Raw genomic sequence first — 230,686 nt, 5'->3', positions numbered from 1 at the left:
GCGCAGCACGCGCGCCGCGGACCCCTGCCGCACGACCACGTCGAGACCGAGCTCCCCGAGCTCGGCGCCGTGCCCGGACGCGAGCGCGCGCAGCTCCATGGTGGGCAGTGCGGCCCGGTGCCGCGCGAGGTCGCGCAACCCGGCACGGCACTCGCTCAGCACGGTGGCGTCCGCACCCACGTGCCGCGCCACGAGGGCGGCGGCCAGCCGTGCCCGCATCCGCACCGGGAGCGAGCCGCGGCGCCCGAGGTCCGCGGCCGACCGCAGCGCCGCCAGCGCCGGGCCGTCCAGCCCGAGCGACGCCGCGATGCGCCCCGACACCAGCGCCGCGCCCGCGGCCGCGGCGAGCTCGCCCGACGACTGCAGGCGCCGGGCCGCGCGCCGGGCGGCCGCGAGGTCGGCCGGCCCCACCGCGGACGCGCGCAGCCGCGCCTCCGCCGCGACCACCACGGCCCGGTCGTGCACCCCGGGGCGCCGCTGGGCCCGGGCACGGGCGCGCGCACGGTCCGCGTGCCGGGCCGCGCGCTCGGCGTCACCCGCGACGAGCAGCGTCTCCGCCAGCGAGATCTCGGCGTCGACCTCGACGAGGCCGGCCCCCGCCGTCGCGAGCTCCGCCAGGGCGCGCTCGCCGGCTGCCGCCGCCTCGGGCAGCAGGCGCATCTCGCGCATGGCGTCGGCGTACTCCACGTAGTACTCGGCCGACGACTGCCCGGCGGCCTCGGACGCACCCGCGGCGAGCTCCAGGTCGCGCAGGCCCGCCGACAGCCGGCCGGCCTGCACGTGCACGAGCGCCCGCGTCAGGTACGGCCACGACCGCAGCAGCGGGGACAGGCCCGCGGCAGCGGCGACGGCACGCTCGGCCCACCGCAGCGCCTCGTCGAAGTCGGCGCGCGCGACGAGCAGGACCGCGAGGTTGTTCGCGCCGCGCACCGCGTCCGGGCTGCCGCCCGGCACCTCGCGCAGGAACGCGCGGTACCGCGCCTCCGCCTCGACCAGCCGGCCCGCGTTGTGCTCCATGACGGCGAGCTGCAGCTGCACGCGCGCGTGCAGCGCACGGGCCTCGTCGCGGTCGCCCGCAGCCGCGCCCTCGGCCAGGGCGAGCGCGGCCTCGGCGTCCGCACGTGCGCGCGTCGTGCGCCCGCGCTCGAGCTCCGCGACGGACCTGCTCGCGAGCATCCAGGCCTCGAGCACCGGACGCTGCGCACGTGCGGCGACCGTGCGCGCCTCGTCGAGCAGCCGCACGGCGCCTGCCGGGTCGTTGGCGCGCCGCCGCAGCACCGCCTGCGCCCGCAGACCCCACGCGAGAGCCTCGGGGTCGCGTGCGCGACGGGCACGCGCCACGACGTCCGCCACCCGGGCGGGGAGGTCGTCGTCGGCGGCGTCGAGCGCCGCCTCGAGCGCGCGGGCGTCCGCGACGAGCGCCGCCTCCTCCGCCGGGGGCTCGACGGCGAGGTCTGCGGCCGAGGATGCTCCCTGCACCCTCGGATCCTAGAGCGCACGCCACCGGCGTCCGCGCCGGTGTATCAGACCGCGCGCTCACCGCTCCGCAGGGCGACCGCACCTCCCTGCGCACCGAGGAGAGCACCTACGTGACACGCTTCCCCGCCGACGACCGCACCGCCGGCCGCCCGTTCGGCGACGACTACGCCCGCCGCCGGATGGTGCCGCGCCCCGCTGCCGGGGCCGGCGCCGTCGCCGCCTTCGCCGCCGCGAGCCCCACGGGGCGCCGGGCCGAGCCGGAGGACGACGACGGGTACGTGCGGGCCCTCGTCGCGGACCTGTCCCCCGGCGACGCCGACGAGGCGGTCCTGCGCCGGCGCGAGGCGGTCGTCTCGCGGCTGCAGGACGGCTGGGCGCAGCGCAGCGCGCAGGAGCTCGACGTCGTGCGCAACCGGCACGGCGCCGACGTGTTCCCCGTGATCGGCGACCTGCTCATGGCCCCGGCCACCTGGGAGGACGTCCGCCGGCAGGCGGAGGCGGCGGGGCTCGAGCGCGTCCCGCTGGAGCACCCCGAGCTCGAGGGGCGGATCGTGCAGCTGCGCAGCACCGACCCGCGGCGTGCCCGCCGGCTGCACGGCCTCGTCTCCGCGCTGCGCTCGCGCGGGCACGCCGTCTCCATGTCGTACGTCACGCCGCTCGGCGGTCGGCCGATCATGAAGCCGAACTCGGGGGTGTTCGCGCCGCAGGTCGCCACGTTCGACGAGTACGTGGCGGAGGGCGAGGCGCACGGGCGCGGGGTCGTCGTCGCGGTCGTCGACACCGGCATCGCCGCGGACCGGCGCTCGGACGGCTGGCTGCGCGACGTCGTGCGGGTGGGTGCCGACGACCCCGGCACCCACGGGGACGACACGAACGTCGACCCGCTCGACGCCGAGCCCCACGACGGCTACCTCGACGTCTACGCCGGTCACGGCACGTTCGTCGCCGGCATCGTGCAGCAGGTGGCGCCCGGCGCCGAGATCCGCGTGCTCAAGGCGGTCGGCCCCGGCGGCGCAGGGTCGGAGCTCGACGTCGCCTGCGCGCTCATCCGCGCGGTGCGCGACGGCGCGCACGTCGTCAACCTCTCGCTCGGCACGCAGACGCTCTTCGACGAGCCGTCCCTGCCGCTCGCCGTCGCCCTCGACGTCGTGCGCGAGATCGAGGACGAGCGCGGCTGGGCCAGCGTGATCGTGGCGTCGGCGGGCAACTACGGCGACGACACCCCCACGTGGCCCGCCGCGTTCGGGCGGGTCGTGGCCGTCGGCGGCCTCACCCGCGACCTGCGTCCCACGACGTGGTCGAGCCACGGGTCCTGGGTGGACGTCTCCGCCGTCGGCGAGGGCATCCTGTCCACCTACGTGCCCGGACGGCAGAACCCGGCCTTCGCGGTCAGCGCGCAGGAGTTCGGCGACGACGCGTTCGCGCAGTGGGTGGGCACGTCGTTCGCGGCCCCCCAGGTCGCCGGGGCGATCGCCCGGACCATGACCGAGCTCGGGGTCGACGGCCCGGCCGCCGTGCACGCGCTGCTCGCCGCGGGCAAGCCCGTCGCCGGCTACGGCCGCGCCCTGCAGATCCTCCCGGGGGCCTAAGTGCTGGGCACGTGCCTCGTCGAGCGTCATGATGGCCTCCGGGACGCACCCGAGGGGCGAAGGAGGCGCGCGGTGAGCAGCCCGAGCGGCGAGGTGCTCTACGCCGACCGCACGACGTCCGAGCTCGTGGCGGGTGCGCTCACCGGCGACGAGATGTCGTGGGCCGAGATCGTGCGGCGGCACACGAGCCTCGTCATGGCGCGCGTGCGCCAGTTCCGCCTCACGCCGCAGCAGGCCGAGGACGTCGCGCAGACGGTCTGGCTCAACCTGCTCGAGCACCTCGCCGACCTGCGGGAGCCGGCGGCGCTCCCGGGGTGGATCGCCACCGCGACCCGTCACGAGTGCATCCGCGTGACGAACCTCAGCCGCCGCGCGGTGCCCGTCGACCCGACCACCGGGCGCTTCGACGTGCAGGACGACACCGAGCTCGACGAGGAGCTCCTGCGCGCCGAGCGGCACGCGGCCCTGCGCGCCGCTCTCGCCGAGCTGCCCCCGCACCAGCGCGAGCTGCTCCTCCTGCTGTCCACCGACCCGCCGCCGAGCTACCAGGAGGTCTCCGCGCGCCTCGGCATCCCGATCGGCTCCATCGGCCCGACCCGCCAGCGCGGACTCGCGCGCCTGCGCCGGACGGCCGCCCTCACGCACTACCTCGCGGCGCCCGGGCGCACCGCACTCGGCGAAGGAGGCCGCGATGTCCTGGCACTCGGATGACACGGCGGGCGACGCCCGTCCGCAGGAGCTGTGGCCCGACGACGACGCGCTCGCGCGAGAGCTCGCCGCGGCCCTCGAGGAGCAGGCGCTCCTGGAGCGCGTGACCGCCTCGGCGGGCACCGCGTTCTCGGTGCACCGCGGCGTCCTCGCGCTGCGCGAGCAGCTCGACACCGAGCTGTTCCTGCTGACGCTCGTGCACGACTCGAGCACCGAGGACCGCCTCGTCGCCGTGCGCGACCGCTCCGGGCAGCCGCCGCGCACCCTCGTCTTCGAGGGCGAGGGCGTGGGTGTCGAGGTCGAGGTGGGCGACCGCTCCGTCGAGGGGCAGCTCATCCCGCCCCGGCCCGGCCACGTCACGCTGCGCCGGCCGGACGGCGACCTCACCGGGGTCGACACCGACGAGGTCGGCTACTTCCGCCTCGACCTGCGACCGCACGGCCCGGTGCGGCTCGTGTGCACGAGCGACAGCGGCACCTGCGTCACGGAGTGGTTGTCCTGGTGACGCCGCCGCGGTGACGTCTGCGGACGCACGACGGCCCGGCACCCGCTCGGGGTGCCGGGCCGTCGCGACGAGGGGGACGGGCGTCAGGCCGCGTCCTCCTCCACGGTGAGGTTCCGCGTCTTGTTCTGGTCGAGCAGGATGCCCGGGCCGTTCGTCGTCGAGATGGTCGCCTTGGTGATGTAGCGACCCTTCGACGCCGCCGGCTTCAGACGCAGGATCTCGTCGAGCGCCGCCGCGTAGTTCTCCACCAGCTGCACGTCGGAGAACGACGTCTTGCCGATGATGAAGTGCAGGTTCGCGTGCCGGTCGACACGGAACTCGATCTTGCCGCCCTTGATGTCGGACACGGCCTTGGCCACGTCCATCGTCACGGTGCCGGTCTTCGGGTTCGGCATGAGGCCGCGGGGACCGAGGACCTTGCCGAGGCGGCCGACCTTGCCCATGAGGTCCGGCGTGGCGACCGCGGAGTCGAAGTCCGTGTAGCCGTCGGCGACCTTGGCGATGAGCTCGTCGCCGCCGACCTCGTCCGCACCCGCGGCGCGCGCCTGCTCGGCGCGCTCGCCGACGGCGAAGACGATGACGCGGGCGGTCTTGCCCGTGCCGTTGGGCAGGTTGACCGTGCCGCGGACCATCTGGTCCGCCTTGCGCGGGTCGACACCGAGGCGGAACACGACCTCGACGGTCGCGTCGTACTTCGTGGTGGACGTCGCCTGGGCGAGGCGCACGGCCTCGAGGGGGGCGTAGACGCGGCCCGGCTCGATCTTCTCGAGCGCGGAGCGGTACGCCTTGCTGTGCTTGGGCATCTGCCTGTTCTCCTGTCAGCAGTCGTGGTCGAACGGGCCGCACAGGGCCCTGCCACTGGGGTCGGCGCGGGCGGCTGCCCGGGCCGGGGTCGAGCGGGCGCTCAGTCCTGGACGGTGATGCCCATGGAGCGCGCGGTGCCGGCGATGATCTTCTCGGCGGCGGCGAGGTCGTTCGCGTTGAGGTCCTCGAGCTTGGTGCTCGCGATCTCGCGGACCTGGTCCTTCGTCAGCGACGCGACCTTGGTCGTGTGCGGCGTCGGCGAGCCCTTGGCCACGCCCGCGGCCTTCTTGATCAGCTCGGCGGCCGGCGGCGTCTTCGTGATGAAGGTGAACGAGCGGTCCTCGTACACCGTGATCTCGACGGGGATGACGTTGCCGCGCTGCGACTCGGTCGCCGCGTTGTACGCCTTGCAGAACTCCATGATGTTGACGCCGTGCTGACCCAGCGCCGGGCCGATGGGCGGCGCGGGGGTCGCGGCACCGGCGTTGATCTGGAGCTTGATCAGGCCGGTGACCTTCTTCTTGGGGGGCATGGTGCCTTCCGTTCGTGTCGTGGGCCGACGCCGTGGGCGATGACCCGGTTGCAGCCCCCGCAGCGCGGGGGCGGATCAGCAGGTCAGATCTTCGAGACCTGGCTGAAGGACAGCTCGACCGGGGTCTCCCGGCCGAAGAGCGAGACGAGGACCTTGAGCTTCTGGCTCTCGACGTTGATCTCGGAGATCGTCGCGGGCAGCGTGTCGAACGGGCCGCCGTCGGTGACGGTGACCGACTCGCCGACCGTGAAGTCGACCTCGACCGGCTTCGCGGCGGCCTTCGCGGCCTGCTGCGCGGGGGCCTTCGTCTCGAGCGAGGGCGCCAGCATCGAGAAGACCTCGTCGAGCGTCAGCGGCACCGGCTGGTGCGTGTGGCCGACGAAGCCGGTGACGCCCGGCGTGTGCCGGACGGCGCCCCACGACTCGTCGGTCAGGTCCATGCGGACGAGGACGTAGCCGGGGATCCGCACGCGCTTGACGACCTTGCGCTGCGCGTTCTTGATCTCGACGACCTCCTCCATGGGGACCTCCACCTGGTGGATGTAGTCCTCCATGTTGAGGGACTGCGTGCGCGACTCGAGGTTCGCCTTCACGCGGTTCTCGTACCCCGCGTAGGAGTGGATGACGTACCAGTCGCCGGGCAGGCTGCGCAGCTTCGCCTTGAAGGCCGCCACCGGGTCCTCGTCCGGGTCCGGGGCGTCGTCCTGGACGTCGCCACCGGTCGCGTCCGCGACGTCGTCGCCCGCGTCCTCGTCGGTCGCGACCTCCGCGCCGTCCTCGGCCGGCTCGTCGTCGACCTCGTGCCCGGGACCGGCGTCGACCGCCTCCACGGACGTCAGGGCGTCGGCCAGCTCGGCGTCGGCACCCGAGGTGGGCTCGTACGAGTCCTGCGACACGTGCAACCTGCTTTCTGAAGACGGTTCGTCCGGCGCGCGGGGCGGTGTGCGGCGGGCGCGCCGAGGGCGGTGGGGGCCGGCACGGGGCCGGCCGAGGTCACCCGAAGACGAGGAACGTGAGCCGACCGATGCCCAGGTCGACGAGCGTCACGAAGAGCATCACGACGGCGACGAAGACGAGCACGACGGTCGTGTAGGTGCCCAGCTCCTGGCGGGTCGGGCGCACGACCTTCTTCAGCTCGGCGACGACCTGGCGCACGAAGAGGGCGATCCGGGCGAACAGGCCCCGGCGGCTCTCCTCGCGGCGCGGCGACTCGCCCCGGCGCGGAGCCGAGCCCTCGGCGTCGGACGCCGCAGCGGCAGCGGTATCGCTCACGTCTGGCCCCTTGTCTCGTGACCGTCGGATGACGGTGTCCCGTGACGGCTCGGGTGCACCGCACCCGGGTCGATCGGACGCGCGAGCGGGCCGACGCGACGCGCCGGACCGTCCGGCGGTCCTGCTCGCGACCCGGACCGGACCTCGAGAAGCTCGACGGCCCGGACCGGTCCGCGTGCGCAGGGCAGACAGGACTCGAACCTGCAACCTGCGGTTTTGGAGACCGCTGCGCTACCAATTGCGCCACTGCCCTACGGCGGCCGCAGTGCGCCACGACGCGCCGGAGGCCCGTTCCCGGGCGTGGCTCATCATGGCGGACGTCAACCGCCGAGGCTCCACTGTACGCGACGCGCGCCGCTGGGTCGAACCGCCCGGTCGGACGCCCGAGGAGCGGGACGGAGAGCGGGGCGGGCGGCGGGGCGGGCGGCGGGACGGGCAGCGCGACGGACAGCCGCACCGACACCCGCAGGGACCCCGCACCGGACGGTGGAATCGGGCGGACGGCGGCGGGTGCCTCTGCCAGGATGGCCGGGTGAGCGAGCAGAGCACCACGACGACGACGTCCGCCCGTGCGCGCGTGTCCGCGCGCCTCGCCGCCATCGCGGAGTCCGCCACGCTGGCGGTCGACGCGCGGGCGAAGGCCCTCAAGGCCGCCGGCCGGCCGGTCATCGGCTTCGGCGCCGGAGAGCCGGACTTCCCCACGCCCGGCTACGTCGTCGAGGCCGCCGTCGCCGCCGCGCAGGACCCGGTGAACCACCGCTACTCCCCCGCGGCCGGCCTGCCCGCGCTGCGGGAGGCGATCGCGGCGAAGACGGAGCGCGACTCCGGGTACGCCGTCCGCCCCGCCGACGTCCTGGTCACCAACGGCGGCAAGCAGGCGGTCTTCCAGGCGTTCGCCGCGGTGCTCGACCCGGGCGACGAGGTGCTCCTGCCCGCGCCCTACTGGACCACGTACCCGGAGGCGATCCGGCTCGCCGGCGCCGAGCCGGTCGAGGTGTTCGCCGGCGTCGAGCAGGGCTACCTCGTGACGGTCGAGCAGCTCGAGGCGGCCCGCACCCCGCGGACCAAGGCGCTGCTGTTCAACTCGCCGTCCAACCCGACGGGCGCCGTCTACTCCCCCGAGCAGACCGCGGAGATCGGGCGCTGGGCGCTCGAGCACGGCATCTGGGTGATCACCGACGAGATCTACGAGCACCTGACGTACGACGACGCCGTCTTCACGCCGGTCGTGCGCGCCGTGCCCGAGCTCGCGGACACGACGATCGTGCTCAACGGCGTCGCGAAGACGTACGCGATGACCGGCTGGCGCGTGGGCTGGATGATCGGCCCCGCGGACGTCGTCAAGGCGGCCACCAACCTCCAGTCGCACCTGACGTCGAACGTCGCCAACGTCTCCCAGCGCGCGGCCGTCGCCGCCCTCACGGGCGACCTGTCCGCGGTGGACGAGATGCGGTCCGCGTTCGACCGGCGCCGCCGTCGGATGGTCGAGATGCTGAACGCGATCGACGGCGTGCGCTGCCCCGCGCCCCAGGGCGCGTTCTACGCCTACCCGTCCGTCGAGGGCGTGCTCGGGCGCACGATCCGCGGCCGCACCCCCACGACGTCGGCCGAGCTGGCGGAGCTCGTCCTCGAGGAGGCGGAGGTCGCGGTCGTGCCCGGTGAGGCCTTCGGGCCGAGCGGGTACCTGCGGCTGTCGTACGCGCTCGGGGACGACGACCTGGTCGAGGGCGTCTCGCGCATCCAGGCGCTGCTCGCCGAGGCGCGCTGACGCCACCGCTCCCGCGACCACGGGGCGTCGACCGCGCGGCGGTCGGCGCCCCGTCGTCGTCCCCGGGGGCGGCGTGACGGCGGACGCGCCCGTCCACCGGTCGGTGGACGGGCGGCACCGCCGGGTGGTCGTCCCGCGGCGGGGCGCCCACCGCCGACGCTGGTGCCATGACGACGACGACCGGCAGCCCCGCCGTCGAGGTGCGCGGGCTGCGGAAGACCTACGGCGCCAGGCGCGCCGTCGACGGGCTCGACCTGCGCGTCGAGCACGGGGAGATCGTGGCCCTGCTCGGGCCGAACGGGGCGGGCAAGACGACGACCGTCGAGACGCTCGAGGGGTTCCGTCGCGCCGACGCGGGCCACGTGCGCGTGCTCGGCGAGGACCCCGCGAGCGCGGGACGCGCTTGGCGGGCTCGCCTCGGCGTCGTCCTGCAGTCCACCGAGGACCTCGCGGAGGCGACGGTGCGCGAGTTCGTCCACCACGTCGCGACGTTCTACCCCGCGCCGCGCGACCCCGAGGAGGTCATCGACGCCGTCGGCCTGCGCGAGAAGGCCGGCACGCGCGCGCGGCAGCTCTCCGGCGGGCAGCGGCGGCGCCTGGACGTGGCGCTCGGCGTCGTCGGCGACCCCGAGCTGCTGTTCCTCGACGAGCCGACGACCGGGTTCGACCCGCAGGCGCGCCTGGAGTTCTGGGAGCTGGTCGAGCGGCTGCGCGACGAGGGCACGACCATCCTGCTGACGACGCACTACCTGGACGAGGCCGAGCGGCTCGCCGACCGGGTGGTCGTGGTCGCCGGCGGTCGCGTCGTCGCGGAGGGGCCGCCCGCGGACCTGGGCGGACGCACCGCCCGCCGGGCGCGCGTGCGCTGGACCGCCGACGGCGTCGTCCACGAGGAGGCCACCGACACCCCGACCGCGCTCGTCGCGCGCCTCGCCGAGCGGTTCGGGGAGGTGCCGGGGCTGCAGGTGCTGCGCCCCTCTCTCGAGGACGTCTACCTCGAGCTCATCGGCGAGGTGCCGACGCTCGGCGCCGCTGCCCCCGCCCCCGCCGACGTCCTGGAGGTGTCCCGATGACCGCCACCGCCCCCGTGCGCGACCGCGCCCACGGCAGCCCGCGCCCCGCGGGCACGCCCGCACCCCGCCTGCCCGGCCTGCTGCGCCTCGCCCTCGCCCGCACGGCGTGGGAGGTGCGCGCCTTCACCCGCGAGCGCGACGCGGTCGTGTTCGTCTTCCTCTACCCCGTGCTGATGCTGGCGATCTTCGCGACCGTCTTCGGGCGGGACGACGAGGTCCTCGCCGGCTCCGGGGTGACGTTCCCGCAGTACTTCCTGCCCGGCATGGTCGCCACCGGGGTGATGCTGTCGAGCTTCCAGACGCTCGCGATCTCCGTGGCGGTCGAGCGGGACGACGGGACGCTCAAGCGGCTGCGGGCCACGCCGCTGCCCGCGGCGGGGTACTTCCTCGGCAAGACCGGGCAGGTGCTCGTGACGACGGGTGCGCAGACGGCCCTGCTGCTGCTCGTGGCCGCGCTCGTCTTCGACGTCCCGCTGCCCGACGACGCGGCGCGCTGGTGGACGTTCGCCTGGGTGGCGGTGCTCGGTGGCGCCGCGGGCGCGGTGTGCGGCGTCGCGTTCTCGTCCGTGCCGCGCTCGGGCCGGTCCGTGACCGCGGTGGTGACGCCGGTCGTGCTCGTGCTGCAGTTCATCTCGGGCGTGTTCTTCCGGTTCGACGAGCTGCCGTCGTGGATGCAGCAGGTCGCGGGCCTGTTCCCGCTCAAGTGGCTGGTGCAGGGCATGCGCTCGGTGTTCCTGCCGGACGAGGCCCAGGTGCTGGAGCCGTCGGGCTCGTGGCAGCACGGGCTGACGGCGGCGGTGCTGGCCGCCTGGCTCGTCGCCGGGCTGCTCGTCGGGGTCCGGACGTTCCGCTGGCGGCGCCGGGACGACGGGTGAGCGCAGGGGCGACGCGCGTGGCCGGTCGTCCGCCGGGTGCTCCCGGCGGCGGCCGGCCGCGGCGTGAGAGGGTCGCGTCATGAGCGCCTCCGCTCCCCCGCCGGCCGCGGACGCGTCCGAGGACGAGGGCGTCGACCGGCACGGCTTCTGGCTGCGCACCCTGCGCACGTGGGACCTGTTCTTCGTCGCCATGGTCGGCGTGTACAGCGTCGCCGTCGTGGTCGACCCCATGCCGACCGGCCGCACGGTCCTCGCGCTCGTCCACGTCGCCGTGCTCGTGGTCGCCTACGTCGTCCTGGGGCGCGGGGCCGCGCTGCGCGGCGACGCGCGCCGGGCCGACGCCTACCTCGCCGTCCTCGTGGTCGTGCTCGTCGTCCAGGTCGGGCTGGGCGGCATCGGCAGCGTGCTGCTGTTCGTCGCGTACTCCCACATCTGGTTCTTCAGCCGCCGCCGCGTGGCGGGCGTGCTGTGGAGCGTCGCGCTGACCGTCGGCGTCACGGTGTCGGGGGCCACCCGGCTGCGGCCCGACGGCGCGGGCCTGGCGGAGATCGCGGGCCAGTCCGCGGTCGCGCTCGTGTTCGCGATCGTCCTGGGCCTGTGGATCACGCAGGTCGCGGAGCAGAGCGAGGAGCGCGCGTACCTGCTCGAGGAGCTGCGCGCCGCGCAGGACGAGCTCGCGGCGTCGCACCACGCGGCCGGCGTGCTCGCGGAGCGGGCGCGGCTCGCCGGGGAGATCCACGACACGCTCGCGCAGGGCTTCACCTCGGTCGTCATGCTCGCGCAGGCGGCGTCGGCGGAGCTGGACCACGGCCGGGCGGCCCAGGCCCGCACCCGGCTCGGCCACATCGAGGACGTCGCGCGGGACAACCTGGCGGAGGCGCGCGCGCTCGTCGCGGCGTTCGCCCCGCCCGGGCTCGACGACGGCGGGCTGGCCGCCGCGGTGCGCCGGCTCGCCCAGCGGTTCGGGGAGGAGACCGGGGTGCGCGTGCACGTCGAGGACGTGACGGACGACGGCATCGGGCGCGAGCAGCAGGTCGTGCTGCTGCGCGCGGCGCAGGAGGCGCTCGCGAACGTCCGCAAGCACGCCGGGGCGTCCGCCGTCACGCTGCGCCTGGCCCGCACGGGCGACGACGTCGTGCTCGAGGTCGTCGACGACGGCGCGGGCCTGGCGCCGGGGACGGCCGAGGGCAACGGCCTGCGGGGCATGCGCGCCCGCGTGGACGCCGCCGGCGGTGCGCTGGACGTGACCGGCACGCCGGGGGCGGGCACCCGCGTGCGTCTGCGCGTGCCCGCCCCGCCGGAGGACCTCCCGGCGACGACCACCGCCGTCCACCCCCCGCACCCGCAGGAGCAGCAGTGAGCACCGTCCGCGTCCTCGTCGCCGACGACCACCCCGTCGTGCGCTCCGGGCTCTCGGGCCTGCTCGCGCTGGAGCCCGACGTCGAGGTCGTCGGCGAGGCCGGGGACGGCGAGGAGGCGGTCGCCCTGGCGACGTCGCTGCGCCCGGACCTCGTCCTCATGGACCTGCGCATGCCGCGGACGGACGGTGCCGACGCCACGGCGCGCATCGTCGCGACGCTGCCCGGGGTGCGCGTGCTCGTGCTGACGACCTACGAGACCGACACCGACATCCTGCGCGCCGTGGAGGCAGGTGCGACGGGGTACCTGCTCAAGGACACGCCCCGTGAGCAGCTCGTCGCGGGCGTGCGCGCCGCGGCCCGCGGGGAGTCCGCGCTGTCGCCGTCGGTCGCACGCCGGCTCGTCCAGCAGGTGCGCGGCGACACCGGCGAGCGCCTCACGCCGCGCGAGCGCGAGGTCCTGGCGGGCGTCGCGCGCGGGCTGTCGAACGCCGCCATCGGGCGCGAGCTGTTCATCACGGAGGCGACCGTCAAGACGCACCTGCTGCGCGCGTTCGCCAAGCTCGGGGTGGACGACCGCACGCGCGCCGTCACGGTCGCGATCGAGCGCGGGATCCTCCCCGGGGCCTGAGTGCGCCCGCCGCCCGACCGCACGGGTGACGAGGGGCGGGACGAACCGGGACGACCTTCACCCACTGTCGGACACCCGACCATACTGGGCGCCATGGCGAGCACGGCGGGTCCCGGCCACGGCTCGGCCGTCGACCCGCAGGGGTCGCGGCCGCCGCGCGCGGGCGTCACCGTCCGGGCGCGCCTGCTCGCCGCGGTCGTCGCCCTGACGGCGACGGCGCTGGCGGTCGCGGGCGCGACGGGACTCGCGCTGCAGCTGCGGGACGCCGACGCCCGCATGGACGACTCCCTCACCCGCGCCGTCGGCGCGCTGCGGGCGCTCGAGGCCGGTGAGCCGAGCCCGGACGACGAGGACGTGCGCGTCCCGTGGACGTCGCTCGACCGGCTGCTGCGCAAGGCCGTCGAGGCGCGCCTGCCCGGCGAGCACGAGGGCGTGCTCGCACTCGAGAACGGCGAGCTGCGCTGGCGTCCCGCCGACGAGACGGGGGCGGTGCGGCTCGACACCGACGCCGGGCTCATGGCGTGGTTGCGCGCGCACGCCCACGAGACGGCCGCCGACGCGGCGCCGCAGACCGTCCGCACGGAGGTCACCGAGTACCGCCTGGTCGCGGTGCCCGTGCGGATCGCGGCGGAGCCGGCCGACGTGGGGCTGTTCGTCGTCGCGTTCGACCGCACCGCCGTCACCGCGGACGTGCGGCGGGTCGTGCTCACGTACTCCCTGGTGGGGCTGTTCGCGCTCGCCGTCGTCTCGGTCGTCGCGTGGTTCGTCGTGGGACGCATGCTGCGGCCCGTGCGCGAGCTGCGCGACACGGTGCGCCGCGTGACCGAGTCCGACCTGTCCGAGCGCATCGCCGTGCGGGGCACGGACGACCTCGCAGACCTCGCCGGCTCCGTCAACGCCATGCTCGACCGGCTCGAGCGCGCGTTCGGCTCCCAGCGCGAGTTGCTCGACGACGTCGGGCACGAGCTGCGCACGCCGCTGACGATCGTGCGCGGTCACCTGGAGCTGCTCGACCCGTCCGACGAGACCGACGTGCGCGGCACGCAGGCCCTCGCGCTCGACGAGCTCGACCGGATGCAACGGCTCGTCGACGACCTCGTGACCCTCGCGACGGCCGACCGCCCCGACTTCGTGCGCCCCGCGCCGGTCGACGTGGGCCGGCTGACGGACGACGTGCAGGAGAAGGCCCGCGGGCTCGGCGAGCGGCGGTTCGTCGTCGTCTCGCGCGCGGACGTCACGGTGCGGCTCGACGCGCAGCGGATCACCCAGGCGTGGCTCCAGCTGCTCGCGAACGCCGTCCGGTTCTCCGCGCCCGGCTCCACCGTGCGCCTGGGCAGCGAGGTCGCCGGCGGCCGGCTGCTGCTGTGGGTGCGCGACGAGGGGCCCGGCGTGCCGCCCGAGGAGGAGGAGCGCATCTTCGAGCGCTTCCACCGCGGGCGCGCCGACCGGGTGCAGCACGGCGCGGGGCTCGGCCTGCCGATCGTCGCCGCGATCGCCGCCGCGCACGACGGGCGCGTGGTCCTCGAGCACCCTCCCCCCGGCGCCGGGCCGGGCGTCGTCTTCGTCCTCGACCTGCCCGCCGTCGGCCTCGTCGACGGCGCGTCCGACGTGTCCTACGACCTCGTGGAGCCGCACCGATGACCCACATCCTCATCGCCGAGGACGAGGAGCGGATCGCCGCCTTCGTCGCCAAGGGCCTGCGCGCCCACGGCTTCGACGCGACGACCGTGCCCAGCGGCGAGGCCGCGCTCGAGCGGGTCGAGCGCGGGGGCGTCGACCTGCTCGTGCTGGACCTGGGCCTGGGCGACATGGACGGCTTCGACGTGCTGCGCATGCTGCGCGACGAGGGGTACGAGCTCCCGGTCATCGTGCTGACGGCACGCTCGTCCGTCACCGACACCGTGACGGGGCTGGAGTCGGGGGCCGACGACTACATGGCCAAGCCGTTCCGGTTCGAGGAGCTGCTGGCGCGCGTGCGGCTGCGGCTGCGCGCGCCCGCCCAGTCCGCCCGGGGGAACGTGCTGGTGCACGGCCGCCTGCAGCTGGACCTGCGCACCCGGCGCATGCGCGTGGACGACACCGAGGTGGACCTGTCGGCGCGCGAGTTCGCGCTCGCCGAGACGTTCATGCGCAACCCGGGTGACGTGCTCACGCGCGAGCGGCTGCTGTCCGAGGTGTGGGGGTACGACTTCGACCCCGGCTCCAACGTGGTCGACGTGTACGTGCGCTACCTGCGGCGCAAGCTCGGCGCGGAGCACTTCGACACGATCCGCGGCGTGGGGTACCGGCTGGTCGACGCGTCGGCCTGACCGCCGGGCGGGCCGCGCGCACCCCTGGCACACTGACGCGGATGCGTGACCTCGCCCGGCTCCCGAAGGCGCACCTGCACCTGCACTTCACGGGCTCGATGCGCGTGCGCACGCTCGCCGAGCTGGCCGACCGCCACGGCATCCGCCTGCCCCACGTGCTGCTGGACGCCGACCCCCTCGTGGTGCCCGCCGACGAGCGCGGGTGGTTCCGCTTCCAGCGGCTGTACGACGCGGCCCGCGCGTGCGTGCGCGGCGAGGACGACATGCGGCGCGTCGTCGCCGAGGCGGTCGCGGACGACGCGGCGGAGGGCTCGGGCCGGCTGGAGATCCAGGTGGACCCGACGTCGTACGCCCCGTTCGTGGGCGGCCTGACCCCGGCGCTGGAGATCGTCCTCGACGAGGCACGCCGCGCCGCCGCCGCGACCGGCGTCGAGGTGGGTGTGGTGGTCGCGGCGTCCCGGACGCGGCACCCCCTCGACGCGCGCGCCCTCGCCCGGCTCGCCGCGCGGCACGCGGGCGACGGACCCGGCGAGGTGGTCGGATTCGGCCTGTCCAACGACGAGCGCCGTGGGGACACCGCGGAGTTCGCGCCGGCGTTCGCCATCGCGCACCGCGCGGGCCTCGTGCGCGTCCCGCACGGGGGCGAGCTGCTGGGTCCGGCGCACGTCGAGGACGTGCTGGACCACCTGCGCCCCGACCGCCTGGGGCACGGCGTGCGCAGCGGGGAGGACCCGCGCGTGCTGGCCCGCGTCGTCGACTCCGGGGTCGCGCTCGAGGTCTGCCCGGCGTCCAACGTGTCCCTGGGCGTCTACCCCACCCCGCGGGACGTGCCCCTGCGCACGCTCGTCGACGCCGGCGCCACGGTCGCGCTCGGCGCCGACGACCCGCTGCTGTTCCGCTCGCGCCTGGTCGACCAGTACCGCATCGCCCGTGACGTGCACGGGTTCGACGACGCGGCGCTGGCCGACCTGGCGCGGGCGTCGATCCGCGCGAGCCGGGCGTCGGCGGCCACGCGCGCCCGGCTGCTCGCCGGGGTGGACGCGTGGCTCGCCGACGACCCGGCGGACGCGGACCGCGGTCAGTCCGTCAGCACCTCCGGCACGGTCGGCAGCGGCGGCGTCGCGGGTCGCGGCGTGACCTCGGGCACGGCCGGCCGGGACGAGAAGGAGCGCGCCGTGTCGCCCGCCGGCTCGGGGAACGGCTGGTCGTCACCGACGCACGCAGCACCCGGCGCGGGGAGCTCGCCGGCCACCAGGTAGCGGTCGATCGCGCCCGTCGCGCACGCCGAGGTGCCGTAGGCCGTGTGCCCCCACGAGTCGGACGAGAGCAGCCGGCTGTTCGGCAGCTTCCGGCTGAGCGCCACCGCGCCGCCGTACGGCGTCGCGGGGTCCCACGTGTTGCCGACGACGAGCACGGGCGCGGCCGTGCGCGGGGAGAAGCCGCCGACCCAGGCGTCCTCGTCGCGCGCGGTCCACGCGGTCAGCGCGCACGGCGCGGACGGCCACGCCCAGCTCGCGCCGAAGTCGGGGGCCTGCCGCTCGATGCGCTCCGCCGCGCCGACGACGTCACGGACGCGCAGGGGGTGCAGGCCGTCGGTGCACAGGACCGCCGTCGCTGCCTCGAGGCCGCTCGGGTACGGCGGCCAGGGCCGGCCGAACGTCTCGGCCTTGGCGCGCTCGGCGTCCTCGTCCGGCGCCGGGCCGAACAGCTGGGCGACCAGCAGGTCGAGGACCTCGCGCGCCTGCGCACGCACGGCGGCGTTCTCCTGCGTCGGCGGCTGCTGCAGGTGGTGCACCGCCCAGACGAGCACGTCGACGACCGCGGGCGCGTTCGGCGCGTAGAGCACCGACAGCACGACCGAGACCAGCTCGTCGTACCCGACGGACAGCTCCGCGCCGGTCCACGGGTCGGTGACCGGCACCGGCGTCGTCCGGGACGCGTCGACGACCGACCGGTACACCGTCGCCGGGTCGCCGAGCCCCGCGATCAGGCACCGCTGCGGCCCGGCCGCCGCGCACCGGGCGAGGAGCTCGTCGCGCGCGGCGTCGCTCGCCTGCGGGGAGCCGGTGCGCACGAACGTCGGCACGTGCGCCGTCCGGACCGTGCCGCGGAACGCGTCCGGGTCGACGACGCCGTCGACCGCGAGCGCCCGGAACCGGTCCGGGAACATGCTCGCGTAGACGGCTCCCAGGTAGCTGCCGTACGAGAAGCCGAGGTAGCTGAGGCGCTCGTCGCCCACGGCGCGGCGCAGGACGTCGAGGTCACGGGCGACCTGGGCCGTCGACATCGACGCCGACACCGGTGCCCCGGTCGTCGAGCAGGCGCGCGCCAGCGCGGTGGCCGCCCGGATCTGCGCCGCCGTCTCCTCCGGCCCCTCCGGCGCCACCGGCTGCAGGCCCGCGAGCGCCTCGGCCTGCGCCTGCGCGTCGCGGAAGCACTGCACGTGGGTGGAGTAGTTCGTGCCGCGCGGGTCGAACCCCACGACGTCGAACCGCGCCCGCAGCTCGGGCGAGAACAGCTGGTCGGCGGCGGCGGCCAGCTCGACGCCGGAGCCACCCGGGCCGCCGGGGTTCACGAAGAGCGACCCGACGCGCTGCGCGGGGTCCGTGGCCCGGATCCGCAGCAGCGCCACGTCGGCGGTGCCGCGCTGCGGGCGGTCGTAGTCGAGCGGCAGCGCGACGCTGCCGCACTCCGCGCCGGCGCCGAAGGCCGCGCTGCAGTCCGCCCAGCCCGGGTCCGGCGTCGGGACACGGTCGACGCGGGCGGCCTCGAGGCGACGCAGCAGGTCGTCCGCGCGTCCCTGGCCGAGCAGGCCCTGGGCGGCCGCGTCCTCGGTGGCGGCGCGGTCCGCGGTGGCGGCCGCGGCTCCGGTGGCGGTGAGCGTGCTCGCGGCGGTCGCGAGGCAGGCGAGGGCAGCGGTCACGGCAAGCGCGTGCCGTGACGGTCGTCTGGTCATGTGGGTCCCCCTGGACGGCGCCCGCCGTGCTCCGCTGCCGGCCGTCGGCGCACGGCCAGCCTGGCGCGCGCGGGCTCGGGCCGGAACGGCCCGGGGACGGAGGTGCGGCCCCGTCGCGAGGCGGTTGTCCCGCGCGAGGCGGCGCGCTACCGTCCGGCGCCCGCGGGGGCGCCGAGCTCGACGCCGACCAGCACCGGCTCGGGCTCGAGCACGACGCCGAAGCGGTCGCGCACGCCGTCGCGCAGCTCGCCGGCGAGCCGCACGAGGTCGCTCGCGCGCGCGTCGCCGCGGTTCGTCAGCGCGAGGGTGTGCTTGGTCGAGAGCGTCGCGGGACCGGGCGCGCCGTACCCGCGCCCGTAGCCCGCGTGCTCGATCAGCCACGCCGCGCTCGTCTTCACCGCACCGTCCGGCAGCGGCCAGCGCGGCGCCTCGGGGGCAGCAGCTCGGCCTGCGACGCCGTGAGCACGGGGTTGGTGAAGAACGAGCCGGCGCTCCACGTGTCGTGGTCCGGTGCGTCGAGGACCATGCCCTTGCGCGCCCGCAGCGCCAGGACGGCGGCGCGCACGTCCGCCAGCGGGGCGCGCTCCCCCACCGCGACGTCGAGGGCCCGTGCGAGCTCGGGGTACTCGACCGGTGCCGAGAGGGAGCCGGCGCGCAGCTGGAACGTCACGTCGAGCACGACGTAGCGGGGCGTCGGCCCCCACGGGGCCTGCGGGTCGTCCGCGGACGGGCGCAGCGAGCGCTTGAGCAGCGACGTGCGGTAGCCGAACGCCAGCGTGACCCACGGGAGGGTGCGCACGCGCCCGCGGCCGCGGTCCCACACGCGCACCTGCGAGATCGTGCGCGACACCTCCTGGCCGTAGGCGCCGACGTTCTGCACGGGCGTCGCGCCGGTGGACCCCGGGATGCCGGACAGGGCCTCGACGCCGACCAGCTCCTCGGACACGGCGTACGCGACGACGTCGTCCCACACGGTCCCCGCCGGGACGGTGAGCGTCACGCCCGCGCACGCGGACGCGTCGGGCACCTCGACCCCGCCGCGCACGTCGCGCACGACGACGCCCGCGAACCCCGCGTCGGCCACGAGGACGTTCGAGCCGCCGCCCAGCACGAGCAGGGGCTCACCCGCCTCGTCGGCGGCGCGCACGGCGGCGACGAGCTCCTGCTCGCTCGTGGTCTCGACGTAGCGCGCGGCGGGACCGCCCACGCGGAACGTGGTCAGGTCCGCCAGGGCGGGCGTCCCGGCGTGCGTCGGGACGGGGGCGTCGGCCGGCTCCGGCGCGGGGCCGGGCAGGGCGCAGGTGTCGAGCTCCACCCCGCCAGGCTACGTCGCCGTCAGGCCACGTCGCCCGGGGCGACGGACGTGGGGCCCGTCGCCGGGCCCGCGGTGGCCGGTACGTCGTTGGCGTCCGCGGGCCGGTGCAGCGGCCGCGCGGCGCTGGTGACGAGCAGCCCCAGCGCCACGGGCACGAGGATCGCGAGCAGCGCGGGCTGGTAGCCCACGCGGTCCGCGAGCAGGCCGAGCAGCGGCGGGCCCGCGAGGAACGCGGAGTAGCCGATCGTCGACACCACCGCGACGCGCTGCGCGGCGCGCAGCGGGTCGTCCGCGGCCGCGCTCATGCCGACCGGGAAGCCGAGCGCCGCACCGGCGCCCCACGCGACGACGCCGACGAGCGCGAGCCACAGCTGGTCGGCGAGCCCGAACACGAGGAGCCCGGCGAACGCGAGGGCCGCGCACAGGCGCAGCACCGTCACGCGGCCGTACCGGTCGAGCAGGCGGGTGCCGAGCAGGCGCATGGCCGTCATCGCGGTGACGAACAGCCCGAAGCCCACCGCGCCGACCGCGTGCCCGGTGTCGAAGCCGTCGACGACGGCGAGGCTGACCCAGTCGTTCGCGGCCCCCTCGGTGAGCGCGGCGGCGAGCACGACCAGGCCGACGAGCAGCGTGCGGGGCTCCAGCCAGGCGCCGAGGGCACGGCGGGCACCGCCCGGGGCGGTGCCGCCTGCGGACGCGGTGCCGGCAGCAGGGGCGTCGGCGGCCTCGTCGACCAGGAAGGCGCGGACGGCGACGGCGAGCACGACGCTCGACAGGGCCACGGCGACCGGCAGGTGCACCTCGACGGGGACGTGCAGCCCGGCGACGACCGCGGCGGCGCCGGACGCGGCCATGGTCCCGAACGAGAACCCGGCGTGGTAGCGCGGCATCACGGTGCGGCCGAGCCGCTGCTCGACGACGGCCCCCTCGAGGTTCATCGACGCGTCCCAGACGCCCGTGCCCACACCGGCCAGCACGAGGCCGACGCCCACGACCACGACCTCGCCCGTGGCGACGCCGACGCACGCGACGCCGTACCCCAGCGCGTTGAGCACGCCGAAGCCGAGCACGGTCCGGCGTGCACCGAGCCGCTCGACGACGACCCCCGACAGGGGCAGCGCGAGCAGCGACCCGAACGAGCCGACGAGCAGCAGCAGACCCATCCGGTCGGGCGTGAGGTCGAGCGCGTCGCGCACGGCGGGCAGCCGGGACGCCCAGCTGGCGAAGTTCCACCCGGCCAGGAGGAAGACGGTGAACACCGCGGCGGACGCGAGGCGGACCTCGCGCGGGGCGGTGTCGCGGACGGTGCGTGCCGCCTCGCGCGACGCCGTCACAGCGCTCCCCCTCGCGGGGACGGGCGAGGCGTGCGGGCGGCGGGCGCGCACGCGGTGGCGCGGCGCGCGAGGGGCGGGACGACGAGTCGCACGCGGGCTCCCGATCTCGGGTCGAATCGATTCGAACGAGGCGGACGAGGACGCCGCTCGGTTCCGGGGGATGGCGGTCATTCTGCGGGTACGCTGCTCGCGTCGTCAAACACCGCCGGACGGGGACGACGACCCCCGCGACCGGCGGTACACGCCGGCTCACGAAAGGTGCCGACACTGCCCGCCCAGCGCACGACCCTCGCCGACGTCGCCGCCGCCGCGGGGGTCTCGGTGTCGACCGCCTCGCTCGCCTTCTCCGGGTCCGGCCCCATCGCCGAGCGCACACGCGCGCGCGTGCTCGAGGCGGCCCGGACCCTCGGCTACGCCGGCCCGAACCCGCTCGGGCGCCAGCTGCGCAGCGGGCGGTCCGGCATCGTCGGCGTCGTCATGGGCGACGCGCTGCGCCGCGCGTTCCGCGACCCCGTGACGATCCAGGTGCTCGACGGCCTCGTCACGCGCCTCGGTCCGCTCGGGCTCGGTGTCCTGCTCGTGCCGGGCCCGCACGACGCCGCGCAGCCCGCCGTCGACCCGCTGCTGGGCAGCGCGGCCATGGACGTCGCCGTCCAGATGTGGGGCGGCACGACCGACGACCCCGTCCTCGAGACGCTGCGCAACCGGGGCATCCCGATCGTGCTGGTCGAGGGCACGCCGCAGCCCGACGTGGCGGCGGTCGGCATCGACGACCGCGGGGGCATGGCCGAGCTCACGCGCCACGTGGTCGACCTCGGGCACACCCGCATCGCGACCGTGACGCTGCCGTTCGACCGCGACCGCGTCGAGGGCGCGGCCGACGAGGCGCGCCTGGCGTGCATCCCCTGGGAGATCACCCGCCGGCGCCTGCGCGGCGTGACCGACACCGGGGTCCGTCCCGAGGTCATCTGGGAGACCCCGGCCTCGCTCGTCGAGCACGGGGCGGCCGCCGGGCGGGCGCTGCTGTCCCGCCCCGACCGGCCCACCGCGGTGATCTGCCAGTCGGACCTGCTGGCGTCCGGCGTCGTCCTCGCCGCGCGCGAGCTCGGGCTGCGCGTCCCGCAGGACGTGTCGGTCGCGGGGTTCGACGGTCTCGACCTGCCCTGGCTGGCCCCCGACGTGCTGACGAGCGTCAGCCAGCCCCTCGCGGACAAGGGCGCCGCGATCGGTGACGCCGTCGCGGACCTGCTCGCCGGCCGCGAGCCCGAGGACCGCGTCCTGCCGGTGTCGCTGCGCGTCGGGACGACGACCGGTCCGCCGCCTGCCTGACGACGCGGCCGTCAGGCCAGGCGCACGACGGCCTGCGCCTTGCCGAGCACGCGCGCGCCCTCGACCGTCACGGTGAGGTCGACGCGGACCGTACCCGCCTCGGCGTCGAGCGCCCCCACGGCGGCCACGACCTCGACCCGGGCCTCCCCCGGGTCGGGCACCGGGACGGGACGCGTGAACCGCGTCTGGTAGTCGACGACGGCGGCGGGGTCGCCCGCCCAGTCGACGACGACCGCCACGGCCGCGCCCATCGTCCACATGCCGTGCGCGATGACCCCGGGCAGGCCGACCGAGGTCGCGACGCGCTCGTTCCAGTGGATCGGGTTGAAGTCGCCGCTCGCACCGGCGTACCGGACCAGGCGGTCCCGGTCGACGGGGACCGTGCGGCGCGCCAGCTCCTGGCCGACGGCGAGGTCGGCGAGCACGGGGCGCGGGCTCACGCGTCCTCCTCGGGGCGCACGGCGAGCGTCGAGACGACCGTCGCGACGGCGGCCCCGGACTCGTCGGCGATCTCGCAGCGCGTGGTCACCATGGCGAGGCCGCCGCGCAGCGTGACGGCGTCGACGTGCAGCGTCGTCACGACGCGGTCGCCCGCGTGCAGCGGCCGGTGGTGCGTGAACCGCTCGTCCGCGTGCACGACGCGGCTGAAGTCGATGCCCGACGCGGGGTCGTCCACGTACTGCGCCTCGGTGCGCTGGGCGATCACGACCGCGAAGGTCGGCGGCGCCACGACGTCCGGGTGCCCCAGTGCGCGGGCGGACGCGACGTCGGTGTGCGCGGGGTGCGTCGCCCCGGTGGCCTCGGCGAACTCGCGGATCTTCTCGCGGGAGACCACATACACGTCGCCGGGCGGGTAGACCCGCCCGGCGAAGGTGGTGTCGACGGCCACGTCAGGCGTCGGCTCGGTGCGCGACCGCGTCAGCGGGTCTCGCGGTGCACCGTGTGCTTGTTGTCACGCGGGCAGAACTTCTTCATCTCGAGCCGGTCGGGGTTGTTCCGACGGTTCTTCTTCGTGATGTAGTTCCGCTCCTTGCACTCCGTGCAGGCGAGCGTGATCTTCGGGCGGACGTCCGCGCTCTTGCTGGCCATGTCTGTGTCACCTCTCGCGCCCCGCGGGGGCTGCGTTCTTCTCCTGGCGCGCCGCCGGCCGACACGCGCTGCTGCTACGGATGTTCGCCGGACGTGGTAGCGGGAGCGGGATTCGAACCCGCGACACCACGATTATGAGCCGTGTGCTCTAACCACCTGAGCTATCCCGCCACAGCGGCGGTCCGGGTCGGCCGCCCGAGGGCGACCGACCCGTGACACACCACAGAGCCCCGAAAGGGAATCGAACCCTTGACCTTCTCCTTACCATGGAGACGCTCTGCCGACTGAGCTATCGGGGCAGCGCGGACCAGAGTACACGGGCACGGGCCCGGCGGTGAAATCGGCCCCGTCACAACCCGCCGTCGCCCTCGCCGGGGCCGCGCCGACCGCGACCGCGTGCACGCCCGCGCCGGGGAGAGGACGTCGGGCGACGCCCCGGGGCCACGCGCCCTAAACCTTTCGGCTCGTACCTCGGCGCGTCGGCCGCGTGCCACGATCCGCCGCATGCGCCCCCTCCTCCCGCCGCGCCGCGCCGTGTCGGCCCGCGTGTCAGCCCGCGTGTCAGCCCGCGTCCCGCGCCCCTCCTCGCGCCGCCCGGCCCTCGTCGGCACGCCCCTGGCCCTCGCTCTCGCGCTGGGGCTCGCCGCCTGCTCCGGCGGCGACGAGGGCGTCGACCCCTCGACCGCCGACTGGCCCGAGGCCGTCGCACCCGCGGAGGCGGACGGCGACCTGTGGGTGGTCTGGACCGCCGTCGCGGAGACCGGCAGCGAGGGCGCCCTCGAGGAGGAGGTCTCCCGGCTCGGCGAGCTCGGCTACGACGCGCAGGCGTGGGACCCGCAGTGCCAGGAGGGCGCGGGCGAGAAGATCGCCGGACTCACCGGCTACGCGGACCCGACGGCGGTCGGACTGGCGTTCGCGTCCGAGGAGGACGCCGGCGTCTTCGACACCCGGTACGAGGGGGCGACCGTCATGATCACCAGCGGCGCCTACACCTGCGACTGACCGTCCGGGCGTGGGCCGCCACCGTCCGCGCCCGACAACGCCGAAGGGCCTCCTCGCGCGGCTGCGAGGAGACCCTTCGTCACGTGGCGGGTGAGGGATTCGAACCCCCGTAGGCGATGCCAGCTGATTTACAGTCAGCCCCCTTTGGCCACTCGGGTAACCCGCCAAGGGGACACCGCACCACCGGATCACGGCCAGGCCGGAGCCTGCCCGCCGTCCGCGTGAGCGGCGTGCGGATGGAAGGATAGCAAGTCCGCGAGACCGCTCGCGCCACCGTCCGCCGCCCCCGGCCGTGGAGGTGGTCGCGGCGGCCCGGGCACGTCCGTACGAGGCGCCGCCGCCAGGTGCGCGCCGGGAGGGAGCAGCATGGCGAGCGAGTCGTCGTTCGACGTCGTCAGCAAGGTCGACCGGCAGGAGGTCGACAACGCCCTGAACCAGGCCGCGAAGGAGATCGCGCAGCGGTACGACTTCAAGGGCGTGGGCGCCTCGATCTCGTGGAGCGGCGAGAGCATCCTCATGGTCGCCAACTCGGCCGAGCGCGTCCTCGCCGTCCTCGACGTCTTCCAGTCCAAGCTCATCAAGCGCAACATCTCGCTGAAGTCCCTCGACACCGGGGACGGGGAGCCGAAGCCGTCGGGCAAGGAGTACCGCCTGGCGGCGAGCATCAAGGAGGGCCTGAGCAGCGAGGTCGCCAAGAAGCTCGCGAAGCTCGTCCGCGACGAGGGCCCCAAGGGCGTCAAGACGCAGATCCAGGGCGACGAGCTGCGCGTGTCCGCGAAGAGCCGCGACGACCTGCAGGCCGTCATCGCCCTCATGAAGGGCGCCGACGTCGACGCGGCGCTGCAGTTCGTGAACTACCGCTGACGTGCCGGTGCCGTGGGCCGCGTGGCCCACGGCACCGCGCGGTCGCGCGTATCGCGGCCGCCTCGGCGCGCCCCTACCCGGTGAGGCCCGCGACGGGCGCGGGCCGCCCGGGGGGGACCCATGGACCACCAGCGCTTCAGCGTCGCGACCGTCAACCTGTACAACCTCCAGCTGCCGGGGCGCGCGATGCACCGCGGGCAGGCGCCGTGGGCACCCGCGGAGTACCGCCGCAAGGTGCGCTGGCTCGCGGAGCGGCTGCGCCGGCTGGACGCCGACGTCGTCGGCCTGCAGGAGCTCTGGCACCGCGACGCCCTCGCCGACGTGCTGGCCGAGGCGGACCTCGACGACGACTACGACGTGCTCGCGACACCGGCGGACGGCCACCGGATCACGTGCGCCGCGCTCGTGCGCACCGGGCTGCTGCGCGGCGAGCCGGAGTGGGTGGAGGCGTTCCCCCCGGCCGTCCGGCTCCGGGCCGCCGGCGAGCACGACCCCCAGGCACCCGAGGTCGACGTGCGGATCGACCGGTTCTCCCGCCCCGTCCTGCGCTTCGCCGCGGCGCTGCGCGACGACGGCCCCGCGACCCAGGTGTTCGTCACCCACCTGAAGTCGAAGCTGCCGACACGGGTCGACCGCGAGGACTGGTTCACCGCCGACCCGCAGACGTACCGCCCGCACGCCACCGCGCTCGGCGCGGCGCTGTCGACGATCCGCCGCACGGCGGAGGCGACCGCGCTGCGCGTGCTGCTGACGGACGTCCTGCGAGGCACGTCGACGCCGGTGCTCGTCCTGGGCGACGTCAACGACGGCCAGCACAGCAACACGCTCGACATCCTCACCGGGCAGCCGCGCTACCTCGTCGGCGACTCCGTCGGCGGCACCGACACCGGCCTGTACACGGCGCAGACCCTGCAGGAGTACCGGGACACCCGGGACGTCTACTACACGCACGTGCACGAGGACCTGCGCGAGTCCCTCGACCACGTGCTGGTCAGCGAGCAGCTGTATGACAACAGCCGCCGGCGGCGGTGGCTGTTCGACGGCCTGTCGGTCGCGAACGACCACCTCGACGCGGCGGACCACCGCGCCGACGGGTCCGGCGACCACGGGCTCGTGCGGGTGGCGTTCCGGTGGGCGCCGGCGCCGTGACGCGTACCGGCGTCAGGACCGCGTCAGGCCGCCCCGACCGCCCGCCAGGGCCTCGAGCCGGGCGATGCGGTCCGCCATCGGGGGGTGCGTGGCGAACATGCGCCCCAGGCCGCCGCCGCGGAACGGGTTGGCGATCATCAGGTGCGACACGTCGACGAGCTCGCGCTCCTGGGGCAGCGGACGGGCCTGCGTGCCCCGCTCGAGCTTGCGCAGCGCGGACGCGAGCGCGAGCGGGTCCCCCGTGAGGGCGGAGCCGTCCTCGTCCGCGTCGTACTCGCGGGTGCGGCTGATGGCGAGCTGGATCAGGGTCGCGGCCAGGGGCGCCAGGAGCGCGAGCAGCAGGCCCGCGAGCGGGTTGCCACCCCCACGGCGGTCGCCGCCGCCGAAGAACAGCGCGAACTGGGCCAGCGACGTGATGACGCCCGCGATGGCCGCCGCGACGGACGACGTGAGGATGTCGCGGTTGTACACGTGCATGAGCTCGTGGCCGAGCACACCGCGCAGCTCGCGCTCGTCGAGCACCTGCAGGATGCCCTCCGTGCAGCACACCGCGGCGTTCTGCGGGTTGCGACCCGTCGCGAAGGCGTTCGGCGCCATGGTCGGCGACACGTACAGCCGCGGCATGGGCTGACGCGCCGCCGTGGAGAGCTCGCGGACGATCCGGTACATCGCCGGCTGCTCGATCTCGCTCACGGGACGCGCACGCATGGCGCGGATCGCGATCTTGTCGGAGTTCCAGTAGCTGTAGGCGGTGGTGGCGAGGCCGATGCCGGCGAAGAGCAGGAGGAACCCGGGCCGTCCGCCGCCGAGCAGGTACCCGATGCCGAGCAGCACCGCCCACATGGCGCCGAACAGCGCCGCCGTCTTCAGCCCGTTGTAGTGCCGGTGACCCATGTCCGTCCTCCCCCGCCCCGTCCGGGGCGGCCGCGTGTCTCGCCCGCTGAACGTCCCGCGACGTGCCCGCGTTCCCCACGCGCCGGGCGTCCCGGCCCCAGCGTGCACACCGCGACGCCGGCCGTGCGCGTCCGACGGTCCCGGAGCGGGCGGGACCACCCGTCCGGGCGGACGCCCCGACGCGGACGGGCCCCGCACGCGGTGGCGTGCGGGGCCCGTCCCGACGAGGCTGCGTCAGGCCGTCGGCCGCGACCTGCCGAGGGAGATCGCGACCATCTCCTCGCGGGGCACGAGCTTGACGCGCTCGCGCCCGTGGGGCTCGCCGAGGGACTTCTCGTACGCGTCCAGCAGCTCCCAGCCGGACCAGTCGATCGGCTCGGCACCGCGGGCGCGCAGGAACTCCAGCACGGCCTCCGGGTCGCGCTCGGTCGCCGTGTAGAAGGCCTCGCCGGCCGCCGCGACGTCCTCGCCGAGGTGGCGGATCGTCTCCGACGCGTCGGACTTGGTGTGGCCGATCAGGCCCACGGGGCCGCGCTTGATCCAGCCGGTGGCGTAGATGCCGGGCAGGTGCTCCCCGTCGACGTCGACCACGCGGCCCTCGCGGTTGGGGATGACGCCCGCGACGTCGTCGAACGGGATGTCGACCAGGGGCGAGCCGAAGTAGCCGACGGCCCGGTAGACCGCCTGGACGGGCCAGTCGAACGTCTGGCCCGTCCCGGTGACGTTCCCGTCGCCGGTGAGCGCCGTGCGCTCCGTGCGCAGGCCGACGACCTTGCCGTCCTCGCCCAGCACCTCGACCGGCTTGTGCAGGAAGTGCAGGTGGATGCGACGCGAGGCGGTGTTCTCGGACGGGTCCCTCAGGGTCCAGTCGGTCAGCGTCTTGACGACCTGCTTGGTCTGGTTGCTCGAGCGGATCGCCGCCTCCGAGCCCTCGTCGAAGTCGAAGTCCTCGTCGTAGACGATCACGTCGACGTCCGGCACGTGGCCGAGCTCGCGCAGCTCGAGCGGGGAGAACTTGGCCTGCGCCGGACCGCGGCGGGCGAAGACGTGGACGTCGGTGACGGGGTTCGCCTTGAGGATCTCGTAGACGTTCGCCGGCACCTCGGTCGGCAGCAGGTCGTCGGCGTGCTTCGCGAGGATGCGCGCGACGTCCAGCGCGACGTTGCCGGCGCCGAGCACGGCGACCTGCTCCGCCTGCAACGGCCAGGTGCGCGGGACGTCCGGGTGGCCGTCGTACCAGGAGACGAAGTCCGCCGCGCCGTACGACCCGTCGAGGTCGATGCCGGGGATCGGCAGCGCCGCGTCGCGGATCGAGCCGGTCGAGAAGATGACGGCGTCGTAGAACTGGCGCAGGTCGTCGAGCTTGAGGTCCGTGCCGTAGTCGACGTTCGCGACCAGGCGGATGTCCCCGCGCTCCAGCACCTTGTGCAGCGCGACGATGATCTGCTTGATCCGCGGGTGGTCGGGGGCGACGCCGTAGCGGACCAGGCCGAACGGCGCGGGCAGGCGCTCGAACAGGTCGATGCTCACGTCGAGGTCGGTCTTCGAGAGGATGTCGGCCGCGTAGATGCCGGCCGGTCCCGCGCCGACGATCGCGACACGCAGGGTCGGGGTGCTCACGGGTCGGGCTGCCTTCCGTCGGGGAGCCCTCGCCGCCCGGCCGCGGCCGGGCGGCGCCGGCCCGGAGGGCCTGCGCGTCGGCGTGCGCGACGGTCGGTGCGAGGGCGCTGCTCGCCCCTCAGTCTAGGCGCTGAGGTGAGGACACCCTCACGTCCACTCCACGATACGGACAGCCCACCATGCGGACAACCTGTGAAGCCGCAGGTCAGGGTCGTGCCGAACCTCCCGGTGCCGGTGCCGCCGGGAACCGCGCCTACAGTGGCCTGTGCCCGACGCCTCCGCACCCGACCGCAAGGCCGGCCTCGCCGCCGGGGTCGGCGCGTACGTCCTGTGGGGCGGCCTGCCGCTCTACTTCCCGCTGCTCGCGCCCGCGGGGCCGGTCGAGATCATCGCCCACCGCGTCGTGTGGTCGCTGCTGTTCTGCGTCGTGCTCCTGCTGCTGACCCGCACGTGGGGCACCTTCACCGCCCTGCTGCGCGACGGGCGCATGCTCGCGCGGCTCACGCTCGCCGCGGTGCTCCTCGCGGTGAACTGGCTGGTGTTCGTGCACGGCGTCACCACCGGGCACGTCGTCGACGCCGCGCTCGGCTACTTCATCAACCCGCTCGTGACGGTCGGCCTCGCGGTGCTCGTGCTCGGTGAGCGGCTGCGGCGCGTCCAGTGGGTCGCGCTCGGCCTCGGGCTCGCCGCCGTCGTCGTCATCACCGCCGGTCTCGGCCGGCTCCCCTGGATCGCGCTCACGCTCGCCGGCAGCTTCGGCGTCTACGGGCTCATCAAGAGCAGCGTGGGCGCGCGCGTCCCCGCCCTGCCGGGGCTGGCCGCGGAGACGGCCGTGCTCGTCCCCGTCGCCGTCGGCTACCTCGGGTGGCTGCACGCCGCCGGTGCCGGCGCCTGGGGCGCGCACGGCGCGTGGCACGCGCTCGGGCTCGCGGGCTCCGGTGTGCTGACGGCCGTGCCGCTGCTGCTGTTCAACTCCGCGGCGCGCCGGCTGCCGCTGTCGGTCGTCGGCATGCTGCAGTACCTGGCTCCGGTGCTCCAGCTCGCGATCGGCGTGCTGGTGGCCGGCGAGGAGATGCCGCCGGCGCGCTGGTGGGGGTTCGGCCTCGTCTGGCTCGCGCTCGTCGTGCTCACCGCGGACGGCCTGCGCGCGGCCCGCGTCGCCCGTCTGGCGTCGCGGGCGGCGGCACGGCAGGCGCCGGCGGTCGCCGAGGACGAGCAGGGCACCGCCCCGGCCCGCTGAGGCGCACCCCGCGCGACAGCGGGGGCGCGGTCCGGGCACCGGTCGCCGTCGGGCCGCACGGCGGCTCCCGCCCTCACGGGCGCACCGCCGCTGCCGGCCCGGGGCGGTCAGGCGTCCTCGACCTGCACGACGCGCTCGCCGATGCGCACGGACCAGCCGGCCCGCACGACCGCGCGGGTGCCGGGCGGCAGCACGCGCGCCTCACCGCCGGGCGCCACGACGACGCTGCCGTTGGTGGAGCCGCGGTCGAGCACCCACACGGCCGCCGCGTCGTCCGGCCCGTCCGCGGGCTGCGGGCCGAACTCGAGGTGCACGCGCGAGACCGAGCGCGACGGGTCGTCCACGGTCACGACGTGCAGGATGTCCGCACCGTCCTCCGCGCGCGGCCCACGTCCCACGAGTCCCCGACCGACCACCCGCACGCGCGGACCGGTGTCCAGCTGCAGCGCGAGGGTGGTCGAGCGCCGCCGCAGCTGGGCGAGGTCGCGCACGCGCGTGTGCTCGAGCTCCACGAGCTCGTCGTGCAGCGCCGTCGCCGCGGCCGGGCCCGGGGTCGGGCCGGTGCCCGAGACGGCGCGCGGGTCTGTGCCCGGGTCCGTGCCCGGGTCTGGGCCCGGGTCGGTGCGGTCACCGGTGTCCCCGAAGGGGGGCGCGGCCCCGAGCCCGCCGGGCGGGACGGGCGCGGGCGGCGGTGCGACGGGCGTGGGCGGCGGTGCGACGGGCGCGGGCACGACGGGCGGTGCGGAGGAGGCGGGGAACGGCCGCGGTCCGGAGGGGGCCGCGATCGGCTCCGGCGAGGCGGGCGGCGGCGCGGGCGGGAACGGCGCCGGGGTGACGTCGCGCTCCCGGACCTCGACGCCGTCGGCGCTCGCGCTGCCGTGCCACGCCCCGGCGTCGCCGGCACCGGGAGCCGCACCGACGCCGGCGGCCGACGCGGTGACGTCGGGCGCCCCCAGCGCGACGGTGGTCGGGGCCGAGGGCGGCACCGCACCGCCGCCCGGCTGCCGCGGGGACGGCACCGCGCCCCCCACCCCGGGCGCGCCGGGCGTGGTCGGGGCGGTCGGGTGCGGCCCGGGCGCCGGCGGACGCTCGGCCGGGCGCCGCCGCGTGCGGGCGTGCGCCGGCGTCGCCGCGTCGACGACGCGCGTCCCGGACGCGCGGTCGTGCCACCCGCGCCGGTCCGGACCGGCGTCCTGCGCGGCGGAGGCCGCGACCAGCACGGTGCCGACGACGGGCAGCACGGACCCGGCCGCGAGGACCAGCTGCCGCACGAGCGCCCGTCCGGGCCCGGGGAGTCCGCCGCTGCCGTCGGCCACGGTCCGCAGGCCGAGCGCCGCGGCACCCGCGGTCGCGCCGAGGAAGCCCTCGGCCACCACCTGACCGACCAGAACGAGGACCGCGGTGACCGCCGCGGCCGTGAGGGGCGGCGCGCCCACGACCGCTGCGGCGCCCGCTGCCGCACCCACGCCGACGAGCAGCACCCCCAGGTCCGTGACCTGCGCCAGCACGCGCCGCGCGAGCGACGGCGGAGGTGGCGGGGGCGGTGCGTCGACCGTGCGCCGCCGCACCGCCGGGCCGAACGGCACCGGTGCCGGCCCGTCGGCGGGGACGGCGACCGCGGCGGGGTCCGCCGCGACGCTGCGCGCGGTGCGGTCGCGACGGTCGCGGACGGCGTCGGGACGCGCGATGAGGGGCACCCGCGCACCGCAGACGGCGCACGAGACCGCCTCCGGCGCCAGCGGCATGCCGCACGACGCGCAGCGGGGGGCGGCGGCACGCGTGCTCACGACGACGCCCCCGCGGCGGCACGCCCGGTCATCGCGCCGGGCCTCCCGCGTCCTCGGTGCGGGTCACCGTGAGCGCGTCCACGACGACGACCGTCACGTTGTCCTGGGCGCCCGCGGCGAGCGCCTCGCGCACGAGGCGCTCCGCGGCGTCCCGCGCGTCGGGCTCGGCCCGCAGGACCGCCTGGACCCGCAGGTCGGGCAGCACGTCCGTCAGGCCGTCGGAGCACACGACCATGCGGTCGCCGGGACTCACGGGGAACAGCCACAGGTCGGGCTCGACGGTCGACGAGCCGCCGCCCAGCACGCGGGTCACCACGTGCCGGCGGGGGTGGTGCTGGGCGTCCTCGACCGCGAGCAGACCCTCGGCGACCAGCTCCGCGACCTCCGAGTGGTCGTGCGTGAGCTGCTCGAGGACGCCGCCCACCATGCGGTAGGTGCGCGAGTCGCCGACGTTGAGCACCAGCCAGCACGGCTCGCCGTCACGGCTCGTCACCGCGACCCCGGTGAGGGTCGTGCCCGGACGCCGGTCCCCGCCGGAACGCAGCTCGCGGACCCGCCGGTGCGCCTCGCGCAGCACGTCGGCGGCGTCCTCGACGGTCGGCTCGGCGCCCGCGAGGACGCTCACCGCCTCGATCGCCACCCGCGAGGCGACCTCGCCCGCCTCGTGGCCGCCCATGCCGTCCGCGACGACGTACAGGCCGTCGGACGCCCAGGCGCTGTCCTCGTTCGTGTCCCGCGCGGCACGGTCGGTGGCGACCGCGGACCGCAGCTCGACGCCCGCTCCCATCACGCCTTCCGGTTCACGAGGCGCGGTCGACGAGGGCCTCGGCGAACGCCACGAGCGCCTCCTTGACGGGACCGGCGGGCAGCGGCTCGAGCTCGGCGACCGCCTGGTGCGCGAGCTCGACGGCGCGGGCGCGGGTCCGGGTCACCACGTCGTGCGCCCGCAGTGCGGCGACCGCCGCGGCCAGCGCGTCGTCGTCCGACAGGTCGGCGTCCAGCAGCGCCAGCGCACCGCGGTCGGCGTCCGTCGCGTCGGGCGCCGCGGCCCGGGCGCGCAGCAGCAGCGCCGGCATGGTCGGGACGCCCTCGCGCAGGTCCGTGCCGGGCGTCTTGCCCGTCACCGTGCCGTCCGAGGTCAGGTCGATGACGTCGTCGGCGAGCTGGAACGCGACGCCGATCGTCTCGCCGAAGCGCGTGACGGTGCGGACCACCTCCGCCGAGCAGCCCGCGAACATCGCCCCGAACCGGGCCGACGTCGCGATGAGCGACGCGGTCTTGTCGGAGAGCACCTGCAGGTAGTGCTCGACCGGGTCCTCGTCCGGGCGCGGCCCGACCGTCTCGTGCAGCTGCCCGAGGCAGAGCCGCTCGAACGTCGCGGCCTGGATGCGCACGGCCTCCGGCCCCAGCCCCGACACGAGCGACGAGGCGCGGGCGAAGAGCAGGTCCCCGGTGAGGATGGCCACCGAGTTGCCCCAGACCTCGTGCGCCGACGGGGCACCGCGGCGCACCGGCGCCGAGTCCATGACGTCGTCGTGGTAGAGCGTCGCCAGGTGCGTGAGCTCGACGACCGCGGCGGCGTCGACGACCTCGCGCCGGTCCGCGTGACCGAGCTCGGCCGTCAGCAGCGTGAGCAGCGGCCGCAGCCGCTTGCCCCCCGCGTTGACCAGGTGCCGGGACGCGAGGTCGGCGATCGGGTCGGTCGACGTGACGGAGTCGCGCAGCAGCTCCTCGACCAGGGCCATGCGCCCGGTGAGGCGCTCCGCCAGCTCGGCGTCGTGCAGCGGGAGGGCGAGGGCTGTCGTCACAGGACGAACCTATCCGTCCGTACGTCGCGGCACGGAACGGGACGTCGAGGACGCCCGGTTCCGCCCGGTTCGTCCGGCGCCGGCCCCGCGGGGCTCACGGCAGCAGGACCGCCACGGACGCGATCGCGTCCAGCACCGGCTGCGGCGCCACGCCGAGCACGACCGTCAGCACCGCGCACACCGCCACGGCCACGAGCGTCAGGCCCTCCCCCGGGACGACCGTCGTCGTCGTGCGGTCCGCTGCGGCGGTGGACGCCGGCGAGGCCGCCGTCGCCGTCCCGGTGGCCGTGCCGGGCCCGGCGACCGCACCCGCGGCCTGCGCCCCCGCGGGACCGTCGGCCGCCGCCGTCGCACCGCCCGCGCCGACCGGGACGGGGCCGTCGGGCACGTCGCCCTCGGCACCGTCGGTGCCGCCGGCCCGCTCCGCCGCGCCCGCGGGGTCGGTGAAGAACAGCAGCACGATGACGCGGACGTAGAAGAACGCCGCCGCGACGGAGGCGAGCACGCCGACCAGCGCGAGGGGCCACGCCCCGCCCGCGACGGCGGCGGAGAACACCGCGAACTTGCCGGTGAAGCCCGCCGTGAGCGGGATCCCGGCGAACGACAGCAGGAAGATCGTGAACGTCACCGCCAGCGCGGGGTGCGAGCGACCGAGGCCCGCCCACTGCGACAGCCGCGTCGCCTCGCCGAGCACCGCGGGCTCGTCGGCCCCGTCCGCGACGCGGCGCTCGCGCACGAGCGCGACGAGGCCGAACGCACCGAGCGTGGTCGCGCCGTAGGCGAGCAGGTAGAAGAGCACCGCCGTGATACCGGACTCGTCGAGCGCGACGACGCCGGTGAGCACGAACCCGGCGTGCGCGATCGAGGAGTACGCGAGCAGGCGCTTGACGTCGGTCTGCACGAGCGCCGCCACGGTGCCGACGACCATCGTGAGGACCGCGACGACCCACAGGACGACCTCGAGGTCCCAGCGCATGCCCGGGAGCATCCCGTAGACGACGCGCAGCAGGGCGCCGAACGCCGCGACCTTCGTGCACGCGGCCATGAACCCCGTGACGGGCGTCGGCGCACCCTGGTACACGTCGGGCGTCCACTGGTGGAACGGCACGGCGCCGACCTTGAACAGCAGGCCGACCAGCAGCAGCACGGCCCCGACGAGCAGCAGGTCGTCCGTGCCGGCGGGGCTCGCGGTCGCGGCCGCGATCTCCGAGAAGCGGATGGAGCCGCTGTAGCCGTACAGCAGCGCGATGCCGAACAGCATGATCGCCGAGGTGAACGCGCCCAGCAGGAAGTACTTCATCGACGCCTCCTGCGACAGCAGACGACGGCGGCGCGCGAGCCCCGAGAGCAGGTACAGCGGCAGCGACAGGACCTCGAGCGCGATGAAGAGCGTCAGCAGGTCCGCCGTGGCGGGGAAGATCATCATCCCGCCGGTGGCGAACAGCAGGAGCGGGAAGACCTCGGTCTGCCGCAGGCCGCGCCGGCGCGCGAGCTCCTCGTAGTCGGAGCCCGGCACGGCGGCGGCCGTCGGGGCGAACGCGTCGTCGTCGCCGGTGACCCGGTCGGCGAACAGCAGCACCGACAGCAGCGCCAGCAGCACGACCGTGCCCTGCAGCACGAGCGCGGGCCCGTCGACGACGAGCGAGCCGGCGAGGACGTCGGTGCCGCCGGTGCGCCGCACGTCGCCCCAGAGCGCGGCGACGGCGACGAGCGCCCCGGCGAGCGCGGTCAGGCTCAGGGCGAGCTGCACCGTGCGGCGCAGGCGCTCGGGCACGAAGGCCTCGACGAGCACGCCGACCACGGCGGCCAGCAGCACCACGAGCACCGGGACCAGCGGGCCCCAGGCGATGTCCGGTGCGATGAAGCCGTTCACCGGTCGCCCCCTTCCTCGGACGCGGGCATGACGACGAGCTGGGTCGGCCCGGGGTCCTCGACCCCCACCTGCGTGAGCGTCTGCTCCGCGGGCGGCCGGACGAGGTCGAGCGCCGGACCGGGCACGAACCCGAGCGCGAGCATCGCGGCGATGAGCGGGCCGACGGCCCACCGCTCGCGCGCGGACGCCTCGCGCATCCCGGCGAGCTCGGGCCGCACGGGCCCCGTGAACAGGCGCTGGTAGGTCCACAGCACGTAGATCGCGGCGAGCACGACGCCGACGGTCGCGACGACCGCGGCGACGGGGTGCCGTGCGAAGCTGCCGACCAGCACGAGGATCTCGCTGACGAACGTCGACAGCCCCGGCAGCGACAGCGCGGACAGGCCCACGACGAGGAACATCCCCGCCATGACCGGCACGACCTTCTGCAGCCCGCCGAAGTCCGCGACCTGCTGCGAGCCGCGCCGCGCGGCGAGGAAGCCGACGAGCAGGAACAGCGCCCCGGTGGAGAGGCCGTGGTTGACCATGTAGAAGGACGACCCGGCCACCGACGTCGACGTGAACGCGAAGATGCCGAGCACGATGAAGCCGAAGTGCGACACCGACGTGTACGCGACGAGCCGCATGAGGTCCCGCTGCCCGATCGCCAGCAGCGCCCCGTAGAGCACGGACACGACGGCCAGTGCGATGACGACGGGCGCCGCCCAGCGCGACGCCTGCGGGAACAGGGGCAGGCAGAGCGTGAGCATGCCGAACGTGCCGACCTTGTCGAGCACGCCGACGAGCAGCGCGGACGTGCCGGCGGGCGCCTGCTCCGCCGCGTCGGGCAGCCAGGTGTGCACGGGGAACATCGGCGCCTTGATGGCGAACGCGACGAAGAACGAGACGAACAGCCAGCGCTCGAGCGTCGGGTCCATCTGCAGCCCGACGAGGTTCTCCGTGAGGAAGCCCTCCGGCCCTCGCGGCCCCTGCAGGTACAGGCCGATGACGCCGATGAGCATGACCAGCCCGCCGGCGAGGGAGTAGAGCAGGAACTTCACGGCCGCGTACCGGCGCCGGGCCCCGCCGAACCCGCCGATCATGAAGTAGACCGGGATGAGCATCGCCTCGAAGACGACGTAGAACAGGAACACGTCGCGCGCGGCGAACACGAGGACGACGAACGCCTCGAGCAGCAGGACGAGCGCGAGGTAGTGCCGCAGCCGGTCGGTGGGCACGTCGCCCGCGCCCTGCTCGCGCCAGGCGGCGAGCACGACGAGCGGCACGAGCAGCACGGCCATCGCGACGAGCGCGAGACCGACGCCGTCGACGCCGAGCGCCCAGGACACCCCGAAGGCCGGGATCCACGGCACCGTCTCGACGAGCTGGTGCGTGGCGGCGTCCGCGGTGTCGAACGCGGTGAACGCCGCGACGACGAGCAGCAGCTCGGCCAGCGCGACGCCGAGCGCGACGGTCCGCGCGTGCCGGCGGGCCCCGGCGGGCAGCGCCCACAGCGCGACCGCACCCAGCGCGGGGAGGACCACCAGCGCGGTGAGCAGGGGGAAGTTCGCCATCTCTCGTCTCCTCCGCCTCAGCCGCGCACGGCCAGCACGACGACCGTGAGCACGACCAGCCCGACCACGGTCGAGGCCGCGTACGACCGGGCGTACCCGGTCTGCACGCGCCGGACCGCGTCGCCCACGCCGACCGTGACCTTGCCCAGACCCGTCACGGCGCCGTCGACGACCGCCTTATCCCCGTACACCAGGGAGCGCGTCAGGTACCGGCCGGGCTCGACGAGCGCGGCGTCGTTGACGACGTCCTGGTACAGGTCCTGACGGGCGGCGCGGGTGAGGACGGTGCCGCGCGGGGGCGCGACCGGCACGGTCGACACCGCGTACGTGCGCCACGCCAGGACGAGCCCGACGACGACGACGGCGAGCGTCGCGGCGACGATCGCCGGGACCGGCAGCACCGGCTCGTGGTGCTCCGCGTGCCCGACCGACGGCTCCAGCCACTCGACGAACCCGGCGCTCGAGAGGAACCAGCCGAGGCCGACCGAGCCGACCGCGAGCACGATCATCGGCACCGTCATGAGCAGCGGCGACTCGTGCGGGTGCTGCGCGCTGCCGTCCCGCTTCTGCGACCAGCGCTTCTGCCCCTCGAACGTGAGGAAGAACAGGCGCGACATGTAGAACGCGGTGATGCCGGCGCCGAGCAGCGCGATGCCGCCGAACACCCACGCGCGCCACGGCTCGCCGTCGACGGGCACGAAGGCCGCCTCGATGATCTTGTCCTTGCTCCAGAAGCCCGCGAAGGGGAAGACGCCGAGGATCGCGAGCCACCCGGCCATGAAGGTGACGTACGTGATCTTCATGTACCGGCCGAGCCCGCCGAAGCGGCGCATGTCGACCTGGTCGTCCATGCCGTGCATGACGGACCCGGCCCCGAGGAACATGCCGGCCTTGAAGAAGCCGTGCGTGACGAGGTGGAAGATCGCGAACGCGTAGCCGATCGGGCCGAGGCCCGCGGCGAGCACCATGTACCCGATCTGCGACATCGTCGAGGCGGCGAGCGCCTTCTTGATGTCGTCCTTGGCACAGCCGACGATCGCCCCGAACAGGAGCGTGATCGCACCGACGACCGCGACGACCAGCTGGGCCGTCGGCGCCGCGGCGTACACGTCGCCGGACCGGACGATGAGGTAGACGCCGGCGGTGACCATGGTGGCCGCGTGGATGAGCGCCGACACCGGCGTCGGGCCGGCCATCGCGTCGCCCAGCCAGGACTGCAGCGGGAACTGCGCCGACTTGCCGCACGCGGCGAGCAGCAGTGCCAGCCCGATCGGGGTGAGGACGGCCGCGTCGGCGTTCGCCACGCCCGCGTTCACGGTGGCGAAGTCCAGGCCGCCGAATGCCGCGAACATCAGGCCCATCGCGACGATCAGCCCGACGTCGCCGACGCGGTTGGCGACGAACGCCTTCTTCGCCGCGACCGCGTACGGGGTGTTGTGGTTCCAGAACCCGATGAGCAGGTACGACGCGAGGCCCACGCCCTCCCACCCGACGAACAGCAGCAGGTAGGAGTCCGCGAGGACGAGCAGGAGCATCGCCGCGACGAACAGGTTGAGGTACGCGAAGAACCGGCGCCGGTCGACGTCGTGCTCCATGTACGCCACGGAGTAGACGTGGATGAGCGTGCCGACGAACGTCACGAGCAGCACGAACGTCATCGACAGCGGGTCGACCCGCAGACCGGCGTCCAGGGTGAGCGAACCCGCGTCGACCCACGTGCCGAAGGAGACGTCGTGCACGCGCTGCTCGGCGGGCTGCCCGAGCAGGCCGAGGAACAGCACGAGCGCCACCACGAACGACGTGGCCGACGCGAGGACGCCGAGCCAGTGGCCCCACCGGTCGGCGCGGCGGCCGAGCAGCAGCAGCACGGCGGCGGACAGCAGCGGCACGAGGACCAGCCACGCGGCGGCCCGGGCGCCGGCCCACGAGTCGGTGAGCACCGCGACCGCGGGGTCGGCGGCGAACCGGGCAGGGCTCGTCAGGGACATCAGGGTGTGCACGTGCCGCCCCTCAGCTCTTCAGCAGGTTGACGTCGTCGACCGAGGCCGAGCGCCGGGTCCGGAAGATCGACACGATGATGCCGAGGCCGACGACCACCTCGGCCGCGGCGACCACCATGACGAAGAACGCGAGCACCTGGCCGGTGAGGTCGCCGTGCATGCGGGCGAACGTGACGAGCAGCAGGTTCGTGGAGTTGAGCATGAGCTCGACGCCCATGAACACGATGATCGCGTTGCGCCGCAGCAGGACCGTGGTGGCGCCGATCGCGAACAGGATCGCGGCCAGCACCAGGTAGTGGGTGAGCGTCACCGGCGGACCTCCTCGTCGCGCAGCTCGTCGCCGTCGGCCGTGTGCGCGTCCGCGCTCGCGGCGCTCGGCTCGTCCGGCGCGTCGGCGCCACCGGGGGCGTCCTCGGGCCGGTCGTCCTTGCCGGCCGCGTCGCGGGCCAGGTCCCGGGCGCCGAGCGGCGGGCCGTCGCCGGTCGCGGACGTGAACGACCCGGCGCCGTTCGCCCAGCCGCCGGCGAGCACGCGGTCGATGCGCGCGGCGTACTCGCGCGCGTCGGCCTCCTGGCCCCGGACGCGCAGCACGCGCGGCACCGAGTGCTCGAGCGGGCGGCCGTCGGGGCCGAGCGCCGGCACGTCCATCGCGTTGTGCCGGGCGTAGACGCCCGGTGCCGGCAGCGGCGTGAGGGTGCCGCCCTCGCGCACGCGCCGCTCGGCGAGCTCCCGCTGCCCGACGCGCGGGGCCAGGCGCCGGCGGTGCGTGAGCACCAGCGCACCCAGCGCGGCGACGACGAGCAGGCACCCGACGACCTCGAGCGCGAGCACGTGCTGCCCGAACACGATGCGCGCCACGCCCACCGGGTTGGAGTCGGCGTTCGCCTCGACGAGCCCCTGTGCCTGCGGGTACGTCGCGCGGCCGACGACACCGGCGAGGACGACGCCGAGACCGGCGCCGGCCAGCACGCCGATCCAGCGCTGCCCCCGGAGCGTCTCGACCAGGGAGTCGGAGCGGTCGACGCCCACGAGCATGAGCACGAAGAGGAACAGCATCATGACCGCGCCGGTGTACACGACCACCTGCACGACGCCGAGGAACGGGGCGTCCTGCGCGACGTAGAGGAACGCCAGCGAGATCATCACGACGACGACCGCGAGCGCCGCGTGCACCGCCTTGCGGGCGAACAGCAGGCCGAGCGCCGCGAGCACCATGACGGGCGCGAGCACCCAGAACAGGACGGCCTCCGCGGTCGTGGTCCGGCCCGTCTCCTCGAGCGCGGCCGGGACCACCGTGGCGACCGCGGGCAGGGCGGCGTGCACCGCCGCGAGCGCACCCGTCACCGGGCACCTCCCTGCCGCCGTGCGCCCGCGGTGATCGCCTGCTGCTCGAGCCGCGTCGTGCCGTGGTCGGGCACCGTGGCCCCCTTCTGCGCGTTCTGCGGCAGCGTCGGGTCGTCCGGGCGGTGCTCGGCGACCCAGTCGACCTGCTCCGGCGTCACGCCGGTGACCTCGCCGCGGTAGTACTCGGTGTCGGACGTGCCCTCGACCATCGGGTGCGGCGGGGCGAGCTGACCCTCGCGCAGCGGCGCGAGCAGGTCCTGCTTCTCCCAGATCATCCCGGCGCGCGTCGGGCCGGCGAGCTCGTACTCGTTGGTCATCGTCAGCGCGCGCGTCGGGCACGCCTCGACGCACAGGCCGCAGAAGATGCAGCGCAGGTAGTTGATCTGGTAGACGCGGCCGTACCGCTCCCCCGGCGAGAACTGCGCCTCGGGCGTGTTGTCGGCGCCCTCGACGTAGATCGCGTCCGCCGGGCAGGCCCACGCGCACAGCTCGCAGCCGATGCACTTCTCCAGCCCGTCGGCGTACCGGTTGAGCTGGTGGCGCCCGTGGTAGCGCGGCTTCGTCGGCACCCGCTCGCGCGGGTACTGCTCCGTCACCGTGGGGCGGAACATGTTCGACAGCGTCACCCCGAAGCCGCCCACCGGCGCGAGCAGGGCGGACAGCCCCGACCGCGGCTCGATGAGCGACTCGTAGCCCTCGTCGGGGCGGGCGACCTCGCCGCCGCGCCGTGCGGGCTCGACGTCGCCCGTCGGCTTCTTCCTGCGCTCAGCCACCGCGCACCTCCAGCGGGGTCTCGGGCCCGGACGGGCTGCCGGGCGAGCCGGCGTCGGTGGCCCCCGCCGCGAGCCGGCGCTGCGCGCGCGGCGAGGGCGGGAGCACCTGGCCCGGCAGGGGCGGGACGGGGTACCCGTTCGCGAACGGGTCGAACGGCTCGGGCTCGGCGCGCGCGGCCTCGGGCTCCGGCGTCTTCTCGGGCACGAGGAAGGACACGACGAGGCCCACCACCACGAGGCCCGCGAGGACGAACAGCGTCGTGCGCAGGTCGACGTCCCACAGCCGCCGCACGGCCTGGACGAGCGCCACCGCGACGACCCACACGAGGGCGGCCGGGATCAGCACCTTCCAGCCGATCTTCATGAACTGGTCGTAGCGGAAGCGCAGGACCGACCCGCGGATCCACACGAACAGGAACATGAAGAACCAGACCTTCGCGAGGAACCACAGCACGGGCCACCAGCCCTGCTGCAGGAAGCTGTCGGCCGGGACGAAGGGCGCCCGCCAGCCGCCGAGGAACAGCGTCGTCGCGACGGCCGAGACGTTGAGCATGTTGATGTACTCGGCGAGGAAGAACCACGCGAACTTCATCGACGAGTACTCGGTCATGTACCCGGACACCAGCTCGCCCTCGGCCTCGGGCAGGTCGAACGGCAGGCGGTTGGTCTCGCCGACCATCGACACGAGGTAGATGACGAACGCCGGCAGCAGCGGCAGGAACCACCACACCTGCGTCTGGGAGTCGACGATCTGCGACGTCGACATCGACCCGGCCATGAGGAAGACGCTGACCAGGGACAGGCCCATCGCGAGCTCGTACGAGATGACCTGGGCCGTGGACCGCACGCCGCCGAGCAGCGGGTACGTCGAGTTCGACGACCAGCCGCCGAGCACGATCCCGTACACGCCGACCGACGCGCACGCGAGGATGTACAGCGTCGCGACGGGGAAGTCCGTGAGCTGCAGCGGCGTCACGACGCCGAAGATGCTGACCTCGGGCCCGAACGGGATGACCGCGTAGACGAGCAGCGAGCAGAACACGGCGATCATCGGCGCCACGATGTAGACGAGCTTGTCGGCCGCCTTGACGGTGACGTCCTCCTTGACCAGGAGCTTCATCGCGTCCGCGAGCGACTGCAGCAGGCCGAACGGGCCGTGCACGTTCGGGCCGGGTCGCACCTGCATGCGGGCGACGACCTTGCGCTCGAACCAGATCGCGATGAGCACGCTCGTCAGCAGGAAGACGATGATCGCGACGGCCTTGAGCAGCCAGACCCAGAACACGTCCTGGCTGAAGTCCGCCGACACGCCCGCCTGGGCGCCGTCGCCCACGGCCGCCGGCAGCACCCCGAGCACGCGGCTCATGCCCGCTCCCCCTCGTCGATCCGCACGCCGGACACCGCGTCGGCGGTGTCCCCGGTCACCGGGCCGGTGGACGGGGCGGCGGCGTGCTGCGTGCCGACGGGACGCGCCGCCGCGAGCCGCACGACCGTCCCCGCGCCGGCACCGAGCACGTCGCGCACGGCGCAGCCCCGCGCGTTCGTCGGCAGCCACACGACGTGGTCGGGCATGTCCGTGACCTGCACCGGCACGGTGAGCGACCCGCGCTCGGTGGCCACCTCGACCTCGCCGCCGTCGACGAGCCCGGCGGCCGCCGCGGTGGCGGCGGACACGCGGGCCAGCGGGCGCTTCGCGGTCCCGGCGAGGTACGGCTCGCCGTCCTGGAGCCGGCCCGCGTCGAGCAGCTGGTGCCACGTCGCGAGCACGGCGTGGCCCGGCGGCACCGGCGGCGGCTCGGCGCTCGGCACGTCCGGGGCGGGCACGCGCGCGCCGTCCCACCCGCCGAGCTGGTCGAGCTCGGCGTGCACGGCCGCGAGGGTCCCGAGACCGAGCTCCACGCCGAGCGCGTCGGCCAGCCGGTCGAGCACGCGGTGGTCCGGCAGCGCCGTGCTGGTCAGCGCCTGGGCGAACGGCCGCGGCCGTCCCTCCCAGGTCACGTACGTGCCGGGCCGCTCGACGGGCGGGGCCACCGGCAGGACGACGTCCGCCCGGTCGGTCACCTCCGACGCCCGGACCTCGAGCGAGACGAGGAACGGCACCGCGTCGAGCGCGGTGCGCGCGAGCCGCGGGTCCGCGTGGTCCGCGGGGTCCACGCCGCCGACGACGAGGGCACCCAGGCGCCGCTCGGCCGCGGCGGCGAGGATGGCGTCGGCGCTGCGTCCGGGCGTCGCCGGCAGCTCGTCCACGCCCCACACCGCGGCCATGTCGACACGCGCCGCGGAGTCGCTCACGGGGCGGCCGCCGGGCAGCAGGCCCGGCAGCGTGCCGGCCTCGACCGCGCCCCGCTCGCCCGCGCGGCGCGGCACCCACGCGAGGCGTGCCCCCGTGCGGGCGGTCAGGCGCACGACCGCCGAGAGCAGCCCGGGCACCTCGGCGGCGCGCTCGCCGACGAGCACGACCGCGCCCTCGCCGGCCAGGGCGGCCGCGGCGTCGGCGAGCAGCGGCTCGTCGGCGCCGTCCTCGATCGCGTCGAGGACCTCCGGCTCCGTCCCGGGGGCGGCCGGGAGCAGCGTGCCGTCGAGCCGCTCGAGGCCGCGGCTCGCGAGCGCGGCGACGGACAGCACGCGCGTGCGGCCGGCGACGACGCGCTCGCGCAGCCGCAGGAAGACGACGCCGCCCTCCTCCTCCGGCTCGTACGCGACGCACAGCACCGCGGGTGCGGCCACCAGGTCGGCGAACGTCACCTGGAGGGTGCGCCCGGCGACGACGTGACCGAGGAAGGCCTCCTCCTCCGCCGAGTGCGGGCGTGCGCGGTGGTCCACGTCGTTGGTGCGCAGCGCGACCCGCGCGAGCTTGGCGTACGCGTACGCGTCCTCGAGCGTGAGGCGGCCGCCCGGCAGCACACCGACGCCGGCGCCGGCCTCGACCGCCGCCTGCAGCCCCGCCGCCGCGGTGTCAAGCGCCTCGGCCCAGCTGCACGGCTCGAGCGGGCCGCGCGTCCCGTCGCCCTGCGGGCGGCGCACCATCGGGGTGGTGATCCGGTCGGCGGCGGACTGCCAGCGGAACGCGAAGCGGTCCTTGTCGGTGACCCACTCCTGGTTGACGGCCGGGTCCTCGCCCGCGAGGCGCCGCAGGACGACGCCACGGCGGTGGTCCACGCGGATCGCCGACCCGTTGCTGTCGTGCTCCGCGATGCCGGGCGTGGACACGAGGTCGAACGGCCGTGCGCGGAACCGGTACGCGGCGGACGTGAGCGCCCCGACGGGGCAGATCTGGACGGTGTTCCCCGAGAAGTAGGACGAGAACGGCCGCCCGCTGGTGTCCAGCGTCGCCGCGCCCACGGGCGTCTCGCCGGCGAAGCCGAGCACCTCGGTGTCGAACGTGCCGATCTGCTGCTGCGCGCCGCGCTTCTGCAGGTCGATCCAGACGTCGCCGGCGACCTCCTCGGAGAACCGGGTGCAGCGCTGGCACAGGACGCACCGCTCACGGTCGAGCAGGATCTGCGTCGACACGGCGATCGGCTTCGGGAACGTGCGCTTGACGTCGACGAACCGGGTCGTGGCGCGACCGTTGCTCATCGCCTGGTTCTGCAGGGGGCACTCGCCGCCCTTGTCGCAGACGGGGCAGTCGAGCGGGTGGTTGATGAGCAGCAGCTCCATGACGCCGTGCTGCGCCTTGTCCGCCTCGGGCGACGTGTGCTGCGTCTTGACCTGCATGCCCGGGGTGGCCTCGAGCGTGCAGGACGCCTGCGGCTTCGGCATCTTCGCGAGGTTGCCGTCGCGTCCGGGCGCCCAGACCTCGACGAGGCACTGCCGGCACGCGCCCGCCGGGGCGAGCAGCGGGTGGTCGCAGAACCGCGGGATCTGGATGCCGAGGCGCTCGGCGGCACGGATCACGAGGGTGCCCTTGGGCACGGTCGTCTCGAGGCCGTCGATCTCGAACGTGACGGTCGCCTCGGGCTCCGGCTCGCGCACGGGCGGCGCGGCGGGCACGAGCGGCGTGGCGTCCGTCGCCGGCGCGTCGGTGCGCCGGTTCGGGGTCGTGATGGTCATGCGTGCACCCCCGCGAGCTGCGTGCGACGACGCGGCGTGTACTCGAACAGCGCGCAGCGCTCCGGCGGGAAGAGCACGTCCGCGGGCGTGTGCGTTCCCGCCTCGAACTCCTCCCGGAAGTACTTCACCGCGCTCGTGACCGGGCTCGTCGCCCCGTCGCCGAGCGCGCAGAACGAGCGGCCGAGGATGTTGTCGCACAGGTCGAGCAGCAGGTCGATGTCCCCGCTCGTGCCCTGGCCGGCCTCGAGGCGCTGCAGCACCTGCAGCAGCCAGAACGTGCCCTCGCGGCACGGCGTGCACTTGCCGCACGACTCGTGCTTGTAGAAGGCCATCCACCGCGTCACCGCGCGCACCACCGACACCGTCTCGTCGAAGATCTGCAGCGCGCGCGTGCCGAGCATCGACCCCGCCTTGCCCACCGACTCGTAGTCCAGCGGCACGTCGAGGTGCTCGGCGGTGAAGATCGGCGTCGACGACCCGCCGGGCGTCCAGAACTTCAGCTCGTGGCCCTCGCGGACGCCGCCCGCCATGTCGAGCAGCTCGCGCAGCGTGATGCCGAGCGGGGCCTCGTACTGACCGGGCCGCTGCACGTGCCCCGACAGCGAGAACAGGCCGTGGCCCGCCGAGCGCTCGGTGCCCATGGACGTGAACCACTGCGCGCCGCCGACGAGGATCCCCGGCACCGACGCGACGGACTCGACGTTGTTGACGACCGTCGGCCGCGCGTACAGGCCGGCCACCGCGGGGAACGGCGGCTTGAGCCGCGGCTGCCCGCGCAGCCCCTCGAGCGAGTCGAGCAGCGCGGTCTCCTCGCCGCAGATGTACGCGCCGGCGCCGGCGTGCACCGTCACGTCGAGGTCGAAGCCCGAGCCCAGGACGTCCTTGCCCAGGTAGCCCGCGGCGTACGCCTCCTCGACCGCCCGCAGCATGCGGCGGTACACGTGCAGCACCTCGCCGCGCACGTAGATGAACGCGTGGTGGCAGCCGATCGCGTACGACGTGATGGCGACGCCCTCCACGAGCGCCTGCGGGTTCGCCATCATCAGCGGGATGTCCTTGCAGGTGCCCGGCTCGGACTCGTCGGCGTTGACGACGAGGTAGCGCGGGCCGCCGTCCGGCGGGGGCAGGAAGCCCCACTTCATCCCGGTCGGGAAGCCGGCGCCACCACGGCCGCGCAGACCGGACTCCTTGACCATCGTCACGACGTCCGGGGCCTGCATGTTCAGCGCGCGGCGCAGGCCGCGGTAGCCGCCGTTCGCCTCGTACGTGGCCAGGGTCCAGGACCGGTCCGCGTCCCAGTGCGCGGAGAGCACGGGTGCCAGGGTCGTCATCACGACTCCTTCGCGTCGTCGCTGCGCTGCCGGCGCTGCTGCCCCTCCGGCGACGCGTCGGACGGCGTCGTCGGCGGGCGCTGGGCGCTGGACTCCTCCGCGCCGACCTTGGGGTCGGCGCCGGGCTGCTGACCGGCGGGCGTCGGGCCGGCGCCGGTCGCGGCGGGCTTGCTCTCCTCCGGCTGCGCCTGGTCGGCGGGTGCACCGCCCGACGGCGAGACCTGCCCCTCGACGTGCGCGACGTCGGGGAAGTCGGGGGCACGCCACCCCTTCTCCTTGGCCAGGAGCGTGCCGCGCAGCGTCGCGGGGCCCGCGCCGACGCCCTCGTCCGCGCGCCCGTCGGGGAACCCGGCCAGCACCCGGCTCATCTCCTTGAAGGAGCACACCGACGACGCCCCGCGCGTCGGCGCGACCCGCTCGCCGGCGCGCAGCCGGTCGACGACGTCGCGCGCCGAGTCCGGCGTCTGGTCGTCGAAGAACTCCCAGTTGACCATCACGACGGGGGCGTAGTCGCACGCCGCGTTGCACTCGATGCGCTCGAGCGTGATCGCGCCGTCCTCGGTCGTCTCGTCGTGGTCGACCCCGAGGTGCTCGGTGAGCTCCTCCCAGATCGCGTCGCCGCCCATGACCGCGCACAGCGTGTTCGTGCAGACGCCGACCGTGTACGTGCCGTTGGGGTGGCGCTTGAACTGCGTGTAGAACGTCGCGACCGCCGAGACCTCGGCCGTGGTCAGACCCAGCTGCGCGGCGCAGAACGCGATGCCGCGCGGGCTGACGTAGCCGTCCTCGGACTGCACCAGGTGCAGCATCGGCAGCAGCGCCGACCGCTCCTGCGGGTAGCGCGCCATGATCGCCGCGGCGTCGGCGGCGAGGCGCTCGCGCGTCGCGTCGTCGTACCCGGTGGCGTGCCGGGCGCCCGGCACGCGTGCGCCCGGGACCTCGTGCTCGACGGACATCAGCGGTCCACCCCTCCCAGCACCGGGTCGAGCGACGCGACGGCGACGACGACGTCGGCCACCTGCCCGCCCTCGCACATCATCGAGACGGCCTGCAGGTTGTTGAACGACGGGTCGCGGAAGTGCGCGCGGTACGGCTTGGTGCCGCCGTCGGAGACCAGGTGCACGCCGAGCTCGCCGCGCGGGTGCTCGACCGACTGGAACACCTGGCCGGCCGGCACGCGGAACCCCTCCGTCACCAGCTTGAAGTGGTGGATCAGGGCCTCCATCGAGGTGCCCATGATCTCCCGGATGTGCCCGAGCGAGTTGCCCATGCCGTCGGTGCCGATGGCGAGCTGCGCCGGCCACGCGACCTTCTTGTCGTGCACCATCACGTCGCCCGCGGGCAGCGCAACCAGCCGGTCGAGGCACTGCTCGACGATGCGCATCGACTGGTAGCACTCCTCCATCCGCAGCAGCACGCGGGACCAGGAGTCGGCGCCGTCGTTCACCGGGACGTCGAAGTCGTACGTCTCGTACCCGCAGTACGGCGCCGCCTTGCGCACGTCGTACGGCAGGCCGGTCGAGCGCAGCACGGGCCCGGTGATGCCGAGGGCCATGCACGCGGCGAGGTTGAGCGAGCCGACGTCCTTCAGGCGGGCCTGCAGGATCGGGTTGGCCAGCATGAGGTCCTCGAGCTGGCGGAAGTAGCCGCGCATCTGCGCCAGCGCCTCGCGCACGGAGTCGATCGCGCCCGGCGGCACGTCCTGCGCGACCCCGCCCGGGCGGATGTACGCGTGGTTCATGCGCAGGCCGGTGATCAGCTCGAAGACCTTGAGGACCTCCTCGCGGGCCGTGAAGCCGACCGTCATGATCGTCGTCGCACCGAGCTCGTTGCCGCCGGTGGCGAGGCAGACGAGGTGGGACGAGATCCGGTTGAGCTCCATCATCAGCACCCGGATGACCGTCGCCCGCTCGGGGACGTCGTCCGTGATGCCGAGCAGCTTCTCGACGGCCAGGCAGTACCCGACCTCCTGGAACAGCGGGGCGACGTAGTCCATGCGGGTGCAGAACGTCACGCCCTGGGTCCAGGTGCGGTACTCCATGTTCTTCTCGATGCCCGTGTGCAGGTAGCCGATGCCGGCCCGGGCCTCGGTGACGGTCTCGCCGTCGATCTCGAGCATGAGCCGCAGCACGCCGTGCGTGGACGGGTGCTGGGGGCCCATGTTGACGACGATGCGCTCCTCGCCGAGGCGCGCGGCCTCCTCGGCGATGTCCGACCAGTCGCCGCCGGACGCCTCGAACGTCGGGACGTCGGTGGTCTGGTCGTCGACGACGTGGGCCGTCGCGTGGGGGGCGGTGTGGGGGGCGGCCATCAGCTGTACGACCTCCGCTGGTCCGGGGGCGGCACGGAAGCGCCCTTGTACTCGACCGGGATGCCCCCGAGGGGGTAGTCCTTGCGCTGCGGGTGGCCCGGCCAGTCGTCGGGCATCTCGATCCGCGCGAGCCCCGGGTGGCCGTCGAAGACGATCCCGAAGAAGTCCCAGGTCTCGCGCTCGTGCCAGTCGTTCGCCGGGTACACCGACGTGGTCGACGGGATGTGCGGGTCGGCCTCGGCCACCGCGACCTCGAAGCGCAGCCGGCGCCCGTGCGTCACCGACACGACGTGGTAGACGGCGTGCAGCTCGCGTCCCGTCTCGTGCGGGAAGTGCACGCCGCTGACGCCCAGGCTCAGCTCGAACCGCAGGTCGGGGTCGTCGCGCAGGGCGCGGGCGACCTCGACGACGTGCTCGCGCCGCACGTGCAGCGTGAGCTCCTCGCGGTCGACCGTCACGTACTCGACGGCGTTCGCGAAGCCGGTCCCGGACTCGTCGAGGACCTCGGCCAGCACGTCCACGACCTCGTCGAACCAGCCGCCGTACGGGCGCTCGCTCGGACCGGGCATCGCGATCGTGCGCACGAGCCCGCCGTACCCGGACGTGTCGCCCGAACCCGTCGCGCCGAACATGCCGGTGCGCACGTCCACGATCTCCAGCGGCGTGCGCGCCGCCGCCAGGTCGACGTCACCGCGCACGTTCTGCGACCCGGCCTCCAGCGCGGCCGCGGACGTCTGCTGCGCGACCGCGGCGTCCGGGGCCGTGGTCCCGGCGCCGGGCTTCACGGCCGCCGCGGCGTCCGCCTTCTCCCCCGCCGGCACGGCGGCCTCGCCCTCCGCGGGGCGCTTCTCGGGGCGGTGCTCGGCGGTCACCGGAGCAGGCCCGTCATGTGGGACGTCGGCGTGGCCTCGAGCGCGGCGGCCTCGGCGGCGGCCGCGGCCTCCTTGCGGTTCACGCCCAGGGGCGCGTTCTGGATCTGGTCGTGCAGCGCCAGGATCGCGTGCGTGAGCATCTCCGGCCGCGGCGGGCAGCCGGGCAGGTAGATGTCCACCGGGACGATGTGGTCGACGCCCTGCACGATCGCGTAGTTGTTGAACATGCCGCCGCTGGACGCGCAGACGCCCATCGACAGGACCCACTTGGGCTCGGCCATCTGGTCGTAGACCTGCCGGACGACGGGCGCCATCTTCTGGCTCACCCGACCCGCGACGATCATGAGGTCGGCCTGGCGCGGCGACGCGCGGAACACCTCCATGCCGAAGCGGGAGATGTCGTACCGGCTCGCACCCGTCGCCATCATCTCGATCGCGCAGCACGCCAGCCCGAACGTCACCGGCCACAGCGAGCCCTTGCGGAAGTAGCCGACGAGGTCCTCGACCGTCGTCAGCAGGAAGCCCGAGGGTGCCTCCTCGATGCCCATGTCAGCCCCTCCTGCGGCTCGTGCGTGCGTGCGGTCGTGCGGTCTGCCGGCGGCCCGGGGCCGGCGTCCGTGTCAGTCCCACTCGAACCCGCCGCGCTTCCACTCGTAGACGAACGGCACCGTGATGAGGGCCAGGAACGCGAGCATCGCGACGAGCCCGAACGTCGCCAGCTCCTCGAAGGCGACCGCCCACGGGTAGAGGAAGACCACCTCGATGTCGAAGACGATGAACGTCATGGCCACGAGGTAGTACTTGATGGGGAAGCGGCCGCCCCCGACCGCGTGCGGCGTGGGCTCGATGCCGCACTCGTACGCCTCGAGCTTCGCGCGGTTGTACCGCCGAGGTCCGAGGACCGCGCTCGCGCCGACGCCGCCGAGCGCCAGGACCGCGGCGATGCCCATCATCACCAGCAGCGGCACGTACGGGTTCGTCATCGTGCGGTCCTCCTCGGCGTCGAGGTCCGGCCCGGGGCCGGGGGCTTGCGTGCGGGTCGAGCGGGGTGGTGCGTGTCGAGCGGGGCCGTGCGGGTCGTCGCCGTCAGGCGTCGGGGGCGATCCTCGCCAGCGCGGCGATGACGCGGTCGACCGCGTCCCCGCCCCGCGGCTCGTAGCAGTCGGACAGGAGCTTGAGCACGAACCGCATGAGCAGCGGCCGCGGCAGCCCGTACCGGGTGCACAGCCGCATCACCTGCGGGTGCTCGATCAGGCGGACGAAGACCCGGCCCAGCGTGTAGTACCCGCCGAGGTCGTCCTTCATGCGCGCCTGGTAGGAGGCGAGCGCACGCTCGCGGCCGGCGGCGGAGCCGCGGGCGAGGCCCTGCGCGATCGCGTCGGCCGCGACGCGCCCCGCCTGCAGGCCGTACGCGATGCCCTCGCCGTTGAACGGGCTGACCATGCCCGCGGAGTCGCCGGCCAGCAGGAGCCCGTCGGCGTACAGCGGCCCGCGGTTGAAGCCCATCGGCAGCGCCGCCCCGCGCACCGGGCCGACCTGGTTGTCGGGCGTGAACTCCCACTCGGCGGGCGCGTTCGCCATCCAGCGGGCGAACAGGTCCTTGTAGTCGACCTTCGTCGCCGCGGCGGTCGAGCTGACGGAGCCGAGGCCCACGTTCGCCGTCCCGTCCCCCAGCGAGAAGATCCACCCGTAGCCCGGCATGAGGTTCGAGCGGCCCGGCGCGCCGTCCCACAGCTCGAGGTGCGACTCCATCCACGGGTCGTCGTGCCGCGGGGTGCGGAAGTAGGTGCGCACGGCCACGCCCATCGGCCGGTCGTCGCGCTTGACCCGCCCGACCGCGGTCGCGAGCCGGGCCGAGACGCCGTCGGCGGCCACGACGACCGGCGCCCGGTACGTGGTCTCCGCACCGGCGTCGACGGTGCGGCGCCCGTCGCGGTCCACGGCGCGCGCCCGCACGCCCACCACGCGGCCGGTGCGCTCGTCGCGGATCGGCCGCGTCACGGACGTGCTCTCGAGCAGCTTCGCGCCCGCGGCGCGCGCGTGCTCGGCCAGCGTCTGGTCGAATGTCGTGCGGGCGCGGGCCAGGCCGTACGACGGGTACGACGACAGCTCGGGCCAGGGCAGCTCGAGGCGGTGCCCGCCGCCGACGACGCGCAGGCCCCGGTTGCGGATCCAGCCGTCCTGCTCGCGCAGCGGCACGCCCATCCGGACGAGCTCGGCCACCGCGCGCGGCGTCAGGCCGTCGCCGCAGACCTTGTCGCGGGGGAAGGACGCCTTCTCCAGGAGCAGCACGTCGAGGCCCGCGGCGGCGCAGTGGTACGCCGCGGAGGCCCCTGCCGGGCCTGCGCCGACGACGATGACATCGGCGTCATCGTGCGCTGCGTCCACCACGTCCACCCCACTTTGTGACGTCGTTCACGTGCGACGCTGCGAGTGTAGCCAGCGTCCCCCGGCCTGTCTTCGAAGGTAGGGCTAACCTCGTCGACGGATCGGGACGTGGGTCCCGTGACCTGCGCGGACGCGTGTGCTGCGGTGGGCGGGGACGTGTGCGCGCCCCCACCGCCGGGCCCGGCGGACGGGTCAGGGACGGCGGCCGCGGTGCAGCGCGACGATGCCCCCGCTCAGGTTCCGGTAGGCCACGTCGACCCAGCCGGCACGCTTGAGCAGCAGCCCCAGGGCGCGCTGGTCCGGCCACTCGCGGATCGACTCGGCGAGGTAGACGTACGCCTCGGGCTCCTGGGACACGGCCCGCGCCACGGGCGGCAGCGCCCGCATGAGGTAGTTCGTGTAGACCGCGCGGAACGGCGCGAACGTGGGGCGCGAGAACTCGCAGACGACGAGCCTGCCCCCGGGCGGGTCACGCGCAGCATCTCCTCGAGCGCCGCGTCCGGGTCCGGCACGTTGCGCAGCCCGAACGAGATGGTGACGGCGTCGAACGACGCGTCCGCGAACGGCAGGTGCAGCGCGTCCCCCGCGACGAACGGCAGGTCGGGCCGGCGGCGCTTGCCGACGCCGAGCATCCCGGTCGACAGGTCGCACGGCACGACGTGCACGCCCGCGTCGGCGAGCGGCTCGCTCGACGTGCCCGTGCCCGCCGCGAGGTCCAGCACCGTCTCGCCGGGACGCGCCCCGAGCGCGGTGAGCGTCGCGCGGCGCCACGCGCGGTCCTGCCCGAGCGAGATGACGTCGTTCGTCACGTCGTACCGGTGCGCGACGGCGTCGAACATCGCGGCGACGTCGCGGGGGTCCTTGTCGAGGGTGGCGCGGGGCATGGCCCCCATCGTGGCAGGTCGCGCCCGCGCGGCCAGGCGACGCGTCGGCGCCCGGGACGGCCGCCGGTGTGACGTGCGTCCAGGTGGGCCTTCCGGCCACCGTCGGGACCACCGCGAGGACCTACCCTGGCAGGCGATGAGCACCGCGACCGGCGTCCCCGCGCAGGAGCGCCTCCCCGCCCGCTGGTGGTCCGCACGGTCGCGCTCGACGACCTGCCGACGCGCGCCGGCGGTGCGCCCGACCCCGCCGACCTGCTCGACCTGCTGCCCGCCGAGGCCCCCTCGCCTGGGTGCGGCGTGGTGACGGGCTCGTCGCCTGGGGCGAGGCCGCCCGGGTCGAGGTGCACGGCGCCGACCGGTTCGCCGCGGCGGAGCGCGCGTGGCGCGAGGTCGTCGCGCACGCGATCGTGCGCGACGAGGTCCGCCTGCCCGGCACGGGCCCCGTCGCGTTCGCGTCCTTCGCGTTCGACGACGACTCCGCCGCCGGCGGCGTCCTCGTCGTCCCGCGGGTGGTCGTCGGGCGGCGCGACGGCCGCACCTGGCTCACCACGCTCACGGACGCGGCACGCCTGGGCCCGGCGCCGCGCCTCGCCGACGTCGTGCCGGTGCGGACCGCGCCGCGGGCGCCGGGCGAGGTGACGTACAGCGACGGGGCCGTCGCCGCCGAGGACTGGACGGACGTCGTCGCCCGCGGCGTCGCGGCGATCCGCGCCGGCGACGTCGAGAAGGTCGTGCTCGCGCGCGACGTCGAGGCGCGCACCTCCCGCCCGCTCGACGTGCGGTGGGTCCTGCAGCGCCTGGCCGACCGGTACCGCTCGTGCTGGACGTTCAGCGTCGACGGCCTCGTCGGCGCGACACCGGAGCTGCTCGTGCGCTCCGAGCGCGGGCTCGTGACGTCGCGCGTGCTGGCCGGCACGATCCGGCGCACGGGGGACGACGACGCCGACATGGCGCGCGCCGCGATCCTCGCGCACTCGTCGAAGGACCTCGAGGAGCACGAGTACGCCGTGTCCTCGGTGGCCCGGGCCCTCGCGCCGTTCTGCTCGTCCGCGAACGTGCCGGACGTGCCGTTCGTCCTGCCCCTGCCGAACGTGCTGCACCTCGCGTCCGACGTCACGGGCGTGCTGGCCCCGCCCGCGTCCGGCGAGCACCCCACCTCGCTCGCCCTCGCGGCCGCCCTGCACCCCACGGCGGCGGTCTGCGGCACGCCCACGGAGGCGGCCCGCCGGCTCATCGCGCGCGTCGAGGGCATGGACCGCGGGCGCTACGCGGGCCCCGTGGGGTGGCTCGGCGCGGACGGTGACGGCGAGTGGGGCATCGCGCTGCGCTCGGCGCAGGTCGACGCCGACGACCCCCGCCGCCTGCGGCTGTTCGCCGGGTGCGGCGTCGTGGCGGCGTCGGACCCCGCCGCGGAGCTCGCCGAGTCGCGCGCCAAGCTCGAGCCGATGCGGTTCGCGCTCGGCGCCGACTGACCCGCCCAGACGGCCCCGGCCCACGAGCGCGGCGGTGTTCCCGCGAGCGCGCCCGCTCGACGGAGGGGGTGGGCGGGGGTGGCGGAGGGCCGGGTGCGCACGCCGGACGCACGAGGGCCCGCCGTGGAGTCCCACGACGGGCCCTCGCCGTCCGAAGGGGGCGGCGACGGGCAGGGGCGGCGACGGGCAGGGGCGGCGGGCCGCGGGTGCGCGGCCGGCCGCCCCTGCCGGGTCGGTCAGCGGCCCTGCTGCTGCTGGAACCACTCCCACAGCTGCTCGGGCGTCAGGTCGCCCGGGAAGCCGCCGCCCTGGCCCGGGTCGGGCTGCCCGTCCTGCTGCTCGGGGTCCGTCGTCAGCGTGTCGGGCCGGGTCGAGAGCGTCACGTCGACCTCGCGGGTCTCGCCGCCGCGCACGACCGTGAGCGTCACGTCGTCACCGGACGACAGCGACCGCACGAACGCCGTCAGCGACTCCGCCCCGCCGACCGGGTCGTCGCCGATGGCCACGATGACGTCCTCCGGCTGCAGACCGCCGGCCGCGGCGGGCGACCCCTCCTGCACGGTCTGGACGACGGCGCCGCGGCGCGTCACGCCGTCCGCCGTCGCGGTGCCGTCGCTCATCGTCACGCCCAGGAACGCGTGCTCCGCCTGACCGTCCTCGATCAGCTGCGACGCGATGTTCTTCGTCAGGTTGACGGGGATCGCGAAGCCGAGGCCGATCGAGCCCGACTGCTGCGACAGCGTCGCGATCGAGGACGTGATGCCGATGACCCGCCCCTGCGCGTCGAACAGCGGGCCGCCGGAGTTGCCGGGGTTGACCGCCGCGTCGATCTGGATGGCGTTGGTCACCGCGGCCTCGCTGCGCGCGTCCTCCTGCGTGGAGACCGGTCGGTCGAGCGCCGAGACGATGCCGGTGGTGACCGTGTTGGCCAGGCCGAGCGGGTTGCCGACGGCCATGACGGGCTCGCCGACCACCACCTCGTCGGAGTCGCCCAGCGCGGCCGCCTGCAGGTCGCCGGGCGCGTCCTCGATGCGCAGGACCGCGAGGTCCGTGGCCACGTCCGTGCCGACGACGGTCGCCTCGAAGATCCGGCCGTCGGTGAGCGTCACCGTGACGGCCCCGCCCTGGGCCGCGGCGGAGACGACGTGGTTGTTCGTCACCACGTGCGCGTCGTCGTCGACGATCACCCCGGAGCCCTGCGACCCGCTGGAGTCGGTCCGCACGTCGATCGCCACGACGGAGGCGCGCACGGCCGCCGCGACGGCCTGCCAGTCCGGGTCGTCCGCCGAGGAGCCGGCGACCGGCACCTCGTCCGTCGTCGTGCGCCCGATGTCGGCCAGGGACGCGCTGCGCTCGTTGCGCGCCGCGGGTCCGCCGTCGTCCAGCGCGACACCGGCGACGACCCCGCCACCGACCAGCACACCGGCGACGACGCCCGCGGTCGCCCACACCCAGGGACGGCGACGGCGGCGCTCGGACGCGCTCGGGCCCGACGGCGAGGCGGCCCACGGGTCCCCCGGGACACCGGTACCGGCGCCGCCGCCCCCGGCACCCGCGTGCGGACCCGCCGTCGACGGTGCGGCCGCCTGCTGCTGCGCGGCGCGGCGCTCGCGCTGGGCGGCGTCCCAGCGCGCCCACTCCTGGGCGGGCGAGAGGCGCTGGGGGCCCTGCGGCTGCGCGGCGTGCGGCTGCGCGGCGTGCGGCTGCGCGGCGTGCGGCTGCGCGGGGTCGGCGGCCGCCGGCGCGCCCGGGGCCGCGGGGGCCTGCGCGGGCAGCGGCTGCGTGGCGCCCGTCGGGGCGAGCGGCTGGGTGGGGTGGTCCTGCGGGTGGGCGCCGCCGGGTCGCGGCTGCTCCGGGCTGGTGGTCATGGGCTGCCTCCTTGTCGGCCTCCATTCCAACCCCTGGCGCTGGGACGGGCCTCCCGAGCGGCTGGGAAGTCCCTGGACGTCCACGGGACGCAGGACGCCACGCGCCCGGTGCGTCAGGTGCGGGCGTCGAGGGCGGCGCGCACGGCGGCGGTGACGTCGGCGGCGACGCGCTCGCCCAGCGCGCGGCGCTGCGCCCGGTCGACGCGGACCTCGACGACGCTCACACCGGTCCCGGGCGCGGCCAGCGCGGGCAGCAGCCCCTCGGCGTCGACGACGCGGGTGTGCCGCACGCCGTACGCCGCGCACAGCGCCGCCAGGTCCACCCCGTGGGGCGTGCCGAACACGCGCTCGAAGACGTCGGCGTGCTCGGCGGCACCGTGCTCGAGCGTCGCGAACACCGACCCGCCGTCGTCGTTGCCCACGACGAGCTGCAGGTCGACCGCGTGCTCGAGCGGGCCGCGCAGCAGACCGCCCACGTCGTGCAGGAACGTGAGGTCGCCCAGGTAGGCGCGCACGCGTCGGCGCGGCAGCGCGAGCGCGACCCCTGTCGCCGTCGAGACCGTCCCGTCGATGCCCGCCAGGCCGCGGTTGGCCAGCACGAGCGGGGCCACGTCCCAGCGGGCGACCAGGTCGAGGTCGCGCACCGGGTTGGACGCGCCCACCACGAGCACGTCGGCCGGCAGGCTCGCGGCGGCGACCGCGCGCGCGAGCGCGGGACCCGTCACCCGGGTCCCCGAGCGCGACCGGGGGGCGTCCTGCGGGACGTCCAGCAGGGCGTCGACCGCCGCTCCCGCCGCCGCGTCCGCGGCCCTCCATGCGTCGAGCCACCCCGCGGGCGCACCCGCCCGCCCCTGCCGCATCCGCGGCGGGACCTCGAGCAGGACCTGGGCGGCGTTGCGGTCCGCGTCGGGCCACTCGGTGCCGCGCGGCGCGACCACGACGACCTCGACGTCGGCGCGTGCCAGCAGCCGGTGCACCGGCCGCGAGAGGGTCGGCCGGCCGAGGACGACCACGCGCCCCACCCGCCCGCCGAGCCGCTCCTCGCCCAGCAGCAGCCGGTACGCGGCGATGGCCGTCGGCCCCTGGCGCGCCCCGGAGGACGGCTCGGCGAGCAGGGGCCAGCCGTTCGCCTCGGCGAGCCGGCGCGCGGCCGGTCCCGCACCGTCGCCCGCGACGACGACCGTCGGCACGGGCCCGCGCGACCGGCGGGTGGGCCGGACGGCGTCCCCCGCCGGCTCCGCGGCCGCCGTCGTGACGAGCGGGACCTCGCCGGTGAGCGGCTCCACCGGCTCGGCGGGCACGTGACGCGGCGCGACGTGGGACAGCCCGGCGTCGGAGGGGGCCGGCCACGGGGCGCCGTCCGGCACGAGCGGGTCGCGGTACGCCAGGTCCAGGTGCACGGGACCGGGGTCACCCGACCGCGCACCCGTCGCGGCCGCGAGCGCGCGCGAGACCACGCGCCGCAGGTCGCGGTCCTCCCCCGGCCGTCCCGTCGGCGCGGGGACGTCGACCGCGAGGCGGACGGCCTCGCCGAACACGCGTGCCTGCTCGGTGGTCTGGTTGGCCCCCGTGCCGCGCAGCTCGTGGGGGCGGTCGGCCGTGAGGAGCACGAGGGGCAGGCCCGCGTGGTGGGCCTCGAGCACCGCGGGGTGCAGGTTCGCGACGGCGGTGCCCGACGTGGTCACGACGGCGACCGGCCGGGCCGCGACCGGCGCCGGCTCCCCCGCGGCCGGCGGGTGCGCGGAGGCCTTCGCCAGGCCGAGCGCGAGGAACCCGGCGGAGCGCTCGTCGACGCGCACGTGCAGCCGCAGCGCCGGCGCACCGCGGGGCCGCTCCGCCTCGGGCCGGGCGGCGTCCGCGAGCGCGTACGCCAGCGGGGCGCTGCGCGAGCCGGGCGCCAGGACCACGTCGCGCACCCCGAGCGCCGCGAGCGCCTGCACGAGCACGCGCGCCGCGACGACGGCCGGGGCCCCGGGTCGGGGGCGGTGCGGGCGTCGTCGTCGGGGCCGGGCGTCACGGCCGTCATCATGCCCGAGCCCGGACGGTCGTCAGCCGCCCCTCCCAGCGGGCCGCGAGCCCGGGGTCGGCGGCGGCGGCGGCGACGAGGTGCGGCGCGGGCTCCGGCCGGCGGACCTCGATGGCGCCGTCGCGGGGCAGCAGCGGGTCGTCGACGAGGTCGGCGGCGAGCAGCTGCGCCGTCGCGAGCCCGCACGCGTACGGCAGCTCCGGGAGCGCCGCGGCCAGCGCCAGCCCCGCGGCCAGGCCGACCGACGACTCGAGCGCGGACGACACGACGACCGGCAGCCCGAGCTCCTCGGCCAGGCGCAGGCACGCGCGCACGCCGCCGAGCGGCTGGACCTTGAGCACGACGACGTCCGCCGCGGCCCGCCGTGCGACCGCCAGCGGGTCGTCCGAGCGGCGCACGGCCTCGTCGGCGGCGAGCGGCACGTGCGTGCGCCGGCGCAGCGCCGCGAGGTCCTCGACCCCCGGCACGGGCTGCTCCGCGTACTCCAGGCCGCCGGCGGCGCGGTCCAGCGCGGCGAGGCGCGTCACCGCGGTGTCGACGTCCCACGCGGTGTTCGCGTCGACGCGGACGGCGCCGTCGGGGCCGAGCGCGTCCCGCACGGCCTCCAGGCGCGCCTCGTCCTCGCGCGGGTCCTGCCCGGGCTCGGCCACCTTCACCTTGGCCGTCCGGCAGCCGCGCGAGCCCGTGACGATGCGGTGGGCCTGCTCCGGGCCGACCGCGGGCACCGTCACGTTGACGGGCACGTGCGTGCGCAGCGGCGCCGGCCACCCCTCGTCCGCCGCCTCGCGCGCCGCCCGCCACCAGCGCACGGCCGCGGCGTCGTCGTAGTCCCAGAAGGGGCTGAACTCCGCCCAGCCCGCCGCACCGCGCAGCAGCACGCCGTCGCGGCGGACGAGGCCGCGGAAGCGTGTGCGCAGGGGGACGGACCACACGCGGACGTCGTCGGCACCGGTCAGCACCCGCCCAGGCTAGGTGGGCCCCGGGCGCGGTGCCGGACGTGCGGCGGGCCGCGGCTAGGGTGGCCGCGTGACCGCACCGGCCGGACCGGCACCTCTGCCGGCACGCGTCTCCGACACCTTCGACCCCGCGCGCTGGCGCACGGTGGAGGGGTTCGAGCACCTCACCGACATCACCTACCACCGGGGGCACGCGCGTCCCACGCAGGACGAGGCCGCCGCAGGCGCGCGGGCGCGGGACCTGCCGGTCGTGCGGGTCGCGTTCGCCCGGCCCGAGGTGCGCAACGCGTTCCGGCCCCACACCGTCGACGAGCTGTACGCCGTGCTGGACCACGCGCGGACCACCTCCGACGTCGGGACGGTCCTGCTCACCGGCAACGGGCCGAGCCCCAAGGACGGGGTCTGGTCGTTCTGCTCCGGCGGCGACCAGCGCATCCGCGGCCGCGACGGCTACCGGTACGCGCAGGGCGAGACCGCGGAGGCCATCGACCCGGCCCGCGCCGGGCGCCTGCACGTCCTCGAGGTGCAGCGGCTCATCCGCACCATGCCGAAGGTCGTCGTCGCGCTCGTCAACGGCTGGGCCGCCGGCGGCGGGCACTCGCTGCACGTGGTCGCGGACCTGACGATCGCCAGCCGCGAGCACGCGCGGTTCATGCAGACCGACGCGAACGTCGGCTCGTTCGACGGCGGGTACGGCTCGGCCCTCCTCGCCCGGCAGGTCGGCCAGAAGCGGGCGCGGGAGATCTTCTTCCTGGCCCGCGAGTACTCGGCGGAGCAGGCGTACGCGTGGGGCGCCGTGAACGACGTCGTGCCGCACGACGAGATCGAGGAGGCGGGGCTGGAGTACGCCCGCGTCATCGCGACGAAGTCGCCGCAGGCGATCCGCATGCTCAAGTTCGCGTTCAACCTGGCGGACGACGGGCTCGCCGGGCAGCAGGTGTTCGCGGGCGAGGCGACCCGGCTGGCCTACATGACGGACGAGGCGGTCGAGGGCCGCGACGCGTTCCTGCAGCGGCGCGAGCCCGACTGGTCCGGCTTCCCCTACGCGTACTGAGCGGCGGGGGCCGCCGCCGTCAGCCGGCCGAGAGCCAGGACGCCAGGTCGACGGCGGTCGCCACGAGCGCGCCGCCGCCCACGAGGAGCGCGACGAGCACGAGGCCCGCGGCGACGACGGCGACGGCCGAGCGCAGCGAGCGGTCCTCGTGCACGCCGAGCGGCTCGCGGCGGGCCGGCGGCAGGGCGCGGGGTGCGGACGGGGTGCGGTGCGGGACGGTCGTGGTCATGGCACCAGCGTCCGCCGCGGCCCCCGTCCGCGGCGTCGGCCCGCGGGACCGGACCCGGGCGGCACGGCGTGCGTCTGCGGGCGGGCGGACGTCCACCGCAGGGCGGACGCCCGCACGGGGACGTCAGCCCGCGGTCTGCCGCCACCCGGGTGCGGGCAGGGTCAGGAGACCGTGAGCGAGCCGGAGCCGGCGGGCACGAGCTCGACCCACGTGCTGCCCGGGGCGAGCCGGGCCGGCGTGCCGTCGGCGAGGAAGAGGCGCAGCGGCTGGTCCTCGGCGTCCTTGCGCCAGCGCACCGGCACGGTTCGGCCGCCGGTCGCCAGGACCCCGTCGCCCTCGCCGACGAGGTCGTAGGTCGGGACCGCCGCCCCTCCCTGGGCGCCGAAGGACGTGTTCGGGTGCGGTGCGGTGACGGAGACGACGTTCACGGCCGACAGGCGTGCACCCGTCGCCGCGGTCGCGGGCGCGCCCCCCTCGGAGCGCAGCCACGTGCCGGTGCCGCCGTCCCACGTCCAGGACGGACGGGACTGGCCGGACAGGCGGAACGCGAGCGTCGAGGCGGGTGTGCCGGCGACGACGGCCGTCGCGTGCTCGGGCCGGCGGGCGAACGCGAACTGCTCGGCCGGTGCGGTGCGGCCCGCCTCCGCGATGCCCCACCAGGTCGCCGGGCTGCCGTAGACGTTGTGCGGCGCCGACCGTCCGCGCACGCGGTACAGGCCCGGCGCCCCGGCGTCGTGCGAGACGGTCTGCAGGCCGGAGCGCGCGACCAGGTCGAGGATGCCGGGCTGCCCGCCCGAGAAGACGAGCATGCCCCCGGTCGGCGCGAGCACGACCGGGTCCATCGGCCGCACGGAGCGGATCGGTCCGACCTCCTCCGGCACCTGCGAGTGGAACACCGCGATGAGCCGCGAGACCTCGAACTCGACGATCGTCTCCCAGACGACGTCCGCCTGCTCCAGACCCGACTGCGGGCGCGCGACGGCGGTGTTCTCGATCTTCACGGCCAGGGCGGGGCGCGGGTCGGGCGTGCCGGCGACACCGGTCAGCGGCCACGTCGGCGGGACCTCGGGCGCGGGGGCCGGCGCCTTGGCGGGTGCGATCGTCGGACGCTGCGTCACGGGCGGGGGCTGCTCGCTCGTCGCCGGTGCGCCGCAGGCCGCCACGGCGAGCGACGCGGCCACCGCGACGAGGGCGGCGACGCGGGACCGGGCCGCGCCCGCCCGTGCGCGGGCCTCGCGCGGGTGCCCTGCCGTCGCGGTCGTGCGTGCCATGCGTGCTCCACTCCTCGGGCGGCCCGTGGCCGCTGCGTCCCGCGTCCCCCGCGGGCGCCCGTCGCGGTGCCGGCACGCGGCGCGCACCGGCGCCGGGGCGCCCCGGGACCGCGCGACACTCTACGGCGCGGCGCCCGCAGGTCGGCCGACGCCACCCCGGGCCTAGGCTGGGCGCGTGGACCGGGCGCTGCGTGACGTCCCCGCGCAGGCGGGGTCCCTCCTGGCGTCCCTGCCCGCAGCCCTCGCGGGCGACGGGCCGGCGGTCCGCGCGCTCGACGCGGACGGGCCCGGGGCACCCCCGGGCGCCGGCGCACGCGTGCCGGCCGACGTGGCCGTCGTCGTCCGCACGTCGGGCTCCACCGGGCGGCCGCGCGACGTCATGCTCACCGCGGACGCCCTGCGCGCGTCCGCGGAGGCCACGGCGCGGCGCCTCGGCGGGCACGGCTCGTGGCTCCTCGCGCTGCCGGTGCACCACGTCGCCGGACTGCAGGTCGTCGTGCGCGCCCTGCTCGCCGGCCGCGACCTCACGACGCTCGCCCCCGGCCCGTTCCGGCCCGCGGGCTTCACCGACGCCGTGCGGGCGCTGCGCACCGGCGACGGGCCGTACTACACGTCGCTCGTGCCGACCCAGCTCGTGCGCGTGCTCGACGACGCCGACGCCGTCGCCGCGGCCCGCTCGCTCGACGCGGTGCTGGTGGGCGGTGCCGCCGCCTCGCCGACCCTGCTGGCGCGCGCCCGGGAGGCCGGCGTCCGCGTCGTCACGACGTACGGCATGACGGAGTCGTGCGGCGGCTGCGTCTACGACGGGCAGCCGCTCGACGGCGTCGACGTGGCGGTCGACGCGGAGCAGCGCGTCTGGCTCGCCGGCCCCGTCCTGGCGGCCGGCTACCTGGGACGGCCCGACCTCGACGCGACGACGTTCGTCGACGTGCGCGGCCGGCGCTGGCTGCGCACCGCCGACCGGGGCCGGCTCGACGACGGGCTGCTGCACGTGCTCGGGCGCCTCGACGACGTCCTCGTGACGGGAGGCGTCAAGGTGGACCCCCTCGCCGTGGAGGAGGTCGTCGCGGCGCACCCGCTCGTGCGGGAGGTGTGCGTCGTGGGCGTCCCCGACCAGCACTGGGGGCAGTCGGTGGTCGCCGTCGTCGTCACCGAGGGCGGCGCGCAGCCGTCGCTCGTCGAGCTGCGCTCGTCGGTCGCCGCGGTGCTCGGGCCCGCGAGCGCACCCCGCCAGGTGCTCGTGGTGGACGCCCTGCCGCTGCGCGGGCCCGGCAAGCCGGACCGGCGCGCCGTGGCGCGCACCGCCACCGAGCGCATGAACCACCACCCGCCGGGCCCCGCCACGCCGTGACCGCGGCCGCCCGCAGGTCCCTCCCCGTCCGCCCCGGGCCGCGCGCCCTCCCCGACCCCTCAGGAGCACGAGTGGCCTCCACGTCCGACTGGCTCGCCGGTGCGCGTCCCCGCACGCTGCCGGCCGCGGTGGCCCCCGTCCTCGTCGGCACGGGTGCCGCCGCCCAGCTCGGCGAGGCGCACCCGGGCCGCGCGCTGCTCGCGGCGGGCGTCGCGCTCGCCCTGCAGGTCGGCGTGAACTACGCGAACGACTACTCCGACGGCGTGCGCGGCACCGACGTCGACCGCGTCGGGCCGCGCCGCCTCACCGCGTCGGGCGCCGCACGGCCCGGCCAGGTGCGCGCGGCCGCGTTCGTCGCGTTCGGTGTCGCCGCGCTGCTCGGTGCGTGGCTCGTCGCGCTCTCGGGCGCGTGGTGGCTGCTCGCGGTCGGCGCGCTCGCCGTCGTCGCGGCATGGACGTACACGGGCGGCCGGCGGCCCTACGGGTACCGCGGTCTCGGCGAGGTCGGCGTCTTCGTGTTCTTCGGCCTCGTCGCGGTGCTCGGCACGACCTACACGCAGGCGGGACGGGTCTCGTGGCCGGCCGTGGTCGGCGCCGTCGCCGTGGGGCTGGTGGCGTGCGCGCTGCTCATGGCGAACAACCTGCGGGACGTGCCGACGGACGCGCTGGTGGGCAAGCGCACCCTCGCGGTGCGCCTCGGCGAGCACCGGGCGCGGCGCGTGTACGCCGTCCTCGTCGTGCTGCCGGTGCTGCTCGCCGCCACGTGCGCGTTCGCCGCGCCGTGGTCGCTGCTGGTCCTGGTGCTGCTGGCCCCCGCCACCGTGCTCGCCGCCGTGGTGCTGCTCGGTGCGCGCGGGATCGCGCTCGTCCCGGTGCTCGGCGGCACGGGCGCGCTCGAGCTCGCCCTCGGGGTCCTGCTGGGGCTCGGCCTGGCCGCCTGACGTCCCGGGACGCTGCCGACCGACGTGGCGGGGCGGGCGCCGCGGCCGCTCTCAGGCCGGGTCGCGCCGGGTCGCGCCGTCCGGGTCCTCGACGTCGGCGGCGACCGGGCCGGCGGAGCCGGAGGGCCCCGCCGCTGCACCCGCCGCGCCCGCCCCCGTGCCCGCGCCCGCACCCGCGGACGGCGCCGCGCCGCCCCGGAGGGCGTCGTCGGCGGCGTCCTCGGCCGCCGCGTCGTCCCCGGCCCGTCCCCCTGCGCGACCCGCACGGCGCTCCTGCGCGCGGTGGGCGAGGTGGCGCGCCGCCGCGTCCCGGGGTCCGGCGAGCAGCACGTAGGACAGCCCCCAGGCGAGGAACGCGGCGAGCAGGGGCGCGAGCCACGAGCGCATCCCCAGCCACCAGAGCAGGGCCGTGACGACCGCGAAGAGGGCGACGCGCAGGACGGAGTAGACGAGGACCGGCACACCCCCAGGGTAGGTCGCCCCGGGGCGGGGTCCGTCCGGCCGGCCGGTGGCCGACGCCGCCCCGGGCGCGCGCGTCTACCCTGGACGGGTGCCCCGGTACCTGGTCCTCCTGCTCGTCGTCGGTCTGACGGTCTACTGCCTGATCGACGTCGTGCGCAGCGACGGGCGCGCCCGGCGCGGGCTGCCGGTCGCCCTGTGGCTCGCCGTGGTCGTCCTGCTGCCGGTCGTCGGGCCGGTCGTGTGGCTGGTCCTGCGCGGCACGGCCGGCGGGTCGGGCGCCGGTCCCCGCCGTCGCCCCGCGCGGCCCGTGGCACCCGACGACGACCCCGAGTTCCTGCGCCGCCTGGACCAGGAGCGGCGGCGGCGTGAGCGCGAGACCCGCGACCAGCCGGGCACCGGCACCGGCACCGGCACCGGCACCGGCACCGACGAGGCGAGCACCGACGGCGCCGGGGACGGCGCGCCCGACGGGGACCCCTCCACGACCTGAGCGCCCGGGACGGCGGCACGGCCCCGCACCCACCCGGCGCCCGTGGACGTGGACGTCCCCCCGCACGACGACGGCCGCCGACCCGGGGAGGGGCGGCGGCCGTCGTGCTGCGCGTGGGACGCGTCCGGGGTCGCGCGGGGGCGTCAGAGCCCGGAGTACGAGTGCTTGCCGTCGACGAACAGGTTGATGACCGTGAAGTTCGCGATCACGACCGCGTACCCCGCGTAGACGAAGTAGGCGGCGCGCCGCCCGCTCCACCCGCGCGTCGTGCGGGCGTGCAGGTACGCGGCGTACACGACCCACGCGACGAACGTGCCGACCTCCTTGGGGTCCCAGCCCCAGTACCGGCCCCACGCGTGCTCGGCCCAGATCGCCCCGCCGATGAGCGTGAACGTCCACAGCACGAACGCGACGGCGTTGAGGCGGAAGGACAGCGCCTCGAGGCGCCGTGCGTCGGGCACCTGCTCGAGCCACGCGAAGCGCGGCCCCGTGACCCGCAGGGGCGCCAGCCAGCGGCGCAGGCCGTCCGCCGAGCGCCACGGCCGCGCCAGGTGGGAGCGCCCGGTCGCGCGGCCGTCGCGGAGCACCTGCAGCACCGAGGTCGCGAAGGCCACGGTGAAGACGCCGGTCGCGATGATCGCGACGCCGACGTGCAGGACGAGCCAGTAGCTGTCGAGCGCGGGCTGGACCTCGTCCGCCTGCACGTGGAAGACGAGGAGCGCCAGCGCGAGCCCGAGCACCGCGATGCCCATGACGAGGACCGCGAGGAACGCGATGGTCCGCCGACGCTGCACCACGGCGAGCACGGCCACGGCGACGAGCACCCCGACGACCGCGAACTCGTACATGTTGGCAGTCGGCCAGCGGCCCGCGGCCAGGCCGCGCGTGACGACGCCCGCGAGCAGGAGCACGAGGCCGAGGAGCGTGGTGCTGCGGGCGACACCCTCGGCCCGGGTGCGCCGCGCCGCGACGTCGGCCGCGGGGCCGTCGGCGGCCGGCGCCACCGGGACGGCCGGTGCGGGTGCACCGCCTGCGGCGACGAGCTCGCGCTCGCGCGGCGCGCGGACGCGCTGCGCCTGCTCGGCGACGCGCGACATCTCGATCGTCCATGCGACGAGCGCGATCGTGAACGCGGTCGTCGCCCCCCACACCAGCAGGTCGCTCACCTGCGCCAGGGTCACCTGGTCCATCACTCGCCTCCGGGTCCGGACGCCGCGGTGGGCGTCGCGTGGTCGCGGTCGGGTCGGTCGCCCTCGGACCGGTCCCGGCCCGTCCGGTCATGGCCGGTTCCGTCGTGGCTGGTCCCGTCCTGGCCGGGTCCGTCGTGGCCGGGTCGCTCGTGCCCGCGCCCGTCCGGCTGCACGCCGTCCGGGTCGCGGCCCAGCACCTCGGCGAGCACGCGGTCGAGCTCGGGCTGCAGCCCGACGTCGTCCCCCGCGCGAGCCCCGCGGCGTCGACCACTGTACCGGCGGGGGCGCTGCCGCCCTCCGTGGCCGGGCCCGTCGGGGACGCCCGCAGCCACAGGCGGCGCCGCGGCGCGAAGAGGGAGGCCGCGAGGCCCGCGAACGCGAGCAGCGCGAACACGAGCACGGCGAGCAGGGCGGGGTCGTGGCGCAGGTCGAGCGCGACGAAGCGCGGCAGCTCCTCGAACGTCAGCGAGCCGAGCCCGTCGGGCAGCTCGACCGTCTCGCCCGGGCGCACGTAGAGCGTGACGTCGTCCCCGGCGTCGTCCGTGACCTTCTCCATGCGGGACTCGTCGAGCCGGTACACGTTCTGCGGCACGCCCGTGTCGAGCCCCAGGTTCCCGCGCCAGACCGACAGCACGAGCATCGGGTCCGTCGGCTGGGGGTCGGACGAGCGCCACCACCCGGGCACCCACTCCTCCGCGGTCGGCAGCAGGTAGCCGACGAGGCCGACCTGGTCCTGCCCGCCGGACACGTCCGGCACCTTGATGACGCCGCGGGAGGTGTACACCTCGTCCTCGGGCAGGAACGGCACCGGACCTGCGAACGCCACCTCGCCGGCGCCGTCGCGCACCGTGACGCGCGGCGCGTAGCCGTTGCCCTGCAGGTACACCTTGGCCCCGCCCGCCGTCAGCGGGTGGTTGACCTTGATGGTCCGCTCCTGCGGCTCGCCGCCCGGCTCCGTCACGGTGACGTGGGCGGTGAAGTCGCGCGACTGCAGCGTCTCCTCGTCGAACCGGGACTCGAACTCGTCCAGGCGCAGCGTGAACGGCTCGAGGTCCGCCGGGTCGAAGGCGGTGCCGCGCTCGAACGTGTCGTACGCCGCCTGCACGTTCGCGAAGCCCGTGCCCTGCACGACGATCGCCTGGCCGCGGTAGTGCAGCATCTGGCCGGTCGCGACGCTCACCAGCAGCCCGACGAGCGCGAGGTGGAAGACGAGGTTGCCCGTCTCGCGCAGGTAGCCGCGCTCGGCCGACACGGACCACGTGCCGCCGCCCTCGTCGTGCACGTCGACCCGGTACCCGGGGACGAACGGCAGCCACGACGGCCCGCGCCGCAGCACCGCCGCGGCACGCTCGACGACGGCGCGCGGCTCCTGCGCGGACGCGCCCGCGCCGCGGGCGGGGAACCGCGTCAGCCGGCGGGGCGTGCGCGGCGGCCGGCCGCGCAGCGCGGCGAGGTGCACGCGCGTGCGCGGCAGGATGCAGCCCACCAGCGAGACGAACAGCAGCAGGTAGATCGCGCTGAACCACACCGACGCGTAGACGTCGAAGAAGCCGAGGCGGTCGAGCCGCGGACCGGCGGTCGCGTGCTCGTCGAGGTACGCGACCACCGCGGCGGGGTCCTGCGGGCGCTGCGGGAACAGCGTGCCGGGCACGGCGGCGACCGCGAGGAGCATGAGCAGCAGCAGCGCGACCCGCATGCTGGTCAGCTGCCGCCACGCCCAGCGCAGCCAGCCGCGCAGGCCGAGCGCCGGCAGGCCGGGGTCGGGGGCGCCCGGGCGCGCCGGGGCGGCACCCGTGACGTCGCCGTCGGTCGGCGTGAACGCGTCGTCGAGCCCCTCGGGGCGGTAGGTCACCACGTCGGCCTCACAGCACCGGGACGAAGGGGTCGGCGCCCGTCAGGGCACCCTGGAGCCAGGCGGACCACGTGCCCCACACGCCCGTGACGAGCGCGAGGCCGAGGACGACGAGCACACCGCCGCCGGTGCGCCGCACCGCGAGCCGGTGCCGGCGCAGCCACGCGAGCAGCCGCCCGGAGCGCTGCAGACCGAGCGCGACGAGCACGAACGGCAGGCCGAGCCCGATGCAGAAGACGGCGGCGAGCAGCGCGCCGCGGCCGGCGGACCCGCCGGTCAGGGACAGGGTGAGGATGGTGGCGAGGGTCGGTCCGATGCAGGGCGTCCAGCCGATGCCGAACGCGACCCCGAGCAGCGGCGCGCCCCACAGACCGGCCCGCGGCGCGAGCTGCAGCCGGCGCTCCCCCTGCGCGAACGGCACGAGGCCGAGGAACGCCAGCCCCATGACGACCGTGACCGCGCCGAGCACCCGGCTGACCGGGTCCTGCCACTGCCACAGCAGCGACCCGAGCGAGCCCGCGAGCGCGCCGAACGCGACGAAGACGAGCGAGAACCCGGCGACGAACAGCGTGACGCCGACGAGCACCCGGCGACGCGCGAGGCGCTCGTCCCCGGGGTCGGCCGACGGCACCGCGGTCGCCGCGGCCGGCACGGGACGCGCGTCCGCCGCCCGGCCGCCGACGCCGTCGGTCCCGGTGGCGACGGTGACGGCCGGGGGGCGGGCCGTCCCCCGGCCGATGCCGACGACGTCCGTCGCGTCGACCGCGCCCAGCACGCGGCGGGAGCGGTCCGTCGACGTGTCCGCCCCGCCGGCGAGGCCGCCGAGCAGCCCCAGGTACCCCGGCACGAGCGGCAGCACGCACGGGGACGCGAACGCCACGACCCCGGCGACCAGGGCCACGGGCAGCGCGAGCAGCAGCGAGCCGGTCGCGACCGCCGCCCCCACGTCGGCGCTCACGGCGCGGCCGTGCCCGTCCCGGTCGGCGCGGCCGCGGCCGTCCCGGCGTCACCCTCGGCCAGCAGCTCGTCGACGAGCGCCCGCAGGGTGGAGCCGTCCACGAGGCCGAGGACGCGCGCGGCGACGCGTCCCTCGCGGTCGAGCACGACGGTCGTGGGCACGGCGCTGACCGGTACGACGCCCTGCAGCGCGGCGACGGCGGACCCGTCGGTGTCCGCGATGCTCGGGTAGGGCACGGCGAACTCGCGCTGGAACGCCTGGGCCGCACCCGCCGCGTCGCGCACGTTGATGCCGAGGACGTGCACGCCCCGGTCCGCGTAGTCCTGCGCGAGGGCGACGAGGTCCGGCGCCTCCGCGCGGCAGGGCGGGCAGGCGGCGTACCAGGTGTTGAGCACGACGACGTCGCCGCGCCACTGCGTCACGTCCCGGTCCGTGCCCTCGTAGTCGGTGCCGGCCAGCACGAGCGGCTCGGTCCGGTCGCCCGCGGCCCACGTCGTGGTGGCGCCGTCGCCGGACTGGTACCCCTGCCCCACGACGTCCTCGGGGGCGTCCGAGCCGCCGTCCGACGTGCAGCCGGCGAGCAGCACGAGGCCCGCCGCGGCGGTCGCGGCGGCGCGCAGGACGGCGCGGCGCACCTCAGGCCCCCGCGACCTGCGACGCACCGGGCAGCAGCGACGCGGCGGGCTCGGAGTAGCCGATGCCGACGAGGCGGTCGCCGGAGAAGCGCAGCGTGGTCAGGGACGCGAGGGCGCACTGGCGGCGGCGGGGGTCGTGCCAGAGACGGCGGCCCTCGAGCGCGAGGCGGGTCACCCAGATCGGCAACTGGTGGCTGACCAGGACGGCCTCGTGCCCCGCGCGGCGTCCCGCGCGGCCTGCACGGCGGCGGTCATGCGCGCGACCTGGACGGTGTACGCCTCGCCCCAGGAGGGCCGGAACGGGTTGCGCAGGTGCGGCCAGTGCTCGGGGTGGCGCAGCGAGCCGTCCCCGACGCCGAACGTGCGGCCCTGGAAGTGGTTCTCGGCCTCGATGAGCCGCTCGTCGGTGGCGGTCTCGAGGCCGAACGCGGCCGCGATCGGCGCGGCGGTCTGCTGCGCCCGCTCGAGCGGCGAGGCGACGACGGAGACGACGTCCCGACGCGGCGCGCCCTCGTCGCCCGCGAGCGTGCGGGCCACGAGCTCGGCCATCGCGACGCCGCGCTCCGAGAGGCGGTAGCCCGGCAGGCGCCCGTAGAGCACGCCGGCGGGGTTGTGGACCTCGCCGTGCCGGAGCAGGTGCACCGTCGTGTCGACCATGCCCTCAGTGTCGCAAATCCTCCCGGGTGCACCGGTGCCGCCGGACGTGCGCTGCGCCACGTCGGGGACGGGCGCGGGGACGGGCTCGGGGACGGGCGCGGGGACGGGGCCGTCAGGCGGCGGGCGCCGGGCCGTCGGCCTCCGCCCGCGCCTGCGTGCAGCCCGGGGAGCGCAGGTGGTCGACGACGACCTGCATCGCCTCGCCGAGCGCGGCCAGCTGGGCGTCGGTGAGGCGGTCGACGAGGTGCTCCCGCACCGAGCGCACGTGCCCGGGGGCGGCGGCGACGAGCACGTCCCACCCGTGGTCGGTCATGACGCAGTTGACGCCGCGCGCGTCCCCGGGGGCGGGCTCGCGGCGCACGATGCCGGCGCGCTCGAGCCGTGCGACGGTGTGGGTGAGGCGGCTGCGCGAGTGGGCGAGGTCCCCGGCGAGCTCCGACATGCGCAGCGTGCGGCCGGGGGCCTCGGAGAGGCGGACGAGGATCTCGTACTCGGCGAGCGACAGGCCGCTCTGGGCGTCGAGCTCACGGCCGAGCGCGTCGAGCAGGAGCGCGGAGCCGTCGCGCCAGGCCCGCCAGTGCCGCTGCTGCTCGGCGGTCAGCCAGCGGACCTCGTCGGCAGCCGGCGCCGTGGCGTCGGGGGTCCCCTCGGAGGTGGTGGTGCTCACGTCGTCCTCCTCCCTTGCGTCGATGACCCGAGTGTAGTAGAAATCTCAACGAACCTGCTACTTGATGATTCAACGAATCTGGAGGTCACCATGACCGCTCTCCCCGCCGGCCTCACCACGGGCACCTGGGCCGTCGACGCGTCGCACTCGGAGGCGTCCTTCACCGTCCGCCACGCCGGCATCTCCAAGGTGCGCGGCACCGTCGGCATCACCTCCGGCACGCTCACCGTCGGCGAGGACCTCGAGTCGTCGTCCGTCGTCGTCACGCTCGACCCCGCCTCGGTGGACACGCGCGACGCCAACCGTGACGGCCACCTCAAGAGCGCCGACTTCTTCGAGGTCGAGACCTACCCCGAGTGGACGTTCACCTCGACGGCCGTGCGCGCCGCGGGGGACGACTACGTCATCGCGGGCGACCTCACGATCCACGGCGTGACGCGCCCGGTCGAGCTCGAGACGACGTTCAACGGCACGGCGGTCGACCCGTTCGGCAACCAGCGCGCGGGCTTCGAGGCCTCCGTGACGATCTCCCGCAAGGACTTCGGCCTCACGTGGAACGCCGCGCTCGAGGCCGGCGGCGTGCTCGTCGCGGACAAGGTCCGCATCGACCTCGACGTCTCGGCCATCAAGCAGGCCTGAGCACCAGCACTCCCCGCGGGGGCGCGACCGGACCGGTCGCGCCCCCGCGGCGCGTCCTGGCACAGCGCGTCCCGGCACCGCAGGTCCAGGCACCGCACGTCCCGGCACGGCGCGTCCCGGCAGGGCCCGCGTCGGCTCACGCCCCGCCCGCCGCCGCGGCCCGCCGCGCGTCGTGGAACGCGAGGATCTGCAGCTCCGACGCCACGTCCACGGCCCGCACGTCGACGTGCGGGGGCACGCGCAGCGCCGCCGGCGCGAACGTCAGCACGCCCACCACGCCGGCTGCCACGAGCCGGTCGCACACCGCCTGCGCGACCGACGCGGGCGTGGTCAGCACGGCGATCGTCGCCCCGGTCGTGACCACCACGTCCTCGAGCCGCTCCGCCGGCTGCACGACGAGCCCGGCGACCGACGTCCCGACGACCCGCGGGTCCGCGTCGACGAGGGCGACGAGGCTGAACCCGCGCTGGGCGAACCCCGCGTAGTTCGCGAGCGCGTGCCCCAGGTTGCCGACGCCCACCAGCACGACCCGCCGCTCGTCGGCCAGGCCCAGGGCGACCCGCACCTGCTCGCGCAGGTGCGCCACGTCGTAGCCGACGCCCCGCACGCCGTAGGAGCCGAGGAACGACAGGTCCTTGCGCAGCTGCGCGGGCGTCACCCCGACGCGCGCCGCCAGCTCGTCCGAGGACGTGAGGACAGCACCCTCCCCCGCCACGGCGTCCAGCGCCCGCAGGTACCCGGGCAGGCGCGCCACCGTCGCGGGCGGCACCTGCGCCCCCCGACCCGACCGTGCCCGACCGTCCACGTCGACCCCCACGGCACCCGACCGCTCGCACCGCCCCGTCGCGGGCGCGGGCCGGGCGCCGGTCCACACGCTAGGGCCTGGGCGCCGCCGCGGCGAGGGCCCGCAGCAGACGGGTCTCGTCCACGCGCCAGTACCCGCGGCGCACGCCGTCGACCTCGACGACCGGGACGAGCTCGCCCATCTCCGCGCGCAGGTCGCGCCCGCCGGGCGCGGGGGCGTCCACGTCGACCTCCGCCCACGGCGCGCCCGTGGCCGCGCTGACGCGCACCACGACGGCACGGGCGTCGTCGCACAGGTGGCACCCGGCGCGGCCGTACAGGACGATCCGGGCCCGCTCGGCGGGCACGGGGCGGGGGTGTCGGGCGTCGCGGTCACGGCACCACGCTAGGTCGCGCGGCCCCGCCGGGTCATCCGCCGCCGGGGGCCGCCCCGGCAGCCGGGCCACGTCGTTACAGTGGCCCGGTGCACGCGGCGGACGGGACCGGCGAGGGCGCCGTGGTCGGCCGCGACGTGGCCGGGGCGGAGCCCGTGGTCGCGGGCACCGTCGAGACGGAGCGGGCGCAGGTCGTGCCCGAGGGCACGCGGGTCGCGGCCTTCTTCGACGTCGACAACACGATCATCCGCGGCGCCAGCGCGTTCCACCTGGCCGTCGGGCTGTACCGGCGGGGCTTCTTCCGCAAGCGCGACATCCTCGTGTTCGCGTTCCAGCAGGCGCGCTACCGGCTGTTCGGGGAGGACCGCGAGCAGATCGACGAGGTGCGCTCGCGGGCGCTCGAGATCATGCGCGGGCACTCCGTCGCCGAGGTCACGGCGATCGCCGAGGACGTCTACGACGAGGTCATGAGCCTGCGCATCTACCCGGGCACGCGTGCGCTGCTGGACGCGCACCTGGCCGACGGGCACGCGGTGTGGCTCGTCACGGCGACGCCCACCGAGATCGGCGAGCTCATCGCGCGGCGGCTCGGCACCTCCGGCGCGCTCGGCACCGTCGCCGAGCACCGGGACGGCTTCTACACGGGCCGCCTGGTCGGGGACCTGCTGCACGGCGAGGCGAAGGCGAGCGCGGTGCGCGCGCTCGCGGAGCGCGAGGGGTACGACCTCGCGCTGTGCCACGCCTACGGGGACTCGACGAACGACGTGCCGATCCTGTCCACCGTCGGCAACCCCTGCGCGATCAACCCCGACCGGCGGCTGCGCCGGCACGCCGCGGAGGTCGGCTGGCCCGTGCGCGAGTTCCGCACCCGTCGGCGCACCGCGCGCCGGGGTGCGAACGCGGCGAGCCTGGCCGGCCTCGCGTGGGCGGCCGCCGTCGTCGTGCGCGCGCTGCGACGGCGCCTCACCGGCTCCTGACGGGCCGCTGCCCGCCGCCGACCGGCCCCGGACGCACGTCGGGCCCGGTCGGTCGACCGGGCCCGGGGTGCGGAGCGCTGCGCGGGTGCGCTCAGCTCACTTCTTGTTGCGACGCTGGTGGCGCGTCTTGCGCAGCAGCTTGCGGTGCTTCTTCTTCGCCATGCGCTTGCGGCGCTTCTTGATGACGGAGCCCATGCGGTCCTCACTCGTGTCCGGTCGCGGCCCGCAGGACCGCGAAGGTGGTCGGCCGACGCGCGGGGTGATGCGGGATCGACGCCACCGACCGGCCCACGCACGCAGAAGTCCGGGGGCCCACCTTACGGGATGGTGCAGCGCCGGTGCGAACCCACGTCCCGCGGGTCCGCCGTCGCGGTCAGGACGAGCGGCGGTGCTCCTGGCCCGCTGCCGGGTCGACCGTCGCCGACGAGCGCAGGTAGGCGTCGAGCGCGTCCTGCGGGACGCGGAAGGAGCGGCCGACGCGCACCGCCGGCAGCTCGCCGGAGTGCACCAGCCGGTAGACGGTCATCCGCGAGACGCGCATGAGGTCCGCGACCTCGTTGACCGTGAGGAACCGCACCCTGCCCTGGGGCTCGTGCCGCGGCTCGTCCATCCGACCCTCCCGACGGCCGGACCAGCGCCGGCGGCTTCCACCCACCGGCGGGGGTGCTCGACGTTCACAGTAGTGGCGCGTGTGACGGGTGGGGAAGCCGGGACGGCCGCACGGGCCCGGTCGTCACCCGGACGGGTCCACCGCCGACGCGGGCGCGCCGGGACCGGGCGCCGCCCGCGGGTGCGGAGCCGGTCGCGTCAGTCGAGCTCGGGGTCGAGGCCGAGGGCCGGGAACACCGCGGCCCGCGTCGCGCGCACGGCCCGGTCGACGTCGTCCGCCGGGTCGTAGCCCGCCGACCAGGGGCGCGGCTGCACCGCCACGCCGTCGGTCATCACGCCGACCGCCGCCCGGCCGTACCGCTGGCGGACCGCGTCGAGCCACTCCTGCGGCACGGGGGTGGCCGGGTCCACCGGGCGGTGCGTGGCGATGCCGATGAGGTGGGCCCAGGAGCGCGGCACGACGTCGAGCACGGCGTACCCGCCGCCGCCCAGGGCGAGCCAGCGCCCGTCGCACACCTCGTGGGCGAGCGCGTGCAGGCGCTCCGCCGCGACGCGCTGGCCGTCCACGCTCACGCGCAGCGACGTCAGCGGGTCCAGCCGGTGCGTGTCGCAGCCGTGCTGCGTGACGAGCACCTGCGGCGCGAAGGCCCGCACGACGGCCGGGACGACGGCGTCCAGGGCGCGCAACCACCCCGCGTCCCCCGTGCGCGAGGGCAGCGCCACGTTGACGGCCGTGCCCTCCGCCCCGGGTCCACCCGTCTCGCCCGGGTAGCCCGTGCCGGGGAACAGCGCGTGGCCCGTCTCGTGCAGCGACACCGTGAGCACGCGCGGGTCGTCCCAGAACACCGCCTGCACCCCGTCGCCGTGGTGCGCGTCGACGTCCACGTACGCGACCCGCTCCACGCCGGCCGCGAGCAGCGCGCGGATCGCGACGGCCGCGTCGTTGTAGACGCAGAAGCCGGACGCCGCGCCCGGCATCGCGTGGTGCAGGCCGCCGCCGACGTTGACCGCGTGCGGCGCCCTGCCCTCCCAGACCGCGAGGGCGGCGTCCACCGAGCCCGCCACGACGCGCGCGGCCGCGTCGTGCATCTGCGGGAACACCGGGTCGTCGCGCGTGCCCAGGCCGCGCACCGGGTCCGGCACGCCGCGCTCGGCCGCCGCGTGCACCGCGGCGACGTAGGCGGGCTCGTGCACCGTCGTCAGCAGCGCGTCGGGAGCGGGCTCGGCGGCCACGACCTCGACGGACGGCCCCTCGAGCAGCCCGAGCCCGGCGGCCAGGGCGATCGTCAGGTCGATGCGGTCCGAGGTCATGGGGTGCCCCACGCCGAAGTCGTAGGCGAGCATCTCGGTCGACCAGACCACGCGCACGGGGGCGGCGGCAGCTCCGTGGGGGCCGCGTCCGTGGCCGTCGCCGTCATGGGCCCACGCTCCCACCGCGTCGCGGCCCGTGTCGACCGGACGCCCTCGGCGGAGGGCCGGACGGGTGGGCGCGCGGGGCGGCCCGGTCCACGGGTGTCGGCGCGGCGTGCCAGCATGTGTCGGTGGTCCGGCGCGAGCCGGGCCGTCGGCCCGCCCGGCGTCCCGCGCCGCGGGGCCGACGGGTCACGGTGACGGGTCGGTGCACGGCGGGAGGCGGCATGGCGGCGGGACCAGGCCTGCTGTGGCGTGTCCGCGAGTACGTCGACCGGGCCGCGCGCCAGGGCCCGGCACGCCTGGCGCTGACCGTCTTCGCCCTCGTCGTCGTCCTCATCACGGCCCTGCTGTCCGCCCCCTGGGCGACCGCGCACGGCGGGCGCGCGCCGTTCGTCGACGCGTTCTTCACGGCGACGTCGGCCACGACGGTCACCGGGCTGGTGACGGTGCCGACGGGCGAGTACTGGTCGATCTGGGGGCTCGTCGTCATCCTCGTCGCCATCAAGATCGGCGGGCTGGGGGTCATGACCCTGGCGTCGCTGCTCGGCATGGCGGTCTCCCGCCGGATCGGGCTGACGCAGCGCCTGCTCGTGTCGTCGGAGACGAAGGTGACGCGCCTGGGCGAGGTCGGCTCGCTCGTGCGCACGGTCATCGTGACGTCGACGGCGCTCGAGGTCGCGATCGCGCTGGCGCTGTTCCCGCGGCTCGTGCTGCACGAGGACAACGTCGGCACCGCCGCGTGGCACGCGGCGTTCTACGCGATCTCGGCGTTCAACAACGCGGGCTTCGTGCCGACGCCCGAGGGCCTGGAGCCGTTCGTCTCCGACTGGTGGATGCTGCTGCCGATCATCGTCGGCGTCTTCATCGGCTCGCTCGGGTTCCCGGTCATCCTCAACATCGCCAACCACCTGCGCGAGCCCCGGCGCTGGAACCTGCACTCCAAGCTCACGCTCGCGATGAGCGTCGCGCTGCTGCTGTTCGGGTCGGTCGTCGTCGCGGCGTTCGAGTGGACCAACCCGGGCACCTTCAAGCCGCTCGACTGGGCCGGCACCCTGCTGGCCTCGCTGTTCGCGGGGATCATGCCGCGATCGGGGGGCTTCTCCACGGTCGACGTCGGGGAGATGCACGAGGGGACCTGGCTGCTGCTCGACGCGCTCATGTTCGTCGGGGGCGGCTCGGCCGGCACCGCGGGCGGCATCAAGGTGACGACGCTCGCGGTCATGCTCCTCGCGATCGTCGCGGAGGCCCGCGGCGACCGGGACGTGGAGGCGTTCGGCCGGCGGATCTCGCGCGACACGCTCCAGGTCGCGATCGCCGTCGCGTTCGTCTCCGCCAGCTTCGTGCTCGTCGCCGCCCTGCTGCTGCTCGCGATGACCGGCCTGACCCTCGACGTGATCCTCTTCGAGGTCATCTCCGCGTTCGCGACGTGCGGCCTGTCGACCGGCATCACTCCCGACCTGCCCGACCCCGCGAAGTACGTCCTCGCCGTGCTCATGTTCATCGGCCGGACGGGCACGATCACGCTTGCCGCGGCGCTCGCGCTGCGCAACCGTCGTCGCGTCGTCCGCTACCCGGAAGAGAGGCCGATCATTGGCTGACAGCCTGCGCGCCGGTGGCGGCGAGCCGCGCACCGCCCCCCGCTCCCCCGCCAAGGGGGCCGGCATCCTCGTCATCGGTCTCGGCCGGTTCGGGTCGTCCATCGCCGCGACGCTCGACCGGCTCGGGCAGGACGTGCTCGCGGTCGAGCGCAACCCCGACCTCGTGGCGCAGTGGGCGGGGCGCGTCCCGCTCGTCGAGGCGGACGCCGCGAACCCCGAGGCGCTCGAGCAGCTCGGCGCGCGCGACTTCCCGGTCGCGGTCGTCGGCGTCGGGTCCTACCTCGAGGCGTCCGTGCTCATCACGGGCAACCTCGTCGACATCGGCGTGCCGCAGATCTGGGCCAAGGCGATCTCCAGCGAGCACGCGCGCATCCTGCAGCGCATCGGCGCCCACCACGTCGTGCTGCCGGAGGCGGACGCCGGTTCCCGCGTCGCGCACCTCGTGTCCGGGAAGATGCTCGACTACATCGAGGTCGAGGACGGGTTCACGGTCGTGAAGATGCGCCCGCCGAAGGAGACGCAGGGCTTCACGCTCGCGCAGTCGAAGATCCGCGAGCGGTACGGCGTCACCGTCATCGGCGTGAAGAGCCCCGGCGTCGAGTTCCAGTACGCCACGCCCGAGACGCGCATCTCGTCGAACGACCTGATCATCGTCGGCGGTCACGCCGAGTTGCTCGAGCGGTTCTCCGCGCGCCCCTGAGGGGTCGGCCCCGCCGCACGGGGTCAGGCGCCCGCCGCGACCTCGCGCAGCGCGTCGCCGGTGAGCCGGTACCCGGTCCACTCGTCCATGGGCACCGCACCCAGCGAGCGGTAGAAGGCGATCGACGGGGCGTTCCAGTCGAGCACGGCCCAGTCGACCCGGGTCCAGCCGCGGGCGACCGCGACGGCGGCGAGCGAGCGCAGCAGGGCCAGGCCGTAGCCCCTGCCGCGGTGCGCCGGGTCGACGAAGAGGTCCTCGAGGTAGACGCCGTGCCGTCCCGTCCACGTCGAGAAGCTCCGGAACCAGACGGCGATGCCGACGACGACCCCCTCGACCTCGACCACATGGGCGTGGACCGTCGCGTCCGGGGCGAACAGCGCCGACGTCAGGTCGGCCTCGGTCGTCTCGACCGCGTCCGGCTCGCGCTCGTACACCGCGAGGGCCCGCACGCAGGCGAGGATGCCGGCCTCGTCCCCGGGCCGCGCCGCACGCAGCACCGCACCGCCGTCCAGCCGCTGCTCGTCCACGGGCGGCGACCCTACCCGCCCGGTGACCGGGCACCGCGCGCGGAGGCGGCGGACAGACCCTGCGGGGGCACGGCGGGAACCGCCCCCGCGCCCGGCCGCGCGCCTCACGAGAGGTCCGTCGCACCCCGCTGCCGCGGCAGGACGCCGCTCGGGGCCGCTCGACGAGCACGCCGGCGGCCGGCCCGGGACCGCAGCCACGCGCCCGCCAGGAGCAGCAGGAGCGCCACCGGGAGCAGCCAGGGCTCGGCGCCCGTCGCCGCGAGCGCGGCCGGCGCCGGGGCGGAGGTACCGGCGTCGTCGGCGCCCGGGGTGCCGGGCTGGTCCCCGTCCGGGGTGCCGGTGACGGGGGTGCGCCGCTCGTCGGCGGCCGGGACGGCGCCGTCGAGCCGCCCGGCCGCGACGCCCGACACGCCGGCCGGCACCTGCACAGGGGCGGAGACGAGGGGCTGGTGGTCGGAGCCGACGAGCCCGAGGTCCAGCTCGACGGCGACGCCGCCGGTGAGGTCGACACCGAGGTCGACGGAGGCCCCCTCCGCGGGGGCGGCGAGGGCCACGGCGGCCCCGGCGACCAGCAGGCCACCGCTGACGAGCGCCGTGTGCAGCGCGCGACGGACGGACGTGTGCAAGCGAGTACTCCTCTGCCGAAAGGACCGGAGCGCCCAGGAGGGGGCGCGGGGGCGGACGTCGCACGGGCGACGTGCGGCCGGTCAGGCAGGGGTGTGCGGGATGTCGCGGGCGGGCGCCGCCGGGCACCCGAGGTCGTGCGTCGCGACCGTCGCGACGAGCCGCAGCGCGGCGGCGTGGGCGGTCGCGGGCGGCGTCGCGTCGGCGGCGCCCCGGGTGAGGCCGCCTCCGCCGCCCGCGCCGCCCGCGGCACCGGCCGGCAGGGCGGGAGCGGACGGCGCGGCGGGTGCGCCGGGGGCGGCGGGCGCCTCCTGCGGCGTCGTCGGGTCGGCGAGCACCGGGGCGGCCGGGCCGGCGTCGGCGACGGGCCGGGACGTCCGGTGCTCCGCAGCGGGCGCCGACACCGCACGGGCCGGCGGGGCGACCTCGACGGCACCGGTCGTCGACGCACCCGGCGCGGCAGGAGCGGCTGCGGGTGCGGGCTGCGGGGCGCGCGGGGCGTCCGGCCCGGCGGCGCCCGGCGCGTCCGCGCCGGCTCCGGGCACCGGCCCGCCGACCACCGGCGGCACGACCGGCAGGTCGTCGACGACGGGCGCGAGGACGGCGCGCACCGGCGCGAGCGGGGCGAGCACGCGGACGACCGCGTCGAGGACCGGCGCCGCCGGTGCGACCAGGCCACCGACGACCCCGCCGACCGGTGCGGCGGCGGGCACGAGGGCGTCGGAGACCGGCACGAGCGCGTCGGACACCGGTGCGACGACGGCGCCGGTGACGGGTTCGACGACCGCGACGACGGGCTCGACGACCTCGGCGACCACCGGGGCGACGGGCTCGACGACCGCCGCGACCGGCGGGGCGACGACGTCCCGCACCACGGGTGCGACGGCCTGCGTCACGGGCTCGGCCACGGGCGCGACGGCCTGCGTCACCGGCTCCACGACCGGTGCGACCACGGCGAGCCGGTCGGCCGCGGGCTCGACGACGGGTGCGACCTGGCGTACGACGGGCTCGACCACGGGCGTCACGACGTGCGCGGTGACCGGCTCGACGACGTCGTGCAGGACGCCGCCCGCGGGCTCGAGGACGCTCCCGACGGTCTGCGTGGCACCGCCGACCACGTCGCCGAGGGCTCCCGCCGGGGCGGGGGACGCCTTCGCGTCGTAGGGTCCGCCGACGACGGCGCCGATGAGGACGAAGAGCACGGCGGCGGCAGCGGTCAGCACGGCGCGCAGGAGCCACGCCCCCGCCTGCCGCGCGATCCGGTGCACGTCCATGTGCCGACGACCCCCCGTCGTCCCGTCCTCGGGGCGTCGCCGTCGACGCCCGCGGCCTCGACCGTAGGAACGACGAGCGCGGGGCCGCAACCGCAGCGGCCCCGCGCTCGCCCGTCCGGGTGAACCGGGCGGTCAGCTCTTCGTGGTGAAGGTCTGCTCCGGTCCGACGGTCCGGCCGTACGCGTTCTCCGCGACCACCCGGTACCGGTAGGTCGTGCGTGGCGCCAGGCCGCTCAGCGTCGGCTGCTCGCCGCGCTCGTAGGTGACGGCGCCGAGCGAGAGCGTCGGCGTGCGCTGGTCGAGGGTCGTCGTGCCCCACTCGACCCACGCGGTCGTGGCGACCCCGTTGGGGTTGACGCGCATCTTGACCTGCGCCGACGTCGGCCCCACGTACGCGGGGTCGACCGCACGCACGGTCGGCGGGCCGGGCGTCACCCAGCTGTCCTCCCGGGAGGCGGAGCCGGCCGCGGTGGCGACCGTGACGGTCCACGTGTACTTCGTGCCGGGGACCAGCCCACGCGGTGCGGTCGTCGACGCCTGCTGCGACCCGCTCTTCGCGGCGACCGGCACCGTCGCCGTGCCGACGACCGTCGTGCCGGCCCGCCACTGGAACGTGACCGTCCCGGCGAGGCCGCGCGTGTCGACCCAGGCGTACAGGTCCGCGGCGGTGGTGGTCACGTTCCGCTCGTCCACGCCGGTGACGGCCGGCGCGGGCGCCACCGAGATCGTGCGCGCGTCGGTCGCGGTCAGGCCGTGGACGTCGGTGACGCGCAGCGTCGGGGTGAACGTGCCGACGCCGTAGGTGTGCTGCAGCGCGGCCGGCGGCTGACCCGTGCCCGAGCGCGTCGTGCCGTCGCCGAGGTCGAGCGACCACGACGCGACACCCGTGCCGGTGGCGGACAGGGCGCCGAAGCTGCGGTTGCCCGCGAGCTGGACCGTGAGGGTGCCGGCCCCCTGGGTCGCCGAGGTCTCGAGCCAGGCCATGGGCCGCGGCCGCACGTCGGGGCTCGCGGCGAGGTCGCGGTAGGTCTGCGCGGCCGTGCCGGTGCCCAGGCGCCAGTCGCAGGTGCCGACGGTGTCGAAGTAGGCCACGGCCTCGAGCTCGGGCCACGACGCGAACAGGGCGAACGCGTCCCGCAGCCAGGCGGCGCGCCGGTCCGGCTGCGCCGGGTCCTCGACGGAGCCCCACTCGCCGAGCACGGCCTTCTTGCCGTGGTTGCGCGCGAACGTGCGCAGGCCCTCCGTGACGCGCTCGAGCGAGCGCCACTCGGACGTGTTGCCGCTCTTGCAGCCGAACCAGTTGTAGGCGTCCGTGCCGATGCGGTCGACCACGTCGTCACCGGGGTAGAAGCCCCTGGCCGTCGGGTCGGTGTTCGGCTTGGTGAGCGAACCGGTCGTGGGGATCCACGTCCACAGCACGTTGGTGACGCCCTCGGCGCGCAGCACGTCCACGTAGTGCCGCCAGGCCGCGACGTAGTCCGCGGCGGTGCCGTACGTGGAGCCGGCGATGTCCGCCTCGTGGTGCAGCGTGAGGTAGACGACGGGGCCGAGGGCCTTGACCTGCTGCGCGTGGGTGCGGATCTGCGCGTCGGCGTCGCCGCGGGCGATCGCGGCCCACGGGACGACGGCGCCGTTCCCGCGCTTGGGCAGGATCGAGAGCATCGGCACGCGCCCGCGCTGGACGGCGCTCGTCGCGACCGGGCCGAGCAGGTTCTCGTCCCAGCGGTGGTAGATGCGCTGGACGTCGAGGCGGCGCCCGAGGAACTCCTCGGCCTGCTGGGCGGCGGCCTCGACCGACGGCTGCTCGCCGCGCTCGACGTACTCGCCGACGAGCGTCGTGGCGGAGGACACGCGCAGCTCGGCGGGAGCGGGGACGGCGGACGGGGCGACGGCGTGAGCGGCGGGCGTCCCCACGAGGAGGACGGAGGCGAGGGTGGCCGCGACGACGGCGAGGCGGCGCGACCGGGCCGGCCGGGACGACGTCCCGGACGAGCGAGGAAGGACAGACACGTATCAGCTCCGATGCGGGCAGGCGAGCGGTCAGGTCCTGCCCCGTGCCCGCCCGCGCCGGACGGGGCCCCCTGTGCGATGAGGGAAGCGCACGCGGGCACCGCCCGTCATCCCCCACACCGCCGCACGGGACACCGTACGACCGATATCTGATACGAATGCGTGACAATTTGACCAACACCGCAGGTCAACGGCACTGTGTCGATTAAGTCACACGCAGCAACCTGGGCGCACGTCCGACCGTCCCTCCGCAGGTCGTGACGTGGTCGTCCCGTCGATCAGCGCCGCGATCACCGATCACCGTGCGGGCGGCACCGTCCCCCGGTGCCGCCCGCACGGGCCGTCAGAAGCCCTGGGCCAGGCGGTGGTACACCTGGTTCCACCGCACCTCGGCGGCGAAGCCCCGCCGCGTCGTCGACTCGTCGATGACCAGCAGCTCGGTCCGGGTCATCTCCGCGAACATCTCGAACGCCTCGACGCCCACGGCCGTCGTCAGCACCGTGTGGTGCGCACCGCCCGCCGTCAGCCAGCACTCCGCGGACGTCGTGAAGTCGGGCCGCGGCTCCCACACCGCGCGCGCCACCGGCAGGTGCGGCAGCGGCGCGCTCGGGGGCACGACGTCGACGACGTTGGCGGTCAGGCGGAAGCGCTCGCGCATGTCCGCGAGCGAGACGACGACCCCCACACCGGGGTCGGCGTCGAACACCATGCGGACCGGGTCCTCCTTGCCGCCGATGCCGAGCGGGTGGATCTCCACGCGCGGTCGCGACGTCGTCAGGGTCGGGCAGATCTCGAGCATGTGCGCCCCGAGGATCCGCTCCGCACCCGGCGTCAGGTCGTACGTGTAGTCCTCCATGAGGGACGCCCCACCGGGCAGCCCCTCGCCCATGACCTTCGCCGCACGCACCAGCACCGCGGTCTTCCAGTCGCCCTCGGCGCCGAACCCGTACCCCTTGGCCATCAGCCGCTGCACCGCGAGCCCCGGCAGCTGGCGCAGGTCGCCCAGGTCCTCGAAGTTCGTCGTGAACGCCGTCGCGCCGCGCTCGGTGAGGAAGCCCTCGAGGGCGATCTCCTGCCGCGCGGCGTACCGCAGCGACTCGTGCCGGTCGCCACCGCGGCGCAGCTCCGGGACGACGTCGTACAGCTCCTCGTACTCCGCCACGAGCGCGTCGACGTCGGCGTCGGCGACGGCCTCCACCGCGGCGACCAGGTCGTTCACGCCCCACGTGTTCACGGAGACGCCGAACCGCAGCTCCGCCTCGGTCTTGTCGCCCTCGGTGACGGCGACGTTGCGCATGTTGTCCCCGAAGCGCACGAGCCGCAGCTCCTGCACCGCACGGCGGGCGGCGGCCGCACGCACCCACGTCCCCACGCGCCGCGTCACCGCCGGGTTCGACACGTGACCGGCGACGGTCGTGCGCGGGACGCCGAGGCGCGCCGCGATGTACGCGTACTCCCGGTCGCCGTGCGCGGCCTGGTTGAGGTTCATGAAGTCGAAGTCGATGGTGTCCCACGGCAGCTCGACGTTCGCCTGCGTGTGCAGGTGCAGCAGCGGCTTGCGCAGCTGGTCCAGGCCGGTGATCCACATCTTCGCCGGGCTGAACGTGTGCATCCACGTGACGACGCCGAGGACGCGGTCGTCCGCGTTCGCGTCGAGCATCGCGCGGCGGATCGCGTCGGCGTCCTTGAGGACCGGCTTCCACACGACCGTCGCCGGCACGTCGTCCGAGGCGTCCAGCCGTGCCGCGACCTCCTGCGACTGGGCCGCGACCTGACGCAGGGTCTCCTCGCCGTACAGGTCCTGCGAGCCGGTGAGGAACCAGACCTCGCGGTCGGCGTAGGGCTTGCTCATGGTGTCTCCTGTCGGGTCGCGGCCGGCGTCAGCGCTGGCCGTAGACGTTCTGGTAGCGGGCGTACAGGGAGTCGACGTCGGACTGCGCGATCGGCAGCGGCTCGCCGAGCTGCCGGCTGATGTGGACCGTGCGCGCGACCTCCTCGCACATGACCGCGGCCTTCACGGCGGCCTTCGCGTCCCGGCCGATCGTGAACGGCCCGTGGTTGCGCATGAGCACCGCCGGGCTGCGCGAGTCCCGCAGCGTCTCGACGATGCCGCGGCCGATGGAGTCGTCGCCGATCAGCGCGAACGGGCCCACCGGGATGTCGCCGCCGAACTCGTCCGCCATCATCGTCAGCACGCACGGCACCGGCTCGCCCCGCGCCGCCCACGCGGTCGCGTACGTCGAGTGCGTGTGCACCACGCCGCCGACGTGGGGCATGTGCCGGTAGACGTACGCGTGCGCGGCGGTGTCCGACGACGGGGCGCGCGTCCCCTCCACGAGCGCCCCGTCGAGGTCGCAGATCACCATCGCCTCCGGGCTCAGCTCGTCGTACGTGACGCCCGACGGCTTGATGACGAGCAGGTCGCGCTCGGACGGTCCGGCGCCGGGGTCGACGACGACCCGCTCGGAGACGTTGCCTGCGGTCCACACCACCAGGCCCCAGCGGGGCAGCTCGGCGTGCAGCGCGCTCACGCGCTCGCGGGCGCGGGCGACGGCGTCGCGCACCGCGTCGGGGTACGCGTCCAGGGTGGTGGTCATCGTGCTCCTCCTCCGCGCGCCCGCCGGGCGCGCACGTCGTGGGCGGTCACAGCGCGTCCACGGCGGCCTGCTCGACGGCCAGCCCCGCGCGGTAGCGGTCCAGGTAGGCGGCGAACCCGGCGACGTCGTCCGGGTCCGGCGCGACCTCCTCGACGTCCGCCCCGGCGAGCACGTGCTCGCCGAGCCACGTCGCGAGGTCCTGCTGCGGCGCCGCCGCCAGGTAGGCCGCCAGCAGGGCGATGCCCCACGCGCCGCCCTCGCCCGCCGTCCGCCCGACGGCGACCGGCACGTCGAGCGCGGCGGCCAGCAGCCGCTGCGCGACGCCGGCGGTGCGGAACAGGCCGCCGTGCGCGAACAGCGCATCGACCCGCACGCCCTCGTCGGCGAGCACCTGCATGCCGAGGCTCAGCGTGCCGAACACCCCGTACACCTGCGTGCGTGCGAAGTTCGCGAGCGTGAGGCGGCTGTCGGGCGTGCGCACGACGAGCGGGCGGCCCTCCCCGAGCCCCGTCACCGGCTCGCCGGCCAGGTAGTTGTAGGCGAGCAGGCCGCCACCGTCGGCGTCGCCGTCGAGCGCGGCCCGCAGCAGCGCGCCGAAGACCGCGTCCGGGTCCGCGTCGTGGCCGAGGGCCGCGACCAGCTCGCCCAGCACGCCCGCCCAGGCGGCGAGCTCGCTCGCGCCGTTGTTGCAGTGCACCATCGCCACGGGGTCGCCCGCGGGCGTGGTGACGAGGTCGATCTCGGTGTGCACGCGCGCCAGGGCGTCCTCGAGGACGACCATCGCGAAGATGCTCGTGCCGACGCTGACGTTGCCGGTGCGGGGGGCGACGGACGCCGTCGCGACCATGCCGGTGCCGGCGTCGCCCTCCGGCGGGCACAGCGGGGCCCCGGGACGCAGCGTCCCGGTGGGGTCGAGCAGCGCGGCGCCCTCGTCGGTCAGCCGACCCGCCTCCTGGCCCGCGAGCAGGACCTCCGGCAGCAGGTCCGCCAGGTGCAGACCCGGCGCCCGGTCGGCCAGGAGCTCGTCGACCTGCGCGAGCATGCGCGCGTCGTAGCCGCGCGTCGCCGCGTCGATCGGGAACATGCCCGACGCGTCGCCGACCCCCAGGACGTGCCGGCCGGTGAGCCGCCGGTGGACGTAGCCGGCGAGGGTCGTGACCGACGCGATCCGCGGCACGTGCGGCTCCTCGTCGAGGACCGCCTGGTACAGGTGCGCGACCGACCAGCGCAGCGGGACGTTGTGGCCGAGGCGCTCGGTCAGCTCGGCGGCCGCGCGCCCGGTGCTCGTGTTGCGCCACGTGCGGAACGGGACGAGCAGCTCACCGTCCGCGTCGAAGGCCAGGTAGCCGTGCATCATCGCCGACACCCCGAGCGCGCCGAGCGTCTCGAGCCGGGTGCCGTAGCGCTGCTCGACGTCGGCGAGCAGGTCCGCGACGCAGGCCTGCAGGCCGGACCAGACCGCGTCGAGGGAGTACGTCCAGACGCCGTCGACGTAGTCGTTCTCCCACGCGTGCCCGCCGGCGGCGAGCGGCGTGCCGTCCGGTGCGACCAGGCTGGCCTTGATGCGCGTCGAGCCCAGCTCGATGCCGAGGCTGGTGCGGCCGGCGCGCACGTGGTCGCGTGCGGTCTCGACGTCGGGCTCGGTCATCGCGACTCCCCGGGGGATCGGCGCAGCGCCCGGCCGCGGCGGCGCGGCGGCGGGCGCACCGACGGCGGGACGCCCTCGGCCGCCTCCGATGTTAGCGCTCACATGGGCAGGGGCGAAAGTGCCCCGCCCGAGGCGGGCGGGCGCACGCCAGGGCGGACGGTCAGGGCGCGGAGTCGCGCACGACGAGCTCGGGCGCGATGAGCTCGCGGGCGACGCCGCCGCCTTCCAGCGCGTCGACGAGGACGCGCACGGTCCGCTCCCCCAGCTCGTCGAAACCCTGCCGCACGGTCGTCAGCGGCGGCGCGGCGAACGCCGACCCCGGCTCGTCGTCGAAGCCGACGACCGCGACGTCGTCCGGCACGCGCACCCCCGCCCGGCGGAACGCGTGCAGCAGGCCGAGCGCGAGCTGGTCGTTCGCCGCGAACACGGCGTCCGGCACACCCGTCTCCACCAGGTGGCGGCCGATCGCGTCCCCGTCCGCCGCCGACCAGCCCGCGGGCAGCGGGGGCGGCACCCGCACGCCGGCCGCGTCGAGCGCGGCGCGCCAGCCGCGCAGCCGGTCTCGCGCGTCGAACCACTCCTCCGGACCGGCCACGTGCACCACCCGGCGCCGCCCGGCCGCGAGCAGGTGCTCCGTCGCCGCCCGTCCACCCGCCTCCTGGTCGACCGCCACCGTGCTCACGGCCGGCAGGTCGGGGGCGGACGACACCACGACGACCGGGACGGGCGCGCGCACCGAGCCCAGGGCCGCCACCGTGTCCGTGCGCGGCGCCACGACGACGATGCCGTCGACGCCCTGGGCGAGGAAGTGCTCGACCGCGGGCACCACGTCCTGCGGCCCGAACGAGCGCAGCGTCGCGACCGAGACGTACCGGCCGGCGTCGCGCGCCGCCTGCTCCAGCGCCACGAGCGTGCTCGTCGGCCCGAACAGCGCCGACCCCGGCGTGACGACGCCGACCGAGCCCGTGCGCCGGGTCACCAGCGCGCGGGCCGCGAGGTTGCGGCGGTAGCCGAGCGTCGCGATGGCGTCGAGGACCCGCGCCCGGGTCTCGGGCCGCACGCTCGGGTGGTCGTTGAGGACCCGGGACACCGTCTGGTGCGACACGCCCGCGAGCGCGGCGACGTCGCTCATCGCGGGTGGCCGGACCGGGCGGACGGACCGCACGTCACCGTCCGCCGGCGCAGGCCGGTCCTCCACGACGGCCGGGGGCGCACCGGTCGGCGGCTGGCCGCTCACGGCTCAGCCCGCCGCCGGCCGGCCGAGCTCGCGCGAGCGCTCGGCCGCCGCACGCACCGCCGCGACCACGCCCGCCCGCACCGCGTGCGCGTCGAGCGCGGCCACGCCGGCGACCGTCGTGCCGCCGGGCGAGGAGACGCGCTCGCGCAGCACCGCCGGGTGGTCCCCGGTGCTACGGACCAGGGCCGCGGACCCCTCGACGGTCGCGACGGCGAGCCGCGTCGCGAGGTCGCGCGTCAGCCCCAGCAGGACGCCGGCCTCGGCAAGCGCGTCGATGACGTAGAAGACGTACGCGGGGCCCGACCCGGACAGCGCGGTGACCGCGTCCATGTCCTTCTCCGCGACGCGCACGACGACGCCGGTGGCCGCGAGCACCCGCTCCACGAGGGCGAGGTGCTCGTCGGTGGCCGCCGCGCCGGGCGCGATCGCGCTCGCCCCCGCGCCGATCAGCGCGGGCGTGTTCGGCATGACCCGCACCACCGGGGTGCCGGCCGGCAGCGCGTCCTCGTACGTGCGCAGCGGCACGCCGGCGGCGACGCTGACGACGACGGCACCCGGCCGCAGCACGGGTGCGACCTCGGCGAGCACCGCGGGGACCACGCCCGGCTTGACCGCGAGCAGCACGACGTCGGCGCCGGCCGCCGCCTCGGCGTTCGACCCGGCACCCGTCGCCCCGTGCTCGTCCGCGATCCGGGCCACGGCGGAGGCGTCCCGGTCCGCGACCACGACACGCCCACCGGGCCACCCGGCGGACCGCAGCCCCGCGACCAGCGTGCCGCCCATGACACCGCCACCCAGCACCGCGACCGTGGGCGTCGCACCCTGCTCCGTCATCGCACTCCCCAGGGGTCCCCGCCGGCACGGCACCGGCCGCGCCGCACCCGGCCGACCGCGGCCGGCCCGGGCCCTCGACCGTCGAGGAGCGGACGCCCGAGCCTACCGACCCGCCTCGTGGGCGACCGCAGACGGGCCCCCCGCCCGGTGACCCCGTGATCGCGCACCGATCTGCGCCGCTGCTGCTGCACGATCACGGGGTCGCCGGGAGGGCTCCTCGGTGAGGTGGCGGCGGACGGTCGGCGCGACGACCCCCGCGAGGACGTCGCGCGCGGTGAAGCGGAGCAGGTCGACCCCTCCCGTCGCGACGATCGCGTTCTGGCGCTCACGGTCGGTGTACAGCGCGTCCGGCTCCCGGTGCGGCCCACGGCCGTCGATCTCGACGACGAGCAGACGCCCGTCCCGGCGCCACCACCCCAGGTCGCCCCGGGCGACGACACGGCCGCGCGCGTCGCGGACCGCCACCTGCGGCTCGGCGGGCGGGAGACCCGCGTCCCGGCACTGCAGGCGCGCCCACGTCTCGAGCGGCGACTGGGCCCGGCCGTCCGCGAGCCGGAGCCACCCGCGTGCGGCCGCGGCGCCACGCCGACCGCGCAGCACGCTCGCGACGTCACCCAGGTCGGGCACGACGAGTCGTCCGCGGAGGGCGGAGTCGAGCACCGCCACGGCGCGGTCGCGCGGCAGCTCGCAGACCGCCTGCGCCACGGCCCACGGCGGCGACGCGACCCGCGCGCCGCCGACGCGCACCACCGGCATCCCCGCGTCGAAGCACCGCACGACGACGCCGGGACGGGGGCGCCGGTGGCTCGCGCCGGGCAGCGCGACCTCGCCGGGCAGCGTCGGCGGCAGGCCCTCGACGCCCAGCAGCGCGAGCGCGGACGTCCCGACCGCGACGGCGTCCGGACCCGCGGCCAGCAGGGCGGCCCAGGCCGCGCGACGCCGACGACCGTCGGGGCCGGCGTCCGCGGCCGGACCCGCCCCGACCGTGAGCGCGGGCAGCAGGTCGTACACCGTCCGCTGCACCCGGACGGCACGCCCCGCGCGCACAGCGGAGGCACGGTGGCCGCGGTGCAGCCCGTGCGCCTCGCACTGCCGCGTCGAGACCAGACCCTCCTGGCGCAGCGCCAGCGCGACGAGCGACGGAGGCAGCGGCAGACGACGTCCCATGCCCCTCATGAGACCCGCCGCCGCGGGTCCGGCCGGCCACACGTGCCCCGGCTGGGGACGCGGCCGGGACGCACCCGTGGCTGGGGGCGCCTCGGCGGCGCGGCCCCGCCCGGCGACCCCGTGACCGTGCACCACCGACGGGCAGGATCGGTGCACTTCCACGGGGTCGCCGGGGCGGCGTCGTGGTCGTGCCGGCCCGTCAGGGGGTCGGGAGGTGGAGGAGGCCGTCGGCGACCAGGCCGCGGACGGCGGGCAGGAGGTCCGCGGCGAGGTCCGCGGCGGGCACGTCCAGCAGGGCCGCGAGCGCGCCGACGATCTGTCCCGTCGTCAGCTCGCCGTCGCAGGCGCCCACGAAGGCCGCGAGCGCCGTGCCCGCGTGCACGGTCACGCCGAACCCGCCGCCCTGGCGCAGCAGGACGACGTTCGGGTCGACGGCACCCGGCTCGAGGTAGCGCTCCTCGGTGACGTCGCCGGCGACGCGCAGCCGCACGTCCGCGAGGGCGGCGTCGTCGAGACGGGCCAGGTCGTCGTGCGCCTCCAGACCGGCGGCGAGCACGGGCCCGAGCGGCTGGCGCACCGGCCCCGTGCGGTCCTCGAGCCGGCGCAGCGTCGGCGCCCCCGAGACCGGCCGGCGCAGCGTCACGATCCCGAACGCGACCGTCTCGACGTCCCGCGACGCCAGGTCGTCCAGCCACGCGCCGTACAGGTCGCGCCACGCGGCGCCGTCGGCCGGCGTGGTCCCCCCGTCGCGGATCCACGTCTCCGCGTACTCGGCGGGGTCCTGCTCGTCGCGGCGGACGACCCACGCGTCGAGGCCGGCGGCGTCGACCCACGCCCCGATCCGCTCGTCCCACCGCTCGCCGCGGCGCACCTCCCAGTTCGCGAGCAGCTGGGCGACGCCGCCGGGGGCGAGCACCTGCCCGACACCCGTGACGAGGTCGCGCACGAGGTCGTCACCGGCGCGGCCGCCGTCGCGGTAGTCGTAGGCGGGCACGTCGGGACGACGCGGCGTGATGACGAACGGCGGGTTGCTGACGACGAGGTCGAAGGCCTCGCCGGCGACGGGCTCGAGCATCGACCCCTGCCGCAGCTCGACGCGGTCCGGTCCGAGCCCGGCGAGGGCCGTCGTGAACCGGGCGAACGCCAGCGCCCGTGCCGACAGGTCGGTGGCGACGACCTGCTGCGCGTGGCGCCCCGCGTGCAGCGCCTGCACCCCGCAGCCGGTGCCGAGGTCCAGCACGCGCCCGCGCGGCGTCCGCACGGTCGCCTGCGCGAGCGTCACCGAGGCGCCGCCGACACCCAGCACGTGGTCCGTGCGCAGCGCGCGGCCGGTCGCGAGCTCACCGAGGTCGGACACGACCCACCAGGCGGCCTCGCCCGCACCGTCCACGGCCGCGTAGGGACGCAGGTCCACGACGGCGCGGACGGCGTCGTCGACGCCCGCACCCGCCGTCGTGACGAGGCCCAGGCGCCGCGCCCCGTCCACGCCGACGCGCGGCAGCGCGTGCGCCACCGCACGCGCCGGTACCGGCGCACCCAGCACGAACGCCCGCACGAGGGTGGCCACCGGGTCCTCGGCCGCCGCCGTCGCCCGCAGCGCCGGCACCGCCTCGCCACGGTGCAGGGCGCCGGACGCGACGGGGCCGAGCAGGGTCTCGACGCCGTCGACCGTGTACCCGGCGGCGGCGAGGTCCTCCCGCAGGGCCGCCACGAGGGCGTCGTCGACGACGGGGGCGTCCGGGGTGGGGTGCGCGTTCACGCCCGCCATCGTCGCAGGGCCGCCGGGCCCCGGGCGCCCGGGTGCGGTCGCGGGTGCCGGTCGCGCCGCCCGGGCCACCGTCGCCGACGGCTGCTCAGCCCCGGGAGCGGCCCGGCAGGGCGAGGTCGACCACGAGCGGCCGGTGGTCGCTCGCGACGCCCACGGCCGCCTCGTCGGGCACGCGGGCCGCCTGCACCGCGAGCCGCCGGTCGGCGAGCACGGCGTCGATGCGCAGCCGCGGCGCGTCCGCCGGGTAGGTGGGGCGCTCGTCGCCGCCGGCGACGGCTGCGTCCTGCAGCCCGTCCCCGACGCCGTGCAGCGCCAGCCACGACGGTCCGCCGGGACGCTCGTTGAGGTCGCCGGCGACGAGCACGGGCGACCCCCCGGCCTGGGCCGCGACGAGCCGTCGGACGAGCAGGTCCACGTGGCGGGCGCGCTCGTCGGCCCGCAGGCCGAGGTGCACGACGGCCACCCGCACCCCGTCCACGCGTGCCGTCGACACGCCCCGGCGCGTCAGGCCGAACCGCCAGGGCAGCCGCAGCGCGCGGGCGTCGCGCACGGCGCGGTGGGGCGCGACGAGCAGCGCGGTCGTGCGCGCGCCCCCGCCGCCGACCGCGACCCGCAGCCCGGTGCGCGCGGCGAACGCGCGCAGCCGCCGCCGCCCGAGCGGCCCCCGGGGCGGCTCCTGCACCGCGAGCACGTCGGGCCCGACGGCCCGCACGACGGCGACCAGCGCGTCGACCTCCTGGCGCAGCCCGCGCAGGTTGTACGTCATCACCCGCAGGGTGCGGTCGTCGAGAGCGGGCACGGCTCCTCCGTCGGTCGGTCGTGCGTCTCCGCGGGGAGGCTAGCGGGTCCGGACGAGCCCGCTCCCGGTGCAGGCCGCGTCGGCGCGCGGAGGCACGGGCGTGCGGCCCGGGGGCGACCCGCAGGACAGCCACCGCGTACGTTGGACCCGCGACACCGCCGATCGCCGCGTCCGGTCCTGCACGCGGCGCAGCACCACGAGGAGACACCCGTGCGACGACCGCTCGCCCTGGCCACGACGGCCGCGACCGCCCTGCTGCTCACGACCGCCTGCACGGGGGGCGGCGAGGCCGAGCCCACGGCGTCGGGCTCGCCGTCCGAGTCCGCCTCCGCGACGGCCGAGGAGACCCCGGACGCGGCCGCCGGGGGCGCGAGCGAGGAGTGCATCCTCGGCACGTGGCAGGTCGACACCGCCGCCCTCCAGGAGTCGATGGCCCAGCTGTTCGCCCTCGGTGGCGAGGAGCTGAGCGGCATGAGCATGACCGTCACGGGTGAGGGCACGTACGAGTTCGCCGAGGGCGGCGCGTTCTCCACGACGTCCGACATGACGTCCGGCGTCTCGATGTCGGTCGAGGGCATGGAGATCGTCACCGAGGGCACCTCGACCGGGACGATGACCGGTACGTGGGCGCTCGAGGGCGACCAGCTGACGCTGTCGGACCTGGACACCAGCGGCCTGACCGTCACGACGACCGGCACGATGAACGGCGATCCGATCGACATCCCCGAGGGCTCCGCCGAGGGCGCGATGCAGGCGGCCCCGCCGACGGCCTCGACGGTCGCGTGCACCGAGGACACGCTCACGCTCACGACGACCAGCGCCCTCGACGAGAGCAGCGAGCCGCTGAGCATCTCCTACACGCTGCGGCGGTGACGCCGCGGGCCGGTCCGACCACGACCGGCCCGAGCACGACCAGCCGGTGCACGACAGACCCGTGCACGAGCGAGCGCCCGGCCCCCGAGGGGGACCGGGCGCTCGCTCGTCCGGGCGCTGCTCGTCGGGCGGGTCAGCCGACGCGCTGCTCGTCCGCCCGGCGCCCGTCGGCGGCGCGCCCGCCGTCGTGGGGACCGTCGCCCCGCGGTCCCTCCACCAGGGCCGCCTCCTGCTCCAGGCGCCCCTCGCGGTCGACCCGTGCCGCACGCAGCCGGGACGCGACGACCGCACCGAACGCGATGAGCGTCGCCGCGACCGCGATGGCGAGGCGCACCGTGTGGTTCGCGTCGTCCCCGACGGACACGAGCACGACCGCCGGGGCGATGAGCACCGACACGAGGTTCATCACCTTGATCAGGGGGTTGATCGCGGGGCCGGCGGTGTCCTTGAACGGGTCGCCGACCGTGTCGCCGATGACCGCGGCGGCGTGCGCGGCCGAGCCCTTGCCGCCGAAGTTGCCGTCCTCGACGATCTTCTTCGCGTTGTCCCACGCGCCGCCGGAGTTGGCGAGGAAGACGGCCATGAGCACGCCCGATCCGATGGCACCGGCGAGGAAGCCGGCGAGCGGCCCGACACCCAGGCCGAAGCCGACGGCGATGGGGGCGAACGCGGCCAGCAGACCCGGCGTCGCGAGCTCGCGCAGCGAGTCGCGCGTGCAGATGTCGACGACCTTGCCGTACTCCGGCCGCACCTCGCCGGTCATGATCCCGGGGTTGTCGCGGAACTGGCGCCGCACCTCGAAGACGATGGCCCCGGCGGCACGGGTCACGGCGTCGACGGCCAGGCCGGAGAACAGGAAGACGGTCGCCCCGCCGAGGATGACCCCGACGAGCGTGACCGGGCTGATGATGTCGTACGACAGCATCGCGGCCACGAGGTCGTCCCCGACCTCACCGGTGACGTCGCGCAGCGCGTGCGCGACGGCGTCCGCGTAGGAGCCGAACAGCGCCGTGGCGGCCAGCACGGCGGTCGCGATCGCGATGCCCTTGGTGACGGCCTTCGTCGTGTTCCCGACCGCGTCGAGGTCCGTGAGGATCTGCGCGCCCTCGGGCGTCACGTCCCCCGACATCTCCGCGATGCCCTGCGCGTTGTCGCTGACAGGGCCGAACGTGTCCATCGCGACGATGACGCCGACGGTCGTCAGCAGGCCGCAGCCCGCGAGCGCGATGAGGAACAGCGCGAGCGGCACGGACCCGCCGGCGAGCAGGAACACCCCGCAGATCGCCGCGGCGATGATGCCCGCGGTGTACACCGCGGACTCGAACCCGACGCCGATGCCCGACAGCACCACGGTCGCGGGTCCGGTGAGGGTCGTCCGCGCGACGTGCAGCGTCGGCTTGCTCGTCGTGCCCGTGAAGTAGCCGGTCACCCACAGGATCACGCCGGCGAGGACGACGCCGATGAGCACGGCCGCGGACGCGACCAGCCGGGGGTCGCCCGCGTGCCCCTCGAGCCCGGCGGTGCCGCCGGTGAGCGCCGCGAACGACGACGGCAGGTAGGCGAACGCGGCGACCGCGGCGAGCACGACTCCCACGAGCGCCGACACGTAGAAGCCGCGGTTGATGGCGGTCAGGCCGCTCTCCGATCCGCGCACGCGCGTGATCGCGACGCCGAGGGCGGCGACGAGCGCACCCACCGCCGTGACGACGAGCGGGAAGACCATGCCCTCCTCGCCGAAGGCGGCGCGGCCGAGGATGAGCGCGGCGACCAGGGTCACCGCGTAGGACTCGAACAGGTCCGCCGCCATGCCGGCGCAGTCGCCCACGTTGTCGCCGACGTTGTCGGCGATGGTCGCCGCGTTGCGCGGGTCGTCCTCCGGGATGTTCTGCTCGACCTTGCCGACCAGGTCCGCGCCGACGTCCGCGGCCTTGGTGAAGATGCCGCCGCCGACGCGCATGAACATGGCGAGCAGCGCGGCGCCGAACCCGAAGCCCTCGAGCACGGCGGGCGCGTCGCCCCCGTAGACGAGGACGACGACGGCGGCGCCGAGCAGGCCGAGACCGACGACCGCCATGCCGACCACGCCGCCGGTGCGGAACGCGATGCGGGCCCCTCGGCCCGGCCGCCCGGCAGCGACGCGGCCGCCGCGACGCGCAGGTTCGCGCGCGTGGCCAGCCACATGCCGAGGAACCCGATGGCGGCGGAGAACGCGGCGCCGACGACGAAGAAGAACGACCGCCCCACCCGTACGCCGGTGTCACCAGGCAGCAGGAACAGCAGCGCGCAGACGATCGCGGCGAACAGCGCGAGCGTGCGGAACTGCCGGCGCAGGTAGGCCGACGCCCCCTCCTGCACCGCCTGGGCGATCCGCTGCATGGACACGGTGCCCTCGCCGGCGGCCAGGACCTGGCGCCGCAGCACCGCCGCGACGACCAGGGCGGCCACCGCGACGACGGCGATGGCGGAGACGATCGTGATGCTCGTGGCACCGAGCTGCATGCGTCCTCCTCGACACCTGCGGCGCGACCCCCTGTGCGCGCCGGGTCCGCACGGCCCCGTTGCCGCCGGACCCGGCGAGTCTAGCCAGACGGTGTGACCTGGGTCGCACCGGTGCGTGACGGGCGCACCGCGCTCGTCACGGGCGCGGCCGCGCCGCGCGGGCGCAGGTCAGCCGGCGAGGGCCTCGTCGAGGGTCGGGTGGATCGTGAACACCTGGTGCAGGCCGGTGATGGTGAACACCTTGAGCAGCGGCTCGGCCGCCAGCACGAGCGCCATGCGGCCGCCCGCGGTGCGCACGCGCTTGAGCGTGCCGACCAGCAGGCCGAGGCCCGTCGAGTCCATGAACGTCACGCCGGTGAGGTCGACGACGAGGTCGGTGCCGCCCTCGGCGACCGTGCGCGCGAGCCGTTCGCGCAGCAGGTCCGCGCTGGCGACGTCGATCTCGCCGGCGACGTGCACGACCGTGCGCGCGCCGACGACCTCCTGCTCCACCTGCACGTCCACGTCACGCCTCCCCACCCGGTGCGAACCCGTTGCATTCAAGCACCGTGGGACGGCGCCGCCACAGGTGGGCACGCACCGGGTGCCCGGTCACCCGTTCGGACCTCCACCCCAACCTCCCGCCCCGCCCGCCCGTCTGAGAGGGTGAGCGCGGCCGTCGGGCGTGCCGGACCCGCGGAGGTGGCCGTGACGAGCTGGGAGGACGCGCTCGACGAGCTCGTCCGCACGCGCGGTCGCGCGCTGGTCGGGTACGCGTACCTGCTGACCGGGGACCTGCGCGAGGCGGAGGACCTCGTGCAGGACGCCCTGGTGCGCACGTTCACCCGTGGCCGTGGCACGCGGGAGGTCGTGTCCGCCGAGGCGTACGTGCGCCGTGCGGTGCTCACCACCTACGTCGACGGGTTCCGGCGCCGCCGCCACTGGGCGGCCATCCGGCACCTGAGCGCCGTGCCCGAGACGAGCCCCCGGACGGGCCGGAGGCGGGCCCGGAGCACGTCGTCACGACGCGGCTGACCGTGCAGCAGGCCCTCGCCACGCTGCCGCCGCGCGTGCGGGCGTGCATGGTGCTGCGGCACTTCGACGACCTCACCGTCGCGCAGGTCGCCGAGACGCTCTCCCTGTCCGTCGGCGCGGTGAAGCGGTACCTGTCCGACGGCACGCGCGCCCTCGAGGCCCGCCTCGGTCCCGTCGTCGGCCGCGGCGGTGCCGACGCCTCCGCCGACCACCCCGACGACACCCTCGTCACCACGCTCGCCACCCCTCGGAGGTCACGATGAGCACACGGCTGGACCTGGCCCTGACCGACATCGCCGACGCGGCCGGCCGGGCCTCGACGCTCGCGCGGCCGAGCGACCCGACCGCGGCCGTCACGGTGCACCGGATCGCCGCGCGCGTGCGGCGGCGGCGGGCGGTGCGCGCGGGAGCGGGCGGCGCGGTGGCCGCGAGCGCGGCGGGGGCGGTGGCGCTGGTGGCGCCGGGGCTCGCGTCGTCGCCGGTCGTCGCGGCGCGGCCCGACGCGGTGCCGGGCACGTGCGGCTCGTCCGTCGCGGACCTGCCGGCGCCGGACGCGCGGCTCGAGTCCCTCGCGGTGGCCCCGCAGGAGGCCCTGGAGTCGGACCTGCGCCCCACCGACCGCCTCGGGTCGTGGGGCGGGTCGACCGCGACGCTCGCGGCGTGGCGTGCGCTGCCGCAGGAGGTCCCGGGCGCGGAGCTGGTCGTGTCCGGCACCGACACGGCACCCCTGACGCCGGTGGTCGCGGACGACGGCGTCGTCGTCGCCGTCTCGACGCCGGACGAGCTCCAGGTGACGGTGTCGCCGTGGTACGAGCCGGACAGCGGCGACGACCGCACCGGGCCGCGCCCGGAGGACGTCGGGGAGGACGAGACGCTCGTGCTCCACCGTCTCGGCGTCGACCTGCGGCCCTGCGACGACCCCGACGGCCGCCTGCCCGCCGGGGAGTACGACGTCGTCCTGCTGGACCGGGCGTCGCCCACCGCCGAGGCCGACGCCGCCCGCTGGGTCGGCACCCTCGAGGTGGCTCCGCCGCGCGCGCCGCTCGCCGGGCTCCCCGAGGACTTCCCCGCGTCCGTGCCGCTCGTCGAGGGTCGGCTGCTCTCGGTGCGCCACCCCGCGCCGGACCACTGGGTGCTGCACGTCGACGCCCCCGAGGACGACCTCGTCCGGGAGGCCGAGGACCTGCTGTACGAGGCGGCCGGGCCCGGCTACCACGTGCCCGACGACAGGGGTACGTGGTTCTGGGACGAGCGGGCCGGCTGGCGGGTGCAGGTGCTCGAGGCGCAGCGGTCGACGGGCGAGCCGTCGCTCGTGTACGTGGTGCGCACGGGCGACTGGGAGCCCGAGCCGTTCACCGTGGAGCTCGAGGACGGGTCGTACGAGCGGCAGGTCCTGCGCGACGAGCGCTGACGGCCGAGCCGCGAGGGGCGGGTGCGGGGGCGCACCCGCCCCTCGGGTCGTCGGCGCGGGTCGGTGGCGCCCGTCGGTGCCCGAGGCCGTCGTCAGCCGGGGGCCGCGCCCGCGAGGGCCGCGGAGGACCCGCGGGCGGCGGCGAGCGCGTCCCGGTACTCCTGCGTCGTCCCGTCGGGCCGCACCTGCTGCAGCACGTGGTCGCGCACCCCGAGGTCCGCGAGGACGGCGGTGAGCTCGGCGACGTCGTCGGCCGTGAGGACGGTCGGGTCGACGGTCGTGCGCACCTGCACGTCGACCCCGCTGTCCAGCACCGCCCGCAGGGACGCGAACGCCAGGTCGGCGCTCGTGGTGCCCCCGCCCGTGCGCGTGACCGCCCGGTACAGGCGGGCCGGCGCCTTGACGTCGAAGCCCACCCAGTCGACGTACGGCAGCAGCAGCGGCAGGCGCGCGGGGTACGCGCCCGACGTGTGCAGCCCGACGCCGAACCCCGCCTCGCGCACCTCGCGGGCCGCCGCCACGACCCCGACCTGACGCGTCGGCTCCCCGCCGGACAGCACGACCCCGTCGAGCAGGCCCCGGCGGCGCGTCAGCAGGTCGCGCACGTCCTGCCACGGGACCGTGCCCGGCGTGCGCGGGTCGAGGATCGTGCTGTTGTGGCAGTACGTGCACCGCCACGGGCAGCCCTGCAGGAAGACCGTCGCGACGAGCCGGCCCGGCCAGTCGACCGTCGACAGGCGCGTGAGGCCGGCGATCGCGAGCGTGTCGGCCTGCGGCCCGGGGGCGCCCGCGACGGGCGGACGGCTCGGCAGCGGGTGGACCGTGGTCACCGTGCCCCCGCGGGGGCCGGCTCGCGGAACGGCACGCGCTCGGCGTGCTCGCCCTGCTTGCCCACGTTGAACGAGCTCACGGGGCGGTGGTAGCCCATGACGCGCGTCCACACCTCGCAGACCGTGACGACGTCGTCCTCGGCGCACGTCGGGCACTGCGGGTGCTCCCCCGCGAGGTACCCGTGGCGGGGGCAGATCGAGAACGTCGGGGTCACGGTCAGGTAGGGCAGGCGGAACGTGGTGAGCGCGCGGCGGACCAGCTCCTTGCACGCCTGCGGGCTCGACAGCCGCTCCGCCATGTACAGGTGCAGCACCGTGCCGCCCGTGTACCGCGTCTGCAGCTCGTCCTGGCGCTCGAGCGCCTCGAACGGGTCGTCGGTGAAGCCCACCGGCAGCTGCGAGGAGTTCGTGTAGTACGGGTGGTCGTCCGTGCCGGCCTGCAGGATCCCGGGGAACCGCGCGCGGTCCTCCTTGGCGAACCGGTACGTCGTGCCCTCGGCCGGTGTCGCCTCCAGGTTGTACAGGTGGCCGGTCTCCTCCTGGAACTCGACCATCCGCGCGCGCACGCGGTCGAGCAGGCGCAGCGCCATCGCGTGCCCGCGGGGGTCGGTGATGTCGTACGCGTCCCGCGTGAAGTTGCGGACCATCTCGTTGACGCCGTTGACGCCGATCGTCGAGAAGTGGCTGTCGAGCGTGCCCAGGTAGCGGCGGGTGTACGGGAAGAGCCCCTCGTCGATGAGGCGCTGGATCGTCGAGCGCTTGAGCTCCAGCGACGTGCGCGCGAGGTCGAGCAGCCGGTCGAGCTCGGCGTGGAGGCCGTCCTCGTCGCCCGCGAACCGGAAGCCGAGGCGCGCGCAGTTGACGGTGACGACGCCGACGGAGCCGGTCTGCTCGCCCGACCCGAACAGCCCGTTGCCGCGCTTGAGCAGCTCGCGCAGGTCCAGCTGCAGGCGGCAGCACATCGAGCGGACGTCGCCCGGCTTCATCTCGGAGTTGACGAAGTTCTGGAAGTACGGGAGCCCGTACTTGGCGGTCATGGTGAACAGCAGGTCCGCGTTGGGTGAGTCCCAGTCGAAGTCCGGCGTGACGTTGTACGTGGGGATGGGGAACGTGAAGACACGGCCCGACGCGTCGCCCTCCGTCATCACCTCCATGTACGCGCGGTTGAGCACGTCCATCTCGGGCTGCAGGTCGCCGTACGTGAAGTCGCACGGCTCCCCCGCCACGACCGGCACCTGGTCCTTCAGGTCGTCCGGGCAGACCCAGTCGAACGTGAGGTTCGTGAACGGCGTCTGCGTGCCCCACCGCGACGGCACGTTGAGGTTGTGGACCAGCTCCTGCACACCCTGGCGGACCTCGCGGTACGTGAGGCCGTCGAGCCGCACGTACGGCGCGAGGTAGGTGTCGAAGCCGCTGAACGCCTGCGCGCCCGCCCACTCGTTCTGCATCGTGCCGAGGAAGTTGACCATCTGCCCGATCGCGGCGCTGAAGTGCCTCGGCGGACGCGCGTCGACCTTGCCGGGCACGCCGTTGAGCCCCTCCTCCAGCAGCCGGCGCAGCGACCAGCCGGCGCAGTAGCCGGACAGCATGTCGAGGTCGTGGACGTGCAGGTCACCCTCGCGGTGCGCGTGGCCGACCTCTCGCGGGTAGACGTGGCTGAGCCAGTAGTTCGCGATCACCTTGCCCGCGGTGTTGAGGATGAGACCGCCCAGCGAGTAGCCCTGGTTCGCGTTCGCGTTGACGCGCCAGTCGCTGCGGTCGAGGTACTCGTCGACGGACGAGCCCACCTCCACGACGGGGTGGGCGTGGGCGTGGGCGGGCTGGTCGGGGCGGGGCATGGCAGCTCCTCGGGACGTCGGGGACGGGAGCACCAGTCGAGCGTCACCACCACAACATGTGGTGGCGCGACGCGCGGGCGGTGCCCACATGTGCCAGGTTCCCGGGTCGTCCGCCCCTCTCCTCCGGGACGTTCGTCCCCCACGCGCGGGGCAGGCGCCGCGATCCGGCCCCCGGGAGGGGCCCGGCGCGTAGGCTCTGCGGCAGCCGACGGCGGAGTCGGTCCGGACCGAGGGAGTCGCCGTGCCACCACGCCTGTCCCCCCGCACGCTGGTCGTCGCCGGCGTGGTCCTCCTGGTCGCGTCGCTCGTCGTCGAGGTCGCCCTGTCCCTCCTGATGCAGGAGATGCTCGGCAACGCGCAGTCGCCCGCCGAGGCGTGGTCGCACTACGCGGTCTCGGCCGCGCTCACCTGGGTGCCGCAGATCGCGCGGCTCGTCGGCGCGGGGCTCGTGGTCGGGGCGTTCGTCGTGCGCGCGCTGGCACCGGCCGAGGACGACGAGGAGCGCGCGCTCGCACCCGCCCCCACCGGCGGGGGGACGCGGCCGCGGGTGACGCCGGGCGGGGCTGACGCCGAGGACGCGGGGCCGACGCCGAGGCGGACGACGTGAGGCCGGCGCTGCCGCGGGCGACGCGTGGCGCTCAGACCGCCGGTGACGGCACTCGCACGAGCCGGACGTGGTCGCCCGGCCGCACCTGGGCGGCACGGGCGCGTCCCTCGCGGGTCAGCACGGCGACGACCGGGTAACCGCCCGTCACCGGGTGGTCCGGGCCGAACAGCACGGGACGTCCGTCGTGGGGCACCTGCACCGCACCGGCGACCACCCCCTCGGAGGCGAGCTCGGTCGCGTCGCCGCGCGTGAGCGGCGGACCGTCGAGGCGCACCGCGACCCGGTTGCTCGCGGGCGTGACCGTCCACACGGTCCGCCACAGCGCGGACCGCCCGGGCTCGTCGAGCCGACCGAGCCGGGGGCCGTCGACCGCCGGCAGCTCGACGACGGAGGGTGCGCCCGCCGGCCCGGCTGCGTCCGCGGCGACGCCGCCGTGCGCGTCGTCGGGTTCGTCGACGGGCTCGGGAAGCCCGTCGAAGGCGGTGCCGTACGCGAGCACGTCCCCGGGGCGCAGCGGAGCGGACCCCAGACCCGAGAGCTGGTCGTGCGCGCACGAGCCGAGCACCGGCGGCACGTCCACGCCGCCGCGCACCGCGACCCACGTGCGCAGCCCCTGCGCCGGTCCGTCGAGCACGAGCGTGGCGCCGGCGGGCACCCGGACCGCCGTCCTGTGCCTGACCGGGGCGCCGTCGAGCCGCGCCGGCGCGCGGGCGCCGGTGAGCGCGACCGCGGTCGTGGCGCCGAAGGCCAGCACGAGCCCGCCGAGCACCACCTCGAGCAGCGGGGCGTCCGGCGCGTTGCCCACGAGCCGGTTCGCGAGGCGGGCGGCGTCCGGGTCGGCGGCCCCGCTGCGAGGGACGCCGACGTCCGCCAGGCCGGCACGGCCGGCGTCCTGCACGAGCGTGAGCGGCCCCGGGCTGAGCACGGTCAGGGCGCGGTGCGGCGCCTCGTCCCGTGCGGGCGAGGCGACGGGGGCCGGCTGGTGGCCCGCACCGACGGCCGCGGGCGCCGGTGCCGCGGGCGGGGCCGGGTCGGCGGCCGCTGCCGGGAGCGGGTCGGGGGCCCCGGCACGGGCGGCGAGGACGGGCGACGGGGCGGCGCGCACGAAGCGGACCGCGTCGCCGGGCGTGAGCAGGGCGGCACCGTCGCGTCCGCGGTCGGGGTCGAACATGCGCACGGTCGTCGTGCCGAGCAGCCGCCAGCCACCGGGCGTGGCCGCGGGGTAGACCGCCGTGTACTCGCCCGCCACCGCCACCGCGCCCGCCGGCACGCGCGTGCGCGGGGACGCGTGGCGCGGCACGTGCAGGACGGGGTCCAGCCCGACGACGTACGCGAAGCCCGGCATGAAGCCGCCGAACGCCACCCGGTACCCGTCGGGCCCGCCCGCGAGGTGGCGGGCGACCACCTCCTCGACCGACCGCCGCGTGAGTGCGGCCACCTCCGCCAGGTCCTCGCCGTCGTACACGACGGGCACCTCGACGGTGCGGACGGGCGCGGGGAGGCCACCCTCACCGGCGTCCCCGACCGCCGCGAGGACCCTCTCGCGCACCTGCGCCGCCCAGCGCGACCGGGTGCGCGCGGTACCGCGCACCAGGACCGTCCGGGCGGCCGGCACGACGTCCACCACGTCGGGCGGACGTGCCACTCGCAGCGCGGCGTCGACGGCCCGGACGGCACCGGGCTCGTCGAGCTCGACGAGCACGGCGTCGTCGCCGTAGGGCAGCAGGCGGGCGCCGCCCGCCGTCGCGCTGCCCGCCGTGGCGCTGCCGGTCACGCCGCCGCCGACGCCGGCACGAACGGGCGCACCTCGACACCGGCGGCCGCGAGCGCGGCACGCACGGCACGGGCGATCGGCACGGCGCCCGGGGTGTCCGAGTGCAGGCACAGCGAGTCCGCCGGCACGGGCACGGTGCGGCCGTCGACCGCGACGACCGTGCCCTCGGTCGCCATCCGCACGGCGCGTTCGGCCGCCTCCCCGGGGTCCGTGACGAGCGCACCCGGCAGACCGCGCGCCACGAGCGTGCCGTCCGCGGCGTACCCGCGGTCGACGAACGCCTCGGTCGCCGTGGGCAGACCGGCGTCGGCCGCGAGGCGCAGCACCTGCGACCCCGGCAGCCCGAGCAGCACGAGCGCGGGGTCGACGGCCGCGACCGCCTCGACGACCGCGCGCGCATGTTCCTCGTCGTGGACCACGGCGTTGTAGAGGGCGCCGTGCGGCTTCACGTGCGTCACGCGGGCACCGACGGACCGGGCCACCGCGACGAGCCCGCCGACCTGGTGCACGAGCTGCGCGCGCAGCACGTCCGGCGGGACGTCGAGGCGGCGGCGGCCGAAGCCCTCCCGGTCGTCGTAGGACGGGTGGGCGCCGACCGCCACGCCGCGGGCGACCGCCGCCGCGCACGTGCGCGCCATCGTCACGGCGTCGCCGCCGTGGTACCCGGTCGCCACGTTCGCGCTGGAGACGAGGTCGAGCAGGGCGTCGTCGCACGGCGGCTCGAGCCGCCACGGGCCGTCGCCCTCGCCGAGGTCCGCGTTGAGGTCGATCACGCTCACGCCACGATCCTGCACCCGCCGGTCGGCGCCCGCGCTCGTCCCGGCGCCCGCCGCCGGCACCCGTCGCACCCCTCACCCCCGGGACGCGGCCACCGGAGCACGGCGCACGTGGGTGGGAGGATGGGGACGTGGGTCCCGGCGAGCTGCTCGACGTGCTGCTCGCCGCAGGTCGGCGGGCGGACCGGGCGACCCACGTGCGGGACCTGCCGCCCCGCGAGGGGCGCCGGGCGGACTGGCCCGGCTGGGCGGACCGCGACCTCGTGCGCGGCTACCGCGCCCTCGGCGTGGACCGGCCGTGGGAGCACCAGGTCGAGGCGGCCGAGGCGGTGCGCGCCGGGCACCACACGGTGCTCGCGACGTCGACCGGCTCCGGCAAGTCCCTCGCCTTCTGGCTCCCCGCCCTCTCGGCCGTGCGCACCGGTGCTGCCGACGCCGTGCTGGACCCGGGCCGGATCGAGTCGGCCCGTCGCCGCCCGACGGTGCTCTACCTGAGCCCGACGAAGGCGCTGGCCGCGGACCAGCTCGCCGGGCTCGTGCGGCTGCTCGACGCGGCGGGGACGCGGGACGTACGCGTGGCCACGTGCGACGGCGACACCGGGCGCGACGAGCGCCGGTGGGTGCGCGAGCACGCCGACGTCGTCCTGACGAATCCCGACTTCCTGCACTTCGCGCTCCTGCCGCAGCACCGGACCTGGTCGCGTGTGCTGTCGTCGCTGGCGTACGTGGTCGTGGACGAGTGCCACGCGTTCCGCGGCGTCTTCGGCGCGCACGTCGGCCTGGTGCTGCGCCGGCTGCGACGGCTGGCGGCCGCGTACGGCGCGTCGCCCGTCGTGGTGCTCGCGTCGGCGACGACGGCGGACCCGGCCGCGAGCGCGGCCCGGCTCATCGGCGTCGACCCCGCCGAGGTGCACGCCGTGACGGCCGACGCCTCGCCGGCCGGGCGCAAGACCGTCGTCCTGTGGCAGCCCCCGGAGCTGCCCGGTGGCGACGGCCCGTGGGCGTCGCTCCTGCCGGAGGACGACCCCTGGGCGACGGTCCTCACCGTGCCCGCGACGGACGTCCCCAGGGAGGACCGGGACGGGGACGGCGAGACCGGTCCGGGCGCCGGTCCGGACAGCGGGGACCCGGCGGTTACGGGCCCGGGCGTCGACCGGCCGGAGCAGGCGGCGACCGGGACGGCCGGACCGCGCCCGCCGGACGGCGGAGGACCTCTGGGCACGGGCGAGCGGCTCGTCGCGGTGCCGCAGGACCGCCCGCGCCGCACGGCGACGGCCGAGGTGGCCGAGCTGCTCGCCGACCTGGTCACCGCCGGGGCGCGCACGCTGGCCTTCACCCGGTCGCGGCGCGGCGCCGAGTCGGTCGCGACGACGACGCGCGCCCACCTCGCGGAGGTCGACCCGACCCTGCCGTCGCTGGTCTCCTCCTACCGCGGGGGCTACCTGCCGGAGGAGCGCCGGGCGCTCGAGCAGGCGATCCGGTCCGGTCACCTGCGGGCGCTCGCCACGACGAACGCGCTCGAGCTGGGCGTGGACATCTCGGGCCTCGACGCGGTTCTCATCGCCGGCTGGCCCGGCACCCGGGTGTCCCTGTGGCAGCAGGCCGGGCGTGCGGGACGGGCCGGCGCCGAGGGCCTGGTGGTGCTCGTGGCCCGGGAGGACCCGCTGGACACCTACCTCGTGCACCACCCGGAGGCGGCGCTCGACGCCCCCGTCGAGGCGACGGTCTTCGACCCGCAGAACCCGTACGTGCTCGCGCCGCACCTGTGCGCCGCGGCGGCGGAGCAGCCGCTGCGCGCCGACGAGCTGGACCTGTTCGGCCCGCGCGCCGGCGAGCTGCTCACCGAGCTCACCGAGCGCGGCATCCTGCGTCGCCGCCCGTCGGGCTGGTACTGGACGCACGCCGAGCCGGCGAGCCGCATGACGGACCTGCGCGGCGCCGGCGGGCAGCCGGTGCGGGTCGTCGAGCTGGACACGGGCCGCCTGCTCGGCACCGTCGACGCGGCGTCGGCCGACGCGACGGTCCACCCCGGCGCGGTCTACGTGCACCTCGGTGCGACGTACGTCGTGGACGAGCTGCACCTCGAGGACGGCGTCGCGCTCGCGACGCGCCGCGACGTCGACCACGGCACGTGGGCCCGTTGGGTGACGTCGACCGAGATCGTCGACGTCGAGCGCGAGGTCGCGTGGGGCCCGCTCACGTGGAGCTTCGGGCAGGTGGACGTGACGACGCAGGTGCTCGGCTACCAGCGCAAGCGCCTGCCGGACCTGCAGGTGCTCTCCACCCACGACCTGGACCTGCCGCCGCGCACGCTGCGCACCGCGGCGGTCTGGTGGACCGCACCGCCCGAGGTCCTCGCGCAGGCCGGGGTCACCCTCGAGACCGCGCCGGGCGCGCTGCACGCCGCCGAGCACGCGTCGATCGGGCTGCTGCCGCTGCTCGCGACGTGCGACCGCTGGGACCTCGGCGGCCTCTCGACCGTCGTGCACGCCGACACCGGCACGGCCACCGTGTTCGTCCACGACGGGCACCCCGGCGGCGCCGGCTTCGCGGAACGGGGCTTCGAGCTCGGCGCCACGTGGCTGCGCGCGACGCGGGACGCGATCGCCTCGTGCCCGTGCGGGACGGGCTGCCCCGCCTGCGTGCAGTCGCCCAAGTGCGGCAACGGCAACGAGCCGCTCGACAAGGCGGCCGCGCTGCGGCTCCTCGACGCCGTGCTCACGCACGCCCCGCGGCCCGCCGAGGTCGGGCCGGCGCACCCCACGCCCGCGGGCTGAGCGCCCCGGTACGCCGGCGCGCCCGCCCGGTGCGCGTGGCGCTCGGGCAGGGCCCCCGCCTCGACGTGCGGCCCACCTCCGGCCACGTCGGCCCTGCGTCCGCGCCGACGCGGGGCCCGCGCGGGCCACGTCGGTGGCGCCGCCCAGCGCGGCCGGCGCGCGCACGTGCACGGTGAGCGTCCCGCCCGGGCCGGGCAGGCAGCGCACCAGGACCGCCCGGTTGCGCCGCGCCGCCTCGCCGGCGGTTCCGCACGCGTCACCGCCGCCGAGCGCGCGCTGCGCGCCGGCGAGGGCGGCGAGGTCCGCTGCCGCGGAGGCACGGGCGGCCGCGACGTGCGCAGCACCGACGGTCCCGATCGCCGCGGCGAGCGCGACGGCAGCGGCCACGACCGCGAGCAGCAGCACCGAACCGGAGCCGCGGTCGCCGCCCCGCCTCCCGCCACGGGGCGCGGCTCCCACCGTCACCGGTGGGAGTGCGGTCACCGGAGGACGCCGCGACCCGGGCCTCGCGCTGCCGCGCCGACCGTCACACCTCCCGCGCCGACCGTCGCCCCTCCCGCGCCGGGGAGCCGCCCTCCGGTCCCCCGTCGTCCCGTCCCGCGCCGTCACGCCGTCCCCCTCGCGGCGGCCCCGGCCGCACGGGCGCCGGACGACGCCATGCCTGCCGCCCCGGCCGTACCCGGCTCCGCCCACGACGTCGCCGACGCCTCGGCCCGCAGCCCGCCCAGACCCGCCCAGCCCACGACCGGTGCGCTGACCCGCACCGTCACCCATCCCCCCGACCTCGCGACCCGGACGTCCGCCGCCCGCCCACCGAGTGCGTCCCGCGCCGCCGCGACCGCCGCAGCGTCCGGCTCGCCGGTGGCGGCGACCCGAGCGGCGGTGCGCGCCGCGTCGAGGCAGCGCAGCTGGGCGACCGCGGCGGCGCCCGTGGCGAGGACCGCCACGAGCACCACGGCGACGGCCACCATCCCGATCGCCAGCTCGGCGGTGACGGCACCGCGGTCGCCGGACGGCCGCGCCCGCCCCTCCGGACCGCCGCGGTGCCCGAGGGTCATCCGCCGAGCGCCTGACGCACGATGCCCGTCAGCAGGCCCTTCACCTCGTTGCCCTTGAGGATCACGACGAGCAGACCGGCGAAACCCACCGCCGCCAGCGTGGCGATCGCGTACTCCGCCGTCGCCATGCCGGCGTCGCCGGCGAGCGCCCGCAGCCGCGCGCCCGGCGCCGCGCCCGCGCTCTCGGCGCCGGGCGTCACCCGCTCACCGCCCGCCCCGTGCGCGCCGGGCGCCACCAGGTCGCCGCCCGCGCCCTCACGGCCCGCCACCGCGCCATCGGCTGCGCGGGCGGCCCCCGGTGCATCCAGCTCGGCGACCGGCGTGGTCCGCCCCGTCGCGCCGGTCGCCCCGGCGCACTCCGTCCCTGTCATCCCTGCTCCTTCCGTCGGCCGCGTGCGCGGCTCGGGCCCGGACGGGCCCGCTGGTCGAGCGTCGTCGGGCCGGGACGCGTCGCGGCGGTCGGTCCGGTCCGGCGGTGGCCCCGGCACCACCGGCGCGGGGCTGTGGTCGGCTCGCGCCCGCCCGTCACCAGGCGAGCCCGCGCGCCAGCCCCATCACCACCGGCACCAGCCCGAGCAGGACGAACGCCGGCAGGAAGCATGCGGCGAGCGGCAGCGTCAGCCGCACCGACAACGCACCCGCCGCCGCTCGCACCCGTGCCCGCCGCTCACGCCGCAGCCGAGCGGAGACGGCACGCAGCTGCGGCCCGGGGGACGCACCGGCCTGCCAGGCGGTCGCGAGCGCGTCCCCGACGACGGTGGCGCCGTGGGGCGCCCCCGCCCACGCCAGGTCCCACGCACCGCCCAGCTCGAGGGTGGTGCCGGCGCGCACCAGCGCGTCCCCGTCCAGGCCCCCGAGGTGCCGTCCGACGACGGCGAGCGTGCGGGGCAGCGCCGCCCCGGCTCCCACCGCGGCCGCGCACAGGTCGAGGAGGAACGCCGCGTCCGCCGCCGGCACAGGGGGCGCGGACGGCTCGGGCACGGCCGCTCGCCGCCTGCGCCGCGGGGTACCGACGCCGCCGGGCCGTGCGGTGTGCCCGGACGGGCGCACGCGCGCGAGCGACCACCACGGCGCGGTGCCCAGGGCCACGGCCCCGGCGACGAGGGCTCCCGCCAGTGCCGCGTGGCCGCTCACCGTCCGCCGCCGGTCGCCGCGGCCCGTCGGAGCAGTGCCGCCACCCACGCCCGTCCGGCCAGGACCAGGAGCACGCCGAGGACGCCGCACGCCGTGCCCGCCCCGCCCGACGTCAGGACGTGCCACGGGCGGGCGCCGAGCGCCTCACCGACCGCGAGGCCCAGCACCGGCAGGAGGACGAGGACGCGGGACGTCGCGCGCGGCCCCGCGAACGCCGCGGCCACCTCCCCCTCGTGCTCGGCGTCCGCCGCGACGGCGACGGCGAGGTCGTCGAGCACCTCGGCCAGCGGGGCTCCCAGCTCGGTCGCGGTCCGCGTTCCCACCGCCACGGCGTGCGCACGGGCTCGTCGGGCCTCGTCGCGCGACCTGCGGAACCGCAACCTGCCCAGCCCCTTCCCACGGGGCGCGGACACGGCCAGGAGCGCCGCCGCCGAAGGAGCGCACCCGTCCCCCGGGTCGCCCGCCCCGGTGCCCAGCACCGCCCGCCACGCCTCGCCCGGTGACGCGCCGGCGCGGACCCGGGCGGCGACGGCGAGGAGCAGCGCGTCGAGGTCGGTGCCGCCCGACGTCCTGGCGCCCCCTGCGGTCGGTGGCGCGGCAGCGTCCCCCGGTGCCCCTGCCCGCGCCCGCACGCACGCCCTCGCCCGCGCCGCGCGGGGACGGCGCTCCGTCGACGCGGACGCCGGCACCCGTCGGGCGCCGGGCCCCGCGGCGGCGAGCACGGCGAGCGCCACGAGGACCCCCACGAGCACCGTCATGTCGGGTCCCCGTCGAGCACCCCACCCACCCCCGCGCGGACCGCACCCGGCCGGGACGCCAGGCCCGGGGGCGCTGCGTCCTCCCGGCCGCGCCGGTGCAGGTCCAGTCGTGCGGCGAGCCGGGGCCACCCGGGCCCGCTCCGCACGTCCCCGTCCTCGTCCACGCGCAGCGCGGCCGTGACCGCGAGGGAGCCGTCGGGGCCGCGGCCGACGACCCCGACCTCCGCCAGGTGCCTGCTCGCCCCGTCCCGGCCCCGGCGGACGTGCAGCACGGCGTCGATCGCGCTGACCGCCTGCGCCGCGAGGGCCGCCCGGTCGAGGCCCGCGAGCGCGGCCATCGCCTCGAGCCGTGCCGGCACGTCGCCGGCCGCGTTCGCGTGTAGCGTCGCGCACCCGCCCTCGTGGCCCGTGTTCAGCGCCGCCAGCACCTCGCGCACCTCCGCGCCGCGGCACTCGCCGAGCACGAGCCGGTCGGGTCGCATCCGCAGCGCCTCGCGCACCAGGTCGGCCAGGCCGACCCCGCCGGCGCCGTCGACGTTCGCGCGGCGTGCGGTGAGCCGGACGACGTGCGGGTGGTCGGGCACCATCTCGCCGGACTCCTCGACCAGCACGATGCGCTGGTCGTGCGGCACGAGCGAGAGCAGTGCCGCGAGCAGGGTCGTCTTGCCCGCACCGGTGGGCCCCGACACCAGCACGTTCGCCCGCCGGCCGACCATCGCGACCAGCACCGGCGCGAGCGCCGGTGCCACCGACCCCGACGCCACCAGGTCGTGCAGCGTCAGCGCGCGGGGCCGCACGACCCGCAGGCTCAGCACGGTGCACCCGTCGGCCAGGGGCGGCAGGACGGCGTGCAGGCGCGTGCCGTCGGGCAGGCGGGCGTCGACGGTCGGCGCGGCGTCGTCGAGGCGGCGACCGGCGGCGGCGGCGAGCCGGACCGCGAGCGCGCGCACGTCGTCGGGACCGCCGAGGTCGAGGTCGACCCGCCGCAGCCGCCCGGCCTGCTCCACCCAGACGTCGGCGGGACCGTTGACGAGCACGTCCGTGACACCGGGCGCGTCCAGCCACCGCTGCAGCGGCCCGGCCCCGACCAGCTCGTCGGCCACCGCGCGCACCGCCTGCGCCAGGGGGACGGGGCCGAGCAGCGTGCCGTGCGCGCGCAGGGCCCGGTCCACCACGGGGGTGAGGTCGTCGGGACGCGCCGGCAGCGACCGCAGCGCGTCGCGCACGGCGGCGACGACGGCCGGCGGGACGGGTCTGCGCGGCGGCGCGTCGCCGGGTGCGGGCGTCGCGGCGGTCCGACGCACGACCGCACCGCTCGCCGAGGCCCTGTCGCTGCTCACGCCGCCAGCCCGAGCCGTCGCACGACCGCGCGGGCCGCGCCGACCGCGGGCCCCCGTCCGCCCGGCCCGGCGCGTTCGGCGCGCGCCGCGAGGGCCCGGTCCCGCCGCACGGCCGCCCACACCGGCACCCCCGTCGCGCTCGCCACGTCGGCGGCGGACAGACCGCCCGGTGGCCGCCCGAGCACGACCACGCCGCAGCCCGTGCCCGCGGCGGCGAGCCGGGGCGCGAGCGCGAGGACCCCCGCGACGCACCGCAGGTCGGCCCGGGCGACGACCACGACGGCGTCGCAGGCGGGCAGGGGTGCGTGCCCATCGACGACGTCGCCGCGGTCCAGGTCGAGCACCAGGGCCCCGACCGTGCAGGACAGGGCGTGCAGGACGTCGACGCGCACGCCCGCCTCGACCGGGTCGGGCCGCTCGCGGTCCGCCGAGAGCACGGCGCACGCCCCCCAGCGCGGCAGCAGGCCCACGACGTCCTCGCCGCGCACGTCCCCGCCCGCGCCGCGCAGGTCGGGCCAGCGCGCACCGCGCGTCTCCTCGATGCCGAGCACGACGTCGAGACCGCCGCCGCCGCGCACGAGGTCGACGAGCACGGTCGACGTGGTCCGGGACGTGCGCCGGGCGAGCAGCGCCGCGAACGTCGACGCCCCCACGCCCCCGGCCGCCCCGACGACGCCCACCACCGCCGCTCGTCGCACCTGCGTCACGCCACCGCCTCCGTCCCGGCGCCCGGCGGCGCCCGGCGTCCACGGTGGGCGACCCGGTGGCGGGCGCGCGGCGTCCGGGCGCAGGACGGTGGACGCCGTGCCCGGGCGGCCGGGCTGTGGTCGGGCGGACGCCGCGAGCGCCGGCCGTGGTCGGGCGGACACCGGGCCGCACCGGGTCCCGGACGCGTGTCGGCGTCTCCCGCTAGCCTCTCGCGGGTGGTCCGTGCCGCCGCGTTCTTCGACCTGGACAAGACGATCATCGCGACGTCGTCGGCGACCGCCTTCTCGCGCGGCTTCCTCGCCGAGGGGCTGCTGACGCGCCGCCGGGTCGTCGCGTCCGCGTACGCGCAGCTCGCGTACCTGCTGGGCAGCGCCGACGAGGCCGCGACCGAGCGGCTGCGCGCCCAGCTCGCGCGCACCGTCACCGGCTGGGACGTCGCGACGGTGTCGTCGGTCGTGCGGGCGACGCTGCACGAGTCCATCGACCCCACGGTGTACGCCGAGGCCGTCGAGCTGATCGCGGAGCACCACGCCGCCGGGCGCGACGTCGTGGTCGTCTCGGCCTCGGGCGCGGAGGTGGTGGAGCCGATCGCCGAGATGCTGGGTGCGGACGCCGCCGTCGCGACGCGCATGGCGGTCGCGGACGGGCGGTACACGGGCGACGTGGAGTTCTACGCCTACGGGGAGAACAAGGCGACGGCCGTGCGCGAGCTGGCCGACGCCCGGGGCTACGACCTCGACGCGTGCTACGCCTACTCCGACTCGGTCACGGACGCGCCCATGCTCGGCGCCGTCGGGCACGCCTACGCGGTCAACCCGGACCGGGCGCTGCGCCGGCTCGCCGTCGAGCACGGGTGGGGCGTCCTGACGTTCCGCCGCACCGTGCGCCTGAGCCGCCTGCACCGTCGCGCGCGGGTGACCGCCGCCGCCGCAGCGGCCGTCGTCCTCGCGGTGGCCGCGCTCCTCGTCCTCCGGCGTCGACGCCGGACGCCGACCCCCTGACCGACGGGTGCCCGCACGGGGACCGCACGCACCGGCGCCCCTTCACCCCCTACGGCCACCACTCGGACGCGCGGTCCCGCGATCCGGACGGCCATCCGCACGCCACCAGCACCGACGTCCGTACCCGTTGCCGCACCCCGCGGCCGGGTGTAGACCGGTGACACAACAGAACGACCGAGGGCACCCACGCGCAGGACGCCTACTTTCGGCAGGGCGACCGGGCTGGTCCCGGAGCGCACCTCTTGTGGCAGCACGCCTGATCACCCCGGTCGTGACGTCGGCGACGGCGCCCCGAGCGGGCGCCGTCGTCCGTGTCCGGGCCGTGCCGCAGCCGCTCGCGAATCAGCGCCCCCAGGCGTACGCACGCCCCACGAGCGCGCTGTGCTGCTCCCCGCACTCGCGGTGCACGCGCTGGAACTCCCGGTCGGCCGCCTCCGGGTCGGCCTCGTCCCTGTAGTCGACCTCGACGACGAACCCGGTGCCGGGCCCGTCGGCCCCCGCGGGCCCGGGGCTGTACCCGGCGTCCTGCAGGCAGGCGCGCTCCGCCTCGTACGCCGCCTCCATCTCGGCGAGCGTCACGACGCCGTCCGCGAGCGCCCGGCGCTGCGCCTCGGGCGCGGTCCCGACCTCCTGGGCGCTGAACGAGGCCGCCACCTGGTACGGCCGCATCGCCCAGAGGTTGAGGGCGTGGTACCCGAGCGCGAGGGCGACGAGCGACCCGGCGACGACGGTCAGGGTGCGGGGGCGACGGGTCACGGTGGTCCTTCCCGGGACGACGGAGGGTCAGGGGGTGGGCGGGTCGAGGCGGAGCAGGTGGCGCAGGAGCTCGACCTCGGCGGTGAGGGCGCGCGTGCCCTGCGCGGTGATGCGCGCCCAGGTGCGGGGCCGGCGCCCGTCCGACCCCTTGCGCAGCTCGACGTGGCCCGCCTCCACCAGCACCTCGAGGTGCCTCCCGAGGTTGCCGTCGGTGAGCCCGAGCGTCCGCTTGAGATGGGTGAAGTCCGCCTCCTCGTGCTCGGCGAGCACCGCGAGGATGCCCAGGCGTGCCCGCTGGTGGACCGTCTCGTCGAGGTCCGCGAGCGGGTGGCGGTCGGTCGCGCTCACGCTGCGGGCGCGCCCGCCAGGACGGCCCGCTCGGCGGCGAGCGCCCGCGTCGCGGCGACGACGAGGGCGAGCGCGACGAGGCCGAGGCCGGTCGCGCCCGCGTGCGGTCCGAGGAACCACGCGTGGTTGTCGAGCGTCCCGAGCCGGGCGAGGGGTGAGACGACCGCCAGCACGAGCCCGTGCCCCCACAGCAGCGCGGAGCGCTGCCGCACGCCGACGACGACGAGCCCGGCACCGAGGACGACGCCCGGCCCGGCCATGAGGAGGAGCAGGTACCCGAACGGGAGCAGGGCGAGCGCGAGCGCGAACGCGGCCATCACGCCGAAGCCGTCACGGCCGCCGCCCATGCCGGTGACCCGCTCCCGCAGGCGCACGACCGCCCACAGCACGACGTACACGACCGCCGGCACCAGGTTCTGCCACCGCCACGAGGCGAGGCCCCAGTCGACCTGCGCGACCGCGAGGACGGCGACCGCGGCCGCGTGCACCGCGAGGACGAGCGAGCCGGTGTGCCGTGCGGCGCGCTGCCGGCGCCGCAGTGCGTCGACGTACTCGGGGACGGTGACCACGGCGGTCACTCTGCCGCGCAGAGTGACCGCCGTCAACGCCCGTCCACGCACCTCACCCGCGGGGTGCGGCCCCGCCGAGGCGTCCCGCGAGCACCTGGTCGGCCACCTCCCGCGCCGCCTCGGCCCCGCCCGCACGGCGTGGGCGGACGCGACGAGCCAGGCCGCGACGCCGTCGGGCGTCCCGGTCGCGTAGCGCGCCGCCCCGGCGAGGTAGGGCGCCGCAGCTGCCTGCCACGCGGGCTCGGGCAGGACCGCGCCGGTCGGGTCCAGACCCGTGGTCGCCGTCAGGTACCGGGCGACGGCGCGCGCGGTGACCCCGTTCCCGGCGGTGAACGGCCGCACCACGAGCAGCTCGGCGTGCACGACCGCCGCCACGACGAGGCCCGGCGCCGCCGTCCCCCGCACGACGTCCGCGAGCGCCGCCAGCCGCGCGGCCGCCTCGTCCGGGGCGGGGCGGCGCCGAGCCCGCGCAGGTCGCGGGCGTCCCCGACGCGCGGCCGGCCCAGGTCCGCGTCGGGCAGCAGGTCCGCCGCCGCGGCGGCGTGCACGCGTGCGACGAGCTGCGGCAGGGGCACCGACGCCCCGCCGCCGCGTCCGCCGAGCGCGGGCAGCGCCGCCTCGACCACCGCCTGCGCGCGCAGGGCACCGGTGGCGACCAGGTCGGGCCCGCCCCGCGGCGCTCCCCCGCCCGTCGCCCACGCCCGCAGCACCTCGACGCCCACCGGCGCGCCGTCGAGCGCGGCCGACGCCGCCGCGGCGCGCAGCCCGCTCTCGGCGCGCACCTCGCGCCACCGCCGCCGGAACGCCTCGTGCCAGCGCAGCCGCTCGCACGCGGTCCGGGCGGCCTGCACCGCCTCGGCGACCGCGGGTACGGCGGCCAGCGCCGCCAGGGGGTCGCTCACGCGACGAACGTCGCCTCGCCGCGCGGCTCCAGCCCGGCGGCCAGCCGCGCCGCCATGTCGGGCGAGAGCGGGGGCAGGGCGTCGAGGTCGTACCAGGCGGCGTCGGTGTTCTCCCCGTCCGCGGGGACGGCTCGCCCGAGACCCAGCGGAACCGGAACGTGAGGTCGAGGTAGGTCGAGCGGTCGCCGTTCTCGTAGGTGACGGGGCCGACGACGCCGACACGGGCGAGCCGCTCGGGCACCGCGACGACGTCGGCCTCCTCGAGCACCTCGCGCGCGGCGGCGACGGCGGGCTCCTCGCCGGGGTCGACGATGCCCGTCACCGGGGTCCAGGCGCCGCTGTCCGCGCGCCGCACGAGCAGCACCTGCTCGCGCCCCTGGTGCTCGCGCAGCACGACCGCGGTCACCCCGGGCAGCCAGAGCAGGGCGTGCCCCACGTGCTCGCGCAGGGCCAGGACGAAGGGAGGCGTGGGCACCCGCCGATGCTACGCAGGCGACCGACCGGCCGGACCGGGTGCGCCGGGACACAATGGCGCCATGGTCACCGCACCCTCCGTGTCGTCGTCCATCACCGCGCGGCTGGAGGTGCAGGCCAGCCCGACGGCGGTCTCGGACCTCACCACCGCGATCGAGCGGGCGGGGGGCATCGTCACGGCCCTCGACGTGACGGCGTCCTTCCACGAGGCCATGACGGTCGACGTGACGTGCGCGACCCGGGACACCGAGCACGCGGCCGACGTCGTGGCCGCTCTCGAGGCCCTCGAGGGCGTCACGGTGAAGCGGGTCTCGGACCGCACGTTCCTCATGCACCTGGGCGGCAAGCTCTCGATCGAGTCGAAGGTGCCGCTGCGCAACCGCGACGACCTGTCGATGGCGTACACCCCGGGCGTCGCGCGCGTGTCGCAGGCGATCGCCGAGCGCCCCGAGGACGCGCGCCGGCTGACCATCAAGCGGAACACCATCGCGGTGGTCACGGACGGCACGGCGGTCCTGGGCCTGGGTGACATCGGCCCGCTGGCGGCGCTGCCCGTGATGGAGGGCAAGGCCGTGCTGTTCAAGCGGTTCGCCGACATCGACGCCTTCCCGATCTGCCTCGACACGACCGACGTGGACGAGATCGTCCGCACGGTGCAGGCCATCGCCCCCGCGTTCGCCGGCATCAACCTCGAGGACATCTCGGCCCGCGCTGCTTCGAGGTCGAGCGCCGCCTGCGCGAGGCCCTCGACATCCCGGTGTTCCACGACGACCAGCACGGCACGGCGATCGTCGTGGTGGCGGCGCTGCGCAACGCGCTGACGGTGGTGGGCAAGCGCATGGAGGACGTGCGGGTCGTCATGTCCGGTGCGGGCGCGGCCGGCACGGCGGTGCTCAAGCTCCTGCTCGCCGCGGGCGTCCGTGACGTCGTGGTGACCGACATCGACGGTGTCGTGCACGTGGGCCGGCCGGGACTGACCCCGTCCCTGCGGTGGACGGCGGAGCACACGAACCCGCGCGGCGTGACGGGCACCGTGCACGACGCCATCGTGGGGGCGGACGTCTTCGTCGGCGTCTCCGCCCCGGACGTCATCACGGCGACCGACGTCGCGCGGATGGCGCCCGACGCGGTCGTGTTCGCGCTCGCGAACCCCCGCCCCGAGATCGACCCGGACGAGGCCGCCAAGCACGCGGCGGTCGTGGGCACGGGCCGCTCGGACTTCGCGAACCAGATCAACAACGTGCTGGCGTTCCCGGGCGTGTTCCGCGGGCTGCTCGACGCGCAGTCGCACACGATCACGGAGGGGATGCTGCTCGCGGCGGCCGAGGCGCTCGCGTCGGTCGTGCGCCCGGAGGAGCTCAACCCGACGTACATCGTGCCGAGCGTGTTCAACCCGGAGGTGACGACGGTGGTCGCGGCGGCCGTGCGGCGGGCGGCCGGTGCCGAGGGCGTCGCCGCGGAGTCGGCGCCCACCACGGGCGAGATCGCGCAGGTGCGCCCGGCCGCACGGTGACCCGCACCGCGCGACCGGGCGCCCCTCCCCGCGGCTCAGCCCTTGACCGAGCCGAGCATCACGCCGGACACGAAGTACCGCTGCACGAACGGGTAGACGCACAGGATCGGCAGCACGGTCAGCACCATCGTGACGGCCTGGATGTTCACCGAGATCGACTGCGTCGCGGCGCTCTGCGCGGCGGCCCCCTCCGACGCCGCGGAGGACGCCCCGGCGATGAGGTTGCGCAGGAACATCGTCACCGGCTGGCGCTGCTGCTCGTCGATGTAGAGGAACGCGGTGAACCAGTCGTTCCAGTACTGCACCGAGTAGAACAGCACCATCGTCGCGATCACCGCCTTCGACAGCGGCAGCACGATCCGCCCGAGGATGCCGAACCAGCCGAGCCCGTCGATCTTCGCGGCCTCCTCCAGCTCGCCCGGGAGGTTCTCGAAGAACGACTTCATGACGAGCAGGTTGAAGATCGACATCGCCCCCGGCAGCACGACGGCCCACAGGGTGTTCTTCATCCCCAGCGACGAGATGAGCACGTAGTTGGGGATGATGCCGCCGTTGAAGAACATCGTGAACACGGCGAACCCGATGAGCAGCCCCCGCCCGCGCAGGTGCCGCTTCGAGAGCACGTACGCGTACGTGGTGGTCAGGGCCATCGCGACGACCGTGCCGACCACCGTGTAGACGACGGTGTTGCGGTAGTTGGCCCAGAACAGCGGGTTCTCCGCGACGGCGCGGTAGGTGTTGAGGTTGAACCCGACGGGCCAGAAGCTCACGTCGCCCGACCGGATCGCCGCCTCGCTGCTGAACGACTGGGCCACGACCGTGAGGAACGGGTAGAGCATGACGCCCATCACCAGCACGAGCGCCGACACGTTGAGCCACGTGAAGACGCGGTAGCCGCGCGAGTCGCGCGCGCCCACGGGCCGCGCGTGCATCTTCACCGGGGCCGTCATCTGGGTCACCACAGGCTCGCTCCCACCGCTCGTCGGGAGATGAGGTTGGCGGTGAGGATCATGACGAGACCGATCACCGCCTGGAACAGGCCGATCGCCGCCGCGTAGCTGAGGTTGTTCGACACCAGGCCCACCCGGTACAGGTAGGTCGAGATGACGTCCGCGGTCTCGTACGTCAGCGGGTTGTAGAGCAGCAGGACCTTCTCGAAGCCGACGTTGAGGAACGTGCCGACGTTGAGGATGAGCAGCGTGATCATGGTCGGCCGGATGCCCGGCAGGGTCACGTGCCAGGTCTGCTTCCACCGGTTCGCGCCGTCGATGCGGGCCGCCTCGTACAGCGAGGTGTCGACCGTGGTCAGCGCGGCGAGGTAGAGGATCGTGCCCCAGCCCACCGTCTGCCACATCTCCGAGCCGACGTAGATCACGCGGAACCACTCGGGGCGCTGCAGGAACGGGACGGCCTCGCCGCCCAGCCCCTCGATGAGCTGGTTCACGGTGCCCTGCAGCGACAGCAGCTGCATGAGCATGCCGACGACGATGACCACCGACAGGAAGTGCGGCAGGTAGGAGATCGACTGCACGAGCTTCTTGAACCGGCGGGAACGGAGCTCGTTGAGCATGAGCGCCAGGACGATCGGCAGCGGGAAGCAGACCAGGAGGGTCAGCGCGCCGAGCACGATCGTGTTGGTGAAGACGGCCCAGAACGTCGGGTCGTTCATGAACATCGTGATGTAGCGCAGCCCGACCCACTCGTCGCCGAAGATGCTGCCGCCGGGGCGGAACCGCCGGAAGGCGATCGCGTTGCCCGCCATCGGCAGGTAGCGGAAGACGAGCAGGAACAGCACGGGCAGCACGGCGAGCGCGTACAACGGCCAGTCGCGCCGCAGCGTGACCCGCCACGGCACCGGTCGGCCGCGCCCCGCACGCCCGGCACGGCCGGGGCGGCCGCGGCCCGACGGCGGCGCCGGCGCGGCGTCGGCGTCGACGACGACCTCGGTGGTGCCGCGCCCCGCGGGCGGTGCGAGGACCCGGGTGGATCTCATGTCCCTCTCCTTCCCGAGGACCCCGGTGGGCCGGGACGGGCCCGGCCCACCGGGGCGACCCGAGGTCCTAGCCGTTGTTCTCGGCGAAGCGCTCGCGCGCCGTGTTGTAGAGGTCCACGTACTGCTGCAGCCCCTTCGCCTCGAGCTCGGCGACGTACGCGTCCCACTCGCTCAGCGGACGCTCGCCGAGGATGAAGCGCAGCGTCGCGGTGTCGACCGCGTCCTTGAGCGGCGTGCCGAGCAGGGCGGCCTGCTCCAGGTCGGCCTCGGAGAGCGGGGCCGGCGGGTTGGGGTCGGTCGGCGTGCGCGTGGACAGCACCTGGTCGATGTACTCGACGGCCTGGTCGGTGGCGTACGACTCCTTCAGCGCCCGCGACTCCGTCGCCTCCGCGAGGAAGGTGCTCCAGCCGAGGTCCTTCTGGATGTCGGTGGGCGCGCCCGGGTTGAGGTTGAAGATGTCGAGCCGGTACTCCGGGTTCAGCGTGTACTCGTCGCCGGACTTCGTGTACGTCTCGCCCTCGACGCCCCAGCGGAGCATGTCGCGCGCCTCCGGCGAGTAGTACAGCCAGTCGAGGAACTGCAGGAGCGCCGTGAAGTGCGGCTTGCTCTCCGCCTCCTTGGTGATCATGAAGCCGTGCCAGAAGTTGCGGGGCTCGACGAGGTCACCCGCGGGGCCCGCCGGCGGCGGCACCTGGACGACCTCGTAGTTGCCCGGCCCGACGGTGGTGTCGAGGGCCTGCGACCACTCGATGGCGGTGCCGCTCGCGCCGGAGCCGGCGAACGCCTTGCCCTCGGAGACGAGCCGCTCGACGCGCTCGACGGCCTCCTGGTCCTGCACCGTGAACGAGTCGGGGTGGAGCAGGCCGTCCTGCACGAGGCCGTGGAAGAACTCGACCATCTCCTTGTACTCGTCGGAGGTCGCGGCGTACTCGAGCTCGCCGGCGTCCTCGTCCCACTGCATGCCGTCGCCGAAGCCCCAGCCGGCCTGCGTGCCGAAGCCGCGGGCGGCGTAGTTGAGCAGCGACTGCCCCTGGAACCCGTCCTGCAGCGGGTAGGAGTCCGGGTAGGCGGCCTTCAGCTTGAGGAACGCCTCGCGGTACTCGTCCCACGTGTCGGGCATCTCGATGCCGAGCTCGTCGAACTTGTCCTTGCGGACGAGCAGGGTGAACATCGGCACCGACACCTCCTGGAAGCCGGGGAGCATGTACAGCTCGCCGTCCTCCTGGCGCAGGTTGTCGACCATCTCCTGCAGGTCCCACTCCTCCACGTACTTCTGGAAGTGGGGCATCTGGTCGAGGTACTTGCTCAGCGCGACGACCGACCCGGACGCCGCGAACTGCTTCTCCTCACCCGTGTAGACGAGCGGGATGATCTCGGGCGCGTCGCCGGCGCTGATGAGCAGGCTGCGCTTCTCCAGGTGGTCGCTGAGCGGGATGTGCGTCGTCTTCAGGTCGACGTTGGTGCGCTCCTTGAGGACGTCGAAGAACTCCCAGGAGTCCTTCACCGTCACCTCGGGCCAGTCGGTCCACAGGATGGAGAACTCCACCGGCTCGGTGGCCTCGAACTGGTCGCCCGCGGCGTAGTCCTCCATCGCGCCGGTCGTCCCGGCGTCGGCGGCGTCGCCGTCGCCGCCCCGGAGCCGCACGCGGCGAGCGACAGCGCCAGCGCCGCCGCGACCGCGGCGGCGGCACGCGTGGACCGCGACCGACGCCCTCCGTAGTTGCCCGCACGTGTCATCTGGCTCTCCTCGTCGAGATCCGTCCGGGACGTCGCCCGGTCGTCGTCCACGTCTCACCCGCACCCGCCGTCCGCACGCACGGGACCCCGGTCACCGTCGACCGGGCCCCCGCGCAGGAGCGGCGGGCCATCCGTGCTGTATCGATACACCCCGTTGCGTTATCGATACACCTACCGATGGGCGGGGACACTATGCGGCGCCGAGCACCGCGGTCAACGCCCCGAGAGGGCGACCCGGCGCGCCGTGCCGCCGTCAGGCGCTCGACCCTCGCACCACGAGCTCCACCGGGGCCGTGAGCCGCACGGGCCCGGAGTCGTCACCGGCCAGGCGACGCTCGACCACCGCGACCGCCTGACGCGCGATCCACTCGCGCCCCGGGTCGACCGACGACAGCCCCGGCACCGCGAAGGCGCTCCCCCGCAGGTCGTCGAAGCCGACGACGGCGACGTCCTGCGGCACGCGCAGGCCGGCGTCGTGCAGGGCGGCGAGCACGCCGTAGGCCATCTCGTCCGTCACGGCGAAGACCGCGTCCACCCGCCGTCCGTCCGCCAGCGCCCGGGCCAGGACGTCGCGCGCCCCCTCCGCGGTGTAGAGCGCACCGCCCAGCAGCAGGCTCTCGTCCGCCACGAGCCCGCGCTCGCGGTGCGCCGCGCGCCAGCCCTCGATGCGCTGGTCCGACGTCGCGTCGGGGGCACCCGCCGCGACGTCGGACGCCGGCACGGGCGGACCGTCGACCACCGCGACCCGCCGGGCCCCGCGGTCCAGCAGGTGCCCCACCGCGAGCCGCGCCCCGCCGGCGTTGTCGATGCTCACGTGGTCGAACCGCGGCGGCACCTCCTGCTCGCCCAGCAGCAGCAGCGGCTGCGACAGGCTCAGGGCGTCCACCTCGTCGTAGGAGAGGCCGACGGCGCTGAGCACGACGGCGTCGTACTGCCGCAGCCGGGCCTGGGACAGCGCCGAGAGCTCGCCCTCCCGGCTCGCACCGGACTGCGCGACCACGAGGTGCCGGTCGTGCCGGGCCACCTCGACCGCGAAGCACGCCGCGAGCTCGGCGAAGTACATGTGGTCGAAGCGGGGCACGATGAGCGCGACCGTGTCGACACGTCCGGCACGCAGCCGGCGGGCCGTCAGGTTGATCTCGTACCCCAGCTCGTCGACCGCGGCGAGCACGCGCCGGCGCGTCTCGTCCCCGACGCGCGGCCGGTCGTTGAGGACGTTCGAGACGGTCATCTTCGACACGCCCGCGAGCCGTGCGACGTCGCTCATCGTCGCCACGCGCCCGCCCCTGCCCACCGACGCTCCCACCTGCGCTCCTCCAGCCTTCCCCGGCGCCCGCCGGGTCGTCCGGGTCCGCCGCGGCCCTACTGTCCCAGGTGCACGGCCCGTCCGTGGGCGTCCGGCCGCGCCCCCGCCCGCAGCCGGGCGCGGCCGCCCCGTCGCCGACCTCGCGCCGGCGGACGCGCCCAGGCCCGCCTGATGCGCGCGACCTGCCCTTTCGTCCCGGGTGACGCCGCCGCTGCACCACCACGATGGGGCCGTGCTCACGATCCCCGAGGCCGTCGCCGCACAGGCCGACGCGGCCGTGCACAAGGTCGCGCTGCTGCGCACGCCCGGTCTGCTGCTGGTCCGCAGCATGCTCGCCGGCGCCGCGATCGGCATCGGCGTGCTCGTCCTGCTCACGGCCGGCGGCCCCCTCGTCGTGGCGGGCTCGCCGTGGGCGCCGCTCGTCAACGGGCTCGTCTTCGGCGTCGCGCTGACGATCGTGCTCGTCGCGGGCGGCGAGCTCGCGACGAGCGCGATGATGGTGCTGACCCAGGGCGCGCTCGCGCGCCGGGTCGGCTGGGCCCGCGCCGGGGGCACCCTGGGGGCCCTCCTGGCGGGGAACCTGGTCGGCTCGGCGGCGTTCGCGGCGCTCGTCCACCTCGCGGGCGTCACCGCCCCCGGCACCGCGGCCGGCGAGGCGCTCGCCCGGCTCGTCGAGCACAAGGCGCACGCGACGACCCCGCAGCTGCTGGTCCGCGGCGTCCTCTGCAACCTGCTGGTGTGCCTCGCGGTCTGGTGCTGGGCACGGCTCGGTCCCGGCACCGCGGGGGTGGCGGTGGTCGTCGGCTGCGTCATGGTGTTCATCACCTCCGGCTTCGAGCACGTGGTCGCGAACATGACGACGTTCTCGCTCGCGCTCTACGGCGACGTGCCGGGCGCGACCCTCGCGGAGGCGGCACGCAACCTCGCCGTCGTGGCCGTCGGCAACACGCTCGGCGGCGCCGTGCTCGTGGGGGCCGCGTACGCGTACGGCACAGGTCCGGTCGCCGCACCCGGCACGACACCCGGCACGACGCCCGGCACGACGCCCGGCAGCACGTCCGGCAGCACGTCCCGCACCACGTCCGGCGAGCCCGCTCACGCCACCTGCCCGATCGTCACCGGTGCCGCCGCCGCGCGCCCCTGACCCCGAGGCCCGGGCCTGCCCGGCCCCTTCCCCGCCCCACGCCCCGCACCACGCGCCGCTGCACACCCGCCGCACACCGCTCCGGCCTGCCCCCGCGCGCCGTCCCGCACCCGGCCCGGCCCCGCACTAGCGTGGTCCGACCAGGGCGTCCGCGGACGCCGAGGCGCGATCCCGGGGAGCACGCATGAGCACGTCCGACCCGCAGCGGCCCGCCGGCCCCGGGCGCGGGGGCACGGGCGAGCCGAGCACCGACACCGGCCGGCACGCGGTCGCTCGACCGGTGCCCACGCCGCCCGAGCCGCTCGAGCCGGTGCGCGGGAGCGCCTCCGCTCCGGGTGCGACGGGCCCTGCACCGGCACCCCCCGGACCGCCCACCACGGCGGCGACGCACCCGGAGACGAGCGCGACGCCGGCGCGGGCCGCCGTCGCCGACCCCGCCGGGTCGCAGGCCGTCGGCGCCCGGCCGTCCGCGGCGCCGTCCGCCGGCCCCGCCGGGCACGACGTGCCGGCCGCCGCGGCGCACGAGGACGCCCCGGGGCCGAACCGCGCCGGACCGCGCGACGGGGACGGCGACGACGACCTCTTCCCCGACCCGAACGCGCCGCGCACGGCGCACGCCGGCACGCACGTGCTGGGGGTCCTCGTGGGCCTCGTCCTCGCACCGGTGGCGGCGCTGCTGACGCTCGTCGGCCAGTCCCGCATCCTCACGGTCCAGGCCGGGGACTGGGACGCCTCGCTCGAGGTCCTCGGGATCGTGCTGGTCTCCGTGGGGGTCGTGCTGCTCGCGGCCGTGCTGCTGCTGGCGCTGTGGACCCCGGCCGTGGCCCTCACGGGCGGTGCCGTGCTCGGTCTGCTGGGCGGGCTCGCGCTGTACGCGCCCGGCATCGCCCGGCAGCAGGTGCTCGCGCTGGTCGACGCGGACGCGTGGTACCGCACCACGGTGGAGACGACGGTGGCGGCGACGTCGGGCACGCTGCTGCTCGCCGGCGTCCTGCTGCTCGTGGCCGGCCTGGTCGCCGCGGTGGCCCGGCGGCGTGGCGTCCACCTGGGCGTCTTCCGCGAGCGCAACCGCGCGGCCTGAAGCGGCGCCGGGGGCGATCCGGACGGACCGGACCCCGGTCCGCCACGCACCGGACGACCCGGGCGCCGGTCCGCGTGCGTGCGCCGCGTCCGCGCCCGGGACTAAGGTCCGTGGCGAGGACCCCTCAGGTCAGCACCGAAGAGCCGCACCGACGCCGTTGCGCAGGGAGACACCGTGACCGAACCGTCCGCCGCCGCCACACCGACCGACGCCGCGCCCGCCGCGTCGCCCGGCCTGGAGAACCTCCTGACGGAGGACCGCCGGTTCCCCCGTCCCCGGAGTTCGCGGCGCAGGCCAACGCGACGGCCGACCTGTACTCGTGGGCCAACGCCGACCGCCCCACGTTCTGGGCCGAGCAGGCCCGTGAGCTCCTCACGTGGTCGACGCCGTTCACGCAGACCCTGGACTGGTCCGACGCGCCGTTCGCGCGCTGGTTCGCCGACGGCCGCCTCAACGCGGCGTACAACGCGGTCGACCGGCACGTCGAGGCGGGCAACGGCGACCGGGTCGCGCTGCACTTCGAGGGCGAGGGCGGCGACACCCGCACGCTCACGTACGCGGACCTGCAGCGCGAGGTCTCCAAGGCGGCCAACGCCATCTCCGCGCTCGGTGTGCGCACGGGCGACCGCGTGGCCATCTACATGCCGCTCATCCCCGAGGCCGTCGTGACGATGCTCGCGTGCGCGCGGATCGGCGCCCCGCACTCGGTCGTGTTCGGCGGGTTCTCCGCCGAGGCCCTGAGCTCGCGCATCCTCGACGCCGAGGCGAAGCTCGTCGTCACCGCCGACGGCGGCTTTCGGCGGGGCAACGCCAGCGCGCTGAAGCCCGCCGTGGACGAGGCGCTCGCGAAGGGCGCACCGAGCGTGCAGCACGTGCTGGTGGTGCGCCGCACCGGGCAGCCGGTGGAGTGGACGCAGGGCCGCGACGTCTGGTGGCACGAGGCCGTCGACGTCGCCTCCCCGCAGCACACGCCCGTCGACGTCGAGGCCGAGCACCCGCTGTTCATCCTCTACACGTCGGGCACGACCGGGAAGCCGAAGGGCATCTTCCACACCACGGGTGGGTACCTCACGCAGGCGGCCTACACCCACCTCAACGTCTTCGACCTCAAGCCCGGGACGGACGTGTACTGGTGCACGGCCGACATCGGCTGGGTGACGGGCCACACCTACGTCGTCTACGGGCCGCTCGTGAACGGCGCGACGCAGGTCATCTACGAGGGCACGCCCGACACCCCGCACCGCGGCCGGTGGTGGGAGATCGTGCAGAAGTACAAGGTGTCGATCCTCTACACCGCGCCGACGGCGATCCGCACGTGCATGAAGTGGGGCGAGGAGATCCCCGGCCGGTTCGACCTGTCGTCGCTGCGCGTGCTCGGCTCGGTGGGCGAGCCCATCAACCCCGAGGCGTGGACCTGGTACCGCCGGGTCATCGGCGGCGACCGCACGCCCGTCGTCGACACGTGGTGGCAGACCGAGACCGGCGCGATCATGATCAGCCCGCTGCCCGGGGTCACGGAGGCCAAGCCGGGGTCGGCGCAGGTGCCCCTGCCGGGCATCGCGGCCGACGTCGTCGACGACGACGCGAAGCCCGTGCCGAACGGGCACGGGGGCTACCTGGTGCTCACCGAGCCCTGGCCGTCGATGCTGCGCGGCATCTGGGGCGACCCCGAGCGGTACAAGGACACGTACTGGTCCCGGTTCCCGGGCATCTACTTCGCCGGGGACGGCGCCAAGAAGGACGAGGACGGCGACATCTGGCTGCTCGGACGCGTCGACGACGTCATGAACGTCTCGGGGCACCGGCTGTCCACCACCGAGATCGAGTCGGCGCTGGTCTCGCACCCGTGGGTCGCGGAGGCCGCGGTCGTGGGCGCGACCGACGAGACGACCGGGCAGGCCGTCGTCGCGTTCGTCATCCTGCGCGGTGACGCCACGGAGGCGGCGGGCGCGGACGCCGGCGCCGTGCAGCAGACGCTGCGCGACCACGTGGCGCGCGAGATCGGCCCCATCGCCAAGCCGCGGCAGATCCTCGTGGTGCCGGAGCTGCCCAAGACCCGGTCGGGCAAGATCATGCGACGCCTGCTGCGCGACGTGGCGGAGCACCGGCAGGTCGGGGACGCGACGACGCTCGCGGACTCCTCGGTCATGGACCTCATCGCGGCCGGCCTGAACACGCCCGCGGCCTCGTCCGACTGACCCGCCGCAGCTCCTCGCCGACGGCCCGGCCCCCGCGGGGTGCCGGGCCGTCGGCGCGTGCGGGGACGGTCGGGACGGGGACCGGAGTGCGCTTCCCGCAGGGGCCGGGGAGGGGCGCGACGGCGAAGCGTTTAGGCGCGTGGAGCGCTTCCCGACCTGCTGGTTGTGTGACCCGCGCACCCGCCCGTCACCGGCCGGCGGACAGACGGGCGGGTGCTCGTCAGCCACCCCTTCACGGAACGAGGACGTCCCATGAAGCACCTGTCCACCCGTGCGGTCGCCGCGTGCGCGACCGCGCTGCTCGCCGTCGGCGGCGTGACCGCCGTGGCGACCACCGCCTCCGCGGCGGACCCCGTCGGTCTGCACGTCGAGGGCACCCGCCTCGTCGAGGAGAACGGCACCCCGTTCGTCGCCCGTGGTGTCAGCCACGCGCACACCTGGTACGTGTCCGAGACGCCGCGGGCCGTCCCCGCCATCCGCGCGGCGGGCGCGAACGCGCTGCGCGTCGTGCTGTCGAACGGCACGCGCTGGACCCAGAACGACGCGGCGGACGTCGCCGGCGTCATCTCCCTGTGCCGCGCGAACCAGCTCGTCTGCATGCTCGAGGTGCACGACACCACCGGCTACGGCGAGCAGTCCGGCGCCGCGACGCTCGCCCAGGCGGCGCAGTACTGGGTGGGCCTGCGCAGCACCCTGCAGGGCACCGAGGACTTCATCCAGATCAACATCGGCAACGAGCCGTACGGCAACAACGAGACGGTCTCGGCGCAGTGGGCCGCGGACACCTCCGCGGCGATCCGCACGATCCGGGCGGCCGGGCTGCGGCACAACATCGTGGTGGACGCGCCGATGTGGGGGCAGGACTGGCGCGGCATCATGCGCGACCAGGCCCCGACGGTCGCCGCGGCGGACCCGGACGGCAACGTCCTGTTCTCGGTGCACATGTACGGCGTGTACGCGCAGGCGTCGACGATCACCGCGTACCTCGACGCGTTCGCGGCGCACGGCCTGCCGCTCGTCATCGGCGAGTTCGGCCACGACCACTCGGACGGCAACCCGGACGAGGACACGATCATGGCCGAGGCGCAGCGCCGCGGGATCGGCTACTACGGCTGGTCGTGGTCCGGCAACGGCGGCGGCGTCGAGTACCTCGACATGGTGACGGCGTTCGACCCGGCGCGGATGACCTCGTGGGGCACCCGGATCTTCACCGGCCCGAACGGCATCCGCGCGACCGCGCGCACCGCGACGTTCTTCGACGGTGCGACGCCCACGCCGACGCCGACCGTCACCGCGACCCCGACGGTGACGCCCACCCCCACGGTGACCCCGACCGCGACGCCGACCCAGAACCCCGGCGGCGCCTGCACCGCGACCCTGCGGATCACCGGGTCGTGGCCCGGCGGGTTCCAGGGGGCGCTCGAGGTGAAGGCCGGCAGCCGGGCGATCACGTCCTGGCGCGCGCAGTTCTCGCTGCCGGGCGGCGCGAGCGTCGCACAGGGCTGGAGCGGGGCGTTCACCGCGTCGGGCGGCAGCGTCACGGTCACGAACGCGGCGTGGAACGGCGCGCTCGGCGCGGGTCAGTCGACCAGCGCCGGCTTCATCGGGTCGGGCACCGCACCCACGGGCACGATCCCGGTGACCTGCTCCTGACACCGGCACCCGCACGCGTCGGCCCCCGTCCTGCCGGGACGGGGGCCGACGTGCGTGCGGCGCGCGCTACCAGCCGAGCACGCGCCGCAGGCGGCGGACCGCCTCGCGGCCCGCGCGGTTCGCACCGATCGTCGACGCGCTGGGGCCGTAGCCGACGAGCTGCAGGCGCGGTTCGCCGACGACCTCGGTGCCGTCCATGCGGATCCCGCCGCCCGGCGCGCGCAGGCCGAGCGGTGCGAGGTGGTCCAGCGCCGAGCGGAAGCCCGTGGCCCACAGGATCGTGCGCGCGGCGACGAACGGCGGGCCGTCGACCCAGCCGCCGAGGTCGGGCGCGAGGCCGGGCAGGTCGGGGGCAGGTCGGCGCCGTCCTCCGCGTCGCGGGCCCGCAGCGCGGGGGCGCTGGGGTCCCACGCGACGCCGTCCGGCTCGACGCGGTCGAACACGCGCCGCGCGCGCAGCACCCCGGAGGCGATGCCCTCGCGGTACGCGGGGGTCAGCGGCAGGCCCGTGACGCTGACGACGGACCGGGGCGGCAGGCCGGCGCGCGTGCGCTCGTCGACGCGCGTCACGGCGTCACGGCCGAGCTCGGGGGTGAACTCCGCGTCCACCCAGCGCGGCGGACGTCGCGTCACCCAGGTGGTGGTGGTGACCTCGGCGATCTGCAGGAGCAGCTGGACGGCCGACGTACCGCCGCCCACGACCACCACGTGCCCGTCGGCCAGGTCGCGTGCGGCGCGGTAGTCACGGGTGTGCAGCTGTCGTCCGCGGAAGGTCGCGCGGCCGGGGTACGACGGCCAGAACGGGCGCTGCCACGTGCCGGACGCGTTGACGACGGCGCGCGCGGACCACACCACGACCTCGTCCGGGTGCCCGACGTGCCGCGTGGTCACGAGGTAGCGCGGCTCGTCGCCGTCCCCGCGCGCGGCGCGCTCCACCCGGTCGACGCGCACCGGCCGCTGCACGTTGAGCGCGTACGCGTCCTCGTACTGCGCGAAGTAGTAGGGCACCGCGTCGGCGGCGGGCTCGGCGGGGTCCACGACGACGAGCGGCATGCCGGGCAGGTCGTGCACCGCGTGCGCGTCGGCCATCGTGAGGCTGCGCCAGCGGTGCTGCCACGCGCCGCCCGCACGGGCGTTGTCGTCGAGGACGACGAACGTGCCGGCGGCGTGCTCCCACCCGCGCGACCCGACCGCCACGAGGCCCGTGCGCTGCAGGTGGTAGGCGGTGGAGAGCCCCGCCTGCCCGGCCCCGACCACGAGCACGTCGACCTCGACGGCGCGCGGTCCCCGGTCCGCCCGGCGTGCACGCCGCCCGGCGGCGGCGGGGGTGGCGCTGGCGACGGGCTCCATGGCGGCGTCCACGCTACCCGCGCACCGCGCGGCGGCGCCGCCCGGCCCACCCCTCGGCACCGGGGCGTGCACGAGCCCTCCACACCGGACCCGGACGCACCGGACGGACCGGGCGGCCGCCGCGCCGCGCGTCACCCGGACGGCGTCCCGCGCGTGCCGCGTCCGCCCCCTCGTCCGGGCGACCTGGCGTGGTGGGATGGGTCCATGACGAGCGACACCGACGCGCCGGCCCGCGTGACGGCCGTCGCGGGGCCCCTGGACCCGGCAGCGGCGGAGGCGGTCCGCGAGCTGCACCGGGCGTCGGCCGCGGCCGACGGCGTGGCCCCGCTGTCCGAGCAGCCGCTGCTGTGGCTCACCGAGCCGGAGGCGCCCGTGGTGCACCTGCTCGCACGCACGGGCGACGACGCGCTCGTGGGCTACGCCCAGCTCGACGTGGGGACGACCACGCGCGTGAGCGCCGAGGTCGTCGTCCACCCCGCGCACCGGCGCCGGGGGGTCGCGGCCACGCTGCTCGCCCGTGCGCAGGAGGAGACGGCGGCGGTCCCGGGGCGGCGGCTGTCGGTGTGGGCGCACGGTGACGTGCCCGCCGCGCGCGCGGCGGCCCGTGCCGCCGGGCTCGTCGTGGTCCGCGAGCTCCTGCGCATGCGCGTCGACCTCGAGGCCCACCCGCCGGCCGACGCGGTCCTGCCTCCCGGCGTGACCGTGCGGACGTTCGTCCCCGGGCAGGACGAGGAGGCGTGGCGGCGCGTCAACGCGCGCGCGTTCGCCCACCACCCCGAGCAGGGCCGCATGACGTCGGCCGACCTGCGCGCGCGGGAGGCGGAGCCGTGGTTCGACCCGGCCGGCTTCCTGCTCGCGGAGCGCGAGGGTCAGCTGCTCGGCTCGGTGTGGACGAAGGTGCACCCGCGCGGCGAGGCCCCCGACGCGGGCCCCGAGGAGGAGGTCGGGGAGATCTACGTGGTCGGCGTCGACCCCGACGCGCAGGGGCTGGGCCTGGGACGCGCGCTGACGGCGCTCGGCCTGGCGCACCTGCGCGACCGCGGGCTGCGCACGGCGATCCTCTACACGGGCGCCGAGAACACCGTCGCCGTGCACACCTACGAGCGGGCGGGCTTCACGCGCGCCGCCGTCGACGTCATGTACGGGCCGCCCGGGCAGGCCGCGCCGGCCGGCGGGTGACACCGCCCCGGGACGACACGACGCGTTCACCCGGCGGTGCCACCATGGGCACATGACCGACGCGCCCCCGATGGACCCGGACCTCGCCGCCAGCATCGCCGAGCACGTCGAGACCGAGGACCCCGGCGCGCTGCCCGACACCGGTCCGCTCCCGGACGACCGGTTCCTCGACCGCGAGCTGTCCTGGCTCGCGTTCAACCAGCGCGTCCTCGAGCTCGCCGAGGACCCCGACCTGCCGCTGCTCGAGCGGGTGCGGTTCCTCGCGATCTTCGCGTCCAACCTCGACGAGTTCTTCATGGTCCGCGTCGCCGGCCTCAAGCGGCGCATCGCGACGGGCATCGCCGTCACCGCGGCCTCGGGCCTGTCCCCGCGGCAGGTGCTGGAGGCGATCAGCGAGCGCGCGCACGAGCTCATGGCCCGGCACGCGCAGGTGTTCGCGCGGGACGTCCAGCCGGCCCTCGCCAAGGAGGGCATCACCATCGTCCGGTGGGACGACCTCGGCGAGGCCGAGCAGGACCGCCTGCACAAGTTCTTCCGCCGGCAGATCTTCCCGGTCCTCACGCCGCTGGCGGTGGACCCGGCGCACCCCTTCCCCTACATCTCCGGCCTGTCGCTCAACCTCGCGGTCAGCGTCGTGAACCCGACCAGCGGCAAGGAGCACTTCGCGCGGGTGAAGGTCCCGCCGCTGCTCCCCCGCTACATCGCCGTCGACGCGTCCGGCCGCCCGTCCGCGCCGGACCACGCCTCGGCGGGTGCGGACAGCGGGCCGATGTCGTTCGTGCCCGTCGAGGACGTCATCGCCCAGCACCTGGACCAGCTGTTCCCCGGCATGGAGGTCCGTGAGTTCCACACGTTCCGCATCACGCGCAACGAGGACGTGGAGGTCGAGGAGGACGACGCCGAGAACCTGCTCAAGGCGATGGAGAAGGAGCTCCTGCGCCGCCGGTTCGGCCCTCCGGTGCGCCTCGAGCTCGCCGAGGGGATCAGCGGGCGGGTGCGCAAGTTCCTCGTCCGCCAGCTCGGCATGTCCGAGGACGACGTCTACGAGCTGCCGGCGCCGCTCGACCACACGGGCCTGCACCTCATCGCGGACCTCGACCGGCCGGAGCTGCAGTACCCGCGGTTCGTGCCGGCCACGCACCGGCACCTGGCCGAGGTCGAGTCGTCGAACCCGACGGACGTGTTCGCGGCCATCCGGGCCCGCGACATCCTGCTGCACCACCCGTACGACTCGTTCTCGACGTCGGTGCAGACGTTCCTCGAGCAGGCGGCGGCCGACCCGCACGTGCTCGCGATCAAGCAGACGCTCTACCGCACGTCGGGCGACTCCCCGATCGTCGACGCCCTCATCGACGCCGCCCAGGCGGGCAAGCAGGTCCTCGCGCTCGTGGAGATCAAGGCGCGGTTCGACGAGCAGAACAACATCTCCTGGGCGCGCAAGCTCGAGCAGGCGGGCGTGCACGTCGTCTACGGCATCGTCGGCCTGAAGACGCACTGCAAGCTCTCGCTCGTGGTCCGCCAGGAGGCGGACGGGCTGCGCCGCTACAGCCACGTCGGCACCGGCAACTACCACCCGAAGACCGCTCGCCTCTACACCGACCTCGGTCTGCTCACCGCGGACCCGGAGGTGGGTCAGGACCTCACGCGCCTGTTCAACCAGCTGTCGGGCTACGCGCCGAAGTCGCGGTTCCACCGCCTGCTGGTGGCGCCGCGCTCGGTGCGCACCGGGCTCGTGGCCCGCATCGAGCGCGAGGCGGAGGCGGCGCGTCGCGGCGAGCCGGCGTGGATCAAGATCAAGGTCAACTCGATGGTCGACGAGGCGGTCATCGACGCGCTGTACCGCGCGTCGCAGGCCGGCGTCCCGGTCGACATCAACGTGCGCGGCATCTGCGCGCTGCGGCCGGGCGTGCCGGGGCTCTCCGAGACGATCCGGGTCCGCTCGATCCTCGGGCGGTTCCTCGAGCACTCGCGGGTCTTCGCCTTCGCGCACGCGACGCCCGGCCCCGAGGACGGCTTCGAGGGGCCCGAGGTGTTCATCGGCTCGGCGGACCTCATGCACCGCAACCTGGACCGCCGCGTCGAGGCGCTGGTGCGCGTGTCCGACCCGGCGCACGTCGCGGAGCTCGTCGAGCTGGTGGACGAGTCCGTGGACGACGGCACGTCGTCGTGGCACCTCGACGCCGACGGCGTGTGGCAGCGGCACCACCTCGGGCCCGACGGCCCGCTGGTGGACCTGCAGGAGGCACTCGTCCAGCGGCAGAGGCGCCGGCCGGGCTCCTCGCGGTGAGGGCGGCTGCACTGCCCGCGGTCCGGTCCGCGGGCGCTCTCGTGTGGCGCGTGCGCGCCGGGCGGCTGCAGGTCGCGCTGGTCCACCGGCCGCGCTACCAGGACTGGTCGTGGCCGAAGGGCAAGCTCGACCCGGGCGAGCCCTTCCCCGTCGCCGCCGTGCGCGAGGTCGAGGAGGAGACGGGCCTGCCCGTCGTGCTGGGCGTCCCGCTGCCGGCGGTCGAGTACACGCTCGGCGACGGGCGGCGCAAGGTCGTGCGGTACTGGGCGGCGCAGGTCGCGGGCCGGCACGACGCGGCGGCGCTCGGGGCCCGTCCGCCCGTGACGCCGGCCGGCGCCGGCGAGATCGACCGCTGGGAGTGGTGCGACGTGGCCGAGGCGGCGTCGCGCCTGACCCGCAAGGCCGACCGGCGACCGCTCGACGTGCTGGTCGAGACCTACGCCAAGGACCGGCTCGACACGCGCGCGCTCGTGGTCGCGCGGCACGGGCAGGCCCGCAAGCGCAGCCTGTGGGGCGGCGACGACGGGGACCGTCCGCTCACGGGGCTGGGCCTGCGCCAGGCGACGGCGATGGTGCCCGCGCTCACGGCCTTCGGGGTCGGTCGCGTGGTGACCAGCGAGTGGGAGCGCTGCGCGGCGACCATGGCTCCGTACGCGCGGGCGACAGGGCTGGCGCCCGACGTCACGGACGTCCTCACGGAGGCGGAGCACGACGAGTCCCCGGCGCGCGTGGCCGCGCTCGTCCGCGGCTGCCTCGACGACCGGCGCGACACGGTCCTGTGCACGCACCGGCCGGTGCTGCCGACCGTCCTCGACGTGCTGGCGGCCCACTCGCGCCGGGCGGTCGCGGACGCGCTGCCGACCCGCAACCCCTATTTGCAGCCGGGTGAGGTGCTCGTCGCGCACGCCGCGGTCACGCGGCGCGGTCCCCGCGTCGTCGCGGTCGAGACGCACCGCTCCCCCGTCACGGACTGACCGCGTCGGCGGGTGCGGCGGTGCGCGCGTCGTACGCCTCGCGGTGCCCGGCCACCTGGTCCATGTGCGCCTCCGCCCACGCCTTCAACCCACGCACGACCGCGTGCAGCGACAGGCCCAGGTCGGTGAGCGCGTAGGACACCGTCACCGGGACCGTCGGCGTCACGGTGCGCGTCACGAGGCCGTCGCGCTCCAGGGAGCGCAGCGTCTGCGTCAGCATCTTCGGGCTGACCCCGGCGAGCAGACGCTGCAGCTCGGAGTAGCGCAGCGGGCGCGGAACGCCCTCGCAGCCCGCCTCCGTCCCGCCGCTGCCGAGCGCGGTGAGCACGAGCGCCACCCACTTGTCCGAGATCCGGCCGAGCAGCTGGTGGCTGGGGCACGCCGCGAGGAACGCGTCGTACTCGACCTTCGCGCGGGCGCGACGCTCCGCCGCCGTCGACGTCATCACCGTCTCCTCTCTGCCGCGGACCTTACGCACTTCCAGGTACGTACTTCCCATCGGGTAGTAGGGCACGCAGGATCACGGCACGGCGCACCGCGCCGCACCCGTACACCTGGAGGAGGCAGCACACGTGACCACGCCCACCACGCAGTCCCCGACGCTCCCGGGCGGCACCTGGACGCTCGGCGACCTCACCGTCGGGCGCCTCGGCTACGGAGCGATGCAGCTGGCCGGCCCGGGCGTCCTGGGCCCGCCGGCCGACGAGGACGCCGCGCGCGCCGTCCTGCGCGAGGCGGTCGCGCTCGGCGTCACCCACGTCGACACCGCCGAGGCCTACGGCCCGCACGTCACCAACCGGCTGATCCGCGAGGCCCTGCACCCGTACCCGGACGGGCTGCACGTCGTGACGAAGGTCGGCGCCGAGCGCGACGCCGACGGCGGCTGGCCCGTCGCGCGTCGGCCCGCGCAGCTGCGGCAGCAGGTCGAGCAGAACCTCGAGTCCCTCGGGCTCGACGTGCTCGACGTCGTGAACCTGCGGATGGGCGACGCGACCGGGCCACGCCCCGGCTCCCTCGCCGAGCCGTTCGGCGCCCTCGTGGACCTGCAGCGCGAGGGCCTGGTCCGGCACGTCGGCCTGAGCAACGTGACGGCCGAGCAGGTCGCCGAGGCGCGCGGCATCGCGCCGGTCGTGTGCGTGCAGAACATGTACAACCTGGCGGTGCGCCACGACGACGCCCTGGTCGACGCGCTCGCGCGCGACGGCGTCGCGTATGTGCCGTTCTTCCCGCTCGGCGGCTTCAGCCCGCTGCAGTCCGCCGAGCTCACGGCCGTCGCGCAGCGGGTGGGAGCGAGCCCGATGGCGGTGGCCCTCGCCTGGCTGCTGCAGCGCTCGCCGAACATCCTGCTCATCCCGGGTACGCGCTCGGTCGCCCACCTGCGCGAGAACGTCGCTGCGGCCAGCCTGACCCTGTCGGAGCAGGACGTGGCGGACCTCGACGCGATCGCCGCCGGCCGGTGACGTGCGAGGGCCCCGCACCGGTCGTGCCGGGCGCGGGGCCCTCGTGACGGCGGGGTCCGGGTCAGCCGAGGAACGGGTGCAGGACCCAGAAGACGACGGCGGCGACCAGGGCCGCGGCGGGGATCGTCAGGATCCACGCGCCCAGGATGTTCTTCGCCACGCCCCAGCGGACCGCGGAGAGCCGCTTCGTGGCGCCGACGCCCATGATCGCGGACGTGATGGTGTGCGTCGTCGACACCGGCGCGTGCAGGTAGAACGCGTTGACGTAGAGCACGAGCGCGGACACCGACTCGGCGACGAAGCCGCGCGCCGGGTCCAGCTCGATGATGCGGCGGCCGAGGGTGCGCATGATGCGCCAGCCGCCCGCGTACGTGCCGGCGGAGATCGCGGCCGCGGCGGCGAGCTTGACCCACAGCGGGATGCCCTCGTCCGGGTCGGCCCACTCGGCCGTGAGCAGCGCGAGGTAGATGACACCCATCGTCTTCTGCGCGTCCTGCAGGCCGTGGCCCAGGGCCATGGCGGCGGCGGACACGGTCTGCGCGAACCGGAAGCGCCGGTTGACGCGGGCCGGGCGACCGTTGCGGATGAGCCAGAGCAGGCCGACCATCAGCGCGAACGCGAGGCCGAAGCCGATGAGCGGGGAGAAGACCATCGGCAGGACGACCTTGTCGACGATCGCCGACCCGTACACCCCGAAGCTCCCCGCCAGGCCCGCGCCGACGAGCCCGCCGATGAGGGCGTGCGTCGACGACGAGGGCAGCCCGAACCACCACGTGATGAGGTTCCACGTGATCGCGCCGACGAGCGCGCAGAGGATGACGACGAGCGCGCTGTGCGAGGACGCGTGCTGCAGGTCGACGATCGAGGTGGCGATGGTCTCCGCGACCTCGGTGCCGAGCAGGGCGCCGGTGAAGTTCATGACGGCCGCCATGACGAGCGCGGCACGCGGCGTCAGCGCACGCGTCGACACCGAGGTGGCGATCGCGTTGGCCGCGTCGTGGAAGCCGTTGGTGTAGTCGAAGCCCAGGGCGAGCGCGACGACGATGACGACGAGCGCAGGTTCCACCGGAGCTCAGGACTCCTTGAGCGCGATGGTCTCGATGCTGTTCGCGACCTTCTCGAACGCGTCGGCCGCGTCCTCGAGCTTCTCCACGACCTCCTTGAGCTTCATCAGCAGGATCGGGTCGGTGATCTCGTCGAACATCTGCGCGAGCAGCTTGCGGTGCGACTTGTCCGCCTGGTTCTCGAGGCGGTTGACCTCGACCCAGTACTCCTGCAGCGAGTCCATGGAGCGCAGCCGCGGCATCGCCTCGGCGGTGAGCTCGGCGGCGCGCTGGAGGACCTGCACCTGGTCGGACACGCGCGCCGGCAGCTCGTCGAGCTTGTACAGCACGATGAGGTCGGCGGCCTCGTCCATGAAGTCCATGCAGTCGTCGAGGCTGGAGGCGAGGTCGTAGATGTCGTCGCGGTCGAACGGCGTGACGAACGTCTGGTTCAGACGCCGCATGATCGTGTGGGTCGCCTCGTCGGCCGCGTGCTCGGCCTCGGCCATCCGCTTGTTGATCTCCTTGCGGGTGGGCCGGTCGGCACCGAGCATCTCGGCCAGCAGGTTCGCACCCGTGACGAGGTGCGTGGCCTGGGCGGCGAAGAGGTCGAAGTACGAGGTGTCGCGCGGTGTCAGGCGCAGGCGCACGGAGATCTCCGGGGCGAGGGACGACAGTCGCCCGGCGGGTGCTCGGGCGGGGTCAGCCTAACGGTCCGTGAACGCACGGTGCACCGACGGCGCCACCCGGGCGGACGCCCGCGGCACGGGCCGTCGGCGCACACGGGTGCATGAGGACGCCGGGCCGCGGGGCGCCTCTCGGCGCGTGGCCGCTCGAAGCGGCTGATGATGGAGCCCGGGGCCACCGCGACCCGACGTCCCGTCCAGTCTAGGTCCGGCACCCCCCGCCGCGCCGGTCGAGCGCCGGACGGCGTGGGCAGCGTCACCCGCACGGGGCAGACGTCAGTCGAGCCGCCCGCGCCGCCACAGGACCGCCGCGGCGTCGAGCTCCTCGGCGGTGCGCACCAGGGACGCCGCCCCCCGCGTGGTGCGCAGCGCGGCCCCCGGGTCGACGACGTCGAGGTGGTCGGCGTCGAAGGCGGCGCCCGTCGCGAGCACGCGGCAGAACGCCGCCGCCCGCTCGAGCGCGACCGCGAGGTCGCCGGAGTAGACGCCGGAGAGGACCTGGTCGGCGACCGACTGCACGTCCTGCGGCCCCGGGGCCTGCGCGACGCCGGCGACCGCGTCGTGCACCGGCGCGGCCGCCACACCCATCCGGTAGCGGTCGGCGACCGTGCGAGGGTCGCGCCGCACCCACTCGCGCAGCACGTAGAGCCGCCACAGCGCCCCGGGCAGGGTGTCGGCCGGGCTGTCGGCCCACATCGCGGCGACCGTGTCGAGCCCCTCGGTCTCGACGAGCGCGACGAGGCGCGCGACGACGTCGGGGTCCTGCGACGCGCGCGCCCGGTGCACGAGCGCCGCCGCGGTCGTGTGCGCGATCTCGCCGCGCAGCATGGGGTCGAGCTCGCCCGGGAGCGCGTCGGCCTGCGCGGGGTCGAACGGCACGGGCCGGTGGTGGCGCCGGGGCTCCCGCCCCGCGCCGCCGTCCTGTCCTCCGGTCGCTGCCACCGGGCGATGATGCACCCGGGCACGGGCCCGTGCCACCGCCGCGCCGCGTCCGGACGCGCACCGCCCGCTGTGCGCGGGCCCACCCCTCGGGGGCCGACCCTCCGGGTGCGGGTGGTCCCGGCCGGGGAGAGAGTGGTCCCTGACCAGGCACTCGGCCCGGCCACGAACATCTGGCAGACGGGGGTGGACGATGTCCGATCCGGTGTCCCGCAGGGGTGGACCGCACGGCGGCACCCCGGCGGGCGAGCTCAACGGCAGGCACACCGGCAAGGCGGTCGGCCTCGCGGTCGCCGCGGCCGTCGGCGGCTTCCTGTTCGGCTTCGACAGCTCCGTCATCAACGGTGCGGTGCAGGCGTTCACCGAGCAGTTCGACCTCGGGAGCACGCTCAGCGGCTTCGCCGTCGCCGTCGCGCTGCTGGGCTGCGCGCTCGGTGCGTGGATGGGCGGACGCCTCGCGGACCGCTGGGGCCGCACGCGCGTCATGTTCCTCGGCGCGGTGCTGTTCTTCGTCTCCTCGGTGCTGTCCGGCATCGCGTTCAGCGTGTGGGACCTCATCGCCTGGCGCTTCATGGCCGGCCTGGGCATCGGCATCGCCTCCGTGATCGCCCCCGCGTACATCGCGGAGATCGCGCCGGCCCGCATCCGCGGGCGGCTGGGCTCGCTGCAGCAGCTCGCGATCGTCATCGGCATCTTCGCCGCGCTGCTCTCGGACGAGCTGCTCGCGCGGGCGACGCCCGGCGCGGGTGCGGACGCCAGCGGCGAGCTGTGGTTCGGCCTCGAGGCCTGGCGGTGGATGTTCCTCGTCGCGGTCGTGCCGGCGACGGTCTACGGGATCCTGGCGCTGCGCATCCCCGAGTCGCCGCGCTACCTGCTGAGCCGGGGCAAGCGCGACGAGGCCCGCGCGGTGCTCGCGTCGGTGCTGCCGCCGGACGAGGACGCCGACGAGCGCATCCGGGAGATCGAGCACACCATCCGCACCGACGAGGCCCTCGCGGCCCAGTCCAGCCTGCGCGGGCCGCGGTTCGGGCTGCTGCCGGTGGTGTGGGTCGGCATCCTGCTGTCGGTCTTCCAGCAGTTCGTCGGGATCAACGTCATCTTCTACTACTCGAACACGCTGTGGCAGGCGGTCGGGTTCGACGAGGGCGACGCGTTCACGACGTCGACGATCACCTCGATCACGAACGTGCTCGTCACGTTCATCGCGATCGCGCTCATCGACAAGGTCGGGCGCCGTCCGCTGCTGCTCATCGGCTCGGCGGGCATGGCCGTGACCCTCGCGATCGTCGCCGTGGCGTTCATGAACAGCACCGGCTCCGGCGAGGACGTGAGCCTGCCCGCCCCGTGGGGCATGGTGGCCGTGGTCGCGGCGAACCTGTTCGTCGTCTTCTTCGGCGCGTCGTGGGGCCCGCTGGTGTGGGTGCTGCTGGGCGAGATCTTCCCCAACCACATCCGGGCCGCCGCGCTCGGCCTGGCCGCCGCGGCGCAGTGGATCGCGAACTTCCTCATCACGATCTCGTTCCCGCCGATGCTCAACGCGTTCGGCGCGTCGATCCCGTACCTCATGTACGCGGCGTTCGCGGTGCTGTCGTTCTTCTTCGTGCTCACGAAGGTCCCGGAGACGAAGGGCGTGCAGCTCGAGGACATGGAGGGGCTGCGCGTGGAGCGCCGCACGCGCGCCTGACGCACCCGACCGCGCCGGTCCGCCCCGGACCGCGCCGCACCGGGCCCGGTGCACCGCGCAGGCGGTGTGACCGGGCCCTCGTGCGTCCGGGAACACTCCACCCGGCCTAACGGTTGCCTGAGGTAACGAACCTTCTTAGAGTTGCCCTAAGCAACCGTTGCGGCCGCGTGCCGCCCCCTGACACGACCGCCGACGCCGCCGGTCCCCCGCCCTGCAGTCCGGAAGCGAGACCTGCGTGACCACCCAGCCCGACACCCGCACCACCACCGCCCCCGACCCCGCGCACCCCGGCGACGTCCCGCCCGTCGTCGCCGACGCGCGCCCCGCCATGACGCACCGCGAGGTGCTGGAGGCCCTGTCCGGCATCCTGCTCGGGATGTTCGTCTCGATCCTCGCGACGAGCGTCGTCTCCACGTCCCTGCCGCGGATCATCACCGACCTCGGCGGCTCGCAGTCCGCGTTCACGTGGGTCGTCACCGCCACGCTGCTGACCACCACGATCTCGACGCCCATCTGGGGCAAGCTCGCCGACCTCACGAACCGCAAGGTCCTCGTGCAGGTCGCGCTCGTGATCTCCGTCGTGTCGTCCGCCCTCGCGGGCCTCGCGCACAGCACCGAGATGCTCATCGGCATGCGCGCCGTCCAGGGCATCGGCGCCGGTGGCCTGACCGCCCTCGGCACGGTCCTCATCGCCGACATCATCAGCCCGCGCGAGCGCGGCCGGTACATGGGCCTCATGGGCGCCGTGATGGCGGTCGGCATGGTCGGCGGCCCGCTGCTCGGCGGCGTCATCACCGACGCGGCCGGCTGGCGCTGGAACTTCTTCGTGGGCCTGCCGTTCGCCGTGGCCGCGATCGTCGTGCTCCAGCGCACCCTGCACCTGCCCACGCTGCGCCGCCGGCGCGTGCAGATCGACTGGGCCGGCGCCGCGCTGCTGTCCGCGGGGATCGCGACGCTGCTGCTGTGGGTGACGTTCGCCGGCGACTCGTTCGACTGGGCCTCGTGGCAGACCGCCGCGATGGTCGGCGGCTCCCTCCTGCTGCTCGGTGCGGCGGTCGCGGTCGAGCACCGCGCCGCCGAGCCGATCATCCCGCTGCGCCTGTTCCGCGACCGCACGGTCGTCCTCGCCGTGCTCGCGTCCGTCGCCGTCGGCATCGCGCTGTTCGGGACGCAGGTGTACCTCAGCCAGTACCTGCAGCTCGCCCGCGGCCGCACGCCCACCGAGTCGGGCCTGCTGACCGTCCCGATGGTCCTCGGCCTGTTCCTGTCCTCGACGCTGTCGGGCCGCGCGATCTCGCGCTCGGGCCGCTACAAGCGGTTCATGGTCGCCGGCGCGGTCCTGCTCGTCGCGGGTCTCGCGCTCATGGGGACGATCGACGAGACCACGTCGTTCTGGCTGCTCGGCCTGTTCATGGCCGTCCTGGGCGTCGGCGTCGGCATGCTCATGCAGAACCTCGTGCTCGCGGCGCAGAACACCCTGCCCGTCCAGGACGTCGGCTCCGGCACCGCGACCATCGCGTTCTTCCGCACCCTCGGCGGCACGCTCGGCGTCTCGGCCCTCGGCGCGCTGCTCTCGCACCGCGTGCAGGACCTCATGGTCGACGGGCTGCGTGCCGCCCACGTCGACCCGACGCTGCTCGGCGGCTCCGGCGGCGGCGCGGCGTCGCTGCCCGACGTGGCGACCCTGCCCGGACCGGTCCGGCACGTCGTCGAGCACGCGTTCGGCGTCGGCGTCGCCGACCTGTTCCTCGTCGCGGCCCCGATCGCGCTCCTCTCGCTCGTCGCCGTCCTGCTGCTGCGCGAGGTGCCGCTCGGCAACCGCTCCGGCATCGAGCAGCGCCTCGAGGCGGAGCAAGCCGCCCGCGCCTGAGCGCCCGGCCACCGCACCACGAGCCCCGGTCCCCGCGGGACCGGGGCTCGTGCGCGTCCGGGGCCGGGTCCGTGGCCGGGTCCGGGCCCGGTCAGGCCGTCGCGTCCGGGTCGGCGCCCGTGCGGCGCATCCGGTCGTGGATCGCGTCGTTGAGGCGCGCCAGGCGCTCCGCGAGCGCGTCGAGCTCCTCGGGCGACCACGCCTCGAGCGCGTCGCGGAACCAGGCGCGGCGGGCCTCGCGCGCGGCGCCCAGTCGCCGCTCCCCCTCGGCCGTCAGCCGCAGCGGGTGACTGCGCGAGTCGTGCGGGTCGGCCTCGCGCGCGACGAGGTCCAGGCGCTCGAGCCGCGCGAGCTGGCGCGACATGGTGCCCCGCCCCACGCCCAGGCGGTCGGCGAGGTCGCTCGCGCGCGTGCCCGGGTCCGCCGCGACGGCGGACAGCAGCGAGTACGCGGACGGGTCCAGGTCCGGGTGGACGGCACGCGCGACGTGGGCCCCCGACGCCCGGGCGCGGCGCACGAACAGGCCGAGCTCGCGCTCGAGCCGCAGCACGGGGTCGTCGCTCATGCCCCCCATCCTGGCCCAGCCGCCGCCCGCCGGGCCCGGCACCCCGCCGGTCCGGCGGCACGGTCGGTGCCGCCGGACGCACGGCGCGGTCAGCGAGCCCAGGTGGTACGGCGACGCGCCATCTGCGCGAACGCGTGCACGCGCACGCGGTCGAGCCGCTCCGGCATCAGCCGGAAGACGGTCGGCACCTCGTGCCGGGCGACGACGAGGGCGTCCTGCGGCGGGCTCGTGGGGTCGCACTCGAGCTCCCCGTCGACGACGAGGACGGCCCGCACGGTGATGCCCGCGCACCCGGCCGACTGCAGCAGCCCCTGCACGCGGGCGGCCTCGAGCCGCGCGTCACGCAGGTACGCCACCGGACGCTCGTCGACCCGCATCGTGCGGGCCTCGACCCGCACCCGGCTGCCCGGGTGCCGGCGCTCGGAGACGGTGAAGATGCCGCCCGGCCCGATGAGCAGGTGCTCCACGACCGTGCCCTGACGCCCCAGCGGGACGTCGTGCACGGTCTGCCAGCCCGCCTCGGCGAGGCGGTCCAGCCGCACGCCCACCGGGCTGCCGCGCTCGTCGCGCGGGCGGTCGGTGCCCAGCCAGGCGTCGAGCCCGGCCTCGTCGAGCGCGTCGAGGGAACCGGTCACGCGGGGCAGCGGGAGGACGAGCTCCGGCACGTCGGCCCGCAGGTACTCCTGCGCGGCACGGCGCAGACCCGCCTCCAGGACGGGGTCGTCCACGACGACCTCGCCGGACTGCAGGTCGACGGAGCCGACGCGCCCCCCGCTCTCGTGCGTGACGAAGAGGCGGTCGGCTCCGTACCGCCGCCATCGCCGGACTGTCAGGACCTCCTCCACGCCGTCATTATCGGCACGCCGCGCGCGGGACTTCAGTCACCTGTGCGAGGTCCTTCGCCCGCGCGCGGCGTGTCCGCGGCGTGTCGTCAGGCCTGCGCGGCGGCGGCCGTGCCGGCGTCCGCCTCGGGCCCGGGCGCGGCCTCGAACGTGAGGCTGACGGAGTTCATGCAGTACCGGTCGCCGGTCGGCGTCTGCGGGGCGTCGTCGAAGACGTGCCCCAGGTGGGAGCCGCACCGCGCGCAGCGCACCTCGGTGCGGACCATGCCTTGGCTGCGGTCCTCCAGCAGCTCCACGCGGTCGGCGGCCAGCGGCGAGAAGAAGCTCGGCCACCCGCAGTGCGCGTCGAACTTGGTGTCCGAGCGGAACAGCTCGTTGCCGCAGGCGCGACAGCGGTAGACGCCCTCGCGGCGCTCGCCGAGCAGCTCACCGCTCCAGGGGCGCTCGGTGCCCGCGCGGCGCAGCACCGCGAACTCCTGCGGCTCGAGCTCGAGCGCCCACTGCTCGTCCGTCTTGCTGACCTGGTAGCCCACGTCGTCCTCCCTCGGGTCGGTCGACCGTCCTAACACCGCCGACCCGCCGCACGTTCCCGCCGGTCCTCGTGCCCGGGCCTCGTGCCAGGCCTCGTGCCAGGCCTCGTGCCAGGCCTCGTGCCAGGTCCTCGCGCCACGGCACCGCGCACCGGTCCCGCCGACGCGCCGCCGTCGGCGCCGTGTCGTGCTCCCGGCACGGGACGACCTACGCTGACCGGGAGGATCCCGCCACCGGGGCGCCGCGAAGACACGAGGTCCACGTGCCCGCCAACCGACGTCGATCGAGCCTCACGCGCCGGTTCGCGGTCGTGAGCCTCGTCGGCATGGCCGTCGTCGGGCTGGCGCTCGTCCTCGTCACGTCCAACCAGATGCGCGAGCAGTCGCTGCGGGACGGCACGGGGCTGGCCGTCACGGTCGCGGCCTACGCCTCGGCCGTGACGCCCGCGAGCGCCTACGTCACCGGCGTCCTCGCCGAGCCGGAGCAGCAGGCCGTCGCCGCGGCGACCGCCGGCTTCGGCGAGCAGCTGGTCGAGCTGCGCCTGTGGAGCACGGACGGGCGGCTCATGTACTCGTCGCGGGAGGCGACGACCGGCCTGCCGCACATGGTGCGGTTCGGGCAGGTGATGGCGTCCGGCGAGCCGGACGCGGTCGTGCAGCCCGACGTCCGGGGCGGTCCCGCGGCCTCGACGGCCCCGCGGCCCCGGCCGCCCCCGCTGCGCCGACCGCCGAGAACACGGTGCTCGACGTCTACGTCCCCGTGCGCGTCGACGCCACGGCGGCCTCCCCGGTCCCGGCGGACGCCGACGCGCGCACGGTCGTCGGGGCGGCGGAGGTCATGCTCGACCACACGCGCACGCAGCAGACCCTGCAGGACACGCTGCGCACGGTCGTCCTGGTCGTGGCGGGCAGCCTCGTGCTGCTCTGGCTGCTGCTCTACCGCATCGTCCACTCGACGTCCCGGCGTCTGCGCACCGCGGCGCTGGAGAACGCGCGCCTGGCGATGCTCGACTCGCTCACGGGTCTGCCGAACCGCCGGCTGCTGAGCGAGCAGATGCAGCGCGCGGTGCGCGACGCGGGCGAGGACGGCTCGCGCGTCGGGCTGATCCTGCTCGACATCGACCGGTTCAAGGACATCAACGACACGCTCGGGCACGACCACGGGGACGCGCTGCTCGAGCTCGTGGCCGAGCGCCTGCGGCACGCGCTGCGCGACGACGACGTCGTGGCCCGACTCGGCGGGGACGAGTTCGCGATCCTGCTGCCGGACGTGCGCTCGGTCGGCAACGCCGAGCGCCTCGCGCGGCGCGTGCGCGGCCTGTTCGCGGCCCCGTTCGAGCTGGGCGACCTCGCGCTGCACGTCGACACCTCGATCGGCGTCGCGTGCCTGCCCGACCACGCCGACGACCCGTCGTCCCTCATGCGCACGGCCGACATCGCGATGTACGCGGCGAAGCACCAGCGCTCGGGCGTGGCCGTCTACTCCCCCGACGCCGACGACTCGTCGCCGGCCCGCCTGGTGCTCATGGGCGAGCTGCACGCGGCGCTCGAGGAGCACGAGACCGCCGGTGCGCACGACGGCGACCCGCGCGGCGACGGCGGGATGCAGCTGGAGATGCACTACCAGCCCAAGATCGAGCTCGCGTCCCAGCGCACGGTCGGGCTCGAGGCCCTCATGCGCTGGCGCCACCCCACGCGCGGGCTCGTCGGTCCCGGCACGTTCGTGCCGCTCGCCGAGCAGTCCGGGCTCATCCACCGGCTGACGGCCTTCGCGCTCGACGCGAGCGTGCGCCAGCTCGCGCAGTGGTCCGCCGAGGGCACCGCGGTGCCCGTGGCGGTGAATCTGTCGGCGCACGACGTCGCGGACCCCGCGGTGGTCGACACGATCGAGGAGCTCCTGCGCCGCCACCACGTGCGGCCCGAGCTGCTCGAGGTCGAGATCACCGAGACCGCGCTGGTCGCGGACCGCTCACGCGTGGTGCCGGTGCTCGAGCGCCTCGGCCGGCTGGGCGTGCGCGTGGCGATCGACGACTTCGGGACGGGCACGACGTCGATCTCGCAGCTGCGCGACCTGCCCGTGGACGAGCTGAAGATCGACCGGGTGTTCGTGGCGGACCTCGGCGACGGGGGCCGGGAGGGGTCGGACGTCGTGGTGCAGGCGATGGTCGACCTGGCGCACTCGTTCGGCCTGCGGGTGGTCGCCGAGGGCGTGGAGGACGAGGCGATCGCGCGCACGCTCGAGCGGCTCGGCGTGGACCACGCGCAGGGCTACCTCTGGGCGGCCCCCGCTCCGCCCGCCCAGGTGCGCCCTCCGGGGGGCACCGCCCGGGGGGACACGTCCGTTCTTCACCCGATAGGGTGAATCAGCGGGCGAATGCTCAGGCTCGGGACCGGTCCGGCCGATGTCCACCGACGAGGCGGGCTCTACCCTTCGGTCGGCACGCCGCCGAGGAGACCCGCCAGGAGGGGGACGCACGGCCATGATGGACGAGCTGCTCGAGGAGATGATCGACCCCGCGCCGTCGCGCGAGGACGCCGCCCGCCGGCGCCGCGCGTGGGCGACGGGCTCGATCCTGGCCCTGGCCGCGGTCGGCGTCGCGTCGCTGACGACGTCGGCGCTGTTCACCGACCAGGACGACCTGGCGGGCACGATCAGCACGGGGACGCTCGTGCTGGGCGCGGAGGGTGCGCAGTTCGACATGCCCCTCGGCGGGCTCGCACCGGGCGGCTCGGTGGTCGCACCCCTGCGCGTGGTCAACGAGGGCTCGCTCGAGCTGCGGTACGCGCTGAGCGTCAGCGCCCAGCGGGCCACCCCCGAGGGGCGCCCGGGCGGCGCGGGGAACCTGACCGAGCAGCTGCGCGTCACCGTCCTCGCGCCCGGCGTCACCTGCACCACGGAGGCCACCGCCGCTCCGGCCGCGGCCGACGTGCTCGGCGCGTCGCCGTCCACCACCGGCTTCGGGCTGCCCGCCACGGACACGCCCATCGTCGGCGACCCCGCCACCGGCGCCGACACGACCCCGGGTGCCGGCGACCGCACGCTGCCGGGCGGCAGCGACGCGGACGAGACCCTCTGCGTGCGGGTCGACATGGCGTCGACCGCGGGCAACGAGTTCCAGGACACCGCCGCCGTGCTGAGGTTCGTCCTCGACTCCGAGCAGACGGTCAACAACCCCTGACGCGTCGGCGTCGCACGCGGTGACGAGGTCGCAGCGCAGCCGTACGGAGCCCTTCGTCGAACGGCGGGCGCCGCGGCCGGACGCGCCCGCGCCCACACCGGCCCAGCGCGTGCGCCGCGTCGTGTCGGTCGCGCTGTGGGCCGTGGTCGTCTCGGGCGTGCTCGCCTACGCCACGTCGCTCGTGGTGCCGCTGTGGTTCCAGATGCAGGGCGAGCGTCTGCTGGTCGTCACGTCCGGGTCGATGGCGCCACGGTTCGTCGAGGGCGACGTCGTGGTGCTGCGCGCGGTCACCGACGCCTCGGAGCTCAAGCCCGGGCTCATCGTCACGTTCCAGCCCGTGGGCGGGACCTCGCTCGTCACCCACCGCATCGTGTCCCTGCACAGCCTGCCCGCGATGCGGGAGGCGGACGACGGCTCGGGGCGCATGGTCCCGGTGCTCGACGCGGCCGGGGAGCCGGTGGAGCAGCCGTACATCCGCACCCAGGGCGACGCCAACCCCGAGCCCGACCCGGACGCCACACCCGTGGAGCGGGTGCGCGGCGTGCTGCTGCGCGTGCACCACGGGTGGGGCGACACGCTGGTCTGGGCGACGTCGCCGGTCGGCCGCGCCGTCATGCTGGTACCGCCCCTGCTCGCGCTCGCCACCCTGGAGGTGCTCTCGGTGCTCGACGCACGTCGCCGTCGCACCCGGTCGGCGCGGCGCCCCGCGGACGCCGACAGGAGGGTCGATGCGCTCCTCCTCGACTGACCGCGTCCGCCGCGGCACCCGGGTCCGCCTCGCGGTCGCGCTCCTCGTCGTGGGGGCCGCGGCCGTGACACCGGTCGTGGGGACGACGAGCGCCCTGCTCACCGACACCGACGCGCTGACGGCGACCGTGACGACGCGCACGTGGCAGACGGCGGAGCCGTCGTCCGGCGCGGGGTCGGGCGCGGGGTCGGGCGCAGGCTCGGACGCGGGGTCGGGCGCGGGCTCGGACGCCACCCCGGCACCCACCGCGGCGGCGGACGACCCCGGACCGGAGCCCTCCGAGGGCACCGTCGCGCCGAGCACCACGGGGACGGGACGCACCGCGCTGTGGTGGCGCGGGCACGCGGGCCCCCGGGACGGCTGACCGCGGTGTGACGTGCGTCCCCCGCCGGGCAGGTGACGGAATAGCCCGGCACGTGCCACCGTTGAGGCGGCTGTTCGATGCAAACGCATCGACCTAGGACGAGAACCAGAGGTGCACGATGCAGTTCGGGATCTTCTCGGTCGGCGACGTCACGACCGACCCCACGACCGGGCGGACCCCCGACGACACCGAGCGCGTCCGCGCGATGCTCACCATCGCCGAGCACGCCGACGCCGCCGGGCTCGACGTCTTCGCCACGGGTGAGCACCACAACCCGCCGTTCGTGCCGTCGTCGCCCACGACGATGCTCGGCTACCTGGCCGGCCGGACGAAGAACATCGTCCTGTCCACGGCCACGACCCTCATCACCACGAACGACCCGGTCCGCCTCGCCGAGGAGTACGCGATGCTCCAGGTCATCAGCGGCGGGCGCATGGACCTCATGATGGGCCGCGGCAACACCGGCCCCGTCTACCCGTGGTTCGGCAAGGACATCCGCCAGGGCATCCCGCTCGCGATCGAGAACTACGCACTCCTGCGTCGGCTGTGGGAGGAGGACGTCGTCGACTGGAGCGGCAAGTTCCGCACGCCGCTGCAGGGCTTCACGTCCACCCCGCGCCCGCTCGACGGCGTGCCGCCGTTCGTCTGGCACGGCTCGATCCGCTCCCCCGAGATCGCCGAGCAGGCCGCGTACTACGGCGACGGCTTCCTGCACAACGCCATCTTCTGGCCCATGCAGCACACCGCGCAGATGGTGAACTTCTACCGCGAGCGCTACGAGCACTACGGGCACGGCCGCGCGGACCAGGCGATCGTCGGCCTCGGCGGCCAGGTGTTCGTGCGCACGAGCTCGCAGGCCGCGTGGGACGAGTTCCGCCCGTACTTCGACGTCGCGCCCGTCTACGGGCACGGGCCGTCGATGGAGGACTTCACGCGCGAGACGCCGCTGACCGTCGGCAGCCCGCAGCAGGTCATCGACCGGTACGGGGCGTTCTGGGAGCAGGTCGGCCACTACCAGCGGCAGATGTTCCTCATCGACCACGCCGGCCTGCCGCTCAAGACCGTGCTCGAGCAGATCGACATCCTGGCCGAGGACATCGTCCCGGTGCTCCGCGCGGAGGCCGAGGCCCGGCGTCCCGCGGACGTGCCGGCGAACCCGCCGTCGCACGCCGAGCGCGTCGCCGCCGCCCGCGCGGCCGGGAAGCTGCCCGCGGCGACCGCCGCGGCGGCCGACCACTGGACGGGCCGCACCGCCGAGGACGACCTCGACGCCGCCGACGCTGCCACCGTCCGCTGACGCACCCCTGACCGCCGGGCGTCCGCCCCGCCCCTCCCCCCTGCCGGGGCGGGCGTCCGGCCCACGACCACACCACCCCGCACCACCGGCAGCACCGGAAGAAGGCACCACCATGACCGCACGCTCGATCGTCGTCGTCTCCGGCGGCCTGTCGCAGCCGTCGTCGACGCGCATGCTGGCCGACCGCCTCGCGGACGCCACCGTGTCCGCGCTCGCCGAGCGGGGCGTCGAGGCCCGCGTCACGGTCGTCGAGCTGCGCGACCTCGCGCACGAGGTCGTCGACATGACCCTCACCGGGTACGCACGCGGCGGGCTGGCCGACGCCCAGGAGGCGCTGGCCGGCGCCGACGGCGTCGTCGCGGTGACCCCCGTCTACACCGCCTCCTACGCGGGCCTGTTCAAGTCCTTCGTCGACGTCCTCGACAAGGACACGCTGCGCGGCACGCCGGTCGTGCTGGGCGCGACGGGCGGTACGGCCCGGCACTCGCTGGTCGTCGAGCACGCGCTGCGGCCCCTGTTCGCGTACCTGGGCGCCGACGTGGTCCCGACGGGCGTGTTCGCCGCCACCGACGACTGGGCCGAGGCCGGGACGGACGACGTGCGCCCCCTGCCCGACCGCATCCGCCGCGCGGGCGAGCAGCTGGCCGAGCGCGTGGCCGGGCGCGAGCCGGCCCGCCGGGTCGGCCTGTACGACGCAGTGCCGTCCTTCGAGGACCTGCTCGGGGCCTGACGGGCGCGGCCGCGGACGGGGCCGTCGGCGCCGCCGGCGTGCACGCACGAGGCCCCCGGCACACGGTGCCGGGGGCCTCGTCACGTGCGGCCGCCGACGTAGGTCGGCGGCCCGCGTCTCACTGGTGGGTCAGCGTGAACGCCGTCCCGGTGCCGGTGGGCTCGACGTCCAGGCGCTGGTCGCTGAGCGTCTGCGCGGTGCGGCTGTCCACGTAGACGCGGGCGCCGCCCTCCGCCACGACGTCGTCGCCCGGGTCGGGCCCGGCCACGAGCGCGAGCTCGAAGCCGCCCGAGTCCTGCTCGGCGATGCGCAGGCCGCCCTCCTCGGGCAGGCCGGCGCGCTGGGTGAGGGTCTCGACGGCGGTGCGGGCGTTGTCGGTCAGGGTGAGCACGGGTGCTCCTCTCTGCTCGCCGGGTGACGCCGTCCCGTCCGGGCGCGCGGGTGTGGGTCCGCGCACCGTCGGGGCCGACGCCGTCGGTCGTGCTCCACCGTGACCAGCGCTCCCCCGCTCGCGCAAACGGACGTCCGCTGGGCGAGACCCCGTCCGACACGCCGCGGCCCGGGCGTGCGGACGCGCGCCCGCACCCGTACGGTCCGCCCTCCCCCTCCGTCGTCCCCCGCCGGTCCCGTGCGCCGACCTCGTCCGGGGCCCTCAGCCGAACGCGACGTCGACGACGAGCGCCCGGTGGTCCGACAGCCCGAGGTCCAGCGCCCGCGCGCCGGAGACCGCCTGCACCTGCCCGGTGCCGAGCACGTGGTCGAGCTGGCGCTGCGGCGTGGCGAGCGGGTACGTCGAGGCGCGGGCGAGGGGACGCATGCCGGAGACGCGTGCCGGCCGGTCGCCCGTCATGTTGAGGTCGCCCATGAGGACCCGCGGCCCGGGGAGCGTCCGCGTCGCCCGCACGGCGTGCCGCAGCTGGCGCGCGTTCCAGCCCGGGATGAACGTCAGGTGCGTGCCCACCACGGTGCACGGTCCGTCGGGGTGCTCCACGACCGCGGCGATGGCCGACCGGGGCTCGTCGCGCACGAGCACCGGCCAGCGTGCGTCCGGGAAGCGGATGGGCGTACGTCGCCGCAGCGCGGGCAGGGCGACCACGCGCCAGTCGCGCACGGGCAGCCGGGACAGCAGCGCGATGCCGTAGGCCGCCGTCGTGGGCTGGGCGTCGCCGGTCGCGGCGACCCACAGGTCCGGCTCCCCGTGCAGCGTGGCGACGAACCGGTGGTGGGGTGCGCCCATCGCCTCCGCGGCGACCGCCGTGAGGTCAACGCCGTGCGAGCGCGCCTGACCGCGGTCGACCTCCTGCAGCGCGAGGACGTCGGCGTCCAGGCGCCGCACCGCCGTGGCGAAGCGGTCGAGGTCGACCCGCCCGTCGACGGTGGAGCGCCCGTGCAGGATGTTGAAGGTGGCCAGCCGCACGCCGCCGATTCTGGCCCGGCACGCGCCGGGCCGCGCGGGCAGTCACCGGGTGGCCGCTCGTCCTGCGGACCCCGCCCCGCCGGTGTAGACACCGTGCATGCCCTCCGAGACGACGCCTGCCGCGGGCACCGCTCCCCTCACCGGGGCGGCCCCGCCCCCGCTGCCCGCGCCCACGGGCGCCGAGACCCCGGACGACCGTGCCGTCCTGCAGGACGGACTGCGCCGCACCGCCGTCGCGCTGCTCGACGCGGAGATCCCGTTCGCGCTCGTCGGCGGGTACGCCGCGTGGGCGCGGGGCGCGCCGGAGCCCAGCCACGACGCCGACTTCGCGATCGCGGAGGAGGACGTCGAGCGCGCCAAGCGGGCGCTGTCGGCCGCGGGCCTGGACGTGCAGCAGCCCGCGGAGAACTGGCTGTTCAAGGCGTACCACCACGGCCAGCTCGTCGACGTGCTGTTCCGCATGGTCGGCGAGCCCGTGACGTACGCGCAGCTGGAGCGGGCCGAGCAGCTCGAGGTGCTGGCCGTGCGCATGCCGGTGCTGCCGGCGACCGACATCATCTCCGCCAAGATGCGCGTGCTGGGCGAGCACTACTGCGACTTCACCTGGCTGCTGCCGATGGCCCGCGCGCTGCGCGAGCAGATCGACTGGGAGCAGGTGCGCGCGGACACCGAGGGCCAGCCGTACGCGCGCGCGTTCCTGTACCTCGCGGACGAGCTGGGGCTCACCGGCAACGGGAGCGCCCGGCTCACGGCCGCCCCCGGGCGCAGCGAGCCGGGCGGGGAGGACTGAGCCGGCGCACCGCGCCATCCTGGTGACGTGGACGTCGACGACGTGCGTCACCTGGCCCTCGCGCTGCCGGAGGTCACCGAGCGGCCCAGCTGGGGCCGGCCCGCGTGGTTCCACCGCGCCCTCGTCGGGCGGATGTGGGACGAGCACCGCCTGACGGTGCGCGTCGAGGACGACGGCGAGCGGCGCGCTCTCGTCGCGCAGGAGCCGGGTCTCTACTCCACGACCGACCACCACGCGGGCACGAACCTCGTGCTGGTCGACCTGCGCACCGCCGACGCGGCCCTGGTCGACGCCCTGCTCCGCGAGTCGTGGTGGTGGGCGGCGCCGCCGGTGCTGCGCCGCCGGCACCCGGGGCTCGGGCCACCCGACGCGCCGGGCGGGGACGGCGCGGGCGCTCCCGCGTCCACCGGCTGACGGCGGCGGGTCAGTCGCCCCGCGCCGCGACGAGCCGGCGGACGTCGCCGAGGTGCTCGGACATGGCGCGCTGCGCCGCGTCCGCGTCGTGCGCCTCGATCGCCGCGAAGATCGCCAGGTGCCCCTCGCGGGAGGTGCGGCGCCCCTCGGCGGTGGTGTGCGAGTGCCGCCGCACGTCCATGGTCCACTCGGCGACCATCGTGTGCAGCGTCGCCAGCAGGGGGTTGCGCGCGGCACGCGCGACGAGCAGGTGGAACTCGGTGTCGCACGCCAGCGACGCCTCGGGACGCAGCCGCGGCGTGGTGCGGTCGAGCACCTCGCGCAGCTGGAGCAGGTTGGCCGGGGTGGCCCGCCGGGCGGCGAGGCCGGCGACGGACGGCTCGACGATCTCGCGCAGCTCGGCGGCGTCGCGCGCCTCGGACGACGGGGACGACAGGTCGAGCAGCGCGCGCTCGGCGTCGGAGGGCGCGACGACCACCGTCCCGCGGCCGGGCCGCCGCTCGATCAGGTTCTTCGCCTCGAGCTCGTGCATCGCCTCGCGCAGGGTCGCCCGTGACACCGACAGGGACGCCGCGAGGTCGCGCTCGGACGGGAGCCGGTCACCGGCGGCGACCTGACCGGTGGCGATCAGCCGCTCGAGGTGGGCCGCGAGGACCACCGGCGTGCTCACGGATCGGCGTGCGAGCGGGGGGATCTCGACGGGGGCCAACGGTCCTCCTCAGCGGGCGCGGTGCAGCGGAACGTACCACGCACGGGTGGCGTCATTGGTCTGACCATCCAGCCACTGTTTCGGCCCCGTGAACTTGTCGTAACAGTCTCTCGATGTCGACAGAACCGCGTCGCCGGGGCCCTAACGTCGCCGTCATTGGTCAGACCATCTGGCCGATGCGGCCCTCGCCGTCCGCCCCACGAGAGGACGTCCCCATGACCTCCGCCCGCCGCGCCGCCCTCCCCGCCGCCGCCGTGCTCCTGCTCGCCCTCACCGCCTGCTCCTCCACGGCCGACGCCGGCGCCCCCGAGGACGGCGGACCCTGGGCCGACCTCGCCGCCTCCGCGGAGTGCGAGGAGCTGCGCGAGGCGCACCCCGACCTCGTCGGCACCACGCAGACGAACGCCCTCAACCCGCACACGCCGGGCTACGAGATCATCGACCCCGAGAACCCGGACGAGTACATCGGCTTCGACATCGACCTCGGCGAGGCCATCGGCGCGTGCCTCGGCTTCACGGTCGACTACGTCCCCGTCGGGTTCTCCGAGCTCATCCCCACCGTGGCCAGCGGCCAGGCCGACTGGATCCTGTCGAACCTCTACGCGACCGAGGAGCGCGCCGCGGGGGGCGTCGACTTCGTCAGCTACTCCAAGGTGTTCGACGGCGTGCTCGTCGCCACGGGCAACCCCGAGGGCATCACCGGGATCGACACCTCGATCTGCGGGCTGACCATCGCGCTCAACAAGGGCTACGTCGAGGTGCCGCTCGTCGAGGCGGTCGGCCCGGAGTGCACGGCGCAGGGCCTGCCGGCTCCCGAGCTGGCGCTGTTCGACTCCAGCGCCGACTGCGTCCAGGCGATCCTCGCCGGCCGCGCCGACGCCTACATGAACGACATCAACACCGTGAACCGCTTCATCGCGGAGCACCCCGACGACCTCGACTCGGCCGAGACCGTGATGCTCGACTACGAGATCGGCGTCGGCGTCCTGCAGGGCGAGCACGACTTCCGCGACGCGGTCGTCGGCGCGCTCACGGCCATCCAGGACTCCGGCCTGCAGACCGAGCTCGCCGAGAAGTGGGAGCTCGACGCGAACGCGGTGGCCGCGCCGACCGTCCTGAGCGTCGGCTGACGGCGGGGCCCACGACATGGCGGACTTCCTGCACTACCTCACGCTGCCCTACCTGCTCCAGGGCATGACGTTCACGCTCCAGCTGCTGCTCGGGGGCTTCGTCGGCGGGCTCGCGCTCGGCTCGGTGCTCGCGGCGATGCTGCTCTCCCGGCACCGGGGCGTGCGGGCCGTGGCCCGGGCGTACACGACGCTGTACCGCGGCACGCCGCTGATCCTGCAGCTGGTGTTCGTCTTCACCGTGCTGCCGCACGCCGGCGTGGTGCTCGCACCCGTGGTCGCCGGCGTCGTGGCGCTGGCGATGAACGAGGCGACGTTCTTCGCCGAGATCATCCGCTCCGCCGTGCGCGAGGTCCCGGCCGGCCAGCGCGCCGCCGGGCGCGCGCTGGGTCTGACCCCGGTCCAGCTGCTCCGCCGTGTCGTGGGCCCGCAGGCCCTGCGTGCGATGGTGCCGGCCCTCGGCAACGAGGCCGTCGCCACGATGAAGAACTCGGCGCTCGCGTCGGTCATCGCGGTCCCGGAGCTGACGCTGCGCACGCAGCAGCTCGCCTCCGCGACGTTCGACTACTTCGAGATCTACTTCGCCACGGCCGTCATGTACCTGCTCCTCACGGCCGCCATCACCGGCGTGCAGCTGCTGGTCGAGGCCCTCGTCGACCCCGACGGGGTGCGCACGCGCGGCTGGTTCGGCCCGCTGCGCCGCCGGCCCGCGGCCCCGGCCGCCTCCGCGTCGGCCGCTCCCGCGGCCGCCGCCGCACCCCCGGCCGCCGCGCCCGGGCCGGAGCACCGCCGCACGCAGGCCGACCCGCCCCCGCGCGGGTTCGGCGACGCGATGGTCGAGGCACGCGGCCTGCGGCGCTCGTACGGGGACACCGAGGTGCTGCGCGGCATCGACCTCATGGTGCGCGAGGGCGAGGTCGTCGCCCTGCTCGGCCCCAGCGGCTCGGGCAAGAGCACGCTGCTGCGCACGCTCAACCACCTCGACGGCCTCGACGGCGGCTCGGTGCTCGTAGGCGGCACGTCGATCGGCTACGACTGGCAGGGACGCGAGCTGCCCGAACGGAAGGTCGCGCGCCAGCGGGTCGAGGCGGGCGTGGGCATGGTGTTCCAGAGCTTCGACCTGTTCGAGCACCTCACCGTGCGCGAGAACGTCGCCGCGCCGCTGCGCTGGGTGCAGGGGCTCTCGCGGGAGGAGGCGCACGCCCGCGCCGACGAGCTGCTCGCACGCGTCGGCATGGAGCACCGCGCGGACGCACTGCCCCGGCACCTGTCCGGCGGGCAGCAGCAGCGCGTCGGCATCGCCCGCGCGCTGGCGCCCCGCCCGCGGGTGCTGCTGCTCGACGAGCCGACCAGCGCGCTCGACCCCGAGAAGGTCGCCGAGGTGCTGCGCGTCATCACGCACCTGGCCCGCACGTCCGGCCTGACGATGCTCATCGCCACCCACCAGCTGCGCTTCGCGCGGGAGGTGGCGGACCGGGTCGTGTTCATGGCGGGCGGCGTCGTCGTCGAGGAGGGCCCCGCGGACGACGTCCTCCTGCGGCCGCAGCACCCGCTGACGCGCGCGTTCGTCGGCGCGATGGACACGGCGGAGGTGTGAGCATGACGTCCCCCGACCGTCCCGCCCGTGAGGCGCTCGTCCTCACCGGCCGTCCCGGTGTGCCGGCGCCCGTGGGGCCGTTCGCGCACGCCGTCCGCTGGCACGACACCCTGTGGGTCACCGGCCAGATGCCGACCGACCCGCGCACCGGCCTCGTCGTCGGCGAGGACGTCGTCGACCAGACGCGGCAGGTCATGCGCAACCTCGAGGCCGTCCTCACGGCGGCCGGCGCCCGGCTCGCCGACACCCTCATGGTCCGCGCGTACCTGACGGACTTCGACGACTACGCCGCCTTCAACGCCGAGTACGCCACGTGGTTCCCGCACGGGCTGCCCGCGCGCACGTGCGTGGGCACCACCGGGCTCGCCGTCGGCGCGCTCGTCGAGATCGACCTCGTCGTCGGCCTGCCCGGCGACACCACCACCGGAGGTGCCCGATGACCGACACGACGACCCTCGCCCGCACCGGTACCGCGCTGCAGCCCGGCGAGGGTCCCCTGCCGGGCGAGCACTACCTGCCGACGCGCGCCGACGAGGTGCACTGGGGGTGGCTCCCGCACCGGGGCACGCCCGCGGTGCTGGCCGTGCCGGACGGCGCGACCCTCACGGTCGACACGCTGAGCCACGAGGGCCTGCTGGCGGACCAGGGCCGCGACCCCGCCCGCTACCTCGCGCAGTTCGGCGTCGAGGAGGTGCTCGCCGACGCGGTCGAGGTGGCCGCGTCGCCGCTGGTCAACGGGGCGCAGGACGGGCCGCACGTCGTCACCGGCCCCGTGCACGTGGAGGGTGCGCGGCGCGGCGACGTGCTGCGCGTCGACGTGCTGCGGCTCGACCGGCGCGTGCCGTACGGGTTCGTGAGCAACCGGCACGGGTACGGCGCACTGGCGGGCGAGTTCCCGGAGGACCTCGACTCGGCCGCGACCCGCCACGTGGACGCCATCGTGCGCGACGGCACCGTGAGCCACTACGCGTGGGTCGAGGAGCGCGACGGGCGCGACGTCGGCCTCATCGACGCGGGCGGCGGCCGGACCGTGCAGTTCGGGCTGGACCCGTTCCTCGGCCTCATGGGCGTCGCCGCCCCGGTGGACGAGCCGCTGCCGTCGGTGCCGCCCGGGCCGTACGGCGGGAACATCGACGTCAAGCACACGGGCGTCGGGTCGACGCTCTACCTGCCGGTCGGCGTGGACGGCGCGCTGTTCTTCGCCGGCGACCCGCACTTCGCGCAGGGCAACGGGGAGGTGGCGCTCACGGCGCTCGAGGCGTCGCTGCGCGCGACGCTGCGGCTGGGCGTCGTCCGCGCGGCCGACCGCCGGGCCGTGCTCGGGGCGGCGGGTGGCCCGGTCGTCGAGACCGCCACGCACTGGCTGCCGACGGGCCTGCACGAGGACCTCGACGAGGCGATGCGTCACGCCGTGCGCAACGCGGTCGCGTTCCTGCACGGCCGGTTCGGGGTCCCCCGTGCGGTCGCGCTCGCGTACCTCTCGGCGGCCGGCGACTTCGAGGTCAGCCAGGTGGTGGACGCCGTCAAGGGCGTCCACTGCAGGATCCCCAAGCGGGACTGGGCCGCCTGGGCCTGAGCCCCGCCCGCGGGTGCCGGGGCGCCGCCGTCCGGCGGCGCCCCGGTCGCCTCAGGCGTCCGCGGGCACGGGGGCGGCGTCCTCGTCGGCGTCCCGGATGCGCAGCGCCTCGACGAGCGAGCGGTAGAGCGCGTCCTCGGCGAGCAGCTGCGCGTGGGTCCCGCGGGCCCGCACCCGGCCGCCCTCGAGCACGACGATCGTGTCCGCGTCGACGACCGTCGAGAGCCGGTGCGCGACCGTGACCACGGCCCCGGTGGTGGCCATCGCGCGGATGCCGTCGTGCACGGCGGCCTCGGTGAGGCCGTCGACCTGGGCCGTCGCCTCGTCGAGCAGCATGACCTGCGGCCGGCAGAGCATCGCCCGGGCAAGCGCGATGCGCTGGCGCTGCCCACCCGAGACGGACGTCTCCGACAGGCGGGTGTCCAGACCGTCGGGCAGGTCGTCGAACGCGCCGTCGAGGCGCACCGCGGCGAGCACGCGTGCGAGCTCCTCCTCGCTCGCCCCGGGGTTGCTGAACAGCAGGTTCTCGCGGATCGTGCCGGGCACGACGGGGGTCTCCTGCTCGACGTACGCGAAGCGTGCGCGCACGTCGTCGTGGCTCCAGCCCGCGTACGGGCGGCCGTCGAGGAGGATCTCGCCCTCCTGCGGCTCGAGGAAGCGCAGGAGCAGGGAGAACACGGTCGTCTTGCCCGCCCCGGAGGGACCGACCAGCGCGGTGTGGCCACGCCGGGGCACGACGAGCGAGAGGTCGCGCACCGCGGGCTCGCGGTCGGGCCCGTAGGCCGCCGTGACGCCCCGCAGCTCGAGGACCGGCACGTCGTCGCCGGCCTGCGGCGGAGCCCCGGCACCCGTCGCGACCGGCTCCTGCGGCTCGACCTCCATCGCCTGCACCTCGCTGATGCGTCCCGCCGCGGCGACGCCCGACTGCAGCTGGGTGAGGCTCTGCGTGAGCTCGGTGATGGGGCCGACGATGTTGAAGGCGTAGAGCAGGAACGCGACGAGGCTCGACACGGGGAGCTCGCCCTGCGCGACGCGCCAGGCACCGAGGCCGAGGATGACGATGATCGCGAGCTGGATCCCGCCCCACGCGACCGTCCAGGCGAGCGCCGTCGTGCGCACGGCCCGCACGGAGTGGTCGCGCGCCTCGCGGGCCGCACCCAGGATCGCCGCCGCCTGGCGCGCCTCCGCCCGGCTCGACTTCACGGTGCGCATCGCGCGCAGCGAGCCCTCGAGGGTCCCGCCGAGGCGTCCGAGCGCCTCCTGGGAGGCCTTCTCGGCGACGCCGATGCCCGGCAGCAGCACCGCCATGACCGCCCCGACCACGACGATGGCGCCGATCGTGGTGCCCAGCAGCGCGAGGTCGAGGACGCCCATGAGGACGAGCGTGCCCACGAGGGCGACCGTGCCGTTGACGAGGCTGACCATGCTCGACGTCGCGGCCTCGCGCAGCAGGACGGTGTCGGAGGTCACCCGGGTGACCAGCTCGCCGGTGGGACGGCCGGTGATCGCCGCGACGGTCGCACGCAGGTACCGGCGGACGAGCGACTCGCGCGCGTCGAGCACGATGCGCTCCGCGAGGGTGCCCATCACCACCCACTGCACGTAGCCCACGACGGAGCCCACGACGAACAGCGTGAGCAGCACGGCGACCGGCCGGCCGAGCGAGGTGTCGGCGCCGAGGCTGTCGAGGACCCACTTGGTCACCATCGGCGTCGCGAGGGACAGGGCGGTGGAGGCGAGCCCCAGCACCAGGCCGAGGGCGAGGGTGCGGCGGTGGGGGCGCACGAGGTCGAGCAGGATCCGCAGCCGGTCCCCGCGGGGCAGCAGGGCGGCGCGCTCGCCGTCGGGTGCGCCGGGGCCGGCGGCGGTGGTCGTGGCGGGCGGGGTGGTGGGGGCGTCCGGGTCGGTGGCGACGGGCACGGGGTCGGCGCTCATGGTTCGAGTGGAACACTGCTGTTCCATATCGGTCAACGACAATTCCGCCGCGGGATCGCGATGTACCGTTCGCTCATGGCGAACGACATGGCGTCCCGCGCGTCGGGCCCGCCGACGGCCGCCGGCGGGGAGCCGGGTGCCGAGACGGGGGCACGCGCACGCACGCGCCAGGCCATCGTCGAGGCCGCCGTCCGCGCGCTCGCCGCCGACCCCGGCGCCCCGCTCGGCCGCGTCGCCGACCTCGCCGACGTGGGCCGCACGACCCTGCACCGGTACTTCCCGGAGCGCGCCGACCTGCTCGACGCGGTCGCCCGTCACGCGGTCCGCTCGATCGCCGCCGCGCACGAGCGCGCACGGCTCGACGAGGGCACCGCCCTCGAGGCGCTGCTGCGGGTCGCGCAGGAGTACCTCGAGCTCGGCGACCTGCTCACGGTGCTGTTCTCGGGGCTCGTGCCCGAGGAGGCGTGGGCCGACGACGTGACGAACGGCGACGCGCTCGAGCGCCTGTGCGCACGCGGCCGCGCGGACGGCTCCCTCGACCCCCGACTGCCGGACGACTGGTCGCAGGGCGTGCTCTGGTCGGCGCTGTACCTGTCGTGGGCCACCCTGCGGGCCGGGGACGCCGACCGGCACACCGTCGTCGGCAACCTGCTCCTCACGCTGCGCAAGGCGCTCGGCGCGACGCTGCCCGACTGACGCCCGACCGACGCCCACCCCCGGCACCCGCGCAGCCCCCCGGGGGCGCGGCGTTCCGCGCGCGCGGACGTCGCCGCCGTGGTGAGGATGAGGTCATGACCGACTCCACGCACCCCCAGACACCGACCCTGGAGATCCGCGGCGGGCGCATCCCCGTGCTCGGCTTCGGCACCTGGCAGGCCGAGGGCGACGAGGCCGAGCTCGCCGTCAGCGCCGCGCTGCAGCTGGGCTACCGGCACGTCGACACCGCCACCGGCTACGGCAACGAGGCCCAGGTGGGCCGGGCCCTGTCCACCCGGGGCATCGACCGCGACGACGTCTTCATCACCACGAAGCTCCCGCCGGACCACGGCGGCCGCGAGCGCCGGACGCTCACCGAGTCGCTCACCGCGCTCACGACCGACCACCTCGACCTGTGGCTCGTGCACTGGCCGCCGAACAAGCAGGCGAGCCCCGAGGTGTGGGCCGAGTTCATCAAGGCGCGCGACGAGGGCCTGGTGCGCGCCATCGGCGTCTCGAACTACTCGATCGCGCAGATCGACGAGCTCATCGCGGCGACCGGCGAGGCACCGGCCGTCAACCAGATCCCCTACTCGCCGGTCGACCACGACCCCGACCTGCTCGCGGCGCACCGCGAGCGCGGCGTCGTCGTGGAGGGCTACAGCCCGCTCAAGCGCACGGACCTCGACGCCGAGCCGATCGCCGCCGCGGCCCGCGCGCACGGGGTCACGCCGGCCCAGGTCGTGCTGCGCTGGCACGTGCAGCACGACGTCGTCGTGATCCCGAAGTCCGTGCGCCGCGAGCGCATCGAGGAGAACCTCGGCGCCCTGTCGTTCGAGCTCACCGCCGACGAGATGGCGGCGATCGACGGGCTGCGGTCGGGGTCCTGACCTCCGGCGACGGCGTCGGTCCTGCGGGGCCGGCGCCGTCGCGCACGTCCGTCTCCCGCGACCCGTCCTCCCGCGACCCCGCTCGTCCGGCCGCGCACCGCGTCGCTCGCGACGTGGTCGCGCTCTCACCTCGCACGTGCTCGCCGCCGTCGTCTCCGACCGGCGAGCACGTCGGGTGCGGCTTACCGAGAACCGTCCCCGTGTCCTGCGTCAGCGCCACGCCGTTGTGCCACCGCCGGACAGGTCTACCGGACGCGGCGACGTGACGTCAACCACACCTCGTCCCGGAACTGCCCGCCTCACCTCCCCCGCGCAACCGCCGATGGGGCGACGACAGCGGGAGGTACGGGTGGACATGCGGGGAGCAGGACGGCTCACGGTCGGCCGCAAGCTGGGGCTGACGTTCGCGGCGCTCATCGTCGCGATGGCAGGGGTGGCCGCGTTGGGCGTCGCGCGGGTCGACGAGATCCAGGCGCGGCTGACGACGATCAACGACGTCAACAGCGTCAAGCAGCGGTACGCCATCAACTTCCGGGGCAGCGTCCACGACCGCGCGATCGCGCTGCGCGACGTCGTGCTCGCGCGCTCGCCGCAGGACGCCGCCGCGGCGGTCGCGCAGATCGAGGCGCTCGCCGCCGACTACGCGGAGTCGGCCGACGCGATGGCGCCGCTCGTCGCCGGTCCGGACGCCGTCACCGACGCCGAGCGCGCCGCGCTGGACGCCATCGACGCGGTCGAGGCGCGGACGCTGCCGCTGGTGGACCAGGTCGTCGCGCTGCAACGGGCCGGCGACGTCGCGGGCGCGCAGCAGGTCCTGCTCGACCAGGCCGCACCGGCCTTCACCGACTGGCTCGCCGCCATCAACGTGTTCATCGACCTCGAGGAGGAGATGAACGGCGGCGAGACGGCCCACGCGCGCGAGGTCGCCGGCGGGTTCGCGCTGCTCATGGTCCTCGTGACGGCACTCGCCGCGGCCGCCGGCGCCCTGGTCGCCTGGCGCGTGACGCGCGGGGTGACCCGTCCGCTCGGCCGGGCCGCCGACGTCCTGCGCCTGGTCGCCGAGCGCGACCTCACGCAGCGCGTCGCGGTCACGGGGCACGACGAGGTCGCGCGGCTCGGGCGCTCGCTCGACTCCGCGCTGGACAGCCTGTCGCAGGTCATGGCCGCCTTCGGGGCCCGGTGCGACGACCTCGCACGGATCAGCGACCGGGTGGGCACCGTGTCCTCGGACATCGCGGGCGGGGCGCAGGAGTCGTCCGCGCAGGCGCGCAGCGTCGCCGAGGCCGCGGAGGGCGTCTCGCGCAGCATCGCGGACGTGTCCGCCGGCTCGGAGCAGATGGGGGCGTCGATCGGCGAGATCGCCCGCAGCGCCGACGAGGCCGTGAGCGTCGGCGGCCGGGCCGTGGCGGTCGCGGAGCAGACCGTGGGGACGATCGGCCGCCTGGGCGAGTCGAGCCGCGCCGTCGGCGAGGTCGTGCAGCTCATCTCCGGGATCGCCGAGCAGACGAACCTGCTCGCGCTCAACGCGACGATCGAGGCCGCGCGCGCCGGGGACGCCGGCAAGGGCTTCGCCGTCGTCGCGACCGAGGTCAAGGAGCTCTCCCAGGAGACGGCCCGGGCGACGGAGGACATCGCGCGCCGCATCGAGGCGATCCAGGCGGACACCGAGCGGGCGGTCACCGCGATCACCGAGGTGGCCCGCGTGATCCAGGAGATGGACGGGCACCAGCGCACGATCGCCGTGGCGGTGGAGCAGCAGGCCGCGACCACGGCGGAGATCAACCGGGGCGTCACCCAGGTCGCGGCGGACTCGCAGCGGATCGCGACGGGCATCGGCGACGTCGCGGACGTGGCGCGCGCGACGACCACGTCGGCGGACGAGTCGCGGCAGGCGGCCCAGGACCTCACGGGCGTCTCGCGCGAGCTCGGCGACCTCGTGGGGTCGTACCGCTACTGATCCGCCGCTCGCCCGGACGACGGGGCACGGCCCGGACGCCCGCGCGTGCGGACGTCCGGACCGTGCCCCGTGTGCCGTCCGCGGTGCGGGACGGCACACGGCCTCAGCGCCAGCCTCAGCGCCAGCCGCCCTGGACGGCCGTGATCAGCTCGCCGTTCGACGTGTCGCCCGACAGCTCCCAGAAGAAGGCGCCGCCGAGGCCCTTGTTCCGGGCCCACGTCATCTTCCCGGCGATGGTCTGCGGGGTGTCGTACGACCACCACTGGCTGCCGCAGTGCGCGTACGCCGTGCCGCCGACCGTGCCGGTCGCCGGGCAGCGCTGCTTGAGGACCTTGTAGTCCTCGATGCCCTGCTCGTACGTGCCGGGGGCGGCACCCGACGCGCTGCCGCCGGGGGCCGACTGCGTGACGCCGTTCCAGCCGCGGCCGTAGAAGCCGACACCGAGCAGGATCTTGCGGGCCGGGATGCCCTTGGCGATCAGCTTGTTCACCGCCGCCTCGGAGTTGAAGCCGGCCTGCGGGATGCCCGGGTAGGCCGTCAGGGGCGAGTGCGGCGCCGTCGGGCCCGACGGGTTGAAGGCGCCGAAGTAGTCGTACGTCATCGGCATGATCCAGTCGAGCTTCTGCGCCGCGGTGGCGTAGTCGGTGGCGTCGATCTTGCCGCCGTCGCTGCCGTCGGCCGTGATGGCGGCGGTGACGAGGTTGTTCGGGCCGAACCGGTTGCGCAGCGCGGTGACGACGCGGTCGAACGCCTGCGGGCCGCTCGTGTCGCACGTGAGGCCGCACGCGTTCGGGTACTCCCAGTCGACGTCGATGCCGTCGAACACGTCGGCCCAGCGCGGGTCCTCCACGAGGTTGTAGCAGGACTCCGCGAACGCCTGCGGGTCCTGCGCCGCCTGCGTGAAGCCGCCGGACCAGGTCCAGCCGCCGAACGACCAGATCACCTTCAGGTGCGGGTGCTTCTTCTTCAGCTCGCGCAGCTGGTTGAAGCTGCCGCGCAGGGGCTGGTCCCACGTGTCGGCGACACCGTCGACCGACTGCTCGGCCGTGTACGCCTTCTCGTAGTCGGCGTACGAGTCGCCGATGGAGCACCGGCCGCCCGTGGTGTTGCCGAACGCGTAGAGGATGTGGGTCAGCTTCGCCGCCGAGCCCGAGGTGTCGATGTCCTTCACGTGGTAGTTGCGCCCGTAGACACCCCACTCGGCGAAGTAGCCGACGACCTTGGAGCCCGTGGGCGGGGGCGTGGTCGGGGTCGGGCTCTGCGTGGGCGTCGCCGTCGGGGTGGCGGTGGGCGTGGACGTCGGCGTCCCACCCCCGCTGCACGAGGCGCCGTTGACCGTGCAGCTCGTGGGGCGCACGAACGGCCCGGTGCCGACGTAGCCCCAGGTCTGCGAGGCCCCGGGCGCGAGCGCGGGTGCCCACGACTTCTTCGTCGCGCGGTACGCCGAGCCGTTGCGGGTGAGGTCGGCGTCCCAGGCGCTGCCGACGGTCGCGCCGTTCGGCAGCGCGAAGTCGACGGACCACGAGGGGACGCTCGCCGACGTGCCGTTGGTGACCGTGACGGCGACCTGGTGACCGGTCCCCCAGTCGCCCTGGGAGGTGAACGTGACCGTCACGGCGCCGGCCGCCGTCGCACCGGGCGCCACGGCGAGCCCGGTACCGAGGAGGCCCAGCGCGGTGAGCGCCGCGGCGAGGGCACGGCCGCGGGGGGATCGCGGGCCGCGAGGGTGGTGCGCACTGCTCCTGACCATGACCGACTCCTGTCGTCGATTTGTAAGGAGGCCGTACAAATAGGGACGAGATCGACGCTAGGACCAGGCGGGCGGGGAGTCAATGGTCCTATGACTCTCGATAACGATGTCGACACCGCCCGGGACGGGAAGCCACGCGCGCGTTGTCCCTGCTCAGGGCAGCGGCACCACACGTTCGGGTGAAGCACGCTGCTTCGGTACGCGTGCACCGGCGCGGACGTCCCAGCAGTCCGCTCCCCGCTCACGCAGGACGTGGGCTGCGGCGCGCCTCCACCACCCGCACACGCCCGCCGCTGCACCACCCGCACCGCCCAGCAGGCAACACGATCCGCACCGCCCAGCAGGCAACACGATCCGCACCGCCCAGCAGGCAACCCCGCCCCGACCCGCCCCCGCCCCGCCCCGCCCCCGAGCCCCAGCCCGCCCCCCGAGCCCCCACCCCGCCGACTTCGGTGGTTCTGCGCCGAGTGAGACGGCTACAGCTGCCGAACTCGGCACGGAACTGCCGAACTCGGCGGGTCGTGGCGAGCTCGGGAGGTCTCGCCGAACTCGGCGGGTCGTGGCGAGCTCGGGAGGTCTCGCCGAACTCGGCGGGTCGTGGCGAGCTCGGGAGGTCTCGCCGAACTCGGCGGGTCGTGGCGAGCTCGGCGAGGTACGGCGCGGCCTGGTGGGTGGGGGTGGCCCGGTGGGTGATGTCCCGGCGTCAGCGCTCGGCGGTGCTCGCTCCGGGCGATGGCGTCGAGGATGCCGCGCTCGGAGGTGACGACGTGGGTGACGGCGCCGCCGGCGGCGCCCGGGGCAGAGGCGGCGCCGGTGGGTCGAGGCCTGCGCGGTGCGTCAGAGGACGACGACCGTCATCCCCGCGTGCGCCGCCGGGCGGCCGAGCGCGGCCAGGGCCTCGGCCGCACCGTCCAGGTCCACCGTCCGCCCCACCAGCCGCCCCGGGTCGAGGCGGCCCTCCGCCACCGCGGCCAGCATCGCGGGGTACTCGTGGGCCGCCATGCCGTGGCTGCCGTACACCTCGAGCTCGTGCGCGACGACCCGGTCCATCGGCAGGGCGGTCGCCGCGTCGGCGCCGAGCAGCAGGCCGACCTGCACGTGCCGGCCGCGCCGGCGCAGCGACAGCACACCGGCCTGCGCGGTCGCCGGGCTGCCCAGGGCGTCGAGCGCGACGTGCGCACCGCCGTCCGCGGCGGCCGCGACCCGTGCGGCCACGTCGGCGGGGCACCGCCCGCGGGGTCGAGGACGACGTCCGCACCCGCGGCCCGGGCCGCCGCGCGCGCGGCGGGCGACGGGTCCACCGCCACGACGCGTGCGCCGAGGGCGGCGCCGATCATCACCGCCGACAGCCCGACCCCGCCGCACCCGAGCACCGCCAGGACCTGGCCAGCGCCGAGCCTGCCGTGCACGGTGAGGGCCCGGTACGCGGTCGCGAACCGGCAGCCGAGGGAGGCCGCCTCGACGGGGGTCATGCCCGCCGGGACGCGCACCAGGTTCGTGTCGGCGTGGTCCAGCGCGACGAGCTCCGCGAAGGAGCCCCAGTGCGTGAAGCCGGGCTGGGTCTGGTGGGGGCACACCTGGTGCTCACCCGCGCGGCACGTGGCGCACGAGCCGCACGCGCAGACGAACGGCACGGTGACGACGTCGCCGGGTGCCCAGTCGCGGACGCGGTCGCCGACCGCGACGACGGTCCCCGCGAGCTCGTGCCCGGGCACGTGCGGCAGGCGCACGCCGTCGTCGTGCCCCTGCCAGGCGTGCCAGTCGCTGCGGCAGACGCCGGTGGCCGCGACGCGCACCACGACCCCGTCGTCCGGGCACGCCGGGTCGGGCACCTCCCGCACCACGGGCACCGCACCGAACTCCTCCACCACGAGCGCACGCACCCGCGTATCCTCGCGCACCCCGCCCGCACCCCTGCCGTAGGGGTGACGGCGTGCGCAGGCCCGGCGTCGGTGAGCCGATGAGTTCCGGGCTCGTGCCGGGTCCATCCCGCGACGGCGGCGCCGCCGAGCCGCCCACGACGAGAGGAGCCCGCATGTCCTTCCAGGCCTACCTGGACACGATCGAGGACCGCACCGGCCTGACCCCGCGCGAGCTGCTCGCGGTCGCCCGCGAGCGTGGGCTCGACGCCCCCGGGACCAAGGCCGGGCAGGTGGTGACGTGGTTCGCCGACGAGTACGGGCTCGGACGCGGGCACGCCATGGCGTTCTGGCACGTGCTGACCAAAGGCCCGCAGATCTCCGGGAAGCACGTCGGCTCGGGCGGCACGCACGCGGACGCGTCGAGCACCCTGTGGCTGGACGGCAGGGCGACCCGCCCGTCCTGACGCCCGTCCGGCACCGACGCCACCGGCGCGAGGTCGCACGCCTGGCGCGGTCGCGGGTCGTGCGCGCGGGCGCAGGTGCGCCCGACCTCGCGCGGTCCCCGCGACACCGCCGGGGCAGCACGGCTCAGGCGTCGGCCCGCAGGTGGGCGCGCTCGCCGTCGCGGTCGAAGATGCTCAGCAGCTCGACGGGGCCGTCCGCCGCCTCGATGGCGTGCGGCACCATCGTCGAGAAGCCGGCCGCCTGCCCCGGACCCACGTGGATCACACGCTCGCCCAGCCGCAGCCGCACCGTGCCGGACAGCACCGTGAACCACTCCCGCCCGGGGTGGACCCGCAGCTCGCGCACCGGCCGCCGCGGCGTGACGCGCAGCTTCGCGACCGTCATCCCGGGGATCGCCCCCGGCCGTGTGAGCAGCCACGTCGTCATGCCGTGCACCTGCTCGGGCTCGGGACGGATGACGACGTCCTCGTCCTCGACCGGCTCGACGAGCTGGTCGATGGTCGTGCCGAGCGCCCGCGCCAACGGGACGAGCTGGTCGAGCGCGATCCGGCGGTGGCCGGTCTCGATGCGGCTCAGCGTCGAGGGGCTCATGTAGCAGCGGGCCGCGAGCGCCTCGAGCGACCAGCCCCGTGCCAGCCGGAGCCCGCGCACGCGCTGCCGGACGACCGCGTCGAGGTCCACGTCTTGCGTCATGCGCAAGACCCTATGCCGCCAGCGCACGCCGTGCCTACCGTGGACGCATGACCCACGCAGCCCCGCAGCACGCGCGGCCCGGCACCGGGCACGCCCACCCCGACCCCCACCCCGACCCGCCGCACCACCACGGCCCCCACGTCGACGCCGTCGCCCACGGGCCCTCCTGGACCTCGAGGCGGAGGTGCTGGGCGGCTGGCTGCCCGGTGCCGTCGACCTCGTCGCCGCGCACCTGCCCGGCGCCGGCACGGTCGTCGACCTCGGCGCCGGCACGGGCACCGGCGCGCTCGCGCTCGCGCGGCGCCTGCCCCGGGCGACCGTCGTCGCGGTCGACCGCTCCCCCGCGATGCTCGCGCACCTGCGGACGGCCGCCGCGGCCGCGGGCGTGGCCGACCGGGTGCGCACGCTCGAGGCGGACCTCGACGCCGGCTGGCCCCTGACCGGCCGCGTCGACGCCGTGTGGGCGGCCTCCTCGCTGCACCACCTCGCCGACGCCGACCGCGTGCTGCGCGAGGCGCACGCGGCGCTGCGTCCCGGCGGCGTCGCGGTGGTCGTCGAGCTCGACGAGCAGGTGCGCCTGCTCACCGACGCGCTCGCCCCCGGTCTCGCGTCCCGCCTCGCGCAGGCGGCCTCGACGTGGAACGTTCATCCCGACTGGGGGCCGCACCTCGAGCGCGCGGGGTTCGAGCTCCTCGACGTCCGGCACGTCGCGACCGAGGCGGTCGACGCGCGCTTCGGGCGCGCCTGGCTCGCGCTCCTGCGCTCGACCCTCGCCGACCGCCTCGCGCCCGCGGACGTCACGACGCTCGACCGCCTGCTCGCGCAGCACCCCGCGACGCTCGACGCGCTGCCCGTGCGCGCCGAGCGGACCGTCTGGCTCGCCCGCCGGCCGCACGCCGGCCCGGCTCCCGCCGCTCGCGCGACTCCCCCGACTCCCCCGACTTCCCCGACGACGCACGACGGAGGTGCACGATGACCGAGCGGTACGACGTGGTGGTGGTGGGCGGTGGCCCCGCCGGGCTGGCCGCCGCCGTGACACTGGGCCGCTCGCTGCGGTCCGTCCTGGTCGTGGACGCCGGTGAACCGCGCAACGCGGCCGCGCACGCCGCGCACAACCTGCTGGGCCGCGAGGGCGTGCCCCCGCACGAGCTGCTCGCCGCGGGGCGGCGCGAGGCCGAGGGGTACGGCGCGGTCGTCGTGCGCGACCGCGCCGTGGACGCGCGGCGGGAGGGCGACGACCTGGTCGTCGAGCTCGCCGGCGGTGACGTCGTGCGCGCGCGCCGCCTGCTGCTGGCCACCGGGCTGACCGACGTCCTGCCCGACGTGCCGGGCGTGCGCGAGCGCTGGGGCGCGGACGTGCTGCACTGCCCGTACTGCCACGGCTGGGAGGTCCGCGGGCGGCGCATCGGCGTGCTCGGGACGAGCGACAACGCAGTGCACCAGACCCTGCTGCTGCGCCAGCTCAGCGACGACGTCACGCTGTTCCTGCACACCGCCCCGGAGCCGGAGGACGAGGCGTGGGAGCAGCTCACCGCGCTGGGCGTGCGCGTGGTCCGCGGGCAGGTGGAGCGGCTCGAGCACGACGACGCGCTGCGGGCGGTCGTGCTCGCGGACGGCCGCCGCGTGGAGGTCGAGGCGCTCGCCGTCGCCCCCCGCTTCGTCGCGAACGCGGACCTGTACGAGCGGCTCGGCGGCAGCGTGAGCGAGCACGCCTTCGGCACGTACGTCGCCTCGTCCCCCGGCGGCCGCACCGACGTGCCGGGCGTGTGGGTCGCCGGGAACGCGACCGAGCTGCCGGCCATGGTCGGGGCGTCCGCCGCCGCGGGTGTGCTCGCGGGGCCGGCATCAACGGCGAGCTGGTGCACGAGGACGCGGAGGCGGCGGTCCGCGCGCGCCGCGGCCCGTCGGACGCCGCGACCGGGGCGCCCGCACCGGGCGCGGCCGGCGACGAGGGCCTGCGCGGGCTGGCACCGGCGGGCGACCGGGCCTGACGGGTTGTGGGCGGGCACCGGCGCGCGCCGGGCCCGCCCGCTCGTCCGGCCCGCCCGCTGCCGCCGTCCGGCCCGCCCGCTGCCGACGTCCGGGCCCGCGCGGTGCAGCCGCAGCGCCGCACGCTCGACGCGCCCGGGCGCGCCCTCCGCCCTAGCGTGGGTGCCGTCGGGCACGGCCGCCGGACGGCCGCTCCCGACGCACCGCACCACCCGGAGCGAGAGGAGCGCACGATGAGCGACAGCGAGACCGGGTCCGTCACCGGGACCAAGGACAAGGACTACAACGTCATCTGGTTTACGGAGACGTGCCTGAGCAACGTCCTGCGCCTCGAGGGCTACATCCAGGACGCCGAGCGCGACGGCGACAGCGACCTGGCGGACTTCTTCCGGCGGGCGCAGGCCGAGAGCCGCAAGGGCGCCGAGCAGGGCAAGGCGCTGCTCAAGGAGCGGCTCGGCCGCTCCTGACGCACGCACCGGCACCGACGGAAGGGGACGACATGGCGGACAGCCCCGTCGACGACGACCTGTGGGAGGACTTCCACACGGTCGTGAACATGACCTCGCGCGAGCTGCAGGAGTGGCTGGCGACGCAGGCCGCGGGCACGACGACCGAGACCGAGCCGGACCAGGCCGGTGACGAGCGCTCCCGCACGGTGCTCGCGATCCTCGCGAAGCGCCGCACCGACCTCACGCCCGACGACGTCGAGGTCATGCGCTCGGTGGTCGCCGAGGTGCGCGCCGAGCGCGGCGACGAGCCCGAGCCCGAGGCGGGCAGCGCCGAGTGGCGGCACCGGCTCATGTCGCTGGGGCACGACCCGCTCAAGCCGTCACCCTGACGGCGGGCGACGACGGCGAGGGCCGGGACGCGCGGTGCGTCCCGGCCCTCGCCGTGCCCGCCTCGCCCGTGCCCCGCCTCACCCGCGCCCGGCCTCACCCGTGCCCCGCCTCGCCCGTGCCCGGCCTCACCCGCGCCCCGCCTCACCCGCGCCCCGCCTCACCCGTGCGGCGCGGCGCCCCGTCCGGGCGTCGGCGCCCCGCCCTGGAGGTCCCGCCGGTAGAACACGCTGTGCGGGTCCTCGACGTAGTCGCCGAACGGTGGGCACTCGACGAAGCCGGCGCGCGCGTACAGCCGGCGGGCCGGGGCGAAGTACTCCTGCGTGCCCGTCTCGAGGTGCACCGTGCGGCACCCCCGCGCGACCGCCTCGGCCAGGACGTGCGCGAGCAGCGCACCCCCGACGCCGCGCCCGCGGGCGGCGCCGGCCGTGCGCATCGACTTCAGCTCGGCGTCGTCCGCCGCGAGCTGCTTGAGCGCGGCGCAGCCGAGCAGGGCGCCCGTCGCGTCGCGCGCCGTCCAGAACGTCAGGCCCGGGCCGACGAGCGACGCGGGGTCCAGCGCGTGCACGGACTCCGCCGGGGACGTCGCGTACATGTCCGCCAGGTGCTCCTCGAGCAGCGCGAGCACGTCGGGGCGGTGCGGGTCGTCGGGGCGGATCGTCAGGTCGACGGTCGTGGGCACGGCGGACCTCCGAGGGGGCGGCGCCGGCGGGTGCCGACGCGACGGGCCGGGCCGGCGACGACGCGACCGCGCGGACCGGCCCGCCGCATCGTGGCACAGAGGCCGGCCCGAACCGGCCCCGCGACGACCTCGGTGGTGGCAGCATCGGCCCGTGGTGACGACGACGGGGCTCGACCGCGCGACCGAGCTGCCCGCCGCCGACGCCCCGTGGATCGCGCCGTGGTGGCGCCGCGTGCTGGCGGCGGTCCTCGACGGCTGGGTCGTGGGACGGTGACGTTCCTGCTCGGCGGGCGCGGCGACTTCGGGCCGGCGGTGCCGATGCTCGGCGCGGTGACCGGCGACGGGCGGGACCTGCAGGGCGTGGCGACGTGGCCCGTCGCCCTGGTCGCCCTCGCCGCCCTGCTGGCGTGCCAGGGCTGGACCGGGGCGACCCCGGGCAAGCGGGTGCTCGGCATCGCGGTGGTCCGCCGCGTCGACGGCCGGCCGACGGGCCTGCTCGGCGCGGTCGGCCGCGCCCTGCTGCACCTGCTCGACGCGGTGCTGCTCATCGGGTACCTGCGCCCGCTGTGGCACCCGCGCGGCTGGACCTTCGCGGACGGGCTCGCGGGGACCGAGGTGGTCCAGACGCGCGTCGTGCGTCGCGTCCGGTGGGTCGAGCGGCTCGCGGGTCCGCGCGGCCCGGAGCGCCCCTCGGTGCCCGTCACGGTCGCGGCCGCCCTGGCGTGCGCCCTCGGGGCGGCGTTCGGGCTGGCGACGTCGAGCGGGCCGGCGACCGGCGCCACGACCTGCACACCGGGCACCGACGGGACCGACCCGGCCACGGGCACGGCGGCGGCCGACGGTCCGCCCGCGGCGCTCGTCGGTGCCGACCTGTCCTGGAGCGCGGGCGACGTGCACGAGACCCGGCTCGGGATCACGCGGCGGTTCCGCACGGACGGGGGGACGCTCGACGTGAGCTGGCGGCTGGACGACGTCCCGGAGGGCGCGGTGCGCCTCGGGCTGCGGATCGAGACCGGCGCGGGCGAGCCCGCGCGCGTCGTGACGGTGGACCTGCGCGACGGCGTGCCCGAGCGTGTCGAGACGCCGCACGGCGTCGCCACCGCCGACGGGTGGCTGCGCGAGGAGGGCACGCTCCTCGGGAGCGTGGACGACGTCTTGACGTCCTACGGCGCGGGGCACTGGTCGGCGCACCTGCCCGCGGCCCTGCTGGACGGCCTGCCGGACCGGTCCGCGCACGGTGGCGCCGAGGAGCCCTGGCGGTGGGTCGCCTGGACGGAGGTCGAGGGCGTGCGCGGCCCGTCCTGCGGGTCCGTGCTGCTCTGACGGCCCCCGGCCGACGGATCAGGCCGCCGACCGGCGCCGCAGGAGGACCACCCCGGCGACCGCCGACCCGAGCCCGCCCATGACGAGGTCGCCGACCGTGTCGGCGTAGCCGACGTGGATCTCCGCGTCGACGTAGGCGTTGCCGAGGTACTCGCCGACCTCCCACGCGACGCTCAGGGCGAGGCCGAGGCTCGCGGTGACGGCGACCGACGCGAACCGGGCGGCCGGCCCGGTCGCGTGCGCGGGCTCGACGACGGCACCCGTGCGCCGTGCCACCACGAGGTGGGCGACGGCGGCGACCAGCCCCGTCACGACGAGGTGCGCCGCGACGTCGAGCCACGCGACCCGCTCGTACAGGCCGAGCGCGCCGCACCAGGCCGCCGCGAGCAGGCCGACGCCGTACGCGGCGTCCAGCCCCGGGGCGACGCGCCCGGCGAGCGGCACGACGAGCCCGGCCAGGACGAGCGCGAACAGGGCGGCGTCCACCGGTCCGCGGGCGGACAGCCCGACGACGACGCAGACGAGCCCGACCGCGCGGACGACGCCGCCGGGGCCCCGCAGGAGCAGCGCCACGACCGCGCGGGGATTCCGCGGCGCGTCGTCCGGGGTCCTGGCCACGCGTCCCGCCTCCTCGGCGGCGCCGTCGACGGTGCTGGCGGTGGCGGTCACGCGGGCTCCTGCCGTCGGGCCGCCCGGGACGGCCGGCGCTGGCGCGACCGTACGACGGCGTCCGAGCGCCCGCACCCGCAGGCGTGGCGGACCGACGGGCCGTGGGCCGCGTCAGCCCTCCTGCGGTGGCACGGGACGCGGCAGGAGGGGGACCCGGCGCGGGGACGGGACCGGAGCGGGCGGCCGCCGAGCGGCACGACGCCGGACACGCAGGCCTGCTCCGGCGCGGGTGCCGGCCGACACGTCGAGGCCCTGCAGCGGCGGCCAGTCCCGGGCCGCGCACGCACCGCCCGCGGCGACCAGCAGGAACGTCGCGACCGCGGCACCGTCACGGCGGCCGGGCTCGACGTGCACCGCCCGCACGTCCCCGGTCGACGGGCACCACGCGACCACGCCGACGCCGGCGGCGGCGCGCAGGCCGAGGCGCACGGCGTCCCCCGCGGTCAGCACGGTCCCGGGAGGCACGTACGCCCCGACGCCCGCGGCCAGCGCCGCGACGGCCGCGTGGTCGAACGCGGCGAGCTCGGCACCGGCGGGATCCGCGTCGGGCCGCACCCGCTCGACCAGGACGAGGCGGGGCGCGGCCGGCGCGTGCTCGCCCAGCAGCTCCACGCGCAGCAGGCGGAGCGAGTCGGCGCGTGCGCTGACGCGTCCCACGCGACCGGCCAGCGCCGCCCCGGCGGGGACGGCGCCCACGTCCACGACGGTGCCGTCGGGCCGGGCCGCGCTCGCGACGCCGTGGACGACCACGGTGGCCGCGTCCGCGCCGCCGGCGGGCGCGTGCACCGAGCGCACCCACCACAGCGGCCGGCCCGTCGGCGCGGCGACGGACGGACCGGTGCGGGCACGGGGCACGGGCACCTCGGTGGGTCGTGGGCGGCGCGCCGGGTCCGGCGGGCGGCAGCGCAGGTACCGCACCGGTGCGCATCGGCATCCGCCGCGTCCCGGATGAGGGCCGTCACCCGTTCGGCGTGTGGGACGCGCCACAGGGAGCGCGTGCCGAGGTCCCGCACGGAAGACGGCACGGTGGGGTCCGGTTGACCCTCGAGGCGGTCGCGCCCGCGCGCCGCCCCATCCACGGAAGGACCTCGATGAGCACGCCCGCCCTGTTCACGCCGCTCACGCTGCGCGGTGTCACGTTCCCGCACCGGGTCTGGATGGCGCCGATGTGCCAGTACTCGGCCGAGCCGAGCGGACCCGCGGCCGGGGTGCCGCACGACTGGCACGTGCAGCACTACGGCTCGCGCGCGGCGGGCGGCGCGGCGCTCGTCATCACCGAGGCGACGGCGGTCACGGCCGAGGGGCGCATCACGCCGTTCGACCTCGGGCTGTGGAACGAGGCCCAGCGGGAGGGGCACCGCCGTCTCACGGCGCTCGCCCACGCGCAGGGCGCGAAGGCCGGCGTGCAGCTGGCCCACGCGGGTCGCAAGGCGAGCACGGACGCCCCCTGGCGCGGCGGTGCGCTGCTGGGCGCGCAGGAGGGCGGCTGGCAGACCGTGGCGCCGAGCGCGGTGCCGTTCGCCGACGGCCACCCCGCCCCGCGGGCGCTGACGACCGACGAGGTCGGCGACGTCGTGCGCGCGTTCGCGGACGCCGCCGTGCGGGCGGTCGAGGCCGGCTACGACGTGGTCGAGGTGCACGCGGCGCACGGCTACCTGCTGCACCAGTTCCTCTCCCCCGACAGCAACCGCCGCGACGACGAGTACGGCGGCTCCTTCGAGAACCGGACCCGCGTCGTGCGCGAGGTCGTCGAGGCCGTGCGCGGGGCGGTCCCGGAGGACGTCGTCGTGCTCGTGCGGGTCTCCGCGACGGACTGGGTCGAGCCCGCGGGCTGGACCGCGGACGACACGGTCCGCCTGGCCGCCGACCTCGCCCCGCTGGGCGTCGACATGGTGCACGTGTCCACCGGCGGCAACCTGCCGGGCGTGCGGATCCCGGCCGGCCCGGGCTACCAGGTGCCGTTCGCCGCCCGCATCCGCGCCGAGGCCGGCGTGCCGACCGTGGCCGTCGGGATGATCACCGACCCCGCTCAGGCAGAGCAGGTGCTGGCCGACGGCTCGGCCGACGCCGTCGCCCTGGCCCGTCCGCTGCTCGCGGACCCGTACTGGCCGCTGCGCGCCGCGCTCGAGCTGGGGGTCGAGCCGGTCGTGCCGCAGCAGTACGAGCGGGCGCAGACGCTGCTGCGCTGAGCCGCCTGCCGCGCACGGCGACGTCCGCGGCGCGTGCACCACGGGGCCCGGTCACCACGGGGTGGCCGGGCCCCGTCGCGTCCCCGTGCGGGCCTCAGCCCTCGTCCGGGACGTCCTGCCCGGCGGTCGACCCCTCGTACAGCCCGATCTCGTTGCCGTCCGGGTCGACGACGGACGCGAACCAGCTCGTCTCGTCGATCGGGGTGCGCGGCAGGCGCACCTCGCCGCCCAGCTCGGTGACCCGGGCCAGCACGTCCTCGATCGAGTCGACCTCGACGTAGCTGCGCGGGCTCGTGAAGCCCTCGCTGCGCGGGGCGAGCCCGCCGCCGCTGATCCCGTTCGGGGCCTGCCACATCGGGTAGCCCTCGAAGCCCGGGTACTCCTGGATCCGCCAGCCGAACAGCGCGCCGTAGAACTGCGTCGCCCGCTGCATGTCGGTCACGGGGATGTCGATGTGCGTGATGTCGCCGTGCGCCATGGTGAGCCCCCTCGCCTGGGTGGGTCGGACGAAACCGACCGTACCGGGCGCCTCCGACACGGCCGCGGCGCGCGCCCCGTCAGCCCGCGGTCGGCCGCACGCTCGGCGCGAACTCCGGGGGCGGTCCGCCGACGAAGCAGCAGCACGGCCCGTCGATGTGCCACAGCGCGGTGCCGGGGCGCGCGGCGCAGGGCACCGGGACGCGCGCGGGGACCTGCACGGGGACCTGCACGGCGCCGTCACCCGCACCGTTCACCGGCACGCTCGCCCGCGCGTCCACGCGCTCGGCTGCGACGGTGCTCACGGCCATGGCTCCTCCTCCCCGTCCGGCTCGCTGTGAGGAGCGGGACAGGCGTGCGTCACGTACACCTGCCCATCGGCACGTCGGGGTGAGAACTGCACCCGGCGCGCCGACCCGCCGGTGCCGCGGGGATGACGCCGTCGTCCTCACGGCGTACGGCGCCGCCCGGCCGATGTGGTCCGCGCGGGCGTCCCGGCGCCGTGCCGCCCGCTCCTACGTTCGGGGCACACCGGACGCAGGAGGACGGATGATCGAGGTCGCAGGGCTGACGAAGAGGTACGGGGACAGGACCGCCGTCGACGGGATGACCTTCACGGTCCGCCCGGGCGCCGTGACGGGGTTCCTCGGACCCAACGGCGCGGGGAAGTCGACGACGATGCGGATGATCGTCGGCCTGGACCGGCCGACGAGCGGGACCGTCACGGTCAACGGCCGGCCGTACGCCCGGCACCCCGCACCGCTCGGGGAGGTCGGGGCGCTCCTCGACGCCAGGGCCGTGCACACGGGCCGCAGCGCCCGCGACCACCTGCTCGCGCAGGCCGCGACGCACGGCATCGGCCGGCGGCGGGTCGACGAGGTGATGGAGGCGACCGGCCTGACGTCGGTGGCGCGCACGCGGGCGGGGACCTTCTCCCTGGGGATGGGGCAGCGCCTCGGCATCGCCGCCGCACTGCTCGGCGACCCCCGCACGCTGATCCTCGACGAGCCGGTCAACGGCCTGGACCCGGAGGGGGTGCTGTGGGTCCGCACCCTGCTGCGCGGCCTCGCCGCCGAGGGACGCACCGTGTTCCTGTCCTCGCACCTGATGTCCGAGATGGCGCTCACGGCGGACCACCTCGTCGTCGTCGGGCGGGGCCGGGTCATCGCCGACGCGCCCGTCGCCGAGGTCGTCGCCCGCGCGCAGTCCTCCGCGGTGCACGTGCGCACGCCGTCCGCCGCCCGGCTGGCGGCCGTGCTCGTGCGCGACCCGGGCGTCGAGGTCACGTCCCTCGCCCACGACACGCTCGAGGTGACCGGGAGCACGCCGCCCGCGATCGCCGCCGTCGCGGCCGCGGCCGGCCTCGTGCTGCACGGCCTCGCCCCCGTCGAGACGTCGCTCGAGGACGCCTACCTGCAGCTGACCGCCGGCGCCGTCGAGTACCGCTCCGCCGACGCCACGCCCTCGCCCCGCCGCACCGCAGGAGACCACCGATGACCGTCCTCGTCCCCACCGCCGCCACGACACCCCCGCGCGTGGCCGTCCGGCCCGTGGGCTTCGGCCGCCTGCTGCGCGCCGAGTGGATCAAGCTCCGCTCGCTGCGCTCGACCTGGTGGGTGCTCGGCGCCGGCGTGCTGCTCGGTGCGGCGTTCGCCGGGATGCAGTCGTGGAGCGTCAGCGCCGTCGCCGCCGAGCACCCCGACCCGGACCGTCTCGGGTCCGTGTACGCCACGGCGGGCGTCACGACGGCGCTGCTCGCGTTCAGCACCGTCGGCGTGCTGAGCATCGCCGGCGAGTACGGCACCGGGCAGATCCGCTCGACGCTCGTCGCCGCGCCCACCCGCGTCCCGGCGCTGGCCGCCAAGCTGCTCGTCACCGTCGCCGCCGTGCTCGTGGCGTCGGTCGTCCTGGTCGGCGTCGGGTGGGCCGCCGCCGCCCCGTCGCTCGCGGCCGGGGGCATGCCCGTCGACCTCACGGACCCGGACGACCTGCGGATCATGGCCGGCGTCCCGCTGTTCCTCGCCACGGCGTCCGCCCTCGCGTTCGCGGTGGGTGCGCTCGTGCGCAGCAGCGCCGCCGGGATCGCGGTCGTGCTCGGCCTGCTGCTGGTCGTCGAGAACGGCCTGGGGATGATCCCGTGGGACCCGCTGCGCGACGCCGTCCAGTACCTGCCCACGAGCGCCGGTGCGCGGCTGGTCACGAACGACGCCTTCGGGTCCGTCATCACGTCCGTGAACAGCGACCTGCCCCCGTGGACCGGGTACGGCGTCATGCTCGCGTGGGCCGTCGGCGCGCTCGCTCTGGCGGCCGTGCTCCTGCACCGGAGGGACGCCTGAGCACGGGCTCGGCGGCGGGGCGGGCGGCTGCGGCCGTCCGCCCCGCCGCGCCCGTCACCGGTGGGCTGGGAGGATGCACGGACGGGCGAGGAGGTGGCATGGGCGACGGGCCGACGACGGGCGACCGTCGCGCTCCCCGCGCGACCGCGGCGCTCCGCCGGTTCCTCGTCCGGCACCCCGGCCTCGTCGACCGCGCCGCCGACGCCGCCGTCGTCGTCGTCTTCACCGGCTGGGCCCTGCTGCTCGGCCTGGGTGCCGACTCGATGTACTGGCTGCACGAGGTCGTGGACGACGGGCGGCTGCTGCTCATGCAGCTCGCGTCGCTCGTGCTGACGCTCGCGGGCGCGGTCGCGCTCCTGTGGCGCCGTCGTCGCCCGGTGACGGTCGCGGCCGTCATGGCGGGCCTCGGCGTCGCGTCGCTCGCGCTGACGGGGGCGACGAACGGCCTCGACCTCGGCCTCGCGCTCGCGCTGTACGGCGTCGCGGCGTCGGGGCGCGCACGTGCCGTGTGGGCCGTGGCGGGTGCGGGCGTGCTCGCGCTGCTGGTGGCGGCGCGCGCGTTCCCGCTCGCGCTCACGGTCGGGGCGAAGATGCTCGGCGTCGACCGCTCCGACGACGCCGCGTTCGCGCGCACCACGGGCAGCGGCCCGTTCGGCTTCGCGACGAGCGCGTCCTGGTGGGTCACCGCCGGGCCCGCACTGGTGCTGGCGCTCGTCGCCGTCGGGGTCGGCACCCTCGTGCACGCCCGGCGCCAGCGCGCCGCCGCGCTCGCCGAGGCCGCCCGTGCGCGGGCCGAGGAGCAGGCGCAGCGCACCCGGCTCGCCCAGGCGTCCGAGCGCGCGCAGATCGCGCGCGAGATGCACGACGTCGTCGCGCACAGCATCTCCGTCATGGTCGCGCTGGGCGGCGGGGCGTCCGCCGCGTTCGACGTCGCGCCCGAGCGGGCCCGGGCGGCCCTCGACGAGCTCGTCGACACCGGGCGCGCCGCGCTCGGGGACATGCGACGGATCCTCGGCGTGCTGCACGAGGACGCCGGCGCGCGCGCGCCCGGCACCGACGCCGGGGCGCCGCTCGAGCCGCAGCCGGGCAGCCTCGACCTGGCCCGGCTCGTCGAGCGCGCCCGCACCGCGGGGCTGCCGGTACGGACGTCGGGCCTCGCGGTCACGGGCCTCGAGGAGCTCGACCCGGCGGTGCAGCTCGCGGTCTACCGCATCGTCCAGGAGTCGCTGACGAACACGCTGCGGCACGCGCCCGCCACCGCCGACGTGCACGTCGAGGTGCGCCGGGGCCCGGACGCCGTCGAGGTCGTCGTCACCGACGGGGGCGGCGGCACGCCCGGCGTCCGCACCACCGGCAGCGGGCGCGGCGTGGTCGGGATGTCCGAGCGGGCCGCGGTGTTCGGCGGCACGGTGGAGGCCGGTCCGCACGGTCGGGGGTGGCGCGTGCGCGCGCTGCTGCCGTGGCACGAGGGAGACGCATGACGACGGTCCTGCTGGTGGACGACCAGCCGCTGGTCCGGGTGGGGTTCCGGCTCATCCTCGAGAGCTCCGGCGTCGTGGACGTCGTCGGCGAGGCGGGCGACGGCGCGACGGCGGTCGAGCAGGTCCGCGCCCTGCGCCCGGACGTCGTGCTCATGGACGTGCGCATGCCGGGCGTGGACGGCATCGAGGCCACGCGGCGGGTCGTGGAGGCGCACCCCGAGGTGCGCGTGCTCGTGCTCACCACGTTCGACCTCGACGAGTACGCGTTCGCGGCGCTCGGGGCCGGGGCGAGCGGCTTCATGCTCAAGGACGCGCGGCCCGCCGACCTCGTCGAGGCCGTGCGGACGGTCGCGTCCGGCGACGCCGTCGTCTCGCCCCGCGTCACGCGCCGCATGCTCGAGCTCTTCGCGGGGCGGTTCCCGGAGTCGGGCGCGGCGCCGGACCCGCACGCGCCGCACCCCCGCCTGGCCGACCTGACGCCACGCGAGCTGGAGGTGCTGCGCTGCGTCGCCGAGGGCTCGTCGAACGCCGAGGTCGCGGCCGCGCTGTTCCTCTCGGAGGCGACCGTGAAGACGCACGTCGGGCGGATCCTCGCCAAGCTCGGCGTGCGCGACCGCGTGCAGGCCGTCGTGCTCGCGTACGAGACGGGCCTGGTGCGCGCGGGGACGGCGTAGGGCGGTTTGCGTCCCGCGGGCGACGTCCGTCGCCCGCTCCTCCCCCAGAGGTCGCACACGAGGTTCGCCACCGCGCCCGAAGCGGTGGCGAACCCAGGCTGACCAGCATGGACGCATGGTCGTGAGGCCCTCGCCCGGATCCCCCGGGCCCTCGCGGCGGCAGGAGGACACCATGCACACGGACCCTCGCACCCGCCGTCCCGGCACCCGGCGCACCGCCCTGGCGGTCGTCGGGGCCGCGCTCGTCACGACGCTCGCCGCGTGCGCGGGCGGAGCCGCCGCGGACGTGCCCGCACCACCCCCGCCGCAGGCCGCGTCGGACGCCGGCCTCACCCGCGCCGACGTCGACGCCTGGCTCGACGGCACCGTGCCCGAGGCGCTCGAGGAGTCCCGGATCGCGGGCGCGACCGTGGCGGTTGTCCACGACGGGGAGGTCGTCACCGCGCGCGGCTTCGGCGTGGCCGACGTCGCGGCCGGCACGCCGGTCGACCCCGAGCGCACGCTGTTCCGCGTCGGCTCGGTCTCGAAGATGCTCACGGCGACCGCGGTCATGCAGCTCGTCGAGCGGGGCGAGGTGGACCTGGACACGGACGTCGAGCGGTACACGCAGCTCGGCCTGGACCTGCCGCACCCCGTCACGCTGCGGCACCTGCTCACGCACACCGCGGGCTTCGAGGAGCGCGTCGCCGGGCTCATCGGCGCGGAGGGCACCACGCCGGACCTGCGCCGCAGCCTCGTCGAGGCGCCGCCGGTGCAGGTGTACGAGCCGGGCACCACGCCGGCGTACTCCAACTACGGCAACGCGCTCGCCGGGTACGTCGTGGAGGCCGTGAGCGGGCAGCCGTTCGAGCAGTACGTCGCCGAGCACGTCCTGGCACCGGCCGGGATGGACTCCTCGTCGTTCGCGCAGCCGCTGCCGGACGACCTCGCGGACGACGTCGCGCTGGGCTACCCGACGTCGGACGAGGAGCCGCTGGGCTTCGAGGTGGTCGGGCAGCCGCCGGCCGGCGCCTTCAGCGCGACGGCGACCGACATGGCGCGCTTCATGCTCGCCCACCTCGGGCACACGGGCGAGGGCGAGGGCGAGGGCGAGGGCGAGGAGATGCTGTCCGCCGCGACGCGCGACCTCATGCAGCGTCCCGCGCTCGACGCGGACGCGCTCGGCGCGCTCGCACAGGGCGAGCGGATGGGGCTCGGCTGGTTCGACGAGTCCCGCAACGGCCACCGCGTCGTCGGGCACGGCGGCGACACCACCGCGTTCCACTCCCACCTGCAGCTGTGGCCCGACGACGACACGGGCGTGTACCTCTCGCTGAGCAGCACCGGGGTCGACAGCGCCGCGTACCTGCTGCGCGAGGACCTGCTCACCGCCTTCGCCGACCGGTACTTCCCCGCCGACGAGGCCACCACCAGCACCGTCGACGCCGCCACCCGCGCCGAGCACGCGCAGGCCCTGGCCGGCAGCTACGAGAGCACGCGCGGGTTCCACACGACGTTCCTCACCGGCGTCGGGCCGCTGCAGCCGATCACGGCCGAGGTCGTCGACGGCGACCGCGTCCGCTTCAGCCCCGGCGTCGGCACGATGCGCCCGTCCACGTACGAGGAGGTCGAACCGTGGGTGTACCAGCAGGTGGACGGCGACCGTCGCCTCGCGGTGCGGACCGACGACGCCGGCCGGGTCGAGCTGGTCGGGCACGACTCCGCCATGTCGCTCGCGCCCCTGACGCCGTGGCGCGCGGCGCTCGCACCCCTGCTGCTGGGCGGGACGGCCGTGCTGCTCCTCGCGGTGCTCGCGTGGCCGGTGGGCGCGCTCGTCCGCCGGGTGCGCGCCCGGCGCGCGGTGACGACCGGTGGCACCGTCCCGGCCGTGCACGGCGCCGGCGGTGAGGACGTCGACGCCGGGACGACCGGCGGGTTCCCGACGAGCGCCTGGGCCACGGCCGGCGACGCCACCGGCGGCAGCACCGGGACGCTCGCGGCCGCACCGCCGACGGCCCGCACCGCTCCCGCCGCGACCGACCCCACCACCATCGACCGCGCCGCCACCGACCCCGCCGCCCGCCTGCGCGTGCCGCGCCTGCTCACGCGCCTCGCCGCCGTCGCCGCGGTCCTCGCCGTGGCCCTGTGGGTGTACGTGCTGCTCGCCGTGCTCGGGCTGCAGGCCGTGCCGGACCTGCTGGTCCGCGGCGCGCAGGCCCTCACCCTGGTCGCGGTGCTCGGTCTGGTCGCGGCCGGCTGGCGGGTCGTCGCGGAGGTCCGCGCCCGCACCGGCTGGTGGCGCGTCACGGCGGCGACCGTCGTGCTGGTCGCGTTCGCCGCGGTCGACGTCGCGGCGAACGGGATGCTCCTTCTCTCGCCGGACATCACGTACTGACCGGCGGCACGGGAGGATGACCGCCATGGAGACCGCCCGGGGCACGGGCACCGAGGGGTGGTGGGCCGCGCGCCTGCCGCCCCTCGGGGCCCTGGGCCCGTTCGCCCGCGACGTGGTGCTGGCCGTCGCGACGGCCGTGCTCATGCTCCTCGTGACCGTGGGCACGACCGCGCTGGCCGCCCCCGAGGACGTCCCCGCGCCGGACGTGGAGCGGTGGGTGCTGCTGCTCGTCGCGGTGCAGTCGCTCGCGCTCGCCGTGCGGCGGGTGCGGCTCGCGGCGTGCGTCGCGCTCGTGGTCGCCACGCAGGTGGCGCTCGTCGCGCTGGCCCCCGACATGTCGGTGCGCACGCTCGCCGCGTTCGTGGCGGCAGCCACCCTCGGCACCACCCTGCCCGCCGCGCGCGCGCTGCGGGCGGCGTGGTCCGTCGCGGCGGTCGAGGCCGTCGCGAGCGGTGCGGCGGCGGCCGTGCGCGGCGGCGGCGTGGACACGGTGCTGCAGCACACGATCTCGGCCGTCGTCGTCTGGGGGCTCTCGGTGCTCGTCGGGATCTACCTGGCGACCCGGCGCGAGCACCTGCGGCTGCTGCAGGAGCGCGCCGAACAGCTCGAGCGTGAGCGGGACGCGCGCGTGCGGGCTGCCGTCGCCGACGAGCGGGCGCGCCTGGCGCGCGAGCTGCACGACGTCGCGGCGCACCACCTGTCGGGCATGGTGGTGCAGGCGGCGGCCGTCGAGCGGCTCGTCGGCCGCGACCCCGACGCCGCCCGGGCCGGGGCCGCCTGGCTGCGCGACCAGGGCCGCGAGACGCTCGACAACCTGCGCCAGGTCGTCGGCCTGCTGCGCCACGACGAGCGGGACGCGCTCGCGCCGGTGCCCGGGGCCGCGGCGCTCGACGACCTCGTCGCCGCCGCACGGGCCCTGGGCGACGACGTGCACCTGGACCGGGACGGGGAGGTGCCGCCGCTGCCGCCGCTCGCCGACGTGTCGGTGTACCGGGTGGCGCAGCAGGCGCTGACGAACGCGCGCCAGCACGCCCCCGGCGGCGCGGTGCGGGTGCGGCTCGCCGCCGAGGCGGGCGCGGTCGTGCTCGACGTGGTGAACGGGCCGGCCGCACCGGGCGCCGCGGTCGTGCACGGGGAGCGCGGCGGCACGGGTCTCGCGGTCATGCGTGAGCGGGCCGCGCTCGTGGGCGGCCGGCTCGAGGCGGGTCGCACGGGCGACGGCGGGTGGCGCGTGCGGCTGCACGTGCCGGTGGACGACGAGGGAGGACGCGCATGATCCGGGTGGCGCTGGTGGACGACCAGGCCGTGGTGCGGGCGGGGTTCCGCGTGCTGCTCGAGGACGCCGGCGACCTGGAGGTGGTCGGCGAGGCGTCCAGCGGGCCGGAGGCGGTCGCGATGGTCCGGCGCACCCGGCCGGACGTCGTCTGCATGGACGTGCGCATGCCGGGCGGTGACGGCCTGGCGGCCACCCGGCAGATCGTCGCCGAGCGCGACGGGGACCTGCCCGCGGTCCTCGTGGTCACGACGTTCGACCTCGACGACTACGTGTTCGGCGCGCTCGAGGCGGGCGCGAGCGGGTTCGTCCTCAAGGACACCGACCCGGCCGACCTCGCCGAGGCCATCCGCCGCCTGGCCCGCGGCGAGGGGATGGTGGACCAGACCGTGACCCGCCGCGTCATCGCCGAGTTCGCGCGCCGCCGGCCCGCGCCGGACCCCTCCGAGGCGGACGGCCTGCTGACCCCCCGCGAGCGCGACATCGTCCGCCTGCTCGCCGAGGGCATGTCGAACGCGGAGATCGCTGCCGCGCTGTTCGTGGAGCCGTCCACCGTGAAGTCCCACCTGGGGCGCGCGATGACGAAGCTCGGCACGCGGGACCGGCTGCAGACCGTGGTGTGGGCGTACCGGACGGGGGTGGCGGTCCCGCGCTGAGCGACAGCGCCGGAGGTCGGGCCGACGTACCGCCGACCGGGGGGTCGTGCACGGCCGTCCGCTCACGACCCCCGCCGGCGGGCCGTGACCCCGCTGGTCGTCAGCACGTGCGCGGACGGGTGCTGACGGACCGCGGGGTCACGGCGGTCACCGCCGGGGGTCGTCAGAGCGTCAGGCGGGCGGTGCCCGTGGTGCCGTCGCGGTAGGTCACCTGCACGTCGACGCCCGCGCGGGGCGCGTCCCGCAGCTCGTCGCCCGGCAGCCACAGGGCGAAGCGTCCCTCGGCGACCGTCGCCACGACGTCCCCCCGGGAGGCGCTGGCGTACCGGACCCCCACGACGTCCGTCCCGACGGCCCCCGCCGCGAGCGACACGTCCCCGGCGGACATCGAGCCGGTTCCCAGGTCGGTGGCGCGGACCTCGCGGGGCGCCGGCTCGACGTGGCCCGTCGCGACGCCCACCGAGCCGACCATGCCGTCCCTGAAGAACCCGGCCGAGGAGTCGGTGACGCACAGCGCGGAGAACCCGCCGGGCCCCGCGAGCACCACGGTGGTCCACGCGCCCCGTCGCTCGGCGACGGCCGGCCGGGCGTCCGCGAGCGCGTCGGTGTGCTCGCCGGCCGCGTGCCGCATCCCGTCCCGGCAGCCGGCCACGGCGTCGGCCCGCTGCGGCCCCGTGAGGTCGCCAGGCGCGGCGGTCCAGGTGGCGAAGGCGCGGTCGCCGCCGGTCAGCGCAGGTGTCACGACCAGCACGCCCGCGACCGCGGCGGCCGCGCCGGCCAGCGCGGCAGCGCGACGGGCACGGGCGCGCCGGCGGCCCGCGGCGGGGGCGCGGCGGCCCGGGGTGGCCGGGGTGACGGGGTCGGTGGCGAGGATCGCCGCGAGGTCGGCGCGCGCGCGGGCGCCGTGGGCGTCGACGCGGGGTCGGCGGGGTCGAGCGTGCGCAGGGCTGCGGTGAGGTGGTCGGTGCGGTTCACGGCGTCGTGGCCCCTTCGGTGAGGCGGGCCGGGGCGTGGCCCCGGGCGGGCAGGTGGTCGAGGTGGAGGCGGAGCGCGCGGCGGGCGCGGCTGAGGCGCAGCCGGAACGCGACCGGCGAGATGCCGAGGACGGCGGCGGCCCGCGGCGCGTCGAGGCCGTCGAGCACCGCGAGCGCGAGGGCCTCCTGGTGGGTCTCGGAGAGCCGGTGCCACGCGGCGGCCAGGTCGACGCGCCGCACGACGCCGTCCGCCTCGGTCCCGTGGACGCCGCACGTGCCGGCGTCGGCGAGGCGCACGCCGAGGGCGCGGCGCCGCTGCTCGCCGCGACGCTCGTTGAGCAGGACGTGGCGCGTGACGCCGAAGACCCACGCGCGGGCGTCGTCCAGGGCGGGCGGCACGTCGTCGAGGCGCCGCCAGACGACGAGGAACGCCTCCGCGACGACGTCGTCGGCGTGGTCGGGGTGCACCCGCCGCTGGACGAAGCGGTGCAGGTCGGCGTAGAGCGCGTCGTAGAGCGTCCGGAAGGTCTGCTCCCGGTCGGGAGCACGTGCGTCGTGACTCATGCCCTCCCCCTGTCCGCCACGCCCCCGGGTGTGTCGTGCCGGGCTCGCGACGTCACGAGACGCGACCGGCGCGGTGTCAGCGGCCGCCCCAGCGCGCGGCGACGTCGTCGCGCAGCGTCAGCGCCGTGCGCCGCCAGGTCGCCGCGCGGGTGACGACCGAGCCGACCCCCGTCTCCTCCGGGGCGAGGCGGGTGACGGCGACCCCGCGGTCGCGGGCCGTCCGCACGATCACCTCCGCCGTGCCCGGCAGCGCGAGCTGGAGCAGCGCGGACGGCACGCTCGCCGTCGCCTCGCCCTGGCCGAACCGACGCGTGAACGTCACCGACGTCACCACGTGGTCGAGCAGCGGCCCGCCGTCCTCGGCCAGCGCGGCCTCCAGGTCCGCGACGGGCGCGCCGTCCCCCTCGGCGGGCAGCACCGCGAGGTAGAGCGACAGGAGCAGCTCGCTGACGCGGCGCACCAGCCAGCCGCGGCCCGGGACGGGCGGCAGGACCGTCACGAAGCGCGCGAGGTCCGCCTCGAGCGCCGCCGCGGACAGGCACGCCCACGCGGGCTCGGTGCGCACCTCCACGACCCGGTCCCACTCGACGTCCGTCCCGTCCAGGCCCACGCGCTCGGGCCCGACCGTCACGGCCCCGAGGCGGTCGAGCAGTGCGAGCGGTGCGGTCGCGAAGCGCGGCAGCAGCGGCACGAGCCGCACGAGCCCCTGCACGGACACGTCCCACTCGCGGGTCAGCGGGTGGACGGGTCGCGGGTACGTCTCGACGACGCGCGCGACCCAGGCGGCGACGTGGTCGTCGAGCCCGCCGGGGCCGGCGGCGGTGCCGCCCTCGGCACCGGCCGGGGCGTCGGTGGCGGGTGCGCCGGCGACCGCCGCCGCGAGCGCGTCCTCGGGGTCGTGCAGCCCGGGCGCGGCGGGCGGGGCGTCGTCGTCGGGGTGGTCCACCCGGGCATCGTGCCAAACACCGCGGCGGGTCAGGCCGCGTCGGGTCAGGCCTCGTCCGGTCCGGCCGGGCCGTCCCACCAGCGCAGCACGCGCGTGGCGACGAGCGTCAGCCACCGCGACGGCGCACCGGCCGGCACGTCGACCTCGAACCACACCTCGCCCGGGTGGCGCCGCTCCTGCAGCCAGGTGCCGTCGGGCGTCCGGGCCGCCCGGATGTGCTCGATCGCGTCGGCCATGCGGGGGTCGGGCGGGGTGCCGTCGTGCAGGGACGCCGCGCGGAGGTGGTCCGCGGCGTTGAGGGCGCTGTAGTACCAGCGGAACGGGTAGGCCAGGTGCAGCGCCCACGGTGCGACGGGCTCCCCGGTGGACAGCCGCCGGAAGAGCCCGCGGACCAGCAGGTACTCCTCCCCCGCGCGCCGCGCCGCGCGGACCCGGCCGCGGTCCCCGGTCACCCGCTCGTGGTCGAGCAGGCCCTTGAGGGCGTTGAGCGTGGAGTGGAACGACGACCGGGTCGCCCCCTCCACCCACGCGCAGTTCCACCCGCCGTCGTCCAGCCGGTGCGCGAGGAACCAGTCGACGATCCCGTCCACGTCCGCCCCGAGCCACAGGCCGTTGGACAGGGTCCAGGAGTTGATGCAGCAGTCGACCTCGCCGCCCCAGTACGGCAGGTCGTCGTACTCCCAGCGCGCGTTCCGGTCCAGCAGCTCGGCGGTCCCGGCCAGGACGTCGGCGTCGACGCCCCACTCGCGCAGCGCGTTCAGGGACCACGTCGTGGCCGTCCACGGCTGCCCCTGCGTCTCGACGGCCGCGACGTCGAACCCGGCCGGGAAGTACGCGCCGCCCGCCCACTGCCCGTCCGGGTCCTGCAGCGCGAGCAGCCGCGCCCCGAAGCCCTCGGTGGCGACCCGCCGCCGCGTCGCCTCCCAGACGGACGGGGGCAGCCCGAGCAGGTCCCGCTCGACCTGCCAGCGCAGGGCCGGGTCGGAGTCCAGCAGCCAGTCGGTCAGCGCCCGCGTCGGCGCGGCGTCCGCCATGCCGGCACGCTACGCCGGGGCACCGACACGGCGGCACCCTCGCCGCCGGGATCAGTCGGGCGCGACCTCCGTGACCCGCCCGTCCTCCACGTGCCACCGGCGCGTCAGCCGGACGTTCTCCAGCATCCGCCGGTCGTGCGTGACCAGCAGGACGGTGCCGTCGAACGACTCCAGCGCCTGCTCGAGCTGCTCGATGGCCGGCAGGTCGAGGTGGTTCGTCGGCTCGTCCAGCACGAGCAGGTTCACGCCGCGCGCCTGCAGGAGCGCGAGGGCCGCCCGCGTGCGCTCGCCCGGCGAGAGCGACGACGCGGGCCGGGGCACCTGGTGCCCGGCCAGCCCGAACTTGGCGAGCAGCGTGCGCACGTCCGCGGTCGTCCAGTCCGGCACCTGCCGTGCGAACGCGTCGCCCAGGGGTGTCGCGCCCTCGAACGCGGCGCGCGCCTGGTCGACCTCCCCCACCAGGACGCCCGGCCCGAGCGACGCGCTGCCCGCGTCGGGCGCGACGCGTCCCAGCAGGACCTGCAGCAGCGTCGACTTGCCCGCCCCGTTGGGTCCGGTGACCGCGACGCGGTCCTGGCGGTCGAGCTGCAGGTCCACCGGGCCCAGCACGAACGCACCGCGCCGGACCACGGCGCCGCGTGCGGTGGCGACCACGTCGCCCGACCGCGGCGCCGCCGCGATGCTCATCCGCAGCTGCCACTCCTTGCGCGGCTCCTCGACGACCTCGAGCCGCTCGATCATGCGGTCGGTCTGCCGCGCCTTCGCGGCCTGCTTCTCCGACGTCTCGCCGCGGTGGTGCTGGACGTTCTTGTCGTTGTCGGTGGCCTTGCGGCGCGCGTTGCGCACGCCCTTCTCCATCCACGCCCGCTGCGTGCGGGCCCGTGCCTGCAGGGCGTCGCGGCGGGCGGCGTACTCCTCGAACGCCTCGCGCGCGTGCCTGCGCGCCGTGGACCGCTCCTCCAGGTACGCGTCGTACGAGCCGCCGTACGTCGCGACCCGCTGCAGGCTGCGGTCGATCTCGACGACGGTCGTGACGGTCCGGGCGAGGAACTCCCGGTCGTGGCTGACGACGACCACGGGCGCCTGCGCGTGCGCCACGAACTCCTCCAGCCGGTCGAGGCCGTCGGCGTCGAGGTCGTTCGTCGGCTCGTCGAGCAGGTACAGGTCGAACCGGGACAGCAGCAGCGCCGCCAGGCCGACCCGCGCGGCCTGCCCGCCGGACAGCGCCGTCATCGGCAGGTCCAGGTCGACGCCGAGGCCGAGGTCGTCGGCGACGGCCCCGAGCCGGGCGTCGAGGTCCGCACCGCCCAGCGCCATCCACCGCTCGAGCGCCTGCGTGAACCGGTCGTCCGCGCCCGCGCCGCCCGCCGCGAGCGCGTCCGACGCGGCGTCCATCTCGGCCTGGGCAGCGGCGACGCCGGTGCGCCGCTCGAGGAACGCGCGCACGCTCTCCCCGTCCTGCCGCTCGACCTCCTGCACGAGGTAGCCGACCTGCGCCGTCGGCGGCGAGAGCGTCACCGACCCGGCCTCGGGCGCGCGCCGGCCGGCGAGGATGCGCAGCAGGGTCGTCTTGCCCGCGCCGTTGGGGCCGACGAGCCCGACGACGTCGCCGGGGGCGACGACCAGGTCGAGGCCGGAGAACAGCTCACGGTCGCCGAAGGCGGCGGCGACGCCGCGGGCCTGGAGGGTCGCACTCACGCCGACCATCCTCCCCGGTCGGCCGGCACGGTCGCCGCCCTCCCGGCGTGCGGGCGGGCGCCGCCGCGTGTGAGGCTCGGAGCACACCCACCGGGAGGATCACCGTGCTGCGAGCCGAGCAGGTCACCGACGCCGTCGCCTACCACGGCGAGGGCCCGTGCTGGTCGCCCACGTGGGGCGGGCTGCGCTGGGTCGACATGCTGGCCGGCGACCTGCTGACCCTGCGCGACGACGGCTCGGTCGACCGGCTGCACGTCGGCGACGTCGCCGCGTTCGTGCGGCCGCGGGCGCGCGGCGGGTACGTCGTCGGCCTCGAGCGCGGGATCGCGCTGGCGGACGGGCCCGACGCCGTGCCGACCCCGCTGCCCGAGCTGTGGTCGGACACCGGCGTGCGGATGAACGAGGGCGGCTGCGACCCGTCCGGCGTCCTGTACGCGGGGTCGATGCCGTACGACGTCACGCCGGGCGGCGCGCGCCTGTACCGGATCGCGCCGGACGGGGACGTGGAGGTCGTGCTCGACGACGTGACGATCTCCAACGGCATCGACTTCTCCCCCGACGGGACGCGGGCCTACTACAACGACACCCCGACCGGCCGGACGGACGTGTTCGACGTCGTCGACGGCCGCCTGACCGGCCGCCGCCCGTTCTTCGCGGGCGAGGACGACCACCCGGACGGACTGACCGTCGACTCGGCGGGCAACGTCTGGGTGGCGCTGCACGGGGCCGGGCGGGTGCGCTGCGTGTCGCCGTCCGGGGAGGTCCTCACCGAGGTCGAGGTGGCGGCGGCGCAGGTCACGGCCTGCACTCTCGGCGGGCCGACGCTGCAGGACCTGTACATCAGCACCTCGCGGGAGAACCTCGACGACCCCGAGCCGGGTGCGGGCGCCCTGTTCCACGTGCGCGTCGAGGTGCCGGGCAAGCCCGTGCTCCCGTACGGCGGCTGAGCGCTCCGCGGGACGGCTCAGCGCTCCACGGGACGGCTCAGCGATCCGCGGGACGGCGGAGGGCTCCGCGGGACAGCCGGAGGGCCCGGGACGTACGACGGCGGCGCCTGCGCCCTCATCCCGGGTACGGCGCGTGCCGATGACACCGGGAGGGGCGCGCCGCCCCGCACCGTGCACGCCCCGAAGGACCCGCCATGAGCACCACGACCGCTCCCGCACTGCCCGCCCCCGCACTGCCCGTCGCCGCGATGCCCGTCGTCGCGATGCCCGTCGCGGCCCCGCCCGCCGCGGTCGACGCGCTGCACTGCGGGGACCTGACCCTCGCCGTCGCACTGGGCGTGGCCCGCCCGGCACCGAGGGCCGTCCGCGTCCCGTCCGTCGCCGTCCGGCGGGTCGCGGGCCAGTCCCCGCTGGAGGCGCGCGGCTGGGCGTCCGCGGACGCCGCCGCCGAGTAGCTCAGGGACGCAGCAGCGCGTCGTACACCTGCGCGAAGCGGGCGCGCCGCTCGGCGTAGTGGTCGGCGTGCTCGGGGCGCGGCTCGTACGTCGCACCCGTGGTGTCCGGCGCCCGCGGCACGTCCGGGGCGAGCACGTCCAGGGCGAGCAGGGCGGTCCCGCGCTGCGTCGCGCGCCGGCGCGTCACGTGCGTGACCGGGCGTGCGAGCACGTCGGCGAGCACCTGCAGCCACTCCGGCTGGTCGTTGGTCACCCGGCCCGAGGCGGCGACCTGCTCGACCTGCGGCGCCGCCGGGCGCAGCTCGTCGGCCACGCGGGCGTAGGTCATCGCGACGCCCTCGACGACGCCGCGGAACAGCGCGTCGGCGTCCGTGGCGACCGACACCCCTCCGATCACGGCGCGCGCCTCGCCGACCCACCCCGGGGCGCGCTCGCCGGTGAGGTAGGGCAGCACGAGCGGGGTCGCGTCGCTGGGGGCGGCGGTCAGGACGGCGGCGGGGTCGGGTCCGAGCCGCAGCGTGGAGTGCGCCCAGCTGACCGCGCGCCCGACGTCGTTGATCGCGCCGCCGAGCAGCGTCCGGTCCGCCGCGACGCGGTAGTTCCACAGGCCGAACGGCAATGGGTCGGCGGGGCCGTCGAGCAGCGCGCGCAGCGCGCCGCTGGTGGCGGTGGACGCGGCGAGGACGGTCGGGGCGGTGGCGCCGGCGCCGACGTTGCTCGCGTAGCCGTCGGTGACGACGGGGAACCAGAGGGCCCGCGCGAGCGCGGGCCAGCGGGCGGGTGCGGCGGCCGGTGCGGGGTCCGTCATGTCCCGGGGCGGGGCGAAGTGGCCCGGCGCGACGCCCGCGGCGGCGAGGAGCTCGGCGTCGAGCTCGCCCGTGCGGCGGTCGAGCAGGCCCGTCCACGCGACCGTGGACGTGCCGGCGAGCGGCACCCCGACGAGCCGGTGCAGCACGTACTCCCCCAGCGACCACCAGCCCGCGGTGGCCGCGACCGTCCGCGGCTCCGCCTCGGCGAGCCAGCGCAGGCGCGGCGCGTGGTAGCTGGCGTGGATGCGGGTGCCCGTGCGCTGCTGCACGGCCTGCTCGTCGAGCTCCTCCCGCAGGGCCGCCACCGCCGCCGAGCAGCGGGAGTCGGCGTACGTCATGCACGGCGTCAGCGGCCGGCCCGCCGCGTCGACGCCGACGAGCGACGCCGCGAACGTGTCGAGCGCGACGCCCGCGATGCGCGTGCCGAGCCGCGGGGCGGCGGTCACGGCGTCCAGGACCTGCTCGATCTCCGCCGTCACCTGGTCCGGGTCGATGACCGACGTGCCGTCCGGCGCGACGGTGAAGGCGTGCGGCACCTTGTGCTGCAGCCCGCGCACGGGCCGGCCCGAGGCGTCGTGCACCCCGCCGCGCGTGGCGGTGGAGCCCACGTCCATCGCGACGACCAGGGGGTCGAGCGCGTCGTCGAGATCGACGTCGTCAGCGGAACGGCCCATCACGCACCTCGTCGTCGCCGGATCGGACGTCCCCGACCCTAGTGACGGGCAGCAGCTCCCGCCGGTCGGCCGTCCGGCGTCAGCGCCCCTCGGCGACCGCGCGCCGCTCCTGCGCGACGCGGTGCGGGACGCGCAGCAGCCGGATCGCCGTGACGAGCAGCAGGCCGCCCGCGAGGTTGCCCAGCGCCGCCCAGCCGAGCCGGGCCAGCCAGTCGCCGTAGCCGAAGTCCGCGCCGACGTGCAGCGCGGCGAACATGAGCAGCGAGTCCAGGACCGAGTGGAACAGCTGCGGCCCGGCGAGCAGCGCGCCGAACAGGATCGCGGGCACGATCTTCACGCCCATGCTCTCGGTGGCGTGCTGCATGCGCGTCATGAGGGTGATCACCGCACCGGCCAGCACCGCGGAGCAGAACGACATCAGGCCGAGCGGCATCGTGCCGAAGTGCTCGCCGGCCTCGACCGCGGTCGCGCGGACCGCCGGGAGCGCCTGCACGACCAGCCACGTGACGGCCCAGCCCCGAGCAGGTTGAGGACCAGCGTCGCACCCCACAGGCGCAGCAGCTGACGCAGCGTCCCCCGGCGCGCGACGAGCGCCGTGACCGGGACGAGGAAGTTCTCGGTGAAGAGCTCGCTGCGTGCGAGCAGCAGCGCCACGAACCCGATCGAGAACGCGAGCCCCGCCAGCAGGTGGTCGCCGGTCTGCTCGAGGACGACGAGGTAGGCGAGCGCGCCGGTGCCGACGTCGATGCCGCCGAGCAGCCCGGTGCTGACCAGCGGCAGCCACGGCCGGGAGAGCCGGTCCTCACCCTCCTCGACGAGGCGGTCGAACGCGTCCTCGATCTCCGGCTCCGGCTGCTCGGGCGGGAGGGCGGGCGAGTCGCGCGCGTCGGCCATGTCTCCCAGGGAACGGCCGCGCAGCCACCGGCGCTCCCCGAACGGGCACGCCGGTCCCGCGTCAGTGCGCCGTGTGCGCGCGCCGGTGGCGGATCACGTGGACCTGGTGGACGACGAACGCGACGACCGCGCCCACGACGAGCCCGACGAGCGCCGACGCCAGCGTGTTGACGAACCAGGCGAGGAACCCGCCGACGCCGGCGACGTGGTGCACGGCCTCCTCGAGGTGGTGCACCAGGTCGTACAGCCCGTGCCAGCCGAGCTCGTCGACGCCGACGAGCAGGATGTGCCCGCCGACCCAGAGCATCGCCGCGATGCCGACCGTCGAGAGCACGGCCATCACCTTGGGCATCGCGCTGACGAGACCGCGCCCGAACGCGGCCGTGGCGCCGCGGCGGGTGCTCGCGAGGCGCAGCCCGATGTCGTCCATCTTCACGATGAGCGCGACGGCCCCGTAGACGAGGGCGGTGATCGCGATCGCGACGACCACGAGCGAGACCGCCCGGCCGACGAGCCCCTGGTCGGCCACCTCGTTGAGCGCGATGACCATGATCTCGGCCGACAGGATGAAGTCGGTGCGGACGGCGCCGGCCACGAGCTTCTTCTCGGCCTCCGGCCCCTGCTCGACGGCGGTCTCCGCGCGCTCGGCGGCCTTGGTGCCGCGCAGCGCCTCCCACACCTTCTCGGCACCCTCGAACGCCAGGTAGGTGCCGCCCACCATGAGGATCGGTGTCAGCAGCTGCGGCAGGAACTGGCTGAGCAGCAGGGCCGCCGGGAGGATGAACAGCAGCTTGTTGCGCAGCGAGCCGCGCGCGATCGCCCAGATCATCGGCAGCTCGCGGTTCGCCGTCACGCCGTGCACGTAGCGGGGCGTGACCGCGGTGTCGTCGATGACGACGCCCGCGGCCTTCGCGCCGGCGCGTCCGGCCGCGGCGCCGACGTCGTCGATGGACGCCGCCGCGAGCTTCGCGAGGGCCGCGACGTCGTCCAGGAGTGCTGCGAGTCCGCCAGGCATGCGCGCCGCCACCTTCGTCCGTGCCGAGGGCACGTCCCGGGCGGGTCGTGCGCCGAGGACAGGGTAGGGGCCGCGGGACGGGGCCGCCGCCCGCGGGCGGGTTCCCGTGGGCGGGGGCGGGCGGGCCCGGCCACGGTCACGCGTCCGGGCGTCGAAGCGTTTAACTCCTGCTGCTCCCCCTTCGCAGGGGACGGCGAGCGGGCCAATGTTAAGGCTCACATCCGCGCCGCGGCGGCCCCCGCCGACGCGGTTGTATCGATCCAGCCCGTCCCCTGGCCCGTCCGCGCGGCCGTCCTCCACGGCCGCTGTGGCGACTCGAAGGAGAGCACCATGAGACCCGCACGTGCACCCCGGGCCCACCGGCCCGCCCGAGCCTCCCGGCACCGTCTGGTGGCCGGGCTCGCCGCCCTCGCGACGGCCGTCGCCGCCGGCGCCCTCGCACTCGTCGTCGCACCGGCGGCGTCCGCGGCCACCGTCGACACCACCGCCTCGTACGTCCTGGTCAACCGCGGCAGCGGCAAGGCGCTCGACGTCTACAACCTCGCCACGAACGACGGCGCGCGCATCGTGCAGTGGACCCGCAACGACGGCGCCCAGCAGCAGTGGCAGTTCGTCGACTCGGGCGACGGGTGGTACCGCCTCAAGTCGCGCCTGTCGGGCAAGGTCCTCGACGTCTACAACTGGTCGACCGCCGACGGCGCCGCGATCACCCAGTACACCGACCGCAACCAGACCAACCAGCAGTTCCGGCTGCAGGACGTGGCCGGCGGGTACGTGACGCTGATCGGCCGGCAGTCGGGCAAGGCGGTCGAGGTGCAGGGCGGCTCGACCGCCGACGGCGCGAACGTCGTCCAGTACACGAGCTGGGGCGGCGCCAACCAGCAGTGGCAGCTCGTGCGGGTCGGCGGCACCAGCCCGAACCCGACGCCCTCCCCGACCACGACGACCCCGCCCACCGGCACCTGCTCCCTGCCGACGTCCTACCGGTGGCGGGACTCGGGCGTGCTCGCGCAGCCCCGGTCCGGCTGGGTGTCGCTCAAGGACTTCACGGTCGCGCCGTACAACGGCCAGCAGCTCGTCTACGCGACGACGAACACAGGCTCGGCGTGGCAGTCGACGGCGTTCGCGCCGTTCTCGAGCTGGTCGCAGATGGCGTCGGCGCAGCAGAGGTCGATGCCGTTCACGGCAGTCGCGCCGTCGCTGTTCTACTTCGCGCCGAAGAACGTGTGGGTGCTGGCGTACCAGTGGGGCGGACCGGCGTTCTCCTACCGGACGTCGACCAACCCGTCCGACCCGAACAGCTGGGGCGCGCACCAGACCCTGTTCACCGGCTCGATCTCGAACTCCGGCACGGGACCGATCGACCAGGCGCTCATCGGTGACGACCGGAACATGTACCTGTTCTTCGCCGGCGACAACGGGCGGATCTACCGCGCGAGCATGCCGATCGGGAACTTCCCCGGCAGCTTCGGGTCGAACTACACGACGATCATGACCGACACGCAGGCGAACCTCTTCGAGGCCGTCCAGGTCTACAAGCTCGCGGGTCAGCAGCGGTACCTCATGATCGTGGAGGCCATGGGCAGCCAGGGCCGGTACTTCCGGTCCTTCACGGCCACGAGCCTCGACGGCTCGTGGACGCCGCAGGCCGCGAGCGAGTCGAACCCGTTCGCCGGCAAGGCCAACAGCGGCGCCACCTGGACGAACGACATCAGCCACGGCGAGCTCCTGCGCACCAGCGCCGACCAGACGATGACGGTCGACCCGTGCAACCTGCAGCTGCTCTACCAGGGCCGCAGCCCCTCGTCCGGTGGCGACTACGGTGCCCTCCCGTACCGACCCGGACTGCTGACCCTGCAGCGCTAGCCCGACCGGGCGCCCGCCACCCGCGAGCGCGCCCCACGTGCGTCGAGCGCGCCCGTCCCGACGGGCGCGCTCGACGCGCAGCGGGCGCGCTCGCGGAGGTGACCGACCGCGGCACGCGTCCCGGCGCACGCACGAGGCGGCGGGCGGCCTTCTCCGTCGACCCGGCGGCCGCCACGATGGGAGTGCACCGAGGACGGTGCGCGGGGCGGGACGAGGGAGTCCGGCGTGACCGGGAGCCGGGTGGACGGACGTCGGGGCGCAGCCGGCGCGCCCGCGACGTTCCGCGAGCGGGTGCGGCAGGCGGCCGCCCACGCACCCGCGGGCCGCGACCGCTACGTCGACCTGCTGCGGGTCGCGGCCGTGACGGTCGTCGTCCTGGGCCACTGGGTCGTCTCGGCGGTCACCGTGACCGACGGCCGCCTGGGCGGCGTCAGCATCCTCACGCTCCTGCCGTGGACCCACCCGTGGACGTGGCTCGCGCAGGTCATGCCGGTGGTCTTCCTCGTCGGCGGGTTCGCGAACGCCGCCTCGTGGTCGTCGCCGCACCGCACCGGCGGTGCCGCCGCGTGGGTGCGGGCCCGGGCGCTGCGGCTGCTGCGGCCGACGGCGGCGTTCGGCGTCGTGCTCGTGACGGGGTACGTCGGCGCGCTGGCGCTGGGGGCGGACCCGCAGCTGGCGCGCACGTGCGTGTGGCTCGCGACGACGTCGCTGTGGTTCCTGGTCGTCTACCTGGTCGTGGTGGCGCTCGCGCCGGCGGCGATCGCGTGGCAGCGGCGCCGCGGCGTCCTCGCCACGCTCGTGCCGCTCGTGGCGCTCGTCGCCGCCGGGACGCCGCCCGGGTCGCCACCGGCACGTCCGCACCCGCCGCCGGGAGCTACCTCGCCGGCTGGCTCGTCGCCCACCAGCTCGGCGTCGCCTGGCACGACGGGCGCCTGACGCGCTCGCGCCGCACGGCCGTCGCGCTCGCGCTCGGCGGCGTCGCGGGCGTCGTCGCGCTGACGACGTGGGGCCCGTACGCCGTGACGATGGTCGGCGCCGGTCCCGCGGGCGACCTCGACAACACCGCACCGCCAACGCTCGCGCTGCTCGCGCTGACCGTGGCGTGGACGGGCGGCGTCCTGCTGCTGCGCGCGCCCGGCGAGCGCGCGGCCGCCCGGCCGCGGGTGTGGGAGGCCGTGGTCGGGGCGAACGCCGTCGTGCTCACCGTGTTCCTCTGGCACACGGTGCCCGTCGTCCTGGCCGGGCTCGCGCTCGTCGGCACGGGCCTGTTCCCGGAGGCCGACGTGGGCTCGGGACACTGGTTCGCGCTGCGGGTCCCGTGGGTGCTCGTGCTCGCCGTGCTGCTGGTCGCGCTCGTCGCCGCGGCGGGCCGGTTCGAGCTGCGAGCGTCGCCGCCACCTGCGCGCGAGCCGTCGGGCGTCGTCGTCGGTGCCGGGGTGGCGGCGTGCGTCGTAGGCCTCGCGGGGGTCGGCGTGGGCGGCGTCGACGGGCTCGCGCCCGCGGTCGCCGGGGTACCCGTCACGGAGCTCGCGCTCGTGGCCGTCGGCGGGGTCCTGCTCTCCCGCGCGGGGCGCGGGCGCCGTCGCGGCCGACCGCGGGAGGGCCACCCGCCGGCGCCGGGGGTCCTGGGCGAACGTCCGCATTCACCCGCCGACGTCCTTGTCCGACCCCGCGAGGACGCCCTAGAAACGGACGAACCGGACACCGCAGGGGGCGGTGCCCCAGGTCCAGGGGGTTCCACATGACCGCACGACTTCGTCCTGCCCTCGGCGCGGGAGTCCTCGCCGCGGCGCTCGTGCTCGCCGCGGCGCCCGTCGAGGCCGCACCGCCCCGGCCCGTCGTCTGGACACCGGTCGAGCTCGGCACGCTCGGCGGCGCGCTCACGACGCCCACGGCCGTCAACGACCGGGGGCAGGTGGTCGGCACCTCCGAGACCGCGGACGGTCGGCGGCACGCGTTCCTGTGGGACGACGGCGAGATGGTCGACCTCACCCCCGACGCGCAGAGCAGCACCGCGACCGACATCTCGGACCGCGGTGAGGTCGTCGGCTACGTCCAGCCGGCACCCGGCGAGGACTTCGACGCGTTCGTGTGGCACCGCGGCCGCACGACGGTGCTGGCCCAGCCCGGCGCGGCGTTCGTGGTGAACGAGCGCGGCCAGGTCGCCGGCACCGTCGAGACGCCGGCGACGTGGTCGGCGAACCCCTTCGTGTGGCGCGCCGGCACCCGGACGGACCTGACGCCGCCGCCGTTCCCCGGCGCCCGCACGAGCGCGTCGGTCGTCGACCTCAACCGCAGCGGCACCGTGCTCGGGTTCGGCGAGTACGACGACGACCGCGACCTCGCGTACCTGTGGTCGGGCGGCACCTTCACCGAGCTGCGGGACGGCGAGGTGGTGCTGCGCCCGGTGGACCTCAACGACCCGGGTCACGTGGCCGGGTCGGTGCACCGCACGAGCTGGTTCCGCGAGGCGGCGCTGTGGCGGGACGGCAGGATCACGCGCCTCGGGCTGCTGCCCGGCACGGCGCACTCGCAGGCGCTCGCGCTCAACGACGACGACCTCGTGGTCGGCGTCAGCGCGCCCGCGCCGAACCAGCGCGGCACCGCCTTCGTGTGGCAGGACGGCGTGCTGACACCGCTGACGACCAGCGGGTGGAGCCTCGCGAGCGACGTCAACGAGCGCGGTCAGGTCGCGGGGCAGCTGGGGTCGACGACCGCGGAGGGGGTCGAGCTCGCGCAGCCGTTCGTCTGGAGGCGCGGTGCGCTGACGCCCCTCGGGGAGCCCTCCGAGCAGGAGGTGACGGTCGTCGACCTCAGCGAGAAGGGGCACGTCCTGACGAGGACCGGCACCTTCCTCGACGAGCAGGGCGTCCTCTGGGTGCCGGGCGCACCGCGCTCCTGACGGCACGGCGAGCGGCCCGACACGACACAGCGCGCCCCGTCCCGCACGACGGTGCGGGACGGGGCGCGCTGCGCGTCAGGTGCGGCTCACTCGGTCGGCGGCTCGTCCTGCCCGGACTCCTCCGCCTCGTCCGCCTCCTCCTTGGTGCGGTGCACCGCACCGTCCGCGTGCTCCGGCGGCCCGTACACCGTGTAGAGGATCAGCGGGTTCTCGCCGGTGTTGACGAAGTTGTGCTTCTTCCCGGCCGGGACGACGACCAGGTCGCCCTGCGCGACGTTCTTCTCCTGCCCGGAGACGATCGCCTTCCCGGTGCCGGAGACGAACGTGAGGATCTGGTCGATGTCCTCGTGGACCTCCTCGCCGATCTCCCCGCCCGGCGGGATCGTCATGATCACGAGCTGCGTGTTCTTCCCCGTCCACAGCACGCGCCGGAAGTCGGGGCTCTGCTCGGCGACGGTCGCGATCGTCCAGTGCTCCACGGGCTGCTCACCTCTCGCTCGGGGATGGTTGCTGGTCATCCTGGCGGTGGTGGACCGATCGCGCCTGCGGTGCGTGGCGCGTGCAGCGCGCGCCGGCGGTCAGCCCGTGATCTCCAGGTACGTGTCCACGAGCTCGACGAACTCCGCCCGCAGGCCGTAGTCGTCCCTCCCGAGGGCCGACCCGGCGCGCTGCCGTGCCCGGGCGGGGTCCGCCCCTCGGCGTGCTCCGAGCCCGTCGCCGCGAGCGCGAACTCGACGACCGCGGACGCGAAGCGGAAGTCCGCGCCGGGGTCGGTGGTCCAGGCGTCGGCCTCCACGGGGACGACGACCTCGGTGCTCTCGCCGGCGCCGGGCTGCTTGTAGCGCACGTGCACGGTGAAGAAGTCGTCGGAGCCGCCCGTGTCGACGTCCTGGTACCGCAGGCCGTCGTCGCCCCGCTCGCCCGCCGCGGGGACCAGCTCGTAGAACGCGGTCACCGAGTGCCCGGCGCCGACGTCACCGGCGTCCTTGGTGTCGTCGTCGAAGTCCTCGTCCTCCAGGCGACGGTTGTCGTAGCCGAGGAGCCGGTAGCGCGCGACGGTCGCGGGGTTGAACTCGACCTGGAGCTTGAGGTCCTGGGCGACGACGAACATCGTCGAGTCGAACTCGTCCACCAGCACCTTGCGCGCCTCGTCGATCGTGTCGATGTACGCGTAGTTGCCGTTGCCGTGGTCGGCGATCGCCTCCATCGTGCTGTCCTTGAGGTTGCCCATCCCGAAGCCGAGCACCGAGATGTACACGCCCGAGCGGGCGTGCTCCTCGATGAGCTCCGTCAGCTGCTCCGGGGACGAGGGGCCCACGTTGAAGTCGCCGTCGGTCGCCAGGACGACCCGGTTGTTCCCGCCCTCGACGAAGTTCCTCGTCGCGAGCTCGTACGCCGTCTCCAGACCGGCCGCACCGCCGGTCGAGCCGCCCGCCCGCAGGTCGCGCAGGATCCCCACCAGCTCCTCGTGCCGGTCGCCGGGCACGGAGTCGGCGAGGACCTGGTCGCTGCCGGCGTAGGTGACGATCGAGACGGTGTCGTCCTCGTCGAGGCCCTCCACCAGCAGCGCGAACGACTCGGCGAGCAGCGGCAGCTTGTTCGGCTCGTCCATGGACCCCGACACGTCGAGCAGGAAGACGACGTTGTTGCCGCGGCTCGTGGGCACCGCCTCCGTGGCCTGCACGCCGATCATCGCGAGCTGGTGGTCGGGGGCCCAGGGCGCGTCGGCCACCTGGGTCGTCACGGTGAACGGGTCCGCCGCCCCCGGCTCCGGCGCCGCGTAGTCGTAGTCGAAGTAGTTGACGAGCTCCTCGATGCGCACGCCCTCGGGTGCGACGCCCTGGCGGAGCTGGCGGCGCAGGTTGCTGTAGGACGCGGTGTCGACGTCGGAGGCGAACGTCGACAGCGGGCTGGTCGTCACGTCCTGGAACGGCTGCTCCGGGGACTGGTCGTACTCCTCGAGCGACTCCACCGGCACGTCGCGCCACTCCTCGGCGCCGGCACCGTCGAAGGCCAGCTCCTGGCCGTACCCCGCGTCGCCCGCGCCGGCGGCGCTGCAGGCGCCGAGCAGACCGCCCGTGAGGACGACGGCGACCGCGGCCGCCAGCGCGCGGTCGGGGGACGGGGACCGCGTCCCTGCAGGGACCCGCCGCGTCCGGGGGAACAGGGAACCTCTGGATGACGAACCGCGCACCGGTGACCTCCCGCTTGTCGAGGCCTGAAGCGTGGCGGCCGGCCCGGACGCCCGACCAGCACGGCGCAGTCACGCGAACGTCCCGTTCGGGTAACGAGGTCGCAGGTCAGACACGCAGGACGACCGCCGTGGGCCGCGCACCCGCCGTCCGGGTGACACGGTGCGTGGTGTGGCGCGCGTCGCACGTCGGGCGCTCCGTTCGCCCACCTTCGCGGTGCTCTGTGACCTACCGTCATCGGTGCCATATCGGCACGCGCGGCGACACGGGGGTCGTCCTGCGCTCACGGACGAGCGAGGGCTCTGCATGCGAGGACGAGCACGACGGACCGTCGCCCTGGTCCTGGCCACGGGCGCGAGCGTCCTCCTGGCCTCCTGCTCCTCCGCGGCAGCTCCTGACGGTGGCAGCGGCGCCGCGGGCGACGAGCTGCTCGGGCAGGACGCCGTCGTCGCCGAGTACGACGCCGTCGTCGCGGAGCTCGAGTGGCCCGAGGGGTACACGCCACCTCCACGCCGCGAGGACGAGGCCGGCTGGTCGTACCAGGCCGGGGTCGGGGCGACGGACGCGGTGATGGTGTGGAACTGCGCCTGGGGCAGGGCGTGGCTCGAGGCGCGCGAGAGCGACCCGGCGGCTGCCGGGCACGCCCTGACGATGTACGCGGCGATCCTCGACCGCCCGGAGTTCACACAGCACTTCGACCCGGACAGTGCCCAGCCCGTCGTCCGGGGCATCATCGAGGACGCCCGGTTGGGAGACCCGAGCGGGGTCCAGCGGGACGTGTCGACGAACTGCTCGGACCGCGACCCGTGAGCGAGGCACGACGCGGCCGTCGTCCCGCTCTGGCCGCAGCGGCAGCGGCAGCGGCCGTCGTCGTGTCCGCCGGCTGCACCCCGGGCAGCGCGGACGGCGCGACGGCCAGCGAGCCACAGGTGCGCCCCGGCGCACCGGCGACGACGACCGTCGCCCGCGGAGACATCACCTCGGTGCTGGTCCTGAACGGCGCGACGGTCGCCCAGCCCGACGTGACGGTCCGCGCCGGCGGCGCCGGGCCCCTCGACATCCAGGTCGAGGAGGGGCAGGGCGTCGCAGCGGGGCAGGTGCTCGGCAGCGTCGGCGCGGCGCCGGTCGTCGCACCGGCTGCCGGCGTCGTCACCGGGTGGCACGTCCCGGACGGGGTGACCGTCCCTGCCGACCTGCCCGTCGCGGACCTGCGCTACACCGGGTTCGGCATCGACGTGAGCGTCCCGGCCGAGCACGCCTACCGCCTGTACAGCGTGCCCGTGCAGGGCACGACGACCGTGACCGGCGGGCCCGGCGGGCTCCCGTGCGACGTCCTGCCGGCGCCGGCCGGCGGGTCAGCCGCAGGCGTCGAGGCCCAGGCAGGGGCGCGGTTCGTCTGCCTCCTGCCTTCCGACGCGCAGGTGATGGCCGGACTCGAGGCGAAGGTCGGGCTGGAGACCGCGCGGGCCGAGGACGTCCTGACGCTGCCCGTCGAGGCCGTCACGGGTGTGACCGGCCAGGGCGTCGTCACTCGTGTCGAGGGCACCGGGCACAGCCGTGTCACCGTGGAGCTCGGCGTCTCGGACGGCCACCTCGTCGAGGTGCGTTCCGGCCTCGACGACGGGGACGTCGTCCTGGCCTACGCGCCCGGCCTGGGGTCCTCGTGACCGAGGGCGCCGCCCCCGTCCTGCGGGCGCGCGGCCTCGATGTGCACGTCCCGCTGCGCTCGGGTGAGGTCCTGACCCTGGGGACGGGCCTCGACCTCGACCTCGCGCGCGGCCGCAGCCTCGCCGTCGTCGGACGATCGGGGTGCGGCAAGACGACCCTCCTGGCGACCCTCGGTCTGCTGCGCAGGCCGTCGGCCGGGCGCCTGTGGCTCATGGGCGAGGAGGTCACCGCCGTCCCCGACGCCCGGGCGGCGCGGCTGCGCAACGCCCGGATCGGCTTCGTCTTCCAGGACTGCTCACTGGTCGCCCACCTGTCCGTCCTGGACAACGTGCTGCTCCCCGTCGAGTACGGCGCGCACGTGCGCCGGCGCGACGCCCGCCGCGCGGCCTCGGCGCAGCTGGAGGCCGTCGGCCTCGCGGGGTTCGAGCGGCGACGGCCGCGCCAGCTGTCCGGAGGGGAGCAGCAGCGTGTGGCCGTCGCGCGCGCCCTCGTGCGCGGGCCGCAGCTCGTCCTGGCCGACGAGCCCACCGGCGCGCTGGACACGTCGACGGGTGAGGACGTCATGGCCCACCTGCTCGCCGCCTGCCGGCAGTCGCACGCGGCCGCAGTCGTGGTCACCCACGACGACACCGTCGCGTGCGCTCTCGACGAGCGCGCCGAGCTGCGCGACGGGGCGCTGCACCGGCCGGTACCCGCATGAGCCGCGTGCTGCGCTCGTGCGTGCACGACCTGCGCGCCCGACCGCTGCGGACGGTGCTGACCGCGCTCAGCATGCTCGTCGGCGTGCTCGCCGTCGTCGGAGTCTCCGCAGCGGACCAGCTGTCGACCGGGTACGTCGTCGCGGCGCACGAGCAGCTGCGGGGACGCGAGGCGACGTACGCGCTGTCGACGACGATCGGTCCGCAGGACGTGGCCGCCGCCCACCGGTGGGTGGAGGGCGTCCAGGCCCGGATCGGACCCCAGGACGCCGCCGTCGGGCTCATCGTGGAGACAGCCGTCCGGGGCGCGCCCGCGAGCGCCGAGCCAGGAGCAGGAGGGCGGGTCCAGCAGGACCTGTCCGCCCGGTGGGTCGTGGGCGCGGTCGACGACGTCTACCGCCGCCCGCTCGTCACCGGGAGCTGGCCACGCGCGGGGACCAGCGGTGCGCCGGGCGTCGTGCTGAACGAGGCCGCGGCACGACGACTCGAGGTCACGCGGGTACCGGCGACGCTCACCCTGGGGACCCCTCAGGACGGCACGGCGGCCGCGGCGGTCGTGGGAGTCGTGGCCGACGGGCTGTCCGAGCCGACGGTGTACGGGACGTTGGTCGAGGCAGCCGAGGTCTGGCCCGCGTCACTGCCGGCCGGGTCGGCGACCACGTACCTGCGGGCCGGCGTCGAGTCCTTCGGCGCTGCGGCCCCGGTCCTGCGTGAGGCCGCCGAGGTCGCGGGGATCGACCTCGTCGACCGCGACGTGCGGCGGGTCGACACCGTCGAGGAGGCGCGGGCGTCCGCACGCGTCGTCCAGAGCGCCTTCGTCGCCTGCGCCGTGGTCGCCCTCGTCGTCGCGGGCATCGGCATCCTCAACATCGGGCTCGCGTCCTTGTCGGACCGCGCGCGTGAGCTCGTCGTGCGTCGCGCGGTCGGGGCCCGCCGGCTCGACGTCTTCGTCCAGGTGCTCGGGGCCAACCTCGTGGTGGCCCTGATCGTGTCGTGCGGGGCCGTCGCGCTCGCGGTGCTCGGGGTGCACGTGGTGGCTCCCGCGTTGACGCCGCACACGTTCGTCGCCGATCCCGTGACCCTGCCCTGGCCCGCGGTGCTGAACGGGACCGCTGCGGCGGTCGTCACGAGCCTCGCCGGCGCGGCGGCCCCCGCCGTGTCCGCCACCCGCCTCGACGTCGCGGACGCCTTGAGGTCCTGACCGCGGGGACGCGGAGAGAGGAGGCCCCCGTGCCCGAGTCCGTGATCGGCGTGCAGGACGGCGCCTTCACGTTCGACCTCGACGACCTGGCCGCCGCCCTGCGCGACCGGTGGCCGGACACGCCGTTCGTGCCCGCCGTGGGACGGCTGACCGAGGTCAGCACGGGGAGCTTCCAGGTGCCCGACGCAGCCGCGTACCCCCGGATGGTCGTCGTCGGTGTGTACGCCGGCGGACGGTCTCTGGACGTGGAGTCCCCGGACGTCGAGCTGGCAGCGGACGTCGTCGCCACCGTCACCCACGTCCCGCGGTTCCCGTCGGACGGGTCGGTGGTCCTGGCCGAGTGGTCCCCCGAGCTCGCGCCCCTGCGGGCGGGCATGACGGCGGGCGAGGTGCTCGCCCTCCTGGGCTAGGGCGTGTCTCCCTAGTCGAGATTGCGGCGGCGCCACCAACCAGGGCCCTCCCCGAAAGGCGACGGTGTCGTGGCTGCTCTGAAGCGTTCGTCCAGGACGTGCACTCGCGCCGAGAGGCGGTCACCCCTTCTGCCGCCACGGAGAATCAGCGCTTCGAGTTGGTCGCGGGCGTCGAAACCATCATCACCATCACACAACGGGCAGCCCGTCACGTGCGCGGCGGGTCGCCGCTCAGCGCGACGCACCATCTGTTCCCAGGCGTGGAGAAGGCCCTCTGTCCGAGGACCGTACGCACCCCGGGGCGGGCGGGGACGGGCTGGAATGCCGCGCGACTGCGATCGAGTCATGTGTTGCGCCGTGACGTGGCGCGATCCGGTGAGGTTGGGCTCAGAGTAGGTCGGATGGGCGACGAGAGCCAGGCTCGACATAGGGCGCTCATCGGCTGTGCCCGGGCAGCACCGACCACCACCAGCAAGGCGTCGGGTCGGGTCCGTGATCGACCCGGTCCCAGGCGAGGGACGCGGATGGCGTCCAGGACGGGCAGGCACATGGGTGCGTCCCCGCCGTGACCCGGGCCGACCAGGACCGCCAGCGGTCTGCCTTTGCCGTGCACGGCGTGGTGGATCTTCGTGGACAACCCACCCCGGGAACGTCCGATCGCGTGATCAGCCGGCTCCTGGCGCGGAATCTTGTGATTCTCCGAGGCCCCGTGACGGAGGCACGCGTCCTGCGCTACGTGCGCCCGGCCACCGCGGCGGAGCCGGTCGAGCCGTACTACTGGCGTCCGACGTACTCGCGCATCCGCTGACCGACCGGAGCGCCGAGTGGGCGGCCTCGTGCGCGGGACCGTCACACCATTTCCTCGGCACCGGCATGTACACAACCCTTACCCCAGCAATAGGCTTGTGCACATGCCGGAGGTGGGTGTTCCCGAAGCCGCGCGCATGCTCGGGGTCTCCCCCGGGCGTGTCCGCCAGGTCATCGCCGACGGCAGCATCGCCGCCCGCCAGGTCGGCGGTCGCTGGCTCATCGACGTCGCGTCCCTCCCGTCCGCACCCCGCCGGGGCCGCCCCATGAGCCCTCGCATCGCCTGGGCCCTGGCCGAGATGTCCGCCGGCCGCCGTGCCCCCTGGCTGAGCAACGAGGAGGCGTACCGGCTACGCGTCCGCCGAAACACCCTCGCCCACGACGCCCGTCCCGAGCTGCTCCTGCGGTCCTGGCTCGCCTCACGCGCCGACCGCCACCAGCTCGCCGCCCCGGACCCTCGGCAACTCCAGGACGATCCGCGACTGGTCCCGTCCGGCATCAGCGACCCCCGCTCCGGGATGTCCGCCGGACACCAGGTGGAGGCGTACGTACACGCCGACGCCTTCGAGGACGTGCGCGCAGACCACCTGCTCGTTCCCGCAGACCGGTCCCGGGCCAACGTGTGGCTGCACGCCGCACCTCTGCTGCCCGAACGGCCCGTGCCACTGCTGCTGGTCGCAGCCGACCTCGCCGACCACGACGGCCCTCGCGAGCTGGGTCGCGCCCGCGAACTCATCGCCGCACTGACCGCGGAGAACCGGTGAGCGTCAGCATGCCGGTGATGACCGGCCCTCAGGAGCGCTCCTGGCACGCTCTGCTCGACCTGCACGAGCGCCGCCCGACCGGCTGGACCCTCGTCGGCGGGCAGATGGTGCATCTGCACTGTGCCGAGCGCGGAGCCTCTCCCGCACGCCCCACCGACGACGCCGACACGGTGCTCGACGTGCGTGCCGAGCCGTATGCCCACCTGCAGATCACCACGACGCTGCGCGAGCTCGGTTTCACTCCCGTTGGCCAGACGTGGAACGGCCACCAGCACCGGTGGACCCGTGAGGACCACGCGGTCGTCGACGTGCTGATACCCCGCCACCTCGGCGAACGCGCCGCCAAGCCAAGGGGGCCGGCGGCGGGACCACGCTGGAGACGCCAGGCGCCCAGCAGGCCCTGAACCGCACCGAGGACGTCGGTGTCGTCGTCGCCGGGCGCGACGGGGTCGTGCGGCGTCCGAACCTGCTCGGCGCCCTCGTCGCGAAGGCCGCCGCCCACACGGTCTCCCTGGACGTCCGCCGCGACCGCCACGTCACCGACTTCGCGGTCCTGACGACCCTCCTGCGCCCCGACGACGCCGTGCACGCCGCCACCACCCGCGACCGGCGCTACCTGCAGCGGATGCTGGCCGTCATGGCCGAGGACCCGCGCCCGTGGGCCGCGGTCGCCGGCGCCGACGACGGGCTCGAGCGGCTGCGTCTGGCGCTGCGTGCACGCAGTGCACCAGCACGGCCCACCGGCGGCGCACCCGCCAACTGGGGACAGGCTCGCACGGCGGGGACACCCGCAGGCGGCCAGTTCGCCAGCCGGCGCCACCGCGAGCCCGACGTCCACCTGTAGCCGCCGGGGACCTCGCCCGGCCCGCCGCACATCCAGGAGACATGACCCTCGTGAACCGTCAGCACGCGACGGTGAGCGGGCGGGGCGGCGGATCAGGAACCCGCCCCTTGGGCACGAGGGCACCTGTTCGCGCCTGTGGCGAGGCGTCGAGCAGGCGCAGCAGGGCGCCGGTGCTGCCGACGGCCGCTGCAGCGAGGAGAAGGACCCGCTGTCTCGATCGACGACACCCGCTGCGCCGCGGGCTCCAGCTCCTGTCGCTGCGCGAGACCCGGCGGGTGGAGCGCCGACGCCACGGCGCGTACCGCCGGCCCACGATGCCGATGCACTGCCACGGACCGGCCACGCGAACGTCCCAGGAGCGCGTCACCGGCGACGCCCCCGAGCCGCTCGCCCTCCGTCACGCCGCCGCCACCGCCCGCCGCCACGCCGACCGGGCGAACCAGCCGCCGAAGCGGGCGACCGTCCCGGCGGCCGCGCGCCGGTCCGGGCCGCCGGCCCGCAGGGAGGCGACCAGGCGGACCAGCGCGGCGGGCTCGATGCGGACGGTCCCGCCGCCGTGCTGCACCTCGCCGGCGCGGTGGTGGGTGATCGTCACGGGGAGCGTCACGAGGTCCTGCGGGTGCGGGACGCGACCGTCGGTGCGGGTCTTGCTGCCGACGAGCGTGCCGCGGCAGCCCGCGCCGTCGTCGTAGGCGAGGCGGTAGCGCATGTACGTGCCGGCGTCCGCGGGGAAGAGCTCGAGGGTGCCCGTCACCTGCACGCGGGTCGCGCCGAGGACGGCCACCCCGGACACGTCGGCGTGCGGCGCCGGGCGCCCGGGCGCGGTCGCGGTGTCCGGCACCTCGACGGCGAGGTCGAGGCGCAGCGGACGGGTCGTCGCGCGGCCGCCCGCGTCGGTGAGGGTGGCGGTGCCGGTCATCGTCTCGCGGAAGTGCACGGGGTGCGGCGACGGGTCGTAGCCGTGGCCGTGCACGCGCCGCCACTCCTGGACCGCGCGCACCGCGGCGTCCTCGGGCACGGGTGCGGGACGGACGAGCACGCGCTCCGGCGCCGTCCACGTCGGGTCCCCGGTCAGGTCGCGGACGGCGGCCTCGACGTGCCGCTCGGCGACGGCCGCGATCGTCGCCGACGGGTTGACGCCCGTCGAGGCCGGGATGCCGGCGCCGTCGACGACGTACAGGCCCGGGTACCCGTGCACCTGCCCGCGGTGGTCGACGACGCCGGTCGTGCGGTCGGCCCCCATCGGGACGCCGCCGAGGTTGTGCACGGTGACGCCCGTGCGCAGGAACGTCCAGGACGGCAGGTGCCGCACCCGGCCGCCGAGCCGGCGCGCCGTCTGCCGCGCCGCGCGCATCTCCGCCCGGTACAGGGCCCTGTTGCGGCGGTTGCGCCAGTCGACGCGCGCCTCGCCGTGGTGGTCGAGGGTGAGGACGCCGTCGGAGCTGTCCCGGCCCATGAGCAGCAGGGCCATCGTCTCGTCGCGGTGACGGGGCGGGCGTCGCCGGGGGCGGGCCGCCAGGCGGCGGCGCACCGCGGTCGCACCCGCCGGCACGCGCGCCGCCGACCGCAGCAGCCCGGCGAGCTGCGCCGGGTAGGCGCCGTCCTGCACCTGGAACCACACCTTCTCGTCACCGATGTGGCAGTCGACGACCGTCGTCGTCGTGATGGTCGGGCCGCGGCCCGGCTGCAGCTCGGTGACCGGGCGGGAGACGAACGCCAGGAAGTCGCCGTTGCCGGAGAAGCCGTGCCCGAGCGTCGGCGAGAGCGCGGGCAGGGTGCGGTGCTGGTCGCGGCTGCGCAGCAGCAGCTCGGTCGTGCCGACGGCACCGGCGGCGAGGAACACGGTCCGCGCCTCCAGCACGCGCCGCTCCCCCGCCTCGTGGTCGGTCAGGTGCACCCGGTACCCGCCGTCGACGGGCTCGAGGCGGTCCACCTCGCACGACGTGTGCGCGACCGCGCCGTGCCGCTCGGCGATCGCGAGGTACGTGCGGTCCAGGCTGTTCTTCGCGCCCTCGTTGCAGCCGAACATGCACTCGCCGACGAACGTGCAGGTGCCGGCGCGGGGCGCGTCGTCGTCCGCGAACGTCACGGCGAGCAGCGGGCGCAGCGTGCCCGTCGGCCGGTGCATCCGCGCGGCCGCGTCCTCCATCGCCGCGGTCCGCGGTGGGACGCCGCCGGTGAGCGGGTCGACGCCGACCGGCCGCACGCGCAGCACGTGCGCGACGAGGTCGTAGTACGGGTCCAGCGACGGGCGGTCGAACCCCTCGGGCCAGGTGTCGAAGACCTCGTGCGGCGGCCGCGCGAACACGTTCGCGTACACCAGCGACCCGCCGCCCCAGCCGGCGGCCTGGACGCCGATCATCCGGTCGAGCCAGCGGACGTCGTACAGGCCGCGGCCCTGCGCCCAGAGCCAGCCGCGGTCGAGCCGCGTGTCGTCGCGCGGGAACTCACCGGGCCGCCAGCGGCGGCCGCGCTCCACGACGGCGACGGCGAGCCCGGCCTGGGCGAGCCGTGCGGCCGCGACCGCGCCGCCGAAGCCGCTGCCGACCACCACCGCGTCGAGCTGCGTGGGACGTGCCATGACGGACCTCCGGTCGTCGGGCAGCGCCGGGGCGCTGCGGGTGGGGTGGATCGGGGCCGGTGTGCGGCCGGTACCAGGGGCGGCCGGCACCCCGCGGGTGGGGCCGCCCCTGGTGAGGTGGGAGTGCGGCGGGCGGGGTCAGACCGCGGCGGCGGCCGGCACCAGGCCGAGCTGCTGGGCTGCCCACAGGCTGTCGGCGTTCGCCCAGTACTCCGCGATGCGGCCGTCCCGCACCCGCAGGGTGTCGGTCCCGGAGAACGACACGACCCGACCGACCGCCTCCGGGGCGGAACCCGGGATCCCGCCGGCGTACGTGCCGCGCGCCAGCCAGCGCACCGTGACGTACGGGTCGTCGACCACCGGCCCCACCTGCACGGTGAACAGCAGGTCGGGGATCGCGGCGCGGATGCCCGCGACCCAGGCGTCGAGGTGGTCCCGCCCGACCGCGTCGGCGGGCGGCCCGCCGAGCAGCGGCGCCGCGTGCGAGACGAAGTCCTCGTGCACGGTGGCCGGGGTGAGGGACAGATCGCCGTTCCAGACGGCGGCCCACCGGGTGACGAGCCCCGCGGCGTGGTCGCGCACGGCTCAGGCCTTCCCGTGCGGGCCGGGCGCGGCGCTGCCGTTGTACTCGCCGAGGTCCGACACGAGCCGCGTGAGCTCGGGGTCGGCGTCGTAGCGGCGCTGGTGCAGGGCCGCGATCTTCTCCGCGATCTGCGGGTCGTCGTCGTCGGTGATGTCGAACGAGTCGAACCGGTCGACGATCGGCAGGCCGACGCGGTCGGTGTTCCGGTGCGCCGGGTGCGTCAGGTACTCCCAGTAGCCGTCGAGGTCGTCGAGGACGAACGTCGCGCCCCACTCGAACTCGCCGCCGTGGTCGCGGCCGACGACGAACGAGCGGACGGCCGGGATGGTGCGGCCCTGGTTGCGCAGGCTCTCGAGGGCCTCCTCGAGCTGCTCGGGCGGGACGCCGGGGCGGATGGTGAAGCGGTTGCCGTGGACGATCATGGTGCGGTTCCTCTCGTGGTGGTGGTGCTGCGGGTCCTGGGTCGGTGGCCGGGGTGGGCCGCGGTCAGCGGCGGGGCAGCGCACGCACCGCGAGGGCGACGAGCCCGACGGCGGCGCCGGCGAGGACGGCGTAGGTGGTGACGGTGACGCCGGTGGTGAAGACCACGGGTGGCTCCTTCGTGACGGGGGTCAGGGACGGGCGGTGCGGGTGAGGACGGTCGCGGCGCCGACGGCTGCGGCGGCGAGAGCGCCGGCCCCGGCCCAGGCGAAGGCCCCGGCGCTGCCGGTCACGGCCAGGACCGGTGCGGCGGCGAGCGGGGAGACGAACTGGCCGAGGAAGATGCCGCTGACGAGGCCGGCGAGCACCCGCCCGCGCGCGGCGGGCGGCGCGAGCTCGGCGAGGCGCTCCTGGAGGTTCGGCACGACGAGCCCGACGCCCACACCGCCGACGAGCAGCCCGGCGAGCACGTCCGCCACCCCGGTCGACCACCCGACGACGAGCCACCCGGCACCGAGGGTCGCCACGCCGAGCGCGGTGACCGCGGCGGCGGGGACGCGGCGCCGCACGGCGGGGAACGCGAGCGCCCCGAGCAGGCTCGTGACGGTCGTCGCGGCCACGGCCAGACCCACGACGGCCGGCGCGGCGCCGCGCGCGTCGAGCAGGAACGGCACCTGGGTGGGCGCGAGGTAGAACAGGGCGCTCGCGACGAGGACGAGGGCGTAGAGGCCGGCGGCGCGGGCGCGCCAGGGGGTGCCGCCGGGGCCGTCCGCCGCGGCCGGGGACGTGCTGGTCGCGGCCGGCGCATCGCGCCCGTCGGTGCGCACGGTCGCCAGGACCGCCGCCGCCACGGGCAGCGCGGCGAGATGCAGCCAGAACGGCGCCCGCCAGCCGACGCCGGCGAGCACGCCCGCGAGGGGCAGGAAGACGATCCCGCCGACGCTCGCCGCCGCCTGCTGCAGCCCGACGAACGTCCGCCGGCGCTCGCCCGTGAACCAGTCCGCGACGGTCGCCGCGACCGCGGTGGTGACCGCCCCGACGGCGACGCCGAGCAGCGCGCGGGTGCCGGTGAGGACCGCCAGGGTCGGCGCGAACCACCCGGCGGTCCCCGCGAGCGCGTACAGGACGAGCCCGGCCACGAGGACGCGGCGGCGGCCCCAGCGGTCCGCGGCGACGCCGGCGAGCGGCGCGGTCACCGCGATGGCCAGCGACGTCGCCGTGAGGGCGAGCCGTGCTGCGGTGCCCGCGGCGTCGGTGCCGCCGAAGTCGTCGGTCATCGCGGGCAGGCTCGGCGCGAGGAGCGCCGGCGCCATGATCGTGAGGGTCGCCGCGGAGAGCAGGGCGGTGCGGGCGGCGCGCGTCGGGGGTGCGGACTGCAGGGTCTGCGACATGTCGACTCCTGTGACTGACCGTTCACTCACTTGCGCGACGGTCGAGGGACGGGCGGGCGGGACGGGAGCGGTCAGTCCGGGTGCCGGATGCCGGCGTTGAGCAGCTGCGCCCACGGCTCGGCTAGGTCGACCATGCCGCCGGCGACCAGCAGGTGGCAGAGCTGGCCGTAGGCGACGAAGCGCTGCACCGCCGCGTCGTCCGCACCCGACCGCTCACGCGCGAGCGTGACGACGCGCTCGAGGCCGCGGCGGAACGCCTCCCCGATCTCGGGGAGCTCGGCCACGGACTGCGCGTGCACCTGCAGGAGCAGCAGCGTGCGGTCCGCGATGAGCGCGGCGTACGCGCCGCCCATCGCGTCGAGCACACCCTCGGGCGAGCGGTCGGCGGCGGCCGCGGCACCCGCCTCGAGCGCGTCCACGACCTGGTCGAAGCACGCGTCCAGCGCCGCGGCGAAGAGCCGATCCTTCGTCGGGAAGAGCTTGATGACGTAGGCCGGCGAGATCGAGGCCTCACGCGCGACGTCCGCGATCGTCGTCCCGTGGTAGCCGCCGCGCGCGAAGGCGCGGACGCCGGCGGAGGCGACGACGGGGCGCCGGAGGTCGGCGGTGGAGAGGATCGTGCGGGGCATACAGTGAATGTACGTTCACTCACAGCGCGAGCGCAAGGGGTCGAGGAGGAGCTCGGACGCGACCCGGCGCACGGGTCAGCGATGTGGTGACAGTGCGTCGACGAGCTCGTCCGCCCGGTCGCTCCCGACGACGTAGGTGCGTTCGCCGCCACGCGTCCGCAGGACGACACCAGGGCCGGGGCTCACCGTGAGTACGGTGCGTCCGCCACCGAGGTAGCGCAGACCGAGCCCGCCGGCCCGCACGACCCCTACCCGCTCGACCCCGTCGATGGACAGGTCGTCCCGCGGGATGTGCCGACGCCAGATCGTGATGCCGAGTCGGAACCTCAGCTCGACACCAGCGACGGTGACCTCCGTGACCGAGGACATCCGCGCGACGAGCAAGCACAGCCCGACGACGGCTGCCGAGAGGATCGCGAACAGGAAACGCTCGGTGTCCGAGGTGGTGCCCGGCCAGGCGCTGATGAGCGTGTGCACCGCCACGGCCACGCCGATCAGCACGACGGCCACCCGGATGCCGGTGGAGGCGTACCGGACCTCACGGAACGTCATGCAGTCTCCCGCGGCCATGTCGAGCGCCCACTTCCGCCTCCTTCTGTCGAGGACCTCGTTCGCGACGATCACGATGATGAGCGCGGCGACGATCGTGAGAACGCCCCAGAGGGCGTTCCCGCTGGCACCGGTGGACACCATGATCGGTCTTCCCTTCCCGACGTGAGCGAACAGCCGCACAGGCCAGTGCCCGCGTACGCGCGCAGGTCCCTGCGACGCCTGCCCGCATCCCTACCGCTCCCCGCTCGACGTGAGGGATCGGGAGCTCCGCGTCAGGTCCCTCACCAGCCAGGTGTCGACGATCACGGTGATGAGGATGCCGGGGACGACCCAGCCCCACATCCAGGCGTCGCCCTCAAAACGGTTGGGCGCACGCCAGACCGTCGCCGCCGCTACCGGTGGCCACGAGGCACGGGTCGTCTGCGGGGGCGAAGGACATCGTCGTCGTCCCGAGGGTTCCACTGATCCCACAGGCCGACGCACCGACCCTCCCCGGGAGGCTCGCCGCGATCCCGCATCGTCGTGACCAGGCTGTACCGTCGGTCCCGTCGCCTGCAGGCGCCCTCCCGGCCACTCGCGGACGACACCGGTGTTGTCCCGCGGGTTCCACGAGTGAATCCCCTCATCACCCGGGCCTCTAGCTCAACTGGCAGAGCAGCGGACTTTTAATCCGCGGGTTGTGGGTTCGATCCCCACGGGGCCCACCGCAGGGGGCCCCGACGCGTCACCGCCGACCCCGCCTACCCACCTCCCGGCAACCTCGGAGGTCCTCAGCACCCGCGCGCTCGGGTGCTGAGGACCTCCGGGTTCGCGCCGGCGAGGGTCGACGGGACCACGGCGGCGGCCGGAGGCTCAGCAGACGCCGCCCCACCGCATCGGGTTCGTGCGCGTCGCCGCGTACAGGAACCACGACGTCGCGCCGACGTGCTGCACCTGGAAGTACCCGAACCCGAAGCCGGTGTCGAGCAACGACGACGCCGCGACGATGCCGCCGTCCACCTCGGTCCCGCCGATGCGCTGCCCGCCGCCGAGCACGTCCTGCGCGTGCCGCACCTGGTCGAGCAGGCGCTCGGCGCGCTGCCGGTCGCCGCGCGCGTCGCGGTCGAGCAGCGAGGTCGCGAGCTGGGCGGTCCCCTCCAGCCAGACGCCCTGCGGGTGCACGGTGATGCCGTTGTACTGCGCGGTCGACGTCGTCGACGCGGTGCTGAACGTGACGCCCGAGACCTGCTCTCCGTCGGGCAGCTGCGACGTCGGCGCCGACGCGTCGTCGACGACGGCGAGGCCGGTGCCCGCCCAGTCCAGCGCCCGGTCGTAGCGCCGCTCCTGCAGCGCGAGCCGGCTCCACGTCTGCGGGTCCAGCGGCACGGGGTCGCGGTTGATCTCGACCCCGTCGTTCGTGCCCGTCCAGAACCAGCCGGATGCCGGCTCCCACATGCGCCGCACGAACGCGTGCGCGTGCTGCGCGGCGGCGTCCCACGTGCGGTCGCCGGTGGCGCGGCGGAGCATGCCGAAGAACGCGACGCAGTCGATGTTGTGCTCGGTCGACCCGTTGGGCACCGGCTGGTTCGCGCCGTCGACGCCGAACGAGAACCCGCCGAGCGGCTGCGTGGACCAGGTGTTCGTCGTGATCCACTGCCCGATCCGCACGGCCGCGTCCCGGTAGCGCGGGTCCCCCGTGGCGCGGAACAGGTGCAGCAGGCCGATGCCCGGCCACGCCATGTCGCCGACGGCGGTCCCGAGGAAGCCGAACTGCCAGCCGACGTTCGCCCGGCCGTCGGCCCGCACGAGGCCGTCGGGCTGCGGCGTGCCGTCGTAGAACGTGTACGGCCCGACGTTGTAGCCCTGCCGCAGCCGGCCGTCGTCGAAGTCGGGGTCGTTCTCCTGCGCGAACACGAGCCCGTCGCCGAGGACGCGGGCCGTCGCGACGCTCGAGCGGCGGCCGTCGGCGAGCAGCGCGCCGATGGCCAGCGCGTTGTCGTAGACGAACGCGGTGCTGAACAGGCCGAGCTCGTCGGCGTAGCTCTGCGCGAGCCGCGGTCCGGTGTTGACCGACGGGTAGGCGTCCGTCGCGGCCTGCAGGAACCCGACCGCGGCGCGCTGGGCACCGCCGCGCCCCCCGTGGTGGCGCCGGCGGCCGTGGTGCGGCGTCGGCCTCGGGCCCCAGCTGCGGCCGTCGTGCGCCGCGGCGCCGCTCGCGCCCGCGACGGCCGCCGCGGCGACGCCGCCGAGCGCGAGGAAGGTGCGGCGGCCGAGCGGTGCCCGAGTCGGGTGGTGCGGGTGGTCGTCGTGCGGGTGGTCGTCGTGCTGCTCGAGCTCGGTGGCGTGCGGCATCGCGTGCTCCCCCATGAGACGGTGCCCCGGCGTCGTCGCCGGGCCGCGACCAGGCTAGGGACGAACCGGACGATCCGGAAGGCGTCCGGCGCGCGTCGTCACGGGGCGTCGGTGCCCGTGCCGCCCGGGTCGACGAGCAGGACCCGGACGCCGCCCGAGCGGAACACCGTCGGGTACCGGGCGAGGGCGCGCGCCGTCGCCTCGTCGAAGCCGTTGCCGACGCCGCGGGCGAGCACCGCCGCCGACCCGGCCGTCAGGTGCTCGAGCACGGTCCGCTGCCAGGACGCGTTCCGGACGCGGGGCACCGGCCGCCCGTCGGCGTCACGCGCACCGACGGCGTACGCGTGGCCGGAGAGGTCGACGGGGACGGGGCAGCCGCGGTCGAGGTTGGCCGACAGCAGGTCGAGCAGCGCGAGGGTGGCCGGGGCGTCGGCCTGCACGCAGCCGCGGTCCGGCAGCTGTGCGCGGATCTCCTCGGCGGGGAACGGCGGCACGGGAGCCGGGCGCAGCGCACCGCCGGCGAGCCCGAGCGTCAGGCAGGCCGCCACTGCCGCCACGCCACGCACCCGGACGGGGACCGTCGACACGCCCGCGCCCACGACGAGCACGAGCGCGGCCGCGGCGTACGCGGCGTAGTGCGGCAGGTACGACGGCGAGAGCAGCAGCACGGCCGTCTGCGCGAGGAGCACGACGACCCACAGCCGACCCACCCGGGCGCGCCAGGCGAGGACCGCGGCCGCCGCGACGACGACCAGCACGACGGCGAGCAGCGGCCCCGGGTCGTGGGGCTCGGCGGCGAGCGCTCCGTCGAGACCGGTGATGCTCTCCAGGCGCGCGCGCACGTCGCGCCCGTTGCGCCCGCGCCCGAGCTGGTCGAGCACGACGTGCTCCAGCATCGCCGGACCGGCGAGCACCGCGAACGGCGCGAGCACGCCCGCGGCCGCGGCCGCCGCCCGAGCGCCGCCCGGCCCGCGACCCCGCGGCCCCGACCCACCCACAGGCACGCGAGGACGACGGCGACCGGCACGACGTTCCAGATCTTCACCGTCACGCCGAGCCCGAGCACCGCCCCACCGAGCAGCACCAGCGCGCGGCCGCGGGCGGGCGCCGCCTCGGCGGCCCGCCGCAGCAGGAGGACGCCGCCGAGCAGCGTCAGCGTGCCGAGCGGCTCGAGCAGCGTGAGCCGCTCGGCCACGGCGGCCGCGGCCGAGACGGCGTAGAGGACGCCCCCGACGACGGCGGCAACGGTCCCCCACCGGGCGGCGAGACGCACGACCAGCACGGTGCTGGCCACCCCGACGAGCAGGAAGGCGACCCGCGCGGCGGCCAGCCCCACAGGGTCACCGAGCCCTGCGCCGAGCGCGGCGAACGGCGCGAGCGCGAGGGCGACGCCCGGCGGGTGCAGCAGGAGGAAGTCGCGGTACGGCACGTCCCCGTGGACCAGCGCCGCGGCGGCGGCGTAGTACACGCCGTCGTCGTACCCGTGGTACCCGGACAGGCCCGCCGCGCCGCCGAGCGCGCGCCACCGGACCACGAGGGCGAGCGCGGCCGCCGCCGCGGCGACCCCCCACGCGAGGGCCGGCGAGGCCCGGGCGGTGGACGGCGTGCCACGGAACGGGTCCACGCCGCCACCGTAGAGGGCGGGCCGCGCCGACGCGCCGGCAGGGCGTGACCCGGTGGGCGCGCCCATCGGGTCGCGAGCACCGGGCGCGGGCTATACGCGACGCGTATACGTTGTGTGTATAGTGCTCGTCATGACCGTCGCCCCCGCGCTCCTCGGCCTGCTCCAGGCCGGCCCCCGCCACGGCTACGACCTCAAGCGCGCCTACGACGAGCGCTTCGGGCAGGACCGCCCGCTCGCCTACGGCCAGGTGTACGCGACCCTCGCGCGGCTGCTCCGCAACGGCCTCGTCGAGGTGGAGTCGGAGCCCGGCGACGGCCCGGACCGCAAGCGGTACGCGATCACCGACGCCGGCGTCAGCGACGTCGACCGGTGGCTGGCGCAGCCGGAGAAGCCGGAGCCGTACCTGCAGAGCGCGCTCTACACGAAGGTCGTGCTCGCGCTGCTGACCGGCCACGACCCCGCCGCCGTCCTCGACACCCAGCGCGCCGAGCACCTGCGGCTCATGCGCGACCTCACGCGTCGCAAGGCCGGCGGCGACCTGGCCGACCAGCTCGTGTGCGACCACGCCCTGTTCCACCTCGAGGCGGACCTGCGCTGGCTCGAGCTCACCGCCGCACGCCTCGACGACCTCGCGGCGACCGTCCGGCCCTGAACCGGTCCCGAGCCGGCCCTGAACCGGCCCCGTCCACCCCCTGGGGGAACCCGTGACCCACCTCCCGACCGCCGCGACCGGCGCCGACCTCGACCGCTCGCCCCGCGACCGCCCGCTCCTGACCGCCGAGGGCCTGCGCGTCACGTTCGGGGCGACGACCGCCCTCGCCGACGCCTCCCTCGCGGTCCACCCCGGCGAGGTCCTCGCGCTCATGGGCCCCTCGGGCTCCGGCAAGTCGACCCTGCTGCACTGCCTGGCCGGGATCCTGCGACCCGACGCGGGCCGCGTCGTCCTCGACGGCCAGGACGTCACCGCCATGTCCGACGCCGAGCGCAGCGCGCTGCGCCGCTCGCAGTTCGGGTTCGTCTTCCAGTTCGGCCAGCTCGTGCCCGAGCTCACCTGCGAGGAGAACGTCGCCCTGCCCCTGCGCCTCGCGGGCGTCGGACGCCGGCAGGCGCAGCAGGCCGCGCGCGAGTGGCTCGGCCGCCTCGAGGTGCCCGACGTCGCCGGCAAGCGGCCCGGACAGGTCTCGGGCGGCCAGGGGCAGCGCGTCGCCGTCGCCCGCGCGCTCATCGCGCAACCGCGCGTCGTGTTCGCCGACGAGCCGACCGGGGCGCTCGACTCCCTCAACGGCGAGCGCGTCATGCAGCTGCTCGTGCGGGCCGCGCGCGAGACCGGCGCCGCCGTCGTGCTCGTCACGCACGAGGCGCGCGTCGCCGCGTACTCCGACCGCGAGGCGGTCGTGCGCGACGGCCGCGTGCGCGAGCAGGTGACCGCGTGAGGCGGGGACGCAGCAGCGCGGTCGCGGACCTCGCGCTGGGCGTGCGCATGAGCGTCAGCGGCGGCCGCTCCGGGTGGGCGCGGCTCGCGTTCGTCGCCGCCGGCGTCGGGGTCGGCGTCGCGATGCTGCTGCTCGTGGCGAGCATCCCCACGGTGCTCGACCGGCGCGCCACGATCGACGCCGCTCGGGCGCCCGGCCCCGCGGTGGCCGAGGCGGGCGACGGGACCGTGCTCGTCGACCGGTTCCTCTCCCAGTACCGGGACGAGGTGGTGGTCGGCACCCTGCTGCAGGCCGAGGGCGACCGGGCGCCCCTGCCGCCCGGCGTCGACCGCCCCTCGCCCCGGGGGACGCGCTCGTCTCGCCGGGTCTGCTGCGGCTGCTCGAGTCGCCGGAGGGCGCGGCGCTGCGCGGGCGCTGGGGCGAGCGGGTCGTCGGGACCGTCGGCGCGGAGGGCGTCGTCGGCCCCGGCGAGCTGTACCTCTACCTCGGCACCGACGAGCTCACCGCGCAGAGCGCGACCCGCGTCGAGCGCTTCGGGCGGACCGCCGGCCCCACCGGCGGCGGTGAGCCCGCCGGCCTGCTGCTCGCCCTGGTCGGGCTCACCGGGCTCCTCGTCCCCGTGGCCGGGTTCATCGGCACGGCCGTCCGCTTCGGCGGCGAGGCCCGCGACCGGCGGCTCGCCGCGCTGCGGCTCGTCGGTGCGGACGCGGCGACCACGCGCCGCGTCGCGGCGGGCGAGACGCTCGTCGGTGGGCTGGGCGGGGTCGTCGTCGGGGCCGTGCTGTTCGCCCTCGTGCGGGGCGCGGTGGCGTCGTCCGTGCCGCACGGCATGTCGTTCCACGCCGCCGACCTGCGGCCGTCCCCGCTGCTCGCGGCGCTCGTCGTCGTGCTCGTGCCCGTCGCGTCGGTGCTCGTGACCCGCGCGGCGCTGCGGCGCGTCGTCGTCGAGCCGCTGGGCGTGGTGCGGCTCGGTGCGCAGGTGCGCCGGCGGCTGTGGTGGCGTCTCGCGCTGCCGGCCGTCGGGCTCGCGCTCCTGCTGGTCCCGCTGGTGCACGTGGGCCGCGGGTCGTTCGACGAATCCGGTCAGGCGCTCGTGCTGCCCGGCATGGCCCTGCTGCTCGTCGGGGTCGCGCTGCTGCTGCCGTGGGTGGTCGACGTCGTCGTGGCACGGCTGGGTGCTGGCGGGCTCGCCTGGGACCTCGCGGTGCGGCGCCTGCAGCTCGAGAGCGGCACGTCGGTGCGGGCGGTGTCCGCCGTCGTCGTCTCCGTGGCCGCGCTCATCGCGGTCCACGGGCTCATGGGCGCGGAGGGCGCCGCCCCCGGCGAACGCGGTCGCACGGTCGAGGCCGTCGTGTCCGACGGCCGGCCGGGGTCCGACGGGCGCGAGTGGGAGCCCGCGCTCCGGGGCACGCCCGGCGTCCGGTCGGTCGACACGGAGGTCCACACGCTGGCCCGCCCGGTCGCGGACGGGGAGGAGATCGTGCTGACGGTCGGCAGCTGTGCCGCCCTCGCCGCCGGGACGGGGGTGCGCGAGTGCGCGGACGGCGACGTCCTGGTCGTCGCCCCGCCGGGCGGCGGCGAGGCCCCGGCGCCCGGGACGTCGTACGTGCTGGGCGCACCCGGTTCGGGTGCCTCGACGTGGACGCTGCCCGCGACGGCCACCACGGTCGAGCCGACGACGCCCGAGACGCAGGGCGGTGCGACGTCGCTGTTCGTCACCCCGGCGGCGCTCGGCGACGCGGTCGTGGTCCCGTCCGAGCTGCACGCCGCCGCCACGGTGCGGGTCACGCTCGACGCCACCGTCCCCGACGCCGCCGAGCACCTGCGCACCGCGGCCTCGGCCGTCGACCCGCGCGCGTACGTGGTGGTGGACGACCCGGCGGCCGCCGACGCCGGGCTCACGCCCATCCGGCAGGGGCTGCTCGTCGGCACGGTCGCGCTGCTGCTCGTCGTCGGCGCCAGCCTGCTGGTGAACGTGGCGGAGCAGCTGCGCGAGCGCCGCCGTCCGCTCGCCGTGCTCGTCGCCGTCGGCGCGCGCCGGCGGACCCTCGGCCTGTCGGTGCTCTGGCAGGTCGCCATCCCGATGACCCTCGGCATCGGGCTGGCCGTGGCGGTGGGCACCGGTCTGGCCACGGTCCTCCAGGCAGGCACGGGCGCGCCGGTCCGGGTCGACTGGACGGGCATCGGCGTGACGGCCGGTGGCGCCGCGGCCGTCGTGCTGCTCACGACCGCGGCGATCCTGCCGCTGCTGGGGCGGGTGACCCGGCCGTCGGGGCTCCAGGGAGAGTGAGCGCATGACGTTCCGCGAGGTGCGCCACGCCTCCACGGCCGTCCGCGTCCGGCGACGGCGCGTCCCCTGGCACGACCTGGCCGTGGACGGCACCCAGCACGTCGGCGCGGTCCGAGCCGGCGGGCAGGTCGCGGTCCACCACCGAGCCGCGCCACCGATCGCCACGGTCCGGTGCGGTGCGCGGGCCCGGGACGGGCACTGGACCTGCCAGCCCCCGTGCGCCAGCATCAGCACCGCACGCGCGCGACCAGCGACGGCCGGACGACGAAGGGGGACGCCGTGGACCCGACCACCGGCGCCGGCAGGAGCAGGGTGCGACGCCAGCTCGTGCACGTCGGCGTCGCCGTGCTCCTGGCCGGTGGCGCCGTGGTGGCCGTCGGCGCGGCGACCGCGGACGACCCGACGGCGGTGTCCTCCACGGACGCGGCCGAGCCGGACCTGGTCCGTGCGGTCGCGACGAACGGTCGCGAGGGCTACGTCCACAGGTCGGACCTCGAGCCGGCCGATCTCACGCCCGCGAACCCGACCGAGGCGGTCGCGCTGCAGCGCGCAGCCGACGAGGTCGCCACCGCCGCGTTCGTCGACACCCTCGCCGCGCGGCTCGGTGTGACGATCGACGTGCCCGTCAGCGATGCCGTCACGGCCATGCAGACGGCCGCCGACCAGCGCCGGGCGGGTGCCGGGACGGTGGCGGGCACGGCCGCCGGGCGCCGCCTGTTCACCGCGCTCGGGCTGGACGCGAACGTCCTGGCGGACCGCGGCGACGACGCCACCGCGGAGGCGGTCGACGCCGCGCTCGACGCCGCCGAGCGGGCGAACCAGCGAGAGCTCCCGGTGTACGAGAGCGACGGCAGGACGCGGATCGGGACGTTCGTCGTCGGCTGACGCGCCCTCCTCGGGGCGCCGGGCAGCCGCGGGCGGCGGCGAGGACCGCGGGTGAACTTCCCGCGCGGGCCACGCCGTGGCCTGCGACGACGCGCGCCGGCGCAGGAGGGACGGGGCCGACCACGTGCGGGCCGCCCGGCACGGCCGATCGGTGGGGTGCCGTGCGCCGCAGCGTGCGGCGTGACGAACGGAGAACGTGCTGTGCCGACCACCCCTGCTGTCCCCGACCCCGCCGTCGACCTCGACGAGCGCAGGCGCCTCGAGGCGCTCGCCGCGTACGCCGTCGTGGAGGCGTTCGACGAGCCCGAGTTCAACGACCTCGTCGCGCTCGTCGGCGACCTCCTGAAGGCCCCGGTGGCCACGATCGGCGTCCTGGACGAGAGCCAGGAGTGGTTCAAGGCCCGCCTGGGCACCGACGTGCGCCGGATCCCGCGCGAGGAGTCGTTCGCCCGCCACCTGCTGGCCGAGCCCGACGCACCCCTGGCGGTCGAGGACATGACCGCCGACCCGCGGTTCGCGACGAGCGCCTTCGTCACCGGGCACCCGCACTTCCGGTCCTACCTGGCGGTGCCCGTCGTCTCGGTGGACGGGACGTTCCTGGGGACCCTGGAGGCGCTCGACGTGGTCCCCCGCACCTGGACGGAGCGGGAGATCCGGCACCTGCGGACGCTCGCCCAGGTGCTCGAGGCCCACCTCGAGCTCCGCAAGTTCATCAGGGCCCTGGCCGCCGCCTGAACCTCGTGGTCGCCGGTGCACGGTGAGGCGTCCGGGGAGCCGGTGACGCGGCGCCGGCCGGGTGTCACCCCTGACGCCGACGCGCGAGTATGGCGGCGTGGTCGCCGACCGACGGCCACGTCGCCGTACCCGCCCGTCCCGACCAGCCACGACACCGAGGAGCCACCGTGCCGAAGCCGCCCCTGCCCGCCGACGTCGCCGACCTGCTGCGCCGCCCGAACCCGGCCGTCATGGCGACGATCCACCCCGACGGCCACCCCGTCACGGTCGCGACCTGGTACCTGCTGGAGGACGACGGCCGCGTGCTGCTCAACCTCGACGCGTCCCGCGCGCGACTCCGGCACCTGCGCGCGAACCCGCACGTCTCGCTCACCGCGCTCGCCGAGGGCGACTGGTACACGCACGTCAGCGTCCAGGGGCGCGTCGTGGAGATCCGCGACGACGTCGACCTCGTGGACATCGACCGGCTGTCCACGCACTACGGCGGCAACCCGTACCCGGTGCGCGACCAGCCGCGCGTGAGCGTCCTCGTCGAGGTCGACCACTGGCACGGCTGGGGCGCCGCGAAGCGGGACTGAGCGGCCCCGCGCCGCAATCCCGCTGCCACGGCGCGGTCGCGCTGCCAGGATGTGCCGGTGCTGCTCACCCTGACCACCGAGACCGACGCCGCGAGCGACCTCGGGTACCTGCTGCACAAGCACCCGGGCCGCGTGCAGCAGTTCGAGCAGCCCTACGGCGTCGCGCACGTGCTCTACCCGGAGGCGACGGACACCCGGTGCACGGTCGCGCTGCTGCTCGAGGTCGACCCGGTCGGGCTCGTCCGCGGACGCGGCCCGCGGGACACCGGCTTCAGCCTCGCGCAGTACGTGAACGACCGTCCCTACGCGGCGTCGTCGATGCTCGCGGTGACGCTCGGGCGGGTCTTCCGCTCCGCGGTCGCCGGCCGGTGCGCGGCGCGGCCGGAGCTCGTGGACCGGGTGTGGCCGCTCGAGGTGCACCTGCCCGCGGTGCCGTGCCCGGACCCGGACGCCGCCGCGCGGCTGTTCGGTCCGCTCGGCTGGCAGGTCGAGGCGACGCCGCTGCCGCTCGACCCGCAGGTGCCGGCGTGGGGCGACTCCCGCTACGTGGACCTGCGGCTGCGGGGCGCGCACCGCGTCGCCGACGCCCTGTCGCACCTGTACGTGCTGCTGCCCACGCTCGACGGCGCGAAGCACTACTGGGTCGGGTCGGACGAGGTCGACAAGCTCGTGCGCGCCGGCGGGTCGTGGCTGGGGACGCACCCGGCGCGGGACGAGATCGCGCGCCGGTACCTCGCGCACCGGCGCGTCCTCGCCGAGTCGGCGGTCGCCCGCCTGGCGGAGGTCGACGACGCGGTGGCCGACGACGCGGTGGCCGACGACGCGGTGGCCGACGACGTGGTGGCCGACGGCGTCGCGGACGTCGCGACGGAGGAGGTGCTCGCCGCACCCGACGGCGGGCCGACCGTGGGCGGACCGGCCACGCCGACGCTGGCCGAGCTGCGCCGCCGGGCCGTGCTGGAGCAGCTCCGCGCGGCCGGCGCCCGCTCGGTGGTCGACCTCGGCTGCGGGCAGGGCGAGCTGCTCGGGCTGCTGCTCGACGAGGGCGTCGACCGGCTGCTCGGCGTGGACGTCTCCCCGCGCGTGCTCGCGACGGCCGCGCGCCGCCTGCGGCTCGACACCCTGCCGGACCGCGTCCGCGAGCGCGTCCGGCTCGTGCAGGGGTCGGTCACGTACACGGACGCCCGCGTCGCGGGGTTCGACGCCGCCGTCCTGATGGAGGTCGTCGAGCACGTCGACCCGCCGCGCCTGCCGGCGGTCGAGCGCGCGGTGCTCGGCGCCGCCGCGCCGGCCACGGTCGTCGTCACGACGCCGAACGCGGAGCACAACGTGCGCTACCCGACGCTGGCGGCCGGCACCATGCGGCACCACGACCACCGCTTCGAGTGGACGCGCGCGCAGTTCGCGACCTGGGCGCAGGCCGCCGCCGAGCGCTTCGGCTACCGCGTCGCGCTGCTCCCGGTCGGCCCGGACGACCCGGACGTGGGCCCGCCCACGCAGATGGCCGTCTTCCACCGCGTCGGGCAGGAGGCCTCCCGATGACCGCGCTCACCGTCCCCGCCCTGTCGCTCGTCGTGCTGGTCGGGGCCTCCGGGTCCGGCAAGTCGACGTTCGCCGCGCGGCACTTCGGGCCGTTCGAGACGTTGTCGTCGGACTTCTGCCGCGGCCTGGTGGCGAACGACCCGAACGACCAGTCCGCCACGGCCGCCGCGTTCGACGTGCTGCAGCACATCGCGGCACGACGCCTCGACGCGGGCCTGCTCACGGTGGTCGACGCGACGAACGTGCAGCAGCACGCCCGCAAGGCGCTGGTCGACCTGGCGCGCGCGCACGACGTGCTGCCGGTCGCGGTGGTGCTCGACGTGCCCGAGGACGTGTGCCTCGAGCGCAACCGCGCCCGCGGGGACCGGGCCTTCGGCGACCACGTCGTGCGCCGTCAGCGGGACGCCCTGCGCCGCTCGCTGCGCGGTCTGGCGCGCGAGGGCTTCCGGACGGTGCACGTGCTGCGCGGCGTGGAGGAGGTCGACGCGGCGACGGTCGTGCGCGAGCCGCTGCGCAGCGACCGGCGCGACGAGCACGGCCCGTTCGACGTCATCGGCGACGTGCACGGCTGCCGCTCCGAGCTCGAGACCCTGCTGGGGCGGCTCGGCTGGCAGCTGGTCCGCGACGAGGCCGGGCGCCCGGTGGACGCGGTGCACCCGGAGGGCCGGCGCGCGGTGTTCCTCGGCGACCTCGTCGACCGCGGCCCGGACAGCCCGGGCGTGCTGCGGCTCGTCATGGGCATGGTCGCGGCCGGTCACGCGCTGGCCGTGCCGGGCAACCACGAGAACAAGCTCGTGCGGGCGCTGGACGGGCGTGCCGTGCAGGTCTCGCACGGGCTCGCGGAGACGCTCGAGCAGCTCGCGGCCGAGCCCGAGGAGTTCCGCGCGCAGGTGCGCGCGTTCGCGGACGGCCTGGTCGCGCACCTCGTGCTCGACGAGGGCCGGCTCGTGGTGGCGCACGCGGGGCTGAAGGAGGCGTTCCACAACCGGGCGTCGGGGCGGGTGCGGTCGTTCGCGCTGTACGGCGACACCACGGGCGAGACGGACGAGTACGGCCTGCCGGTGCGCTACCCGTGGGCGGAGGAGTACCGGGGGCGCGCGACCGTGCTGTACGGGCACACGCCCACACCGCGCCCGGAGTGGGTGAACAACACGATGTGCCTGGACACCGGCTGCGTGTTCGGCGGGCACCTGACCGCGCTGCGGTACCCGGAGCGGGACGTGGTGCAGGTGCCGGCGGAGCGGGTCTGGTACGAGCCGTCGCGACCGTTCCCGCCGGCCGACGCGCCCGCCGCCGACGCCGGTGCGACGCGCCGCGACCCCGACGTCCTCGACGTCACGGACGTCCTCGGCAAGCGTGTCGTCGACACCTCGCTCATGGGCCGGGTGACGGTCGCGGAGGAGAACGCCGCCGGCGCGCTGGAGGTCATGAGCCGGTTCGCGCTGGACCCGCGGGCCCTGCTGTACCTGCCGCCGACGATGAGCCCGTGCGCGACCGCCGCCGACGGCGACCTGCTCGAGCACCCGGCGCAGGCGTTCGACGCGTACCGCGCGGCGGGCGTGCGCGAGGTCGTGTGCGAGGAGAAGCACATGGGCTCGCGTGCGGTCGTGCTGGTCTGCCGGGACGCGGCGACGGCCGGCGAGCGCTTCGGCCTGCCGGACGGCGCGTCGGGCGTCGTCCACACGCGCACGGGCAGGCCGTTCCTCGACCCCGCCCGGACGGCGGAGCTGGTGGGCGTCGTGCGCGACGCCGTCACCGGTGCCGGTCTGTGGGCCGAGCTGGGCCGGGACGGCGAGGACGCGGCCTGGGTGCTGCTGGACGCGGAGCTCCTGCCGTGGTCGGTGAAGGCGGAGGACCTGCTGCGCGAGCAGTACGCCGCCGTCGGCGCCGCCGCGCGCGCCGCGCTGCCCGCCGCCGCGGCGGCGCTGGAGCAGGCGGCCGGGACGGGCCTGGAGGTGGCGGACCTGCTCGCGCGGACGCGGTCGCGCGCGCAGGACGCCCACCTCTTCAGCGACGCCTACCGCCGGTACGTCTGGCCCACGGACGGCCTGACGGGCGTGCGGCTCGCGCCGTTCCAGGTGCTCGCGGCCGGCGGGCGCACGGGCGGCGCGACGTACGAGGAGCGTCCGCACACGTGGCACCTCGCGGCCGCGGACGCGCTCGTCGCGGCCGACGCCCGCGGGGTCCTGCTGGAGACGCGGCGGCTCGTGGTCGACCTCGACGACGCGGACGCCGTCGCGGCGGGCGTGACGTGGTGGACGGACCTGACGGACGGCGGGGGCGAGGGCATGGTCGTCAAGCCGCTCGCGAACCTCGTGCGCGGGCGGCGCGGGCTGGTGCAGCCGGGCATCAAGGTCCGGGGACGGGAGTACCTGCGGATCATCTACGGCCCGCACTACACCGAGCCCGCGAACCTGGAGCGGCTGCGTGCGCGCAACCTCGGCCGCAAGCGTGCGCTCGCGCTGCGCGAGTACGCGCTGGGGATCGAGGCGCTGCACCGACTCGTCGCGGACGAGCCGCTGTGGCGCGTGCACGAGGCGGTCTTCGCGGTGCTGGCCCTGGAGTCGGAGCCCGTCGACCCGCGTCTGTGAGCCGCGGACCGCACGGGCGGTCCGGCCGCCGGTCGCCGCGCGGACGCCGCGGTCAGGCCTCGACGACCTCGGCGCGGCGGCGCGCCCGGTCGGCCGCGGCCCGCAGCGCGAGGGTGCCGCCGAGCGTCACCAGCGCCGCCCCGCCAGCCACGACGCGACCGTCCGCCGGTTGGCCGCGACGCACTCCGGCGTCGCGAGCTGGGACGCCTCGGACATGCCGACGACCGGCTCCTCGATGCACGTGCGGCCGGTCGACGGGTTCGTCAGCGGCGCCCAGGTCCACACCCAGCACGTCGCGACGGCGACGACGAGGACCGCGCCGGCCACGCCGCGCACCGCGCGTCGCAGCGGACGGGCCCGGACCGCGGCGCGCACGCCGACGACCGCGAGGGCGACGAACGCGAGGGTCGCCGCCAGCGTCAGCGCGAGCTGGTCGGTCTCCATGACGGCGCGAACCTAGCAGCGGGGCGGTGCCTCCCCGGCGGGGCCCACGGGCGACGCGCCGGCGCGGAGACGGGGACGCGCGGGACGACCGGCGGTCGACGGGGCGGCAGGGCGGGCGGTCGGCCGGCCGGGTGCGTGCGCGCGGGTCAGGGCGTGGCGGCCTCGAGCTCGCGCCACGTGCGGTAGTGCTGCACCGCGACGCCCCGGTAGCCGGGGGTCGCGACGAGCGCGTCGTGGACCACCTGCACCTGCGCCGCGAGCACGTCGGCGCCGTCGTCGCCGAACGTCCACCCGGCACCGCCGGCGACCGCCGGGGCGTCGGTCTCCACACCGATCGTGAACGGCACACCCGCGGCGACGGTCTGCGCGACCGCGTCGGCCGAGAGCGCGAGGATGCCGTCCCGGCCGGCCGCGTGGTCGACGAACGTGACGATGCCGACGGAGTCGGCACGCGCGAGCACGGCCTGCGCGACCGTGCCGCCGCCCGGCGCCGGCTCCCACGCCAGCCAGTACGGCATGTCGACGCCGAGCCCGACCCCCTCCGGCAGGGCGGCCCTCGCGGTGTCGAGCATGGTCAGCCAGCGCGTGAGGATGCCGGCGCGGTCGGTCCGCCACCCGGGCAGCGTCCAGGGCTCGACGTCGAGCTGCACGTGCGCGACGTCCCGGCCGTGGACCGCCGCCTGCAGCCACCACACGGCCAGGTGCGGCTCGTCGAGCCACGGCGGGTCGCCGCCGAGCACACCCACGTCGACGCCCTCGGCGTTCAAGGCGTCGACCGTGGCCGTCATCCAGGGGTCGACCACACCGACGTCGGCCGCCCACGGCGCCGACAGGTGCACGGTCGTGAGGCCGCGCTCGCGCACCCACGCCGCGAGGACGGCCGGGTCGGCCGGCGCGTACCCGGTGCCGCGCGCGTCGACCTCCCGCGGGATCGAGTTGTCCCAGACCCACATCGTGGTGACGGGCTGCGGGGGTGCGCCGTCGGCGGCGGACGCCGGGGCGGCGAGGGCGCTGGCCGCGACGGCCCCGGCGAGGGTCAGGGCGAGCGTCCGGGCCGGCGGGCGCGTGAGCCGGCGCGTCAGCGGGTGCGTGAGCAGCGGCGCCGGGCGGCGTCGCGGGCGGTCGTGGACGGGCACGGGCGGGCTCCGATCGTGAGCTGGGGGACGCCGGGCGTGCGACCGGGGGCCGGTGGCCCCCGACACGGACGCGCCCCGCGTCGTCGAGTGTCACCCATCCGGGACGCGCACCGACGCGCCGCGTCGCGTGCAGCGTTGTGGACGCCTGGTGTCGCCAGTGCTTCACGAGGACGACGGGCGAGGCTTCATGACGACGAACGGCCGGGACGCACGAGGGCGGGCGGCGGGGGGCGGAAGGGCCCGGGCACCGGCGTCAGGACGAGCGCCGGCGGGTCGCAGGTCCGTGCGTCCTGCCGGATCCGTCCCTTTACAACGTTGCAACGGCGTCCTACCGTCGTGAGCGGAACCCCGGCACGACCGCCCGTGGGCTCCCCTGCGTCCAGCGCTGCACCAGGAGAACGCCGTGACCACACGCGCCCGCACACCCGTCCGCACCCTCGCCACCATGACCGCCGCCGGGGCCCTCGCCGCCACGGCGCTCGCCACCGCGGGGGCCGCGCCCGCCGCCGCGGCACCGGTACCCACGTTCACCGACGCGACCGTCCACGACCCGTCCGTCGTCGTCGCCGACGACGAGATCTGGGTGTTCGGCTC

The 230,686-nt window shown here is 76.0% G+C and carries 206 protein-coding genes, 5 tRNA genes and 14 pseudogenes (2 of these 225 only partly in view); 96 read left to right on the top strand and 129 right to left on the bottom strand.

Annotated elements, in window-relative coordinates:
- On the bottom strand, positions 1-1,479 hold the 5' portion of the coding sequence (locus tag GC089_RS04510) for a CHAT domain-containing protein (protein ID WP_155376645.1). 1,233 nt of this gene lie to the left of the window's left edge; 1,479 of the gene's 2,712 nt are visible here — the first part of the coding sequence; it begins with the start codon at positions 1,477-1,479; the stop codon falls past the left edge of the window.
- Between GC089_RS04510 and GC089_RS04505 the strand changes: the two genes are divergently transcribed.
- The 3 genes from GC089_RS04505 to GC089_RS04495 all read left to right on the top strand — a co-directional run bounded on the left by GC089_RS04505 (position 1,467) and on the right by GC089_RS04495 (position 4,281).
- Positions 1,467-3,068 carry a S8 family serine peptidase gene (locus tag GC089_RS04505; RefSeq protein ID WP_155376644.1) on the top strand — a complete coding sequence of 534 codons (1,602 nt, stop codon included), beginning with the start codon at positions 1,467-1,469 and terminating at the stop codon, positions 3,066-3,068. The two genes, GC089_RS04510 and GC089_RS04505, sit on opposite strands and share 13 nt — an antisense overlap.
- A 72-nt stretch (positions 3,069-3,140) precedes the next feature.
- Entirely contained in the window at positions 3,141-3,779 is a 639-nt protein-coding gene (locus tag GC089_RS04500) for an RNA polymerase sigma factor (protein WP_230685057.1), read from the top strand.
- A complete protein-coding gene (locus tag GC089_RS04495; protein ID WP_155376643.1) occupies positions 3,760-4,281 on the top strand; it encodes a hypothetical protein in 522 nt (173 codons plus the stop codon). Before GC089_RS04500 ends, GC089_RS04495 begins: the two co-directional genes overlap by 20 nt.
- 83 nt (positions 4,282-4,364) lie before the next feature.
- Here GC089_RS04495 and rplA read toward each other — a convergent pair whose 3' ends face one another.
- From rplA to GC089_RS04470, 5 genes are all read right to left on the bottom strand, one after another.
- A complete protein-coding gene (gene rplA / locus GC089_RS04490; RefSeq protein ID WP_136519159.1) occupies positions 4,365-5,084 on the bottom strand; it encodes a 50S ribosomal protein L1 in 720 nt (239 codons plus the stop codon).
- Positions 5,085-5,185: 101 nt separating this feature from the next.
- Entirely contained in the window at positions 5,186-5,617 is a 432-nt protein-coding gene (gene rplK, locus GC089_RS04485; protein WP_155376642.1) for a 50S ribosomal protein L11, read from the bottom strand.
- Between the two features lie 83 nt (positions 5,618-5,700).
- Positions 5,701-6,513, bottom strand: coding sequence for a transcription termination/antitermination protein NusG (nusG, locus tag GC089_RS04480; protein WP_155376641.1), 813 nt, complete (start codon positions 6,511-6,513; stop codon positions 5,701-5,703).
- A 97-nt stretch (positions 6,514-6,610) separates the two neighbouring features.
- Positions 6,611-6,889: a preprotein translocase subunit SecE gene (gene secE / locus GC089_RS04475; protein WP_155376640.1), complete on the bottom strand. Its 279-nt coding sequence runs from the start codon at positions 6,887-6,889 to the stop codon at positions 6,611-6,613.
- 180 nt (positions 6,890-7,069) lie between these two features.
- Positions 7,070-7,142: transfer RNA gene (locus GC089_RS04470), tRNA-Trp, on the bottom strand.
- Positions 7,143-7,421: 279 nt separating this feature from the next.
- On the opposite strand from GC089_RS04470, the gene GC089_RS04465 reads away from it, so the two are divergent.
- The 8 genes and pseudogenes from GC089_RS04465 to GC089_RS18850 all read left to right on the top strand — a co-directional run.
- Positions 7,422-8,657 carry a pyridoxal phosphate-dependent aminotransferase gene (locus tag GC089_RS04465; RefSeq protein WP_196250822.1) on the top strand — a complete coding sequence of 412 codons (1,236 nt, stop codon included), beginning with the start codon at positions 7,422-7,424 and terminating at the stop codon, positions 8,655-8,657.
- Positions 8,658-8,824: 167 nt separating this feature from the next.
- Positions 8,825-9,730, top strand: coding sequence for an ABC transporter ATP-binding protein (locus tag GC089_RS04460; protein ID WP_155376638.1), 906 nt, complete (start codon positions 8,825-8,827; stop codon positions 9,728-9,730).
- Positions 9,727-10,605 (top strand): ABC transporter permease, encoded by an 879-nt coding sequence (locus GC089_RS04455; protein WP_155376637.1) that lies wholly within the window; start codon positions 9,727-9,729, stop codon positions 10,603-10,605. Before GC089_RS04460 ends, GC089_RS04455 begins: the two co-directional genes overlap by 4 nt.
- A gap of 79 nt (positions 10,606-10,684) precedes the next feature.
- Positions 10,685-11,965, top strand: a complete 1,281-nt coding sequence (locus tag GC089_RS04450; protein ID WP_155376636.1) for a sensor histidine kinase — start codon at positions 10,685-10,687, stop codon at positions 11,963-11,965.
- Positions 11,962-12,594, top strand: coding sequence for a response regulator transcription factor (locus GC089_RS04445; RefSeq protein WP_155376635.1), 633 nt, complete (start codon positions 11,962-11,964; stop codon positions 12,592-12,594). Before GC089_RS04450 ends, GC089_RS04445 begins: the two co-directional genes overlap by 4 nt.
- Before the next feature lie 93 nt (positions 12,595-12,687).
- On the top strand, positions 12,688-14,235 hold the full coding sequence (locus GC089_RS04440; protein ID WP_155376634.1) for a cell wall metabolism sensor histidine kinase WalK: 1,548 nt from the start codon (positions 12,688-12,690) through the stop codon (positions 14,233-14,235).
- On the top strand, positions 14,232-14,903 hold the full coding sequence (locus GC089_RS04435) for a response regulator transcription factor (RefSeq protein WP_155376633.1): 672 nt from the start codon (positions 14,232-14,234) through the stop codon (positions 14,901-14,903). Before GC089_RS04440 ends, GC089_RS04435 begins: the two co-directional genes overlap by 4 nt.
- Positions 14,904-14,944: 41 nt before the next feature.
- A pseudogene (locus tag GC089_RS18850) lies at positions 14,945-15,955 on the top strand (adenosine deaminase); the annotation flags it as partial.
- A gap of 26 nt (positions 15,956-15,981) precedes the next feature.
- Here GC089_RS18850 and GC089_RS04425 read toward each other — a convergent pair.
- From GC089_RS04425 to GC089_RS04415, 3 genes and pseudogenes are all read right to left on the bottom strand, one after another.
- Positions 15,982-17,826 carry an alpha/beta hydrolase gene (locus GC089_RS04425; protein ID WP_196250821.1) on the bottom strand — a complete coding sequence of 615 codons (1,845 nt, stop codon included), beginning with the start codon at positions 17,824-17,826 and terminating at the stop codon, positions 15,982-15,984.
- Between the two features lie 179 nt (positions 17,827-18,005).
- Positions 18,006-19,090, bottom strand: a pseudogene (locus tag GC089_RS04420) (UDP-N-acetylmuramate dehydrogenase).
- Between the two features lie 104 nt (positions 19,091-19,194).
- Positions 19,195-20,508 (bottom strand): sugar MFS transporter, encoded by a 1,314-nt coding sequence (locus tag GC089_RS04415; protein WP_155376630.1) that lies wholly within the window; start codon positions 20,506-20,508, stop codon positions 19,195-19,197.
- 267 nt (positions 20,509-20,775) lie between these two features.
- On the opposite strand from GC089_RS04415, the gene GC089_RS04410 reads away from it, so the two are divergent.
- A complete protein-coding gene (locus GC089_RS04410; protein WP_155378932.1) occupies positions 20,776-21,837 on the top strand; it encodes a LacI family DNA-binding transcriptional regulator in 1,062 nt (353 codons plus the stop codon).
- An 11-nt stretch (positions 21,838-21,848) separates the two neighbouring features.
- On the opposite strand, the gene GC089_RS04405 is transcribed toward GC089_RS04410, so the two are convergent.
- The 5 genes from GC089_RS04405 to GC089_RS04385 all read right to left on the bottom strand — a co-directional run bounded on the left by GC089_RS04405 (position 21,849) and on the right by GC089_RS04385 (position 23,225).
- Positions 21,849-22,277: a MaoC family dehydratase gene (locus GC089_RS04405; RefSeq protein ID WP_155376629.1), complete on the bottom strand. Its 429-nt coding sequence runs from the start codon at positions 22,275-22,277 to the stop codon at positions 21,849-21,851.
- Positions 22,274-22,726 (bottom strand): MaoC family dehydratase N-terminal domain-containing protein, encoded by a 453-nt coding sequence (locus GC089_RS04400; RefSeq protein WP_155376628.1) that lies wholly within the window; start codon positions 22,724-22,726, stop codon positions 22,274-22,276. Before GC089_RS04400 ends, GC089_RS04405 begins: the two co-directional genes overlap by 4 nt.
- A 29-nt stretch (positions 22,727-22,755) precedes the next feature.
- Positions 22,756-22,926, bottom strand: a complete 171-nt coding sequence (gene rpmG / locus GC089_RS04395; RefSeq protein ID WP_013117912.1) for a 50S ribosomal protein L33 — start codon at positions 22,924-22,926, stop codon at positions 22,756-22,758.
- Between the two features lie 94 nt (positions 22,927-23,020).
- Positions 23,021-23,097 (bottom strand) — tRNA-Met (locus GC089_RS04390).
- Positions 23,098-23,152: 55 nt separating this feature from the next.
- Positions 23,153-23,225, bottom strand: a tRNA-Thr gene (locus GC089_RS04385).
- Positions 23,226-23,484: 259 nt separating this feature from the next.
- Here GC089_RS04385 and GC089_RS04380 point away from each other — a divergent pair.
- Positions 23,485-23,928 (top strand): hypothetical protein, encoded by a 444-nt coding sequence (locus GC089_RS04380; protein WP_155376627.1) that lies wholly within the window; start codon positions 23,485-23,487, stop codon positions 23,926-23,928.
- Positions 23,929-24,012: 84 nt separating this feature from the next.
- Here GC089_RS04380 and GC089_RS04375 read toward each other — a convergent pair.
- A tRNA-Tyr gene (locus tag GC089_RS04375) sits at positions 24,013-24,094 on the bottom strand.
- Between the two features lie 200 nt (positions 24,095-24,294).
- Here GC089_RS04375 and GC089_RS04370 point away from each other — a divergent pair.
- Positions 24,295-24,792, top strand: a complete 498-nt coding sequence (locus GC089_RS04370; RefSeq protein WP_155376626.1) for a YajQ family cyclic di-GMP-binding protein — start codon at positions 24,295-24,297, stop codon at positions 24,790-24,792.
- Positions 24,793-24,912: 120 nt separating this feature from the next.
- Positions 24,913-25,941 carry an endonuclease/exonuclease/phosphatase family protein gene (locus GC089_RS04365; protein ID WP_155376625.1) on the top strand — a complete coding sequence of 343 codons (1,029 nt, stop codon included), beginning with the start codon at positions 24,913-24,915 and terminating at the stop codon, positions 25,939-25,941.
- 12 nt (positions 25,942-25,953) lie between these two features.
- Here GC089_RS04365 and htpX read toward each other — a convergent pair whose 3' ends face one another.
- The gene (gene htpX, locus GC089_RS04360; RefSeq protein ID WP_155376624.1) at positions 25,954-26,835 is read right to left on the bottom strand and encodes a zinc metalloprotease HtpX; all 882 of its coding nucleotides are present in this window, start codon (positions 26,833-26,835) and stop codon (positions 25,954-25,956) included.
- 234 nt (positions 26,836-27,069) lie between these two features.
- Positions 27,070-28,455 (bottom strand): FAD-dependent oxidoreductase, encoded by a 1,386-nt coding sequence (locus tag GC089_RS04355; RefSeq protein ID WP_155376623.1) that lies wholly within the window; start codon positions 28,453-28,455, stop codon positions 27,070-27,072.
- Between the two features lie 265 nt (positions 28,456-28,720).
- Between GC089_RS04355 and rarD the strand changes: the two genes are divergently transcribed.
- Positions 28,721-29,695, top strand: coding sequence for an EamA family transporter RarD (rarD, locus tag GC089_RS04350; protein ID WP_155376622.1), 975 nt, complete (start codon positions 28,721-28,723; stop codon positions 29,693-29,695).
- A gap of 107 nt (positions 29,696-29,802) precedes the next feature.
- On the opposite strand, the gene GC089_RS04345 is transcribed toward rarD, so the two are convergent.
- The 19 genes and pseudogenes from GC089_RS04345 to GC089_RS04255 all read right to left on the bottom strand — a co-directional run bounded on the left by GC089_RS04345 (position 29,803) and on the right by GC089_RS04255 (position 52,672).
- Positions 29,803-31,392 (bottom strand): FHA domain-containing protein, encoded by a 1,590-nt coding sequence (locus tag GC089_RS04345; RefSeq protein WP_196250820.1) that lies wholly within the window; start codon positions 31,390-31,392, stop codon positions 29,803-29,805.
- Between the two features lie 118 nt (positions 31,393-31,510).
- On the bottom strand, positions 31,511-32,269 hold the full coding sequence (locus GC089_RS04340) for a PP2C family serine/threonine-protein phosphatase (RefSeq protein ID WP_155376620.1): 759 nt from the start codon (positions 32,267-32,269) through the stop codon (positions 31,511-31,513).
- Between the two features lie 13 nt (positions 32,270-32,282).
- Entirely contained in the window at positions 32,283-33,227 is a 945-nt protein-coding gene (locus GC089_RS04335) for a polyprenyl synthetase family protein (RefSeq protein WP_370514103.1), read from the bottom strand.
- Between the two features lie 157 nt (positions 33,228-33,384).
- The gene (nuoN, locus tag GC089_RS04330; protein ID WP_155376618.1) at positions 33,385-35,163 is read right to left on the bottom strand and encodes an NADH-quinone oxidoreductase subunit NuoN; all 1,779 of its coding nucleotides are present in this window, start codon (positions 35,161-35,163) and stop codon (positions 33,385-33,387) included.
- The gene (locus GC089_RS04325; RefSeq protein ID WP_155376617.1) at positions 35,160-36,716 is read right to left on the bottom strand and encodes an NADH-quinone oxidoreductase subunit M; all 1,557 of its coding nucleotides are present in this window, start codon (positions 36,714-36,716) and stop codon (positions 35,160-35,162) included. The genes nuoN and GC089_RS04325 overlap by 4 nt, the downstream gene beginning before the upstream one ends.
- A 17-nt stretch (positions 36,717-36,733) precedes the next feature.
- The gene (gene nuoL, locus GC089_RS04320) at positions 36,734-38,716 is read right to left on the bottom strand and encodes an NADH-quinone oxidoreductase subunit L (RefSeq protein WP_230685056.1); all 1,983 of its coding nucleotides are present in this window, start codon (positions 38,714-38,716) and stop codon (positions 36,734-36,736) included.
- Positions 38,717-38,726: 10 nt separating this feature from the next.
- The gene (nuoK, locus tag GC089_RS04315) at positions 38,727-39,026 is read right to left on the bottom strand and encodes an NADH-quinone oxidoreductase subunit NuoK (protein WP_136519133.1); all 300 of its coding nucleotides are present in this window, start codon (positions 39,024-39,026) and stop codon (positions 38,727-38,729) included.
- On the bottom strand, positions 39,023-40,009 hold the full coding sequence (locus tag GC089_RS04310; RefSeq protein WP_196250885.1) for an NADH-quinone oxidoreductase subunit J: 987 nt from the start codon (positions 40,007-40,009) through the stop codon (positions 39,023-39,025). Before GC089_RS04310 ends, nuoK begins: the two co-directional genes overlap by 4 nt.
- Positions 40,010-40,056: 47 nt before the next feature.
- A complete protein-coding gene (nuoI, locus tag GC089_RS04305; RefSeq protein ID WP_155376616.1) occupies positions 40,057-40,833 on the bottom strand; it encodes an NADH-quinone oxidoreductase subunit NuoI in 777 nt (258 codons plus the stop codon).
- The gene (gene nuoH, locus GC089_RS04300) at positions 40,826-42,199 is read right to left on the bottom strand and encodes an NADH-quinone oxidoreductase subunit NuoH (protein ID WP_155376615.1); all 1,374 of its coding nucleotides are present in this window, start codon (positions 42,197-42,199) and stop codon (positions 40,826-40,828) included. The genes nuoI and nuoH overlap by 8 nt, the downstream gene beginning before the upstream one ends.
- Positions 42,196-44,886 (bottom strand): NADH-quinone oxidoreductase subunit G, encoded by a 2,691-nt coding sequence (locus GC089_RS04295; RefSeq protein ID WP_155376614.1) that lies wholly within the window; start codon positions 44,884-44,886, stop codon positions 42,196-42,198. The genes nuoH and GC089_RS04295 overlap by 4 nt, the downstream gene beginning before the upstream one ends.
- The gene (gene nuoF / locus GC089_RS04290; protein WP_155376613.1) at positions 44,883-46,220 is read right to left on the bottom strand and encodes an NADH-quinone oxidoreductase subunit NuoF; all 1,338 of its coding nucleotides are present in this window, start codon (positions 46,218-46,220) and stop codon (positions 44,883-44,885) included. Before nuoF ends, GC089_RS04295 begins: the two co-directional genes overlap by 4 nt.
- Positions 46,217-47,173: an NADH-quinone oxidoreductase subunit NuoE gene (gene nuoE, locus GC089_RS04285; protein ID WP_155376612.1), complete on the bottom strand. Its 957-nt coding sequence runs from the start codon at positions 47,171-47,173 to the stop codon at positions 46,217-46,219. The genes nuoF and nuoE overlap by 4 nt, the downstream gene beginning before the upstream one ends.
- Entirely contained in the window at positions 47,173-48,528 is a 1,356-nt protein-coding gene (locus GC089_RS04280; protein ID WP_155376611.1) for an NADH-quinone oxidoreductase subunit D, read from the bottom strand. The genes nuoE and GC089_RS04280 overlap by 1 nt, the downstream gene beginning before the upstream one ends.
- Positions 48,528-49,349 (bottom strand): NADH-quinone oxidoreductase subunit C, encoded by an 822-nt coding sequence (locus GC089_RS04275; protein ID WP_155378929.1) that lies wholly within the window; start codon positions 49,347-49,349, stop codon positions 48,528-48,530. Before GC089_RS04275 ends, GC089_RS04280 begins: the two co-directional genes overlap by 1 nt.
- Before the next feature lie 47 nt (positions 49,350-49,396).
- Positions 49,397-49,948 carry an NADH-quinone oxidoreductase subunit B family protein gene (locus GC089_RS04270; RefSeq protein WP_155376610.1) on the bottom strand — a complete coding sequence of 184 codons (552 nt, stop codon included), beginning with the start codon at positions 49,946-49,948 and terminating at the stop codon, positions 49,397-49,399.
- Positions 49,949-50,020: 72 nt separating this feature from the next.
- Complete coding sequence (locus tag GC089_RS04265) at positions 50,021-50,383, bottom strand: NADH-quinone oxidoreductase subunit A (RefSeq protein WP_155376609.1); 363 nt, start codon at positions 50,381-50,383, stop codon at positions 50,021-50,023.
- Positions 50,384-50,486: 103 nt separating this feature from the next.
- A complete protein-coding gene (locus tag GC089_RS04260; protein WP_155376608.1) occupies positions 50,487-51,788 on the bottom strand; it encodes a geranylgeranyl reductase family protein in 1,302 nt (433 codons plus the stop codon).
- A 192-nt stretch (positions 51,789-51,980) separates the two neighbouring features.
- Positions 51,981-52,672 (bottom strand): annotated as a pseudogene (locus GC089_RS04255) (demethylmenaquinone methyltransferase).
- Positions 52,673-52,798: 126 nt separating this feature from the next.
- Here GC089_RS04255 and GC089_RS04250 point away from each other — a divergent pair.
- Positions 52,799-54,144: pseudogene (locus GC089_RS04250) on the top strand (isochorismate synthase MenF).
- 236 nt (positions 54,145-54,380) lie between these two features.
- Here the strand turns inward: GC089_RS04250 and GC089_RS04245 are convergent.
- The 3 genes from GC089_RS04245 to GC089_RS04235 form a co-directional block, all read right to left on the bottom strand.
- Positions 54,381-56,012 (bottom strand): S1C family serine protease, encoded by a 1,632-nt coding sequence (locus tag GC089_RS04245; RefSeq protein ID WP_155376607.1) that lies wholly within the window; start codon positions 56,010-56,012, stop codon positions 54,381-54,383.
- A gap of 113 nt (positions 56,013-56,125) precedes the next feature.
- Positions 56,126-57,958 carry a 2-succinyl-5-enolpyruvyl-6-hydroxy-3-cyclohexene-1-carboxylic-acid synthase gene (menD, locus tag GC089_RS04240; protein WP_155376606.1) on the bottom strand — a complete coding sequence of 611 codons (1,833 nt, stop codon included), beginning with the start codon at positions 57,956-57,958 and terminating at the stop codon, positions 56,126-56,128.
- Positions 57,959-58,037: 79 nt separating this feature from the next.
- Positions 58,038-58,997, bottom strand: a complete 960-nt coding sequence (locus tag GC089_RS04235) for an o-succinylbenzoate synthase (RefSeq protein WP_230685055.1) — start codon at positions 58,995-58,997, stop codon at positions 58,038-58,040.
- 67 nt (positions 58,998-59,064) lie between these two features.
- On the opposite strand from GC089_RS04235, the gene GC089_RS04230 reads away from it, so the two are divergent.
- Positions 59,065-60,048, top strand: coding sequence for a 1,4-dihydroxy-2-naphthoyl-CoA synthase (locus GC089_RS04230; protein ID WP_155376605.1), 984 nt, complete (start codon positions 59,065-59,067; stop codon positions 60,046-60,048).
- A 19-nt stretch (positions 60,049-60,067) separates the two neighbouring features.
- Here the strand turns inward: GC089_RS04230 and GC089_RS04225 are convergent, their stop codons facing one another.
- A complete protein-coding gene (locus GC089_RS04225; protein ID WP_155376604.1) occupies positions 60,068-60,277 on the bottom strand; it encodes a hypothetical protein in 210 nt (69 codons plus the stop codon).
- A 161-nt stretch (positions 60,278-60,438) separates the two neighbouring features.
- Positions 60,439-61,548: a DUF3048 domain-containing protein gene (locus GC089_RS04220; RefSeq protein WP_155376603.1), complete on the bottom strand. Its 1,110-nt coding sequence runs from the start codon at positions 61,546-61,548 to the stop codon at positions 60,439-60,441.
- 175 nt (positions 61,549-61,723) lie between these two features.
- On the opposite strand from GC089_RS04220, the gene menE reads away from it, so the two are divergent.
- Positions 61,724-62,899: an o-succinylbenzoate--CoA ligase gene (gene menE / locus GC089_RS04215; protein WP_155376602.1), complete on the top strand. Its 1,176-nt coding sequence runs from the start codon at positions 61,724-61,726 to the stop codon at positions 62,897-62,899.
- A 71-nt stretch (positions 62,900-62,970) separates the two neighbouring features.
- On the top strand, positions 62,971-63,840 hold the full coding sequence (locus tag GC089_RS04210) for a 1,4-dihydroxy-2-naphthoate polyprenyltransferase (RefSeq protein WP_155376601.1): 870 nt from the start codon (positions 62,971-62,973) through the stop codon (positions 63,838-63,840).
- 51 nt (positions 63,841-63,891) lie between these two features.
- On the opposite strand, the gene GC089_RS04205 is transcribed toward GC089_RS04210, so the two are convergent.
- A complete protein-coding gene (locus GC089_RS04205; RefSeq protein ID WP_155376600.1) occupies positions 63,892-64,302 on the bottom strand; it encodes a DUF4229 domain-containing protein in 411 nt (136 codons plus the stop codon).
- Positions 64,303-64,390: 88 nt separating this feature from the next.
- Between GC089_RS04205 and GC089_RS04200 the strand changes: the two genes are divergently transcribed.
- Entirely contained in the window at positions 64,391-64,792 is a 402-nt protein-coding gene (locus GC089_RS04200) for a PLDc N-terminal domain-containing protein (RefSeq protein ID WP_155376599.1), read from the top strand.
- Between the two features lie 143 nt (positions 64,793-64,935).
- Here the strand turns inward: GC089_RS04200 and ccsB are convergent, their stop codons facing one another.
- The 6 genes and pseudogenes from ccsB to GC089_RS04170 all read right to left on the bottom strand — a co-directional run bounded on the left by ccsB (position 64,936) and on the right by GC089_RS04170 (position 70,751).
- On the bottom strand, positions 64,936-65,973 hold the full coding sequence (ccsB, locus tag GC089_RS04195; protein WP_155378927.1) for a c-type cytochrome biogenesis protein CcsB: 1,038 nt from the start codon (positions 65,971-65,973) through the stop codon (positions 64,936-64,938).
- Positions 65,974-66,271: 298 nt separating this feature from the next.
- Positions 66,272-67,654: pseudogene (locus GC089_RS04190) on the bottom strand (cytochrome c biogenesis protein ResB); the annotation flags it as partial.
- A 190-nt stretch (positions 67,655-67,844) separates the two neighbouring features.
- Complete coding sequence (locus tag GC089_RS04185; RefSeq protein WP_196250819.1) at positions 67,845-68,792, bottom strand: cytochrome c biogenesis CcdA family protein; 948 nt, start codon at positions 68,790-68,792, stop codon at positions 67,845-67,847.
- On the bottom strand, positions 68,789-69,427 hold the full coding sequence (locus GC089_RS04180; RefSeq protein WP_230685054.1) for a TlpA disulfide reductase family protein: 639 nt from the start codon (positions 69,425-69,427) through the stop codon (positions 68,789-68,791). Before GC089_RS04180 ends, GC089_RS04185 begins: the two co-directional genes overlap by 4 nt.
- Position 69,428: 1 nt before the next feature.
- Positions 69,429-70,084, bottom strand: a pseudogene (locus tag GC089_RS04175) (histidine phosphatase family protein).
- A gap of 112 nt (positions 70,085-70,196) precedes the next feature.
- A complete protein-coding gene (locus GC089_RS04170; RefSeq protein WP_155376598.1) occupies positions 70,197-70,751 on the bottom strand; it encodes a MarR family winged helix-turn-helix transcriptional regulator in 555 nt (184 codons plus the stop codon).
- Between the two features lie 90 nt (positions 70,752-70,841).
- On the opposite strand from GC089_RS04170, the gene GC089_RS04165 reads away from it, so the two are divergent.
- On the top strand, positions 70,842-71,390 hold the full coding sequence (locus tag GC089_RS04165) for a YceI family protein (RefSeq protein WP_155376597.1): 549 nt from the start codon (positions 70,842-70,844) through the stop codon (positions 71,388-71,390).
- A 136-nt stretch (positions 71,391-71,526) separates the two neighbouring features.
- Here the strand turns inward: GC089_RS04165 and GC089_RS04160 are convergent, their stop codons facing one another.
- The gene (locus GC089_RS04160; protein WP_370514102.1) at positions 71,527-72,195 is read right to left on the bottom strand and encodes a redox-sensing transcriptional repressor Rex; all 669 of its coding nucleotides are present in this window, start codon (positions 72,193-72,195) and stop codon (positions 71,527-71,529) included.
- A 70-nt stretch (positions 72,196-72,265) separates the two neighbouring features.
- Positions 72,266-72,541: a glutaredoxin family protein gene (locus GC089_RS04155; protein WP_155376595.1), complete on the bottom strand. Its 276-nt coding sequence runs from the start codon at positions 72,539-72,541 to the stop codon at positions 72,266-72,268.
- A gap of 221 nt (positions 72,542-72,762) precedes the next feature.
- Here GC089_RS04155 and GC089_RS04150 point away from each other — a divergent pair, with 221 nt between their 5' ends.
- The gene (locus GC089_RS04150) at positions 72,763-73,545 is read left to right on the top strand and encodes an HAD family phosphatase (RefSeq protein ID WP_155378924.1); all 783 of its coding nucleotides are present in this window, start codon (positions 72,763-72,765) and stop codon (positions 73,543-73,545) included.
- A gap of 96 nt (positions 73,546-73,641) precedes the next feature.
- Here the strand turns inward: GC089_RS04150 and GC089_RS04145 are convergent, their stop codons facing one another.
- From GC089_RS04145 to GC089_RS04135, 3 genes are all read right to left on the bottom strand, one after another.
- Positions 73,642-73,740 (bottom strand): 30S ribosomal protein bS22, encoded by a 99-nt coding sequence (locus tag GC089_RS04145; protein WP_003792170.1) that lies wholly within the window; start codon positions 73,738-73,740, stop codon positions 73,642-73,644.
- A 178-nt stretch (positions 73,741-73,918) separates the two neighbouring features.
- The gene (locus GC089_RS04140) at positions 73,919-74,155 is read right to left on the bottom strand and encodes a helix-turn-helix domain-containing protein (RefSeq protein ID WP_155376594.1); all 237 of its coding nucleotides are present in this window, start codon (positions 74,153-74,155) and stop codon (positions 73,919-73,921) included.
- A gap of 197 nt (positions 74,156-74,352) precedes the next feature.
- Complete coding sequence (locus GC089_RS04135) at positions 74,353-75,498, bottom strand: acetoin utilization protein AcuC (RefSeq protein WP_155378923.1); 1,146 nt, start codon at positions 75,496-75,498, stop codon at positions 74,353-74,355.
- Positions 75,499-75,791: 293 nt separating this feature from the next.
- Here GC089_RS04135 and GC089_RS04130 point away from each other — a divergent pair, with 293 nt between their 5' ends.
- Together GC089_RS04130 and GC089_RS04125 are read left to right on the top strand one after the other, a co-directional pair.
- Complete coding sequence (locus GC089_RS04130) at positions 75,792-77,165, top strand: TrkH family potassium uptake protein (RefSeq protein ID WP_155376593.1); 1,374 nt, start codon at positions 75,792-75,794, stop codon at positions 77,163-77,165.
- On the top strand, positions 77,158-77,865 hold the full coding sequence (locus GC089_RS04125) for a TrkA family potassium uptake protein (RefSeq protein ID WP_370514068.1): 708 nt from the start codon (positions 77,158-77,160) through the stop codon (positions 77,863-77,865). The genes GC089_RS04130 and GC089_RS04125 overlap by 8 nt, the downstream gene beginning before the upstream one ends.
- Positions 77,866-77,888: 23 nt before the next feature.
- On the opposite strand, the gene GC089_RS04120 is transcribed toward GC089_RS04125, so the two are convergent.
- From GC089_RS04120 to GC089_RS04065, 12 genes are all read right to left on the bottom strand, one after another.
- A complete protein-coding gene (locus GC089_RS04120; protein ID WP_370514067.1) occupies positions 77,889-78,392 on the bottom strand; it encodes an N-acetyltransferase family protein in 504 nt (167 codons plus the stop codon).
- A gap of 104 nt (positions 78,393-78,496) precedes the next feature.
- Positions 78,497-79,018, bottom strand: a complete 522-nt coding sequence (locus GC089_RS04115; RefSeq protein WP_155376592.1) for a hypothetical protein — start codon at positions 79,016-79,018, stop codon at positions 78,497-78,499.
- Positions 79,019-79,099: 81 nt separating this feature from the next.
- The gene (locus GC089_RS04110) at positions 79,100-80,290 is read right to left on the bottom strand and encodes a hypothetical protein (protein ID WP_155376591.1); all 1,191 of its coding nucleotides are present in this window, start codon (positions 80,288-80,290) and stop codon (positions 79,100-79,102) included.
- Between the two features lie 132 nt (positions 80,291-80,422).
- Positions 80,423-82,300, bottom strand: coding sequence for a glycosyl hydrolase (locus tag GC089_RS04105; protein ID WP_155376590.1), 1,878 nt, complete (start codon positions 82,298-82,300; stop codon positions 80,423-80,425).
- 343 nt (positions 82,301-82,643) lie between these two features.
- Positions 82,644-84,152, bottom strand: a complete 1,509-nt coding sequence (gene araA / locus GC089_RS04100) for an L-arabinose isomerase (protein WP_155376589.1) — start codon at positions 84,150-84,152, stop codon at positions 82,644-82,646.
- A 28-nt stretch (positions 84,153-84,180) separates the two neighbouring features.
- Positions 84,181-84,897, bottom strand: coding sequence for an L-ribulose-5-phosphate 4-epimerase (locus GC089_RS04095; protein WP_155376588.1), 717 nt, complete (start codon positions 84,895-84,897; stop codon positions 84,181-84,183).
- 46 nt (positions 84,898-84,943) lie between these two features.
- Entirely contained in the window at positions 84,944-86,545 is a 1,602-nt protein-coding gene (locus GC089_RS04090) for a xylulokinase (RefSeq protein ID WP_155376587.1), read from the bottom strand.
- A 160-nt stretch (positions 86,546-86,705) separates the two neighbouring features.
- Complete coding sequence (locus GC089_RS04085; RefSeq protein WP_155376586.1) at positions 86,706-87,677, bottom strand: LacI family DNA-binding transcriptional regulator; 972 nt, start codon at positions 87,675-87,677, stop codon at positions 86,706-86,708.
- A gap of 108 nt (positions 87,678-87,785) precedes the next feature.
- Positions 87,786-88,616 carry a pyrroline-5-carboxylate reductase gene (gene proC, locus GC089_RS04080; protein ID WP_155376585.1) on the bottom strand — a complete coding sequence of 277 codons (831 nt, stop codon included), beginning with the start codon at positions 88,614-88,616 and terminating at the stop codon, positions 87,786-87,788.
- A gap of 102 nt (positions 88,617-88,718) precedes the next feature.
- Positions 88,719-89,783 (bottom strand): type IV toxin-antitoxin system AbiEi family antitoxin domain-containing protein, encoded by a 1,065-nt coding sequence (locus GC089_RS04075; RefSeq protein WP_196250818.1) that lies wholly within the window; start codon positions 89,781-89,783, stop codon positions 88,719-88,721.
- Positions 89,784-89,982: 199 nt separating this feature from the next.
- Positions 89,983-91,551: a methyltransferase gene (locus GC089_RS04070; RefSeq protein WP_155376584.1), complete on the bottom strand. Its 1,569-nt coding sequence runs from the start codon at positions 91,549-91,551 to the stop codon at positions 89,983-89,985.
- An 85-nt stretch (positions 91,552-91,636) separates the two neighbouring features.
- Positions 91,637-92,350 (bottom strand): endonuclease/exonuclease/phosphatase family protein, encoded by a 714-nt coding sequence (locus GC089_RS04065; protein WP_155376583.1) that lies wholly within the window; start codon positions 92,348-92,350, stop codon positions 91,637-91,639.
- 210 nt (positions 92,351-92,560) lie between these two features.
- Here GC089_RS04065 and GC089_RS04060 point away from each other — a divergent pair, with 210 nt between their 5' ends.
- Positions 92,561-93,223, top strand: coding sequence for a hypothetical protein (locus tag GC089_RS04060; protein ID WP_155376582.1), 663 nt, complete (start codon positions 92,561-92,563; stop codon positions 93,221-93,223).
- A 133-nt stretch (positions 93,224-93,356) separates the two neighbouring features.
- Here the strand turns inward: GC089_RS04060 and GC089_RS04055 are convergent.
- Positions 93,357-95,722, bottom strand: a pseudogene (locus GC089_RS04055) (sodium-translocating pyrophosphatase).
- A gap of 168 nt (positions 95,723-95,890) precedes the next feature.
- Positions 95,891-96,226, bottom strand: coding sequence for an STAS domain-containing protein (locus tag GC089_RS04050; RefSeq protein WP_155376581.1), 336 nt, complete (start codon positions 96,224-96,226; stop codon positions 95,891-95,893).
- Between the two features lie 183 nt (positions 96,227-96,409).
- On the opposite strand from GC089_RS04050, the gene GC089_RS18845 reads away from it, so the two are divergent.
- The 3 genes from GC089_RS18845 to GC089_RS04040 are packed head-to-tail and all read left to right on the top strand — an operon-like array spanning position 96,410 to position 98,147.
- On the top strand, positions 96,410-96,736 hold the full coding sequence (locus tag GC089_RS18845; RefSeq protein ID WP_230685052.1) for a sigma factor: 327 nt from the start codon (positions 96,410-96,412) through the stop codon (positions 96,734-96,736).
- A gap of 2 nt (positions 96,737-96,738) precedes the next feature.
- Positions 96,739-96,999: a sigma-70 family RNA polymerase sigma factor gene (locus GC089_RS18840; protein WP_230685051.1), complete on the top strand. Its 261-nt coding sequence runs from the start codon at positions 96,739-96,741 to the stop codon at positions 96,997-96,999.
- Positions 96,996-98,147, top strand: coding sequence for a hypothetical protein (locus GC089_RS04040; RefSeq protein WP_155376580.1), 1,152 nt, complete (start codon positions 96,996-96,998; stop codon positions 98,145-98,147). Before GC089_RS18840 ends, GC089_RS04040 begins: the two co-directional genes overlap by 4 nt.
- 92 nt (positions 98,148-98,239) lie before the next feature.
- On the opposite strand, the gene GC089_RS04035 is transcribed toward GC089_RS04040, so the two are convergent.
- Positions 98,240-98,977 carry an anaerobic ribonucleoside-triphosphate reductase activating protein gene (locus tag GC089_RS04035; protein WP_155376579.1) on the bottom strand — a complete coding sequence of 246 codons (738 nt, stop codon included), beginning with the start codon at positions 98,975-98,977 and terminating at the stop codon, positions 98,240-98,242.
- Complete coding sequence (locus tag GC089_RS04030) at positions 98,974-100,815, bottom strand: ribonucleoside triphosphate reductase (protein ID WP_196250817.1); 1,842 nt, start codon at positions 100,813-100,815, stop codon at positions 98,974-98,976. Before GC089_RS04030 ends, GC089_RS04035 begins: the two co-directional genes overlap by 4 nt.
- Positions 100,816-101,056: 241 nt before the next feature.
- Here GC089_RS04030 and GC089_RS04025 point away from each other — a divergent pair, with 241 nt between their 5' ends.
- On the top strand, positions 101,057-101,422 hold the full coding sequence (locus tag GC089_RS04025) for a hypothetical protein (protein ID WP_155376577.1): 366 nt from the start codon (positions 101,057-101,059) through the stop codon (positions 101,420-101,422).
- Between the two features lie 31 nt (positions 101,423-101,453).
- On the opposite strand, the gene GC089_RS04020 is transcribed toward GC089_RS04025, so the two are convergent.
- Positions 101,454-103,196 carry a 5-oxoprolinase/urea amidolyase family protein gene (locus GC089_RS04020; protein ID WP_196250816.1) on the bottom strand — a complete coding sequence of 581 codons (1,743 nt, stop codon included), beginning with the start codon at positions 103,194-103,196 and terminating at the stop codon, positions 101,454-101,456.
- A complete protein-coding gene (locus tag GC089_RS04015; RefSeq protein ID WP_155376575.1) occupies positions 103,193-103,975 on the bottom strand; it encodes a LamB/YcsF family protein in 783 nt (260 codons plus the stop codon). Before GC089_RS04015 ends, GC089_RS04020 begins: the two co-directional genes overlap by 4 nt.
- 128 nt (positions 103,976-104,103) lie before the next feature.
- Between GC089_RS04015 and GC089_RS04010 the strand changes: the two genes are divergently transcribed.
- On the top strand, positions 104,104-106,749 hold the full coding sequence (locus GC089_RS04010; RefSeq protein WP_155376574.1) for a DEAD/DEAH box helicase: 2,646 nt from the start codon (positions 104,104-104,106) through the stop codon (positions 106,747-106,749).
- A gap of 123 nt (positions 106,750-106,872) precedes the next feature.
- On the opposite strand, the pseudogene GC089_RS19905 reads toward GC089_RS04010, so the two are convergent.
- From GC089_RS19905 to GC089_RS03975, 7 genes and pseudogenes are all read right to left on the bottom strand, one after another.
- Positions 106,873-107,208, bottom strand: a pseudogene (locus GC089_RS19905) (Rv3654c family TadE-like protein); the annotation flags it as partial.
- A gap of 146 nt (positions 107,209-107,354) precedes the next feature.
- Positions 107,355-107,807 (bottom strand): TadE family type IV pilus minor pilin, encoded by a 453-nt coding sequence (locus tag GC089_RS18835; protein WP_230685050.1) that lies wholly within the window; start codon positions 107,805-107,807, stop codon positions 107,355-107,357.
- The gene (locus GC089_RS18830; protein WP_230685049.1) at positions 107,804-108,178 is read right to left on the bottom strand and encodes a DUF4244 domain-containing protein; all 375 of its coding nucleotides are present in this window, start codon (positions 108,176-108,178) and stop codon (positions 107,804-107,806) included. Before GC089_RS18830 ends, GC089_RS18835 begins: the two co-directional genes overlap by 4 nt.
- A gap of 154 nt (positions 108,179-108,332) precedes the next feature.
- Complete coding sequence (locus tag GC089_RS18350) at positions 108,333-108,788, bottom strand: type II secretion system F family protein (RefSeq protein ID WP_196250815.1); 456 nt, start codon at positions 108,786-108,788, stop codon at positions 108,333-108,335.
- 149 nt (positions 108,789-108,937) lie between these two features.
- Positions 108,938-109,699: a type II secretion protein F gene (locus tag GC089_RS03985; RefSeq protein ID WP_196250814.1), complete on the bottom strand. Its 762-nt coding sequence runs from the start codon at positions 109,697-109,699 to the stop codon at positions 108,938-108,940.
- Positions 109,696-110,925, bottom strand: a complete 1,230-nt coding sequence (locus GC089_RS03980) for a TadA family conjugal transfer-associated ATPase (RefSeq protein WP_230685190.1) — start codon at positions 110,923-110,925, stop codon at positions 109,696-109,698. Before GC089_RS03980 ends, GC089_RS03985 begins: the two co-directional genes overlap by 4 nt.
- A 110-nt stretch (positions 110,926-111,035) precedes the next feature.
- Positions 111,036-111,746, bottom strand: coding sequence for a pilus assembly protein FlpE (locus GC089_RS03975; protein WP_230685048.1), 711 nt, complete (start codon positions 111,744-111,746; stop codon positions 111,036-111,038).
- A gap of 216 nt (positions 111,747-111,962) precedes the next feature.
- Between GC089_RS03975 and GC089_RS03970 the strand changes: the two genes are divergently transcribed.
- Positions 111,963-112,748: an HAD family phosphatase gene (locus GC089_RS03970; protein ID WP_155376572.1), complete on the top strand. Its 786-nt coding sequence runs from the start codon at positions 111,963-111,965 to the stop codon at positions 112,746-112,748.
- A 342-nt stretch (positions 112,749-113,090) separates the two neighbouring features.
- Here GC089_RS03970 and GC089_RS03965 read toward each other — a convergent pair whose 3' ends face one another.
- From GC089_RS03965 to GC089_RS19900, 4 genes and pseudogenes are all read right to left on the bottom strand, one after another.
- Positions 113,091-113,504, bottom strand: a complete 414-nt coding sequence (locus GC089_RS03965; protein WP_155376571.1) for a hypothetical protein — start codon at positions 113,502-113,504, stop codon at positions 113,091-113,093.
- Positions 113,505-113,531: 27 nt separating this feature from the next.
- On the bottom strand, positions 113,532-113,852 hold the full coding sequence (locus GC089_RS03960) for a transcriptional regulator (protein WP_155376570.1): 321 nt from the start codon (positions 113,850-113,852) through the stop codon (positions 113,532-113,534).
- A complete protein-coding gene (locus GC089_RS18825) occupies positions 113,849-114,826 on the bottom strand; it encodes a hypothetical protein (RefSeq protein ID WP_230685047.1) in 978 nt (325 codons plus the stop codon). The genes GC089_RS03960 and GC089_RS18825 overlap by 4 nt, the downstream gene beginning before the upstream one ends.
- Before the next feature lie 675 nt (positions 114,827-115,501).
- Positions 115,502-115,678: pseudogene (locus GC089_RS19900) on the bottom strand (NUDIX domain-containing protein); the annotation flags it as partial.
- 181 nt (positions 115,679-115,859) lie between these two features.
- Between GC089_RS19900 and GC089_RS03940 the strand changes: the two are divergent.
- A pseudogene (locus GC089_RS03940) lies at positions 115,860-117,310 on the top strand (NAD-dependent malic enzyme).
- Between the two features lie 35 nt (positions 117,311-117,345).
- Here the strand turns inward: GC089_RS03940 and GC089_RS03935 are convergent.
- The 4 genes from GC089_RS03935 to GC089_RS03920 form a co-directional block, all read right to left on the bottom strand.
- The gene (locus tag GC089_RS03935; RefSeq protein WP_155378916.1) at positions 117,346-118,260 is read right to left on the bottom strand and encodes a carbohydrate ABC transporter permease; all 915 of its coding nucleotides are present in this window, start codon (positions 118,258-118,260) and stop codon (positions 117,346-117,348) included.
- Between the two features lie 5 nt (positions 118,261-118,265).
- Complete coding sequence (locus GC089_RS03930) at positions 118,266-119,303, bottom strand: sugar ABC transporter permease (protein WP_155376568.1); 1,038 nt, start codon at positions 119,301-119,303, stop codon at positions 118,266-118,268.
- A 67-nt stretch (positions 119,304-119,370) separates the two neighbouring features.
- Positions 119,371-120,948, bottom strand: a complete 1,578-nt coding sequence (locus GC089_RS03925; protein WP_230685046.1) for an extracellular solute-binding protein — start codon at positions 120,946-120,948, stop codon at positions 119,371-119,373.
- A gap of 345 nt (positions 120,949-121,293) precedes the next feature.
- Positions 121,294-122,307: a LacI family DNA-binding transcriptional regulator gene (locus GC089_RS03920; RefSeq protein ID WP_230685045.1), complete on the bottom strand. Its 1,014-nt coding sequence runs from the start codon at positions 122,305-122,307 to the stop codon at positions 121,294-121,296.
- A gap of 271 nt (positions 122,308-122,578) precedes the next feature.
- Here GC089_RS03920 and GC089_RS03915 point away from each other — a divergent pair, with 271 nt between their 5' ends.
- The 4 genes and pseudogenes from GC089_RS03915 (at position 122,579) to GC089_RS03900 (ending at position 128,422) form a co-directional block, all read left to right on the top strand.
- The gene (locus GC089_RS03915; RefSeq protein WP_155376566.1) at positions 122,579-123,490 is read left to right on the top strand and encodes a formate/nitrite transporter family protein; all 912 of its coding nucleotides are present in this window, start codon (positions 122,579-122,581) and stop codon (positions 123,488-123,490) included.
- A gap of 184 nt (positions 123,491-123,674) precedes the next feature.
- Positions 123,675-124,571: a hypothetical protein gene (locus GC089_RS03910; protein ID WP_155376565.1), complete on the top strand. Its 897-nt coding sequence runs from the start codon at positions 123,675-123,677 to the stop codon at positions 124,569-124,571.
- A 174-nt stretch (positions 124,572-124,745) separates the two neighbouring features.
- Positions 124,746-126,769: pseudogene (gene acs, locus GC089_RS03905) on the top strand (acetate--CoA ligase).
- A 252-nt stretch (positions 126,770-127,021) separates the two neighbouring features.
- Positions 127,022-128,422: a cellulase family glycosylhydrolase gene (locus tag GC089_RS03900; protein ID WP_155376564.1), complete on the top strand. Its 1,401-nt coding sequence runs from the start codon at positions 127,022-127,024 to the stop codon at positions 128,420-128,422.
- Here GC089_RS03900 and GC089_RS03895 read toward each other — a convergent pair.
- Positions 128,350-129,771: an NAD(P)-binding domain-containing protein gene (locus tag GC089_RS03895; RefSeq protein WP_370514066.1), complete on the bottom strand. Its 1,422-nt coding sequence runs from the start codon at positions 129,769-129,771 to the stop codon at positions 128,350-128,352. The two genes, GC089_RS03900 and GC089_RS03895, sit on opposite strands and share 73 nt — an antisense overlap.
- A gap of 204 nt (positions 129,772-129,975) precedes the next feature.
- On the opposite strand from GC089_RS03895, the gene mshD reads away from it, so the two are divergent.
- The 3 genes from mshD to GC089_RS03880 are packed head-to-tail and all read left to right on the top strand — an operon-like array spanning position 129,976 to position 134,211.
- On the top strand, positions 129,976-130,950 hold the full coding sequence (gene mshD / locus GC089_RS03890) for a mycothiol synthase (protein ID WP_196250813.1): 975 nt from the start codon (positions 129,976-129,978) through the stop codon (positions 130,948-130,950).
- 52 nt (positions 130,951-131,002) lie between these two features.
- Positions 131,003-133,237 carry an RNA degradosome polyphosphate kinase gene (locus GC089_RS03885; RefSeq protein ID WP_155376563.1) on the top strand — a complete coding sequence of 745 codons (2,235 nt, stop codon included), beginning with the start codon at positions 131,003-131,005 and terminating at the stop codon, positions 133,235-133,237.
- Entirely contained in the window at positions 133,234-134,211 is a 978-nt protein-coding gene (locus GC089_RS03880; protein ID WP_155376562.1) for an NUDIX domain-containing protein, read from the top strand. Before GC089_RS03885 ends, GC089_RS03880 begins: the two co-directional genes overlap by 4 nt.
- Here the strand turns inward: GC089_RS03880 and GC089_RS03875 are convergent.
- Positions 134,201-134,656, bottom strand: coding sequence for a helix-turn-helix domain-containing protein (locus tag GC089_RS03875; protein WP_230685044.1), 456 nt, complete (start codon positions 134,654-134,656; stop codon positions 134,201-134,203). The two genes, GC089_RS03880 and GC089_RS03875, sit on opposite strands and share 11 nt — an antisense overlap.
- A gap of 127 nt (positions 134,657-134,783) precedes the next feature.
- On the opposite strand from GC089_RS03875, the gene GC089_RS03870 reads away from it, so the two are divergent.
- Positions 134,784-135,671 (top strand): aldo/keto reductase family oxidoreductase, encoded by an 888-nt coding sequence (locus GC089_RS03870; protein WP_155376560.1) that lies wholly within the window; start codon positions 134,784-134,786, stop codon positions 135,669-135,671.
- A gap of 61 nt (positions 135,672-135,732) precedes the next feature.
- Here GC089_RS03870 and GC089_RS03865 read toward each other — a convergent pair whose 3' ends face one another.
- The 3 genes from GC089_RS03865 to GC089_RS03855 all read right to left on the bottom strand — a co-directional run bounded on the left by GC089_RS03865 (position 135,733) and on the right by GC089_RS03855 (position 138,228).
- A complete protein-coding gene (locus tag GC089_RS03865; RefSeq protein WP_155376559.1) occupies positions 135,733-136,737 on the bottom strand; it encodes an inorganic phosphate transporter in 1,005 nt (334 codons plus the stop codon).
- A 6-nt stretch (positions 136,738-136,743) separates the two neighbouring features.
- The gene (locus GC089_RS03860) at positions 136,744-137,364 is read right to left on the bottom strand and encodes a DUF47 domain-containing protein (RefSeq protein WP_136519056.1); all 621 of its coding nucleotides are present in this window, start codon (positions 137,362-137,364) and stop codon (positions 136,744-136,746) included.
- 312 nt (positions 137,365-137,676) lie between these two features.
- Positions 137,677-138,228, bottom strand: coding sequence for a hypothetical protein (locus GC089_RS03855; protein WP_155378915.1), 552 nt, complete (start codon positions 138,226-138,228; stop codon positions 137,677-137,679).
- Between the two features lie 304 nt (positions 138,229-138,532).
- On the opposite strand from GC089_RS03855, the gene GC089_RS03850 reads away from it, so the two are divergent.
- Together GC089_RS03850 and GC089_RS03845 are read left to right on the top strand one after the other, a co-directional pair.
- Positions 138,533-140,023 carry a sugar porter family MFS transporter gene (locus GC089_RS03850; protein ID WP_155376558.1) on the top strand — a complete coding sequence of 497 codons (1,491 nt, stop codon included), beginning with the start codon at positions 138,533-138,535 and terminating at the stop codon, positions 140,021-140,023.
- Positions 140,024-140,258: 235 nt separating this feature from the next.
- Positions 140,259-141,893, top strand: a complete 1,635-nt coding sequence (locus GC089_RS03845) for an MFS transporter (protein ID WP_370514065.1) — start codon at positions 140,259-140,261, stop codon at positions 141,891-141,893.
- 91 nt (positions 141,894-141,984) lie between these two features.
- Here GC089_RS03845 and GC089_RS03840 read toward each other — a convergent pair whose 3' ends face one another.
- The 3 genes from GC089_RS03840 to msrB all read right to left on the bottom strand — a co-directional run bounded on the left by GC089_RS03840 (position 141,985) and on the right by msrB (position 143,833).
- Complete coding sequence (locus tag GC089_RS03840; RefSeq protein WP_155376557.1) at positions 141,985-142,458, bottom strand: MarR family winged helix-turn-helix transcriptional regulator; 474 nt, start codon at positions 142,456-142,458, stop codon at positions 141,985-141,987.
- Positions 142,459-142,547: 89 nt separating this feature from the next.
- Positions 142,548-143,303, bottom strand: coding sequence for a nuclease-related domain-containing protein (locus tag GC089_RS19725; RefSeq protein WP_155376556.1), 756 nt, complete (start codon positions 143,301-143,303; stop codon positions 142,548-142,550).
- Positions 143,304-143,389: 86 nt separating this feature from the next.
- Positions 143,390-143,833, bottom strand: coding sequence for a peptide-methionine (R)-S-oxide reductase MsrB (gene msrB, locus GC089_RS03830; RefSeq protein ID WP_155376555.1), 444 nt, complete (start codon positions 143,831-143,833; stop codon positions 143,390-143,392).
- A 736-nt stretch (positions 143,834-144,569) separates the two neighbouring features.
- Between msrB and GC089_RS03825 the strand changes: the two genes are divergently transcribed.
- From GC089_RS03825 to GC089_RS03800, 6 genes are all read left to right on the top strand, one after another.
- Positions 144,570-146,192, top strand: a complete 1,623-nt coding sequence (locus GC089_RS03825; RefSeq protein ID WP_230685043.1) for a bifunctional diguanylate cyclase/phosphodiesterase — start codon at positions 144,570-144,572, stop codon at positions 146,190-146,192.
- 118 nt (positions 146,193-146,310) lie between these two features.
- Complete coding sequence (locus tag GC089_RS03820) at positions 146,311-147,009, top strand: hypothetical protein (protein ID WP_155376554.1); 699 nt, start codon at positions 146,311-146,313, stop codon at positions 147,007-147,009.
- A 109-nt stretch (positions 147,010-147,118) separates the two neighbouring features.
- Complete coding sequence (locus GC089_RS03815) at positions 147,119-147,757, top strand: signal peptidase I (protein ID WP_196250812.1); 639 nt, start codon at positions 147,119-147,121, stop codon at positions 147,755-147,757.
- Complete coding sequence (locus GC089_RS03810) at positions 147,738-148,121, top strand: hypothetical protein (protein ID WP_155376553.1); 384 nt, start codon at positions 147,738-147,740, stop codon at positions 148,119-148,121. Before GC089_RS03815 ends, GC089_RS03810 begins: the two co-directional genes overlap by 20 nt.
- 118 nt (positions 148,122-148,239) lie before the next feature.
- Positions 148,240-149,418 (top strand): LLM class flavin-dependent oxidoreductase, encoded by a 1,179-nt coding sequence (locus GC089_RS03805; protein WP_155376552.1) that lies wholly within the window; start codon positions 148,240-148,242, stop codon positions 149,416-149,418.
- 112 nt (positions 149,419-149,530) lie between these two features.
- Entirely contained in the window at positions 149,531-150,148 is a 618-nt protein-coding gene (locus tag GC089_RS03800; RefSeq protein WP_155376551.1) for an FMN reductase, read from the top strand.
- 118 nt (positions 150,149-150,266) lie between these two features.
- On the opposite strand, the gene GC089_RS03795 is transcribed toward GC089_RS03800, so the two are convergent.
- Complete coding sequence (locus tag GC089_RS03795) at positions 150,267-150,539, bottom strand: adhesin (RefSeq protein WP_155376550.1); 273 nt, start codon at positions 150,537-150,539, stop codon at positions 150,267-150,269.
- Between the two features lie 261 nt (positions 150,540-150,800).
- Entirely contained in the window at positions 150,801-151,565 is a 765-nt protein-coding gene (locus GC089_RS03790) for an endonuclease/exonuclease/phosphatase family protein (protein WP_155376549.1), read from the bottom strand.
- A gap of 97 nt (positions 151,566-151,662) precedes the next feature.
- On the opposite strand from GC089_RS03790, the gene GC089_RS03785 reads away from it, so the two are divergent.
- Together GC089_RS03785 and GC089_RS03780 are read left to right on the top strand one after the other, a co-directional pair.
- Positions 151,663-152,355: a nucleotidyltransferase family protein gene (locus GC089_RS03785; RefSeq protein ID WP_155376548.1), complete on the top strand. Its 693-nt coding sequence runs from the start codon at positions 151,663-151,665 to the stop codon at positions 152,353-152,355.
- 27 nt (positions 152,356-152,382) lie between these two features.
- The gene (locus GC089_RS03780) at positions 152,383-152,769 is read left to right on the top strand and encodes an MmcQ/YjbR family DNA-binding protein (RefSeq protein WP_230685042.1); all 387 of its coding nucleotides are present in this window, start codon (positions 152,383-152,385) and stop codon (positions 152,767-152,769) included.
- 10 nt (positions 152,770-152,779) lie between these two features.
- Here the strand turns inward: GC089_RS03780 and GC089_RS03775 are convergent, their stop codons facing one another.
- Positions 152,780-153,439, bottom strand: coding sequence for a FadR/GntR family transcriptional regulator (locus GC089_RS03775; protein WP_230685041.1), 660 nt, complete (start codon positions 153,437-153,439; stop codon positions 152,780-152,782).
- Between the two features lie 254 nt (positions 153,440-153,693).
- On the opposite strand from GC089_RS03775, the gene GC089_RS03770 reads away from it, so the two are divergent.
- The 4 genes from GC089_RS03770 to GC089_RS03755 are packed head-to-tail and all read left to right on the top strand — an operon-like array spanning position 153,694 to position 157,778.
- On the top strand, positions 153,694-154,608 hold the full coding sequence (locus GC089_RS03770) for an ABC transporter substrate-binding protein (protein ID WP_155376546.1): 915 nt from the start codon (positions 153,694-153,696) through the stop codon (positions 154,606-154,608).
- Between the two features lie 16 nt (positions 154,609-154,624).
- A complete protein-coding gene (locus tag GC089_RS19895) occupies positions 154,625-156,202 on the top strand; it encodes an amino acid ABC transporter permease/ATP-binding protein (RefSeq protein ID WP_155376545.1) in 1,578 nt (525 codons plus the stop codon).
- A gap of 2 nt (positions 156,203-156,204) precedes the next feature.
- Complete coding sequence (locus GC089_RS03760) at positions 156,205-156,642, top strand: RidA family protein (RefSeq protein WP_155376544.1); 438 nt, start codon at positions 156,205-156,207, stop codon at positions 156,640-156,642.
- Complete coding sequence (locus GC089_RS03755; protein ID WP_155376543.1) at positions 156,639-157,778, top strand: acetamidase/formamidase family protein; 1,140 nt, start codon at positions 156,639-156,641, stop codon at positions 157,776-157,778. Before GC089_RS03760 ends, GC089_RS03755 begins: the two co-directional genes overlap by 4 nt.
- A gap of 51 nt (positions 157,779-157,829) precedes the next feature.
- Here the strand turns inward: GC089_RS03755 and GC089_RS03750 are convergent, their stop codons facing one another.
- Positions 157,830-159,713: an ABC transporter ATP-binding protein gene (locus GC089_RS03750; RefSeq protein WP_196250811.1), complete on the bottom strand. Its 1,884-nt coding sequence runs from the start codon at positions 159,711-159,713 to the stop codon at positions 157,830-157,832.
- 75 nt (positions 159,714-159,788) lie between these two features.
- Here GC089_RS03750 and GC089_RS03745 point away from each other — a divergent pair, with 75 nt between their 5' ends.
- From GC089_RS03745 to GC089_RS03735, 3 genes are all read left to right on the top strand, one after another.
- Positions 159,789-160,409, top strand: coding sequence for a TetR/AcrR family transcriptional regulator (locus GC089_RS03745; RefSeq protein ID WP_155376542.1), 621 nt, complete (start codon positions 159,789-159,791; stop codon positions 160,407-160,409).
- A 95-nt stretch (positions 160,410-160,504) separates the two neighbouring features.
- Positions 160,505-161,299 (top strand): aldo/keto reductase, encoded by a 795-nt coding sequence (locus tag GC089_RS03740; RefSeq protein ID WP_155376541.1) that lies wholly within the window; start codon positions 160,505-160,507, stop codon positions 161,297-161,299.
- A gap of 355 nt (positions 161,300-161,654) precedes the next feature.
- A complete protein-coding gene (locus GC089_RS03735; RefSeq protein ID WP_196250810.1) occupies positions 161,655-163,256 on the top strand; it encodes a methyl-accepting chemotaxis protein in 1,602 nt (533 codons plus the stop codon).
- A 115-nt stretch (positions 163,257-163,371) separates the two neighbouring features.
- On the opposite strand, the gene GC089_RS03730 is transcribed toward GC089_RS03735, so the two are convergent.
- Both GC089_RS03730 and GC089_RS03725 read right to left on the bottom strand, forming a co-directional pair.
- Complete coding sequence (locus GC089_RS03730; protein WP_155376539.1) at positions 163,372-165,006, bottom strand: glycosyl hydrolase family 18 protein; 1,635 nt, start codon at positions 165,004-165,006, stop codon at positions 163,372-163,374.
- 837 nt (positions 165,007-165,843) lie between these two features.
- Positions 165,844-166,889, bottom strand: a pseudogene (locus GC089_RS03725) (alcohol dehydrogenase catalytic domain-containing protein).
- Positions 166,890-167,041: 152 nt separating this feature from the next.
- On the opposite strand from GC089_RS03725, the gene GC089_RS03720 reads away from it, so the two are divergent.
- On the top strand, positions 167,042-167,332 hold the full coding sequence (locus GC089_RS03720) for a DUF4287 domain-containing protein (RefSeq protein WP_155376538.1): 291 nt from the start codon (positions 167,042-167,044) through the stop codon (positions 167,330-167,332).
- A gap of 124 nt (positions 167,333-167,456) precedes the next feature.
- Here GC089_RS03720 and GC089_RS03715 read toward each other — a convergent pair whose 3' ends face one another.
- On the bottom strand, positions 167,457-168,026 hold the full coding sequence (locus GC089_RS03715) for a helix-turn-helix domain-containing protein (protein WP_155376537.1): 570 nt from the start codon (positions 168,024-168,026) through the stop codon (positions 167,457-167,459).
- Between the two features lie 184 nt (positions 168,027-168,210).
- Between GC089_RS03715 and GC089_RS03710 the strand changes: the two genes are divergently transcribed.
- From GC089_RS03710 to GC089_RS03695, 4 genes are read left to right on the top strand one after another with little or no spacing between them, the layout of a single operon-like run.
- Positions 168,211-169,002 (top strand): trans-aconitate 2-methyltransferase, encoded by a 792-nt coding sequence (locus GC089_RS03710; protein ID WP_196250809.1) that lies wholly within the window; start codon positions 168,211-168,213, stop codon positions 169,000-169,002.
- Positions 168,999-170,252: an NAD(P)/FAD-dependent oxidoreductase gene (locus tag GC089_RS03705; protein WP_155376535.1), complete on the top strand. Its 1,254-nt coding sequence runs from the start codon at positions 168,999-169,001 to the stop codon at positions 170,250-170,252. The genes GC089_RS03710 and GC089_RS03705 overlap by 4 nt, the downstream gene beginning before the upstream one ends.
- Positions 170,249-170,482: a hypothetical protein gene (locus tag GC089_RS03700; protein ID WP_155376534.1), complete on the top strand. Its 234-nt coding sequence runs from the start codon at positions 170,249-170,251 to the stop codon at positions 170,480-170,482. Before GC089_RS03705 ends, GC089_RS03700 begins: the two co-directional genes overlap by 4 nt.
- 32 nt (positions 170,483-170,514) lie before the next feature.
- Positions 170,515-170,853: a DUF3140 domain-containing protein gene (locus GC089_RS03695; protein WP_155376533.1), complete on the top strand. Its 339-nt coding sequence runs from the start codon at positions 170,515-170,517 to the stop codon at positions 170,851-170,853.
- Positions 170,854-171,011: 158 nt separating this feature from the next.
- Here the strand turns inward: GC089_RS03695 and GC089_RS03690 are convergent, their stop codons facing one another.
- Positions 171,012-171,533 carry a GNAT family N-acetyltransferase gene (locus tag GC089_RS03690; RefSeq protein WP_230685040.1) on the bottom strand — a complete coding sequence of 174 codons (522 nt, stop codon included), beginning with the start codon at positions 171,531-171,533 and terminating at the stop codon, positions 171,012-171,014.
- A 151-nt stretch (positions 171,534-171,684) separates the two neighbouring features.
- Here GC089_RS03690 and GC089_RS19600 point away from each other — a divergent pair, with 151 nt between their 5' ends.
- Positions 171,685-171,807, top strand: a complete 123-nt coding sequence (locus tag GC089_RS19600) for a hypothetical protein (RefSeq protein WP_255449040.1) — start codon at positions 171,685-171,687, stop codon at positions 171,805-171,807.
- A complete protein-coding gene (locus GC089_RS03685) occupies positions 171,804-172,856 on the top strand; it encodes an RDD family protein (RefSeq protein WP_155376532.1) in 1,053 nt (350 codons plus the stop codon). Before GC089_RS19600 ends, GC089_RS03685 begins: the two co-directional genes overlap by 4 nt.
- 18 nt (positions 172,857-172,874) lie before the next feature.
- On the opposite strand, the gene GC089_RS03680 is transcribed toward GC089_RS03685, so the two are convergent.
- Positions 172,875-173,525 carry a hypothetical protein gene (locus GC089_RS03680; protein ID WP_155376531.1) on the bottom strand — a complete coding sequence of 217 codons (651 nt, stop codon included), beginning with the start codon at positions 173,523-173,525 and terminating at the stop codon, positions 172,875-172,877.
- Between the two features lie 111 nt (positions 173,526-173,636).
- A complete protein-coding gene (locus GC089_RS03675; RefSeq protein ID WP_155376530.1) occupies positions 173,637-174,380 on the bottom strand; it encodes a hypothetical protein in 744 nt (247 codons plus the stop codon).
- A 236-nt stretch (positions 174,381-174,616) separates the two neighbouring features.
- On the opposite strand from GC089_RS03675, the gene GC089_RS03670 reads away from it, so the two are divergent.
- Positions 174,617-175,714, top strand: a complete 1,098-nt coding sequence (locus tag GC089_RS03670) for an NADH:flavin oxidoreductase/NADH oxidase (RefSeq protein ID WP_155376529.1) — start codon at positions 174,617-174,619, stop codon at positions 175,712-175,714.
- A 94-nt stretch (positions 175,715-175,808) separates the two neighbouring features.
- Here GC089_RS03670 and GC089_RS03665 read toward each other — a convergent pair whose 3' ends face one another.
- Complete coding sequence (locus tag GC089_RS03665; RefSeq protein ID WP_155376528.1) at positions 175,809-176,192, bottom strand: VOC family protein; 384 nt, start codon at positions 176,190-176,192, stop codon at positions 175,809-175,811.
- Between the two features lie 79 nt (positions 176,193-176,271).
- The gene (locus GC089_RS03660; protein ID WP_155376527.1) at positions 176,272-176,496 is read right to left on the bottom strand and encodes a hypothetical protein; all 225 of its coding nucleotides are present in this window, start codon (positions 176,494-176,496) and stop codon (positions 176,272-176,274) included.
- 244 nt (positions 176,497-176,740) lie between these two features.
- On the opposite strand from GC089_RS03660, the gene GC089_RS03655 reads away from it, so the two are divergent.
- The 7 genes from GC089_RS03655 (at position 176,741) to GC089_RS03625 (ending at position 184,985) form a co-directional block, all read left to right on the top strand.
- Entirely contained in the window at positions 176,741-177,688 is a 948-nt protein-coding gene (locus tag GC089_RS03655) for an ABC transporter ATP-binding protein (protein ID WP_155376526.1), read from the top strand.
- Positions 177,685-178,527, top strand: a complete 843-nt coding sequence (locus GC089_RS03650) for an ABC transporter permease subunit (RefSeq protein ID WP_155376525.1) — start codon at positions 177,685-177,687, stop codon at positions 178,525-178,527. Before GC089_RS03655 ends, GC089_RS03650 begins: the two co-directional genes overlap by 4 nt.
- 98 nt (positions 178,528-178,625) lie before the next feature.
- Entirely contained in the window at positions 178,626-180,008 is a 1,383-nt protein-coding gene (locus tag GC089_RS03645; protein WP_155376524.1) for a sensor histidine kinase, read from the top strand.
- Complete coding sequence (locus tag GC089_RS03640) at positions 180,005-180,682, top strand: response regulator transcription factor (protein WP_155376523.1); 678 nt, start codon at positions 180,005-180,007, stop codon at positions 180,680-180,682. Before GC089_RS03645 ends, GC089_RS03640 begins: the two co-directional genes overlap by 4 nt.
- Positions 180,683-180,854: 172 nt before the next feature.
- Positions 180,855-183,056, top strand: a complete 2,202-nt coding sequence (locus GC089_RS03635) for a serine hydrolase (RefSeq protein ID WP_196250808.1) — start codon at positions 180,855-180,857, stop codon at positions 183,054-183,056.
- 25 nt (positions 183,057-183,081) lie between these two features.
- A complete protein-coding gene (locus GC089_RS03630) occupies positions 183,082-184,332 on the top strand; it encodes a sensor histidine kinase (RefSeq protein WP_155376521.1) in 1,251 nt (416 codons plus the stop codon).
- A complete protein-coding gene (locus tag GC089_RS03625) occupies positions 184,329-184,985 on the top strand; it encodes a response regulator transcription factor (RefSeq protein ID WP_155376520.1) in 657 nt (218 codons plus the stop codon). The genes GC089_RS03630 and GC089_RS03625 overlap by 4 nt, the downstream gene beginning before the upstream one ends.
- 163 nt (positions 184,986-185,148) lie before the next feature.
- Here GC089_RS03625 and GC089_RS03620 read toward each other — a convergent pair whose 3' ends face one another.
- The 5 genes from GC089_RS03620 to GC089_RS03600 all read right to left on the bottom strand — a co-directional run bounded on the left by GC089_RS03620 (position 185,149) and on the right by GC089_RS03600 (position 190,201).
- Positions 185,149-185,727: a hypothetical protein gene (locus GC089_RS03620; RefSeq protein ID WP_155376519.1), complete on the bottom strand. Its 579-nt coding sequence runs from the start codon at positions 185,725-185,727 to the stop codon at positions 185,149-185,151.
- A 229-nt stretch (positions 185,728-185,956) separates the two neighbouring features.
- Positions 185,957-186,523, bottom strand: a complete 567-nt coding sequence (locus tag GC089_RS03615; protein ID WP_155376518.1) for an RNA polymerase sigma factor — start codon at positions 186,521-186,523, stop codon at positions 185,957-185,959.
- Positions 186,524-186,599: 76 nt separating this feature from the next.
- Entirely contained in the window at positions 186,600-187,469 is an 870-nt protein-coding gene (locus GC089_RS03610; protein ID WP_155376517.1) for a hypothetical protein, read from the bottom strand.
- A 44-nt stretch (positions 187,470-187,513) separates the two neighbouring features.
- Positions 187,514-188,503 (bottom strand): squalene cyclase, encoded by a 990-nt coding sequence (locus tag GC089_RS03605; protein WP_155376516.1) that lies wholly within the window; start codon positions 188,501-188,503, stop codon positions 187,514-187,516.
- Positions 188,504-188,554: 51 nt separating this feature from the next.
- On the bottom strand, positions 188,555-190,201 hold the full coding sequence (locus GC089_RS03600; protein WP_155376515.1) for an ABC-F family ATP-binding cassette domain-containing protein: 1,647 nt from the start codon (positions 190,199-190,201) through the stop codon (positions 188,555-188,557).
- A 104-nt stretch (positions 190,202-190,305) separates the two neighbouring features.
- Between GC089_RS03600 and GC089_RS03595 the strand changes: the two genes are divergently transcribed.
- Both GC089_RS03595 and GC089_RS03590 read left to right on the top strand, forming a co-directional pair.
- Positions 190,306-191,148 (top strand): SMP-30/gluconolactonase/LRE family protein, encoded by an 843-nt coding sequence (locus tag GC089_RS03595; protein WP_196250807.1) that lies wholly within the window; start codon positions 190,306-190,308, stop codon positions 191,146-191,148.
- Positions 191,149-191,342: 194 nt separating this feature from the next.
- Entirely contained in the window at positions 191,343-191,603 is a 261-nt protein-coding gene (locus GC089_RS03590) for a hypothetical protein (RefSeq protein ID WP_155376514.1), read from the top strand.
- A gap of 1 nt (position 191,604) precedes the next feature.
- Here the strand turns inward: GC089_RS03590 and GC089_RS03585 are convergent, their stop codons facing one another.
- From GC089_RS03585 to GC089_RS03575, 4 genes are all read right to left on the bottom strand, one after another.
- Entirely contained in the window at positions 191,605-193,086 is a 1,482-nt protein-coding gene (locus GC089_RS03585; protein ID WP_155376513.1) for a gluconokinase, read from the bottom strand.
- Positions 193,087-193,165: 79 nt separating this feature from the next.
- A complete protein-coding gene (locus GC089_RS19595) occupies positions 193,166-193,579 on the bottom strand; it encodes a formate/nitrite transporter family protein (RefSeq protein ID WP_255449039.1) in 414 nt (137 codons plus the stop codon).
- Complete coding sequence (locus tag GC089_RS19590) at positions 193,504-193,980, bottom strand: formate/nitrite transporter family protein (protein WP_255449038.1); 477 nt, start codon at positions 193,978-193,980, stop codon at positions 193,504-193,506. The genes GC089_RS19595 and GC089_RS19590 overlap by 76 nt, the downstream gene beginning before the upstream one ends.
- A gap of 61 nt (positions 193,981-194,041) precedes the next feature.
- On the bottom strand, positions 194,042-194,995 hold the full coding sequence (locus tag GC089_RS03575) for a DUF808 domain-containing protein (RefSeq protein ID WP_155376512.1): 954 nt from the start codon (positions 194,993-194,995) through the stop codon (positions 194,042-194,044).
- Between the two features lie 330 nt (positions 194,996-195,325).
- Here GC089_RS03575 and GC089_RS03570 point away from each other — a divergent pair, with 330 nt between their 5' ends.
- From GC089_RS03570 to GC089_RS03555, 3 genes are all read left to right on the top strand, one after another.
- Positions 195,326-196,861, top strand: a complete 1,536-nt coding sequence (locus GC089_RS03570; protein ID WP_155376511.1) for a non-reducing end alpha-L-arabinofuranosidase family hydrolase — start codon at positions 195,326-195,328, stop codon at positions 196,859-196,861.
- Positions 196,862-197,086: 225 nt separating this feature from the next.
- Positions 197,087-197,797: an acyltransferase family protein gene (locus GC089_RS03565; RefSeq protein ID WP_155376510.1), complete on the top strand. Its 711-nt coding sequence runs from the start codon at positions 197,087-197,089 to the stop codon at positions 197,795-197,797.
- A gap of 805 nt (positions 197,798-198,602) precedes the next feature.
- A complete protein-coding gene (locus GC089_RS03555; RefSeq protein ID WP_155376508.1) occupies positions 198,603-199,763 on the top strand; it encodes a hypothetical protein in 1,161 nt (386 codons plus the stop codon).
- Positions 199,764-199,849: 86 nt separating this feature from the next.
- On the opposite strand, the gene GC089_RS03550 is transcribed toward GC089_RS03555, so the two are convergent.
- Both GC089_RS03550 and GC089_RS03545 read right to left on the bottom strand, forming a co-directional pair.
- A complete protein-coding gene (locus GC089_RS03550; protein WP_155376507.1) occupies positions 199,850-200,242 on the bottom strand; it encodes a cupin domain-containing protein in 393 nt (130 codons plus the stop codon).
- A 35-nt stretch (positions 200,243-200,277) separates the two neighbouring features.
- Entirely contained in the window at positions 200,278-201,957 is a 1,680-nt protein-coding gene (locus GC089_RS03545; protein ID WP_230685039.1) for a von Willebrand factor type A domain-containing protein, read from the bottom strand.
- Positions 201,958-202,261: 304 nt separating this feature from the next.
- Here GC089_RS03545 and GC089_RS03540 point away from each other — a divergent pair, with 304 nt between their 5' ends.
- The 5 genes from GC089_RS03540 to GC089_RS03525 are packed head-to-tail and all read left to right on the top strand — an operon-like array spanning position 202,262 to position 205,932.
- A complete protein-coding gene (locus tag GC089_RS03540) occupies positions 202,262-202,765 on the top strand; it encodes a hypothetical protein (protein WP_155376506.1) in 504 nt (167 codons plus the stop codon).
- Positions 202,762-203,622: an efflux RND transporter periplasmic adaptor subunit gene (locus GC089_RS18345; protein ID WP_196250806.1), complete on the top strand. Its 861-nt coding sequence runs from the start codon at positions 202,762-202,764 to the stop codon at positions 203,620-203,622. Before GC089_RS03540 ends, GC089_RS18345 begins: the two co-directional genes overlap by 4 nt.
- Entirely contained in the window at positions 203,619-204,323 is a 705-nt protein-coding gene (locus tag GC089_RS18340) for an ABC transporter ATP-binding protein (RefSeq protein ID WP_196250805.1), read from the top strand. Before GC089_RS18345 ends, GC089_RS18340 begins: the two co-directional genes overlap by 4 nt.
- A complete protein-coding gene (locus GC089_RS03530; protein ID WP_155376505.1) occupies positions 204,320-205,522 on the top strand; it encodes an ABC transporter permease in 1,203 nt (400 codons plus the stop codon). Before GC089_RS18340 ends, GC089_RS03530 begins: the two co-directional genes overlap by 4 nt.
- Positions 205,523-205,551: 29 nt before the next feature.
- Positions 205,552-205,932: a hypothetical protein gene (locus GC089_RS03525; protein WP_155376504.1), complete on the top strand. Its 381-nt coding sequence runs from the start codon at positions 205,552-205,554 to the stop codon at positions 205,930-205,932.
- 469 nt (positions 205,933-206,401) lie between these two features.
- On the opposite strand, the pseudogene GC089_RS19890 reads toward GC089_RS03525, so the two are convergent.
- Positions 206,402-206,641 (bottom strand): annotated as a pseudogene (locus GC089_RS19890) (IS5/IS1182 family transposase); the annotation flags it as partial.
- 202 nt (positions 206,642-206,843) lie between these two features.
- Between GC089_RS19890 and GC089_RS03520 the strand changes: the two are divergent.
- Genes GC089_RS03520 through GC089_RS03510 form a run of 3 tightly spaced genes read left to right on the top strand, consistent with a single transcriptional unit; the run spans position 206,844 to position 208,347 of the window.
- A complete protein-coding gene (locus GC089_RS03520) occupies positions 206,844-207,503 on the top strand; it encodes a helix-turn-helix domain-containing protein (protein WP_155376503.1) in 660 nt (219 codons plus the stop codon).
- Complete coding sequence (locus tag GC089_RS03515; RefSeq protein ID WP_155376502.1) at positions 207,500-207,907, top strand: hypothetical protein; 408 nt, start codon at positions 207,500-207,502, stop codon at positions 207,905-207,907. The genes GC089_RS03520 and GC089_RS03515 overlap by 4 nt, the downstream gene beginning before the upstream one ends.
- Before the next feature lie 47 nt (positions 207,908-207,954).
- Entirely contained in the window at positions 207,955-208,347 is a 393-nt protein-coding gene (locus GC089_RS03510; RefSeq protein WP_155376501.1) for a hypothetical protein, read from the top strand.
- Between the two features lie 397 nt (positions 208,348-208,744).
- On the opposite strand, the gene GC089_RS03505 is transcribed toward GC089_RS03510, so the two are convergent.
- From GC089_RS03505 to GC089_RS03480, 6 genes are all read right to left on the bottom strand, one after another.
- Positions 208,745-210,928 carry a GMC family oxidoreductase gene (locus GC089_RS03505; protein WP_155376500.1) on the bottom strand — a complete coding sequence of 728 codons (2,184 nt, stop codon included), beginning with the start codon at positions 210,926-210,928 and terminating at the stop codon, positions 208,745-208,747.
- A gap of 138 nt (positions 210,929-211,066) precedes the next feature.
- Positions 211,067-211,510, bottom strand: coding sequence for an ester cyclase (locus tag GC089_RS03500; protein ID WP_155376499.1), 444 nt, complete (start codon positions 211,508-211,510; stop codon positions 211,067-211,069).
- A gap of 3 nt (positions 211,511-211,513) precedes the next feature.
- The gene (locus tag GC089_RS03495; protein ID WP_155376498.1) at positions 211,514-211,933 is read right to left on the bottom strand and encodes a Dabb family protein; all 420 of its coding nucleotides are present in this window, start codon (positions 211,931-211,933) and stop codon (positions 211,514-211,516) included.
- Positions 211,934-212,122: 189 nt separating this feature from the next.
- Positions 212,123-213,322 carry an MFS transporter gene (locus GC089_RS03490; RefSeq protein WP_155376497.1) on the bottom strand — a complete coding sequence of 400 codons (1,200 nt, stop codon included), beginning with the start codon at positions 213,320-213,322 and terminating at the stop codon, positions 212,123-212,125.
- Between the two features lie 71 nt (positions 213,323-213,393).
- Complete coding sequence (locus GC089_RS03485) at positions 213,394-213,951, bottom strand: TetR/AcrR family transcriptional regulator (RefSeq protein ID WP_155376496.1); 558 nt, start codon at positions 213,949-213,951, stop codon at positions 213,394-213,396.
- Positions 213,952-214,026: 75 nt separating this feature from the next.
- Positions 214,027-214,644, bottom strand: coding sequence for a hypothetical protein (locus tag GC089_RS03480; RefSeq protein WP_155376495.1), 618 nt, complete (start codon positions 214,642-214,644; stop codon positions 214,027-214,029).
- A gap of 490 nt (positions 214,645-215,134) precedes the next feature.
- Here GC089_RS03480 and GC089_RS03475 point away from each other — a divergent pair.
- A tRNA-Lys gene (locus tag GC089_RS03475) sits at positions 215,135-215,207 on the top strand.
- A 148-nt stretch (positions 215,208-215,355) separates the two neighbouring features.
- On the opposite strand, the gene GC089_RS03470 is transcribed toward GC089_RS03475, so the two are convergent.
- The 3 genes and pseudogenes from GC089_RS03470 to GC089_RS19885 all read right to left on the bottom strand — a co-directional run.
- On the bottom strand, positions 215,356-216,834 hold the full coding sequence (locus tag GC089_RS03470; protein ID WP_230685038.1) for a Tat pathway signal sequence domain protein: 1,479 nt from the start codon (positions 216,832-216,834) through the stop codon (positions 215,356-215,358).
- Positions 216,835-216,932: 98 nt separating this feature from the next.
- Positions 216,933-217,766 (bottom strand): hypothetical protein, encoded by an 834-nt coding sequence (locus GC089_RS18800; protein ID WP_230685037.1) that lies wholly within the window; start codon positions 217,764-217,766, stop codon positions 216,933-216,935.
- 68 nt (positions 217,767-217,834) lie between these two features.
- Positions 217,835-218,524: pseudogene (locus GC089_RS19885) on the bottom strand (hypothetical protein); the annotation flags it as partial.
- A 64-nt stretch (positions 218,525-218,588) separates the two neighbouring features.
- Here GC089_RS19885 and GC089_RS03455 point away from each other — a divergent pair.
- The 8 genes from GC089_RS03455 (at position 218,589) to GC089_RS03420 (ending at position 228,512) form a co-directional block, all read left to right on the top strand.
- A complete protein-coding gene (locus GC089_RS03455; protein WP_155376492.1) occupies positions 218,589-219,110 on the top strand; it encodes a PadR family transcriptional regulator in 522 nt (173 codons plus the stop codon).
- Between the two features lie 52 nt (positions 219,111-219,162).
- Positions 219,163-219,891, top strand: coding sequence for an ABC transporter ATP-binding protein (locus tag GC089_RS03450; protein WP_155376491.1), 729 nt, complete (start codon positions 219,163-219,165; stop codon positions 219,889-219,891).
- Between the two features lie 619 nt (positions 219,892-220,510).
- Positions 220,511-222,181, top strand: a complete 1,671-nt coding sequence (locus tag GC089_RS03445) for an ABC transporter permease (protein ID WP_155376490.1) — start codon at positions 220,511-220,513, stop codon at positions 222,179-222,181.
- A gap of 279 nt (positions 222,182-222,460) precedes the next feature.
- A complete protein-coding gene (locus tag GC089_RS03440; protein WP_155376489.1) occupies positions 222,461-223,066 on the top strand; it encodes a hypothetical protein in 606 nt (201 codons plus the stop codon).
- A gap of 201 nt (positions 223,067-223,267) precedes the next feature.
- The gene (locus tag GC089_RS03435) at positions 223,268-223,801 is read left to right on the top strand and encodes a GAF domain-containing protein (RefSeq protein WP_196250804.1); all 534 of its coding nucleotides are present in this window, start codon (positions 223,268-223,270) and stop codon (positions 223,799-223,801) included.
- Positions 223,802-223,968: 167 nt separating this feature from the next.
- Complete coding sequence (locus GC089_RS03430; RefSeq protein ID WP_155376487.1) at positions 223,969-224,379, top strand: PPOX class F420-dependent oxidoreductase; 411 nt, start codon at positions 223,969-223,971, stop codon at positions 224,377-224,379.
- Positions 224,380-224,436: 57 nt separating this feature from the next.
- Entirely contained in the window at positions 224,437-225,921 is a 1,485-nt protein-coding gene (locus GC089_RS03425; protein ID WP_155376486.1) for a 3' terminal RNA ribose 2'-O-methyltransferase Hen1, read from the top strand.
- A complete protein-coding gene (locus tag GC089_RS03420; RefSeq protein ID WP_155376485.1) occupies positions 225,918-228,512 on the top strand; it encodes a polynucleotide kinase-phosphatase in 2,595 nt (864 codons plus the stop codon). The genes GC089_RS03425 and GC089_RS03420 overlap by 4 nt, the downstream gene beginning before the upstream one ends.
- A 126-nt stretch (positions 228,513-228,638) precedes the next feature.
- Here the strand turns inward: GC089_RS03420 and GC089_RS03415 are convergent, their stop codons facing one another.
- Positions 228,639-228,956, bottom strand: coding sequence for a hypothetical protein (locus tag GC089_RS03415; protein WP_155376484.1), 318 nt, complete (start codon positions 228,954-228,956; stop codon positions 228,639-228,641).
- A 146-nt stretch (positions 228,957-229,102) separates the two neighbouring features.
- The gene (locus GC089_RS03410) at positions 229,103-230,092 is read right to left on the bottom strand and encodes a hypothetical protein (protein ID WP_230685036.1); all 990 of its coding nucleotides are present in this window, start codon (positions 230,090-230,092) and stop codon (positions 229,103-229,105) included.
- Positions 230,093-230,495: 403 nt separating this feature from the next.
- Between GC089_RS03410 and GC089_RS03405 the strand changes: the two genes are divergently transcribed.
- Positions 230,496-230,686: the beginning of a family 43 glycosylhydrolase gene (locus tag GC089_RS03405; protein ID WP_230685035.1), read on the top strand. 2,200 nt of this gene lie beyond the right edge of the window; only the first 191 of its 2,391 coding nucleotides appear in the window; it begins with the start codon at positions 230,496-230,498; its stop codon lies off the right edge, out of view.

This window comes from Cellulomonas sp. JZ18 (genome assembly GCF_009720485.1).
Lineage (GTDB): Bacteria > Actinomycetota > Actinomycetes > Actinomycetales > Cellulomonadaceae > Cellulomonas.
The sequence above is the reverse complement of the archived record's forward strand: the minus strand, read 5'-3'. Positions and strand labels throughout refer to the sequence as shown.

Bases quoted from the DNA above. Each gene is read 5' to 3' on its own strand.
- GC089_RS03850 (WP_155376558.1), top strand. From the start codon at position 138,533: ATGTCCGATCCGGTGTCCCGCAGGGGTGGACCGCACGGCGGCACCCCG.
- proC (WP_155376585.1), bottom strand. From the start codon at position 88,616: ATGACGGAGCAGGGTGCGACGCCCACGGTCGCGGTGCTGGGTGGCGGT.
- GC089_RS03820 (WP_155376554.1), top strand. From the start codon at position 146,311: ATGATGGACGAGCTGCTCGAGGAGATGATCGACCCCGCGCCGTCGCGC.
- GC089_RS04070 (WP_155376584.1), bottom strand. From the start codon at position 91,551: ATGGCGGGCGTGAACGCGCACCCCACCCCGGACGCCCCCGTCGTCGAC.
- GC089_RS03470 (WP_230685038.1), bottom strand. From the start codon at position 216,834: ATGCCGCACGCCACCGAGCTCGAGCAGCACGACGACCACCCGCACGAC.
- rpmG (WP_013117912.1), bottom strand. From the start codon at position 22,926: ATGGCCAGCAAGAGCGCGGACGTCCGCCCGAAGATCACGCTCGCCTGC.
- rplK (WP_155376642.1), bottom strand. From the start codon at position 5,617: ATGCCCCCCAAGAAGAAGGTCACCGGCCTGATCAAGCTCCAGATCAAC.
- GC089_RS03875 (WP_230685044.1), bottom strand. From the start codon at position 134,656: ATGACGTCGACGGCGGCGGAGCGTCGCGCCCGCGCGAAGGTCGAGTAC.
- GC089_RS03585 (WP_155376513.1), bottom strand. From the start codon at position 193,086: ATGGGCCGTTCCGCTGACGACGTCGATCTCGACGACGCGCTCGACCCC.
- GC089_RS03590 (WP_155376514.1), top strand. From the start codon at position 191,343: ATGAGCACCACGACCGCTCCCGCACTGCCCGCCCCCGCACTGCCCGTC.
- GC089_RS04040 (WP_155376580.1), top strand. From the start codon at position 96,996: ATGAGCACACGGCTGGACCTGGCCCTGACCGACATCGCCGACGCGGCC.
- GC089_RS04365 (WP_155376625.1), top strand. From the start codon at position 24,913: ATGGACCACCAGCGCTTCAGCGTCGCGACCGTCAACCTGTACAACCTC.
- GC089_RS03755 (WP_155376543.1), top strand. From the start codon at position 156,639: ATGACCGACACGACGACCCTCGCCCGCACCGGTACCGCGCTGCAGCCC.
- GC089_RS03480 (WP_155376495.1), bottom strand. From the start codon at position 214,644: ATGGTGTCCACCGGTGCCAGCGGGAACGCCCTCTGGGGCGTTCTCACG.
- araA (WP_155376589.1), bottom strand. From the start codon at position 84,152: ATGAGCAAGCCCTACGCCGACCGCGAGGTCTGGTTCCTCACCGGCTCG.
- GC089_RS18830 (WP_230685049.1), bottom strand. From the start codon at position 108,178: ATGACAGGGACGGAGTGCGCCGGGGCGACCGGCGCGACGGGGCGGACC.
- GC089_RS03455 (WP_155376492.1), top strand. From the start codon at position 218,589: ATGACCGTCGCCCCCGCGCTCCTCGGCCTGCTCCAGGCCGGCCCCCGC.
- GC089_RS03695 (WP_155376533.1), top strand. From the start codon at position 170,515: ATGGCGGACAGCCCCGTCGACGACGACCTGTGGGAGGACTTCCACACG.
- GC089_RS03930 (WP_155376568.1), bottom strand. From the start codon at position 119,303: ATGAGATCCACCCGGGTCCTCGCACCGCCCGCGGGGCGCGGCACCACC.
- GC089_RS03935 (WP_155378916.1), bottom strand. From the start codon at position 118,260: ATGACGGCCCCGGTGAAGATGCACGCGCGGCCCGTGGGCGCGCGCGAC.
- GC089_RS04165 (WP_155376597.1), top strand. From the start codon at position 70,842: ATGACCGCTCTCCCCGCCGGCCTCACCACGGGCACCTGGGCCGTCGAC.
- GC089_RS03785 (WP_155376548.1), top strand. From the start codon at position 151,663: ATGCCCTCCGAGACGACGCCTGCCGCGGGCACCGCTCCCCTCACCGGG.
- GC089_RS04340 (WP_155376620.1), bottom strand. From the start codon at position 32,269: ATGGGAGCGGGCGTCGAGCTGCGGTCCGCGGTCGCCACCGACCGTGCC.
- GC089_RS04085 (WP_155376586.1), bottom strand. From the start codon at position 87,677: ATGAGCGACGTCGCCGCGCTCGCGGGCGTGTCGCACCAGACGGTGTCC.
- GC089_RS03985 (WP_196250814.1), bottom strand. From the start codon at position 109,699: ATGACGGTGCTCGTGGGGGTCCTCGTGGCGCTCGCCGTGCTCGCCGCC.
- GC089_RS04095 (WP_155376588.1), bottom strand. From the start codon at position 84,897: ATGACCACCACCCTGGACGCGTACCCCGACGCGGTGCGCGACGCCGTC.
- GC089_RS03810 (WP_155376553.1), top strand. From the start codon at position 147,738: ATGCGCTCCTCCTCGACTGACCGCGTCCGCCGCGGCACCCGGGTCCGC.
- GC089_RS03570 (WP_155376511.1), top strand. From the start codon at position 195,326: ATGAGACCCGCACGTGCACCCCGGGCCCACCGGCCCGCCCGAGCCTCC.
- GC089_RS03750 (WP_196250811.1), bottom strand. From the start codon at position 159,713: ATGAGCGCCGACCCCGTGCCCGTCGCCACCGACCCGGACGCCCCCACC.
- GC089_RS04435 (WP_155376633.1), top strand. From the start codon at position 14,232: ATGACCCACATCCTCATCGCCGAGGACGAGGAGCGGATCGCCGCCTTC.
- GC089_RS04505 (WP_155376644.1), top strand. From the start codon at position 1,467: ATGCTCCCTGCACCCTCGGATCCTAGAGCGCACGCCACCGGCGTCCGC.
- GC089_RS03540 (WP_155376506.1), top strand. From the start codon at position 202,262: ATGCGAGGACGAGCACGACGGACCGTCGCCCTGGTCCTGGCCACGGGC.
- GC089_RS04440 (WP_155376634.1), top strand. From the start codon at position 12,688: ATGGCGAGCACGGCGGGTCCCGGCCACGGCTCGGCCGTCGACCCGCAG.
- GC089_RS04135 (WP_155378923.1), bottom strand. From the start codon at position 75,498: ATGCTCGCCTACGACTTCGGCGTGGGGCACCCCATGACCTCGGACCGC.
- GC089_RS03530 (WP_155376505.1), top strand. From the start codon at position 204,320: ATGAGCCGCGTGCTGCGCTCGTGCGTGCACGACCTGCGCGCCCGACCG.
- GC089_RS03705 (WP_155376535.1), top strand. From the start codon at position 168,999: ATGACCGAGCGGTACGACGTGGTGGTGGTGGGCGGTGGCCCCGCCGGG.
- GC089_RS04140 (WP_155376594.1), bottom strand. From the start codon at position 74,155: ATGGACGAGCCGCGGCACGAGCCCCAGGGCAGGGTGCGGTTCCTCACG.
- GC089_RS03655 (WP_155376526.1), top strand. From the start codon at position 176,741: ATGATCGAGGTCGCAGGGCTGACGAAGAGGTACGGGGACAGGACCGCC.
- GC089_RS03635 (WP_196250808.1), top strand. From the start codon at position 180,855: ATGCACACGGACCCTCGCACCCGCCGTCCCGGCACCCGGCGCACCGCC.
- GC089_RS03745 (WP_155376542.1), top strand. From the start codon at position 159,789: ATGGCGAACGACATGGCGTCCCGCGCGTCGGGCCCGCCGACGGCCGCC.
- GC089_RS03670 (WP_155376529.1), top strand. From the start codon at position 174,617: ATGAGCACGCCCGCCCTGTTCACGCCGCTCACGCTGCGCGGTGTCACG.
- htpX (WP_155376624.1), bottom strand. From the start codon at position 26,835: ATGGGTCACCGGCACTACAACGGGCTGAAGACGGCGGCGCTGTTCGGC.
- GC089_RS04295 (WP_155376614.1), bottom strand. From the start codon at position 44,886: ATGACCATCACGACCCCGAACCGGCGCACCGACGCGCCGGCGACGGAC.
- GC089_RS03605 (WP_155376516.1), bottom strand. From the start codon at position 188,503: ATGGCGGACGCCGCGCCGACGCGGGCGCTGACCGACTGGCTGCTGGAC.
- GC089_RS03805 (WP_155376552.1), top strand. From the start codon at position 148,240: ATGCAGTTCGGGATCTTCTCGGTCGGCGACGTCACGACCGACCCCACG.
- GC089_RS18835 (WP_230685050.1), bottom strand. From the start codon at position 107,807: ATGACCCTCGGGCACCGCGGCGGTCCGGAGGGGCGGGCGCGGCCGTCC.
- GC089_RS03800 (WP_155376551.1), top strand. From the start codon at position 149,531: ATGACCGCACGCTCGATCGTCGTCGTCTCCGGCGGCCTGTCGCAGCCG.
- GC089_RS04455 (WP_155376637.1), top strand. From the start codon at position 9,727: ATGACCGCCACCGCCCCCGTGCGCGACCGCGCCCACGGCAGCCCGCGC.
- GC089_RS19590 (WP_255449038.1), bottom strand. From the start codon at position 193,980: ATGGCCGACGCGCGCGACTCGCCCGCCCTCCCGCCCGAGCAGCCGGAG.
- GC089_RS04220 (WP_155376603.1), bottom strand. From the start codon at position 61,548: ATGGCACGCACGACCGCGACGGCAGGGCACCCGCGCGAGGCCCGCGCA.
- GC089_RS03630 (WP_155376521.1), top strand. From the start codon at position 183,082: ATGGAGACCGCCCGGGGCACGGGCACCGAGGGGTGGTGGGCCGCGCGC.
- GC089_RS03720 (WP_155376538.1), top strand. From the start codon at position 167,042: ATGTCCTTCCAGGCCTACCTGGACACGATCGAGGACCGCACCGGCCTG.
- GC089_RS03735 (WP_196250810.1), top strand. From the start codon at position 161,655: ATGCGGGGAGCAGGACGGCTCACGGTCGGCCGCAAGCTGGGGCTGACG.
- mshD (WP_196250813.1), top strand. From the start codon at position 129,976: ATGACGAGCGACACCGACGCGCCGGCCCGCGTGACGGCCGTCGCGGGG.
- GC089_RS04245 (WP_155376607.1), bottom strand. From the start codon at position 56,012: ATGACCACCAGCCCGGAGCAGCCGCGACCCGGCGGCGCCCACCCGCAG.
- GC089_RS03420 (WP_155376485.1), top strand. From the start codon at position 225,918: ATGACCGCGCTCACCGTCCCCGCCCTGTCGCTCGTCGTGCTGGTCGGG.
- GC089_RS03645 (WP_155376524.1), top strand. From the start codon at position 178,626: ATGGGCGACGGGCCGACGACGGGCGACCGTCGCGCTCCCCGCGCGACC.
- GC089_RS04145 (WP_003792170.1), bottom strand. From the start codon at position 73,740: ATGGGCTCCGTCATCAAGAAGCGCCGCAAGCGCATGGCGAAGAAGAAG.
- GC089_RS04335 (WP_370514103.1), bottom strand. From the start codon at position 33,227: ATGGCCCTGGTCGAGGAGCTGCTGCGCGACTCCGTCACGTCGACCGAC.
- GC089_RS03740 (WP_155376541.1), top strand. From the start codon at position 160,505: ATGACCGACTCCACGCACCCCCAGACACCGACCCTGGAGATCCGCGGC.
- GC089_RS04280 (WP_155376611.1), bottom strand. From the start codon at position 48,528: ATGGCCGCCCCCCACACCGCCCCCCACGCGACGGCCCACGTCGTCGAC.
- GC089_RS04450 (WP_155376636.1), top strand. From the start codon at position 10,685: ATGAGCGCCTCCGCTCCCCCGCCGGCCGCGGACGCGTCCGAGGACGAG.
- GC089_RS03640 (WP_155376523.1), top strand. From the start codon at position 180,005: ATGACGACGGTCCTGCTGGTGGACGACCAGCCGCTGGTCCGGGTGGGG.
- GC089_RS04110 (WP_155376591.1), bottom strand. From the start codon at position 80,290: ATGGACGTGCACCGGATCGCGCGGCAGGCGGGGGCGTGGCTCCTGCGC.
- GC089_RS03920 (WP_230685045.1), bottom strand. From the start codon at position 122,307: ATGAGCGACGTCGCACGGCTCGCGGGCGTGTCGAAGATGACCGTCTCG.
- GC089_RS04370 (WP_155376626.1), top strand. From the start codon at position 24,295: ATGGCGAGCGAGTCGTCGTTCGACGTCGTCAGCAAGGTCGACCGGCAG.
- GC089_RS03615 (WP_155376518.1), bottom strand. From the start codon at position 186,523: ATGAGTCACGACGCACGTGCTCCCGACCGGGAGCAGACCTTCCGGACG.
- GC089_RS03700 (WP_155376534.1), top strand. From the start codon at position 170,249: ATGAGCGACAGCGAGACCGGGTCCGTCACCGGGACCAAGGACAAGGAC.
- GC089_RS03730 (WP_155376539.1), bottom strand. From the start codon at position 165,006: ATGGTCAGGAGCAGTGCGCACCACCCTCGCGGCCCGCGATCCCCCCGC.
- GC089_RS04495 (WP_155376643.1), top strand. From the start codon at position 3,760: ATGTCCTGGCACTCGGATGACACGGCGGGCGACGCCCGTCCGCAGGAG.
- GC089_RS03840 (WP_155376557.1), bottom strand. From the start codon at position 142,458: ATGAGCGACGACCCCGTGCTGCGGCTCGAGCGCGAGCTCGGCCTGTTC.
- GC089_RS19895 (WP_155376545.1), top strand. From the start codon at position 154,625: ATGGCGGACTTCCTGCACTACCTCACGCTGCCCTACCTGCTCCAGGGC.
- GC089_RS04225 (WP_155376604.1), bottom strand. From the start codon at position 60,277: ATGACCACGACCGTCCCGCACCGCACCCCGTCCGCACCCCGCGCCCTG.
- GC089_RS03770 (WP_155376546.1), top strand. From the start codon at position 153,694: ATGACCTCCGCCCGCCGCGCCGCCCTCCCCGCCGCCGCCGTGCTCCTG.
- GC089_RS04270 (WP_155376610.1), bottom strand. From the start codon at position 49,948: ATGGGCATCGAGGAGGCACCCTCGGGCTTCCTGCTGACGACGGTCGAG.
- GC089_RS04325 (WP_155376617.1), bottom strand. From the start codon at position 36,716: ATGGCGAACTTCCCCCTGCTCACCGCGCTGGTGGTCCTCCCCGCGCTG.
- GC089_RS03415 (WP_155376484.1), bottom strand. From the start codon at position 228,956: ATGGAGACCGACCAGCTCGCGCTGACGCTGGCGGCGACCCTCGCGTTC.
- GC089_RS04090 (WP_155376587.1), bottom strand. From the start codon at position 86,545: ATGACCGAGCCCGACGTCGAGACCGCACGCGACCACGTGCGCGCCGGC.
- GC089_RS03910 (WP_155376565.1), top strand. From the start codon at position 123,675: ATGAGCACGTCCGACCCGCAGCGGCCCGCCGGCCCCGGGCGCGGGGGC.
- GC089_RS03625 (WP_155376520.1), top strand. From the start codon at position 184,329: ATGATCCGGGTGGCGCTGGTGGACGACCAGGCCGTGGTGCGGGCGGGG.
- GC089_RS03715 (WP_155376537.1), bottom strand. From the start codon at position 168,026: ATGACGCAAGACGTGGACCTCGACGCGGTCGTCCGGCAGCGCGTGCGC.
- GC089_RS04075 (WP_196250818.1), bottom strand. From the start codon at position 89,783: ATGGGACGTCGTCTGCCGCTGCCTCCGTCGCTCGTCGCGCTGGCGCTG.
- GC089_RS03760 (WP_155376544.1), top strand. From the start codon at position 156,205: ATGACGTCCCCCGACCGTCCCGCCCGTGAGGCGCTCGTCCTCACCGGC.
- GC089_RS03495 (WP_155376498.1), bottom strand. From the start codon at position 211,933: ATGATCGTCCACGGCAACCGCTTCACCATCCGCCCCGGCGTCCCGCCC.
- GC089_RS03505 (WP_155376500.1), bottom strand. From the start codon at position 210,928: ATGGCACGTCCCACGCAGCTCGACGCGGTGGTGGTCGGCAGCGGCTTC.
- GC089_RS03575 (WP_155376512.1), bottom strand. From the start codon at position 194,995: ATGCCTGGCGGACTCGCAGCACTCCTGGACGACGTCGCGGCCCTCGCG.
- GC089_RS03650 (WP_155376525.1), top strand. From the start codon at position 177,685: ATGACCGTCCTCGTCCCCACCGCCGCCACGACACCCCCGCGCGTGGCC.
- GC089_RS03900 (WP_155376564.1), top strand. From the start codon at position 127,022: ATGAAGCACCTGTCCACCCGTGCGGTCGCCGCGTGCGCGACCGCGCTG.
- GC089_RS04265 (WP_155376609.1), bottom strand. From the start codon at position 50,383: ATGACGAACCCGTACGTGCCGCTGCTGGTGATGATGGGCATCGCCGCG.
- nuoE (WP_155376612.1), bottom strand. From the start codon at position 47,173: ATGTCCGTCGAGCACGAGGTCCCGGGCGCACGCGTGCCGGGCGCCCGG.
- nuoH (WP_155376615.1), bottom strand. From the start codon at position 42,199: ATGAGCCGCGTGCTCGGGGTGCTGCCGGCGGCCGTGGGCGACGGCGCC.
- GC089_RS03665 (WP_155376528.1), bottom strand. From the start codon at position 176,192: ATGGCGCACGGCGACATCACGCACATCGACATCCCCGTGACCGACATG.
- rplA (WP_136519159.1), bottom strand. From the start codon at position 5,084: ATGCCCAAGCACAGCAAGGCGTACCGCTCCGCGCTCGAGAAGATCGAG.
- GC089_RS04460 (WP_155376638.1), top strand. From the start codon at position 8,825: ATGACGACGACGACCGGCAGCCCCGCCGTCGAGGTGCGCGGGCTGCGG.
- GC089_RS04030 (WP_196250817.1), bottom strand. From the start codon at position 100,815: ATGCCCCGCCCCGACCAGCCCGCCCACGCCCACGCCCACCCCGTCGTG.
- GC089_RS03490 (WP_155376497.1), bottom strand. From the start codon at position 213,322: ATGTCGCAGACCCTGCAGTCCGCACCCCCGACGCGCGCCGCCCGCACC.
- GC089_RS03855 (WP_155378915.1), bottom strand. From the start codon at position 138,228: ATGCTGCGCGGCGAGATCGCGCACACGACCGCGGCGGCGCTCGTGCAC.
- GC089_RS03895 (WP_370514066.1), bottom strand. From the start codon at position 129,771: ATGGAGCCCGTCGCCAGCGCCACCCCCGCCGCCGCCGGGCGGCGTGCA.
- GC089_RS03555 (WP_155376508.1), top strand. From the start codon at position 198,603: ATGACCGCACGACTTCGTCCTGCCCTCGGCGCGGGAGTCCTCGCCGCG.
- GC089_RS03485 (WP_155376496.1), bottom strand. From the start codon at position 213,951: ATGCCCCGCACGATCCTCTCCACCGCCGACCTCCGGCGCCCCGTCGTC.
- GC089_RS03885 (WP_155376563.1), top strand. From the start codon at position 131,003: ATGACCGACGCGCCCCCGATGGACCCGGACCTCGCCGCCAGCATCGCC.
- GC089_RS03520 (WP_155376503.1), top strand. From the start codon at position 206,844: ATGCCGGAGGTGGGTGTTCCCGAAGCCGCGCGCATGCTCGGGGTCTCC.
- GC089_RS04130 (WP_155376593.1), top strand. From the start codon at position 75,792: ATGGCGGCGGGACCAGGCCTGCTGTGGCGTGTCCGCGAGTACGTCGAC.